Annotated in this window: 154 protein-coding genes, 2 tRNA genes and 2 pseudogenes; 79 read left to right on the top strand and 79 right to left on the bottom strand. The window is 48.3% G+C overall.

What is annotated here, in order from left to right; genetic code table 11:
• Window positions 1–172: 172 nt before the first annotated feature.
• The 7 genes and pseudogenes from DW896_RS08010 to DW896_RS07975 form a co-directional block, all read left to right on the top strand.
• Window positions 173–3,184: pseudogene (locus tag DW896_RS08010) on the top strand (SusC/RagA family TonB-linked outer membrane protein); the annotation flags it as partial.
• Window positions 3,185–3,209: 25 nt separating this feature from the next.
• On the top strand, window positions 3,210–4,838 hold the full coding sequence (locus DW896_RS08005) for a RagB/SusD family nutrient uptake outer membrane protein (protein WP_227224418.1): 1,629 nt from the start codon (window positions 3,210–3,212) through the stop codon (window positions 4,836–4,838).
• A gap of 31 nt (window positions 4,839–4,869) precedes the next feature.
• Window positions 4,870–5,646 carry a hypothetical protein gene (locus tag DW896_RS08000; protein WP_008665763.1) on the top strand — a complete coding sequence of 259 codons (777 nt, stop codon included), beginning with the start codon at window positions 4,870–4,872 and terminating at the stop codon, window positions 5,644–5,646.
• Between the two features lie 187 nt (window positions 5,647–5,833).
• Window positions 5,834–7,090 (top strand): GTPase HflX, encoded by a 1,257-nt coding sequence (hflX, locus tag DW896_RS07995; RefSeq protein WP_005824258.1) that lies wholly within the window; start codon window positions 5,834–5,836, stop codon window positions 7,088–7,090.
• A 108-nt stretch (window positions 7,091–7,198) separates the two neighbouring features.
• Complete coding sequence (locus DW896_RS07990; protein ID WP_005824256.1) at window positions 7,199–9,190, top strand: DUF4954 family protein; 1,992 nt, start codon at window positions 7,199–7,201, stop codon at window positions 9,188–9,190.
• Between the two features lie 132 nt (window positions 9,191–9,322).
• Window positions 9,323–10,963 (top strand): fumarate hydratase, encoded by a 1,641-nt coding sequence (locus tag DW896_RS07985; protein ID WP_005824254.1) that lies wholly within the window; start codon window positions 9,323–9,325, stop codon window positions 10,961–10,963.
• A 371-nt stretch (window positions 10,964–11,334) separates the two neighbouring features.
• Window positions 11,335–12,492 (top strand): acyltransferase, encoded by a 1,158-nt coding sequence (locus tag DW896_RS07975; protein WP_008665758.1) that lies wholly within the window; start codon window positions 11,335–11,337, stop codon window positions 12,490–12,492.
• Window positions 12,493–12,539: 47 nt separating this feature from the next.
• Here DW896_RS07975 and DW896_RS07970 read toward each other — a convergent pair whose 3' ends face one another.
• The 11 genes from DW896_RS07970 to DW896_RS07920 all read right to left on the bottom strand — a co-directional run bounded on the left by DW896_RS07970 (window position 12,540) and on the right by DW896_RS07920 (window position 28,026).
• Entirely contained in the window at window positions 12,540–14,180 is a 1,641-nt protein-coding gene (locus DW896_RS07970) for an amino acid permease (protein WP_008665757.1), read from the bottom strand.
• Between the two features lie 48 nt (window positions 14,181–14,228).
• Window positions 14,229–15,554 (bottom strand): TolC family protein, encoded by a 1,326-nt coding sequence (locus DW896_RS07965; RefSeq protein WP_022402284.1) that lies wholly within the window; start codon window positions 15,552–15,554, stop codon window positions 14,229–14,231.
• On the bottom strand, window positions 15,551–18,583 hold the full coding sequence (locus DW896_RS07960; protein WP_022402285.1) for an efflux RND transporter permease subunit: 3,033 nt from the start codon (window positions 18,581–18,583) through the stop codon (window positions 15,551–15,553). The genes DW896_RS07965 and DW896_RS07960 overlap by 4 nt, the downstream gene beginning before the upstream one ends.
• A gap of 40 nt (window positions 18,584–18,623) precedes the next feature.
• Window positions 18,624–19,706, bottom strand: a complete 1,083-nt coding sequence (locus DW896_RS07955) for an efflux RND transporter periplasmic adaptor subunit (RefSeq protein ID WP_005835084.1) — start codon at window positions 19,704–19,706, stop codon at window positions 18,624–18,626.
• Window positions 19,707–19,827: 121 nt separating this feature from the next.
• Window positions 19,828–20,760, bottom strand: a complete 933-nt coding sequence (gene rsgA / locus DW896_RS07950; protein WP_034523089.1) for a ribosome small subunit-dependent GTPase A — start codon at window positions 20,758–20,760, stop codon at window positions 19,828–19,830.
• A gap of 106 nt (window positions 20,761–20,866) precedes the next feature.
• A complete protein-coding gene (gene frr / locus DW896_RS07945) occupies window positions 20,867–21,427 on the bottom strand; it encodes a ribosome recycling factor (protein ID WP_005824243.1) in 561 nt (186 codons plus the stop codon).
• Window positions 21,428–21,540: 113 nt separating this feature from the next.
• Window positions 21,541–22,251: a UMP kinase gene (gene pyrH, locus DW896_RS07940; protein WP_005835090.1), complete on the bottom strand. Its 711-nt coding sequence runs from the start codon at window positions 22,249–22,251 to the stop codon at window positions 21,541–21,543.
• 83 nt (window positions 22,252–22,334) lie between these two features.
• Window positions 22,335–22,850: a nucleoside 2-deoxyribosyltransferase domain-containing protein gene (locus tag DW896_RS07935; RefSeq protein WP_005824239.1), complete on the bottom strand. Its 516-nt coding sequence runs from the start codon at window positions 22,848–22,850 to the stop codon at window positions 22,335–22,337.
• 22 nt (window positions 22,851–22,872) lie between these two features.
• Window positions 22,873–23,811, bottom strand: a complete 939-nt coding sequence (locus tag DW896_RS07930; RefSeq protein ID WP_005824237.1) for a DMT family transporter — start codon at window positions 23,809–23,811, stop codon at window positions 22,873–22,875.
• Window positions 23,812–23,899: 88 nt separating this feature from the next.
• The gene (locus DW896_RS07925) at window positions 23,900–26,422 is read right to left on the bottom strand and encodes a heavy metal translocating P-type ATPase (RefSeq protein ID WP_008665746.1); all 2,523 of its coding nucleotides are present in this window, start codon (window positions 26,420–26,422) and stop codon (window positions 23,900–23,902) included.
• A 230-nt stretch (window positions 26,423–26,652) separates the two neighbouring features.
• A complete protein-coding gene (locus DW896_RS07920) occupies window positions 26,653–28,026 on the bottom strand; it encodes an MATE family efflux transporter (protein ID WP_008665744.1) in 1,374 nt (457 codons plus the stop codon).
• Between the two features lie 143 nt (window positions 28,027–28,169).
• Here DW896_RS07920 and DW896_RS07915 point away from each other — a divergent pair, with 143 nt between their 5' ends.
• Window positions 28,170–28,850 (top strand): lipopolysaccharide assembly protein LapB, encoded by a 681-nt coding sequence (locus DW896_RS07915; RefSeq protein WP_034523335.1) that lies wholly within the window; start codon window positions 28,170–28,172, stop codon window positions 28,848–28,850.
• 40 nt (window positions 28,851–28,890) lie between these two features.
• On the opposite strand, the gene DW896_RS07910 is transcribed toward DW896_RS07915, so the two are convergent.
• Entirely contained in the window at window positions 28,891–32,946 is a 4,056-nt protein-coding gene (locus DW896_RS07910) for a hybrid sensor histidine kinase/response regulator transcription factor (protein WP_119993102.1), read from the bottom strand.
• A gap of 203 nt (window positions 32,947–33,149) precedes the next feature.
• Here DW896_RS07910 and DW896_RS07905 point away from each other — a divergent pair, with 203 nt between their 5' ends.
• The 5 genes from DW896_RS07905 (at window position 33,150) to DW896_RS07885 (ending at window position 43,623) form a co-directional block, all read left to right on the top strand.
• Complete coding sequence (locus DW896_RS07905) at window positions 33,150–34,670, top strand: hypothetical protein (protein ID WP_008665740.1); 1,521 nt, start codon at window positions 33,150–33,152, stop codon at window positions 34,668–34,670.
• A gap of 22 nt (window positions 34,671–34,692) precedes the next feature.
• Window positions 34,693–37,743, top strand: a complete 3,051-nt coding sequence (locus DW896_RS07900; protein ID WP_005838296.1) for a TonB-dependent receptor — start codon at window positions 34,693–34,695, stop codon at window positions 37,741–37,743.
• A 13-nt stretch (window positions 37,744–37,756) separates the two neighbouring features.
• Window positions 37,757–39,418, top strand: coding sequence for a RagB/SusD family nutrient uptake outer membrane protein (locus DW896_RS07895; protein WP_118264554.1), 1,662 nt, complete (start codon window positions 37,757–37,759; stop codon window positions 39,416–39,418).
• A 119-nt stretch (window positions 39,419–39,537) separates the two neighbouring features.
• Window positions 39,538–41,145 (top strand): glycoside hydrolase, encoded by a 1,608-nt coding sequence (locus tag DW896_RS07890; RefSeq protein WP_057097249.1) that lies wholly within the window; start codon window positions 39,538–39,540, stop codon window positions 41,143–41,145.
• A gap of 36 nt (window positions 41,146–41,181) precedes the next feature.
• Entirely contained in the window at window positions 41,182–43,623 is a 2,442-nt protein-coding gene (locus DW896_RS07885) for a sugar-binding domain-containing protein (RefSeq protein ID WP_119993099.1), read from the top strand.
• 121 nt (window positions 43,624–43,744) lie between these two features.
• Here DW896_RS07885 and DW896_RS07880 read toward each other — a convergent pair whose 3' ends face one another.
• From DW896_RS07880 to DW896_RS07865, 4 genes are all read right to left on the bottom strand, one after another.
• Window positions 43,745–44,518 (bottom strand): biotin--[acetyl-CoA-carboxylase] ligase, encoded by a 774-nt coding sequence (locus DW896_RS07880; protein ID WP_005835105.1) that lies wholly within the window; start codon window positions 44,516–44,518, stop codon window positions 43,745–43,747.
• Window positions 44,502–44,858: an MmcQ/YjbR family DNA-binding protein gene (locus DW896_RS07875; RefSeq protein ID WP_005824210.1), complete on the bottom strand. Its 357-nt coding sequence runs from the start codon at window positions 44,856–44,858 to the stop codon at window positions 44,502–44,504. Before DW896_RS07875 ends, DW896_RS07880 begins: the two co-directional genes overlap by 17 nt.
• Before the next feature lie 69 nt (window positions 44,859–44,927).
• Window positions 44,928–45,293: a YraN family protein gene (locus DW896_RS07870; RefSeq protein WP_005824208.1), complete on the bottom strand. Its 366-nt coding sequence runs from the start codon at window positions 45,291–45,293 to the stop codon at window positions 44,928–44,930.
• Window positions 45,293–47,095 carry a S41 family peptidase gene (locus DW896_RS07865; protein ID WP_008665734.1) on the bottom strand — a complete coding sequence of 601 codons (1,803 nt, stop codon included), beginning with the start codon at window positions 47,093–47,095 and terminating at the stop codon, window positions 45,293–45,295. The genes DW896_RS07870 and DW896_RS07865 overlap by 1 nt, the downstream gene beginning before the upstream one ends.
• Window positions 47,096–47,275: 180 nt before the next feature.
• Here DW896_RS07865 and DW896_RS07860 point away from each other — a divergent pair, with 180 nt between their 5' ends.
• Together DW896_RS07860 and DW896_RS07855 are read left to right on the top strand one after the other, a co-directional pair.
• Window positions 47,276–47,509 (top strand): hypothetical protein, encoded by a 234-nt coding sequence (locus tag DW896_RS07860; protein ID WP_005824205.1) that lies wholly within the window; start codon window positions 47,276–47,278, stop codon window positions 47,507–47,509.
• Between the two features lie 25 nt (window positions 47,510–47,534).
• Complete coding sequence (locus DW896_RS07855) at window positions 47,535–47,969, top strand: nucleoside deaminase (protein WP_009037193.1); 435 nt, start codon at window positions 47,535–47,537, stop codon at window positions 47,967–47,969.
• Window positions 47,970–47,993: 24 nt separating this feature from the next.
• On the opposite strand, the gene DW896_RS07850 is transcribed toward DW896_RS07855, so the two are convergent.
• The 3 genes from DW896_RS07850 to DW896_RS07840 form a co-directional block, all read right to left on the bottom strand.
• A complete protein-coding gene (locus DW896_RS07850; protein WP_005824202.1) occupies window positions 47,994–48,293 on the bottom strand; it encodes a DUF4834 family protein in 300 nt (99 codons plus the stop codon).
• 67 nt (window positions 48,294–48,360) lie between these two features.
• Window positions 48,361–49,068 carry a CDP-diacylglycerol--serine O-phosphatidyltransferase gene (gene pssA / locus DW896_RS07845; protein WP_005835110.1) on the bottom strand — a complete coding sequence of 236 codons (708 nt, stop codon included), beginning with the start codon at window positions 49,066–49,068 and terminating at the stop codon, window positions 48,361–48,363.
• Between the two features lie 13 nt (window positions 49,069–49,081).
• Window positions 49,082–49,768, bottom strand: a complete 687-nt coding sequence (locus tag DW896_RS07840) for a phosphatidylserine decarboxylase family protein (RefSeq protein ID WP_005824199.1) — start codon at window positions 49,766–49,768, stop codon at window positions 49,082–49,084.
• Window positions 49,769–49,938: 170 nt separating this feature from the next.
• On the opposite strand from DW896_RS07840, the gene dnaE reads away from it, so the two are divergent.
• The 3 genes from dnaE (at window position 49,939) to DW896_RS07825 (ending at window position 54,661) form a co-directional block, all read left to right on the top strand.
• Window positions 49,939–53,736, top strand: a complete 3,798-nt coding sequence (dnaE, locus tag DW896_RS07835) for a DNA polymerase III subunit alpha (protein WP_057089757.1) — start codon at window positions 49,939–49,941, stop codon at window positions 53,734–53,736.
• 166 nt (window positions 53,737–53,902) lie between these two features.
• Window positions 53,903–54,217 (top strand): thioredoxin, encoded by a 315-nt coding sequence (gene trxA, locus DW896_RS07830; RefSeq protein ID WP_005824191.1) that lies wholly within the window; start codon window positions 53,903–53,905, stop codon window positions 54,215–54,217.
• Window positions 54,218–54,328: 111 nt separating this feature from the next.
• Entirely contained in the window at window positions 54,329–54,661 is a 333-nt protein-coding gene (locus tag DW896_RS07825) for a hypothetical protein (protein WP_005824189.1), read from the top strand.
• Window positions 54,662–54,722: 61 nt separating this feature from the next.
• Here DW896_RS07825 and DW896_RS07820 read toward each other — a convergent pair whose 3' ends face one another.
• The 5 genes from DW896_RS07820 to DW896_RS07800 form a co-directional block, all read right to left on the bottom strand.
• The gene (locus DW896_RS07820) at window positions 54,723–54,941 is read right to left on the bottom strand and encodes an immunity 17 family protein (protein ID WP_005835118.1); all 219 of its coding nucleotides are present in this window, start codon (window positions 54,939–54,941) and stop codon (window positions 54,723–54,725) included.
• 49 nt (window positions 54,942–54,990) lie between these two features.
• Window positions 54,991–55,416, bottom strand: coding sequence for a tRNA (adenosine(37)-N6)-threonylcarbamoyltransferase complex ATPase subunit type 1 TsaE (tsaE, locus tag DW896_RS07815; protein WP_016274159.1), 426 nt, complete (start codon window positions 55,414–55,416; stop codon window positions 54,991–54,993).
• 13 nt (window positions 55,417–55,429) lie between these two features.
• A complete protein-coding gene (locus DW896_RS07810; RefSeq protein ID WP_016274158.1) occupies window positions 55,430–56,242 on the bottom strand; it encodes a metal ABC transporter permease in 813 nt (270 codons plus the stop codon).
• A 50-nt stretch (window positions 56,243–56,292) separates the two neighbouring features.
• The gene (locus DW896_RS07805) at window positions 56,293–56,721 is read right to left on the bottom strand and encodes a hypothetical protein (RefSeq protein WP_035450311.1); all 429 of its coding nucleotides are present in this window, start codon (window positions 56,719–56,721) and stop codon (window positions 56,293–56,295) included.
• A 254-nt stretch (window positions 56,722–56,975) separates the two neighbouring features.
• A complete protein-coding gene (locus tag DW896_RS07800) occupies window positions 56,976–58,292 on the bottom strand; it encodes a 3-phosphoshikimate 1-carboxyvinyltransferase (RefSeq protein ID WP_022402297.1) in 1,317 nt (438 codons plus the stop codon).
• Between the two features lie 177 nt (window positions 58,293–58,469).
• Between DW896_RS07800 and DW896_RS07795 the strand changes: the two genes are divergently transcribed.
• A complete protein-coding gene (locus DW896_RS07795; RefSeq protein ID WP_005824170.1) occupies window positions 58,470–58,859 on the top strand; it encodes a DUF2721 domain-containing protein in 390 nt (129 codons plus the stop codon).
• A 5-nt stretch (window positions 58,860–58,864) separates the two neighbouring features.
• Here DW896_RS07795 and DW896_RS07790 read toward each other — a convergent pair whose 3' ends face one another.
• From DW896_RS07790 to DW896_RS07755, 8 genes are all read right to left on the bottom strand, one after another.
• Window positions 58,865–59,476 carry an aminotransferase class IV family protein gene (locus DW896_RS07790; RefSeq protein WP_117681229.1) on the bottom strand — a complete coding sequence of 204 codons (612 nt, stop codon included), beginning with the start codon at window positions 59,474–59,476 and terminating at the stop codon, window positions 58,865–58,867.
• A complete protein-coding gene (locus DW896_RS07785; protein ID WP_005824166.1) occupies window positions 59,460–60,467 on the bottom strand; it encodes an aminodeoxychorismate synthase component I in 1,008 nt (335 codons plus the stop codon). The genes DW896_RS07790 and DW896_RS07785 overlap by 17 nt, the downstream gene beginning before the upstream one ends.
• A 3-nt stretch (window positions 60,468–60,470) precedes the next feature.
• Window positions 60,471–62,069 (bottom strand): aspartate:alanine exchanger family transporter, encoded by a 1,599-nt coding sequence (locus DW896_RS07780; protein WP_005824164.1) that lies wholly within the window; start codon window positions 62,067–62,069, stop codon window positions 60,471–60,473.
• A 180-nt stretch (window positions 62,070–62,249) separates the two neighbouring features.
• On the bottom strand, window positions 62,250–65,522 hold the full coding sequence (locus DW896_RS07775) for a S41 family peptidase (RefSeq protein WP_119993097.1): 3,273 nt from the start codon (window positions 65,520–65,522) through the stop codon (window positions 62,250–62,252).
• Window positions 65,523–65,599: 77 nt separating this feature from the next.
• Window positions 65,600–66,379: a DnaJ domain-containing protein gene (locus tag DW896_RS07770; RefSeq protein ID WP_005824158.1), complete on the bottom strand. Its 780-nt coding sequence runs from the start codon at window positions 66,377–66,379 to the stop codon at window positions 65,600–65,602.
• 134 nt (window positions 66,380–66,513) lie between these two features.
• Entirely contained in the window at window positions 66,514–67,179 is a 666-nt protein-coding gene (locus DW896_RS07765; RefSeq protein ID WP_005835129.1) for a flavodoxin, read from the bottom strand.
• 21 nt (window positions 67,180–67,200) lie between these two features.
• Window positions 67,201–67,683, bottom strand: a complete 483-nt coding sequence (locus DW896_RS07760; RefSeq protein WP_005835130.1) for a cupin domain-containing protein — start codon at window positions 67,681–67,683, stop codon at window positions 67,201–67,203.
• A 9-nt stretch (window positions 67,684–67,692) separates the two neighbouring features.
• Window positions 67,693–69,384, bottom strand: a complete 1,692-nt coding sequence (locus tag DW896_RS07755; RefSeq protein ID WP_117887478.1) for a carboxymuconolactone decarboxylase family protein — start codon at window positions 69,382–69,384, stop codon at window positions 67,693–67,695.
• Between the two features lie 163 nt (window positions 69,385–69,547).
• Here DW896_RS07755 and DW896_RS07750 point away from each other — a divergent pair, with 163 nt between their 5' ends.
• On the top strand, window positions 69,548–70,450 hold the full coding sequence (locus tag DW896_RS07750; protein WP_005835132.1) for an AraC family transcriptional regulator: 903 nt from the start codon (window positions 69,548–69,550) through the stop codon (window positions 70,448–70,450).
• Window positions 70,451–70,502: 52 nt separating this feature from the next.
• Here the strand turns inward: DW896_RS07750 and DW896_RS07745 are convergent.
• Window positions 70,503–70,576, bottom strand: a tRNA-Pro gene (locus DW896_RS07745).
• A 183-nt stretch (window positions 70,577–70,759) separates the two neighbouring features.
• Window positions 70,760–71,509 (bottom strand): NigD-like protein, encoded by a 750-nt coding sequence (locus DW896_RS07740; RefSeq protein ID WP_008665687.1) that lies wholly within the window; start codon window positions 71,507–71,509, stop codon window positions 70,760–70,762.
• Window positions 71,510–71,882: 373 nt separating this feature from the next.
• Between DW896_RS07740 and DW896_RS07735 the strand changes: the two genes are divergently transcribed.
• A complete protein-coding gene (locus tag DW896_RS07735) occupies window positions 71,883–72,413 on the top strand; it encodes an HU family DNA-binding protein (protein WP_008665685.1) in 531 nt (176 codons plus the stop codon).
• A 3-nt stretch (window positions 72,414–72,416) separates the two neighbouring features.
• Entirely contained in the window at window positions 72,417–72,800 is a 384-nt protein-coding gene (locus DW896_RS07730) for an MmcQ/YjbR family DNA-binding protein (protein ID WP_005824086.1), read from the top strand.
• On the opposite strand, the gene aroB is transcribed toward DW896_RS07730, so the two are convergent.
• Window positions 72,776–73,837, bottom strand: a complete 1,062-nt coding sequence (gene aroB, locus DW896_RS07725) for a 3-dehydroquinate synthase (RefSeq protein WP_098032353.1) — start codon at window positions 73,835–73,837, stop codon at window positions 72,776–72,778. The two genes, DW896_RS07730 and aroB, sit on opposite strands and share 25 nt — an antisense overlap.
• Window positions 73,838–74,037: 200 nt before the next feature.
• Here aroB and DW896_RS07720 point away from each other — a divergent pair, with 200 nt between their 5' ends.
• From DW896_RS07720 to cls, 3 genes are all read left to right on the top strand, one after another.
• Window positions 74,038–74,451: a hypothetical protein gene (locus DW896_RS07720; protein WP_009037184.1), complete on the top strand. Its 414-nt coding sequence runs from the start codon at window positions 74,038–74,040 to the stop codon at window positions 74,449–74,451.
• A gap of 107 nt (window positions 74,452–74,558) precedes the next feature.
• A complete protein-coding gene (locus DW896_RS07715; RefSeq protein WP_098032352.1) occupies window positions 74,559–77,483 on the top strand; it encodes a TonB-dependent receptor in 2,925 nt (974 codons plus the stop codon).
• A gap of 261 nt (window positions 77,484–77,744) precedes the next feature.
• Window positions 77,745–79,184 carry a cardiolipin synthase gene (gene cls / locus DW896_RS07710; protein WP_005824073.1) on the top strand — a complete coding sequence of 480 codons (1,440 nt, stop codon included), beginning with the start codon at window positions 77,745–77,747 and terminating at the stop codon, window positions 79,182–79,184.
• Between the two features lie 60 nt (window positions 79,185–79,244).
• Here cls and rsmD read toward each other — a convergent pair whose 3' ends face one another.
• Genes rsmD through DW896_RS07695 form a run of 3 tightly spaced genes read right to left on the bottom strand, consistent with a single transcriptional unit; the run spans window position 79,245 to window position 81,253 of the window.
• The gene (rsmD, locus tag DW896_RS07705; RefSeq protein ID WP_005824070.1) at window positions 79,245–79,778 is read right to left on the bottom strand and encodes a 16S rRNA (guanine(966)-N(2))-methyltransferase RsmD; all 534 of its coding nucleotides are present in this window, start codon (window positions 79,776–79,778) and stop codon (window positions 79,245–79,247) included.
• The gene (locus tag DW896_RS07700) at window positions 79,769–80,548 is read right to left on the bottom strand and encodes a DUF3822 family protein (RefSeq protein ID WP_098032351.1); all 780 of its coding nucleotides are present in this window, start codon (window positions 80,546–80,548) and stop codon (window positions 79,769–79,771) included. The genes rsmD and DW896_RS07700 overlap by 10 nt, the downstream gene beginning before the upstream one ends.
• An 18-nt stretch (window positions 80,549–80,566) precedes the next feature.
• The gene (locus DW896_RS07695) at window positions 80,567–81,253 is read right to left on the bottom strand and encodes a hypothetical protein (RefSeq protein ID WP_044468034.1); all 687 of its coding nucleotides are present in this window, start codon (window positions 81,251–81,253) and stop codon (window positions 80,567–80,569) included.
• A gap of 95 nt (window positions 81,254–81,348) precedes the next feature.
• Here DW896_RS07695 and DW896_RS07690 point away from each other — a divergent pair, with 95 nt between their 5' ends.
• Both DW896_RS07690 and DW896_RS07685 read left to right on the top strand, forming a co-directional pair.
• Entirely contained in the window at window positions 81,349–82,767 is a 1,419-nt protein-coding gene (locus DW896_RS07690) for an ATP-dependent RecD-like DNA helicase (RefSeq protein ID WP_098032350.1), read from the top strand.
• A 76-nt stretch (window positions 82,768–82,843) separates the two neighbouring features.
• Window positions 82,844–83,653 (top strand): hypothetical protein, encoded by an 810-nt coding sequence (locus DW896_RS07685; RefSeq protein WP_005835166.1) that lies wholly within the window; start codon window positions 82,844–82,846, stop codon window positions 83,651–83,653.
• A gap of 453 nt (window positions 83,654–84,106) precedes the next feature.
• Here DW896_RS07685 and alaS read toward each other — a convergent pair whose 3' ends face one another.
• The gene (gene alaS / locus DW896_RS07680) at window positions 84,107–86,725 is read right to left on the bottom strand and encodes an alanine--tRNA ligase (RefSeq protein ID WP_005824062.1); all 2,619 of its coding nucleotides are present in this window, start codon (window positions 86,723–86,725) and stop codon (window positions 84,107–84,109) included.
• Window positions 86,726–86,896: 171 nt separating this feature from the next.
• Between alaS and DW896_RS07675 the strand changes: the two genes are divergently transcribed.
• A complete protein-coding gene (locus DW896_RS07675; protein ID WP_005824061.1) occupies window positions 86,897–87,865 on the top strand; it encodes a M23 family metallopeptidase in 969 nt (322 codons plus the stop codon).
• Between the two features lie 29 nt (window positions 87,866–87,894).
• Window positions 87,895–88,284: a MerR family transcriptional regulator gene (locus DW896_RS07670; protein WP_005824060.1), complete on the top strand. Its 390-nt coding sequence runs from the start codon at window positions 87,895–87,897 to the stop codon at window positions 88,282–88,284.
• 17 nt (window positions 88,285–88,301) lie between these two features.
• Here the strand turns inward: DW896_RS07670 and DW896_RS07665 are convergent, their stop codons facing one another.
• The 7 genes from DW896_RS07665 to DW896_RS07635 all read right to left on the bottom strand — a co-directional run bounded on the left by DW896_RS07665 (window position 88,302) and on the right by DW896_RS07635 (window position 96,904).
• Complete coding sequence (locus DW896_RS07665; RefSeq protein ID WP_022402310.1) at window positions 88,302–90,560, bottom strand: bifunctional (p)ppGpp synthetase/guanosine-3',5'-bis(diphosphate) 3'-pyrophosphohydrolase; 2,259 nt, start codon at window positions 90,558–90,560, stop codon at window positions 88,302–88,304.
• Window positions 90,561–90,636: 76 nt separating this feature from the next.
• Window positions 90,637–91,932 (bottom strand): lytic transglycosylase domain-containing protein, encoded by a 1,296-nt coding sequence (locus DW896_RS07660; protein WP_200998832.1) that lies wholly within the window; start codon window positions 91,930–91,932, stop codon window positions 90,637–90,639.
• 52 nt (window positions 91,933–91,984) lie between these two features.
• Window positions 91,985–92,764, bottom strand: a complete 780-nt coding sequence (locus tag DW896_RS07655; RefSeq protein WP_005824056.1) for a DUF5683 domain-containing protein — start codon at window positions 92,762–92,764, stop codon at window positions 91,985–91,987.
• On the bottom strand, window positions 92,765–93,649 hold the full coding sequence (locus DW896_RS07650) for a ParB/RepB/Spo0J family partition protein (protein ID WP_005824054.1): 885 nt from the start codon (window positions 93,647–93,649) through the stop codon (window positions 92,765–92,767).
• A 107-nt stretch (window positions 93,650–93,756) separates the two neighbouring features.
• On the bottom strand, window positions 93,757–94,527 hold the full coding sequence (locus DW896_RS07645; RefSeq protein ID WP_008665665.1) for a ParA family protein: 771 nt from the start codon (window positions 94,525–94,527) through the stop codon (window positions 93,757–93,759).
• A gap of 421 nt (window positions 94,528–94,948) precedes the next feature.
• Complete coding sequence (locus DW896_RS07640; protein ID WP_005824051.1) at window positions 94,949–95,422, bottom strand: DUF456 domain-containing protein; 474 nt, start codon at window positions 95,420–95,422, stop codon at window positions 94,949–94,951.
• 45 nt (window positions 95,423–95,467) lie between these two features.
• The gene (locus tag DW896_RS07635) at window positions 95,468–96,904 is read right to left on the bottom strand and encodes a DUF1080 domain-containing protein (RefSeq protein ID WP_119993095.1); all 1,437 of its coding nucleotides are present in this window, start codon (window positions 96,902–96,904) and stop codon (window positions 95,468–95,470) included.
• Window positions 96,905–97,061: 157 nt separating this feature from the next.
• Between DW896_RS07635 and surE the strand changes: the two genes are divergently transcribed.
• The 3 genes from surE (at window position 97,062) to DW896_RS07620 (ending at window position 99,844) form a co-directional block, all read left to right on the top strand.
• A complete protein-coding gene (surE, locus tag DW896_RS07630) occupies window positions 97,062–97,826 on the top strand; it encodes a 5'/3'-nucleotidase SurE (RefSeq protein WP_005824046.1) in 765 nt (254 codons plus the stop codon).
• A gap of 24 nt (window positions 97,827–97,850) precedes the next feature.
• On the top strand, window positions 97,851–98,996 hold the full coding sequence (lpxB, locus tag DW896_RS07625; RefSeq protein ID WP_119993092.1) for a lipid-A-disaccharide synthase: 1,146 nt from the start codon (window positions 97,851–97,853) through the stop codon (window positions 98,994–98,996).
• Window positions 98,997–99,094: 98 nt separating this feature from the next.
• Complete coding sequence (locus tag DW896_RS07620) at window positions 99,095–99,844, top strand: NigD-like protein (RefSeq protein WP_165852965.1); 750 nt, start codon at window positions 99,095–99,097, stop codon at window positions 99,842–99,844.
• A 117-nt stretch (window positions 99,845–99,961) separates the two neighbouring features.
• Here the strand turns inward: DW896_RS07620 and DW896_RS07615 are convergent, their stop codons facing one another.
• From DW896_RS07615 to rsfS, 3 genes are read right to left on the bottom strand one after another with little or no spacing between them, the layout of a single operon-like run.
• Complete coding sequence (locus DW896_RS07615) at window positions 99,962–100,804, bottom strand: phosphatidate cytidylyltransferase (protein ID WP_057258879.1); 843 nt, start codon at window positions 100,802–100,804, stop codon at window positions 99,962–99,964.
• The gene (gene ftsH / locus DW896_RS07610) at window positions 100,794–102,806 is read right to left on the bottom strand and encodes an ATP-dependent zinc metalloprotease FtsH (protein ID WP_005824037.1); all 2,013 of its coding nucleotides are present in this window, start codon (window positions 102,804–102,806) and stop codon (window positions 100,794–100,796) included. The genes DW896_RS07615 and ftsH overlap by 11 nt, the downstream gene beginning before the upstream one ends.
• Before the next feature lie 9 nt (window positions 102,807–102,815).
• Window positions 102,816–103,175 (bottom strand): ribosome silencing factor, encoded by a 360-nt coding sequence (gene rsfS / locus DW896_RS07605; protein WP_005824036.1) that lies wholly within the window; start codon window positions 103,173–103,175, stop codon window positions 102,816–102,818.
• A 217-nt stretch (window positions 103,176–103,392) separates the two neighbouring features.
• Between rsfS and DW896_RS07600 the strand changes: the two genes are divergently transcribed.
• Both DW896_RS07600 and DW896_RS07595 read left to right on the top strand, forming a co-directional pair.
• Window positions 103,393–103,463: transfer RNA gene (locus tag DW896_RS07600), tRNA-Gln, on the top strand.
• A 179-nt stretch (window positions 103,464–103,642) separates the two neighbouring features.
• Entirely contained in the window at window positions 103,643–104,821 is a 1,179-nt protein-coding gene (locus DW896_RS07595; protein WP_119993087.1) for a phosphoribosylaminoimidazolecarboxamide formyltransferase, read from the top strand.
• An 84-nt stretch (window positions 104,822–104,905) separates the two neighbouring features.
• Here DW896_RS07595 and DW896_RS07590 read toward each other — a convergent pair whose 3' ends face one another.
• The 3 genes from DW896_RS07590 to rsmA all read right to left on the bottom strand — a co-directional run bounded on the left by DW896_RS07590 (window position 104,906) and on the right by rsmA (window position 109,044).
• A complete protein-coding gene (locus DW896_RS07590) occupies window positions 104,906–106,759 on the bottom strand; it encodes a DUF349 domain-containing protein (RefSeq protein ID WP_008665652.1) in 1,854 nt (617 codons plus the stop codon).
• A gap of 117 nt (window positions 106,760–106,876) precedes the next feature.
• Window positions 106,877–108,223, bottom strand: coding sequence for a magnesium transporter (gene mgtE / locus DW896_RS07585; protein WP_165852480.1), 1,347 nt, complete (start codon window positions 108,221–108,223; stop codon window positions 106,877–106,879).
• A gap of 26 nt (window positions 108,224–108,249) precedes the next feature.
• The gene (gene rsmA, locus DW896_RS07580; protein WP_005824025.1) at window positions 108,250–109,044 is read right to left on the bottom strand and encodes a 16S rRNA (adenine(1518)-N(6)/adenine(1519)-N(6))-dimethyltransferase RsmA; all 795 of its coding nucleotides are present in this window, start codon (window positions 109,042–109,044) and stop codon (window positions 108,250–108,252) included.
• Window positions 109,045–109,179: 135 nt separating this feature from the next.
• Between rsmA and DW896_RS07575 the strand changes: the two genes are divergently transcribed.
• The 6 genes from DW896_RS07575 (at window position 109,180) to DW896_RS07550 (ending at window position 121,537) form a co-directional block, all read left to right on the top strand.
• Window positions 109,180–110,166: a lysylphosphatidylglycerol synthase transmembrane domain-containing protein gene (locus tag DW896_RS07575; protein ID WP_119993084.1), complete on the top strand. Its 987-nt coding sequence runs from the start codon at window positions 109,180–109,182 to the stop codon at window positions 110,164–110,166.
• Window positions 110,167–110,503: 337 nt separating this feature from the next.
• Complete coding sequence (locus DW896_RS07570; RefSeq protein ID WP_119993082.1) at window positions 110,504–111,961, top strand: aminoacyl-histidine dipeptidase; 1,458 nt, start codon at window positions 110,504–110,506, stop codon at window positions 111,959–111,961.
• 701 nt (window positions 111,962–112,662) lie between these two features.
• Window positions 112,663–118,560, top strand: coding sequence for an alpha-2-macroglobulin family protein (locus DW896_RS07565; protein ID WP_119993080.1), 5,898 nt, complete (start codon window positions 112,663–112,665; stop codon window positions 118,558–118,560).
• A 141-nt stretch (window positions 118,561–118,701) separates the two neighbouring features.
• Complete coding sequence (locus tag DW896_RS07560) at window positions 118,702–119,775, top strand: DUF1573 domain-containing protein (protein WP_005835194.1); 1,074 nt, start codon at window positions 118,702–118,704, stop codon at window positions 119,773–119,775.
• 49 nt (window positions 119,776–119,824) lie between these two features.
• Window positions 119,825–120,928, top strand: a complete 1,104-nt coding sequence (gene meaB, locus DW896_RS07555; RefSeq protein WP_005824008.1) for a methylmalonyl Co-A mutase-associated GTPase MeaB — start codon at window positions 119,825–119,827, stop codon at window positions 120,926–120,928.
• Window positions 120,929–120,952: 24 nt separating this feature from the next.
• Entirely contained in the window at window positions 120,953–121,537 is a 585-nt protein-coding gene (locus DW896_RS07550; protein ID WP_005824006.1) for a Crp/Fnr family transcriptional regulator, read from the top strand.
• Window positions 121,538–121,553: 16 nt separating this feature from the next.
• Here DW896_RS07550 and DW896_RS07545 read toward each other — a convergent pair whose 3' ends face one another.
• A complete protein-coding gene (locus DW896_RS07545) occupies window positions 121,554–122,465 on the bottom strand; it encodes a DMT family transporter (RefSeq protein WP_009037165.1) in 912 nt (303 codons plus the stop codon).
• Window positions 122,466–122,604: 139 nt separating this feature from the next.
• On the opposite strand from DW896_RS07545, the gene DW896_RS07540 reads away from it, so the two are divergent.
• From DW896_RS07540 to DW896_RS07520, 4 genes are all read left to right on the top strand, one after another.
• On the top strand, window positions 122,605–123,435 hold the full coding sequence (locus tag DW896_RS07540) for an AAA family ATPase (protein ID WP_009037164.1): 831 nt from the start codon (window positions 122,605–122,607) through the stop codon (window positions 123,433–123,435).
• Window positions 123,436–123,446: 11 nt separating this feature from the next.
• On the top strand, window positions 123,447–124,460 hold the full coding sequence (locus tag DW896_RS07535) for a DUF4435 domain-containing protein (protein WP_009037163.1): 1,014 nt from the start codon (window positions 123,447–123,449) through the stop codon (window positions 124,458–124,460).
• Between the two features lie 27 nt (window positions 124,461–124,487).
• Entirely contained in the window at window positions 124,488–125,765 is a 1,278-nt protein-coding gene (locus DW896_RS07530; RefSeq protein WP_009037162.1) for a mechanosensitive ion channel family protein, read from the top strand.
• Window positions 125,766–126,100: 335 nt separating this feature from the next.
• Window positions 126,101–126,526: a hypothetical protein gene (locus DW896_RS07520; protein ID WP_005835201.1), complete on the top strand. Its 426-nt coding sequence runs from the start codon at window positions 126,101–126,103 to the stop codon at window positions 126,524–126,526.
• A gap of 120 nt (window positions 126,527–126,646) precedes the next feature.
• On the opposite strand, the gene DW896_RS07515 is transcribed toward DW896_RS07520, so the two are convergent.
• Window positions 126,647–127,828 carry a hypothetical protein gene (locus DW896_RS07515; protein ID WP_009037161.1) on the bottom strand — a complete coding sequence of 394 codons (1,182 nt, stop codon included), beginning with the start codon at window positions 127,826–127,828 and terminating at the stop codon, window positions 126,647–126,649.
• A gap of 119 nt (window positions 127,829–127,947) precedes the next feature.
• Window positions 127,948–130,653, bottom strand: coding sequence for a TonB-dependent receptor (locus tag DW896_RS07510; RefSeq protein ID WP_009037160.1), 2,706 nt, complete (start codon window positions 130,651–130,653; stop codon window positions 127,948–127,950).
• 234 nt (window positions 130,654–130,887) lie between these two features.
• Between DW896_RS07510 and DW896_RS07505 the strand changes: the two genes are divergently transcribed.
• On the top strand, window positions 130,888–133,671 hold the full coding sequence (locus tag DW896_RS07505) for an ATP-binding protein (RefSeq protein ID WP_022402329.1): 2,784 nt from the start codon (window positions 130,888–130,890) through the stop codon (window positions 133,669–133,671).
• Between the two features lie 135 nt (window positions 133,672–133,806).
• Here DW896_RS07505 and DW896_RS07500 read toward each other — a convergent pair whose 3' ends face one another.
• From DW896_RS07500 to dxs, 14 genes are all read right to left on the bottom strand, one after another.
• Window positions 133,807–135,246, bottom strand: a complete 1,440-nt coding sequence (locus DW896_RS07500) for an NADH-quinone oxidoreductase subunit N (protein ID WP_005823978.1) — start codon at window positions 135,244–135,246, stop codon at window positions 133,807–133,809.
• 121 nt (window positions 135,247–135,367) lie between these two features.
• Entirely contained in the window at window positions 135,368–136,852 is a 1,485-nt protein-coding gene (locus tag DW896_RS07495) for a NuoM family protein (RefSeq protein ID WP_005823976.1), read from the bottom strand.
• Window positions 136,853–136,903: 51 nt separating this feature from the next.
• Window positions 136,904–138,817: an NADH-quinone oxidoreductase subunit L gene (gene nuoL / locus DW896_RS07490; RefSeq protein ID WP_009037158.1), complete on the bottom strand. Its 1,914-nt coding sequence runs from the start codon at window positions 138,815–138,817 to the stop codon at window positions 136,904–136,906.
• A 58-nt stretch (window positions 138,818–138,875) separates the two neighbouring features.
• Entirely contained in the window at window positions 138,876–139,184 is a 309-nt protein-coding gene (gene nuoK, locus DW896_RS07485; RefSeq protein ID WP_005823972.1) for an NADH-quinone oxidoreductase subunit NuoK, read from the bottom strand.
• Window positions 139,185–139,189: 5 nt separating this feature from the next.
• Window positions 139,190–139,702, bottom strand: coding sequence for an NADH-quinone oxidoreductase subunit J (locus DW896_RS07480; protein ID WP_005823970.1), 513 nt, complete (start codon window positions 139,700–139,702; stop codon window positions 139,190–139,192).
• 30 nt (window positions 139,703–139,732) lie between these two features.
• Window positions 139,733–140,236: a 4Fe-4S binding protein gene (locus DW896_RS07475; RefSeq protein ID WP_009037157.1), complete on the bottom strand. Its 504-nt coding sequence runs from the start codon at window positions 140,234–140,236 to the stop codon at window positions 139,733–139,735.
• Between the two features lie 57 nt (window positions 140,237–140,293).
• The gene (gene nuoH, locus DW896_RS07470) at window positions 140,294–141,370 is read right to left on the bottom strand and encodes an NADH-quinone oxidoreductase subunit NuoH (RefSeq protein ID WP_009037156.1); all 1,077 of its coding nucleotides are present in this window, start codon (window positions 141,368–141,370) and stop codon (window positions 140,294–140,296) included.
• A 140-nt stretch (window positions 141,371–141,510) separates the two neighbouring features.
• Complete coding sequence (locus DW896_RS07465; RefSeq protein WP_119993078.1) at window positions 141,511–143,100, bottom strand: NADH-quinone oxidoreductase subunit D; 1,590 nt, start codon at window positions 143,098–143,100, stop codon at window positions 141,511–141,513.
• 15 nt (window positions 143,101–143,115) lie between these two features.
• Entirely contained in the window at window positions 143,116–143,697 is a 582-nt protein-coding gene (locus tag DW896_RS07460) for an NADH-quinone oxidoreductase subunit B (protein WP_005823959.1), read from the bottom strand.
• Window positions 143,688–144,038, bottom strand: a complete 351-nt coding sequence (locus DW896_RS07455) for an NADH-quinone oxidoreductase subunit A (protein ID WP_005823956.1) — start codon at window positions 144,036–144,038, stop codon at window positions 143,688–143,690. The genes DW896_RS07460 and DW896_RS07455 overlap by 10 nt, the downstream gene beginning before the upstream one ends.
• 110 nt (window positions 144,039–144,148) lie before the next feature.
• Window positions 144,149–144,520: a hypothetical protein gene (locus DW896_RS07450; RefSeq protein WP_118264161.1), complete on the bottom strand. Its 372-nt coding sequence runs from the start codon at window positions 144,518–144,520 to the stop codon at window positions 144,149–144,151.
• Between the two features lie 103 nt (window positions 144,521–144,623).
• Window positions 144,624–146,075, bottom strand: a complete 1,452-nt coding sequence (locus DW896_RS07445; RefSeq protein ID WP_118264162.1) for a TrkH family potassium uptake protein — start codon at window positions 146,073–146,075, stop codon at window positions 144,624–144,626.
• Window positions 146,076–146,096: 21 nt separating this feature from the next.
• Window positions 146,097–147,437: a Trk system potassium transporter TrkA gene (trkA, locus tag DW896_RS07440; RefSeq protein ID WP_005835221.1), complete on the bottom strand. Its 1,341-nt coding sequence runs from the start codon at window positions 147,435–147,437 to the stop codon at window positions 146,097–146,099.
• Window positions 147,438–147,503: 66 nt separating this feature from the next.
• Complete coding sequence (gene dxs, locus DW896_RS07435) at window positions 147,504–149,408, bottom strand: 1-deoxy-D-xylulose-5-phosphate synthase (protein ID WP_119993105.1); 1,905 nt, start codon at window positions 149,406–149,408, stop codon at window positions 147,504–147,506.
• A gap of 570 nt (window positions 149,409–149,978) precedes the next feature.
• Between dxs and DW896_RS07430 the strand changes: the two genes are divergently transcribed.
• From DW896_RS07430 to DW896_RS07400, 6 genes are all read left to right on the top strand, one after another.
• Window positions 149,979–151,076 carry a hypothetical protein gene (locus tag DW896_RS07430; protein WP_005835223.1) on the top strand — a complete coding sequence of 366 codons (1,098 nt, stop codon included), beginning with the start codon at window positions 149,979–149,981 and terminating at the stop codon, window positions 151,074–151,076.
• Window positions 151,077–151,245: 169 nt separating this feature from the next.
• The gene (locus DW896_RS07420; protein WP_057088551.1) at window positions 151,246–152,235 is read left to right on the top strand and encodes a GSCFA domain-containing protein; all 990 of its coding nucleotides are present in this window, start codon (window positions 151,246–151,248) and stop codon (window positions 152,233–152,235) included.
• Window positions 152,211–154,727 carry a bifunctional UDP-N-acetylmuramoyl-tripeptide:D-alanyl-D-alanine ligase/alanine racemase gene (locus DW896_RS07415; RefSeq protein WP_005835226.1) on the top strand — a complete coding sequence of 839 codons (2,517 nt, stop codon included), beginning with the start codon at window positions 152,211–152,213 and terminating at the stop codon, window positions 154,725–154,727. Before DW896_RS07420 ends, DW896_RS07415 begins: the two co-directional genes overlap by 25 nt.
• A gap of 111 nt (window positions 154,728–154,838) precedes the next feature.
• Window positions 154,839–155,054, top strand: coding sequence for a twin-arginine translocase TatA/TatE family subunit (locus DW896_RS07410; RefSeq protein WP_005823939.1), 216 nt, complete (start codon window positions 154,839–154,841; stop codon window positions 155,052–155,054).
• Between the two features lie 177 nt (window positions 155,055–155,231).
• Window positions 155,232–156,053, top strand: coding sequence for a twin-arginine translocase subunit TatC (tatC, locus tag DW896_RS07405; RefSeq protein ID WP_022402337.1), 822 nt, complete (start codon window positions 155,232–155,234; stop codon window positions 156,051–156,053).
• The gene (locus tag DW896_RS07400) at window positions 156,053–159,484 is read left to right on the top strand and encodes a DEAD/DEAH box helicase (RefSeq protein ID WP_009037148.1); all 3,432 of its coding nucleotides are present in this window, start codon (window positions 156,053–156,055) and stop codon (window positions 159,482–159,484) included. Before tatC ends, DW896_RS07400 begins: the two co-directional genes overlap by 1 nt.
• Before the next feature lie 321 nt (window positions 159,485–159,805).
• Here the strand turns inward: DW896_RS07400 and DW896_RS07395 are convergent, their stop codons facing one another.
• The 3 genes from DW896_RS07395 to DW896_RS07385 form a co-directional block, all read right to left on the bottom strand.
• Window positions 159,806–161,296: an MFS transporter gene (locus DW896_RS07395; RefSeq protein WP_009037147.1), complete on the bottom strand. Its 1,491-nt coding sequence runs from the start codon at window positions 161,294–161,296 to the stop codon at window positions 159,806–159,808.
• Window positions 161,297–161,437: 141 nt separating this feature from the next.
• Entirely contained in the window at window positions 161,438–162,394 is a 957-nt protein-coding gene (gene kduI / locus DW896_RS07390) for a 5-dehydro-4-deoxy-D-glucuronate isomerase (protein ID WP_005823932.1), read from the bottom strand.
• Window positions 162,395–162,421: 27 nt separating this feature from the next.
• Window positions 162,422–163,813, bottom strand: coding sequence for a PTS galactitol transporter subunit IIC (locus DW896_RS07385; RefSeq protein ID WP_005823931.1), 1,392 nt, complete (start codon window positions 163,811–163,813; stop codon window positions 162,422–162,424).
• 467 nt (window positions 163,814–164,280) lie between these two features.
• Between DW896_RS07385 and DW896_RS07380 the strand changes: the two genes are divergently transcribed.
• The 5 genes from DW896_RS07380 to DW896_RS07360 all read left to right on the top strand — a co-directional run bounded on the left by DW896_RS07380 (window position 164,281) and on the right by DW896_RS07360 (window position 172,171).
• Window positions 164,281–164,847, top strand: a complete 567-nt coding sequence (locus tag DW896_RS07380) for an RNA polymerase sigma-70 factor (RefSeq protein ID WP_117688890.1) — start codon at window positions 164,281–164,283, stop codon at window positions 164,845–164,847.
• A gap of 104 nt (window positions 164,848–164,951) precedes the next feature.
• Window positions 164,952–166,127: a FecR family protein gene (locus DW896_RS07375; protein WP_117688889.1), complete on the top strand. Its 1,176-nt coding sequence runs from the start codon at window positions 164,952–164,954 to the stop codon at window positions 166,125–166,127.
• A gap of 18 nt (window positions 166,128–166,145) precedes the next feature.
• Window positions 166,146–169,502: a TonB-dependent receptor gene (locus tag DW896_RS07370; RefSeq protein WP_005823925.1), complete on the top strand. Its 3,357-nt coding sequence runs from the start codon at window positions 166,146–166,148 to the stop codon at window positions 169,500–169,502.
• A gap of 20 nt (window positions 169,503–169,522) precedes the next feature.
• Window positions 169,523–170,989: a RagB/SusD family nutrient uptake outer membrane protein gene (locus DW896_RS07365; RefSeq protein ID WP_005823923.1), complete on the top strand. Its 1,467-nt coding sequence runs from the start codon at window positions 169,523–169,525 to the stop codon at window positions 170,987–170,989.
• An 18-nt stretch (window positions 170,990–171,007) separates the two neighbouring features.
• Window positions 171,008–172,171, top strand: a complete 1,164-nt coding sequence (locus DW896_RS07360) for a metallophosphoesterase (RefSeq protein ID WP_119993076.1) — start codon at window positions 171,008–171,010, stop codon at window positions 172,169–172,171.
• 155 nt (window positions 172,172–172,326) lie between these two features.
• Here DW896_RS07360 and DW896_RS07355 read toward each other — a convergent pair whose 3' ends face one another.
• Window positions 172,327–172,980 (bottom strand): HAD family hydrolase, encoded by a 654-nt coding sequence (locus tag DW896_RS07355; protein ID WP_005823917.1) that lies wholly within the window; start codon window positions 172,978–172,980, stop codon window positions 172,327–172,329.
• Window positions 172,981–173,341: 361 nt separating this feature from the next.
• Between DW896_RS07355 and DW896_RS07345 the strand changes: the two genes are divergently transcribed.
• A complete protein-coding gene (locus DW896_RS07345) occupies window positions 173,342–174,199 on the top strand; it encodes an enoyl-ACP reductase (RefSeq protein WP_005823911.1) in 858 nt (285 codons plus the stop codon).
• The gene (locus tag DW896_RS07340; RefSeq protein WP_119993075.1) at window positions 174,199–174,903 is read left to right on the top strand and encodes an SAM-dependent methyltransferase; all 705 of its coding nucleotides are present in this window, start codon (window positions 174,199–174,201) and stop codon (window positions 174,901–174,903) included. Before DW896_RS07345 ends, DW896_RS07340 begins: the two co-directional genes overlap by 1 nt.
• Here the strand turns inward: DW896_RS07340 and DW896_RS07335 are convergent.
• From DW896_RS07335 to DW896_RS07310, 6 genes are all read right to left on the bottom strand, one after another.
• Window positions 174,869–175,987: a hypothetical protein gene (locus tag DW896_RS07335; RefSeq protein WP_008665606.1), complete on the bottom strand. Its 1,119-nt coding sequence runs from the start codon at window positions 175,985–175,987 to the stop codon at window positions 174,869–174,871. The two genes, DW896_RS07340 and DW896_RS07335, sit on opposite strands and share 35 nt — an antisense overlap.
• Window positions 175,988–176,033: 46 nt before the next feature.
• The gene (gene lipA / locus DW896_RS07330) at window positions 176,034–176,915 is read right to left on the bottom strand and encodes a lipoyl synthase (RefSeq protein WP_005823900.1); all 882 of its coding nucleotides are present in this window, start codon (window positions 176,913–176,915) and stop codon (window positions 176,034–176,036) included.
• Complete coding sequence (locus tag DW896_RS07325) at window positions 176,915–179,128, bottom strand: DPP IV N-terminal domain-containing protein (RefSeq protein WP_005823898.1); 2,214 nt, start codon at window positions 179,126–179,128, stop codon at window positions 176,915–176,917. Before DW896_RS07325 ends, lipA begins: the two co-directional genes overlap by 1 nt.
• Before the next feature lie 201 nt (window positions 179,129–179,329).
• Window positions 179,330–180,091 (bottom strand): sugar isomerase domain-containing protein, encoded by a 762-nt coding sequence (locus tag DW896_RS07320; protein WP_005823892.1) that lies wholly within the window; start codon window positions 180,089–180,091, stop codon window positions 179,330–179,332.
• Window positions 180,092–180,123: 32 nt separating this feature from the next.
• Window positions 180,124–181,275: a sugar MFS transporter gene (locus tag DW896_RS07315; RefSeq protein WP_119993073.1), complete on the bottom strand. Its 1,152-nt coding sequence runs from the start codon at window positions 181,273–181,275 to the stop codon at window positions 180,124–180,126.
• Window positions 181,268–182,227: an ROK family protein gene (locus tag DW896_RS07310; RefSeq protein ID WP_005823887.1), complete on the bottom strand. Its 960-nt coding sequence runs from the start codon at window positions 182,225–182,227 to the stop codon at window positions 181,268–181,270. Before DW896_RS07310 ends, DW896_RS07315 begins: the two co-directional genes overlap by 8 nt.
• A 315-nt stretch (window positions 182,228–182,542) precedes the next feature.
• On the opposite strand from DW896_RS07310, the gene DW896_RS07305 reads away from it, so the two are divergent.
• The 21 genes and pseudogenes from DW896_RS07305 to DW896_RS07200 form a co-directional block, all read left to right on the top strand.
• Window positions 182,543–183,472 carry a TIGR01212 family radical SAM protein gene (locus DW896_RS07305; RefSeq protein ID WP_119993072.1) on the top strand — a complete coding sequence of 310 codons (930 nt, stop codon included), beginning with the start codon at window positions 182,543–182,545 and terminating at the stop codon, window positions 183,470–183,472.
• Between the two features lie 61 nt (window positions 183,473–183,533).
• A complete protein-coding gene (locus DW896_RS07300) occupies window positions 183,534–184,733 on the top strand; it encodes an FprA family A-type flavoprotein (protein WP_005835258.1) in 1,200 nt (399 codons plus the stop codon).
• A 43-nt stretch (window positions 184,734–184,776) separates the two neighbouring features.
• A complete protein-coding gene (gene nagB / locus DW896_RS07295) occupies window positions 184,777–185,589 on the top strand; it encodes a glucosamine-6-phosphate deaminase (RefSeq protein ID WP_005823882.1) in 813 nt (270 codons plus the stop codon).
• A 465-nt stretch (window positions 185,590–186,054) separates the two neighbouring features.
• The gene (locus DW896_RS07290; protein WP_008665600.1) at window positions 186,055–187,620 is read left to right on the top strand and encodes an ATP-binding protein; all 1,566 of its coding nucleotides are present in this window, start codon (window positions 186,055–186,057) and stop codon (window positions 187,618–187,620) included.
• A 135-nt stretch (window positions 187,621–187,755) separates the two neighbouring features.
• The gene (locus tag DW896_RS07285; RefSeq protein ID WP_227239004.1) at window positions 187,756–188,784 is read left to right on the top strand and encodes a DNA-binding response regulator; all 1,029 of its coding nucleotides are present in this window, start codon (window positions 187,756–187,758) and stop codon (window positions 188,782–188,784) included.
• A 138-nt stretch (window positions 188,785–188,922) separates the two neighbouring features.
• Window positions 188,923–189,159 carry an NVEALA domain-containing protein gene (locus tag DW896_RS07280; protein WP_008665596.1) on the top strand — a complete coding sequence of 79 codons (237 nt, stop codon included), beginning with the start codon at window positions 188,923–188,925 and terminating at the stop codon, window positions 189,157–189,159.
• Complete coding sequence (locus DW896_RS07275; protein WP_008665594.1) at window positions 189,128–190,195, top strand: BF3164 family lipoprotein; 1,068 nt, start codon at window positions 189,128–189,130, stop codon at window positions 190,193–190,195. Before DW896_RS07280 ends, DW896_RS07275 begins: the two co-directional genes overlap by 32 nt.
• Before the next feature lie 270 nt (window positions 190,196–190,465).
• A complete protein-coding gene (locus DW896_RS07270; RefSeq protein ID WP_005835269.1) occupies window positions 190,466–190,705 on the top strand; it encodes an NVEALA domain-containing protein in 240 nt (79 codons plus the stop codon).
• Between the two features lie 26 nt (window positions 190,706–190,731).
• A complete protein-coding gene (locus DW896_RS07265) occupies window positions 190,732–190,959 on the top strand; it encodes a hypothetical protein (RefSeq protein WP_008665591.1) in 228 nt (75 codons plus the stop codon).
• Between the two features lie 132 nt (window positions 190,960–191,091).
• Window positions 191,092–192,144, top strand: a complete 1,053-nt coding sequence (locus DW896_RS07260) for a BF3164 family lipoprotein (protein WP_005835273.1) — start codon at window positions 191,092–191,094, stop codon at window positions 192,142–192,144.
• A gap of 2 nt (window positions 192,145–192,146) precedes the next feature.
• Entirely contained in the window at window positions 192,147–193,019 is an 873-nt protein-coding gene (locus tag DW896_RS07255; protein ID WP_034523106.1) for a DUF1573 domain-containing protein, read from the top strand.
• Window positions 193,020–193,031: 12 nt separating this feature from the next.
• Window positions 193,032–193,922 carry a signal peptidase I gene (gene lepB, locus DW896_RS07250; protein ID WP_005835276.1) on the top strand — a complete coding sequence of 297 codons (891 nt, stop codon included), beginning with the start codon at window positions 193,032–193,034 and terminating at the stop codon, window positions 193,920–193,922.
• Window position 193,923: 1 nt separating this feature from the next.
• Window positions 193,924–195,843, top strand: coding sequence for a hypothetical protein (locus DW896_RS07245; protein WP_009037135.1), 1,920 nt, complete (start codon window positions 193,924–193,926; stop codon window positions 195,841–195,843).
• Between the two features lie 45 nt (window positions 195,844–195,888).
• Window positions 195,889–197,847, top strand: a complete 1,959-nt coding sequence (locus tag DW896_RS07240) for a transglutaminase domain-containing protein (RefSeq protein ID WP_119993070.1) — start codon at window positions 195,889–195,891, stop codon at window positions 197,845–197,847.
• Window positions 197,848–197,881: 34 nt separating this feature from the next.
• Window positions 197,882–199,564, top strand: a complete 1,683-nt coding sequence (locus DW896_RS07235; protein WP_119993068.1) for an O-antigen ligase family protein — start codon at window positions 197,882–197,884, stop codon at window positions 199,562–199,564.
• 124 nt (window positions 199,565–199,688) lie between these two features.
• A complete protein-coding gene (locus DW896_RS07230) occupies window positions 199,689–200,762 on the top strand; it encodes an efflux RND transporter periplasmic adaptor subunit (RefSeq protein ID WP_165852966.1) in 1,074 nt (357 codons plus the stop codon).
• Window positions 200,763–200,820: 58 nt separating this feature from the next.
• On the top strand, window positions 200,821–203,892 hold the full coding sequence (locus tag DW896_RS07225) for an efflux RND transporter permease subunit (protein ID WP_119993063.1): 3,072 nt from the start codon (window positions 200,821–200,823) through the stop codon (window positions 203,890–203,892).
• Window positions 203,889–205,361: a TolC family protein gene (locus DW896_RS07220; RefSeq protein WP_005823863.1), complete on the top strand. Its 1,473-nt coding sequence runs from the start codon at window positions 203,889–203,891 to the stop codon at window positions 205,359–205,361. Before DW896_RS07225 ends, DW896_RS07220 begins: the two co-directional genes overlap by 4 nt.
• The gene (locus tag DW896_RS07215; protein ID WP_119993061.1) at window positions 205,361–208,567 is read left to right on the top strand and encodes an efflux RND transporter permease subunit; all 3,207 of its coding nucleotides are present in this window, start codon (window positions 205,361–205,363) and stop codon (window positions 208,565–208,567) included. Before DW896_RS07220 ends, DW896_RS07215 begins: the two co-directional genes overlap by 1 nt.
• A gap of 48 nt (window positions 208,568–208,615) precedes the next feature.
• A complete protein-coding gene (locus tag DW896_RS07210; protein WP_005823861.1) occupies window positions 208,616–209,266 on the top strand; it encodes a hypothetical protein in 651 nt (216 codons plus the stop codon).
• Between the two features lie 801 nt (window positions 209,267–210,067).
• Window positions 210,068–210,349 (top strand): annotated as a pseudogene (locus DW896_RS07200) (hypothetical protein); the annotation flags it as partial.
• Between the last annotated feature and the right edge of the window lie 40 nt (window positions 210,350–210,389).

Below are 210,389 nucleotides of genomic sequence, written 5' to 3'. Positions count from 1 at the left end.
AACGTAAAGCTGCTTAGCCATTATCTCAAATTTTAACGAACTATTGTATCACAGCAGTAAGGTTTTATACATTGTACCCCTATACATACACCTTGTGAGAAAGGAAATTTCGCTATAGTGATTTCTATTACATGGTATAATCGCTTGATTATTAATAAAATAAGAATGTTGTAGTTCCGCGAAAACTCTGGTAATTTCGTATATTGGTATGCAGACCCAGGAGGTGGCAATAAAATCCAGCGTAAAAGTGGTGATGAAGTCTGATACTGAGATGCTTGATGAGGTAATGGTGGTTGCTTTCGGTACAGCAAAGAAGTCTGCATTTACGGGTTCGGCTAAGGTGGTTGGTACCGAAAAGCTGGAGCAGTCGCAAGTGACGAATGTTACTGATGCCTTGGCAGGTGCTGTGCCGGGTGTGACACTGACTTCCAATGACGGTGCTCCGGGTTCAAAGTCATCCATCAAGATTCGTGGTTTTAGCTCAATCAATGCAAAGAATGACCCTCTGATTATTGTGGACGGCGCTCCTTATAGCGGTGATATTAATAATATCAATCCTAACGACGTTGAGTCAATGACAGTATTGAAGGATGCGGCTTCCAATGCTCTTTACGGTGCTCGTGGTGCTAATGGTGTAATTATCATCACTACCAAAAGGGCCAATATGTCGGGAGAGGCTAAGGTGACTTTTGATGCTAAGTGGGGTGCTAACACTCGAGCGTTGCAGAAATATGAAGTGATTGACAATCCTGGCATGTACTACGAGATGCATTATCGTGCCATGAACAATTATTATAAGTCAACGGGAATGAATGACCAAGCTGCATGGCTTGAGGCAAACAAGAATCTGTTTGGCTCCAACGGTGGATTGGGATACAATGTATATACAGTTCCCGATGGGCAATTCCTCATCGGTCAGAACGGTAAACTTAATCCCAACGCCACATTGGGTAGAGTTGTGAATTATAAAGGACGTGACTATCTGCTGACTCCGGATGATTGGGAAGATGTGGGAATGCGTACCGGTCTGCGTCAGGAATACAACTTCTCGGTGAGCGCAGCCAATGAAAAGTCCTCTTTCTATGTTTCTTTAGGTTATCTTGGAAATGAGGGTATCACTGAAGGCTCTGACCTGAAACGTTTGACAGGCCGTTTGAAAGCCGACTATCAGGCAAAGAAGTGGTTGAAGATTGGTGGTAATATGGGATATGCACGTTTTGATTCTAACTCGTTGAGTAACAATGGTACCAGTTCGTCTACCGGTAATATATGGGCGTTTGTTACCCAAATGGCTCCCATCTATCCCGCCTACGTGCGCAATGCTGACGGCAGCATCATGGTGGATAATAATGGTATTGGAATGATGGACTACGGTAGTGGTATCAATGCAGGTATGCAGCGTCCTTTCATTGCTGATGCCAACCCTATTCTAGACAATAAACTAAATACCAGAAACTCTGAAGGAAATGCCATTAACGGCAACGCCTTTGTAGATATAACTCCTATAGAAGGCCTGAAGGTGACATTCAATGGTGCTTTCAACTTGGATGAGACACGTCATAGTTACGTTTACAATCCTTACTACGGGCAGTTCGACTCCACTGGCGGTACAGTGAGTAAGTATCATACACGTACTTACGATTACAACCTGCAACAACTTGTTTCTTATGCCCGTTCGTTTGGCGACAATAACTTCGATATTCTTTTAGGTCACGAATATTATGATTATCGCTACTATGAACTTGGGGCCAGCAAGTCGCAGATGTTCTCTCAAGGCAATAAGGAATTGGACGGTGCCATTATCGACGGACAAGGTGCTTCTTCCTATAAAGAGCGTCGTAACAATGAAGGTTTCTTCGGCCGTTTGCAATACAATTATGACGAACGCATCTTCGGCTCGGCTTCTTTGCGTCGTGATGCTTCCAGCCGTTTCCATCCGGACCATCGCTGGGGTACATTCTGGTCGGTAGGCGGTGCGTGGCTTATCAACAAAGAAAGCTGGTTTGATGCTTCATGGGTGCAGGAACTGAAGCTGAAGGCTTCTATTGGTTCACAAGGTAATGACAATATCGGTGACTTCCTCTATACGGATAGATTTAACATTATCAACTCTAACAACAGCCTTGGTACTTCATTTAAATCTAAGGGCACTAAAGACATCACTTGGGAAACCAACACTAACTTCAATATCGGTGCAGAGTTCCAGTTGTGGAACCGTGTAACCGGTAGCATTGAGTACTACAGACGTAAGACTTCGGATATGTTGTTCTCATTTACCGTGGCTCCATCATTGGGTTATGCTTCCTATATGGACAACGTTGGTAACATGGTCAATAGTGGTGTGGAAATGGACTTCAATGTGAATATCTTCGATACACGTAACTTTACGTGGGATGTGAATGTGAACATTTCAACCTTGAAGAACCGTATTACGATGCTTGATCCTGATAAGTTGATTACTACTGAGTATACAGCTGATGGAAAAGGATATAAGGGCTATTCTAACGGAAGCTTCTTCATTGGTGAGGATTTGTCTATGTTTACATGGCGCTTGAAGGAGTATGCCGGAGTGAATGAAAAGGGTGAGTCTTTGTTCTATAAGAATGTCAAGGACGAGGCCGGCAATATCACCGGACGTGAAACGACTACGAATCATGCTCAGGCTGACTATTACATCACAGAGGAAAGCTCAATACCTAAGGTGTATGGTGGTTTCGGTACCAAACTGAAAGTATATGGCGTGGACTTCGGCATAAACTTCACTTACCAGATTGGTGGTAAGCAATATGATGGTACGTATGCTTACTTTATGTCGTCACCTTATGGTACGGCTGGTTACAACTACCATAAGGATTTGCTGAACTCATGGACTCCTGAGAACACAAATACTAATATCCCTCGTTTCCAGATGAACGACCAATATTCAGGGGCAATGTCTACGCGCTTCTTGACAAATGCGAGCTTCTTGAATATCCAGAATATTAATGTGGGCTACACGTTACCTTCCAAGTGGACAAGAAAGTTGGCCATCAACTCATTGCGCGTGTATATGTCGGCAGAAAATGTTTTCTATTGGTCTAAACGTAAAGGGTTCGACCCACGTCAGTCATACGACGAGACAACCAATGCTACTTTCTATTCACCGATGCGTACCATCTCCGGTGGTGTGTCATTTGAGTTCTAAACCTAATATATAGATTACAATGATTATGAAGAAGAATATATTCAAACTATTTTCGGCTATGGTCGTATCGGCCACGGTATTGACCGGCTGTATAGAAGAGGTTTTCCCCGAAGATTCTACAGCGACCTCCGATCAGATTGGTGCATCGGCTACAGCAATTGAGGCTTCGCTTAATGGCTTGCCATCGCAAATGGTACAGGGTTATCTGGTGTACGGTAAGCAAACCCATGAGACCGACCTTGCTTATCCCTCATTGATGTTGGCCCAGACAGAACTGCTGGGTGATGTTGTGGCTACAGATTACGGGTATGACTGGTGGTGGCGCTTCAATGCCAATAATGGTATGAACGACACCGGCTATTATTCATATTTGCCTTACTTCACCCTATATAAGTTCGTTAAATCGGCCAATGACGTGATTGCGGCCGTTGATGTGACTGATCCCACAATTACCGATGAAATGCGTGGACTTGGAAGTATAGCCCATGCTTTCCGTGCATTGGACTATTATACGCTGATGGTACTTTTCGAACCGGTAGAAAATATCTATACCGATTGTAGCAAGGTACTGGGGCTGACGGTGCCCATTGTGACTGAGGCGACAACTAACGACATTGCGAAGAGCAATCCGCGTGCAACGCACGAAGAATTGGTGAATTTTATTCTTGCCGACCTTGACAAGGCAGAGATCGGTCTGGAGTCTTATACACCTGTCAGTAAGAACTTCCCTGACTTGGCGGTCGTATATGGTCTGAAGGCCAAGGTATATATGTGGGATGGTCAGTTTGCTAAAGCAGCCGAGTATGCCCGCAAGGCTATTGATAAGTCGGGAGCAACACCTATGAGCGAATCACAGTGGCATAATCCCACTACCGGTTTCAATACGGCTACTTCTGCATGGATGTGGTACCTTCACCCCACGGCTTCCAATATGGGTAATCTTGCTAATTTCATTGGTCACATTTCCAATGAAGCGGATTGGGGATATGCTTCTTTGTCTAAGCTCCAGATGGCACGTTCACTTTATGACGCGATTCCTGCTACCGATTTCCGCAAATATTCTTACCTTGACCCGGACAGAAGTACTTACGCTTACCAGTCAGTGAGAGGCAATGCATGGCTGGATGAACAACCGGATTATATGTCATTGAAGTTCCGCCCCGTGGGTGGTGACTATAACACTTATTCTGTGGGTGCGGCTGCAGATATTCCCGTGATGCGTGTGGAAGAGATGTATCTCATAGAGGCTGAAGCAGTAGGTGCCAGCCAGAATGTGGCAGCAGGCGTACAGTTGTTGAATAACTTTATGAAGCAGTACCGCCAGAGCAATTACAATTTCAGTACGGGTGATTTGCGTAATTTCCAACTTGAGGTGTTGAAGCAGATGCGTATCGAGTTCTGGGGTGAGGGAATCGCATTCCCTACGGCTAAACGTCTGAAACCGGATGTCATTCAGAATTATGAGGGTACCAACTTTATAGAAGATATCTTCAAGATAAACTGTAAAGGTGTGAAGCCCAATTGGACATTGATGATTCCTAAGACCGAAGTCGATTCAAATACCGCCCTTCAGGGAATGAACAATCCGGACCCGTCCGGTGCTATTGCTAAACGTCCTACTCCGATAGGGGAGTTTGCACCGGGTAACAATTAACCAATGAACTAACTTTTAATAGAATTTGTATATGAATAAGATATTCAATAAATTGTTTTTGGGCTTGGCCGTATGCGGTTTGGCTATGACGGCTTGTTCAGACGGTGTGGAGTGGGAGCCTTCTCCGGTTCCTACCGAGGGTGTACAAGCTTATATTTATGCTGATAACACTGATTTGACTTATTATCCGAATGATGAACAGTTTTTTGTGGTCAAAATCGGCCGTCAGAAAACAGATGCGGCTGCATCTATCCACTTGACTACAGATGCAGAGAACGTAACAGTGCCGACAACGGTTGATTTTGCTGCCGGTGAAGCACTCAAAGAAGTAAAGATTGCGTTTGACATAGCTGTGGGTACTACTGCATCTTATACTATTGCCATTCCTGAGGAAGATTCCTATGTTTATGGCTCACCCAAGGTGACGGTCAATATAAAGCGTGACTATACTTGGCTCAATATAGGTACAGGCTACTATGCATCTCAATTATTTGGCGAGGGTTGGGATCAACCTGTACTGAAGGCTAAAGAGGCTAATATCTATAAGCTGGAAGATTGCATTACGAAAGGATATCCCATCATGTTTACGTTAAGCGATGACAATCAAGAACTGATAGGTTGGGATCCTCAACCTACTGGTTATGACAAGACGGACTATGGTATGCTATATTTTGCAGCTGCAGGTATGGAGCGTAAAGGGAACGTGTTGTCTTTCCCGATGCAGGGCTTAGTAATACTTGACGGTGGTAAATGGGGAGTACTGTATCAGGGATTCACGGAAACGTTGGAGATGCCGGAAGGGTTCTGATTATCCTGGCAATTAGATAACATGTAATTTGAAATGGCATGTAAGATGAAGTTCGACTTCATTTTACATGCCATTTTTCTATTGTATCTGTTTTTATTTTATTCCCCTTTTTAAGGCGCTTCCGCCAAAATTATTTATATTTGCTGCCCGAACCAACAATACGTATATATAATAAGGTATAGAAACTATGAAAGAATTTGTAATCTCCGAAGCGCAGGCAGAAACAGCGGTATTGGTAGGTCTTGTCACGAAGACTCAGGATGAGCGTAAGACCAATGAATACCTGGACGAGCTTGCATTCTTGGCTGAGACAGCCGGGGCGGAAGTAGTGAAGCGGTTTACCCAAAAGCTGGATGCAGCGCATTCCGTGACTTATGTCGGCAAGGGCAAGCTGGAAGAAATTAAAGAGTATATCCGGAATGAAGAAGAAGCCGAACGCGAAATCGGCATGGTGATTTTTGATGATGAACTCTCCGCCAAGCAGATACGCAATATAGAAGCTGAACTCAAAATCAAGATACTGGACCGTACGTCCTTGATTCTCGATATCTTTGCCATGCGTGCCCAGACTGCCAATGCAAAAACGCAGGTGGAGCTGGCGCAGTATAAGTACATGCTCCCCCGTCTGCAACGTTTGTGGACCCACTTGGAACGCCAGGGTGGTGGCTCCGGTGCCGGTGGAGGTAAAGGTTCCGTGGGACTTCGCGGTCCGGGTGAAACGCAGCTGGAAATGGACCGCCGTATCATCTTGAACCGTATGTCATTGTTGAAGGAGCGTTTGGCTGAGATTGACAAGCAGAAGTCTACCCAGCGGAAGAACCGCGGACGCTTGATTCGTGTGGCATTGGTGGGATATACCAATGTAGGAAAATCCACATTGATGACTTTGCTTTCGAAAAGTGAAGTCTTTGCAGAGAATAAGCTGTTTGCCACGTTGGATACTACGGTGCGTAAGGTGATTATTGAGAACCTGCCGTTCCTGCTATCCGATACGGTGGGCTTTATCCGTAAATTGCCGACGGATTTGGTAGACTCCTTCAAGTCTACTCTGGATGAGGTACGCGAGGCGGACTTGCTGTTGCATATCGTAGACATCTCTCATCCGGATTTTGAAGAACAGATAGAAGTTGTGAACAAGACGTTGGCAGATATCGGTGCCGCCGGTAAGCCCATGATTCTTGTATTCAATAAGATAGACGCTTATACTTATATAGAGAAAGCGGCTGACGACCTTACCCCCAGAACCAAGGAAAACTTGACACTCGAAGAACTGATGAAGACGTGGATGGCTAAGATGGAGGATAACTGCCTCTTTATTTCTGCCCGCGAAAAAATCAATATGGAGGAACTGAAGAGTGTAGTTTATCAGCGTGTGAAGGAATTGCACGTGCAGAAGTACCCCTATAATGACTTTCTTTATCAGACCTACGAAGAAGAAGTTTAATTTTAGTTATGAGTTATAAGTTATGAGTTATTTGCTGGCAGCGGTTTGAATCGGTAGTGCCGGCAAAGGCAATAACTTATAACTCATAACTCATAACTCGTTATAAGGATGAATTACAGAAGACTGACCGAAGATGAAATTCTCCGGTTGAAGAGCCAGTCATGTCTGGCTGATGATTGGGGGAAAGTAACCGTTGCAGAAGAGTTCTCAACGGAATTTGTGCATCATACCCGTTTTTCGGGTGAGGTGTGTTTGGGAGTGTTCCATTCAGAATTTATGTTGCCGGGAGGAATCAGGAAGCATTCCGGTTTGCGGCATGTGACGCTGCATAATGTAACGGTGGGAGATAACTGTTGCATTGAGAATATCCAGAACTACATTGCCAATTATGAAATAGGGCATGACACCTTCATTGAGAATGTGGATATTATTCTGGTAGACGGTGTGTCGAAGTTCGGTAACGGGGTAGAAGTGTCTGTCCTGAATGAGACGGGAGGCCGTGAGGTGCTGATTAATGATAAACTCTCCGCACACCAAGCCTATATTCTGGCGCTTTACCGCCATCGCCCGGAGCTGATTGCACGGATGAAGGAAATCACGGATTTTTATTCCAACAAACATGCTTCTGCTGTAGGAAGCATCGGGAACCATGTAATGATATTGAACACCGGTTCCATAAAGAATGTGCGCATCGGTGATTATTGCCGCATCTGTGGTACATGCCGTCTGTATAACGGAAGCATCAACAGCAACGAGGTGGCGCCGGTACACATCGGGCATGGGGTGATTTGTGATGATTTCATCATCTCTACCGGGTCTCATGTAGATGACGGAGCTATGCTGAGCCGCTGCTTCGTGGGGCAGGCATGCAAGTTGGGACACAACTACTCTGCCTCGGATTCTTTGTTTTTCAGCAACTGCCAGGGAGAGAACGGGGAGGCGTGCGCTATTTTTGCCGGACCCTATACGGTAACCCACCATAAGTCTACGTTGCTGATTGCCGGTATGTTTTCCTTTATGAATGCCGGTTCGGGGTCCAATCAGAGTAACCATATGTATAAGTTAGGACCTATCCATCAAGGCACTTTGGAACGTGGTGCCAAGACGACTTCCGATTCGTACATCCTATGGCCTGCAAGGGTAGGGGCATTCTCTTTGGTAATGGGGCGCCATGTCAACCATTCTGATACTTCGAACCTGCCGTTCTCTTACTTGATAGAGCAGAATAATACCACCTACCTTGTACCCGGTGTCAACCTGCGTAGTGTGGGTACCATCCGTGATGCCCAGAAGTGGCCGAAACGTGACGGGCGTACCGACCCGAACAAACTGGATTACATCAACTATAATCTTCTCAGCCCCTACACGGTGCAGAAAATGTTCAAGGGACGGGAAACGTTGCAGAATCTGCGTCATGCCAGTGGCGAGCTTTCGGATATCTATTCTTTCCATAGTGCGAAGATACGTAACTCGGCTTTGGTGAAAGGTATCCGCTTCTATGAAATAGCCATTCATAAGTTCCTCGGAAACTCTGTCATCAAGCGCTTGGAAGGCATTGACTTCCGGAGCAATGAAGAAATACGTGCCCGTTTGAAGCCCGATACTGCCATTGGCAGCGGCGAATGGGTGGATATTTCCGGATTGATAGCCCCAAAGAGTGAGATAGATGCGCTGATAGACGGTATTGAGTCCGGCAAAGTCAATCGCTTGAAGTCTATCAATGCCGAGTTTGAGAAGATGCACAGCAACTACTATACCTACGAATGGACCTGGGCGTATGAGAAGTTGGAAGAGTTCTATGGTATCAAGCCGGAAGGTATGACGGCAGAAGACGTCATACATATTGTCGAAAAATGGAAAGAAGCAGTAGTTGGCCTCGACCGCATGGTGTATGAGGATGCTAAGAAAGAATTTTCACTGGCTTCCATGACGGGCTTTGGAGCTGACGGCTCACGCTTGGAAAAGGAACTCGATTTTGAGCAGGTACGCGGCGACTTTGAAAGCAATCCGTTTGTAATGGCTGTGCTGAAACACATTGAGGTGAAGACGGCGCTGGGCGATGAACTGATAGGGCGGATGCAGCGGGTGTCAGAAAATTAATTATGATTTGTTGCGTTTTTACTCTAATTAAAGAATTATTTCAATAATAGTTTTTACCTTTGCTCGGTAAAGGCGATTTTGTGCTGCCTTTGCTACCCGAATCACTTTTAAACATTAAATATACGAGTAATTATGGCAACAACACCTCCGTTCAAGTATCAGCCCATGTTCGAGAAGGGGAAAGATACTACTGAGTATTATCTGCTTACAAAAGATTACGTGTCAGTAAGCGAGTTTGAAGGAAAACCTATCCTGAAGATTGAAAAAGAAGGTTTGACGGCAATGGCCAATGCGGCTTTCCGTGATGTATCGTTCATGTTGCGTCGTTCGCACAACGAGCAGGTTGCTAAGATTCTGAGTGACCCCGAAGCAAGCGATAACGATAAATACGTGGCACTCACCTTCCTGCGCAATGCAGAGGTAGCATCCAAGGGGGTACTTCCTTTCTGCCAGGATACGGGTACGGCAATCATCCACGGCGAAAAGGGACAACAAGTATGGACCGGCTACTGTGATGAAGAAGCTCTCTCACTGGGTGTTTACAAGACTTATACCGAAGAGAACCTGCGCTATTCGCAGAATGCTCCCCTCACCATGTACGATGAGGTGAATACGAAGTGCAACCTTCCCGCACAGATTGACATCGAAGCTACGGAAGGTATGGAGTACGAGTTCCTCTGCGTAACCAAGGGTGGTGGCTCTGCCAACAAGACTTATCTCTACCAGGAGACAAAGGCTATCCTCAACCCCGAAACATTGGTTCCCTTCCTTATCTCAAAAATCAAGACTTTGGGTACGGCAGCTTGTCCTCCCTATCACATCGCATTCGTTATCGGCGGTACCTCTGCCGAAAAGAACTTGCTGACTGTGAAACTGGCTTCCACCCACTTCTACGATAACCTACCCACTACCGGCAATGAGTTCGGCCGCGCTTTCCGCGATGTGGAACTGGAGAAGCTGGTACTGGAAGAAGCTCATAAGATTGGCCTCGGTGCCCAGTTCGGCGGCAAGTATCTGGCTCACGACATCCGCATCATCCGCCTGCCGCGTCACGGTGCGTCCTGTCCCGTGGGTCTGGGTGTTTCCTGCTCTGCCGACCGTAACATCAAGTGTAAAATCAATAAAGAAGGTATCTGGATTGAAAAGCTCGACAGCAATCCGGGTGAACTGATTCCCGAAGAACTCCGTAAGGCCGGTGAAGGCGACGTGGTGAAGATTGACTTGAACCAGCCGATGGCCGATATTCTGAAGGAACTGACCAAGTATCCGGTTTCCACCCGTTTGTCTCTGAATGGAACCATTATCGTAGGCCGTGACATCGCACACGCCAAGCTGAAAGAACGTCTGGACCGTGGCGAAGACCTGCCGCAGTACATCAAAGACCATCCCATCTACTACGCCGGTCCTGCCAAGACTCCTCAAGGCATGGCTTGCGGCTCCATGGGCCCGACTACTGCCGGACGTATGGACCCGTATGTAGACCTCTTCCAAAGCCACGGCGGCAGCATGATTATGCTTGCCAAAGGTAACCGCAGCCAGCAAGTGACAGATGCCTGCCAAAAGTATGGTGGTTTCTACTTGGGCTCTATCGGTGGTCCTGCCGCTATCTTGGCACAGAACAACATCAAGAGCATTGAGTGCGTGGAATATCCCGAACTCGGTATGGAAGCTATCTGGAAGATTGAGGTGGAGAACTTCCCTGCATTCATCTTGGTGGACGATAAGGGCAACGACTTCTTCAAGCAACTGAAGCCCTGGAATTGCAGCAAGTAAAACAGAAGCCTTTTAGAAAGGCATAATATAAGGAAAGCCGTAACGGAGAAAATCTTGTTACGGCTTTTTTGTTTTGTAGAGGAAAACAAAGTGTTTCGCGGCATAGAACACTCTGTTTCATCAAGCAAAACAAACTGTTCCTTTATGTTGAAACAAATTGTTTCTTCCTATTGAAACAAACTGTTCTTTCATGTTGGAACAAATTGTTCTTCCCTATTGGAACACTCTGTTCTGCCTTGATAAAACAGATTGTTCTCTATAGGAGAATAAAACTGAAACTCGTTTGTTGTCGTATTTTTGTTACATTCTCCTTTTCATTTCTCGGTTAACTTCTTTATCTTTAGCCCTCCAAACAACCAATTTAATAAAACATGGAACTGACTCTTACACGACAAACTCCGGCACAACACATCGTATGGCTGGATGTGGTACGCCTTGTTGCAATGTTTACAGTAGTTTGCTGCCATTGCACAGACCCTTTTAACTTCTATCCGGGCACATCGCCCGACATTGTTGACATCAAGTTCTGGGGAGCTGTCTACGGTGCGGCGCTCCGTCCTTGCGTACCGCTTTTTGTAATGATTACCGGTGCATTGCTGTTGCCGGTACGGGGTGACGCCTCGGCATTCTACAAGAAACGTATCCCCCGCGTATTCTTTCCTTTCTTCATCTGGTCTGTGATTTACAATCTGTTCCCCTGGATAACGGGACTGCTGGGAGTGGAGCCGAAAGTGATTCTGGATTTCTTCCCTTATTCGGGTGAGGAAGTGATGCGCCAGTCTCTGGCAGTGAGCCTGGGATATATTGCAGAAATGCCTTTTAATTTCTCTCTATTGGATGTACACATGTGGTATATCTATCTGCTGATAGGGCTTTATCTCTATCTTCCGATATTCTCGGCATGGGTGGAGAAGGCCTCGGAACGTGCCAAACTATGGTTTCTTGCAGCATGGGGAGTGACACTGCTGCTGCCTTATTATACCGAGTTTGCCGCTCCGTACCTTTGGGGGACTTGCTCGTGGAACTCGTTCGGTATGCTGTATTACTTTGCCGGTTTTAACGGCTACCTATTGTTGGGCCATTATCTGAGGAACCATAACTGGACGGGCCGGCAACTCTGTGGCATCGGCATTCCCATGTTTGCCATTGGCTATGCCGTAACATTCCTTGGTTTCCGTCGTATGACCTCCTTGCCGGATTTTACGGATGAGATGCTCGAACTCTTCTTCACCTACTGTTCGCTGAATGTAGTAATGATGACTATCCCCGTGTTTATGCTTTGCAAGCGGGCCAATTTCCGTTCGGAGCGCATCAAGAAAGCATTGGCAAACTTGACGCTCTGTGGTTTTGGAGTCTATATGATACACTATTTCTTTACCGGACCGAGCGTAGTCCTGATGCGTGCTATCCATGTTCCTATCTATCTTCAGATACCTTGTGCCGCAGTCGTCGCTTTCTGTACTTCCTGGTTTCTGGTGGCAATGGCATACCGTTGTTTCGGGAAGCGGACCAAGTGGGTGCTGGGGTAGTTTGGATGAAAGATTGTTTATCTTTAAAGGAGGAGATTTAGGGCTTATTATTTCCTCCAGATTCTCCACATATAGTAAGCGCAGTGCGTGAATGCGAAAACAAACGAGATAATCAGCAGCACTTTGCTTTCTCCCCATCCCACAGTCTGTTGGTGCCACAGTCCGGTGATGACACAAAGAACGGCAAGGATAAGTCCAATCATGTTCAAGGCCACCTGCCCGTGGCGGGTGTCGCCTCCATGCTCCAGCTTACTGTGCTTCATGCCGTAGCCCACGTAGATGTCCAGACCGATGAGCATCCACAGTACCAGGCGTATCCATGTATCGGCAGGAAGGAACAGCATCATGCAAAGGCAAGTAAGAATACCCAGTATGGGGATAAGTGGAACAAGTGGGGTTTTAAAGGAACGGGGCACGTCAGGCATGGTTCTGCGTACTACCAGTACAGCGGCACAGACCAGCGTGAAGGCCATCAGCGTGCCGATGCTTGTCATCTCTCCGGCCAGCCGTGCGGGTACAAAAGCTGCCAGCAGGCCCACAAGTACCATGAAGAGCAGGTTGCTGCGTGCCGGAGTACGGAACTTTTCGTTGATATGCGAGAAGAAAGGAGGCAGCAGCCCGTCGTGGCTCATGCTTAGGAATACGCGGCTCTGTCCCAGCAGTGTCACCATGATGACGGAGCAATATCCGAACAGAATGGACAGTACGATGGCACGGTTCAGCCAGGGATAGTCCGGCTGGATGATACCTGCCGCATCAGCCTGCCCCATGTGCTCTATGGCTATGGCAACGGGAGCAATACCTTGCTGTCCGCTGAAGGCGGTGTAGTGTGCCACTCCCGTCATGACGTGGGCAAAAACCATATAGAGCACGGTGCATACCAGCAGGGAGACCAGAATGCCGATAGGCATGTTCCGCTTCGGGTTCTTCGTCTCTTGGGCGGCTGTGCTCACGGCGTCGAATCCGAGGAAGGCGAAGAATACGATGGCCGCCCCTCGCAGGATGCCGGAGAATCCATATTCGCCCAGTACGCCCGTATTGGCAGGGATGTAAGGTGTATAGTTGTCGGTATTGATGTATTTCCAGCCGAGTATGACAAAAATCAGTATGACGGAAACCTTCAGGAATACAATGAAGCCGTTGAAGATGGAGCTGCCTTCCGTACCCCGTATCAGGAAGAGGCTCATCAGCACGACGATAAGGAAGGCGGGGATATTTACGACTCCACCATCCCAGGGACAGGCGGTGAGGGCTTGCGGTAGATGTATGTCCAGTCCCTCGAGAAAGACGACCAGATAGCGGCTCCAACTGATGCTTACCGTGGTTGCGGCTACGGTGTATTCCAATACCAGGTCCCACCCGATAATCCAGGCGATGAGTTCGCCCATCGTGGCATACGAGTAGGTGTATGCGCTGCCGGCTACGGGTATCATGGATGCAAATTCCGCATAACATAGTCCGGCGAAGCAGCATCCCAGTGCGGCAATGGCAAAGGACAGGGTGATGGCCGGTCCCGTATAGCCTGCCGCCACCGTTCCGGTGATGGAGAATAGACCCGCTCCGATGATGACTCCCACGCCCAGGGCAACAAGGCTCCACGGACCAAGTACACGTTTCAATGTTTTCTTTCCGGAGGCATTCGCCTCCGCTTGCAGTGCCTCGAATGGCTTTCTGATGAATAATCCCATTGTGCTTTAATTCTGATAAATCGGGCGTAAAGGTACGGATTATATTGCTTATTCCATATAGCGCGCTACTTTTCCACTGATTTGCAGTAGGGAGATTTCACATAATTTGGTATCATATTCCGCGGAGAGAATACGTTCTTCTGCATCCAGCAGACTCTTTTGGGCTTCGCGCATCTCGATTCCCGAGAGGTTGCCCAGCATATATCGTTCCATGGCAATCTCGTGGTTCTCCTTGGCAGCCACAAGGTTCTGGCGTTCCAGGTTCAGCATTTGCAGGTTGTTTTGGTAGGCCTGCCATAGGTTGCTGAGGTCGGCGCGCAGGGCCTGCTCCAGTTGCTCCCGTTCCAGGCGAGCATTCTGTACGGCAATGCGGGCATTCTTGCGTTCGCGGCGCCGGTTGCCGTCGAACAGATTGAAGCCGACCGTGACGCCGAAGTTCAGACCGAGGTTGCTGCGGCGGCTGTTGGCAGAGATGTCATACTTGTTGAGGGTGTAGCCGTATCCGCCGTTCATCTTCACGTATGGGTAGTCGCGCGAGCAGACTTTCTTGTAGTCCAGACGGGCCAGGGTATTGTTCTGTTCGGCACGTAGCAGTGAGGCGTTGATGGTGAGGGTGGCGTTCCACAGCTCCTCGAAGTTCAGGGAGGCGGTCACGTTGATGAGGCTGTCTTGTATGATAAACGGCTGGTCTACATCTTTGTTTGCCATGAGTTCGTTCAGCTGGATACGTGAGGTGTGCAGCAGTTCCTGCTGTTTCATGTATTGGGCACTGTCGGCATTGAAGTCCACTTTGGCCTGCTGGTAGTCCAGGCGCGAGAAGTTACCGATGTGGTAACGCTCTTCCACAATGCGCAGGCGCTCTTTGGATAGCGATACGGCATAACGGAAGTTCTTCAAGCGGATTTTTTGCTGCACATAGTTATAGTATTCGGCGGCTATGTTGGCTATCAGGTCCTCGATGGCGATGCGCGTATTGGTCTCGCCTTGGCGTTCCAGCTCCTTGAGCCGTTGGTAGTTGGCGGTAATGTTGAAACCGTCGAAGATGGTCCAGTTCAGGTTGATGCCTGCATCGAGAGTTTGGTCAAACACTCCGTTGTCCTTGGTTGTCTCTCCGGTGGCTCGGGCTTTGGTCTCGGTATTGTCTATGGTTCCCTTGTAGCCGGCGGAGAGGCCCAGTGTGGGCAGGTAGCCCGCATTGCCCAGTGTGGCGTTGTTCTTGCTGACCTGCTCTTCATTGCGGACAATGCGCAGGGAGTAGTTGTTCAGCAATCCTTGCTCCAGGCAGGACTTCAAGGTGTAGGTAGGCGCAGGCTGTGCATAAAGGCCCAGCGCTGTGCAGGCAGTGGCTATGAAAATTAAAACAATGCGTTTCATTCGGTCTTCAGTTTACTTCGGTTCGTTGATACATAACTATATATGGCAGGCACGATGTACATCGTCAGCAGTGTGGAGATGAGCATGCCGCCTACGACGGCAGTACCCATGGCGATGCGCTGGTTGCAGCCTTCGCCGGTGGCGAATGCCAGTGGTATCAGTCCCAGGATGGTGGAGGCACTCGTCATCAGGATGGGGCGCAGACGTTGCAGGGAGGCGTCCTTGATGGCTCGCATCTTGTCTTCACCCGCTTCCTGCTTCTGATTGGCGAACTCCACAATCAGGATACCGTTCTTTGCTACCAGACCAATCAGCATGATGATGCCAATCTGGCTGAATATATTCATCGTGATGTCTCCGAAATACATGAATACCAGCGCGCCGGCAATGGCGAGAGGCACCGTCAGCATGATAATCAGCGGGTCTTTGAAGCTCTCGAACTGGGCGGCCAGAATCAGGTAAATCAGCACGATGGCAAGGATGAAGGCGAACATCAGACTGGAGGAGCTTTCGCGATACTCCTTGGAGTCTCCGGTCAGTGCGGTACGGAAGGTCTCGTCCAGTGTCTCCTTGGCAATCTTGTCCATTTCGTCCAGTCCTTGCCCGATGGTCTTCCCGTCGGCAAGCCCCGCGGAGATGGTGGCGGACACGAAACGGTTGTAACGGTACAGTTTCGGAGGGGCGATACCGCCGGTCAGCTCTATCAGGTTGTCCAGCTGCACCATGTTCCCGTTGTCGCTTCGGATATAGATACCTTTCAGGTCGGCGGGCTTGTTGCGTTGCTGGCGGTTGATTTCGCCCAATATCTCGTATTGCTTTCCGTTCATGTAGAAGTAGCCCATACGCTGTCCGCTCAAGCCGTATTGCAGAGTTTGGGCAATGTTCTTGGTGCTTACGCCCATGATACTCGCCTTGTCACGGTTGATGTTGATGCGCGCTTCAGGCTTGCTGAACTTCAGGTTTACGTCTGCCATCTGGAATACCGGATTTTCGTAGACCTTCGTCATGAACTTGGGGAGCACCTCCTGCAATTTCTCGATATTAGTTGCCTGCAATACATACTGCACGGGCATACCGCCGCGCCGTCCTCCGAATGAGGAGGACTGCTGTACGAAAGAGCGTGCCATGGTCTTTTTCTGCACTGCCTTCGACAACTTTTCGGCAACCTCCATCTGGGTATAGTCACGGTCTTTCATGTCTTTCAGTGTGATACGTACGTTACCGCTACCACTGGATACACGCGCTGTTACCGCTTCTGCATCCGGGATAATGGAGTCCACCAGATGATTGATGTCTTCGGTATAGTCGCGGATATATTCGTAAGTCACTCCTTCGGCACCCATTGTATTGATACTGATTTGCGAACGGTCCTCCAATGGCGCCATTTCAGCCGGGATAGTATTCCAAAGGACTCCGATAAGCAGGATGGTGACGATGGTGAAGGGCAGGGCAATCCAGCGCCGTTTCAGGAAGGCGGCCAGTGACTGGCTGTATACCCGGTTCATCCCTTCGAAGAAAGGTTCGGTCTTGCGATAGAACCAGCTCTGCTGTTCCCTTTTGATTAAAAGTTTGGTGGCAAGCATCGGCGTAAAAGTCAATGCGGCGAAGGAGGAGATAATCACCGAACCGGAGACCACGATACTGAATTCGCGGAACAGTCGTCCTGTCGTACCGTCCATGAATACAATAGGGAAGAATACCGCCACCAGCGTAATGGTAGTGGAGATGACGGCAAAGAAAATCTCCTTGGCTCCTTCTATGCCGGCTTCTTTCGGTGGCATCCCTTTCTCGATGCGGACATAAATGTTCTCCGTCATCACGATGGCGTCGTCCACCACCAAGCCCACGGCAAGCACCACGGCAAGCATGGAGAGCACATTGATGGAGAAACCGGCCAGATACATGACGAAGAAAGCTCCAATCAGCGAAACGGGGATTACAATACATGGCACAAGCGTCACACGCCAATCGCGCAAGAAGAGGAAAATGATGATGATAACCAGTACAAAGGCCTCATACACCGTCTGCTTCACCTCGTCGATAGAAGCGCGGATAAACTTGGTATTGTCAAAACCGTAGTTGTAATGAACATCTTCGGGAAGGTCTTTCTTCATCTTCTCCATGCGGTCATATACGGCGTTGGCTATTTCAATGTGGTTGGCACCCGGCTGCGGAATTACTACGACACCTACCATGGGCACACCGTTCATCTTCATATAACTTTTGATGTCGGCTGGTCCCAGTTCGGCACGTCCAATGTCGCTGAAGCGGACAATACGGTTACCGTCTTCCTTCAGGATAAGATTGTTGAACTCTTCGGCTGTATGCATCAGACCCAACGTACGGATGGTGAGCTCGGTAGTGTTTCCTTCGATACTTCCGGAAGGGAGCTCTACGTTTTCGTTGTCCACCGCATTCTTTACATCCAGAGGAGTGATTCCATAGCCGGACATCTTGATGGGGTCCAGCCAAAGCCGCATGGAATAGCGCTTTTCTCCCCAGATGCTTACACTACTTACATCTGAAATAGTCTGAAGCTGCTCCTTGACAGTCAGGTCGGCTATTTCACTGAGCTCCAGTAGGGAACGTTTGTCGCTTTGGAGGGCAACCATTAGGATAGGGGTGGCGTCCGCATCGGCTTTTGATACGGTAGGAGGGTCACAGTCACGAGGCAGATAGCGTTGTGCACGCGACACTTTATCACGTACGTCGTTGGCGGCGGTTTCCAGGTCAACGGAAAGCTCAAACTCTACTGTAATGCGTGATGAGCCTTGCTGGCTGACACTGGAGAGGGAGCGTATGCCGGGAATACCGTTGATGTTCTGCTCCAGAGGCTCCGTTATCTGGTTCTCGATGACATCGGCGTTGGCACCCGGATAGGAGCAGGATACTGATATGATGGGATTGTCTACAGATGGGTACTCGCGTACACCCAGATAATTGTAGCCGATGAAGCCAAACAGCAGGATTATCAGGGTAAGTACTGTCGAGAGTACCGGTCGCCGTATACTTAATTCGGATATATTCATTCTTTACAATTGATAATTAACGGTTGATAATTGACAGTTGTCAATTGATATTGTCCAGTGTTACCGGTAGTCCGGTACGGAGTTGCAGGGTTCCCGAGGTGATGATGGTATCTCCTGCCTGCAAGCCTTGCAATACTTGTACTTCCGCTTCCGTACGGATTCCCGTAGTAATCTCTACCGGCTGGGCTTTTCCCGACTTATAGAGGAATATCTTGTCTTTTCCCATTTCCGGCACAATGGCTTCGGACGGTACGGCAAGGGCGTCCTGAATTTCATCCTTGTTCAGCTTGATGCTGGCATAGCGGCCCGGAAGCACAGCTCCGTTGGCATTGGGATAAAGTGCACGGATTGTCAGGGTATGGGTAGTAGGGTCTATCTTTGATTCGCGTGCATAAACCGTGGCGTGGAAGGTATTTAGCTTTCCTTCGAGAGTGAAGTCCAGTCCGGCGCCGGTCTTTACGTCATTGGCATACCGCTCGGGTACGGCAAATTCCACCTTCAACGGCGAAATCTTGGTGAGTTTGGCTACAATGGTTGTAGGGGAAGCGTAAGTACCCACACTGACTTGGCGCAGACCGATGACACCGTCGAAAGGAGCACGCAGCTCAGTTTGTGCGATGTTCGATTCTATCAGGTCAATGTCGGCATTCAGGGTGGCCAGCTCGGTCTTTACTTGTTCGTAGGCTTCTTTACTGACCGCATCCCTTTCCAGCAGGGCGTTCTGGCGAAACACGCGGTCTTCTGCCAACTTTAATTGGGAGACGAGGCGTTGCAATTGTGCTTGCAGCGGCCGGTCATTAACTTTGGCAAGTAATTGTCCTTTCTTGACGAAGCTGCCTTCTTCAAAATTTATCTCTATGATTTTGCCGGATGTCTCGAAAGAAAGGTCCACTTCCTCATCCGGCAGCAGGCTGCCGCTGATTTGTATTTCATCCTTCAGCAGTTGCGGTTTGATTATTTTTGCGTTTATGTTTAGAATTTTCTTACCGCTACGTTGACCGGTCATCACCTTGTCTGCAGCGGCTAATTCTTCATTCTCTTTAGGTAATTGGGAGTAGATTCCTCCTCCAATCAGTCCGGCACCAATCACGATAATGATGCCCCATTTAACTCTCTTATTCATGTTGTAGTATTAGTAGTAATAAAATCAGCCTTAGATTAGACTACGGGAAAAGAGAATAGTTTAAAAGATAAAGAGTTAAAAAGTGTAAGAATATGGATTGGAAAGGTGATAAAATGACAAATCAGTAAGCAGCCCGGTATTTTCCCTCCTCCTTGTCCTCCAGCATGTTCAGATAAGAAGCGTAACGGGATTCGCTGATATAGTGCTTCTCGACAGCCTCGCGTACAGCGCATCCGGGTTCGTGGCGGTGGGTACAGTTGCCGTAACGGCAGTCGGCAGATACCTTGAATATTTCCGGGAAGTAGTGGCCTATCTCTTCTTCTTCCATATCGAATGTTCCGAAACCTTTGATGCCCGGAGTGTCAATGATATATCCGTTGCCCGGAACCGGGAACATTTCTGAGAAGGTAGTGGTGTGCATACCTTTATTATGATAGGTGGATATCTCTCCGGTTTTAATCTCTATATCGGGCAGTATTGCCTTGATGAGTGTCGATTTCCCTACTCCGGAATGTCCGGAAAAGAGGGTTATGCGTCCTTTGAGTTCTTTCTCGATAGTGTCGATGCCTTCCCCTTTTCTGGCAGAAACCTTGAAACAAGGATAGCCGATGGTGGTGTAAAGGTTGATCAGGCTGTCCAGATAGTGCAGTTCCTCTTCATCGTAGGCATCCACTTTGTTGAATATAATCTTGACGGGAACACGGTATGCCTCGGCAGAGGCGAGAAAACGGTCTATAAAGGTAGTGGAGGTCTCGGGATAGTTCACCGTCACTATGAGCATGCACTGGTCGAGGTTGGCAGCAAGAATGTGCGATTGCTTGGAAAGGTTGGAGGCGCGGCGGATGATGTAATTCTTCCGGTCCTCTATCTCGCTGATAAAGGCCGTACCTTCTTGGTTCAGTATGATGTTCACATAATCGCCTACAGCCACGGGATTAGTGCTTCGTATGCCTTTCAGCCGGAAGTTCCCTTTGATTTTACATTCAATCTCCCTTCCGTCGTCAGTCCGTACCAAGTACCAACTTCCGGTGTTTTTTATAACGAGTCCCCTCAAAATAATTGAAAGTTGAAAGTTGAAAGTTGAAAATGGAAGGTTGAAAGGCTTCTATACTTGGTATATCGGTTTATTTTCAACTTTCCATTTTCCGTTTTCAACTTAATTAAACGGTCATGATTTCTTTATCCTTTGCAGCCAGCATGTCATCAATCTGCTTGATGAACTTGTCGTGAATCTTCTGCAGCTTTTCTTCACCGCCTTTCTGGGCGTCTTCGGCCAGTCCGTCCTTTACGGATTTCTTCAAGGCGTCGATGGCATCACGGCGTGCATTACGTACACTTACCTTGGCAGTTTCTCCTTCTCCCTTACACTGTTTGGCAAGTTGTTTACGGCGTTCTTCCGTCAGTGGCGGGATGCCGATACGGATAATCTCACCATTGTTTTCGGGCATGATGCCGAGACTGGAGTCAATGATGGCCTTTTCAATGACGCGGAACATGCTCTTATCCCATGGCTTGATGGCAATGCTGCGTGCGTCCGGAGTGGTTACGGCTGCCACATTGTTGATAGGAACCATACTTCCATAAGAATCCACACGGATACCGTCCAGCAAACGGATATCGGCTTTTCCGGCGCGGATATGAGCCAGTGCCTCGTCCAGATACATGATGGCCATGTCCATACTTTCTTGCGCTTCGTCTAAGATGTCTTTTACGTCTCTCATATTATTTTCGTTTTGAAATAGCTTTGATTTGAAACTTTGCAAATATAATTATTAAATTGAAAATTGAGAATTAAGAATTAAATAACATTCATTTTTTATTCTCCATTTTCCATTCAATTGTGCACCAGTGTACCGATTTCTTCTCCTTGCATCACTTTTTTCAGATTACCCACTGTGTCCATGTCAAAAACGATGATGGGCAGGTTATTCTCTTTGCACATGCAGGTGGCAGTGAGGTCCATCACTTTCAGACCGCGCTTCAGCACTTCGTCGTAGGTGATGTCGTGGAACTTCGTGGCTGTCGGGTCCTTCTCCGGGTCGGCGGTGTAGATGCCGTCCACACGGGTACCTTTCAGCATGACATCCGCCTCAATCTCGATGCCGCGCAGACTGGAACCGGTATCGGTAGTGAAGAACGGATTGCCTGTACCGGCGGACATGATGACTACTTCGCCTGCTTCCATACATTCGATGGCACGCCATTTATTGTAGAATTCACCGATGGGTTCCATACGTACGGCAGTCAGCACGCGGGCCTTCACGCCGGCAGCTACCAGAGCCGAACTGAGTGCAAGGCTGTTGATGACGGTTGCCAGCATTCCCATCTGGTCGCCTTTCACACGGTCGAACCCTTTGTTGGCACCGCTCAATCCGCGGAAAATGTTTCCACCGCCTATCACGATGCCTATTTGTACTCCCAATTCGTGGATTTCTTTGATTTGAGCTGCGTACTCGGCAAGGCGTTTCTCGTCGATGCCGTATTGCTTTTCACCCATCAGGCTCTCGCCGCTGAGTTTCAATAAGATTCTTTTATAGGTTGCCATAATATATAGTTTTGTTACATTGCTTTGCAGCAAAGATAAAGAATTAAACTGAAAAGTGCAGCAGAATGTGGTAGGATAGTTGCCTAACGCACAGTCTTTAGGAACTCGTCCATGCTGTGATATAACGGAACGCCATAGCGGTTGCAAGTAATCCGCACATTGTCGTAGCGGTAGAAACCGGGTTCACAGATAACGTGCAGTTTACCCGAACGCATGTGCAGTCCCATCTCCAGCAGGGTGATGGGGGACTTGCTGCTTGCCAGGATATTCATGATTATCAGGTCGGCTTTTTCCAGATGTTCCAGTTCCCAGTTCACTTGATGTTCAAAGTCGGACATTTCGCCGCTGAGTCCCTTGTCCCTTCGGGGATTGTATAGGATGTATTTACCTTGGGGGCGTGCGCGGAACCAGTCGCAGGTTGCCTTTTGCCAGTCTATGCTTTTGCCCATGTCGATGGTGCCTGCCAGGAAAATTCTGGTGTATTCGGCTTCGTTCACTTCGGCTTTGCCTTCATCCGGGTGGAGTACTATAACCTCGGACTGAGCCTGCAGCCCGATAGGAAACAACAGCAGTAAAAGCAGGTAGAGACTTTTCTTCATGGTTGATGATGGTTTTATAGGATTAGTTTCTTTTTTTGCTTCTTATCGGGAGTCTTGGGAACAGTTTCCTGAAACGGACCAGTTGGCTTGTAATATTGCCTCCTGCGATGACGAACGTTACGGCTACGATAATCATCACCAGTCCGAAGCTTTCTCTGACTGTCAGGCTTTCTCCAAAGACGGCTATTCCGAAGAAGATGGCTGTCACGGGCTCCAATGCGCCGAGAATGGCGGTCGGGGTGGAGCCGATATATTGGATGGCACCGGTAGTGCAGAGGAAGGATATGGCGGTGGGGAAGACAGCCAATGCAAGCAGATTGGCCCACAGATACCACTGGTCCGGTGTGTTCAGTACGCCGGAATAGAGCAGGCGTGCCACAAAAAGCGATAGGCCGAAGAGAAGGACATAGAAGGTGACTTTAAGCGTAGCCACATTTTTCAACGATGTCTGGTTGATGCCCACGATGTATATGGCATAGGAAAGGGAAGACGCGAAAACCAGCAGTGTCCCTATCAGGCTCAGTGTGCTGCCGTCCTCGCTCTTGTAGAGCAGTCCGATACCTCCCAGTGCAAGCAGCATGCAGACGATGGTTTGCAGTGCCAGCTTCTCTTTGAAAACCATGGCCATAATAAGCGCCACCATGATGGGATAGACGAACAGCAGTGTAGACGCTATGCCGGCGGCCATGTAGTTATAGCTCAGGAAAAGCGTCAGTGAGGAGAGGGCCACGAGCAATCCCATGATGATGAGCGGAAATGTTTCTTTCCGCTGTATCTTGAATGACCGCCCTCTCGCCTTTATCATAATGCCCAGCAACGGGATGGCGAAGAGGTATCTGAAAAAAAGTACCGAGTCCGGGTCCATGCCGGCCTTGTACAACGGGAGGGCAAACAGTGGATTCATGCCGTAGGAGGCTGCGGCGATGGAACCTAAAATATATCCTTTGGCTTTTGCGTTCATATCTTTATCTGTAAATTAGCGCGCAAAGGTAGATATTTACTTTGATTTCCTCCTTCTTTTCTGTATGAAAACCGTATGAATTCTACACTTATGCCTTCAGTGTGTAGTCGCCGGCTTCTTTCGTCACTACTTTCTGCAGTTCTTCGAGCGTCTTTTCACCGTCCGAAAACTCTACGGTGGCTACAGGAGGGTCCAGGGTTACGGTGGCGTGTATGCCTTCCATACTGTTCAATGCTTTCTCTACATGCATGCGGCAATGGTTGCACATCATGCCTTCTACTTTGAATTCTTTCTTCATGATTGTTTCTGTTGGCGGTTCAACATCTTTGTTTTCTTCTCCTTCATGTATTCTTTTCCGTTTCAGCAGCAGGCTGTTGCTCACCACACTGACACTGCTGAATGCCATGGCTGCACCGGCTATCATCGGGTTCAGCAGGAAGCCGTTGATGGGATAGAGTATTCCGGCCGCAATGGGTACACCTATTATATTATATATAAATGCCCAGAAGAGATTCTGCCGGATAGTCCGGACGGTGAGACGAGACAGACGGAGAGCTTCCGGTATCTTGGTCAGGTCGGAAGAGATGATGGTCATCTTGGCTACATCCATGGCGATGTCGCTGCCTCCACCCATGGCGATGCTTAAGTCGGCTTGGGCAAGGGCGGCGCTGTCGTTGATGCCGTCGCCCACCATGGCAACCTTCCGGCCTTCTGCCTGCAATCGGCTGACGAAGGCAGCCTTGTCCTGCGGCAATACACTGGCCTGGTAGTGGGCGATGCCTGCTTTGCGGGCAATCTCACGGGCGGTGGCCTCATTGTCTCCGGTCAGCATGTGGACTTCGATGCCGGCGGCGTGCAGCTCGCTGACGGCGCGGATGGAGGTTTCCTTTATCCGGTCTGTAATTCCGGCTATTGCCAGCACGTTTTCTTCATCGGCAAACCAGATGACGGTCTGTGCTTCCGATGTCAGTCGGGTTGCCTCTTCCTGCAGGGAGGGGGGGATGGCGATATGGTTTTCTTCCAGCAGTTTCCGGTTCCCGGCGAGGTAGGTCCGGCCTTGTGCCCGTCCTTTCACGCCTTTTCCGGTGATGCTTTCAAAGTCTTGAATGTCTATGGAGGCCGACTCCTTGAGGTGGTTCACCACGGCTTCTGCCAACGGATGTTCCGAGAGCTTCTCCAGACTATAGAAAATGTCCGACAGCGCATTGCCTGCAGTGGCGCCAGTACCGGGCGTCATTGCCTGCGTATTCCATATCAGTTTGCTGACTACCGGTTTTCCTTCGGTCACCGTTCCGGTCTTGTCGAGTACCACGGTGTCTATCTTCTTGGCAATCTCCAGGCTTTCGGCATCTTTTATCAGAATGCCCCTTTCGGCGCCCTTGCCGATGCCTACCATGATGGCGGTAGGAGTAGCCAGTCCCAGTGCACACGGGCAGGCGATGATGACCACCGTGACAAATGCCAGCAATCCGTGGGTGAATCCGCCGGTTCCGTCCAGTAGCATCCATGCGATGAAGGCAAGCACTGCGATGCCTATAATGGTAGGCACGAATATCCCGGCTATCTTGTCCACCAGCTGCTGCACCGGTGCCTTGCTTCCTTGCGCGTCCTGCACCATGTGTATGATCTTCGCCAGCAGTGTATCCGTGCCGATTTTCTCTGCCCGGAAGCGGAAACTTCCCTTCTGGTTGATGGTACCTGCAAAGACCTTGGCGTCTTTGTGCTTGGATACTGCTACCGGTTCGCCGCTCAGCATACTTTCGTCTACATAGGAGCTACCTTCCGTCACGATGCCATCCACGGCAATCCGTTCTCCGGGCTTCACCAGGACAATGTCTCCGGGGCGAATCTGCTCGATAGGGATAACGCGCTCAAAGGAAGAGTGAGGGACAGCGTGTCCTTCATCCACAATGATGGTCACAGTCTTGGGTTGGAGCCCCATCAGTTTCTTGATGGCGGTTGAGGTGTTTCCTTTCGCTTTTTCTTCCAGCAGGCGGCCCAGCAGGATAAAGGCTATGATGACACTTGCCGCCTCAAAATATACATGCGGATGGATGCCTCTGGATAGCCAGAAGTCCGGAAATAGCATGTTGAACAGGCTGAACAGATAGGCGGTCCCCGTACTGATGGCTACCAGTGTGTCCATATTGGCGCTGCCATGCTGCAATTGTTTCCAGGCGCTGGTGAAGAATCCCCGCCCCAGCCAGAATACGACGGGAGTGGACAACGCCCACATGATGGGATTGGCATGGGGCATATCCATGAAGAACATGCCTATGATGACAACGGGCATAGACAAGATGATGGCCCAGGTTGTGCGGAATTTCAATACGCTGAATTTCTTGTTGTGGGCCTCTTCCGCCTCTTCGAGCGTGTTGTCGTCCTGGTTTATCAACAAGTCATATCCGGCCGCCTGCACAGCCTGCTGCAAAGCCTCGGAAGAACAGCTCGTAGGGTCATATTCCACAGTTGCCGTTGCCGAAGCGTAGTTTACGACCGCTTTCTTGACACCTGACTGATGGTTCAGCGTCTTTTCTACCCGTGCGGAGCATGAGGCGCAACTCATTCCCAATACGGGAAATGTCTCTTGAACTATATTCTTTTCTGCCATAACAATTTTGTATCAGTCATTACTCTTGCTATGAGTGACTTGGTTCCAAATGCAAATACCGTCAGTCTCATTCCGAGATACTGTTGGTTTCACTACTTGAAACCGTCAGTTTCAACTTTTGGCGCCGTATGCTGGCTACCTGACGCCTTGTTCTGGAGGGTGGAATCCATATTTTATATCAGTCATAGCGATACAAAGATAATGCTTTTTCCCTTGAAATTGTTCATAGCCTATCCCTCACGCCAAGCAGGTTCCTTCTTGCTGGGAAATGCCCGTCGGATGACTTCCCGGCTCAAGCCTGTCTGCACCACTCCCCGTATCAGCAGGTAAGTGAGGAAAGCAAGCCATAGGGCATGGTTTGCCAGGACGGGACGCAGTCCATAATATAGGATAAAGAAGCTGACGGCTGCCGCTGCCATGGAGAGGAGCATTCCTCGCGTGGCGGTGGCGCCGATAAAGATGCCGTCCCAGATGAAGGCGGCTATCCCGACGGCGGGCACGGCAAGCGCCCAATAAAAATAGGTGTCGGCAACAGCTATCACTTCTTTGTCATCCGTCAATAGTCCGAGGAAGGCATTGCCTCCCAGCGCATAAACCAATGTAAAGAGAACCGCTATCACCGCTCCCCATCCGAAGAGGTGCCGGACGGTGTCTGTAAAGGCTTCCCGGTTGCGTGCGCCTATGTATCTGCCGCTTAAGGCTTCGCCAGCGTAGGCAAAGCCGTCCATTACATACGAGAATAAGGTGAAGAGCTGCATCAGCAGCGTGTTGACCGCCAGAATAATCTCTCCCTGCGAAGCTCCCGCCGAAGTGAAGAACAACGTGACTGCCACCAGGCAAAGGGTACGCAGAAAAATGTCCCTATTCACTTGGAAGAACCGGAACATCGCCCCTTTCTCCCAGATACCTGCCCCTTCTCCCCCTTTAATTTTTAATTTATAATTTTTAATTTCCCAGAATCTTTTCAGCCTGCCGTAGTTGTGCATCCAAAGGACAATGCCCATCAGGAAGCCAGCATACTGGGCAATCAACGTCCCCAAAGCTACTCCTTCTACTTTCATCCCACACAGATAAACCAGTCCGAGGCTGGCAATGATATTGACCACATTCTGTGTGATGGCTATATACATGGGGATACGCGAATTCTGCATACCGATGAACCATCCCGTCAGTCCATATAGCCCCAGCATGGCAGGGGCACCCCAGATGCAGATATGGAAATAAAGCGTTGCCATCTCTCTGACTTCGTCCGTGGGATGGATGAGAAGAAAGGCTCCCTGCTTGATAGGCGTTTGCAGCAGGATGAGGCAGAATGCGACTGCCACGCCTATGCCCACAGAACGCAACAGCAGGCAGACTACCTCCGGCAAATTCCGCTTGCCGAATGCTTGCGAGGTCATTCCGCTGGTACCCATCCTCAGAAAACCGAATATCCAGTAGATAATGTTGAACAGCATGCCACCTACGGCAATGGCGCCTATGTAGGCGGGCGAACCCAGATGGCCGACGATGGCTACATCAATCAGGCCGAGCAGCGGCACGGTGATGTTCGATACGATGGAAGGTAAGGCTATTTGCAGTATTTGTCTGTCTCTGGGCTTCATTTATATTATTTAATTCATTAAGGTCGGCAAAGTTAACTATTTTTCTACTTTCAACTATTGATGGTTACCGTAAAAATGCGTAGTTTTGTAGGTAGATTTCTATGAGACTGATTGGGCTGTTAAACTATATATATACACTAAAAATGAAAACCTTAACGTTGCTTTTCTCCTTGTTCTTGATGTGTCCGCTGTCTGTCTGGGGACAGTCGGCAGATGAGTTGCTTTCGAAAGTGTCCGATGCACTTTCCGAGGGTAAAGATGACTATGCGGTGAGTTTGTTTCGCCAGGCGGCAAATGCCGGTGAGGATAGGACGGAAATGTTCTACTGGACCAATGTGGACAAGAGCAGTGAGGTGGCTCCTCGTCTTGCGGATGTGCTGGCTGTGCACTACAAGGAAATGCGGAATTACGATAAAGCCTACCTCTTCTATAAGGAGTTCTTGCAGCGTCATCCCGAAGACGTACCTGCACTTGTCTCTTGTGCTGAAATGGAGATGATGCGGGGAAAGGAGAAAGATGCCTTAAAAACCTATGAAAAGGTATTGATGCTGGATGCCGACAATCTCCAAGCCAATATCTTCTTGGGGAATTATTATTATCTCCAAGCCGAGAAGGATAAGAAGAAGCTCGAAGAAGACTATAAAAAGATAACTTCCCCCACAAGGATGCAGTATGCACGCTATCGCAACGGATTGTCAGACGTGTTCACCAATAGCTACGGCAAGGCTAAGGCATACCTGCAACGCGTGCTTCAGGTATTCCCCTCCATGGAAGCAGGCAATACGCTGGAAAAGATAAAGAAGATGGAGCTGGAGCTGAAATAGCTGTCCGCATTCCGACTAATAGGAAGGGGCTGTTTGTCTCTTATTTCTCTCCGGTCTCTTTTAATCTCTTCAGATATTCCGAAGGTATGTAGCCGAATTCTTCCTTGAAGCATTGCCGGAAGTAGAACAGATTGTTTATACCTACCTTGAATGCTATTTCCGAAATGTTGTATTTGCCTTCCAGCAGGTATTGCTCGGCGTGTTTCATCCTTATCTTGCGGACATATTCGTTGGTGGAAAGTCCGGTAAGCGCTTTCATCTTGCGGTAGAGGGTGGAATTGCTCATGCACATTTTATCCGAAAGATAGCTGATGTCTATTTTGTCTGAAGAAAGCCGTTCCTCTATCAGCTGGTTTATCTTGTGGATAAACTCGTTGTCCAGCTTGTTGAGCGATTCTGTAATGACAGCCGCTTTATTGCTTATGGCGGCATTGGCGCTGAAATGGTTTGCCAGGTTGCGCCGCGACTGGAGCAGGTTTTCTATACGGCTATGCAGCAGGCTGGCGCTGAACGGTTTGGTGAGGTAGGAGTCGGCACCTACCTGGTAGCCTTCCTCTTTGTCGCGCAGCGAGTCTTTGGCTGTCAGCAGTATAATGGGTATGTGGCTGGTGCGCACGTCTTTTTTCAGCTCACGGCACATCTCGTTTCCGTCCATTACCGGCATCATAATGTCACTGACGATGATGTCAGGTATTTCTTTCAGGGCGCTTTCCTTGCCCAGCTTTCCGTTGGCGGCAGTCTTTACTTCAAAGTGGTCGGAGAAGGATTCGGCTATATAGTCGCAGATGTCCGGATTGTCTTCCACTACCAGCAATATGGGTTTGTCGCTGGATGAAACTTGATTTACTTGTGCCTCTTCTATATGCTGGACGTTGCTTTCCTTTTCCTGCGAATCGGCATGCAGTGCCTGCGGGTAACTGTTGTCGGTAAGCAGGCTGACGTAGAAGGTACTACCTTGATTGGGAGCACTCTCTACGCGGATTTCCCCTTCGTGTAGGGCTACGAGGTTTTTCACCAGAGAAAGTCCGATACCGGTACCCGAAGCCTGGTGTTTGCCGCCTTCCTGGTAATAACGGTCGAATATGTGGGGTAGTGCCTCCGGCTTGATACCGTATCCCGTGTCGCTGACCCGGATTTCCGTATAGTTCACTTCGGCACGTTCCACCTGTCGGATACCGATGCTGATGCTACCCTTTTCCGTGTACTTTAGGGCATTGGATATCAGATTGTCCAGGATGGTCTGGATAATTTCCTTGTCGAAGTATATAGGTATATGCTCTTTCTCCACCACCAGCCGGATATCGACGGCTGGCTTCCGGTTCAGTTCCTTGTACTTCAGGCCTATCTCGCGGATAAGGGGTACGAGGTTGTCCCGGCTCACGCAGAGTTTCTTGTTCTGGGTCTCGGTCTTTCTGAACTCCAATATCTGGTTGATGAGGTTCAGTAGCCGGATGGCACTTTGGTGAATGACGGATATCTTCTGTGCGTCTTTGGTGGATAGTGTATCACTTTTCTGTATGTCTCCCAGCGGACCCAGTATCAGCGTAAGCGGGGTGCGCAGTTCATGGGTGATGTTGGTGTAGAAGCGCAGGCGTTCGTTGTTCAGTTCCTGCTCGTGTTCGTGGCTCTGCTTCTCCAGTTGGTACAGTGCTTCAGCATCCAGTCTTTTCTTGTAGGCATAGAGTATAGAGAAAAGGATGATAAGGGACAGCAGGATATAGAATGACTTTGCCCACCAAGTAAGCCAAAGGGGTGGGGCGATGCGGATGTTCAATGAGGTGGTTGCGTCCGACCATGCTTGGTTGCGCATGCGCGTTTTCACTTGGAACTGGTATTTCCCGGGAGGAAGATTACGAAAGGTGACATTATTGGGGTCTGTAAGCGTATACCAGGAGTTCTCGAGTCCTTTCAGCATATAGGCATATTCCACTTGGTTGACCAGGGCATAGTTCTGGATGTTGAACCGGATACTGAAACTATTCTGTGTATATTTCAGTTGCACGTTCTTCTGTCCGTTTAAGGCAATGGTGCTCTGTCCGTTTTCCGGTTTGTTCAGCGGGTCGGTAATTTCAATGTTGGTGATGAATGCGGGTGGTGATTTGCGTTCCTGCAATACAACTTCCGGGTTGAAGTAGCACAGACCGTTTATAGAGCCGAAGTAAAAGTTACCGTCTTGTCCGTAGGCTACACTGCCCCGACTGAAGCTTCCCATGGGGAGGTTGTCGTGATAGTCGTAGTTATAGAAAATGTCTTTACTGTCCACAAGACAGCTGATACCTTTGTTGGTGCTCACCCAAATATTTCCTGCCTTGTCCTCACCGATGGCTTGTATGTGGGTGTTAGCCAGTCCGCTTTCACGTTGGTATACTTTGTAGTTTCTGTCTGTCAGGGAGGGGAAGCATACCAAACCTTCACCCGTGGCCACCCACAACCGCTTTCTGCTGTCTTCGTAGAGAGCATTGATGGTATTGGAGGGGAATTTGGCCAGGACGTTGAAGAGCTGGATGCTTTGGAGTTGAGGGTCATAGAGGCCCAGGCCTCCTCCGAAGAATCCTACCCATATTTGGTCTTCGGAATCCTTCAGCACACAGCGGGCCAGATTGTTCTCCAGATTGTAGTGTGCCTTGATTGTCTTGCTGTCACAATCTATAAGATAGACGCCTTCGCTGGTTCCGACCCAAATGTTTCCCTGCTTGTCTTCATGAAAGGAACGTACGTCAGTGCGTGACTTGTCTTCGGAGAAAATCTGCCGGAAGCTTTGGCTCTTGGGGTTGTAGTAGGCTATTCCTCCATAAAAAAGTCCGAACCATAATCCTCCCTTCGAGTCGCACAAGGCTGCCTGCACCGTATTGCTTCTGAATTTCTTGTTGTCAGCATTGTATATGGCTATTCGTCTTCCCTTGTTGAATACGTTGATTCCTCCTCCATCGGTTCCTATCCAGAGGTTACCGGCTTTGTCCATACAGACACCGGAGGCTATTTTACTGTTCAGGCTGTTGTTGGTGGATGGAAAAGGAGAATATTTATAAGTGCTGAAGAGTGACGGCTCGCGTTTTATGAAGTTGATGCCGCCTCCCCAGGAACCTGCCCATACATTACCGAAGGAATCTTGGAGCAGGCAACGGATACTGGAGTTGGACAAGCCGTATTCATCGTCTCCCTCCCGGATAGAAAGCGCATGAATCTGGTCCGACGAACGGAAAAGCTGTTGGGACAAATCCACTACGGCAATGCCGCCGAATTCCATGGCTATCCAAAGTCTGTTGTCATCCAGTTGGTGTATATCATATACACGGTGCGATATGCAGTTGGTTTTGTCGTCGAAGGGGATGAAACTTTCCGCTTCCGGGTTAAACAGTACCACTCCTCTATCGGTTCCTATCCATATGTTTCCGCTTTTGTCTTTGTAGACACATGTCACTTCGTTGCCGGGCAGGCTGTTGGGGGATTGCGGCTCGTGTGTGAAGTTCTTGACTGTCTTGTCTTTTATGGAAAGTATACTGAATCCCCGGTCCACATGCCCGATATAGAGTAGTCCGTTACCACCGTCTATGGCAGACCAGATATGGTTGCTTGCAAAACCTGGTACGGTTTCGGTATTGTAATGGGTGAATTGCCCGGTTTGCTTGTCAAAATAGTCCACGCCTTTCCAATAGGTGCAAATCCATAGGTTACCGTCGGAGGCGGCAATGATTTTGGTAATGTCGTCCGTAACCAGGCTTTCAGGGTTGTTTTCGTTGTGTCTGTAAGTGATGAATGAATCGTTGGCATAATTGTATGCATTGATTCCGGCACGCTGGGTTCCTATCCATAAGATGGAGTCGATGGGATCGTCCAGCAGACAGTTCAGTTCGTTGCCGGTGATGCTTTGCTTGCCGGTTGTTTCTTCTTTATAATAGGTAAGGAAGCGTATTCCGTCGAATTTATTTAAACCCTCTTCTGTGGCAAACCATAGAGAGCCCCGTTTGTCTTGGGCTATGCTTACCACATGGTTGTTGGACAGCCCTTCACGGATACTTAGATGTTTTATGGTATATGGCTGCGCGGATAGCAGGAATGGCAGGCATAGGAAAATGGAAAGTAGAATCTTCTTCATAACGGGTCGTTTTTCATTGCATGAGTCAAAAGTACAAATAAAATCTTTAGATGATGTGCACAAATCGTGCATTGACAGATTTATATGCCTTCTCTGCAAGATTTATACAGCTGTTGAATCGAAAATTGGCATATGTTTGCATTGCCGATTATTATAAATCGGAACAAAATGTACTTTTTTGTTTAACTTTAATAATAATATTTATGAAGAAGCATTTCTTTAACGCCACTTTCTGGGCGTTATTATCGCTGGCTTTATGGACTACTGGATGTAGTGACGATGACGGATACTCTGATGTAGACGGGCAGATTCCGACAATGACATTGGTGACGGATCATATTGAATCCGGTGCCGGCCATCGTTTTACCATTGAAGGTTCGTTGGCTGACCAGGATGGAATTGTATCCGTCAATCTGCAATGTGCCGATCTTTATCTGAACAAGACCATTGATTTGGTCGAAATCTATGGAGCTCCCCAAACGGAGTATGAGTTGAGCTATTCTTATGACCTCAAGCGTGATGAAATCGGTGAACGCTTCACCGTGAAAGTGACCGTAACAGATGCGGGCGGGCGTGAAGTGTCGCAGGATGTGTTGATAACGATGGATGGGGACTTTGAGAATCCTACATTTACAATTGCCCCTGGTAAGGAGGTTACCGTACTGATAAAGGATGAAACAAAGTTCAACCTGAATTTCACGGTGAAAGATGACCGCATACTGGATTATGTACTCATTGAGATTCCTGGGGTAGAAGGTTTTGAAAGCCGCCGTATAGAGGCTGGCGGGCAATCTACTTTGAGCTTTACGGAGAAGATTATTCTGCCTAATGAGGTGAAAAGTTACGATGTGACTTTGACGGCTGTGGATGCCAGAGGCAATCAGACAGTGACCAATAGTACCATCAGTGTATCTGAAATGCCTGACTTCCCCAAAATGTATCTGGCCGATGTGGCAACCGTAGAGGAATTGAACAGTGATATTTTCGGTGTACCGATGGTGATTAACCATACGGGCGAGTACCAATATCGTGCACGTTATTATAATAAAGCTGCCGGTACGGAAATTTTCTTCTTACCGCAAAAGACAGACTTTACTCCTATCTGTTTTGGCCTTGATCCGGAGGATAATACAAAACTGACGGATGACCCGGAAACGGCTAAACCTATTGTCTTGGATGAGGCTGGTGTTTATTATGAAATAGACATCAATGTGAAAGAGTCTACTTATAGTATGCGCACGTACTCGGTGACAGAGGCTACAAATCCGATGAAATATGAATATGGAAAGCCTTGTTTTGACCGTTGGGAGAATGGGGAATCGTTCATTGATTTCTATATCGGTTGGGGAGGTTCTCCTCAGGATGCGGGAAATCAGTTGTTTGCCCAGGATAAAAATAATCCTCATCTTTTCTATTATCCGGAAAATGGAACTTGGACGCTGGAAGCCGGTGAAGAAATGAACTTCATCATATCCAATTATCATCCCGACGGATGGTGGGATCATGTGGAATGGCGGTGTGACGACTCTCAGAATGTAGAGAAGTTTGGTTACTTCAGTAAGAAAGGGGATGTGAATCCTAATTGGGAAGGCACCAATCAGCGTTGGGAAGACGGCTCGATGGTAGGTGACAACTGGATGAAGCCTACGGTTACGGTGACCGGCAACTACCGCTTTGAGTTTGACGCGCATTTGGGTCGCGGCAAGATTGTGCCTGCTAATTAAAAAGTAACATTAGATTTAAGATATGAAAAAGCAAATTCTATTATTATGTCTTGCGCTGATAAGCCTTTGCGGTTATGCGCAGCAGATAACGGTTAAGGGTGTGGTGACTTCGGCCACCGACCAGCAGCCGTTGATTGGAACTACAGTTCAAGTGAAAGGTACCGGTACGGGTACAATTACCGGTATCGACGGTGATTATACATTACCCAATGTAGACAAGAATGCAGTGTTGGTATTCTCTTCTATTGGTTTTGAGTCTCAGGAAATAGCTGTAGGTGGACGTACTACGATTAACGTGGTACTGAAGGAGGCTGCGGAATTACTGGATGAAGTGGTGGTTATCGGTTATGGTGCTGTGAAAAAGAGCGATTTGACCAGTTCTATTGCTACAGTAAAAGGCGATGAAATCACTGAAACCGTGACCGGTAATGCTATGGATGCTTTGCAGGGTAAGGTAAATGGTGTACAAGTCACCAGTGGTGGTGGCCCTGGAGCTACTCCGAAGGTGCTGATTCGTGGTGTAACTACCGTAAACGGTACGAATCCGTTGTATGTAGTGGATGGTATGCCGGTAGGTGACAATATCAACTTTCTGAATAGTAACGATATTGCTTCCATGGAAGTATTGAAAGATGCTTCGGCTGCCGCTATCTATGGTACACGTGCATCAAACGGTGTCATCCTGATTACTACAAAGAAAGGTAAGACTGGTAAAGCCCGCATCAATTGGAATTCTTCTGTTGGTTTCCAGACCGTGGCCAAACCTAATATTGCCGGTGCGGCTGAATATAAAGAAGTGTTCAATACCCGTTATACGAATGATGGCCTTTCTTCTATCTGGAACGATACGGGTGCTACGACCAATCCCGGTGGTACAGACTGGTGGGATACTGTAGTCAATAAAACAGCTTTGGTGCAGAACCATTCACTTAGTGTTGCCGGTGGCTCAGAACAGTTTGTTTATAACTTTAGCGTGGGCTATTATCGTAACAACTCACAGTTTGATGTAGGTTATTGGGATAAGATAAATATCCGTCTGAATACTGAATATACATTTAATAAGTATGTAAAATTGGGAGTTGATATTGCTCCACGTGTCGAATCATGGGATGATACCCCAAACCAGTTCTCGGCAGCCATGGCTATGGACCCGACAACTCCGGTATTCCGTCCGCAGGACCAATGGGAGGATAATGAGTACAACAACTATCAACGCTCTTACAACAACCAGGAGTGGAATCCCGCCGGTTCAATTGCCCGTAGCAATGCTCATTCTCGCGAGTTGGGTGCCATTCTGAATACCTATCTGCAGGTAAACCCGATAGAAAAGCTGACGTTGCGCACCCAGTTCGGTGCCAATGCACACTATCGCCGTTCTGATTCATTCGTTCCGAAGTTCAATATGGATCCGTTGGAGAAACAAGACTTGAACGAAATCACCCGCCGCAATCAGGAGTGGTTTGACTGGAACTGGACGAATACAGCCACTTACATGGACACTTTCGCTGAAAAGCACAACTTGAATGTAATGGCTGGCTTTACTGCCGAACGTTTTGCATGGTACAATACTCAGGCACGGCGTGATAATGTTCCCAATAATCTGGACCAGATGCAGGAAGTGAATGCCGGACAGCAGGGTACGGACGAGGCCAACGGTGAAACCACTTACAATACACTGGTCTCTTTCCTGGGCCGTGTCATGTACAACTACGATAACCGTTACTACATTTCGGCATCTCTTCGTGCTGACGGTTCTTCCCGTTTCCCGAAGGGCAGCAAGTATGCCCTCTTCCCGTCTGTTTCCGCTTCCTGGCGTGTCATCAGTGAGGCATTTATGCAGGACCAGGACATCTTCAGTGACCTGAAGCTTCGTGGAGGCTGGGGCCGTGTAGGTAATCAGAATATCAACAATAATGCTACCCTTACTTTGTTGAGCGAAACCCAATACTATTATGGCAATACGTTGGCAAATGGTTACTTCGTGTCTACAGTAGGTAACAACCAGTTGAAGTGGGAGACTGTGGAAGATTGGAACGTAGGCGTGGATATGTCATTCCTTGATTCACGTTTGGGTGTAACATTCGAATATTTCCAGAAAAAGTCCATTGACATGCTCTACCAGAAACAGAACATCCTCTCTTTGGGATATGATAACTGGAACAGCCAGATTTGGATGAACATCGGTAGTATGCAGGCCCGCGGTTGGGAAGTGGGACTTACCTGGCGCGATGAAATCGGCAAGGATTTCTCTTACGATCTTGGTCTGAACCTTTCTGCCGTACGCAACAAGGCCATCAAGTTCTCGGGCGACGGTCCTATCAATGTCGGTGGATTCAATAGCGACCAGATTATCCGTAACGAAGATGGTGGTTTTATCTCCCGTTTCTACGGTTACGTGGCCGATGGCTTGTTCCAGAATTGGGAAGAGGTGTATGCGCACACTGACGAACACGGAACACTGATTCAGCCCAATGCAAAACCGGGAGACATCCGCTTCAAGGACCGGGACCATAACGGAGTGCTCGATGCCAATGACAAAGATTATATCGGCAATCCTTATCCTGATTTAATGATGGGTCTGAATATTGGTATGCGTTATAAGAACATTGATTTTGCAGCCAATTTCTATGGTACGTTCGGTAATGATATTTACAATGTTACCAAAGGAAGGTACTCCGGTTCAGGTGGACAGAATGTCTGGGCAGGTACACTGGAGAAAGCATGGCATGGCGAGGGTACCGGCAATGATATTCCCCGTTTGTCGAGCAATGACTTGAACCTGAACTATAGCCGCGTTTCCAGTTTCTATGTGGAAGATGGTTCCTACTTGCGTTGCAAGCTGTTGCAGATAGGCTATACGCTTCCTAAGAAATGGGTTGGAGGTGCTGACTTGCGTCTTTCCTTCTCTGCACAGAATCCGTTTACCATTACCGGTTATTCGGGAATGGACCCCGAACGCCCGATGGTTGACGGTACTACCGACAGCTCTGGCAGTGCCATCAATACCGGTATTGACAACGTGGCTTATCCTAATCCGAGAACATTCTTGTTTGGCATTGACTTCAAATTTTAATTCTTGATTATCCATGAAACGAATATTTACAATAGTAGTTCTGATTGCTTCGCTGGTGTTTACCTCTTGCGAGGACTTCCTGACCGAAGACGTACGTGGGCAATTGAACGTGGACACTTATTATAAGTCCATAGAAGAGTGTGAATCCGCAGTCACGAGCTGTTATCAGGCCATGACATATGGAGGATGGTGGCAAATCAACACCGTGTGGTTACTTTCCGAAATGTGTGGAGATGATGCCTGGATGGGGAATACCTCTCAGTCTCAGAGTGATTATATCTCATTGGCGCATTATCAGGGAAACGGTGCCAGCAATGGCCCTATCTCCAATTTTTGGCAGTACCGTTACAAAGGTATTTTACGTTGTAACATAGCCATAGATCGCATTGCGGCTCTCGAAACCCAAGAGACAGAAACCAGAGACCGTCTGGTGGCAGAAGCCCGTTTCCTGCGTGGCTACTATTACTTCGAACTGGTGAGAAATTTTGGCGGGGTGCCCTTGATGACCAGTTTCCAAATGCCGGAAGAAGTGGAGGGAACAGAACGTGCTACGGCAGAAGCCGTGTACAAATTCATAGAGGATGACCTGATGGCAGCTGCCGAAATACTGCCGCAACGCAGTACTGCGCAAGTAGGGCATGCTACCCGTGGCGCCGCTTTAGGATTATTGGGTAAAGTGTACCTCTATCAGGAGAAATGGCAGGCTGCCCATGATGTGTTGAAGACTGTGATAGATGAAGGCGAATACCAATTGCTTCCCGATTTCGGGCAGGTATGGAATGTCGACTATGACAACAGTGCGGAGAGCCTTCTGGAAATCCAGTATGAATATCATCCCACTTTGGGCTTAGGAGGGGCGCTTGCTACGGTAACCGGTGCCCGTAATGGTCCTGGTGATGGTTGGAGCTGGTGTCAGCCTACGGCAAATTTGGAGCAAGCTTATATTGAGGCCGGTGATACGGAACGTTTGAAATGGACAATAATCAAGTCGGGCTGTACAGAAATTGCCGGCGAAGACCAATTCGAAGATTTCATTGACGCAAGCAAAGCGTTGAATAAGTATCAGGAATATCTTGATAAATATGGTTGGGACCCCAATTGCTATATTATCAATCCCGCTGACCATAAGTCTGCGCGTATCATCCGCAAGTATTTCCTGCCGATGAAATATCGTGCTCAAGGCAATGCAACGGCTTACGCCACGGACAAGAGTCCTTTGAATCACCGTATTCTGCGTTATGCCGATGTCCTTTTAATGTATGCTGAGGCTTGCAATGAACTGGGTGATGACGCTTCTGCCCGTGATGCTCTCAATCAGGTGCGCAGACGTGCCAAGTTGGATGACGTTACGGCAAGTGGAAAGGCATTGCAAAGTGCCATTCGCCTGGAGCGCCGTTTGGAATTGGCTTTCGAGCAGAACCGTCTGTATGATATCCGCCGCTGGACTGATACAAATGGTAAAAAGATGATTAGCAATATCCTGGGACCGAACGGTTCCTTTGTGAAGTGGAACACTGAAGAGGCTACCCGTGACGCTCTTGAGTGGGAAAATCAAGGTGAAGCAAGTGACAAAGGCATCACTTTCAATGAAAACCGCGACATGGTGTTCCCCATTCCTTTGTACGAAATCACGATGTCCAACGGTTCCATTACCCAGAACCCGGGTTGGAATTAAACACATTCTGATGAAAACAGATTGTTGCAGGAACTGATTATTCAATAGGTCTTTATATTCTGTCGCGGATAGTTTGCAATGGATTATCCGCGGCAGTTTTTTTAATCCGAAACAATATCATGAATTTGAGACACATTTTTATTCTTCCGGCACTGCTTGCTGCAATGGCTTGCAGCGACGATTCTCCCGTTACGCCGGATACTCCAGACACTCCTGAGGGTCCGGACATTACAAACAGCGTAGAGAAACTGGTGAGCATCGATGCCGGACAGACTTTCCAGACAATAGCCGGCTTTGGCGCTTCGGACTGTTGGTCGCCTGCCTTTGTGGGCAAGTCATGGACTTCGCACCGTGCGGGGATTACGGAACTGCTTTTTTCTTCAGAGATTGTGGGCGGCAAGCCGAAAGGAATCGGCCTTTCCCAATGGCGGGTGAATCTTGGTGGCGGCAGTGCCGCGCAAGGTGAAGCCAGCGGCATCGAGGATAAATCCCGTCGTGCGGAATCCTATCTTACGGATGACTTGACGTACGACTGGACCCGTTGCGAGGGACAACGTTACTTCATGGACCGTGCCAAGGAGCTGGGATGTAACAATTTCGTTCTTTTCAGCAATACACCTCCCGTGCAGTACACCTATAATGGAAAAGGATTTTCCGCCAGAGGGGGACTTTCCAATCTGAAACCGGAGCATTATGGTGACTTTGCAGGATATATGGCCGATGTAGCGGCCCGTTATACCGGTGAAGGCTATCACATAAGCCATATCTCGCCCGTCAACGAGCCGCAGTACAACTGGGACAGCGGTCAGGAGGGCAGTGGCTGGACCAATGACGAAGTGGCTGCACTGGCACGCGAGTTGGATATGTCGTTGGATGACCGGGGGCTTTCCACAGACATTCTCTTGGGCGAATCCGGTGATTGGGAGTATCTGTATAAAGTGAAAGGCGATGCCAACCGCAGTAATGTATTCTCAGCTTTCTTTACACCCGGCTCTTCCGCCTACGTGGGTGACTTGGCACACGTGAAGAATCTCATTTGCGGACACAGCTATTGGACTGACGGCACATGGGACGGTATGCGCAACGTGCGCAAGCAAGTGGCCCAGGCTGCCGGTCAGTATAATCTGGATGTTTGGCAGAGTGAATGGAGTATGCTGGGCGATAATTACAGCAGTTCCGAATTCGTGGGCTACGAGCAGGCTTCTGAGATGGATATCGCTTTCTACATGTCGAAGGTCATCCACAATGACCTCACTGTGGCTGGGGTGTCTTCCTGGAGTTACTGGACATCGATGGATGTTTCCCGTTGGGGGCATAAGAACCGTTTTCTCTTGATTTCGCTGGTACCTGCCGGTGGCGAGTATGGTGATATAGAGCAGGAGGGAAGCTATCAGGCTACTGCCACTCTTTGGGTACTGGGCAATTACAGCCGCTTTATCCGTCCGGGATACCGCCGTATTGCCCTCGACTTGAACGAATCGCGTACTTTTTTCGGTTCCGCCTGGCTTTCTCCCGAGGGGGATAAGGTAGTGGCCGTCTATACAAACATGTCTGATAAGGCGGTTCGCTTAGGTGAAACGCATGTGGGATGGAGCAATGAAGCGAAGTCAATAGCTACTTATACAACTACCGGTAGCAAGAATCTGGTGGAAGGAACGGTGGCGGCAGGCAAGCAGGTGATTCTGGAAGCCAAGAGTGTGACAACCGTGGTGTATAGCCTGAAGTAAGGAATTAGTTTAACTTCAAAGAAAATCTATATGAAAATGTATTTTAAGAATAACAGGACTGCTCTTATCTTTTTGCTGGCAATGCTGGTCGTTGCTCCGATAAAGGCGCAGGTGGCATTTGGCGATGCCGCAAAATTCAATGACGGATGGCTGTTCCGGCTGACGGACGACTCGGCTATTGTCCGGACTGACTATGACGACAGCGAATGGCGGAAGCTTTCTTTGCCACACGATTGGTCCATAGAGGGGCAATTGTCGCCCACACTGGCCAGTTGCACCGGGTACCTGCCGGGTGGGATAGGCTGGTATCGCAAACACTTCAGGGTTGAAGACAACGCAACACGTCATTATATCTATTTCGAAGGGGTATATAACCGGAGCGAGGTTTACCTGAACGGGCATCTGCTTGGCAGGCGCCCCAACGGCTATGTATCGTTTCTTTACGACATGACCCCTTACCTGAAGGAAGGCGACAATGTGCTGGCTGTCCGTGTAGACCATAGCCGTTATGCCGATTCACGTTGGTATACGGGGTCGGGCATCTATCGCGATGTATGGCTGGTGGCTGCTCCCGATACACATATTGCGCAATGGGGTGTGGGCTGGCATGCCGCTTCGCTGACAGACAAGCAAGCCGTCGTTGCGGTCGATGTAGAGGTGGAGAAGCACAAGGCAACTTCCGACAAACTGGAACTGAAGGCTTCACTGTACGATACTGCCGGAAAGAAGGTGGCACAACGCCGTGTGCGTGTTGCCGATGGAAAAGAGGGCATTGCCAAGCAAAGTCTTGACTTGAAAGTGTCCAAACCCCATCGTTGGAATCTGGATAATCCGTATCTGTATACATTGAAAACCGAATTGCTTGCCAATGGCAAACGCATTGACGGCAGTGAGACCAAAGTGGGACTGCGTACGCTGGAATTTGATGCCAACAAAGGTTTTGCCCTCAACGGCAACTGGATGAAGGTAAAAGGTGTATGCCTGCATCATGATGCAGGAGTGCTGGGTGCAGTAGTGCCGCCGGAGGTATGGGAACGCCGTCTGAATAACTTGAAAGGGATTGGCGTAAATGCCATCCGCATGAGCCATAACCCACAAGCCCCCGTTCTTTATGAACTGTGTGACCGCCTGGGATTTCTTGTAATGGATGAAGTCTCTGACGAATGGGAGTTTCCGAAACGCAAATGGGTACAAGGCTGGAATGTGGGTACTCCGAGTTATGACGGTACTTTCGACTTCTTCGAGGAGTGGATAGAACGGGACGTAACCGATATGGTACGTCGTGACCGCAATCATACCTGTATTTTCTTGTGGAGTATCGGCAATGAAGTGGATTATCCGAACGACCCTTATTCGCATCCCGTTCTTGATGGAGCTAAAATCAACCAGCCTATGTTCGGGGGCTATAAGCCGGATGCTCCCGATGCCATGCGCATCGGAACCATAGCAAAGCGTCTGGCTGCCTGTGTACGTGCCGTGGACACTTCCCGTCCCGTGACCGGAGCTTTGGCGGGTGTCGTGATGTCGAACGAGACGGAGTATCCCGATGCTGTGGATGTGGTGGGGTATAACTATACGGAAAACCGCTACGACCAAGACCATGCCACTTATCCGGACCGCATTATCTATGGAAGCGAGACGGGTTCGGGGCTTGATGCCTGGTATGCCGTCCGCGACAAGGATTTCATCTTCGGGCAGTTCATCTGGACCGGTACGGATTATCTGGGTGAATCGGGCAGATGGCCGTCCCGCGGTTTGTACACGGGTTTGCTCGATTTCGGAAGTTTCCCCAAGCCACGCGGACATTTCCGGGCTTCGTTGTGGTGCGAGAATCCGGTCACGTATGTAGGAACATATCCGGTATATGTCCATCCCAAGCATCCCGAGCATGTATTCCTTTCGCTTGATGCATGGGACATCTGGAACTATGACGAGGGGCAGAACATACGTGTGGTGTGTTATACCAATGCTCCGCAGGCGCGTTTGCTGCTCAACGGCAGAGTGGTAGGCGAGATGAAACCTTATGATGAAAAGACCGGCATCATCTACTGGGATATTCCTTTCCGGGCTGGTGAGCTTCGTGCTGAGGGCTGCGATAAGGAAGGAAATGCTTTGTCGAGCTATTCCATCCGGACATCTGGACGTCCTTATGCCATCCGTGCCACGGCGGATCGCACTATTTTGTCCGGTGACCGCGCCACTGCGCACATAACCGTAGAGGTGGTTGACGAAGAAGGTACTGTTGTGAAACTTGGCGACAATGAAATTACGTGTACAGTTGAAGGAGCGGCGCGTCTGCTTGGGCTCGAAGGCTCTGACAACAGTGACATGAGTGATTATACCGATAACCGTCACCGCGTATACCACGGGCGTTTGCTGGCCTATATACAGACTACCGGAGGAGAGAGACCGGTTAAAGTAAAGTTTGCTTCCCCCCTTCTGAAAGGAACTGAAGTAAAGTTTGAAGTAGGGCAGTAGTACACTACTATGGACTTATGTTTGTGCCATCGTATTGGCACAGTCGTGCCAGTACGATGGCAAGGCTGTGCCAGTATGGTGGCACAACTTTGCCAATGCGATGGCACGGGTTGTGCATTTCTTACAGAATGTATTGCACTTCCTTGAACAGATATTCCCGTTCACTTCCTCCTTCATCCTCCAGCACGAACCGTCCGTCTTGCTCTACACGCAGCAACCGGGCAAGGAACTTGCCGTTGGCATCTTCATAAGGGTGCAATCCCCGGCGACGGAAAAGGGAGCGGGCATACCGTGTGGATATCTCGTCGGAGTAGACGGCGAAGTCCTCCATTTGGAGGCTGTTGTAGTAGATTTGTACACGTCTTAGGATATGGGCAAGGATTTCATAACGGTCGTGCTCCTTTCCGGTGATTTGTTTCAGTGAGACGGGGTTGGGAGCATCACTGTTGAAGACTTCCTGGTTGATGTTGATACCGATTCCGGCAATGCTGCGCCTGATATGATGTCCGGAAAGGTCGTTCTCTATCAGTATGCCGCAGATTTTCTTGTCTTTCCAATAAATGTCGTTCGGCCATTTGATGGTGATTTCATCAGACCATCTGCTCAGCTCTTCCTTAATGGCGAGGGAAACGATTTGTGAAAGGATGAACTGCCGGCGGGCTTCCAGAAAAGAAGGGTAGAGTACAAAGCTGAAAAGCAGGTTCTTGCCTTCTTCAGCTTCCCAGGTATTGCCGCGCTGGCCTTTACCGGCAGTTTGGAACTCGGCAGTCACGGTTGTTAGTTCGGCAACGGATTCTTGCAACTGGTTGCAAAGCTGGCTGAGGTATTGGTTGGTCGATGCCGTCTCGTCCAATGCCACCAGCGGGAACGGGAATGTGTCAGGGCAGGGCTTCATATTCGGTACGCATTTTTTTGGTGAACTTCTTCAATACTTCTTCCACGGAGTGGTCTATCAGTTGCTTCAACAGTTTGTCGTCGACGTCACCGTCAAGGAACACCTGGTTCCAGTACTTTTTGTTGAAGTGATAGGCACCTTCGATGGCAACATAGTGCTCCCGCAGTTCGAGTGCATATTCGGGGTCGCATTTCAGACAAATCTTGTTGGCGCTTTCCAGGTCGATAAGTGCAAACATTTTATTCATGACTTTCATCACGAGCGAGTATTCGTCAAACGGAAAGCATTCCGTGACGGCTTTTTTGCTGAGGCAATATTCGCGGGCGGTTTCGATGTCCATGATGGTATTTACGGTTTTACGGTTTACAATTTACGATTGAAATAACTCTTGCTTGTCAATTTTCAACTCTCAGAACATCGGCGGATAGAAGGCTTCTTTGAGATGCTCTATCCTGAATGCACCCGGTTCGCCTACAGCCGTTATGATGTCGAAGCGGACGGGTGCATCCAAGCAGAAGTGCTTGATATAGGCATCGGCCGCTACGACAATACGTCGTATTTTCTGCCAGTTCACGGCATCCTGCGGCTCAATGTAATCCGTATTGCTACGGGTTTTCACTTCCACAATAATCAGTTCCTTATCTTTGTCGGCTACAATATCCAGCTCAAGGTGATTCTTCCGCCAGTTACGGTCACGTATGGTGTAACCGTTCTGTTCCAAGTATTTGGCAGCGGCGTCTTCACCGGCTTTTCCAAGAATATTGTGTGCACTCATTATTCTGCGTGTCTGGCAGGCATCAGCATACCGTCGTGTCCAGGACGGAAGATAGCGGGCAACTTATAAGTTTTACCATCCAATGTATTGACCACTGCACTGCGCGTTTGGGGGGCTGGATTTGTACCGGTAATCAGTTCAATGGCCTTGGCATACAGAGGTTCTTCATTGTTTCCATAATCTTTATGAATATAGAATACACCTTGTTCGTTATAAGGATTGGTTTCATCCATCAATATATCGGGTTCAAATCCTTTTTCATACTCCCCGAATCCTTTGGCGTTATAGCTTTGGAAGGTGATAGGAACAACACGATATGTGTTATTCCGGACAGTGTACTCCTCATATTCCATACCTACGTTCTTACCAGTGGTCTTTTCACCTATAAGTATTACGTCCAAATCTATTCCTTCTAAGGAATTAATGACGAGTTCACTGGCAGAGGCCGTTCCATTTCCGACAAGGCAGTAGACGCGGGGAAGGTTGAGGCTTCCGGCTGATAAGGAAGTACCCAAGTTGGGATAACTGGAGTATGCAAATAATTCATCTTCCCGTTTGTTATTGAGTTTTGCCATTCTTTCATCATTGTATCGTAAACTGCTGAATACTTTACCTTGAGAGGCAGTACCGGCAATACAAGTTGCTATCAGATTAGCCGACATGGTATGCCCACCACCATTGTACCGCAAGTCCAGAATCAAATCTGTGACGTTCTTGTTTTTAAAATCTTTGAAAACATTGAATAATTCTTGGTCAAAGCCTGCCTCGAACCCAGAATAAACGAGGTAACCGATTCTATGTCCTTCTATATCTTCCTTGACATTACTGAAGATGACGGGATTGTTGTATGTGGCTTTGGAAGTTATGGTGTATTCCTTTTGCCCGGTAATGGTGCCTCCTTCTACGACATCTTCTGTCAAAGTATAGTTGATAGTTGCATCTGGTGACAATATGTCGTAATAGAAGTTATTAATATTGTTATTATTTATCTTCTTTCCATTTATCAGGCTTATCATTGCTCCTCGTTTGAGTCCAGCTTCGGAGGCCGGTGAATCGGGATATACACCTTGGAGGCAGAAATAAATGGTATTTTCTGCTTGTGTGCCAATGCTTATGGGGGTTATACCGGTGATACCGAAACTATATGCCAGTTCCTTGTTTACAATTTTGGTGGTACGGGTTGAACTAATATTGGGCAATAGCTGGATATAAGAGAAAAGATTATAATATGTCTTGCCGTCGCTACCGACATATGTTTTTTTATCCAATGTATTGGTAGTCATACTTCCCAATGCATCATAGAAGAAGTCTTCATAGCCTTTGTTATGGTCAAGATTCAACGTTTTGTATTCATCGTTCCAGAGATACATTTCCCTCAGATATTCATCAACTTTTGCGTTAATCTCCATATCTTCAGTGGTTTGGGGAACACTGGTCCCCTTTTGTGTAACTTCAAAACTTGCAGGAGAATAGCCGTCTATATTAATGGAAATTCTGGCTGTCCGGTCGGTGGTGGAACTTGTACTTACAGATAATTTCAAGGTGCTTTGTCCTTTTGTACCCGAGGTCGTATTCAGTTTGCACCAATCCGCTCCTGAGGTGACGGAAGCTACCCATTTGGCTGCAGCATTGAAGCTTACAGACAACTCATTATCCTGGCTGATCTCCAGGGATTTTCCCTCTGTCCAACTCTGATTGGTTATGCCGGTATTAAGTTTATTATCGTCATCGTCACTACATGAGATAAAACTTATACTGAACAATGTGAGTAGAAAGAAACTAAGATAATTTACATGTTTCATACCTTTTAAATTTAGAACTCTCCAAAAATACGTTTTTAATTACTAAATTAAAATGTTTTTAAGAAATACTTTAAGTTTACCGGTCAAAAAAATATTTCAGTGCTATTTAAGTGTTTCCGATATAAAAATTACGTAGGTTCGTTTTGTTTTTACAGAAGTAAAAGTAATTTTGCAGGAAATATGAGAAAGAGAGATAAAACGTGTGCGAAAGCAACGCCCGAAGAACCGAAACGCGAGCAGCGCATGGTATGCCTGATGAGCGAGGAAGAGCAGCGGATTGTGGACCGTTATCTGGAGAAATACAAGATAACGAACAAGTCGCGTTGGCTGCGGGAGACTATTCTCATGTTTATCCATAAGAATATGGAAGAGGATTATCCTACTTTGTTCGGTGAGCACGACATGAGGAGGTGAAAATTAAAAATTAAAGGGGGTGGCGTTGGACGATAGCTATTATATGAAGCAGGCGCTTTTGGAAGCCCATAAGGCCGGTGAACGGGGAGAAGTTCCCGTAGGTGCAGTTGTGGTGTGCAAGGACCGTATCATAGCTCGTGCCCATAATTTGACGGAGACTTTGACGGATGTCACCGCCCATGCCGAGATGCAAGCCATTACCGCTGCCGCTGCAACTCTTGGCGGCAAATATCTGAATGAATGTACTCTCTATGTCACAGTGGAACCCTGCGTGATGTGTGCTGGTGCCATTGCCTGGGCGCAGATGGGACGTCTGGTGTTTGGTGCTGAAGATGAGAAAAGAGGGTATCAGCGCTATGCCTCGCAGGCATTGCATCCCAAAACACAAGTAGTAAAAGGAATTCTGGCAGATGAATGTGCCGCCCTGATGAAAGAGTTCTTTGCCGCCAAGCGCAAATAATCTCTAATCCTTTATCCCTAATCTCTACTCTTTGATTTCTTCAAAATCCACATACTCTCCCTCGTCTTTGGAGAACAGTTTCTTGTGGCGGGGGCGTATTTCACCTTCTTCAGTTTGTGCCTCCTCAGACGATTGTCTATTATCATTGTAGGAATACCCTCCCGGCTGGTAATTACCATTTCCTTTTTGGTAGGGACCGGAGTTGGAGGAAGTACGGCGTCCGCCCAATCCGAATATGTTCCGGATGACAGTACCGATAATGCTGAGGCCAATGAGCAGAATGGCAATTATGATGATGAATAAAAATCCTAAAATATGAAACATGGGCTAATGTCTTTTTATGTGTTCGTTTTCTGCGAACTTCAATACAACAACCGTGCCAAAGATTTGTTTATTTACTTTTCCTTGTAATAAGCGAAAGCAGTATATACCAGACGATGATTGCAGAAAAGCTGCAGATTCCCAAGAAGATGAGGAACGGAATGCAGACAAGCAGGAAAATGAAGCTTGTTTTATTGTCTTTCCATGACAGATTCTTGAATTTGAGTGAGAACATTGGAATCTCCGATACAAGCAGCCATGAGAAAAGGCAGACCAGCAGCAACAGATAAACCGGATGGAAATTGCTGCTCACCAGCCAGTCGTGAGCGCCCGTCACCAATGAAGCCCAGAACAAGGCGTTTGCCGGGACGGGAAGTCCTACGAAAGAGCTCGTCTGGCGGGTATCGTTGTTGAACTTGGCAAGCCGCAGTGCAGAGAATACGGACAAAAGAAATGCGAGATAGGGGAAAACGCCGGCCAAGCTTTCCATTGCGCCCGAATAGTCCATTTCCTTGAACAAGGAAAATACAATCAGGGAAGGGGCCACTCCGAAACTGACATCATCTGCCAGAGAATCCAAATCCTTGCCGATAATGGAGTGTGCGTCCAGTGCACGTGCCATCATGCCGTCGAAGAAATCGAATACGGCACTGAAGATAATGAAAGCGAGTGCCCATTCATATCTGGCTTCGAATGCCATGACACAAGCAATACACCCGGAGAATAGGTTCAGGCAGGTCAGAGTATTTGGAATATGGCGGGTAATGCAGTTTGCCATTGTTGTTCTTTTATTATTTAAGTTTGGCTATCACAGTCTGATTGCCGGTAGTCAGTTGTCCTAGTTTAACGAATACTTCGGTGCCCAACGGTAGAAAGACATCCACGCGGGAGCCGAATTTGATGAAACCCATATGTTCGTCAATATAGCATTCCTCGCCCGGTTCGGCATAGGTCACGATGCGGCGCGCCATGGCTCCGGCTATCTGTCGTGCCATAATCTCCACGCCTTCCGGAGTTTCTATTACTACGGTGGAACGCTCGTTGTCGGTGCTGGCTTTGGGCAGCCAGGCTTTCATGAACTTCCCGTTTTTGTGCCACACCTTCTTTACCGTACCATCTACCGGATACCAGTTGGCGTGTACATTAACCAGACTCATGAATATAGATACCATGATACGGCGGTCGTGGAAGTATTCGTTTTCCTCCACTTCTTCCACCACTACGATTTTACCGTCGGCAGGAGCTACCACGACTTTCTCCGTTTCTTGTCCGAACAAACGGATGGGGCAGCGGAAGAAGTTCACGAGTATGCCATATACTATGAGGCTGATGACCGCTACTACGTAAAAAGGAACTTTGCATTCCAATCCGAAGTAAAGGGCAGTGTTGACAGCCAGAATCAGAACCAGGCTGCCTGCCAATGTATGTGTTCCTTCACGGTGTATGCGTATCTTTTTTAATCTTTTTAATCGACCCATGTATATCGTATTTGCTAATTTAGATAGAAATTATCTGCAAAAATAGGCTTATTTTGAAAATCTAACAAGGATTTGGAGAGAGAAATGTGCATGTTGATAACTTTTTGGGAAATATTTTTGTTAGCTGTGATAGAGGTTGTAATTTTAGGCTCTCAATAGAAAGGATATATATGCAAGATTTTGTTCATTTACATGTCCATACCCAATACTCTCTTCTGGATGGTCAGGCAAGTGTCAGTAGGCTGGTTGACAAGGCCATGAAGGATGGTATGAAAGGCATTGCCGTGACCGACCATGGAAATATGTTCGGTATCAAGGAGTTCACCAACTATGTCAACAAGAAGAACAGCGGGCCGAAGGGGGAGATAAAGGACCTCAAGAAAAGGATTGCCGGTATTGAAAGCGGTGAGATAGAGTGTGAAGACAAGGAAGCGGAGATTGCCGATTGCCGTGCCAAGATGGCAGAAGCGGAAAGCAAGTTGTTCAAGCCGATTGTAGGCTGTGAAATGTATGTGGCCCGCCGAACCATGGATAAGAAGGAGGGGAAGCCGGACCAGAGTGGCTATCACCTGATTGTGCTGGCAAAGAATGAGAAGGGGTATCACAATCTGATAAAACTTGTATCGCATGCCTGGACAAGGGGATACTATATGCGTCCGCGTACAGACCGCAGTGAACTGGAAAAGTATCATGAGGGGCTGATTGTCTGCTCGGCTTGTATCGGTGGCGAGGTTCCTAAGAAGATTATCAATGACCAGCTGGAAGAGGCAGAAGAAGCTGTACGCTGGTATAAGAATCTGTTTGGCGATGATTACTATCTGGAGCTTCAGCGCCATAAAGCCACTGTTCCCCGTGCCAACCACGAAGCCTATCCGCTTCAGCAGAAGGCGAATGCCAAGTTGCTGGAGCTTGCCCGGAAATATGACATTAAGGTTATCTGCTCTAATGACGTCCACTTTGTGGATGAAGAGAATGCAGAAGCGCACGACCGCCTGATTTGTCTGAGCACGGGCAAAGATCTGGATGACCCTACCCGAATGCTTTATACCAAGCAGGAATGGATGAAGACAAAGGCTGAGATGAACGCCTTGTTTGAGGATGTTCCCGAAGCCTTGTCCAATACCTTGGAGATTTTGGATAAGGTGGAGTATTATTCCATCGACCACGCTCCTATTATGCCTACGTTTGCTATTCCGGAAGATTTCGGAACGGAAGAGGGCTATCGGCAGAAATATACCGAAAAGGATTTGTTTGATGAGTTTACCCAGGATGAAAACGGCAAGGTGGTGCTGGATGAGGATGCCGCCAATGCCAAGATAAAGCGTCTGGGGGGCTACGACAAACTGTACCGTATCAAGCTGGAAGCCGACTATCTGGCAAAGTTGGCATTCGACGGTGCCAAGAAGTTGTACGGTGATCCCTTGTCCGACGAGGTGAAGGAACGTCTGGTCTTTGAGCTGTACATCATGAAGACGATGGGTTTCCCGGGATACTTCTTGATTGTGCAGGACTTTATCAATGCCGCCCGCACACAGCTGGGCGTTTCGGTAGGACCGGGACGTGGTTCGGCTGCCGGCTCGGCGGTGGCCTATTGCTTGGGCATCACGAAAATAGACCCGATTCAATACGACCTTCTGTTCGAGCGTTTCTTGAATCCCGACCGTATCTCTTTGCCTGATATCGATGTGGACTTCGATGATGACGGGCGTGGAGAAGTGCTCCGCTGGGTGACGGAGAAGTACGGGCAAGAGAAGGTGGCGCACATCATTACATACGGCACGATGGCAACCAAGATGGCTATCAAGGACGTGGCGCGCGTACAGAAACTGCCTTTGAGCGAATCGGACCGTCTGTGCAAGCTCGTGCCGGATAAGATTCCCGACAAGAAACTCAACCTGCCCAATGCCATTGCCTACGTGCCCGAATTGCAGGCTGCGGAGGCTTCGCCCGATCCGTTGGTGCGCGATACGATGAAATATGCCAAGATGCTGGAGGGCAATGTACGCGGTACGGGTGTGCATGCCTGCGGTACTATTATTTGCCGTGACGACATCACGGATTGGGTACCCGTCAGCACGGCGGATGATAAGGAGACGGGCGAGAAGATGCTCGTTACCCAATACGAAGGTTCCGTCATCGAAGATACGGGACTTATCAAGATGGACTTCCTCGGACTGAAAACCTTGTCCATCATTAAGGAAGCCGTTGCCAATGTACGTCTGCACCGCGGCTTGGAACTCGACATCGACAAGATATCCATTTCCGACCCTGCTACCTATAAACTCTATTGCGACGGCCGCACCATCGGTACGTTCCAGTTTGAATCGGCCGGTATGCAGAAATATCTGCGTGAGTTGCAACCGAGCACTTTCGAGGACTTGATTGCCATGAACGCCCTCTACCGTCCGGGACCTATGGATTATATCCCCGACTTCATCGACCGTAAGTGGGGACGCAAGCCCATCGAGTATGACATCCCCATCATGGAGAAGTATCTGAAGGATACCTACGGCATTACGGTCTACCAGGAGCAGGTCATGCTTCTGTCGCGTTTGCTGGCGGACTTCACCCGTGGTGAGTCCGATGCCTTGCGTAAGGCGATGGGTAAGAAACTGCGTGACAAGCTGGACCACATGAAGCCGAAATTCATTTCGGGCGGACAAAAGAACGGCCACGACCCGAAAGTGCTTGAGAAAATCTGGGCCGACTGGGAAAAGTTTGCATCCTATGCCTTCAACAAGTCACATGCCACTTGCTATTCGTGGGTGGCCTATCAGACGGCTTTCCTCAAGGCCAACTATCCGGCCGAATACATGGCGGCGGTCATGAGCCGAAGTTTGGCGAATATTACCGATATAACCAAACTGATGGACGAATGCAAGGCAATGGGCATCAATACATTGGGGCCGGATGTGAATGAAAGTAACCTGAAGTTCACCGTGAACAAGGAAGGCAATATCCGTTTTGGTCTTGGCGCGGTGAAAGGGGTAGGCGAGGGTGCTGTGCAGAGCATCATGGAGGAACGCGAGAAGAATGGTCCTTTCAAGGGTATATTTGATTTTGTGCAGCGTGTCAATCTGACAGCCTGCAACAAGAAGAATCTGGAATGTCTTGCTTTGGCGGGCGGGTTCGACAGCTTCCCGGAGCTGAAGCGAGAGCAGTATTTTGCCGTAAATTCCAAGAACGAGGTCTTCCTCGAAACCTTGGTGCGGTATGGTAACCGTTACCAGGCCGACCAGGCTGCGGCTGCAAACTCCTTGTTCGGCGGTGAGAATGTGGTGGATATCGCCACTCCGGAAATACCGGTAGCGGAACGTTGGAGCGACCTCGACCGTTTGAACCGGGAGCGCGATTTGGTAGGTATCTATCTGTCCGCACACCCGTTGGATGAGTATTCCGTAGTTCTGGAGCATGTTTGCAACACTCACATGGCAGAGCTGGAAGATAAGACGGCACTTGTGGGACGCGAAATAACAATGGGTGGCATCGTGACCGCCGTGCGTCGCGGTATCAGCAAAAATGGAAATCCTTACGGCATAGCCAAGATTGAAGACTATTCCGGTTCGGCAGAGCTTCCTTTCTTCGGAAATGATTGGGTGACCTATCAGGGGTATCTGGGTGAACGTACCTTCTTGTTCATCAAAGCCCGTTGCCAGCCCAAGCAATGGCGGCAGGATGAGTTGGAGCTGAAGATAACCTCCATGGAACTGTTGCCTGACGTCAAGGAGAAACTGATTGAGAAGATAACCATTCTCATTCCGCTGAGTGTGCTGAACAAGGCTTTGATAACTGAACTGGCAGAACTGACCAAGGAACGTCCGGGCAGTACGGAGCTTTATTTCAAAGTCAGAGATGAGGATAGCAAGATGACGGTCGATTTGATTTCCCGTCCCGTGAAGCTTTCCGTGGGGCGTGAACTGATTACTTATTTAAAAGAGCGTCCGGACCTTGAGTTCAGGATTAATTAGTTATCTTTGTTGGAAAACGAAGATAGGCTGCACCTCGGCATAAAAAATGAACAAGTTCATTTTGTTTTGCATTCGGTTTGCACTATCTTTGCTTCGAAAGCGAAGGTTGATAAAACGCAATTGACAGTAAATTAATAATTATAGTTGACATTTAATATTAAAAGAAATGGCTTTAGAAATTACAGACAGCAATTTTCAAGAAATCCTGGCAGAGGGAAAGCCGGTCGTTATGGATTTCTGGGCACCTTGGTGCGGCCCTTGTAAGATGGTGGGACCAATCATCGATGAATTGGCTACTGAATATGAAGGAAAGGTGATTATTGGCAAATGTGACGTGGATGAGAACGGTGATGTGGCTGCCGAATATGGCATACGCAACATCCCTACAGTCTTGTTCTTCAAGAATGGAGAGCTGGTGGACAAGCAGGTAGGTTCTGCTCCGAAATCTGCTTACGTGGCCAAGATAGAAGCGATATTATAAGGTACTATTTGACGATTTACGATTTACCCTTTCGGCATCATGGCGCAGCCAAATAGTAAATAGTAAATCGTCAAATAGTCAATAACATTAACCCTTTAAGCAATAGTAAGTATGGGAATGGAAGACGATTTTTTGCAGAATGATGTCGATGATGAAAAGACCATCGAGTACATCAAGAATTATTTGCCGCAGGAGTTGAAAGAGAAGTTCTCTGACGACGAGTTCTATTATTTTCTCGATTTGATTGACGAGTACTATTCCGAGAGCGGCATCCTTGATGCACAGCCGGATGCGGATGGGTACATCGAGATTGATTTGGGGAAAATCGTGGACTATATTGTCAAGGAAGCCCATAAGGATGAGATGGGTGACTATGATCCGGAAGAAATCCTTTTCATCGTACAAGGTGAGATGGAATATACGGAATCTTTGGACGAAGAATAGTCTGTATCAAAAGTATAGGAAAATCGCGGATGAGCATGGCTTCATCCGCGATTTTTTGTTTTTATGTGACCGGTGGCGTATTCAGAAAAAAGAAGATGGACGTGCCGATGAGAATGACACCCAATACACCGTAGAACAGGCGAGCTTGTCGCCGCCCTACATTTTGTACGATAAACTGGGTGTTTCGGGCAGTAAAGAACCAGTTCCAGTCCAATATAGCTGCCAGCAAGGCGATGATGCCTGCGACGGCGAAAATCCCTTGAACGATGTATTGGCTCATCAGAAATAAGAATTAAGAATTAAAAATTAAAGCGGGGGAAAAGCATGCCTTATTCAAAGCTCTCTAACGTGACTTCCCGCTCTCCGTTCTCCACTTCTTCGATGGTGACCTTGATGGTGTTGCCCGGCAAGAGTTCCTCTACCAGCTCCGGCCATTCTATGAAGCAGAGGGCGCCGCTGTAGAAGTAATCTTCGTAACCCATGTCATACACTTCTTCCAGTTTCTTGATGCGGTAGAAGTCGAAATGGTAAATCAGTTCGCCGGCAGTGTCGGAACGGTATTCGTTGACAATGGCGAAGGTAGGGGAGGTGATGACGTCGGAAACGCCCAACTCCTCGCAAACGGCTTTGATGAAAGTTGTCTTGCCCGCCCCCATTTTTCCGTAAAGAGCGAAGACGGTATTATCACCCATTTCAGCGATGAACTGGCGGGCGGCTTCGTGAATCTGGTCTAATGACTGAATTTTGATTTCCATTGTGTCTTTTGATTTAGCGTTGCAAATATAGCCAAAAACTTTTTCCTGTCTTGCAAATGGCATAGATAATGATGGAAAAGAATATGATGGATGCACCCGAGGGGACATTCAAGTAGAAAGAAATCATCAGCCCGCCCAGGCAACTGAGGTAACCGATGCCGATGGAAAGCCAGATGATGCGGTGGAACCGGTGCGAGAACAAGTTGGCGGTCATCTGCGGAACGGTGAGCAGCGAAATGACCAGCACGATGCCCACCATGCGCAGGCATGCCACGATGGTCAGCGCAATGAACATCATCAGTACATATTCGAATACCTGCACCGGAATACCTTGCGAGCGGGCAAACTCCCGGTCGAAGGCTACGTAGATGATGGGATGGAGATACAGCGCGAAAAACAGTATCAGCAGCAGGGCAAGCCCTCCCAATAGAGCGATGTCGCTCCAGGTAATCGTGAGAATGTTGCCGAAGAGATAGGCGGACAAGTCGGGTGCGAATCCCGGCGAGAGGAAAGTGAACATGATGCCCAGTGCCATGCCCAATGTCCAGAATACGGCAATGGCGGAGTCTTCCCGCATGTCCTTCCGTTTGCTGAGCCACTCTACACCGAAAGCGGACAAGACTGCAAACAAGGCTGCCGACAGAATGGGGGAAATGCCGGTATACAATCCCAGGCCGATACCGCCAAAAGATGCATGCGTCAATCCGCCGCTGATGAACACTAGTCTCCGGGTAACGATGTACGTGCCTATCAGCCCGCAAGCAATGCTTGCCAGCAAACTGCCGATGAGGGCATGTTGGAAAAAAGTGTATTGCAGTAGCTCCATTTATTCAATTAAAAATTAAGAATTAAAAATTAAAAGTTGGATGTGGAGTGTTAGGAATGGGGGGTGAGACGGCGTTCGCCGATGATGAGGAACACTTCATCCTTGATGTTGTCCGGCAAGGCTATGCCACGCAGTTGCAGGCTGCGCACCCATCCGGCTACGTCCGTGTCTTGCATGGTGTAGAACACGTCGCGGAACTCGTCTTCCTGCTCGGGAGTATAGGCATCGGGAGCGGTGCCGATGTATTTGTCCAGTTCTTCGTCATCGTAATATTCTATTTGCTTGCTGACGGCTGCCAGCAGGCTGTCACGTTCGCAGATTTCATGCTGTCCGCAGCACTCGGCATCCACTTCCTGCACTTCGGGCATGGCGTCCAGTTCGCCGCGGTCTATCTTCTTCTGCAGTTTCCGGTTGCGTATAATTCCGGCTGTGGCTGCCACGAGGGCAAGGGCAATCAGGCTAATAATCAATATCCACATGGGCTTCCTTTTCTTGAAAAACATGTTCCATTAATAGAACGGACAAAGATACATATTGTTTTGTACACGACAAAATAATGCTTCAGATTGCAGGTAGGTAGATTACTTCCACCCGACGCAGGCATTACTTGCTTGGAACGTAGTGTAAAACTACTTTGGATACATCCTAATCTTAGAATGTATCCTTTATTTCTAAGAATAAAGGTTATATTCTTAAGAATAAAGGCTGTATTTCTAAGAATAAAAGCTTTATTCTAAGATTGCATTGCATTTTGGCAGACTTTAAATCCCGCCTTTTGCAAGTCTTCCCAGTAAGCAGGGTAAGATTTGGTAACGACCTGTGGTTCATCTATCTGTATTTGGGGCAGTACAAGGCAGGCGGGGGCAAATGCCATGGCCATACGGTGGTCTTCGTAGGTGGCGATGACGGGGTCAGCGTCTGCCGGGCAGCGTTCGCCATCCCACAACAAGATGCTGTCTTGCTCGGAGCGCACGACGTAACCCAGTTTACGCAGTTCCGTAATGAGGGCGGTGATACGGTCGGTCTCCTTTATTTTAAGGCTTTGCAGTCCGGTGAAGCGGAAAGGGATGTCCATCAGGCAGCAGGTGACGACAAAGGTCTGCGCCAGGTCCGGGATGTCCACCATGTCTTCGTCGAGACGGGTGGCGGGAGTACCCTTCCGGGTCAGTTTTACTCCCCGGTCTGTATATTCGGTATGGACGCCGAGGCGGGTAAAGACTTCCGCGCCGCGGCTGTCGCCTTGATAGCTGTGGGCGAAGAGACCGAGCAGTTCGATTTCTGCCGTGTGCGCTTCTTCCTTCGTGCTGTCTTCACTTTCTTTTGCGCTACTTCTGTCTCCCCCTTTTATTTTTTCATTTTTAATTCCTTCTATTGCCATCATCTGATACCAGTAAGAGGCGGCGCTCCAATCGCTTTCTACGGTGAAAGGGGTATCCGTGTATCCGCCGGGGCTGACGGTGATGCAATCTTCGGAGACCCAGTCGGCTTGGGCGCCGAAGTCGCGCATCAGTTGCAGGGTCAGGTTGATGTAGGGGCGGGAGATGATGTCACCCGTCAAGTGCAGGCGCAGGCCTTTGGGAAGGACGGTACCAATCATCAGCAGGGCGGATATGTATTGTGAGCTGACATTGCCGGCGAGGGATATTTCGCTGCCGGTCAGTTCTGTTCCGGTGATGCGCAAGGGAGGGAACCCTTCATTTCCGACGTATTCTATGCGGGCGCCGAGCTCTCGCAGGGCGTCTACCAGTATGCGGATGGGGCGTTGCTGCATGCGTTGCGTACCGGTGATGATTCGGGTGCCAGGAGTTACGCTGAGGTAGGCGGTGAGGAAACGCATGGCGGTGCCGGCGGCAAGGATATCTATATGTCCGGGATTTCCGTCGAGGGCGCGAGTCATCACTATGGTGTCGTCACAATCGCTCAGATTGCGGGGCAGGATATTGCCGTGGGCAAGGGAGTGGAGGATGAGTGCCCGGTTACTGATACTTTTGGATGCCGGGAGCTGTATGGCTGCGTGCAGTGAGGCAGGAGCGGAAACGGTATATCGCATGGTCGTATTTGTTAAGTTACGGTGGTAAGGAGTTTTTTTATTGTCACTGCAAAAGTAGGATAAATCTTTGGGAAATGGAAAAAAGGAAACTTGTTTCTGTGGTTTCAATCTTTCGTTTATCTTTGCGGAGGTAAGTCCTGCTATCGGGACGGATAGATATAATTAAGCATCATTCTTATGGAAATAGATTTAACCACCCCCGCCTTGCTGTTTTCGGCCATATCGCTGATTATGCTGGCCTATACCAACCGTTTCTTGTCCTATGCCCAACTGGTGCGCACCTTGAAGGAACAGTACATGGAGAACCCGTCTTCGGTGAAGGCGGCGCAGATTGCCAACCTGAGGAAGCGGCTCTACCTGACGCGTGCCATGCAGGTGGCGGGCATCGGCAGCCTGCTGCTGTGCGTGGTCAGCATGTTCTTTGTCTATATCCGTCTCCATCTGCTTTCGGCCTATATCTTCGGTTTGGCGCTGATATTGCTGATTATTTCGCTGGCCATATCGGTGTACGAAATATATATATCGGTGAAGTCTTTGGAGATACATCTCAACGATATGCACGAGTAGAGGCTCTACGGGATGATGTTCCGTACGGGGAGTTCCAGTTCTCCCCAGTCAATCATGGCATTGAACAGCCTGACAGTAGAGAATGAAGGCAAGTCTTCCGGTCTGATATCTTTTTCCTGCAAGATTCCTTCTTCCAGCAAGGCTGCCCGTTTGGTCCCTTTCAGCAGGGGATGTGCCGGCGTGTACCAGTGGGTACCGTCGGAAAGGGCGATGTTGGCGATGGAGGTGTCTGTCAGCAGGCCTTGTTTCACAATCAGAATGTCGTCGCATGCGCCGCGCAGGGCAAAGAGGCAGTTCAGCGGTTCGCGTCCGGCGCTTTTGTAGGTGTAGTCGATGGTATCGGCCTGCATCAGTGCCAGCGAATGCACGTGCCGCACGGCGTAGGGGGAGTAGCTGAGGTCTTCAATACCTTTTTCACCATACACTACGCGTGCCTTGACGATGCCCGCCCCGGTGATGCCTGCTCCACAGCCGGGAGACGACAGATAATAGGACAGTTGCAGCGGTGTGCTTTCCGGCCAGAAGTGGGCGCGGGTATCGTTCAGCCTCCGGTTGTGGCGGGAAAGGTTGCAGACCCTTCCGTGGTCGATGCGTATGGTTTCAATAAATAGGCACATATATTTTCTGTATTACTTCGTTGTATTCGCTTTCCCACCGGCTTTTGGCGGTGATGCCGCCTCCTGCCTTGAAGTGGAGCTGGCCGTTTTCCTGCTCGATGAAGCGTATCATGACAGCGCTGTCCAGCTGTCCGTCGGCATAATGCCCCATGATGCCGGTGTAGAAGCCCCGGCGGTAGTCTTCGGCCTGGGCGATGATTTCTACGGTTTTGGGCTTGGGGGCGCCGGTGATGGAGCCGGCAGGAAGCAGGCGGAAGATGATGTCGCCCAGGTGTGCGGTGTAGTCTTCGGGCAGGGTGCCGCATATCTCGGAGCTGGTCTGGAGGATGGGGCCCTTATTGGTTTGCAGGCGGTCTATATATCGGTAGGAGGTCACTTCGACGTGTTCCGAAACCATGCTGAGGTCGTTGCGTATCAGGTCGACGATGGTGGCGTGCTCGGCTGCCTCTTTGGTGTCCTGCATCAAGAGCTGTTCCGCATCGGGCAGGGTAGCGTCGATGGTGCCTTTCATGGGGAAGGACTTTATCTTGCCCTTCTCTATGCGGACAAAGATTTCGGGGGAGAAGCAGACGAACCGGTCTTTCAGCCACAGCTTGTACAAGGCTTCGGAGTGGAGGAATATTTCTTCCAGTGTCAGATTGGTGGTGACGGGTACCCGGCAAGTGAGGTTCGTCAGGTAGCTGTTGCCTGCCAGCAGGTTTTGCTTCACGAGGTCGAACGAATGTCTGTATGCGGCGGGGGAAGGGGGAGTGATGTCCCACTGGATAGGGCCGGCGCATCGGGCGGCTGTGCTTCTGGCAAGGGCTGTTGCAGCCGTCTCCGTGTTGCCTGCCTTCGGGAATTGGAAAAGGCAGGTGGCGGGGTCTATCCGGTCGAGGGGCTCAATGTGCGACTGCTCTTGCGCGTAGTCTACGATGAAGAGGAAGGGCACATTGGCTCCGGCCAGTGCGTTCATGCGGGCGATGGTTTCTGTCCGGCTGTACGTCTTCATGCGTCAATAGACTGCGGAGGCTATCACCTGGATTATCAGAATGAGGAACACCATGGCAATGGGATATACCGTGGCATAGGCCACGCTCGGTATGTTGCTGTCCGTCATGGAGTCGGCGGCGGCAAGGCCGGGCGTACTGGTCATGCCGCCGGTGATGGTGCCCAGCAGGTCGAGAATGTTTATCTTGAACACGAACAGGCCTACGCATACTGCCACCAGCATGGGCACCAGCGTGATGGCGGCGCCTACGCCGAACAAGAGCCAGCCGCTTTCCTGGAACGTGGCCATCAGATTCCGTCCTGCCGATGTCCCTACTTCGGCAAGGAAGAGCAGCAGTCCCAGCTGGCGCAGCAGTTGGTTGGCAGGGCCGGACATGGACCACAGAATGGGGCCGGTCTTTCCGATGGCGCTCAGGAACAAGGCGACCATCAGGATGCCTCCCGTCAGTCCCGGAGAGAACGACAGACTGTCCGAGAAGGAGATGTTGAGCTTGCCGAAGAGCACGCCCAGCACGATGCCCAGGGCGATGGGGAAGAAGTCGGTGTCGGACAGTTGCTTGGTGTCGTTGCCCAGCAGGCGTGCCACTCCCTTGATGCCGTCCTTCTCGCCCACCACCATCAGCTTGTCGCCGAATTTCAGGGCGAGGTCGGGCGAGGGGGAGAGGTCGATGCCGCTTCGGCGGATACGGGTGACGGTGCAGCCGAAGTTCTTCATCAGGTTGAGGTCGCCCAGCTGCTTGTTTATCATATCTTTCTTGGTGAGCAGCAGGGATTCAATCTCCTGCATGTCTACGAGTGGCAGTTCGCCTTCTTCGCGTTCGCCCACGAGGACGGCGAGCTGGTTTAAGGCCTCTTCGCTACCCACGGCTTGTATGTAGTCTCCCTCGTGCAGGATGGTCTGGGCGGTGGGGATGGCTATCTGCTCGTTGTGCTTGTGGCGTGAGATGACGGCTCCGGTCATGGCGCGCGCATTGATTTGCATCAGGCTCCGGTCGAAGACGGCGGGGTTGGTTACGCGGAACAGACAGGTTGTCAGTTCCGGGAACTGGCTGCGGCGTTCCTTCTCCAACCGGCGCGCCTCCTTGTCGAGGTCGATGCGCATGATACGGGGCAGCAGCTTAACGAAGAGAATCACGCCGATAACGCCGAAAGGATAGGCAATACCGTAAGCGATGGATGCCAGTGGGGAATGGGTGCTGTCAATGGCAACGGCGAGTCCCGGCGTACTGGTCAGGGCACCGGCTATCAGTCCCACGACACTGGGAGTATCGATGTCGAAGGCATATTTCAGTCCTACTGCCGTCAGGGCGGCGGAGCAGATGATGAGCAGGGTGATGATGATAAGCGTCTTGCCCTTGCTCCGGAAGGAGTCGAAAAATCCGGGACCGGCCTGGATGCCGATGGTGAAGATGAAGAGCACCAGTCCGAAGTTTCCTAATTCTTTGGGGATGATGACACCGAAGTGTCCGAACAGCAGGGCAATGAAGATGACGGCGGAGACGTCGAGCGAAAGCCCTTTAATCTTGATTCTTCCCAACATGAAGCCTAAAGCCACAATGAGAAAGAGCGCGAAATAGGAGGAGTTTAACAAGTCAGCAAACATAATCAGTTAAAGAGTTAGGAATTTATGTCACAAAGATAGTGCAAAAAAGTGAGATAGAAAAAGTCTTGCTTCCTTGTGGCATATAAAAAAAGATGATGTGCCATCAACCGTTTTGACACATCATCTTAATATATATATCGGCCTATATGACCGGTATTCCTGCGTGGGGCAGGGCGGTACTTATTTTTCGAGTTCCTTCAGCAGTTCCTCTACGGCAGCTTTCAGCTGTGTGTCTTCTCCCTTCACGATGGTCTCGGGTGAATTGGCTACTTTGATGTCCGGCTCCAGCTGCGAGTTCTCCAGATAGCTGCCGTCCGACAGGCGGTAGCCCACGACGGGGATGCCGAATACCAATGACGGGTCTTGCAGGCGTTCCCACGACACGCTGGTCATGGTTCCCGGCACGGGCATGCCTACCAGCTTGCCCAGTCCGCGGTGGCTGTAAACCCACGGCGTGCCGTGCGCATTGGAGTAGTTGGCCTCGCACATCACCATGATGGAGGGTTTGTTCCAGCGGCGGCTGGGCATGTCGCACGCCTCGCGGCCGCGCACCACTTGGGTGAAGTATTTCTGTCCGCTGAAAAGTATCTCTATATCCTCGTGCAAGCGTCCGCCGCCATTGAAACGGGTGTCGATGACGATGCCTTCGCGGTTGTTGTATTTTCCCAGGATGTCCGAGTAGACGGAACGGAAACTGTCGTCTCCCATAGACTCGATGTGCACGTAACCCAATCGGCCACCCGACCACCGGTCAACGTCTGCCGCACGCTGCTTCACCCAGCGGCTGTAGAGCAAATCGCTGAACGCACCGTTCGTAATGGGGATAATGACCTCTTCCCAGTGCTCCTTGGTCTGCGGGTCGAAGAGAGAAACAAGTGTTTTCTTCCGTGCCTTGTTGTTGAGCAGCGTGTAGTAGTCTGCATCGGGGGTGATTTCCACGCCGTCTATCTTCTCGATGACTGTGCCGGCTTTCACCCGGGTGTTGGCTGTGTCGAAGGGGCCTTTCTCCACTACTTCGGCAATGAGCATGCCCCGGCCCGTGTAGTTCCAGTCGAAGAACAGTCCCAGGCTGGCAGTAGGTTCGGATTGCCCTTTGGGATAGAAACGGCCGCCGGTGTGAGATACGTTCAGCTCGCCCAGCCATTCGCTCAGCAGTTCGGCAAAGTCATAATTGTTGTTGATATGGGGCAGGAAGCGGCGATAGGCGGCGGTCATCTTGTCCCAGTCCACTCCGTGCATATTGGTATTGTAGAATCGCTTCTGCTGTTGGCGGTACACGTGGTCGAACATGTATTCGCGCTCCGCAGCCAGGTCCATCTTGGCATCTACCTGGAAGGTGATGGGGGTCAGCGCGTCGGATGAAGTGTCCATTTTCTGCATCTTGCGGCTGCCCAGCAGGAAGAGGCTTTTGCCGTCCTTGTCCAGCTGCATGTCCGCCCATCCGGCATCCATCTTGTGCAGCAGGCGGGTCTCTTTCTTGCGCAGATTCATCTTCCAGAGGTCGTAGCCGCCTTCGAAGGCTGCCAGGTAGTAGAGTGTCTCGCCATCCTTGGAGATGATGGTGCTGCCCATGTCGGAAGAATTCGGGGTGAGGCGCACCACACGGTCTTCGATGCCTTTCAGCTCTACGACGATGTCTTTCGGCTGGTCATCTTTTTCGTCAGCATTGCTGTCTTTCTTGTCGTCTTTCTTCTTTTTATCCTTGTTTTTGTCTTGGGGGGTGTCTTTTCCGGCAGACTTCTTTTGTTCCTTCTCCAGCTCCTTGCGCAGTTCGTAGTCTTCTTTGCTCAGGCAGTATTTGTCGTAGGCGTCTTGGTTGAGGAAGACGAGCATGGCGTCGTTCAGCGAGCCCCATGAGGCATGGGCACGCATGCCGTAGCGTTCGGTGGTGAAAAGGATGGCGTTGCCGTCCAGCGCAAAGTGGGGATAGCCGCTCATGTAGCCGCTATTGGTGAGGTTGATGATGTCTTTGCCTCCCTCTGCGCTGACCAGGCCGATGTCGGAGTAGGGGTCGTGCTTGTTACCCGTGAACTCAAGTGTAAACCATTTACCGTCCGGCGACCATGCGTAGTCAAATCCTCCGCCGGTGCTGTACCAGGTGGAGCCGTCCGTAATCTGGCGCACCTTCTTCGTCTCCAGATTGAGCACCATCAGCCGGATGCGGTCTTCGATAAAGGCGAGTTCCTTGCCGTCGGGCGAGAATTGCGGATAGGCACGTTCCACGGTGGTGGAGGGCAGCAGCACTTCTTCTTCAATCAGCGTGGCGTTCGGGAAGTTAGGGTCTTCCTTGCGGGCTATCTTGGCAAGGTAGAGCTGCCAGTTGCCGCCTCGCTCGCTGGCGTAGGCCAGGGTGCGGTTGTCCGTCGCAAAGGAGAGGCCCGCTTCGCGTGCCGGTGTGTGCGTCACCTGCTTGGTAGTGGCATAGTCTGCCGAAGTGACAAAGACTTCTCCGCGCAGCGTGAAGGCAATCTGTTTTCCGTCCGGGGACACAACGGCAGAGGTGGCTCCGTCGGAAGACTGCAGGTTGGCGAATTGCGGCCGGTCATCGCGCACCAGTTCTATGGCGACTTTCTTCGGGGTGGCATCCGGCTGCTGGGTATAGATTTCGCCGTCGTAACTGTAGCACAACGTCCCGCCGTCACTCATGGAGAGGAAGCGCACGGGATGTGTCTTGAAGCTGGTGATGGGCTTCACCTCTCGGGGCTGTGCCAGCGGGAAGGCATACACGTTGAATGAGCCGCCGTTTCTCTCACTCAGAAAGTAAACCGTTCTTCCATCGGGTGACAACACCGGGTTGCGGTCTTCGCCCGCGCGGTCGGTGAGGTTGGTATGGGTACCCGTCTTTGCATCATACAGCCAGATGTCGCGGGTGATGGAGGAGATGTGATGCTTTCTCCATTCATCTTCAAATCCCTTGCGGTCTTGGTAGAGGAACTGATGGCCCGCCTTGTCGAAGCAGACCGCTTCGGCAGGGGTGCCCAGCACTTGCTCCGTACGCCCTCCCGTTGCAGGTACTTTGTAAAGCTCGGTCATGGCCGAAGTGGGGAAAAGAGCGCTGCTTGCCGGGTCCTGGATGGAGGCGGAAAACAAGATATACTTTCCGTCCGGAGTGAATGTGGAGGGTATCTCACCGGTGGAGTGGGTAGTGAGCCGTTGGGCGGTTCCGCCGTCTGCCGGCATCACGAATACGTCGAAGTTGCCGTATCTGTCGCTGGCAAAGGCTATTTGTTTGCCGTCCGGCGACCATATGGGGGTACATTCGTAGCTCTCTTGGGTAGTAAGCTGTGTGGCGGTTCCACCTTTGGCGGGCACCTTGTAGATGTCTCCTTTGTAGCAGAATGCGATTTCCGTACCGTCGGGAGAGATTTGCACATCGCGCATCCAGAGCGGCGTGGCGGCATGTCCGGCAATGGCAGTAAGGCCTAGTGCAAGGATTGCAAGGGTTTTCTTCATAAGTGTGTGGGTTGATGTTAATTATAGAATGTTTATAAACGTCATGATGCTGTCCACAAGGCAAGGAGCGAGGTACGTCATTTCATACCTCGTGCCTTGTATATCTGTTCTTTGGCATTGTTGATGCTTTGGAACTTCTCTTCTGCGGCTTTCTTGATGTCTTCGCCCAGCGTTGCCACCCGGTCGGGATGGTGTTTCAAGGCTAGGCGGCGGTAAGCGGCACGCACTTCGTCATTGGTGGCAGTGGGTTCAATTTCAAGTACTTTGTAGGCCTCGTTCAGTGAGCTACCGCCTAGGTTAAGCATGGATTCCACTTCCTTGACGGATAGTCCCATGTACATGGCCACTTCTTTCAAGGCTTCTATCTCCTCGTTGCAGACGTGTCCGTCGCTTTTGGCAATTTCTACCAAGAATACCAGCAGTTGCAAGCGTTCCTCGTATGTCAGGTTGGCGGCAATCTGCGTTCCACAGTCACGGATGGTGTTTTTAAATGCCAGTGGGTTTTGTCTGTCCATCTGCTTGCGCTGTTCGAAGAGGTTGAGCAGTATCCGTTCTCCCTCGCCCACGGCAGCCTCACCGAATGTGCTTCTCAGAAAGCGGCGGACGAATTCCATTTCACTATGCATGATGCGCCCGTCTGCACGGATAATGTACGAAGCCATCACGAGCATGGAGAAGAGGAAACTGTTCCGTTGCCCGGTATAGGTAGTGCCGTGCGTTGGTTCTTCTCCATAATAACTGCCTGCGTCACTTGAATCGGTGTCGAACAGTGAACCGAATACAAAACCTGCCAAGGCTCCCAGCGGTCCTCCGGCCATGAAGCCGATGATGCCGCCTATCCATTTAGCTGCTCCCATAATTTTTCTTGTTTAAAGTGCAAAAATAGAGATTTCTTACGAGAATTCCAGTAAAAGTGGATGAAGTATTGGGAGATGGGGGAAGATATTGCATTGGCAGACGGAGTGCTCGAAGAAGAAAAAGATATTATCAATTAGTCGGCAGATGTATTGAATATTCCCGAACGCACTGCTATTCCGATTCGGTGTAACCATCCTTCTGTACCATTAGCGTTGCCCGGCATGTCGATATCTGCATCATCAGGGCGTCCTGGTGTCGTAATATCCTCCGCATCAAGGTCTTCGGGAAGTGTTTCCGGAATATGTCTTGAAGTGGATGTTACCTTGTAAATTTTCTGCATGGACTCGTTCAGATAGGTAGTAGCCCCGTAGGTAAAGAAAGGAATGATTACCTTGTCTTTCAGGTCGTATGCTTCGAGGAATGTACAGACTACCATTGCGGGTTGATGCCACCAGCAAGGCGAACCGACGAAAATTGTATCATATTTCGCCAATGCCTCTTTATCAAGCAGATTCGCTACTCCAGGGCGCAGGTCATTATAGGCTTCATGCTGAATGCGGTCGCTGTCATCGTAAGGATTTGCAGCATACGGTTCGGCAGCCTCAATGCGATGGATATCTGCGCCTGTAAGTTTCACGATACGTTCGGCAATGGCCTGGGTGTGTCCTTCGGCAGAAAAGTAGAGCACAAGCATATTGCCGTTTCCGGATGGAGTATCGGGAGTGTCGTCGGTGGTAGAGCATGCTGCCATTGTCGTTAGAGAGAGGAGCAAGAGCGGAATAAGAAGTAACTTTTTCATATTCGAGTTGTTTTTAGATATTTATTGATTAGTGTATTCTTCATCGCTTACAGGTTCATACCACTGTGTAGCACCCAAATGAACTTTTGTATTGATAGCTATATGCGTGAATCCGCTGTCGGGAGCCGCTCCGTGCCAATGCACCACATCTGCCGGAATAGCGACTACATCGCCGGGATTCAACACTTGTATAGGCTTCCCCTTTTCCTGATAGTAACCTTTTCCGGCGGTGGCAATCAGAATCTGTCCGCCCGGATGCGAATGCCAGCTGTTTCGGGCTTTCGGCTCGAATATCACGTCGGAGACTACCACATCGAATGTTTCACTGTCGGTCATCAGCCGTTGGAGGTATGCCGTTCCGTTGAAATTGCTGCCCTCGATGGCATCTCCTTGGGGAAAGAGAGAGGCTGATGCTTTTGGGGGTGTTTCAATCTTGTTTTCCGGTTTCGGACTGCAAGCACCAAGTGTTGCAGCCAGTAGAAATAAGTAAGTCATCTTTTTCATCTTGAAGAGTTATTTTAAATGTTGTTTAAAGAAAGAGTCCAGTTTGGGAAGCGTGATTTTCAGATATTTCGGCTGGTCGTATAAATCCACGTGCGTAGCTCCGGGTACGACAAACAGTTCTTTCGGTTCGGCGGCTTTCGCGTATGCGTCCTCAGAAAAATATTTCGATACTGCATTTTCTCCCACTATGAAAAGCATAGGACGTGGCGATATAGTCTCGATTTGCGCAAAGGGGAAGAAGTTCATCATCGGTGCGAGGCTCGTGTAGGAGTAATAGCCCGTAGAGTTGGGATGCTGACCGCGTTGTGGATTGTCGTAATAATCGAGGAAGTCGATGGCAAACTTCGGTGTGTTCTCATCCACTTTTTCGGGCAGGGCACGGATATCCTTGCGTACAGCCCCACCATATTCCATCGTACGCTGGCGGCCGATTTCATCAAGGATAGCCATACGCTGTTCGTAAGTCTGCGAGTCGCCTACACCCTGACGGCGGGCGCGGCCCATGTCGTACATACTGATGGTGGCAAGTGCCTTGATGCGATGGTCTATCTGCGTAGCACTGACAGAGTAGCAGCCTCCGCCACAGATGCCGATTACTCCTATCTTATCAGCATAGACAGCCGGATGGTTCGTGAGGAAATCGACTGCCGCACTGAAGTCTTCTACCCGCACTTCGGGCGATTCCATACGACGCGGATAACCGCCACTCTCGCCATAATAGGACGCATCGAAGGCTAATGCCACATAGCCGAGTTCCGCCAACTTACGGGCATGGAGTCCCGAAGTCTGTTCTTTGACGCCACCAAAGGGATGACCGACGATGATGGCGGCATATTTCTTTGTGGCATCATAGTCTGCAGGGAAATAGAGGTCGCCAACTATATCAATCAAAAAACGGTTGTGGAATGTCACTTTCTGTTTCTTCACGTCATTCTCCACTGCTACAATCGGGGTTTCCGGTTTGATAGTCAACCCTTTGCTTTGCAATAATTCGTTCAATACTTGTTTGCCATTATCGGCTTCGCTACGTCCGATATTCTTTTCAATGATAGCCAGCACACCGCGTAATTCGTCCGGTGTTACGCCTACATTCAGCGCAATACCCATGTGCCCTTTCAGCATCGGTTCCACGCCTTTGCCCAAAGAAGCTATTATGGCAACGGTTGCCAGTTCCCGTTCGGCATAGGTCAGCACGTCCCGCTCGAAAAGCTCGGCAAAGAGATGTTCTTTAAGGAATACTTCGATTTCCGGGGCCAGGACGGCATAGTTGGCTTTCGGCGCATCTGCCGGGGTGCCCGAAATCTCTGCAAGAATGTCACGTCCGCGTTCGTATTTGCTGCGGGTATCGGTTATCGGTGACGCTTCGCGCCCCTGGTTGTCTCTGATGCCTTTTGCCTTACGCTCGTCAAGTACCGCAACCAATGTTTGCAGTCCGCGCAGGGCACGCGGAAAACCACAATAGGCGTAGGAATGGACCATAACTTCTTTAAGCTCGCTGACGGTGATACCGCTATTCAGTCCACCGATAAGGACTGTTCTTAATTGGTCGAGGTGCCCCATGCTTGTAAGGGCTGCGACCTCTGCGATGTATTGTCGTTTACTGTTCATGGTTTGTTCTGCTCTCGGTGTTTGCGAAGCTGCGATGCCGCATCCAAAGACAAGTCCGAGTAGCGTTGTCATAATTCTCATTTTTAGTTTCATAATCTTTATTATTATGTATCAAGTTTTACTTGCTGCAAAATTAGGCTGGATTTTCCACTTCGACCGGTCATGAATTACGGTTTAAAGGATAATTTTTACTGATTGGAGAGATAACCTGAAGATATTTTCTACATTTGCATAGAAACCACTGAAATAGACTGTTATGGAGAAGGTTATGCAACTGAAAACGATAAAGGAGTACAATGACTATATGGGTGTGGAAACAAGGCATCCTCTGGTCAGTGTCATAGAGGGAAGCCGTATGCCGCACCCCGTACCCCATGCACGCAAGCACGTGGGGATGTATGTGATTTTTCTGAAAGAACTACGATGTACGGACGATTTGACCTACGGTCGTCGCTCTTACGATTTTCAGGAGAACACGCTGGTGTTTATCGCTCCGGGGCAAGTATTCGGGCATGAAGCCGACGGGTCGACTTTTACCGGTTCCGGATGGTGTCTGTTGTTCCATCCCGACCTGCTACGCGGTACGCCGCTCGGTCGGCATATGCAGGATTATACGTTTTTCTCATACGCCGCTAACGAAGCATTGCATCTATCCAAACAAGAGCAACAGACCATCATTGATTGTTTGACAAAGATTGACGAGGAAACATACAACCAGGCAGACCGTCACACTAACCTGATTATCGCTTCTGCCATCGAGCTGCTGCTCAACTATTGCATTCGTTTCTATGATAGACAGTTTACTACCCGTAAAAAGGAGAACAAGGGCATGCTCGGCTCTTTTGAAGCATTGCTGAACGACTATTTCGTATCGGATAAACCCGCTGAGCGGGGTACGCTGACTGTGGCTTATTGTGCAGACCAACTGAACCTGTCTGCAAATTATTTCGGAGACTTGATTAAAAAGGAGACAGGTGTTTCTGCGCAAGAATATATATTAACCAAAATAATGGATAGGGCAAAAGAGTTGCTTACTGACCCCGCTAAATCTGTCGGTGACGTTGCTTATGCCTTAGGATATCAATATCCACAGTATTTCAGCAAGGCTTTCAAAAGAGTTGTAGGATGTTCTCCGAATGAATATCGGACATTGAGTTAATGTAAAAAAATAAGGAGCTAAGTTTTAGACTTAACTCCTCAATGCTCAACAGTCGGGATGACAAGATTCGAACTTGCGACCACACGCCCCCCAGACGCGTACTCTACCGGGCTGAGCTACATCCCGAATTGCGGGTGCAAATGTACGGCTTTATTTTAAAATAGCAAATATTTATAGTGTTTTTTTTATTGAATGAACTTATAATTTGCAGTTTCAAGGCTTTCGGTCAACGTGTCCTGCTCTCTTTTTACTTGTATGCCTGCTTCGCAAGGCAATGGCTTTGAGCGGGCAGGCATACTTTGAATGAAGTTATTGCAGGTTTAGGCTGTTTCTTACGGAAGTGATAGCCGGACTTTCGGGCGTTACGGATTTCCGGGTACAATAATCGAATTCCGCAGATTTTTCGCCGCTAAATGATTTCCACTTCAGTTTCAATTTAACGGTCTTGCCTTCTGTATCAGGCAGGGCATCCAACTTGAAAGCAACCAGTCCGTCCGCATACCTGCCGTAAATGTCGCCCTTGGCATTGTGGCGGAATTCTACTTCATACGGGTTTTCCGGATTCTCGCTCAGCAGCAGATTGACAAAGTGCTTTGTTTGATAGTCTCCTTGCTGAGTTCTAAAGCGAAGGGTCAGATAACCGTCTTCTGCGATGGTTACCCAATCGTTCACTATTTCCACCGGGTCGGTGCCGTATACGGTATCGTTCTCTTCACCCAAATCCGGGGCGATGGGTTTGGTAAGGATACTGTCTATCCAGTTTATATGTACAGCTTGGGTGTAGATATCGCTGGGCTCGTCCACTTCCTTGTAGTTTACTAAAGCGCGGACTTCCTTCTCGCCGTAGGGAGATTTCGTCATGTTGGTAGGCAGCAGAGTGGTCTTGTCATCCAATTGCAGAAAGACTGTCTGGTCTGCATCGGTCTTTACCGTTACCAGGGCATTGGGGAATCTCATGGCATAATTATCATCGTCGTCCAGGCACGATTGGAGGCTTAAGGAGCTGATGGTTGCAATAGCGATTAAAATTTTCTTGTTAAAGATTGACTTCATTTTCATAGTGTACTCTTTTAAATTAAACATTTGGAATAGGTCTTGCTTTTATAGAAATAGCATATTTGCGAAAACCCTGCATGCAGCATTGTTAATTAATGATAAGAGCCGGAGTAAGCTGGTGCGGAATATTATTCCCCGATACATGAAAGATATTTGTATATCAGGTGGAATATGATTACCTTTGCTGTATGAGATGCACATCTCGCGTGTGTTGAGATGTATGTCTCGAACTGCATGAGATGTGCATCTCGTGCATGTTGGGGAATAGCTGTCCGGCCGTATGGAAACTGGCTTTCTGTTTAGGGGAAGTAACCTTCGGGTGGGGTGTCAGCAGTCTGGTTGCAGTAAGAAACATTATGTTCATTGTGAAAAGAGTATGAGTATAGTCTATTTGGTTCGAAAGAAGGTTTTCCGCACGGCAGAAGGGGTGAAGCAACTCTATTATGCTGTGCAGCGTGTGTTACAGCGGCGTGGAGGTGTGACGGCAGAGCTGCTGGCGCAGCGTATGGCATCCAGAAAAGGGATGAGTTCGGGAGACGTGCAGAGTGTATTGATAGATTTGCCGAAGTTTATAGAGGAAGCGCTGATGGAGGGAGAGTCGGTGACCATTAAGGGGCTGGGTTCCTTCCATGTGGCGGTGACGAGTGACGGGTTTGAGCATCCCGACGATGTGATGCCGGGCAAGGTACGCTTATCCCGTGTCTATTTTCGTCCGGATAAGTCGCTGGTGGCGAGGCTGAACAGCGGGATGGATTTCTACCGTTATCCGCTTAGCCGATATTTCCCTCACGATATGTTGCGACCGGAAACGCTGCGAAAGGAGCGGGCCGAGGGAAAGACGGGAATTCCGGATGAAGACCCAGTTGGGATGGAAAATGATACGGAGGACTTTTCGGGGGAGGAGTGAGCGATGAATGTGGAAGAATTCAGAGAATACTGTCTCTCCTTGCCGGGAGTAAGCGAGAAGATGCCTTTTCCTAATGTGGCCGACAGATACAGCCGCGATGTGCTTTGCTTTTATGTGGGCGACAAGTGGTTCTGCTTTGTCAATATCGAAGTGTTCGACTTCTGCTGCATCAAGTGCCGCCCGGAGGAATCAACGGAGCTGCGGGCAAGGTACGAGGGGGTGAAGCCGGGGTGGCACATGAACAAGAAGTATTGGAACAGTGTGTATTTTAATCAGGATGTACCGGACAGCATTATCCGAGAACTGGTGGCACGCTCCTATCGGCTGGTTGTGGAGAGCCTGCCGAAGAGGGAGCGGGAGCGTTATACCCCCATGCACTCCCTATAAAAGTCGAACATTTCGAAGATAGTCTCCTTGTCTGCCGTCTGGTTGAGACAGATGTCACCCACTTCTTTCAATAGGGTGAAGTTGATGACTCCGGCAGTATTCTTCTTGTCATGCTTCATCAGTTCGTACAGCTGGTGGTACTGTTTGCAGTTGAAGGTGAAGCTGCCATAATTCTCTTTGACGAATTGGATGGTCTGGCGCATCTTGTCCTTCGGGAATCCGGTCTTTATATAAGAAAGGTAGAGTTCGCAGACCAGCCCCCATGCCACTGCATAGCCGTGCAGCACCGGACGCCTTTCGGCAAGGGCAAGGCTTTCGAAGGCGTGTCCTACGGTGTGCCCCAGGTTCAGGGCTTTGCGGATGCCATGTTCCTGCGGGTCTTCTTCTACGATGTGTTCCTTTACCTGCACGGAACGTCCTACCATGGACTTCAGTAAGGCATAATCTATCTTTTCCGTATCGAATGACAGCAGTTCTGCCAGATGTTCCGGGGTACTGATGAGGCCGTGCTTCAACATCTCCGCATAGCCGGAGAAGAAGTTATGGGCATCGAGGCTGCGCAGGAATTCGGTTTCCAGCAGCACGCAGGCGGCAGGAGCAAAAACACCGATTTCATTCTTCAGACCGTTGAAGTTGATGCCCGTCTTGCCTCCCACGGAAGCGTCGACCATGGCGAGCAGCGTAGTGGGAACGTTGATGTAGGCGATGCCCCGCTTGAAGGTGGAAGCGGCAAAACCGCCAAGGTCGGTCACCATGCCACCGCCCAGATTGATGAGCAGGGAGTGGCGGCTGGCCCCTTTCTCGCTCAGGGCTTGCCATACGGCAGCCAGCGTTTCCAGATTCTTGTGCACATCTTCTGCCCCGATAATAATCTCTTCCGCTTCTTCCAGGGTGGGGATACCGTTCAGATGCGGGCGGCAGAGGCGGTGGGTATGCTCGTCGGTAAGGATGAAAAGCTTGTCATGGGGACACTTCTCTATGGCATGCGTCAGGCTGTTTGCCAGTCCTTCGCAAAGGATTACTTCTTGTTTACTCATCTTGTTAATTACAAATTACGAATTACCAATTACTGATGTTACGGATTATGAAGGAAAGGGAGCCTTCTTCATTATATTGTGGCACAAAGATAGCTCTTTTGGCAATAAAACGTTATCTTTGTCCCGTGAAATTCTATGGGTGGCAAGGCGTTTCCGTCATCTGTCTCCTGCTATTTGTAATTTGTAATTGATTGATAGAAATGAGAGCATTACTTCCCGTTTATTGCCGTCCGCTGGGTTATTTCATCATAGCTCTGGCGTTGTTCCTTCCTTTCATATTCCTATTGTGGGGAAAAGTGACAGATGCCAACTTGCTGTTTTACAAGGAATGCTCCAAACTCCTGATGATGATGGGGGCACTGATGATAATCTTTGCCTTGACGAAGAACGAGAATAAGGAGATAGAGCAGGTGCGCAACAAGGCCACGCGCAATGCCATCTTTCTGACCGTTCTTTTTATCTTCGGCGGTATGCTCTACCGGGTGGCGCAGGGTGACCTCCTTTCGGTCGATTCTTCTTCTTTTCTCATATTTCTTATATTGAATGTGCTTTGCTTGGAATTTGGTATAAAGAAAGCGACAGTTGATAGATTATTTAAGCGGAATGGTCGATAAATAAAGCAAATCGTCATGTGGGGCATTAAACCTTTTGCCCGGAAGTCTGTCAAATGAAACAGTGAATAAAAGGCATTGCTCATTTAGAATAGACAAAGAATAGACACATGAAGAAAATTATCACGGGGATGGCGTTGCTGTTGGTAACAACGCTGTCTGCATTTTCACAGACCAAAAACATTACGGTATCGGGCCGTGTCGTGGAGGACACCAAGGAGCCTGCGATACAAGCTACCGTGCAGTTGCTTTTGTTGCCAGACAGTGTTCAGGCATCGGGTACGGCCACTACGGCACAAGGTTATTTCACTCTTCCCAAAGTCAGTGCGGGTAAATACGTGCTGAAGGTTTCCTACATCGGATTCAAGAGCCAGTACATCCCTTTACACCTTTATGCTACGACAACTGCCAAGAACGTGGGTACACTGACACTGGAAACGGATGCGGTGATGCTGGCCGAGGCTGTGGTTACGGCAGAAGCGCCGCAAGTGCAGGTGGTGGAAGATACACTGGTATATACCTCATCTGCCTATCGTACCCCCGAGGGAGCCATGCTCGAGGAGTTGGTGAAGAAGCTGCCCGGTGCGGAGATTGACGACGAGGGTAATGTGAAAATCAACGGTAAGGACTTGTCGAAGATTATGGTCGACGGCAAGGAGTTCTTCGGTGGAGACGTAAAGACCGGTTTGAAGAACCTGCCGGTAGATATGATAGAGAAGCTGAAAACCTACGATAAGAAGTCCGATTTGGCACGTATCACCGGTATTGACGACGGTGAGGAGGAGACGGTGCTCGACCTGACCGTAAAGAAAGGCATGAACCAGGGTTGGTTCGGTAATGCCGACGTGGCCGGAGGGACGGAAGACCGCTATATGGGCCGCTTTATGCTGAACCGCTTCGTGGACAAAACCCAGGTGTCGGTAGTGGGTTCTGCCAATAACGTGAACGACCAGGGCTTTTCGGGCGGTGGCGGTCCTCCGCGCTGGCGCAGGAACAACGGACTTACTGCAACGAAAATGCTGGGTGTGAATTTCGCTACCCAAACCGATAAGCTGGAACTGGGCGGTAGTGCACGCTACAACTATCAGGATGGGGATATTGCAAGTATCGGTTCTACCGAGGACTTTCTGCCGGACAGCAACTCTTACTCCAACTCGAACAGCAGGCAACGTAACAAAGCCAAGAATTTCAATGCCGATTTCCGTATGGAGTGGAAGCCGGACTCGATGACGAATATCATTTTCCGTCCCAACTTCTCGTACGGCAAAACGGACAATCTCTCCAATTCTGAGAGCGGTACGTTCAGTTCCGACCCTTACAGTCTGGTGAGTGACCCCAATAACTGGCTGAATCTGGAGAAGATTCTTAATCCGGACGATGACCCGTTGAGGAGTATCCGTATAAATGCTATCAACAGCGGTTCGCTGAGCGACAACAAGAGTGTGTCTACGGATGCAACCTTGCAGTTGAACAGAAAGCTGAATGACAAAGGACGCAATGTCACGTTCCGTGGAAGATTCGGTTATACCAATAATGACAACAACCAGTATACGGAGTCGGAAACACATTACTTCCAGTTACTGAATGCTTTGGGAGGAGACTCCATCTTGGTTCGTAACCAGTACATCACTACTCCTACCAAGAACTACAATTACAGTGCACAGCTGACTTACAGCGAACCGATAGCCCGCGCCACTTTCTTGCAATTCAGCTATCAGTTCCAGTACAAGTATAGCGAGAGCGACAAGACGACGTATGATTTGCAGGGCTTTCCGGATTGGGGATTGTCAACCCAGCTTCCCACGGGATATGAAGAGCATGCGGTGGATAGTCTGGGTAAGTATGCGGAATACCGCTACTACAACCACGATGCATCCGTGTCTTTGCGCTTTATCCGCGAGAAGTATCAGTTGAGCGCAGGTATGTCGTTCCAGCCGCAGCATTCTGTATTGTCCTATAAGCGCGGCGACTATATGATTGATACCACCCGCAATGTGTTCAACTTCGCTCCGAACCTGGACTTGCGCATCCGTTTCTCCAAGGTGAGCCAGCTGCGTATGACATACCGCGGGCGTAGCAGCCAACCGAGTATGGAGAATCTGTTGCCGATTGTGGACAACTCCAATCCGCAGAATGTGCGTATCGGTAATCCGGGCTTGAAGCCTTCCTTCACGCACAACATGCGATTCTTCTATAATACGTATAATGCCGAAAAGCAGCGCGGTATTATGTCGCACGTCAACTTCTCGGCAACGCAGAATAGCATCAGCAATAGCCGTGTGTACAATTCGGAGACTGGTGGATGGACTACAACTCCGAAGAATATCAACGGTAATTGGAATGCGTTCGGCATGTTTGGCTTCAATACGGCACTGCCCAATAAGAAGTATACCATCAACTCCTTCTCCAATGCCAACTATCAGAACAATGTGGCTTATCTGACGTCCGGTAAGGGAGCAGATGCCGTGGAACGGAAGAATACAACCACCAACCTGACGCTGGGCGAACGTCTGAATGCCGCCTATCGTAATGACTGGTTTGAATTCGGCTTGAACGGAAGCATCTCCTATTCAATAGAGAAGGATAAACTGACGCCTGACAATAATCAGGAGCCCTATACCTTCTCCTACGGTGCCAATACGCAGATTTCCATGCCGTGGAACATGACGCTCTCTACCAACATTGCCAACCAGAGCCGTCGAGGATATACGGACAGCAGTATGAACCGTAACGAGCTTATCTGGAATGCACAGTTGTCGCAGACTTTCCTGAAAGGGAATGCCACCGTCAGCTTCGAGATGTACGACATTCTGAAGAAGCAGAGTAACATCAGCCGTTCGCTGACTGCAAGCGGCCGCTCGGTGTACGAATATAACGGCGTGAACAGCTATTGCATGCTTCACTTCATCTATCGTCTGAATATTTTCGGCAGCAAGGCCGCCCGCGATAAGATGCAGGGCAGACGCGGCTTCGGCGGTCCGGGCTTCGGTCCGGGTCATGGTCCTGGCGGTTTCGGAGGACGCAGGCCGTTCTAAAGCGGAGGGGATCACCCCCCTAAGCAGCTTGTCATTCTGATACACTCTCAATTCTGTGGCAGGTTTCTTTTTGATTATTTTTCAGACGCGGATGACGCAGATAAGAATATTAAAAATCTGCGTCATCCGCGTCAAAGCGATAGCAAGTATAAGTTTTCAGACAAGTTGGGGGAAGAGGGACTTTTATGTTAATCTCTGTAATCTTCGGTGAAAGTTTCTGTGTTTTTCCTACATTTGTTTCACACTTAATTGTCTGTGAACATGCTTGATTGGAACTTCATTGCCAGCCAGATTGCTACGATAGCCTTCGACATTGTTTATTTCGGTGCCATCATCGGAACGATTGTCGTCATTATCCTCGACAACCGCAATCCGGTGAAAACCATGGCATGGATACTGATACTGATGTTCCTTCCCATCGTGGGGCTGGTGTTTTACTTCTTCTTCGGGCGTAGTCAGCGCCGTGTGCGCATGATAGGGAAGAAGAGTTACAGCCGTTTGTTGAAGAAACCTATGGCAGAATATCTGGCGCAGGACTCATGTGCGCTTCCCATCAATTACAGTCGTCTCATATCCTTGTTCCGTAATACCAACCAGGCTTTCCCCTTCGATGGAAACCGGGTGGAAGCCTATACCCTGGGGCTCTCCATGCTGCAATCCCTGCTGCGCGAACTGGGGAAAGCAACGAAGCATATCCACATGGAATTCTATATCTTTGAGGACGATGCCATTGGGCGCTTGGTGCGTGATGTCCTGATGGAAAAGGCGCGTGCCGGGGTAGAGGTACGTGTGATTTATGATGATGTGGGTTGCTGGCATGTTCCCAACCGTTTTTTTGAAGAGATGCGCGAGGCCGGTATCGAGGTACGCAGCTTTCTGAAGGTACGTTTTCCGCTTTTCACCAGTAAGGTGAACTATCGTAATCATCGGAAAATAGTTGTCATTGACGGGCGCATCGGCTTTGTGGGGGGGATGAATCTTGCCGAACGCTATATGCGCGGATTCTCATGGGGCATCTGGCGGGACACACATCTGCTGCTGGAGGGCAAGGCTGTTCACGGATTGCAGACCGCCTTCCTACTCGATTGGTACTTTGTGGACCGTACACTGATTACGTCTACCCGCTATTTCCCGAAAATAGAAAACTGCGGTACTTCCTTGGCGCAGATTGTAACGAGTGAGCCCGTAGGCCCATGGAAAGACATTATGCAGGGACTTGTCATATCCATTTCCAGCGCAAAGAAATATTTCTATATCCAGACTCCCTACTTCCTGCCCACCGAAGCCGTACTTGTTGCTATGCAGACAGCCGCCTTGTCAGGTGTCGATGTGCGTCTGATGTTGCCCATGCGTGCTGATAACCGCTTGACGCATCTGGGTTCCTGCTCTTATCTGGCAGATGTGCTCTATTCGGGAGTCAAGGTCTATTTCTATAAGAAAGGCTTCTTGCACTCCAAACTGATGGTTTCGGATGATGAGTTGTCCACGGTAGGCTCTACGAATGTGGATTTCCGCAGTTTTGAACATAACTTTGAGGTGAATGCCTTCATCTATGACACAGAAACAGCGCTTCAGATGCGCGAAATCTTCCTTCAAGACCAGCGCGACTGCGTACAAGTATTCCTGAAGAACTGGGTGAAGCGCCCCTGGTATCGTAAGGCTGCAGAGAGTGTGGTGCGGCTGATGGCGCCGCTGTTATAATGAAGAATGATGAATGAAGAATTTCTTGAAGTGTATTCATATCGTACCATTCTTCATTCATCATTTAAATATCGTGAAGTTCACGCTCCCGTATACCCTTCTCTCCACAAAGTGCGGATGTTCCTCGAAACTGTTTTTCTTCCCGTGTTCCAAGACGAAGAGTCCGTCTTCTTTCAGCAAGTTGTTCTCGAAGATGAGATCGGGCAAGGTTTCCAGCCCGGCAAGCTCGTAGGGAGGGTCAGCAAAGATAAAGTCGAACTGCTCGCGTCCGCTTTTGAGGTATTTGAATACGTCACCGCGTATGGGTAGGCACTTGTCCGTCTTTAATTCCTGCATAATTTTGCAGATGAAGGCATAGTGGTCGCGGTCTTTTTCCACGCTGATTACTTGGTCGCAGCCTCTGGACACAAGCTCGATGCTGATGCTGCCCGTACCGGCAAATAGGTCGAGGGCACGGATGCCGTCCTCAAAGTCCATGTAGTTGGAGAGCACATTGAACAGATTCTCTTTGGCAAAGTCTGTGGTGGGGCGTGCCTTGAAGGAGTGGGGCACGTCGAAACGTCTTCTTTTGTATATTCCGCTGATTACTCGCATAGGGTTATGGCTTGCAGGTCAAGATTAGTGGCGGGATTCATGATGAATACCTGCCGGATGAATTTTCGCAGTTCGGGCAGTAGCAGTTCTTTGTCGTTTAGGTCACCGGTCAGGTGCAGCTCATCGCGTTCCTGCTCGAAGCCGAGCTGTTTCCATATATATAATAGGTAGTAGATGCGGTCGGGAGTGGTTCTGCACTCAAAGGAGTTGGCAAGAAGCAAGCGTCCGCGCTCGTAGCCGTAGATGTCTACGGCATCTTTCCGCAAGTGTGCATACATTTTCCGGCTGTTACCCAGTCGGCTCTTTGCGGAGAAGAACTCTATGAAGGGGCTGGCTTGGGAATAGAACTTGACATCGGGATACTGTTCGCGAAGGAAGGAGCAGGCGCTCTTGTCCATGCCGAACAGTACGACGGTGTTGTTCTTGTGCAGTATGTTGTATTGCACGGTTTCGTTTTCCCGCTTGGGGTGGTTGTGATAGAAGATGATTTCCGCTTGTTCGTCCTCGAAGAACTCCAGAGGAATGAATGTAAAGCGTTTGTTCGCCATGAGCACATTGACACGGCGGAAGGGGCGTTTCAGCCACTCCAGTTCGCGGAAGGTCTGTTTCAGATTGGCAGTGAGGGAGAGGGACTCATCCACTTCGCGGTCGTAGTAAGAAAACTCACCGTCGCCCAGAGGGTTGAACACAGAAAAAGAAAATCCATCCGTACTGAGACGGATGGATAATGTATACTGTTCCGATTTATTAAAATCAGTCGTTTCTATCATACGTTTGTCGGGGTGAGATTATTCCCAGTTACCGGCGTTGTTGTTAGCTGTTTCCAAGCTACCAATCATCAGACCGCAGTACTTGCCAAGTTTGGTTTGTACGTCCTTGATGTTGGCAATTTCTTGTGCATCCAGACCGTTCAAATAAACTTCGTACGGAGTCTTCACTTCGAGCAGACAGAAAGGAGCGCCGGATTTGGCTGTATCGTTCTTGATGGCCATTTCGAACTGTGCACCGTTTCCGAAGGGAACATATCTCATTGAATCGGGGTTGAAACCTTTCGGGAAGATAGTATCCAATACGGCTACCCACAGAGTATCACGCTTGAAGTTTTCCAATCCCCATTTCTTGACGTCAGCATAGTTACCTGTCTTCTTTGCCTTATTGATGATGTTGATGGCTTTCTTTTCAGTCAGACCGTCTTCCAGCTGCTTATCGTTCAGTTCTCCTTGCTTGAAGATGAACGGAAGTTTCTGGTTTTTAACAAAGTCAATCAGAGAGTCGAAGCTTGCAGTATATTGCTGGTCATGTAAAGTACGATATTCCAATTGTGCTTTACGGATGTCAATCAGACGTGCAATGACGGCTGCGTCTCTGTGCTTCTTTGCTTTTTCAAAGTTGATAGGACCCATAATGCTGGTGTAACAAATATAAATTAGCACCAAAGCACATAAGCCTAAAATGACATTAAATACTGTTTTCATGATAAATATGTTTTTTAGTTGTTATATTCGCACCGCAAAAATAAAAGAAATTAATTTAAAAACGATAGTTCCCTTTACTTTTTTCTGTTACAAAAATGATAAATAACTATTTAGAAAGGCAAATTAAGGAAAATTTTCCTTACCAACCAACTCCTGAGCAAGAAATTGCTGTAAAATCTTTATCGGAGTTCCTTCTGTCACCCCGTAGCGAGGTGGTTTTTATGCTTCGTGGTTATGCGGGGACGGGTAAAACATCGTTGGTCGGTGCCTTGGTGCGGACGTTGGATAAGTTGCAACAAAAGTCGGTATTGCTGGCACCGACCGGACGGGCGGCAAAAGTTTTCTCGGCGTATGCGGGGCATCCGGCGTTTACAATTCATAAAAAAATTTATAGACAGCAATCTTTCTCCAATGAGCTGAGCAATTTTTCTGTGAACGATAATTTGACAACTCACACTTTATATATAGTGGATGAGGCCTCGATGATTTCCAATGAGGGACTGTCCGGTTCCATGTTCGGCACGGGCAGATTGCTGGACGACCTGGTGCAGTTTGTCTATTCCGGCCAGGGATGCCGCCTGCTGCTGATGGGCGATACGGCACAGCTGCCGCCGGTGGGGGAGGAGCAGAGCCCTGCCCTCTTTGCCGATGCCTTGAAAGGCTACGGGCTGGAAGTGGTGGAGGTGGACTTGACGCAGGTGGTGCGTCAGGAGCAACAGTCGGGCATTTTGTGGAATGCCACCCGCCTGAGGCAGTTGATAGCGGAAGACGATTGCTACAGCCTGCCAAAGATAAAGGTTTCGGGGTTTGCCGACATTAAAGTTCTGCCCGGAAATGAGCTGATAGAAACGCTGAGCTCTTGCTACGACCGCGACGGGCTGGATGAAACCATCGTGGTGTGCCGTTCCAACAAGAGGGCGAACATCTACAACAAAGGCATCCGTGCGCAGATTCTCTGGCGTGAGGATGAATTAAACACCGGTGATTTGTTGATGGTGGCGAAAAATAACTACTTCTGGACGGAAAAGGAGAAGGAGATGGATTTCATTGCCAACGGTGAGACTGCCGTGGTGCGCCGCGTGCGCCGTACGCGAGAGCTGTATGGCTTCCGCTTTGCAGACGTGACGCTGGTCTTTCCCGACTATAACGACTTTGAACTGGAAGTGAACATGCTGCTTGATACGCTGCATACCGACTCGCCTGCGCTGCCCAAGGCAGAAAACGACCGGCTTTTCTACTCCGTCCTCGAAGATTATGCCGACATCACCGTGAAGCGCGAGCGGATGAAGAAGATGAAGGCAGACCCGTACTACAACGCCTTGCAAGTGAAGTATGCCTATGCCGTGACTTGCCACAAGGCGCAGGGCGGGCAATGGAAGAATGTCTTTCTGGACCAGGGGTATATGACGGATGAATATCTGACACCCGATTATTTCCGTTGGCTCTACACCGCCTTTACCCGTGCCACGGGAACGCTCTACTTGGTGAACTATCCGGAAGAACAAATAGTTTGAAAAAGAGAGGGGTACCGATGCAGTATTCTGGCATTTTTTGTATTTTTGTAGATAGAACAACTATAACTGAACAAGTATGAAGAAGCTATACTCTCTCTTTGCTTTGATAGCACTGCTGTTTACCGCTTCCGGTTGCGAGGACGATTACCGAAGCATGGTACTTTTCGAAGGTGTGGAGCCTATCTACCAGATTGGGACATGTGACAATCTGGTGTCCAATCTTTCTTATTATCTTTCTGAAACAAACGAAGATACAGTGCTGGGCATTGACGGCGGCGACGGTTCCTATAATGTGATTAACGAGCACGAGTCGGTGGCTTCCGTGACTTTTACCGATGATGTCAACGGGTATCAGCGTATCAAGATTCATCCGCTGGCAGAGGGGGAGACGATTGTGAAGGTGATGGATGGTTCCGGTGAGGAAACACAACTGCGCATCACGGTGAAAGGTCGTAGGCAATATACGTTGACGAAAATGGGCTTCGAGTATGGTATCAGTAGTGGTGCACCGACGGAACTGCTGGGTGATGTTTCTAAGGCACTTGCCGAGCGTCCTTGGGTGAAGGATGGCGGGTATTATGTGCTGGTGCCCGAAGATTTCTCCAATAGTATGTGGAAAGGTGTATTGGAAATCTATCCGACGGGAAAAGAGGAGGAACCGCTAATGGGGATATACGAGACAGTTCCAGTGGAAGATGAGAACGGAGATACATATGCATTGTGGCAGTTTACTTATAATGGAGAGAAGAGGCTCTTTACGCGGACGGTCTCGGGAAATGGTAAATGTGTACTTGCGGAAAATGTAACTCCTTTCTGTCCTTCCGGTTTGCTGCCCGAAGGTGCACTGGTGGTTTATCGCGAAATGTTTATACTTCGGATGGAATAAGGTTTTAGTGGAAATCTTGTCAAGAGCAGATTTACGAAAGATTAACAGACGGGAGGCTTAGGCTTCCCGTTTTTGTTTCTGTTGCGCATCATCTGTCTGTTCTGTATGCATCATTCGTTTGCTTCGAATGCATTGTCTGTTTGTTCTGGACTAATCATCCGTTCCCTCCACTTCACTGTCCCAAACCTTAGGGTTTTTCACGGAAACCCCAGGGCTTTGGAGGGTAAATGCCAGCCATTTCACTTGCTAAGGTGTGGCATTTAGGATGGTAAGGTGTGGAGTTTGGGGAGCCGGCATGTGGCATTTCAAATGGAATACCGTGGAGGATAAAAAGAAAAGGAGAAGCAATGCTCCTCCTTTCCCGGTAGTTTAATTTTGAAATATCTAAAAAATGACATTACAAATATACAACATCACAGAGGCGATGTCAAGTGTTTCGCCAATTATTTTCAATTATAATCCTGCCAATTCCAAAACTTTGTCAATGGCAGCGTTCAGTCCGTCAGCATTCTTACCGCCGGCAGTTGCAAAGTGGGGCTGGCCACCGCCACCGCCTTGGATAAGTTTGGCAGCTTCTTTCACCAGGTTACCGGCTTTCAGTCCGCCTGCCACGAGGTTGTCGCTCAGCATGACGGTCAGCATCGGCTTGCCTTCGGCTTCTGTTCCCGCTACGAAGAACAGGTTTTCCGTAATCTGGCCACGCAACTGGAAGGCGATGTTCTTCACTGTTTCTGCCGGCAGGGGAGCACAGAACTTGATGACTTTAACGCCATTGACTTCCTGCACGTTCTTCAGCAGTCTTTCTTTCAGCTGTGCTTCTTTCTCTTTCATGAAGTCCTCTACCTGCTTCTTCAGTCCGGCGTTTTCGTCAATATACTTACGGATGGTTCCGGCAAGGTCGGGTGCGTTGTTGAAGAGCGCCTTCAAGTCGTGCAGCGTGTCCTCGATGGTGTTCATCAGTTCCTCCACGCGTGCACCCGTGTAGGCTTCGATACGGCGCACACCGGCAGCCACGGAGCTTTCGGAGATAATCTTCACCATACCGATGTTTCCGGTTGCAGCCACGTGCGTACCACCACAGAATTCTACGGAAGAACCGAACTGGATAACGCGTACATGGTCGCCGTACTTCTCGCCGAACAGAGCGATGGCGCCCAGTTCTTTGGCTTCTTCGATAGGAATGTTGCGGTATTCTTTCAAAGGTATGTTGGCGCGAATCTTTGCATTAACGATGTGTTCCACCTTGCGGATTTCCTCGTCCGTCACCTTCTGGAAGTGTGAGAAGTCGAAACGCAGGGAGTCCGGTGTAACCAAAGAGCCCTTCTGCTCTACATGCTCGCCCAATACTTCGCGCAGCGCAGCATCCAGCAAGTGGGTAGCAGAGTGGTTGGCGGCACAAGCGGCACGCTTGTCGGTATCCACGCATGCCATCATCGGAGCTTCCATGTGTTCGGGCAGCTTCTTGGTGATGTGGATAGGCAGGTTGTTCTCCTTCTTGGTGTCTACCACTTCGATGGTCTCAAACTCGTTCACCAATACACCGGTGTCACCTACCTGACCGCCGCTTTCGGCATAGAACGGAGTCTTGTCCAGTACAATCTGATACAAGGTTTGGTTCTTCTGCTTCACTTGTCGGTAGCGCAGAATGGATGTTTCGTATTCCGTATAGTCATATCCTACGAATTCGGTAGTACCCTCCTTTAGCGTAATCCAGTCACCGGTCTCTATGGCGGCGGCATTGCGGGCACGCTGTTTCTGCTGCTGCATTTCGGCGTCAAACTCCTTGATGTCGGCAGTCATGCCGTTTTCGCGGAGAATCAGTTCCGTCAAGTCGAGCGGGAAACCGAAGGTATCATATAAGGTAAAGGCATCCTTTCCGCTGATTTCGTTCTTGCCGGCGGCTTTGGCGTCTGCCATGGTCTTTTCCAGCAGGCGGATACCTGTCTCCAAAGTGCGGAGGAAGGAGTCTTCTTCTTCCTTGATAACTTTGGCAATCAGTTCCTTCTGTGCATCCAGTTCGGGATAAGCGGCGCCCATGTTCTCGATGAGTACGGGGAGGAGCTTGTACATGAATGCCTGCTTCTGTCCGAGGAACGTGTAACCGTAGCGCACGGCACGGCGGAGGATACGACGGATGACGTAACCTGCCTTGGCATTGCTCGGAAGCTGTCCGTCGGTGATGGAGAAGGCGATGGTGCGGATGTGGTCGGCAATTACACGCATGGCGATGTCCGACTTCTCATCTTCGCCATACTTCTTGCCTGCCATGTCTCCGATGGCTTTCAGTATCGGTTGGAATACGTCGGTGTCGTAGTTGGAGGTCTTTCCTTGCAGTGTGCGCACCAGTCGCTCGAAGCCCATGCCGGTGTCGATAACCTTGGCGGGAAGTCCTTCCAGGCTGCCGTCCGCCTTGCGGTTGAACTGCATGAACACGAGGTTCCAGATTTCAATCACCTGCGGGTGGTCTTTGTTCACCAGCTGGCTGCCGGGTACTTTGGCCTTCTCTTCTTCCGAACGGGAGTCCACATGGATTTCCGAACACGGACCGCACGGTCCCGTATCACCCATTTCCCAGAAGTTATCGTGTTTGTTGCCATTCAGAATGTGGTCTTTCGGCAAGAACTGCTCCCAGTAAGAAGCGGCTTCGTTGTCGCGTTCCAGTCCTTCTTCGGCGCTACCTTCGAATACGGTGGCGTAGAGGTCTTTGGGGTCGAGTTTCAATACATCCACCAGATACTCCCATGCCCAGGAGATGGCTTCCTTCTTGAAGTAGTCGCCAAACGACCAGTTGCCCAGCATCTCGAACATGGTGTGGTGGTAGGTATCGTGACCCACTTCCTCCAGGTCGTTGTGCTTTCCGCTTACGCGAAGGCATTTCTGCGAGTCAGCAACTCTTTTGTATTTCGCCGGGTGGTTGCCCAAAATAATATCTTTAAACTGGTTCATTCCCGCATTGGTGAACATCAACGTGGGGTCATCCTTAATCACCATCGGGGCCGAAGGCACTATCTGGTGACCTTTACTTTCGAAGAAACTCTTGAAAGAGTCTCTGATTTCGTTTGCAGTCAACATACTCTCTATTGATTTATCTGATTCTAATTTGATTTACCTTCTCTTGTCGTTTTTTGCCCGTTTCTTACTACTAACTACTTGCTACTTAGTCTTAATATTCTTGAAAAAACTGTGCAAAGATAGCTTGTTTTTATTACTTTTGTCGCATTGACAAGCGAAATATTTCCTAAGATGCGCAAAGTTTACTACATTTATAATCCCCAGACGCAGACGTACGACCGTATTTATCCTACCGTGAGGCAGCGGGCGCTGAGCATTCTCCGCCGTTTGTTCATCGGTATGGGGCTGGGTGCAGGCAGTTTCATCGTATTGCTGCTTATCTTCGGCTCTCCGTCGGAGAAGGAGTTGCGAAAGGAGAACAGCAAACTGCAGGCGCAGTACAACGTCCTCTCCCGCCGGCTGGACGAGGCTATGGGAGTGCTGCAAGACATACAGCAGCGTGATGACAATCTGTACCGGGTGATTTTCATGGCCGACCCTATTCCTTCTGCCATCCGTCAGGCTGGATACGGCGGTACCAACCGCTATGAGCATCTGATGGATATGGCTAACTCCGACTTGGTTATCAATACCACGCAGAAAATGGATATGATTAGCAAGCAACTCTATATCCAGTCCCGCTCCTTTGACGATGTGGTGGAGATGTGCAAGAATCATGATGAAATGCTGCGCTGCATTCCTGCCATACAGCCGGTTTCCAATAAAGACCTCCGTAAGACCGCTTCGGGTTACGGTACGCGTATCGACCCCATTTATGGTACCAGCAAGTTCCATGAGGGTATGGACTTTTCGGCTCCCCAGGGCACGGATGTCTATGCCACGGGAGATGGCACCGTGGTGCAGATGGGCTGGCAATCGGGCTATGGCAACAGAATTGTGATAGACCACGGCTTCGGTTATCAGACGGTGTATGCACACTTGCGCGATTTCCGGACGAAGTTGGGCAAGAAAGTGGTACGTGGTGAGGTCATTGGCGGGGTAGGCAGTACGGGCAAGAGTACTGGTCCGCACTTGCACTACGAAGTACACGTTAAGGGAAAAGTTGTGAATCCCGTCAACTACTACTTCATGGATCTCAGTGCCGAGGATTATGACCGCATGATACAGATTGCGGCGAACCATGGTAAGGTGCTTGATTGACGGATGATTTATAGAGAAAGGATTACATCATGCTGAATACAGATAAGAATTTAAAGTTATATTACTCCATCAGCGAGGTGGCTGCCATGTTCGATGTCAACGAATCACTGCTCCGTTTCTGGGAAAAGGAGTTTCCGCAACTCAATCCGAAGAAGGGGGGGCGGGGAATACGCCAGTACCGTAAGGAGGACATTGAGACAGTGAAACTTATCTATCATCTGGTGAAGGAGCGCGGAATGACCTTGCCCGGCGCCCGCCAACGGATGAAAGACAATAAAGAAGCTACGATACGCAACTTTGAAATCGTAGATCGCCTGAGAGCTATCCGCGAAGAACTGGTAGGCATGAAACTGGCATTGGATGAGTTTACTTACGAGGATGTGGAGAGCTTGAAGGAAAATATTCAAGGACTGAAGTAGAATAAATACCACTCCGTTTATTCCTCTACTCTCGTCACTTGTTTTATATTCTGTATCTGCTTCAGGTTATTGCAGATAGTGCGCACGTCGTCCACATCGTGTACATAGAGTTGTATCTTTCCTTCGAAGATACCGTCGTTGGTTTCGATGGTCAGTTTACGGATATTCACGTTGAGCTGGCGGGAGATGACTTGAGTTACTTCGTTCAGCAATCCCATGCTGTCTATACCTTTTATATATATGGTGACGAGGAACGACAAATCCTTGTGAGTGTCCCACTCGGTGGCGATGATACGGTTTCCGTAGCTACTCTTAAGGCGGGTGGCAACGGGGCATTGGCGCTTGTGGATGACAACACGGTTTTGCTCGTCGATGTATCCCAGTACGTCGTCACCCGGAATGGGATGGCAACAGTCGGCCATAATATAGTTCTTTGAGATGGTCTCTTCCGTCAGCTTCAGAATCTGCTTAGTGTTGATTTTCTCTTGCGGTGTTTTCTCTTCCGGTTGTTCTTTGGCATCCTTGTTGTCCTTGTTACCGAAGGAGAAGGTCAGGAACTTCTTCCAGTTGCTGTTCTGCTTTTCCTTGAACACGTTCTTGTCGGCATCGCCCAGCACAACCCGTTTGTTGCCGATGGCAACGAGCAGCTCGTCGCGGGTGTGGAAGCCGTGCAGCCTGGTCAGCTTGTCCAGAGCAGCATCATCCATACGTATATCCTCGTTTTTGAAGAATTCGTTCAGTATGGTTTCACCTTCTTTCTGATAGGTTTTCGCCTCTTTGCGCAGGATGGCGGCAATCTTGGCGCGGGCGCGGGCGGTGGTGGCATACACTTCCCACTCCGGCTGCACGCGTTGCGATTTGGAGGTCAATATCTCTACCTGGTCACCGCTTTGCAGTTTGTGGCTTAGGGGAACCAGTTTGTGGTTTACCTTGGCGCCGATGCAGTGGCTGCCGATGTCGGTATGCAAGGAGAAGGCAAAGTCCAGTGCCGTAGAGTTCTGCGGCATGGTCTTGAGGTCGCCTTTCGGGGTGAAGACGAAAATTTCCGATGCAAACAAGTTCAGTTTGATGGTATCGAGAAAATCGATGGCGTCCGGTTGTGGGTCGTCCAGAATTTCCTTGATGGTACGCAACCATTTCTCCAGTTCGCCTTCATCTTCGCTGCCTCCGCCTTCTTTGTATTTCCAGTGGGCGGCAAAGCCTTGTTCGGCAACGTCATTCATGCGTTCACTGCGGATTTGTACTTCAATCCATTGCCCGTTGTTACCCATAAGGGTGACGTGCAGGGCTTGGTAGCCGTTGGCTTTGGGATGGCTCACCCAGTCGCGCAGGCGGTCAGGGTGGGGCTTGTATATCTTGGATATGGAGACGTAAATGTCGAAGCAGTCGTTTAGCTCTTCCTCTATATTGCGGGGCTCGAAGATGATGCGGACAGCAAGCAAATCATAGATTTCCTCGAAGGGGACATGCTTGGTCTGCATTTTGTTCCAGATGGAGTAGATGGACTTTACACGGGCAAGGATACGGTATTTCAGTCCCATTTTGTCCAGTTGCGCCCGTATCGGAGCGGTGAACTCATTGAATACCTTGTCGCGCTCCACGGCGGTGGCTTCCAGTTTCTCTTCTATCTCGTGGTACTCTTCCGGATGTTCGTACTTGAAGCTCAGGTTTTCCAGTTCTGTCTTGATTTTGTACAAGCCGAGGCGGTTGGCGAGCGGGGCATAAATATAGAGTGTTTCGCCTGCAATCTTGAACTGCTTGTTGGGCAGCATGGAGCCGAGTGTACGCATGTTATGCAGACGGTCGGCTATCTTGATGAGGATAACCCGGATATCGTCGGACATGGTGAGCAGCAGCTTCTTGAAGTTCTCTGCCTGCGCCGAGGCACGGTCGCCGAAGATACCGCCGGAAATCTTTGTCAGCCCGTCTACAATCTGGGCGATTTTGGGACCGAAGATGTTTTCAATATCCTCTACGGTGTAGTCGGTGTCCTCCACCACATCATGCAGCAATGCCGAGCATATGGAAGTAGACCCCAGTCCTATCTCATTACAGACAATCTTTGCCACAGCAATGGGGTGCATGATGTAGGGCTCGCCGGAACGACGCTTGATGCCCTTATGCGCCTGGTTGGCAAAGTTGAATGCTTTGGTTATTATTTCGACGCGCTTGCGGTGCTTGGTGGCCAAATAGTCGTTCAACAGTTCTTGGAATGCCTGTTCGATCATTTCCTCTTCGGCTTTTTCCTTTTCCTTCTGACTTATATTTTCTTCCATATACTGCTTTCTCCTTTCTTCACTTCACTTTTTGCAAAAATAAGCAATTTTCAACACCGGGCAAGCGTTTATGTCTTTATTTATAAATCTTCAAGCGCTTTCCTGCGGAGATTCTGGTACTGCGCAATCCATTCCAACTTTTTAACTGATTGACAGTGACGCCGTATTTCCGTGCAATGCTGCCGAGATTCTCGCCACTGCGTATCTTGTGGTAGGTGACATTCCCCGTAGCGGTACTGCCTTTGCTGCTACGTGCCGTCGAGCGTGTATTGGAAACGGCCACGACTCTGCGGTTCTTGAACAGCTCGTTACTGCGGTGGGCATAGATGGTGTCTTGCTTGTCAATGAAGGCACTGATGTAGTTGATGGGGAGGCGTAGCGTCTGCGGCTTGCTCTCTCCGGGGATGATGCTTTTCTTGAATTGGGGATTTAGGCTCTTTATCTGGTCCAGGCTGATGCCGCATAGGTCGGAAATCTGCTCGAAATGAAGGTTACGGCTTACTTGCACCGTATCGGTTGCTTCCGGAATGTCGGTTTCCATGGGGCAGATGTTGTGCTTGCAGTAGTAGGTCATTACGTAGTTGGCGGCAATGAAGGCGGGCACGTAGCCGCGTGTCTCTTTGGGCAGATAGTTGTAGATTTCCCAATAATCGGTTTTCCCTCCCGAGCGGCGGATGGCTTTGTTGATGGTGCCCGGACCGCAGTTGTAGGCGGCAATCACCAGGTTCCAGTCTTTGTAAATGTCATACATGTCCTTCAGGTAGCGTGCTGCCGCCCAGGTCGCCTTTATCGGGTCACGGCGTTCGTCTACGAGGCTGTTGCTTTCCAGTCCGTATATCTTTCCGGTGGCGAGCATAAACTGCCATAGTCCGCAGGCTCCCGCGCGGGATACGGCAGAAGGGTTGAGAGCGGATTCTATGATGGGCAGGTATTTCAGCTCGAGCGGCAGGCCGTAGGCATCCAGCGCTTCTTCGAAGATGGGCATATAGAAGTTGCAGGCGCTCAGCATGAAGGCAACCTGGTTGCGCAGACGTCCGGCATACATGTCGATGAACTTGCGCACAATCTCGTTGTATGGCATTTCCATGACGGTCGGCATGCGCGACAACCGGTCTATGTATACAGAGTCACTGAACATCGGGTTTACGGTAGAGGTGCTGCAGTCTTTTCCCAAGTCTATGTAATTCTTGGCTTTCCAGTCATTGAGCAGGCTGTCCAGCGGATAGGTCATGCTTTTGGGCAGCTCGATGGATTCCTGGCGTTCCGTGCCGTTTTCGCGGATAAGCACTTCCACGCTTTCTTGCGCATGCATGGCCGGAGCGGTGAAGAGGGCGCAAAACAGAAGCGAGGAACCGAGAATAATTCTTTTCATATATATGGCCTTGTGTGTCATTAGGTAATAATTTATGCTTTAATTTTCGTTTTTAGAATCGGAAACTGCATTGCACGCCGACGTTCTTATTAGAGGAACCAGTCATCTGGCTGTTGATTATGGCAGGTTCCACTTTCATGCTGAGGTCGGGGGTGATGTCAAAGTTGGACAGCTCTGCGTCTACGTATGCGTCGACAACAGACAGCAGGTATACACCGATAAAGGCGAAGATGCTCAAGTCGCGGTATCGTCGGAAGGTATCCTTACGCTTCCGTAGTGTCTCCGTCAGCTGGCTTTCGGTATAGTTATAGTTGGGAGGCAGCAGGTCGGTAATGGTACTGGAGTTGAAATTACCATTTACGGCATCCTTGTAGGCGGCCGAATAGTCCTTATACATCTTGCTGTTCCACGTAAGGGCATAGGCACAACCGGCAAATCCTCCATAGAAGATGGGCAGTTTCCAATACTTGCGGTTGTAAATTTGTCCACCGCCGGGAATGACGAGGGCAAGCCAGGTGGCTTTTGTGGGATTAGGTACCCACCTTTTGGGGTCGATGGCCTTTTGCAGACTGTCTGTAGGCACGGGCTGTTCCTTCAGGTCGGGGCTGGCAGTCATTTCCAGCATCTTCCGCTTGTTTTCGGCTGCAAGACTGTCGGCAACAGTGAGGCTGTCCCGGTTCACCACGGTGTTGAGTGTATCGGTCTGATGCCGCTGCGCACGCTTGGAAGCGGCACGTGGACGGTCCTGACCATACATAGCAATCCCTGCCATCTGTAAAAAACAGAGCAGCAGGGCAATGGCTAACTGATATATTCTTCCTTTTTTCCTCATTTATTTCTTCAGCGTATCAAGAATGCCGATGATACGTTCCAATTCTTCTTCGTTATTGAACGGGATACTGATTTTACCTTTTCCTTTCTCCGAGCAGGTTAGCTGCACCTTGGTACTGAAAAAGCCCGAGAGCTGTTGTTTCAGCATATTGAATTCTTCGGGCAGTTTGGCGCGCTTGGGGGCAATCTTACGACCACCGCTCTTCACGCTTTCGCCTTCACTCAGTGACTTTACGATTTCTTCCACTTTGCGTACGGAATACCCGTGCTCCAGGATTTCTTCGAAAATCTTCACTTGCAGTTTGGGATCGCCAAGCGTTACCAAAGCGCGGGCATGTCCCATGTCTATCTGCTTGTTCTGCAGTCCCATCTGGACGGGGGCGGGCAGTTTGAGCAGGCGCAGGTAGTTGGCAATGGTGGTACGCTTCTTACCAACGCGTTCGCTGAGGCGTTCCTGCGTCAGTCCGTATTGTTCCAACAGATGCTGGTAAGCGAGGGCTATTTCTACGGAGTTCAAGTCTTCGCGCTGTATGTTTTCGATGAGCGCCATTTCCATGACGTTCTCGTCATCTGCAGTGCGGATATAGGCAGGGATGCTTGTCAGTCCGGCAAGCTGCGAAGCACGGAAACGACGCTCGCCGGCGATAATCTGGTATTCGTCGTCGCTAAGCTTGCGCAGGGTGATGGGCTGTATGATGCCGATTTCGGAGATGGAATCGGCTAACTCCTGCAACGCAACCGGGTCGAATTCATGACGGGGCTGGTTGGGATTGACCGTAATCTTCGACAGCTCTATCTCATTGATAGAGGAGGAGCCTTCGGTCTTTACTTCATCCATGGAGAAGAGGGCGTCTAGCCCGCGTCCTAATGCATTTCTTTGTGCCATCTGTTTATTTACTATTTGACGATTTACAATTTAACCATACGGGATGATTTGTTTGTGCATTGTAAATATGGTATTTATCACTAATCATTAATCACTAACCACTATAATCACTTCTTTTCGTTTCTGCTTATCAATTCCTTGGCAAGTGCCATGTGGTTTTTGGCTCCGGTTGAGTCTGCGTCATAGAGAATGGTGGGCAGGCCGTAGCTGGGAGCTTCGCTCAGTTTCACATTGCGCTGGATGACGGTGTTGAATACCAATTCCTGGAAGTGGCGTTTCACTTCATCGTAAATCTGGTTGGCCTGGCGCAGGCGCGAGTCGTACATCGTCAGCAGGAAGCCTTCGATTTCGAGGGCAGGGTTCAGCTTGGACTTGATGATTTTAATGGTATTCAGCAATTTGCTGATGCCTTCCAGTGCAAAATATTCCGCTTGTACGGGGATGATTACCGAATCGGCGGCAGTCAGTGCGTTGACCGTAATCAGACCCAAAGACGGGGAACAGTCTATCAAGATATAATCAAACTCATTCTTCAGCGGAGCGAGTACTTCTTTCAGTATCTTTTCGCGGTTTTTCAGATTGAGCATCTCTATTTCGGCACCTACCAGATTGATGTGGGAGGAGATTACCTTCAGTGTGTCTATCTCCGTGTCATGAAGGGCCTCGCGTACGTCTGCACGGTCAATAATGCACTCGTAGATAGTACATTCCGACTGCTTGATGTCCACACCCAATCCTGAGGAGGCATTGGCCTGCGGGTCGGCATCTACAACGAGCACTTTCTTTTCAAGCGTGGCGAGTGAGGCTGCGAGGTTGATTGTCGTCGTAGTCTTGCCTACACCACCCTTTTGGTTAGCCATAGCAATTATTTTTCCCATAATCTCAATATTTATTGGCAGCGAAATAAGTGATAATTCCGGATAGCGCCTACAAATTTGGAGAAAGATTGCAAAAACGGTTGATAAGTCGGCTGTTTTGTTAATAACTCACAGACGTTTACCGCTGTTTTTCTTCTTGTAAATTGCGCGTAAAGCGTTCTTTCTCTGTTTAGTGGGCAAATATACGTATTTATCTTGAAATGAAGCTGATTTTTTGTCTCGCTTGCAGAAGATTAAGATTTGTAAACCAATGGAAGACATTGGCTTGGACTATTCTCTCTACTTGCATGAGATGTACATCTCGTGTTGTTTGAAACGTGCATCTCATGTTGCTCGAGATGTACATCTCATGCAGATGGACTACCGTGTGGAAGATGGTCGGGGGATAAGTTGTTCCCGGGCAGAAGGAGAGGAGCTGGTGTCAGACCAAGGCTTTGACGAACTCCCAGCAGAAGTACGCACACATCACACATTTCACTACTGTGCCCAGCAAGAATCCAAGCAGCGAGCCCAGCCCCGATTTCAAGGCCTGGTCTGTCTTGCTGCCTCCCATCAGTTCGCCGGCAAAGGCTCCGAGAAAGGGGCCGAGGATGATGCCCCAAGGCATGAAGAACAACCCTACGATGGTGCCTATGAGGCAGCCGCGCGTTCCCCACCGACTGCCTCCGCTGTATTTGCTGCCCAGCATCGGGACGAAATAATCCAGTATCTGTACAAGGACGACTGCTGCCAGCCATAAAAGTAACTGCGTGGTGGAAAACTGCGCCTTGTCCGTGAAATGTAGAAGCAACAAGCCTGCATAGGCTACGGGCGGTCCCGGAATCATAGGCAGGATGCAGCCTGCCAATCCGACAATCAGGCAGAGGATGCCCAAGATGATGAGAAGAATGTCCATAGGTGTATCGTTTCTGTTGGTGAAGATGACAGCGGTTGTTCCCTGCTACTCGAATCGGTTGTATATGACAATGGGGCGGGAGCGGCGTGTGCTCATCGACGGGAACCATATATCGTCGGCTGTGAGGCCGCATTGCTTGATGGCTTCGGCGCAGTATTCCAGTCGTCCGAAGTCGGCATCGACATTGTTTGTACCGAATGTGAGTTTGATTCCACGTGCTTTGGCGCGACGGATAATCTCGAAACTGGGAATCCGGTAGCGTGCATTGATTTCCAGAGCGATTCCATGTTGTTGCAATACATTCAATACGCGTTCAATGCGTCCGTCCGTCCAGTACTTGTCGTAATCATGCGCCATAGTATCGGGCAAGAAGGTAGGGTTGGCATAAATGTCGGCTGGCTCGTTGGTCAGAATCAGGACTGTTTGGTCGACAAGGTGGTCCATATACTGTTCAAGCGTAATGTCATCAAAGAGTGCTTCTTCGGCCCGGTAGATGCGCGAATTACGTCCCTTGTGGTCTATGATGGTCATGGCGTCGGTAAACAGGTAATCGAAAATCCCCAAAGCTTCCTGCGAGAAAGTTGCCGTCCATTTGCGTCCCTCACCTTGTACACCGCACAGGAATGGCATCCCTTTTACTTCATTAAAATAGTCGTACACTTCTTTGTCATCGGCCAGCATACGTCCTACGCCTCCTTCTCCGGCATTGGGGGCGACACCATAGTTGATACCGTAATTCATGGACATGGCGTGTGCCATTTCCTTCGTCAGCCCTCCTTTCAAGTGAACGTGATAGTCTATAACTGGGAAATCGTGCTGCTGTAGCCTGATTATCTCATCCGTGCGCTCGTCTACCGGAGCAAGCGCGTCGGCTTCGTTGCGTGCCTCCTTGGCAAGCCGTTCGATGGCGAGATTCCGGAATGACACTTCGCCGTGTATGCCTTGCAGGGCAATGGAACCTTGACTCAGCAGTTGCCGGGCGTGCTCCTCTGTGCGATATGGGTGTCCGGGTTCGGTATAACAAACAACTTCGGTTCCGTTAATGCAGACAATGATGTTTTGTCCGCGTACGGTTATCTCGAAGTCAAACCATTCTCCATCTTTTGCGAGTGAGCGATAGAGGTTGCGCACCGAGGCGAGTGAGCCGCTCTTGCGTGTGCCGTCGATGTCTCCGTTACGGAATATCACTTCATAACCGGACTCGCCGTCCGTATGAAAGAGGAGGCCTGCTTCGGAGCCGGGTTGTGTGAGGGCTTCTCCGGTGAGTCGGAAATTTTGGTATTCTTTGTCGTTGAAGAGCTTCCGGCCTTCTGCAATGACCGGGTCTGCCGTGTGAAGCGTAGATGTCCCGTCATTCCATTGGTCAAGTGGCTCGGGAGAACTGCTCCTGCCACAGCTTGTCAGGGTTGTTAGAAACAGAATAATTGCGGCAGCTGCCGTCTCGATGCGTGCAGCAATGGTAGAATGGCAAGAAGTGTTCATTATAGCATGGATTTTATGAATGATTATATTCCAATTATTGTCGGTACAAAGTTAGCCTTTTCTGAAAATATCTTTGAATACAAAAGAATTATTATCTTTGTAGTATTCTGTTTAAAGCCTTTTTAGCTACTTTTGCACGATAATAAAAAAGAAAGTTATGGAAAATCAGAGACCTTTGATATTGATTTCCAATGATGACGGCATCATTGCGAAAGGTATTAGCGAGTTAATCAAATTCCTCCGTCCGCTGGGCGAGATTGTGGTAATGGCGCCGGATGCACCTCGCTCTGGAAGTGCGTGTGCGCTGACTGTAACGGAACCTATCCACTACCAGTTGGTCCGTAAGGATGTTGGGCTGACGGTATACAAGTGTTCCGGTACGCCGACCGATTGTGTGAAGCTGGCTTTTCATACGGTGCTCGACCGCAAGCCCGACTTGGTGGTAGGCGGCATCAACCACGGCGACAATTCTTCTGTAAACCTGCATTATTCCGGTACGATGGGCGTTGTGATAGAGGGATGCCTGAAAGGAGTGCCTTCCATCGGATTCTCCCTTTGCAACCATGAGCCGAACGCTGATTTTGAACCTGCAGGTCCTTACATCCGCGAGATAGCCCGGCTGGTATTGGAGAAAGGACTCCCTCCGTTGACATGCCTCAATGTCAACTTCCCCGATACCAAAGAATTGAAGGGTGTGAAGATTTGCGAACAAACCAAGGGGCAATGGACCAATGAATGGGAAAACTTTGCCCATAGAGGAGATGCCCATTACTACTGGCTGACCGGCGAGTTTGAGAACAACGATGCCGAAAATGAGAAGAATGACCATTGGGCGCTTGATAACGGTTATGTGGCAATCACCCCGACCACGGTGGATGCAACGGCATACGGCTTGATTGATGAACTGAAAGCATGGTTCTGAATTAATTGACAATTATCAATTGATATGAAGTATTACTTGATTGTCGGTGAAGCTTCCGGCGACCTGCATGCCTCCCATCTGATGGCTGCATTGAAGGAGGAGGACTCGCAAGCGGAGTTCCGTTTCTTCGGAGGCGACCTCATGGCTGCAGTGGGCGGTGTGATGGTGAAGCATTACAAAGAGTTGGCGTATATGGGGTTCATTCCCGTACTGCTGCATCTGCGCACCATCTTTGCCAATATGAAGCGCTGCAAGGAGGACATTGTTACGTGGCAGCCGGATGTGCTGATTTTGGTGGACTATCCGGGCTTTAATCTGGATATAGCCAAGTTTGTCCATGCCAACACAAGGATTCCTGTCTTTTATTATATTTCTCCCAAGATTTGGGCATGGAAGGAATACCGCATCAAGAATATTAAACGGGATGTGGATGAGCTGTTCTCCATCCTACCGTTCGAGGTGGAGTTTTTTGAAGGGAAGCACGGGTATCCGATACATTATGTCGGCAATCCGACAGTGGATGAAGTGACGGCTTTTCTTGCTTCCAGCTCAGAGACATTCGACGACTTTGTCCGGGCAAACGGACTTTCGGCCAAACCCGTTATTGCTCTGCTGGCTGGTAGCCGCAAGCAGGAAATCAAGGACAATCTGCCCGACATGCTTCGTGCGGCAGCTTCTTTTCCCGATTATCAACTGGTGCTGGCCGGTGCTCCGGGTATTTCCCCCGAGTATTACAAACGTTATGTGGGTGGGGTGGACGTGAAGATTATCTTCAACAAGACATTCCCTTTGTTGAGGCAGGCAGAGGCTGCACTGGTCACTTCGGGGACGGCAACGCTGGAAACAGCTCTGTTTCGTGTGCCGCAAGCGGTATGTTACCATACTCCGATAGGGAAGGTTATCGCTTTCCTGAAACGGCATATACTGAAAGTGAAGTACATTTCCCTGGTCAATCTCATAGCCAACCAGGAGGTGGTGAAAGAGCTGGTTGCAGATACCATGACGGTAGAGCAGGTACGCTCGGAGCTGAACCGCATTTTGTACGATAAGGAATACCGCCGTCAGATGCTCGAGGGATATGAGTATATGGCATCCTGTCTGGGAGAGGCAGGGGCACCCAAACATGCTGCCCGCGAGATGGTGGCATTACTGAGGAGGAGGGAAGAATAATCGAAAAATTAAGAATTTGTTAAAATGGGAAAAGCCGGTGCAGTAAATGCCCGGCTTTTGTATTTTCTATATAGAAACAAATGAAAAGGACTTTGATTATGAAAAAGCTACATTGGTTATTTATGGCAATATGTTTGGCAGTGATGCCCGCTTTGCAATCATGTGATGATAACGACGGATATTCTTTGGGTGATTTTACCCCGCCTTTGTGGGCCACTGTGCGTGTTACGGGAAATGCCTTTTATTTAAACTGCGATGTTTGGGGGACGCTCTGGCCGGTGAATACGGACATAGGGTGGTATGATGCTGTGGATGGGCAGCGTGTGATTACCGTGTTCAATCCTTTGTGGGACAACTATGCAGGATATGACCATGCTGTGAAGCTGCTGCGTCTGCAGAACGTCTTGACGAAAGAGGTGGAGACGCTGACTCCCGAAACCGAAGAGGAATTTGGTAATGACCCCGTGTTTATATATAAAGGTGATATCACCATCAGTGGTGGCTATATGAACATTTTTTTCATGCAGAACCTGCCATCTTCGACTGATAATAAACACCGCATCAGCCTGGTGCGTCCGCAAGAAGATGATGCTTTGTATGGCGAAGATGGATACGTCCATTTGGAACTCCGCTATAACGATTATGATGACCTGACGGGACGTCGTAGTCCTGGTGCTGTCTCCTATAACTTGAACAGTCTGGACATCCCCTTTGAAACCAAAGGCATCAAGTTGAAACTCAATTCAGAAGAGAATGGAGAGGTGGAAGTAACCTTTGATTTGAAAACTGCGGGGAGTAATGAAAAGCTGACTACTAATGTGGATTTGTCCAATATGCAGTTGAAGTAAGAAAGAGTTTGCGAGAGTATATAGTTAGAAAGAGCACCCGGGATTTTGATGTCATTCATCTTGCCCGGGTGCTCTTTTTATATTTGTTTTATGTAAGTTTGGTCATGTGAGCCGTCGTTAGAACATCGTCAAGGCATATAGATAAACAACTGCTGCAGGAATTGCCATCAGGGCACTGTCGAAACGGTCGAGCATCCCTCCATGCCCCGGCAGAATGTTACCGGAATCCTTGATGCCCAATTGGCGTTTCATGAGTGATTCGGTCAGATCGCCCCAAGTGCCGAAAATGACGACAACGATTGCCAGACCTACCCATTGCCATCCTGGCATAAAAGGAAAGAAATGTGCAAAGCCAAGAGAGGAAGCGATGGAGAATATTCCGCCGCCGATGCTGCCCTCCCAGGATTTTTTAGGTGAGATGCGTTCGAACAGACGGTGTTTGCCTATCAGCGAACCTACGCAATAGGCACCTGTATCGCTCAGCCAGATAAAAACGAAAATGGAAAGCGGTAGAATAGGGTTGTAGGTCACACTGCCCGTTTCCGGGGAATTCTGAAAAGCAAGTACGTTCAGCAGGGCAAAGGGGAGTGCCACGTACAATTGGCTTAGCATGGAGTAGGCCCAGTTACCCGTCGGATTCTTTTTCTTGAGGTAAAGTTCCGTAATCATCATGTAGAGCAATAGTCCCAAATAAGGAAGGAATACCCGTGCTCCTACAGACTGCTGGGTACAGAAACTCATCAATGCAAGGAAAAGGTAGGCTCCTCCCAATGCAGTGATGGTCTTGTTTATGCTTACTTCGCTGCTCTTGCTGACTAATTGGGCAAACTCATGTACGCTCAGTACGCTGATAATGGTGAACAGTATACCGAACGAAAGGGGGCTGTAAAGAATACAGCCCACCAATACTATGACGAATAACACGCCGGTAACGGCACGTTGGATAAAGTTATTTTTCATGCTTTTCTTCTTCCTTAACTTCCTTTTCTGCTTCTATGGCTTTTTGCTCTTCTTCTTGCTCCGCTTTTTTCAGCTCGGCAGCAGTCTTGTTTGCACTGATTTCCTCCGAACGGGAAGCCCATGGACGTTTCCCAAAGATGTGTTCAACGTCTTCGGCAAAGATTACTTCTTTGTCAATCAGCAGTTGTGCCAGCCGGTTGTGTCCTTCTTGGTTTTCGGACAATATTTTCTTGGCACGTTCGTACTGTTCGTTGACCATCTGCTTCACTTCTTCGTCAATCAGTTCCGCAGTCTTTTCGCTATACGGGCGGTTGAAGGAATATTCCTCATTATTATAGTAGCAGAGGTTGGGGAGTTTTTCGCTCATACCCAGATAGGCAATCATACCGTACGCCTGCTTGGTCACGCGTTCCAAGTCATTCATGGCTCCGGTGGATATTCTACCTAAGAATAGGTCTTCGGCGGCACGTCCTCCCAAGGTGGCACACATCTCATCGAGCATCTGTTCCTTGGTGGTGATTTGCCGTTCTTCCGGCAGATACCAAGCCGCGCCCAAAGCACGTCCACGGGGTACAATGGTTACTTTAATCAGTGGATTGGCGTATTCCAGTAACCAGGAGATACTGGCATGGCCGGCTTCGTGTATGGCAATGGAACGGCGTTCGGCCTCGGTAGTGATTTTGGTTTTCTTTTCCAACCCACCCACAATACGGTCTACGGCGTCCAGAAAGTCTTGCTTTCCGACAAACTTTTTGCCGTGGCGGGCAGCTATCAAAGCTGCTTCGTTACATACATTGGCAATGTCTGCCCCCGAGAATCCGGGAGTCTGGCGTGCCAGAAGGTCTACATCCACACTATTGTCTATCTTGATGGGGCGCAGGTGTACACCGAATACTTCCTTACGCTCATTAAGGTCGGGTAGGTCTACATGTATCTGGCGGTCAAAACGTCCGGCGCGCAGCAATGCCTTATCCAAAACGTCCACACGGTTGGTGGCGGCTAAGATGATAACACCACTATTGGAGCCGAAACCGTCCATCTCGGTCAGTAACTGGTTCAATGTGTTCTCGCGCTCGTCGTTGCCACCCATAGCGGCTGCTTTGGCACGGGCACGCCCTACAGCGTCAATCTCGTCGATGAACACGATACAAGGCGCTTTTTCCTTTGCTTGGCGGAACAAATCGCGGACACGGGAAGCTCCCACGCCGACAAACATTTCCACAAAGTCGGAACCTGCCAAAGAGAAGAAAGGTACGTTGGCTTCTCCGGCCACGGCCTTTGCAAGCAGGGTCTTTCCGGTTCCCGGAGGGCCTACCAGCAAGGCGCCCTTGGGTATCTTACCTCCCAAATCGGTATATTTCTGGGGCTCTTTCAAGAACTCGACAATTTCTTCTACCTCTTGCTTGGCTTCAGCAAGTCCTGCCACATCCTTGAATGTAATCTTGATGGGGGAACCTTTTTCAAACAATTGGGCCTTGGACTTTCCTACGCTGAAGATGCCTCCACCTCCGCCCATGCCTCCACCACCGCTCATGCGGCGGGACATGAAAATCCAGAAACCGATAAGGAATGCAAAGGGGAGAATCTGCCACAAAATGGCACCGAAGTAGTTCCGCTTTTTTTCGTAGTTAATGGAGCCGTCAAAGTGGGCGTCGTCTCTTTCCTTTTGCAGGAAATTACCTAGGCTCTCGCGTGAGGGGGCCTCGGTCGTAATAAGCGGATTCTTGCCTACGCGGCTGGAGTCCTGACGAAATACGTTTCCTACGTGCTGGGGTTTGACGTATGCTTCGACGGAATTGTCGTCGTAGCCGATGACTTTGCTTATATAACCGTCTCGTACATATTGCTGGAATTCATCATAAGAGATGTTTTTAGTTGCCGTACCACTTTCATTGGTCAGGTACAACCCCAGCAACATCATCGCTATAATCATATACAGCCAGTTCAGGTTGAACTTGGGCATATTCACTTTATTGGGTTTCTTGTTGGTATTATTGTCCATACGTTTTGATTAATCGAGGTCAGGAATTTGAGTTAATTTGGCGTCTGCCCATAGGTGCTCCAGATTGTAGAATTCCCTTGTTTCAGGCAGGAAGACATGCACCAATATGTCCGAGTAGTCCATAGCTACCCATTCGGCATTGCGCAGCCCGTCTACGGCAAAGGGCTTGGTATCGGCACCCTTGCGTGTGAAGTCCCTGATGGATTCTACAATGGCTGTCACTTGGCTGGGAGAGTTTCCTTGGCAGATGACGAAATAATTGCATATTGTATCGTCGATTTTTGTCAGATCTGCGATGACGATTTTTTTTCCTTTTTTATCTTGAATACCTTCTGTTATCTGTTGAATCAGTTTCTTCGTTTCGTTCATTATACATTATTATATTAAAACAGTTGACAAATATACGTTGATTTCTCATATCAAACACGCAAAAGAGGAAAACTCTTTCAATTTTTGATTTTTTTTAGTTATATAATCCTTTGGATTACGGTATCTTATCAGTTTTTTGCGAAAAAAACACTCGTTTTTGTTTTGATTTATAGAAATCTTTGTATCTTTGCAACCGCAAAACGGAAATAATAACAATTGGGCTATGGTGTAATGGTAACACTACAGATTCTGGTCCTGTCATTCCTGGTTCGAATCCAGGTAGCCCAACGAACTCTTATTTAAGTCAAAAAACCACTAAAATCGCAAGTTTTAGTGGTTTTTTGTTGCTTTTCGACCATGTACGAAAATTTCAGTGTAGGCATTCGGTGGCAAATTCAGTGACAAGGCTTCTGTAAGCCGGAAATATTCTGTAAATTTGTAGCATTTCAACATTAAAGCAGAATTTTATGGCAAAAGAATTAGCACTGAAGTACGGCTGTAACCCTAACCAGAAGCCGGCTCGCATTTTCATGCAGGAGGGGGAGTTACCTATTGAGGTTTTGAATGGACGTCCGGGGTATATTAATTTTATGGATGCCTTGAATGGATGGCAGTTGGTAAAGGAACTGAAAGAGGCGACCGGTATGCCTGCTGCAACTTCATTCAAGCACGTCAGTCCGGCGGGTGCCGCCATCGGCTTGGAACTCAACGAGACAATGAAGAAGATTTATTTTGTGGATAATCTTCCGCTCTCTCCGCTTGCTTGCGCATATGTGCGTGCCCGCGGTGCCGACCGTATGTCTTCCTATGGTGACTTTATCGCTTTGAGTGATGTGTGCGACGTGGCTACTGCACGTTTTATTAACCGCGAGGTCTCGGATGGCGTTATTGCTCCGGGGTATACGGACGAAGCACTGGCTATCTTGAGGGAAAAGCGTAAAGGAACTTACAATGTGATTCAGATAAGTCCCGGCTATAAGCCTGCCCCGATTGAACATAAGGATGTCTTTGGTATCACGTTTGAGCAGGGACGTAATGAGATAAAGCTGAATGGAGATGAACTCTTTGCGAATATTCCTACTCGGAATAAGAATTTCCCGGAAGCAGCGAAACGTGATTTGATGATAGCCCTTATCACTTTGAAATATACGCAGTCGAATTCTGTATGCTATGTGAAGGACGGTCAGGCTATCGGTATTGGTGCCGGCCAGCAGAGCCGTATCCACTGTACTCGCTTGGCGGGCAACAAGGCCGACATTTGGTATTTACGCCAGCATCCGAAGGTGTTGAATTTGCCATGGGTAGAGAAAATCCGCCGTGCCGACCGTGATAATACGATTGATGTCTATATCAGTGAAGACCATGACGATGTGCTGGCTAACGGTGTTTGGCAGCAGTTCTTTACGGAGAAACCTGAAGTGCTGACCCGTGAAGAAAAACGGGCTTGGTTGGATACATTGAAAGGTGTTTCTTTGGGTTCGGATGCATTCTTCCCTTTTGGAGACAATATTGAGCGTGCCCATAAGAGTGGAGTAGATTACATTGCCCAAGCGGGTGGTTCTGTACGCGATGACCATGTGATTGAAACTTGCGATAAATATGGCATTGCCATGTCGTTCACGGGTATCCGTCTGTTCCATCATTGATAAGGGGTATAAAAGTAGGCCCGCCCCCACAGCTGCATAGCTGTAGGGGCGGGTTCCTTTTTTATTAAGTCTTATCTTGTTACGTTATCCTTGGTTTTTGATGTTCTCGTCCACCACTTTTATCTTTTCTTTCACAAGCTCGATGTCTGCTTTCAGCTTTTCCACCTTGCGGTTGATTTCTGTCAGCAGACTATTTCCCTTCTTGGAAGAAGTGGTCAGGAAGCCGAGATTGTTTTCATATGTCTGGAGCTCGTTCTTCATATTGTCGAAGGCACGTACCAGCTTCTCACGTTCCCGGTAAAGGGCTTGTGGACTACCTTCCTGAATGGAGCTGATAGTCGACTTGAAATTGCTTAGCTTCTTGTTGGAGGCACTGATGTTGAAGCGTTCAAACAATTTGTCTATCTGACTATGGTATTGCTTATAGATTCGGTCTTTCTCTTTGAAAGGTACATGTCCTACGCCGTTCCACTCTTTCATGAGGTCGCGTACCAATTGGGTAGCTCCCTCCGTATCCATTTGGTCATCAATAGCATTCAGTTTCTCGATGATGTTTTTTTTCTTTTCCAGATTTTCCTGCTCTACGCTGCGCTGTGAAGAAGTGGCTTTGTTCTTTTGTTCGAAGAAGTAGTCACAAGCGGAGATGAAACGTTTCCATACGGCATCCGAATATTTCTTTGCTACCGGACCGATGGTTTTCCATTCTTTCTGAAGTTTGGTCAGTTCATCGGCAGTTACTTTCCAGTCGGTACTGTCCTTAAGAGCTTCTGCTTTTTCGCACAAGGCACGCTTCTTTTCCAGGTTTTCGTTCATACCTTCCTTCAGGGTCTTGAAGAACTCTCCCTTTTTACGGAAGAACTCGTCGCACGCTTTGCGGAAACGTTCGAAAATCTTCACGTTCATTTTTTGCGGAGCGAAACCGATGGTCTTCCATTTGTTTTGAAGTGCGATGACTTCTTGCGTTTTGCTCTCCCAAGAAGCAAAGTTTGTCAGTTCTTTGTAGTCGATGGCTTCTATGATTTCGCAAATTACGGTCTTTTGGTCAAGATTGTGTTGTTCCACTTCCTTCAACGCTTCGAAATGTTGCTGGTGACGTCGATTTACGGTTGTAGAGGCAGCTTTGAAACGTGCCCAGATTTCGTCGCGTAGTTCCTTGGCTACCGGCCCTGTATCACGAAATTCTTGATGTAGCTTCTGTAACTGATGGAAAGCTGAAACTACATCCGCTTCATCCGCCAGCTTTTCGGCAGCTTCACAGAGATGTGTCTTGATTTCCAAATTCTTCTTGAAATCGTATTCGCGGAATTCATTGTTCAGTTTCAGAAGGTCATAGAATTTCTCAACATACAATTGGTAGTTTTTCCAAAGCTCGTTGACCTTAGCTTGCGGAACGAGTTTAACTTCGTTCCATTGCTGCTGTAGTTTCTTGAACTCCGTATAGCTCTTGTTGGCGTCATCTGGAGATTCAACCAGCTCCTTCAGCTCTTCGATGATGGAAAGCTTTACCTGCAGGTTCATTTCCTTCTGCTTCTCCAGTTCGGCTGTGAGTGCGCTTCTTTTTTCTTTGATGACGGACATGATATTCTTGAACTCTTCTTCCACACTGTCTGTTTGTGGAACAAAGTTCTCCGCGGCGCCTCCGTTTTCAATGAACAGTTTTCTGGCCGCTTCCTGCTCAGCATTGTGCAGCTTGTAGAAAGATTGCTTCAAACCGTCTATTTCAGGTTTTGCCACGTTCTCCACGTCTGCAACCACCTCTTTGAGTTTGGCAAGTATTTCCTCTTTCGTGAGCTTCTGAACTGGCTCTACCGGCTTTTCCGAAACGATTTCTTCAGCGGGAGTTTCTGTTGTTGCCGGTTCAGAAACCTCTGCTGTCTTCTTTTCTTCTTCTAATTCCACCGGCTTTTCGGGGAGATTAGTGTCATGAGTGTCCGTCATTGTATTTACTTTTTTAGAAACGGGTTCCTCCCGTTCGGGTTACATTAGGCTACAAATTAATGAAATAAAATGATTACTTCATACAATTTGCCTTGATTTTTTTCTATTTTCTTGTTTTTATGACAGTAAGACAGTGATACCCATGTACAGCATCATGCCTATAATGTCATTGGTAATGGAGATAAACGGGCCGGTGGCAATGGCCGGGTCAACCTTCAGTTTCTCTAAAGTCATGGGGACTAGCGTTCCGAAGATGGAGGCGAACATGACGACTGCAAAGAGGCTGATGGAGACGGAATAAGTGACCGTAGCCGTAGCTCCGAACCGGATAAAATTATAGATGTATACCAGCAGGGAGATGATGGTGGCATTGATGACCGCCACTACTGCTTCCTTGGCTACCTGCTTGAAGGTGTCTTTGGCATCCAGTGAGCTGTTGGCAAGGCCTTGCACGATGATGGCAGACGACTGGGTTCCCACGTTTCCCCCCGTACCACCAATCAACGGAATATAAAGGGCCATTTCCGGATGGGCGGCGAAAGTCGTGTCGAAGTTACCCAATATCATGGAGTTGCCTATACCGCCTAACATACCGATAAGTAACCATGGAAGGCGGGCAGAAGTCTGGCGCATGACATTATCGTCCGTTTCTACATCTTGGGACAAACCGGATGCCAACTGGTAATCACGTTCCGACTGTTCGCGGACTTCGTCCATGACGTCGTCTACGGTAATCTGGCCTACCAGACGCCCGATACTGTCTACAACAGGAGCTGCCACCAAGTCATACTTTTCGATGATTTGTACCACTTCGTCAATGGGGGTATCTACATGGACGGAGATAGGATCTTTCCGCATCACATGCTTTACCTTGGAGACAGAAGGGGAAGTTATCATTTTCTTCAATGGGAATACCCCTTGCAGACGGTCTTCGTCGTCGATGACGTATACGTAGTAAATTTCATCCAGCTTTTCAGCTTGCAGGCGCATTTCCTTCAGGCACTCCGGCATACTCCAGTTTTCATTGACAGTCACCATTTCCGTACCCATCAAACCACCGGCAGTGTCTTCATCATATTTCAGCAGGTCAACGATGTCACCGGCTTGTTCTATATCTTCGATGTGCGAAAGTATTTCCTCCTGCTTGTCTTCATCGAGTTCGCGCATCAGGTCTACGGCATCGTCCGTGTCCATATAATCCACGAAACGCTTGGCAATGGTCTCCGAAGGAAGAAGTTCCAGGAATTCTTTCCGGATGTCTTCGTCCATTTCAACCAGTACGTCCGCTGCCGTTTCGTTGTCAAGGAGGCGGTAAACGAAGCGGGCTTCCTCCAAGCCGAGGTCATTACACAGTTCTGCAATATCCGCCGGGTGAAGGTCGGTCAAAAGTGTTTTGACGTTTTCCGCGTCTTTCTGTTCTATCAGGCTTTTGACTTTGTCTATGTATTCTTCGTCTATTTCCATGATTGTTCGTGTTTAATCACTAACCATTAATCATTAATCGTTCTCAATGCCTGTTCCACTTGGTTGGTCAGCTGAATAAATTCCTGTACGGACAGTTGTTCCGGGCGTTTATTAAATAATACGTCTTCCGTCAGTGGACAGTCTTTGCCGAGTATCGGTTTTATGGAGTTCCGCAGAGTCTTGCGTCGTTGGTTGAACGTGGTTTTCACTACTTGCTTGAACAATTTCTCGTCGCAGCCTAAATCGTGCGTTTCATTGCGCATCATGCAGATGACGGCACTTTTAACTTTGGGGGGCGGGTTGAAGACATGTTCGTGTACCGTAAACAAGTACTCCACTTTGTACCATGCTTGTATCAGTACACTTAGGATTCCGTATGTCTTGCTGCCCGGCCCGGCGGCTATGCGCTCGGCTACTTCCTTTTGTATCATACCCGTACAGCAGGGAATCAGATCCTTATATTCCAGCATTTTGAAGAATATCTGGCTGGAGATATTATAAGGATAGTTTCCCGTCAGCACAAAAGGTTGCCCGCCAAACAATCGTTGCAGATTCATTTTGAGGAAGTCGTCCTCAATGATGTTGTCTTCCAGTTGCGGATAGGCTTCCCGTAGGTAGGCCACTGACTCGTAGTCCAGTTCTACTACTTTGACGTTGCGTTCTTTGGGCAGAAGAAACTGGGTCAGCACTCCCATTCCCGGACCAACTTCGAGGATGGGAATTTCGGGACAGACATCTACCGTGTCGGCAATGTCTTGTGCCACTTTCAGGTCTTTCAGGAAGTGTTGCCCGAGAAACTTTTTAGGTTTAACTACTCTCATGTATCAACTAAATCATTACTTTTGCTCCGTAAACGTAGGCTGTAACGTGAACAACAACCTATCTTTACACGGAGCAAAGGTAGTTCTTTTCAATGAAGAATGAAGAATGAAGAATGAAGAATTTGGGAATATCGTATGAATAAGCTGCTAAAAAAGACGTTGAAAATCATCTTACCCATTTTATTGGGTGGTTTTATCTTCTATTGGGTATATCGTGATTTTGACTTTTCAAAGGCAGAAGAAGTTCTACTTCATCAGACGAACTGGTGGTGGATGTTGTTGTCCTTGTTCTTCGGTGTGATGAGCCATGTGTTGCGAGGCTGGCGTTGGAAGCAGACTTTGGAGCCTCTGGATGCTCATCCCAAAACAAGCGATTGCGTCGATGCCATTTTCGTATCTTATGCCACCAATCTGGTACTGCCTCGTGTGGGAGAGGTTTCACGTTGTGGAGTACTTGCCAAATATGATAATGTTTCCTTTGCGAAGTCCTTGGGGACGGTGGTGACAGAGCGGTTGGTAGATACGCTTTGCATTCTGCTGATTACGGGGATTACTTTTTTGGTGCAGATGCCCGTTTTTTTCCGTTTTTTTGAGGAGACGGGCACCAAGATTCCATCACTGATGCATCTTGTGACTTCTCCTTGGTTTTATGTGGCTCTTTTTTCTATTATTGGTGTTCTGGTACTTCTCTATTTTCTGTTGCGTATGCTCTCTTTTTTTGAAAAGGTGAAGGGGGTAGTCTTGAATATATGGGAAGGTGTGATGTCGCTTAAGAATGTGAAGAATGTGCCTTTGTTTGTTCTTTACACTTTACTTATTTGGCTATGCTATTTTTATCATTTCTATATAACTTTCTATTGCTTCCAGTTTACAGAGCACCTTAGTTTCCTTGCCGGAATGGTGATGTTTGTCGGAGGAACGTTTGCAGTCATTGTTCCTACGCCCAACGGGGCAGGTCCCTGGCACTTTGCTGTCATCACTATGATGATGCTTTATGGGGTAAATGCTACGGATGCGGGTATCTTTGCGCTGATAGTGCATGGCATACAGACGTTGCTGGTGATAGTGCTGGGCATCTACGGGTCGTTGCACCTGGTGTTGGCGAATAGGACAAAGAAATAGACGTTTCTTGTGGTGGGTTCCTATATTGTTATTTCTTATGTTAGAGGACAGAAACAGTTATTTATAGAGAACCACTGTAGTACTCCTTTAAAAGTACTGTAATACTTCTTTGCAATAACTTCGGCATTTCCTTATATGTACTGGAGTCGTAAAGGTTGTTGGAAGATTGGTTTCTTTAAACGATATTGTTGCTTGTATATGGAAGCGGGAGAAATTCCTAAATGATGTAAAAGCCATATTTAAGATAGCCGATGATTTAGTACTTTAGAAAAATCCCGGTTTATTGTACTTTCCGAGAATAAACCGTTATATTTGCGAAAACTAACTTTTTAGAATTATGAGTACAATCTTACAGTTAGCTCCACAGAATGTATGGAAGCACTTTTATTCACTGACCCAGATTCCCCGTCCGTCAGGACATATGGAGAAGATTACCAAATTCCTTATTGATTTTGGAAAAGGCTTGGGGTTGGAATCATTTGTCGACGAGGTCGGCAATGTTATTATTCGTAAGCCTGCCACTCCGGGTATGGAAAACCGCAAGGGCGTCATCCTTCAGGCGCATATGGACATGGTGCCCCAGAAGAACAACGATACTATCCACGATTTTACAACAGATCCCATTGAAACCTATGTTGACGGTGATTGGGTGAAAGCCAAAGGAACCACGCTGGGGGCAGATAATGGTTTGGGAGTGGCTGCCATTATGGCGGTACTTGAAGATAATAACTTGAAGCATGGTCCATTGGAAGCTCTGATTACTAAGGATGAAGAAACGGGAATGTATGGTGCATTCGGCTTGAAACCGGGAACTATGCAAGGGGAAATTCTGCTGAACCTTGACTCTGAGGACGAAGGAGAACTCTATATCGGCTGTGCCGGTGGTCTTGATATTACTGCTACTTTGGAATATAAGGAGGAGATGCCTATGGTCGATTTCGTTGCTCGTAAAATTACGTTGAAAGGTTTGCGTGGCGGTCATTCCGGTTTGGAAATCAATGAAGGGCGCGGTAATGCCAATAAATTGCTGGCACACATCGTACATGATTTGCTGATTGAGTTTGACTCCCAGCTGGCAAGTTTTGAAGGTGGTAATATGCGTAATGCTATCCCCCGCGAAGCACATGCGGTATTGGTGTTCAATCCTGAGGATATGGACGGTTTGGAAGATTATATGAAGGAATACGAGACACAACTGAATGACGAATATGCTCCGATTGAAAGTGGTATTACCCTGAGTGTAGAAGAGGTGACTCTACCCGCTGCCGTTGTTCCCTCAGAAATCCAGGATAATATGATTAACGTGTTGATGGCTTGCCAGAATGGTGTGATGCGTATGATTCCTACTGTTCCCGATACTGTAGAAACCTCCTCTAATTTGGCTATCGTAATCATTGCAGATGGTAAGGCCGAAGTTCGTATTTTGGCGCGTAGTTCTTGCGATACGATGAAGGATTTCCTGGCAGACAGCCTGACAGCTTGTTTCGCTATGGCAGGTATGAAGGTGGAGTTGAGTGGTGGCTATTCCGGATGGCAACCCAATGTGGATTCTCCCATACTGCATGCCATGAAGCTGTCCTATAAGCAGCAGTTTGGTGTGGAACCTGCCGTGAAGGTTATTCACGCAGGTCTGGAATGCGGTATTATTGGTGCCAATTGTCCAGGACTCGATATGATTTCTTTCGGTCCCACTTTGCGTTCTCCGCATTCACCGGACGAGCGTGCGTTAATTCCTACTGTTTCCAAGTTCTATGATTTCTTGGTGGCTACATTGGAGCAGACTCCTGAAAAGTAGAGAATACTTTGTGTAATGAATAGGGGCAGGGTGCTTTATTAAGTATCCTGCCTTTTTTGTCTGTGACAGTTTGTCCTCTTTCTGCCAGAATGTCCCAGACTTATTACAATGGTATGTCAATATCCTTGCACTTTCTCCCTAAAAATTGACCTAAGTCAAGAAATGTGTTATAAAACATGTTTTCTATCCGTTTTTTGCTTGTTGTCTTGAACAAAGGCTCTATTTTTGTGTTGTAAAACATGAAAACAATAGAAAACTAGTAGATTTTTTAAGGATAACAAGATTGATTTTAGGAGGATAACAAAATGAAAATGTTAAAGAGTTTTTTTAAGCATGTCGGCGAAGCCGATAAGAACATTTGGGGTTACGTAATGCTTTAAGCATTCCCCCCCTTTCGTGAAGTATTGAATTTTAGTTTTCAGGTATTAGTTTAATTTTTTAAGATTATGAAAAAGAAGATTGCAAATTCATTTAAGCACATTCTTGCCGCAGCTGGTAAGAATTGGATGGAGGCAATGAGATATTATAGCCTCCAAATGTGAGTACACTAACATTTAAGTATAGCACAAGGGATATGTTTGCAAACATATCCCTTGTTTTTTTGTAGGAGTAGAATAAGATTTTTTATGTCCAAAAGTACATTTGTTTGAACTTTATTCACTTCCTTTGTTATTAATACAAAGACTAACAAACGAATAATTATGAGAGTAATTCAAAGAATTTGTAGCATATTGTTGCTGCTGGTTACATTTGGGGCTTCGGCATTGTATGCGCAGACGTACGATAAGTTGTGGAAGCAGGTGGAGCAGGCTCAAAAGAAAAGCCTGCCTCAAACAGTGATAAAACTGGCTGATGAAATCTATCGGAAAGGTCGGCAAGAGCAGAATGCTCCGCAAATGTTGAAAGCCTACATTTGTAGGGAGACTTATCAAGAGGGGCTGACTCCGGACAGCCTTTACTCCAGTCTGAAATATATGGAATCTTGGGCACAATCGGAGAGGAATCCGGTGAACAAGGCTATTCTACACTCTTTGTTGGCATATGAATATGCTGACTTGATGCGGAAGAATCGCCGTGTCTTGCTGTCACGTACTTTACTGACTGTTGACGAGGTTCCAGAAGATATCCGTGAGTGGAGTATCAGCCAGTTTGTGGATAAAATAGATAGGTGTAACCGTGCATCCTTGCAGGATTCCATCCGCTTGCTCAATACATCTGCAGAACAATATGTGCCTTTTGTGGTGTTGGAAGACGGTAGCCGGTTCTATGGGCACGATATGTACCATCTATTGGTAAGCCGTGCTGTTGATGCTTATCGGCAGCTGGATGGTTTCAGCGTGGATTCTTTGGTACAGACCCGTATCGAAAGGATTTATCTGGATATGATGAATGCTTATCGCCATCGTGCTGGTTCGGAAGATGCTATGTTGCTCTGTTCTCTTGATTATTGGAACTGGAAGTTGACCGGTGGTATCAGCCAGCAGCCTTATCCTACTTTCCGAATGCGTCAGGAAAAGGCTAATCGGGAATATCTTGAGGTTTTGAATAAATTGATAAAGGAATACGGTTCACGAGAGGTTTGTGCCGAGGTTTACATTCATAAAGCCAACCACCTGCGCCGTTTGGAACCGAAACGCGCTGATGAGGCTCTAAAAGTCTGTGAAGAAGGCTTGAAGCGCTATCCTGCGTATAAGCGTATCAATGAGTTGAAAAATATCCGTGAACAGATTTTACAGCCTGAACTCATTCTGACTATGAATGAAAGCGGTTATCCCGGCGATTCGGTGAATATGAGGCTGCATTATCGTAATGTCGAGGGCTTCACTCTCAACTTATATACCACTACTTTAAGTGAAGTACCTTGGATGGACCATGGTATAAATAAAGATACTTATAGAAAGTATGCCCGGAAGTTTTCTTCCACGCATTTTGGCTTAAAGCCGTTGCCAGGCAAGGATAAATTGCCTGAAGATGTCCCTTATCTTGCCTCGGACACTGTATTTAAGTTCATGATTCCTCGGGAAACGGGAGTCTATATTCTTCAAATAGTACCTGATACTGAAACGGCCCGTACAGATGATAAATTTCTGGTATCTACCCGCTTCAAGGTACTGACATTGGATTTGGGTGACAACCGTATGGAAGTGGCTACATTGGATGCCCGTAGTGGACAGCCGATTGCTGGTGCCAAGGTGAGTTTCTACTCTTCTTATGATGAGAAGAATAGAAAAGCGATGGCAGAGGTACTGACTGATGCCGGGGGGGAAGCTGTATTACCCTGGCAGAGTGAAATCCGAAGTTATGTGGCGCGTAAAGGCAGAGACACAGCCATGATGCCGCAGAACGTTTATATGAATCATCCTTATTACGGTATTAAGGATACAGATTGGAGGCAGATGGCATTGCTGACAGACCGTTCGCTTTATCGTCCCGGGCAGACCGTTCATGTAAAAGGGATAGCTTACAAGCAGAATAGTGATAGCGCCCAGGTACTACAAGGAGTTGATTATGAGCTTGTCTTGTTGGATGCCAACCGCAAGGAACTTGCCACCAGGAAGGGGCGGACCAATGATTTCGGCTCTTTTGCTACGGAGTTTGTACTTCCGGCAGCTTGCCTGAATGGCATGTTCAGCATACGAACCAAAGAGCCTCAATCTACCGTCACTTTTAGGGTAGAGGAGTACAAGCGACCTACGTTCGAGATTGCCTTCACTCCGGTTTCGGAAGCTTATCGGCTGGGTGACAAGGTTGTGTTGAAAGGAAATGTCAAGGCCTTCAATGGCATGATGGTGCAGGATGTGCCATTGGCATATACGGTGACTCGCCGGAATCCGAGACCTGGTTATTGGAGCAATGCTGATAAACCATTATTGTCTGACACCATACAATTGGATACCAACGGGGATTTTTCCATACCCTTGACTTTGGAAGCTCCGGCTGTAGATACAGACGGGTATGGGAGTGTGTATACTTATCATGTGAAGGCGGTGGTGACGGATGAGGCCGGTGAAACGCAATCCGCTTCGTATAACTTGTTGGCAGGTCCTAAGGCTTATTCCTTTGATATTCGCTTGCCTCAATATGTTTGTAAGGAAGACAGTATGCTTTTCACTTTTGGAGTGAATAATGTAATGAATATTCCTCAGCACATTGAAGGTTCCTATTGCCTTTATCCATTTGCAGAACAAAATGGGGCAAGGAATATTGCAGGTTCTGAACCTTTGGATGATGTTGTATTGGAGGGTACCTTCACAGCCAATCGGCTCCAGGATTTTTCGGCTTGGAACAAGCTTCCTTCAGGTAACTATCGCTTGAAACTTTCTGTACGTGATAGTTTGGGACGTGAAGAGAATAACGGGGCATATGGCAGTGACAGTTTCATGCTCTTTTCAAAGAGTGACAAGCGTCCGGCTGCGTTTACAGATTTCTTTTATTATAAAGAAAATGAGGAATTTGATGTACAGTACCCTGCCGCTTTTCTTTTGGGGACTTCTTATCGGGATGCATATGTGCTGATGGATGTCTTTTGTGACAGAAAACGCATTGAAAGCCGTGTGTTGCAGTTGAATGATACTATTATTCGTATGGAATTCCCTTATAAGGAAGCATATGGCAAGGGAATCACCATTCTTTTCAGTTTTGTGAAAGCTGGAGAGATGTACAGTCATCAGGTTGAACTGAAGAAGCGGGAGCCGGAACGTGCTCTCGACATGAAATGGGAAGTGTTCCGTGACCGTTTGCGTCCCGGACAGGAAGAAGAGTGGAAGCTCGTCATAAAGACGCCTCAAGGTATGCCTGCTGCGGCTGAGATGTTGGCTACGATGTACGACGCTTCACTGGATAAGATTTATAAGAGTAACCAGATACTACGGGTTTTCTATCCGGATAATCTGTATGGGGCATTCCGTGGTGCGAGCCGTTATAATAGCAATTACTTCTCCGTTTGTTTCCCGTTGAAGGCTTGGAGGGTTCCGGTGTGGTCGTTTGACTACTTCTGTTCTCCTTATATGGATGGGAGGATGCGGATAGTGATGGTAGAAGACAATGCGCTTTTGGAAGAAGTAAGTGTTGTGGGGTATGGGACTACCCGGAATAGCTCTTTGACCGGTAATCTTAGAATACGTGGTGCCAACCAGCCGATGTTTGCTGCCAAAGAAGACTCCGGGAATGCTGTTGAAGTGAAATATGTTCCTGCACAAGTAGCGGAAGACGCGGTGGAAGATGTTGTTTTTGAATCGGAAACGATACCGGTTGGCGAGGCCTTGCAACCTATTGAGGGGCTTCGCACCAACTTTGCCGAAACAGCCTTTTTTTATCCTCAACTTCGTACAAACGAACAAGGGGAGCTTGCGTTTTCTTTTACGATGCCGCAGAGCTTGACTTGTTGGAATTTCCGTGGTTACTCACATACTAAGGATATGCTGACTGGGATGTTGGATGCTTCCGTTGTAACTGCCAAGGAGTTTATGCTGACTCCGAATATGCCTCGGTTTGTCCGCGTTGGAGATAAAACGCAGATAGCCGGAACAATAGCCAATCTGACGGGTAAAGCGGTGAAAGGAACAGCAGTATTCACACTGTTCGACCCTATGACGGAGAAAGTTATTGCTACTCAACGTCAGAAATTCTTGGTAGAAGCAGGAAGAAATACTGCTGTCAACTTCCATTTCGAAGTGTCCGACCGCTATGATTTGCTTGGTATTCGTATGGTTGCCGATGGAGGTACGTTTAGCGATGGCGAGCAGCATCTGTTGCCCGTATTAAGTAATAAGGAGTATATTACAGAAACGCTTGCTATGCCTATCCGTGGCGAGGAAACCCGTACGTTCTCATTAGACAGCCTTTTCAACCGTAATAGCCGTACAGCGACAGACCGTCGTCTGACTGTAGAATTTACCGGGAATCCGGCTTGGTATGCTGTACAAGCGTTGCCGGCATTGAGCCTGCCTGCCAATGATAATGCCATTTCTTGGGCTACAGCTTGGTATGCCAATAGTCTGGCAGGCTTCATTGCCAACAGCCAGCCCCGCATTAAGACTGTATTTGACAGTTGGAAGGCTGCCGGTGGCACGAAAGAAACCTTCCTCAGCCAGTTGGAGAAGAATCAGGATGTGAAGAATATCCTGCTCAGCGAGTCTCCGTGGGTACTGGAAGCTACTACTGAAGCCGAACAGCAGGCACGTATTGCCACGTTGTTTGATATCAACCAACTGAATAACCGCAATCTTTCCGCTTTTACCAAATTGAAAGAATTGCAGGGTGAAGACGGTGGATGGAGCTGGTATAAGGGAATGTCCGGTAGCCGCTATATAACTGGCTATATTACAGAATTACTTGTTCGTCTTCCTCTGCTGACGAAAAATGGACTGTCTGAAGAAGTTGCCGCCATGCGGCAGAAAGCTTTCGGCTATTTGAATCGGCAGGCTTTGGAAGAGTATCGCAATATCCGTAAAGCCGAAAAAAATGGCACCAGAATTACTGCCAACTCCGAATCGGCAATGACATATCTATATCTGATAGCCCTTAGCGGCGAACAAGTGCCGGCAGACAATCAAGCGGCTTACCGCTATTTCCTATCAAAAGTAGGTGCCAATCTTAAAGATGGAACCATGAGCAGCAAGGCGCAGTCTGCCATCATCCTGAAAGCAGTAGGGCGTACAGCCGAGGCGAATGAATTCATCGCTTCCCTCAAGGAACATCTGGTACAGACGGATGAACTGGGTGCATACTTTGCTTTCCAAGCAAATCCGTATAACTGGGGTATGCTGCCCATCCCTGCCCATGTGGAAGTAATGGAAGCCCTGCGTATGGCAGGTGGCAACGATGCTTTGGTGGAGGAAATGAAACTCTGGCTGCTGAAACAGAAGCAGACTACCAGTTGGAATTCTCCGGTTGCAACGGCTGATGCTGTTTATGCATTGCTTTGTCAAGGTACTAATCTGCTGGAAAGTCGGGGAGACGTACGTATCACGTTAGGTAACAAAGTTTTGGAAACATTGTCGCCTACAAAGACCATAATCCCGGGTTTGGGTTATGTCAAGGAAACCTTCGCTCAAGGAAGTCCGGAGCTGAAAGCTAAAACCGTCACCGTAGAGAAACGGGATGCAGGCATTGCCTGGGGAGCTGTTTATGCCCAGTATCTGTCACCCATATCTGATGTAAAGCAGCAGGGGGGTGAATTGAATGTAGAGAAGAAACTTTATGTAGAGCGTATATCGGCCGGTGGTAGCAAGTCCTTGCAACCGGTTACGGAAGGGACCGTATTATCCGTCGGTGATAAAATAGTGGCCCGTTTGACTATCCGCTTGGACCGTACTATGGATTTTGTTCAGTTGAAAGACCAGCGGGGTGCCTGCTTTGAACCTATAGGCTCGCTTTCCGGTTATCGTTGGAGTAATGGCCTCGGTTATTATGCAGAAGTGGAAGATGCCGCAACCAATTTCTTCTTCGACCATTTGGGCAAAGGCGTTTATGTCTTAGAGCACAGTTATCGCATAGCCCGTGGCGGAACATACGAAACGGGGCTGGCCACGATACAGTGTGCGTATGCTCCGGAGTATGCTTCGCATTCGGCGGGAGGGATAATTGTAATAAAGTAACAATAGAGTATGGAGCGGAGCGCAATTTGTACAAATTGCGCTCCGCTATTTTAGGTACTCTCGCTAAAAACACCTATTTTTGTCCGACTAATATTGAATGAGAGTGGCAGAATTAGGAAATCTTGATATTAAGAAAAATAGATGAAGCGGATATTGATAACTTTATATGTGCTTGCAAGTGTGGTATTGACTGCTGTAGCGCAAGCTCGTTTTACCTCGAATACAGAGATGTACAGTTTCGGCCAGATAGAATGGAAGCATCCCGTGACTGTGCAATATACCATCACCAATACGGGTGACCAGCCTTTAGTGCTTACAGAAGTAGAGCCGGATTGCGCCTGCTCTGTGGCCCAGTGGACAAAAACGCCTATTGCTCCGGGGGCAAAAGGAACAGTAAATGTGACTTTTGACGCCAAGGCATTGGGACATTTCCAGAAATCCGTGGCTATTTACAGCAATGCGCAACCCAATCTGGTCTATTTGAAGTTCAATGGTGAAGTAGTACAGGAAATCAAGGACTTTACCAAGACGCATCCCTATCTTATCGGTCAGATACGTATTGACAAGAACAGCCTTGACTTCCCCGATATTCAGCATGGTGAGCAGCCGGTGATTCATATCGGCGTGGTCAATCTTTCCGACCGTCCTTATGAACCGGTACTGATGCATCTGCCCCCTTATTTGCAGACAAAAGTAGAACCTAACGTGCTGCAAAAGGGAGAAAAAGGAGTGATTACACTTACATTGAATTCGGAAAGACTGACTGACCTCGGACTGACTCAAGCGTCGGTCTATCTTTCTCGCTTCTCCGGTGACAAGGTGGGCGATGAAAACGAAATTCCCGTTTCTGCCATTCTTTTACCGGATTTCTCCGGAATGACGGAAGTGGAGAAGGCAAATGCTCCTGTCATCAGCCTTTCTACCAAAGAAGTTGATATGAGTGCGATATTGGCCAAGAAGTCAAAAGCACGTCAAGATATTACCATTACCAATACCGGGCGTTCTCCTTTACAGATAAACAAGCTCCAGGTATTCCACCCGGCAGTGGGAGTTAACCTCAAGAAGAGTGTATTGCAACCCGGTGAAAGCACTCGCCTGCGGGTAACGGTAGTGAAGAAGAATATAGGCAAGAAGCGCCGTCATCTGCGTCTGCTGATGATTACCAATGACCCGATGCAGCCGAAAGTTGAAATCAACATTAAAGCAAAACAATAAGAAGTCGTAAAGTCCTTCATAACTCATAACTTATAACTCACAAATAGCCATGGAACATCCCGAAAATAATGAAGCATATAAAGGCTTGGTTGTCAATGCAGGCATTGAGCAACCTTCATCGGTCAATCCTTACTTGAAGAACCGTCCCAGGCGGAAGAAACGCGAGCTTTCCGTATCAGACTATGTGGAGGGTATAGTGAAAGGTGATGTTACGGTACTCAGCCAGGCTGTAACACTGGTGGAAAGTGTGAAACCGGAGCACCAGGCTGTGGCGCAGGAGGTGATAGAGAAGTGTTTGCCCTATTCGGGCAACTCCGTCCGTGTGGGTATCAGTGGTGTGCCCGGTGCCGGTAAAAGTACCTCTATTGATGTATTTGGCTTGCATGTACTGGAGGAACACGGCGGCAAGTTGGCCGTTCTTGCCATTGACCCGAGCAGTGAACGCAGCAAAGGCAGTATTCTCGGTGATAAGACGCGTATGGAGAAGCTCTCCGTTCATCCCAAGTCCTTTATACGTCCCAGTCCCTCTGCCGGTTCGCTGGGTGGCGTGGCACGCAAGACGCGTGAAACGATTGTGCTTTGTGAGGCTGCCGGTTTCGACAAGATATTTGTAGAGACGGTAGGGGTGGGGCAGAGTGAGACTGCCGTACATTCTATGGTAGACTTCTTCCTGCTGATACAGCTGGCGGGTACGGGCGATGAGTTGCAAGGCATCAAACGCGGCATCATGGAAATGGCCGATGGCATTGTTATTAATAAGGCTGATGGCGACAATCTGGAGCGGGCCAGACTGGCAGCAACGCAGTTCCGTAATGCGCTGCACCTCTTCCCGGCTCCGGAGAGCGGTTGGACACCCCAAGTGCTGACTTATTCCGGTTTCTATAATCTTGGTGTAAAAGAAGTGTGGGATATGGTCTATAAATACATTGACTTTGTGAAAGATAACGGCTATTTTGAATACCGCCGCAATGAGCAAAGCAAATACTGGATGTACGAGACCATTAACGAACAGCTGCGCGACAGCTTCTACCACAATCCGCAGATTGAAGCGATGCTGACTGGCAAGGAAAAACAAGTGCTACAGGGCAACTTGACTTCTTTTGTGGCTGCCAAGAACTTGCTGGACACCTATTTTGCAGAACTGAAGAAATAGGGGCATATCCCTTTCTCTATATCGATGACTAAGGAAAACAACATGGAAGTGGCGCGGCGGTTTACCCGCCGCCTTCATGAACTCCCTTCTGAGGAGCTGGAGCTCATTGCCGGTTTGTTTGTACGCCGTGAGGTGCACAAAGGAGAACTGTTGATTAGTGAAAAAGATATAGCCAGGGATATTGTTTTTGTAGAGAAAGGACTGCTTCGCCAGTTCTATTTCAAAGAAGGCCGGGACATTACAGAGAACTTTGCCTGCGACGGTGACGGCGCTATGTGTATCGTCAGCCTTTTCACCGGACGCCGTAATTGCCTTCAGCTGGAATCCTTGGAGGAAGGCGTCATCTGGAGCATTTCGTATGCAGGACTGGTCGAACTCTCTGAGCGTTATCTGCATATAGCCCGTCTGCTTCGCCATTTATTGGAGGGGTCTTTAATGCTTTCCCAATATAAAGCAGACTCTTGGCGTTTCGAAACCTCACGCGAGCGGTATGCGCGCTTCGTCAGGGATTATCCGGAGATAGCCCGGCGTGCCTCAGTCAACCACATAGCATCTTATCTGTTAATGACTCCCGAGTCTCTGAGCCGGGTACGTGCCGGAGTACTGTGACGGTGGAACGGCTGTTTTATACGGCTTTCCCTTCTTTCTCGAAATCCTTGCGTGACTTGCTTTGTGTCACGATGTACACTCCCAGGAATACCAAGGCTATGGCTATTCCCTTTTCCAAATTGAACACTCCCAATCCTAAGATGATGGCAACGGTTGAGGCCACGATGGGCTGCATGTAGTTGTACATGCTCACCACAGTGGGGCGCAACAGCCTCTGCGCACTCATTATGAAGATATAGGCAAGGAAGCTTCCTCCCACAACCACATATCCCGCTTGCAGCAGGGCGGCTGTAGATATTTCGCTCCACTGTATGGCAGCCACGTCGTGGTAAGAGAACGGGATGTAGCACATGGAGGCATAGACAAACATCCATTTGTTCAGGGTGATGGGAGAGTATTTTTGCGACAACCCCTTGAATACGGTCAGATAAATGGAGAAGCTGATTTGGGCGAGCAGGCAGAGAAGGTCTCCGATGAGGCTGCCATTGCCGGCACCGGTGGTCTGGCTGCTCATGATGAGTATAAATGCTCCCATAGCCCCTACAAAGATGCCCAGCACTTTCTTGTTGGTGACCGGTTCTTTCAGATAGATTGCAGCCACTATCATGGTGACGATAGGCAGCGTGGTTGTAACGATGGAGGCGTCTATGGGCGAAGTCATGGAGAGTCCGAAGATATAGACACCCTGATTGAATACCAGTGCGAAGAGTGCGGCGAAGAATATCTTCAGCATGTCCCGGTGGTCCACCTGTTCGCGTTTGCAGAATAAGGAGAGGAGCCAGAAGCAGGCGGCTGCGCCTACCATGCGGAATGTGGTTACTGACAACGCGGAAAACTCTACCAGAGCTGACTTGCCTATAGGTGCCATCAAGCCCCATAAGATATTTGCGGTAAGGGCGAACAGATGCCCTTGAATGTTCTTGTTCATACTCTTTTGTTCTTTGCGGGTGCAAAAGAACAACTATTTTCTGAAAAGAGAAAATCTTTCATTATATGATTTTTCTGGTTCATGGGCGTAGAAATAAGAGATTATCGTGTATATTTGCTTCTAATTAAAGCAAGAAACCATGGAAGTACAAGCCAATTACATCAAGCGTATCGAAATACACGGATTGTGGCATCGGTACGATATTGCCTGGGACCTGCGTCCTGACGTCAATATACTTTCCGGCATCAACGGAGTGGGGAAAACCACTATCCTGAACCGTTCGGTCAACTATCTGGAACAGACATCGGGTGAAGTGAAGAGTGACGAGAAGAACGGCGTACACGTCTACTTCGACAATTCTGCAGCCACCTTTATCCCCTATGATGTAATCCGCAGCTACGACCGTCCCCTTATCATGGGCGACTTTACGGCACGCATGGCCGATGCCAACGTGAAGTCGGAACTGGACTGGCAGCTCTATCTGCTCCAGCGCCGTTATCTGGACTATCAGGTGAACATCGGCAACAAGATGATAGAACTGCTCAGCGGTGATGAAGAGCAGCGTAGCCTGGCTCCCTCCCTTTCCCTCCCCAAGCGGAAGTTCCAGGATATGATTGACGAGCTTTTCAGCTATACCCATAAGACGATAGACCGCAAAAGCAACGACATCGTTTTCTATCAGAACGGTGAACGCCTGCTGCCCTACAAACTGTCTTCGGGCGAGAAGCAGATGCTGGTCATCCTGCTGACCGTGCTGGTGCGTGACGATGACCACTGCGTACTCTTCATGGACGAGCCGGAAGCCTCCCTGCACATCGAATGGCAGCAGAAGCTTATCGGCATGATACGCAATCTGAATCCCAATGTGCAGCTTATCCTCACCACCCATTCGCCCGCAGTCATCATGGAAGGCTGGCTGGATGCCGTCACCGAAGTCAGCGAAATCTCATCCCTAATCCCTAATCCTTAATTCCTACCCAAGTGCCCACTTCCCTAAGACATAACCTTACTTCCGCCTATCTGGATGCCGCCCGCAAGTTGTCCCCCAAGAGAGCACGCAGGCGCATAGTGGCGTATGTGGAAAGCTATGACGACATCGCTTTCTGGCGGACGCTGCTGTCTGAGTTCGAGAATGAGGAACGTTATTTTCAAGTGATGCTTCCCTCGGCCACCTCCCTGGCAAAGGGCAAGAAGATGGTGCTGATGAATACGTTGAACACATCGGAACTGGGGCGCAGCCTGATAGCGTGTGTAGACAGCGACTACGACTTCCTGCTGCAAGGTGCCACCAAGGTGTCGCATAGGATAAACAAGAGTCCCTATATCTTCCAGACTTACGGTTATGCCATCGAGAACTTCCACTGCTTTGCCGACAGTCTGCATGAAGTCTGTGTGCAGGCGACGTTGAACGACCGGCATATCCTGGACTTCCCCGCTTTCCTGAAGCGTTATTCGCAGATTGCCTATCCGCTGTTTCTGTGGAATGTCTGGTTCTACCGCCAGCACGACACGCATACCTTCCCGATGTACGACTTCAACGCCTGCGTGCGCCTGCAGGAGATAAACCTGCGTCATCCTTACCGTAGTCTGGACGAGATGCAAAAGACGGTGTCGGCAAAGCTGTCCGAACTGCAAGCCCGTTTCCCCCGCTACATCGACCGGGTGGAGCAGCTGGGCACGGAGTTGGAACGTTTGGGACTGACTCCGGACAATACCTATCTTTATATCCAAGGACACCATATCATGGATTGTGTAGTGCTGAAAATCCTTATCCCGGTATGTACGGTGCTGCGTCGTGAACGCGAGCAGGAGATAAAGCGCCTGGCAGAGCATAACGAACAGTTCCGCAACGAACTGACGGGGTATGAGAACAGTCAGGTCAATGTATCCGTGATGCTGAAAAAAAACAGCGGCTACAAGAACCTTTATCTTTATCAGTGGTTGAAAGAAGACATTATGGAGTTCCTCGAGCGGGAGGAACAGTCGCGTAGATAAGATTGCCGTTATGATAAACATACGATTATGGAGATATTGAAGAAGATAGACGACCTTTTAATCGGGTGGGGCATATCCCCTTCCCGGGCTGATATGCTCGACCAATTCATTGCCTTCGCACTGATACTTGCCGTTGCTTTCCTGGCGGATGCCCTATGCCGGAAAATCCTGCTGAAGGTAGTGGCACAACTGGTGAAGAAGACCAAGGCTACGTGGGACGACATCGTATTCGACCGTAAAGTGATGGTGCACCTCAGCCGCATGGTGGCTCCCGTTATCATCTATCTGTTTGTTCCATTGGCATTTGTCGAAGTCGGTTCATCGGCAATGGATTTCATCCGGCGTATCTGCCTTATTTACATCATCATTACTTTCCTGAGTTTCGTTAACTCGTTCCTGAAGGCTGTTTACAGTGTATACAGTGAGAAGGAGCAATTTCGTGACCGCCCTTTAAAGGGGATGTTGCAAACCATGCAAGTCATCCTATGGCTGGTGGGCGGCATTGTGGTCGTGGGCGAACTGATAGGCCGCGACCCGCTTTCGCTGCTTGCCGGATTGGGTGCTTCGGCAGCCATCCTGATGCTGGTATTCAAGGATTCCATTATGGGCTTTGTCTCCGGTGTGCAGCTTTCGGCCAACGACATGCTGAAGGTGGGCGACTGGATTGAGATGCCCAAGTACGGTGCCAACGGTACGGTGATAGAGGTAACGTTGAACACCGTAAAAGTGCGCAACTGGGACAATACCATTACCACCATCCCTCCTTACCTGCTTGTCAGCGACTCCTTCCAGAACTGGCGCGGCATGCGCGAGAGCGGTGGGCGGCGAGTGAAGCGCAGTATCAATATCGACATGACCAGCGTCCGTTTCTGCACCCCGGAGATGCTGGCAAAATATCGCAAGATACAGCTACTGAAAGATTATGTGGAGCAGACGGAGGAAGTGATTGAAAAGTACAATGTGGAAAACGGCATCGATAACTCCATCCTCGTCAACGGACGCCGCCAGACCAATCTGGGTGTGTTCCGGGCGTATCTGACGGCTTATTTGAAAAGTCTTCCTGACGTAAATCAGGAACTGACCTGCATGGTGCGCCAACTCCAGCCTACCGACCGCGGTATCCCGATAGAACTTTATTTCTTCTGTGCGCTGAAGGATTGGGTGCCCTATGAAGGGGTGCAGGCGGATGTATTCGACCATGTGCTGGCAATCATCCCCGAATTCGATTTGCAGGTATTCCAGTCTCCGTCCGGCAGAGATTTCCAGCGGGTACTGCCTGCTGCTTCCGAAGAAAAAGGAGCTTGATTCCGACCATCAAAAAGGCCTATATCTATTGTATTTCTCATAGGGAGTCATTACCTTTGAACCCTATACTGAAAGGTCAGAACATCCCCATCTTTTCTCCCAAAACATCCCCATGTTTTGGGGTATTACATCCGGGTGTTTTGGGTGAAAACATCCCCATGTTTTGGGGCAATACATCCGGGTGTTTTAGGTATTCAGTCATATAGTGAAAGGTATTCGGTCACGGAGTCTTTACCGTAAGGTATAGGCTTTGTGTATGCAAGTTGTAGGTGTGCCTCGCGTCGGGCGGGAATATCTTTCGTTTTTTACGAACCTAATTATAAAGAAAGATTGGTATGTCAATGAATTATGTGGTCCGCAAGAAGGTGGACAAGAGTGGAGACAAGGAAGTGGTGCGCTACTACGCGGCGTCAAAAGTGCTTCAGCCGGAACCGGTGAGCAATGACGAACTGGCCAAGAGGCTGGCTTTTGTCAGCTCCCTGCAGGTGGGCGATGCCCAGTCCGTGCTGGTGCAACTGCCGGATATTATAGCGGACTATCTGGCCAGTGGACGCACGGTGAACATCAAGGGACTTGGAAACTTTTTTCCCTCCATCACCAGCGAACCGGTGGAACGGATAGAGGACTGTACGGCAGATAAAGTGCGCATTTCGCGTATCTGCTTCAGGGCGGCAGGCAGTTTCATGCAGCGCGTTTGCCGTCATCTGGACTTGTTCAGCTTTCAGGTTCAGGAATTGAAGAAGGAGCTGAAGAAGAAGTAAACGGTACTTTTAGTTTCTTTTTTGAAACAGCGCGTACCCCTTGAAGCCGGAAGGCATTCGAGGGGCACGCTGTTGAAGAAGTTGTGTGTTTTTTTATAGCCTTGCGAGTGCTTCTTTTTTTTACTTCACCCAGCTTCCGTTCATCCAGCTGCATTCTTTCCTGATGTCCTCGAAAGAGCTGTAGCTCAGGTTGGCGTCCACCTTGTTGCTTGTCACGGCGATGAAGTCGGCATGGGTGTAGATGCCTTCTTTGCTGCTCAGCTCGGAGGTGAGGGTGATGTTGGTCAGCTTGGAGGTGCCGTTCTTCAGGGCGTTTTCGGTAAGGGCGGTTTCCACGGTCAGGGGTTGGCCTTTGCCGCAGACCTTGGCGTTGTCTATTTCCACTTCCGTGCCGGCACGCAGACGGATGCCTTGCTTGCTGCCGCCGTTGCCGACGAGGATGAGGTTCTTCAATACGGGGTGGGCAACGGGAGTGGCGGCGTTGTTGCTGCCGTTGTTGTCGCACTCCATCAGGCAGTCGCAGTCGTAGCCCAGTGTGGATTCGGCTTCTTGGTAAGCCACGAGGTTGGTGCCTTTGCCGTTCCAGCCTTCGGTCCAGTCGAAGGAGTCGTCGCTACAGCTTACGGCTACGAGGTTGCTCACGTTTACCGAGCCGCCGAAGAACTCAAAGCCGTCGTCGGAACCTTTGTAGGCTTGGCAGTGGTCCACGATGGTACCGTTGCCTACGCTGTAGAAAGAGATACCGTTGGCTTCGTGCTCTTCATCGAAGGCAAAGCCGGTGTATTCCAGACGAATGTATTGCAGCGTGCCCGAGTTGTCGGCATCATCGTTGCCGCCGTAAACGGCACCGCCTATTTCAGAACTTCCCTTGCCGCCTTCGGCATTGGTGTGGGCGCGTCCGCAGATGTGGATGCCTCCCCATGCGCCCGGCTCTTCTTTTTCGCTGGTCATTACGATGGGTTTGTCCGGCGTGCCTACGGCGTTGATTTTACCGCCCTGCTTCACGAGGATGTAGTCTGCGATGTCATCGTAAACGGCGATAATCTTCACGCCTTCTTCTATGTGGAGCGTGCCACCTTCTTCTACGATGTATTCGCCGCTCAGCTTGTAGGTGTTTCCGGCAGCCAGGGTCACGTCGGAGGTGATGGTACCTTTCAGTATCGTACCGTTTTCGATTTCATTGCCGTTTCCGTTGCCGCCGTTGCCGTCATTGTCGTTGTTGTCGTCGCTGCTGCAAGCGGTGAGGATAGACATTCCGGCTACAAAGGCCAGAGAGTAGAATTTCCATTTCATTGTTTTCATAATTCAATTGTTTTAGTTGTTATATCCAATTTATCTGTCTGTCATTCAGATTGATTCTCTTAAATCTGCTTGTTTGTCAAAGAGTGTTCTCCGTTCCCTTCAGGGGGAGGGCGGGGGCTTTATAGGTTGTAGCTTATTCCCACCTCGAAGTTCGTTCCCTTGCGGTAGCGTTCCACTTCCATCTCCTGCCCCGTGGTGGGCACATCTTGCTTGAAGATGACATCGCGGTTCAGCAGGTCGTTCACTTGCAGCTTCAGGCTGAAGTGCTTGTTCAGGCTATATCCGGCGCTGAAGTTCAACGTGTGCAGCGTCTGTTGCCTGACATCGCCCAGACCCGACACGCCTACCGCATGGATGCGGCTGCCTTGCAGGTTGTAGAGCAGGGCGAGGTTGAGTTGCCTGTCTTCACCGAAGCGCGGCGAGTAGGTGAGGTCGGCATTGGCAAGTATGGGCGATGCGCCTTGCAGCGAACGTTCCTTGTTGGTGTAGGCACCGCTTTGGGGCAGCTTCACGTTGGTGTACATGTAACTGATGTTGGCACCTAGGCGCAGGTCTTTGACGAGCCGTTTGCGCATCTCCAGCTCCACGCCGGCAGCCATGCCGTTGTCGGCATTCTTGAAGCTGTGCAGCGTGGCGCCGCCTTGCAGGTCTTGGATGCGTTCGATAGGGCTGTCGAGGTATTTGAAGTAGCCGGTCACGGAGAGCATGTCGCCGTCCTTGCCGAAGCGTTCGTAACGTAGGTCGAAGTTGTAGTTGTAACCGTTCTGCAACTCTTCGTTACCGCGGATTTGTGCCGAACCGTAGGACTCTTGGTAGAGGAAGGGTGCCATCTCGATGAACGAGGGACGGGTGACGGTGCGCGAGGCAGAGAAGCGGATGCTGTTGGCGGGGTTCACCGCATATTTCAGGTTCAGGGCGGGGAAGAGGTCGTTCTTGTCTAAATTGCGCCGACGGGAGTACCAGTCGCCGCCGTCGCTGGCGTAGCGCACCCATTGCTTGCTCATTTCGTAGCGCAGGCCGAGGTTCACCAGGAGGGCTTCGGTGGGATAGAAGTCGGTCAGCAGGTAGGCGGAGTAGATTTCGTTTCCGGCGCGGTAGCTGTCTTTGGGCTGCATCACACGCTGTACCATGATTTGTCCGTCGGCAATGTTCTGCTGGTTGAGGAAGCCGTCGGTGTTGTAGATGTCGGTGATGACGGGGTCCAGCTTGTTCAGGTTGTAGTAGAAGCGGGTAGCGCTGTAGTCGCGGTTCTTGTCCTTGTAGTTGAAGCCGAGCTTGAGGTGGCTGGTGTCGTTCCACTTCCAGCGCATGGCGAGGTTGGCGTTCCACTCTTCTTCGTCCAGGCTGCCGAAGTAGCGCATGGTCTCTTGGCGGTTCAGCTTGAAGAGCCTGAGGCTGCCGTCGTTGTCCTTGACGTACATCACTTGGCGGCGGTCGGGTTCTTCGCTACCGGTCTTGCTGTACGAGCCTCCCCAGGTCAGTTGCCACCTGTCGCTCTCGCCGAAGTTATGGATTCCGTTCAGTTGATGGTTTTGCAGGGTGTATATGTGCATGATGTTGTTGCTGCCGGTCAGCTCGTGTCCTTCGGCATCAGTACCTTCGCGGCGCTGGTAGGTGTCGATGGCGTTGCGGGCGTAGAAGAAAGTGTAGCCTATGCGGTCGCTCCGGCGCAGGGTGTAGCCCAGGTAGCCGAGGGCGGCGAGCTTCAGTTCCTGCGCAAAGCTGTCGTAGGAGAAGTCGTCCTGCACGGTGCCGGTGGCCTCGAGTGTCTTGTAGAAGGCATCTTCCATGTTTTGGTAGCCGTTGCTGGCGCTGAAGGAGGCGAGCAGGCTGAGTGTCTGGTTGCCTATACCGAAGTTCTTGCCGAAGCCGAGGTTCCCGCCCAGTTCGGGTAACGAACTCTTCTTGCCGGCGCTGAAGGAGGTATCGAAGATATTGCGGGTCTTCACGTATTTGTCAAACTCCATCAGGGGCATGCCGAGGGCGGCTGCGTCCACTCTGGGTGTCTTCAGGAGCGAGCCGCTGCGGTCCATCTGATAGCGGTCTTTGCCTAAGGTGTTGAACTTCCCGCCCGTGTTGAGGCTCAGTTGGAAGAAATCTTGCGGTATGTTTTCTTTGGTGCTGATGTTGATGTGCGCACCGCTGTAGTCGGCAAAGGCGGCTGCGTCATACACCTTGCTGACGGTGATGTTCTGTACGGTGGACGAGGGGAACAGGTCGAGCGGCACCAGCTTGTTGTCCGGGTTGGGCGAGGCGATGGGCAGTCCGTTCAGCGTGGTGGTGCTGTAGCGGTCGCCCAGTCCGCGGACGATAAGTTGTCCGGCGCTGGCGATGGAGATGCCCGTTATTTTCTTTACTCCTTCTTCCACATTGCCGATGCCTTTGAGGGACATCTCTTTGGAACCGAGGTTCTCGATGGCGAGGGTCGCTTTTTGCCGTTCCATCTGCAAGGCGCGTTCGCCCTCAAGGTTCTTCTTGGCGGTGACCTGCACTTCGCCCAAGGTTTGCGTGTCCGGCTCCATGTCGAAGTTCAGCACGGTTTCACCCTTTATCTCTACGGCATTTATCGTCATGTCTTTGTAGCCGATGTAACGGACGGTGAGGGTATAGGTTCCGTTTTTCAGCTCCAGTGTATAGTTACCATCCAAATCGGCGACGGCGCCTTGTGCCGTTCCGCTCACTTGCACGGTGGCTCCCGTCAGCGGTTCTTTGGTTTGTCGGTCGGTGATTGTCCCTTTGATGGTTCCCGCCGTGGCAGCCATGACGGAAAGTGTGAGGAATAAAATAAGGAAGAAAATCTTTCCCAAGTCTAATTTCATGCTCATCTCTTTTCTTTGTACGTTTTTTAATCCGCTGCAAAGATGAGGCAATGACATTACACCGGTGATACATGGAACATACGTTTCATTTTCAAATCTATTACGATTTGGTTACCGCACATTCTTCCGGATTGTTTGTTATCCTTATATATAGGCTGCTTGGGACGAAAAAGGTTTCTAATGGTTGCTTATTAGAGTTTTATGGCTATTTTTGTATCTCAAACCAATATTGATAAATATATGGCTGTTCATCGTGACGATAGTGAACGTTTCCGGCGCCTTTCCATTCTTGGCCGGATAGGTTGGTGGGAGGCTGATTTTTCTTCAAGGCAGTATCTCTGCTCCGAATATGTCTGTAAGTTGTTAGGCTTGGAAGGGGAATACCTGAGCTTTGAGGATTTCGGTAAAATGATACGCGAAGACTATCGGACGCGTATCAGCCGGGAGTTCCTTGCCATTCAGAATATGGAGGTCTATGAACAGACGTTTCCTATCTATTCTACTGAAGGAGTGGTCTGGGTCTACTCGCGCGTGGGGTATAAGGAGCATTTGCCGGATGGTACATTGAAGGCTTTCGGAGTGTTGCAGCGCGTAGAGATGCCGAAGGAGGAAGCTGCGAAGCAGGCTTTGCAAAGAGTGAACAATTTGCTTTATCGGCAGACCTCAATATCCCATTCCTTATTCCGTTTCCTGAAAGACGAGGATATCAGTGCGGGCATTTACGACATACTGAAAGATATTCTCGATTTCTTTCGCGGCGGGCGTGTCTATATATTCCAATACGATGAGAAGTGCCGGTACCAGAGCTGCACATACGAGGTGGTGGCTCCGGGAGTGGCTCCTGAGAAAGAAATGCTTCAGGGAGTCCAGGCTGACAGCTTGCCGTGGTGGACGTCACAGATTATGGCACAAAAGCCCGTTCTGCTGGAAACGCTGGGGCAACTGCCGGAGCACGCTTACGCCGAATATGAAATTCTGGCGAGACAGAATATAAAGTCCTTGATGGTAACTCCGCTGGTTGCCAATGACCAGGTGTGGGGATATATGGGCATTGATTTGGTGGACCGTACCCGAATGTGGACTAACGAGGATTACCAATGGTTTAGTTCGTTGGCAAATGTCATCAGCATTTGCATAGAGTTGCGCAAAACGAAGGATGAGGCTGTGCGTGAACGTACTTTCCTCAGCAATTTGTTCCGCTATATGCCTTTGGGGTATGTGCGGATGTCCATTGTCTGTGATGAAAAGGACAATCCCTACGGGTATTATGTGACAGATGCGAATTCTATCTTTGCCGATTTTCTGGGAAAACCCGCGTCGACGTTTATCGGCAAGACTGCCTCGTCTTTTTCAAGGGAGGCGGCCCCCAGACTGGAATATCTGCTTGATATAGTGAACACCGGGACACATAAGGAAATGGACATGTGTTTTGAGCTCACCAACAAGCACTGCCACGTGGTGATATACTCTCCGGAAAAGAATGAAGTGGTGGCGTTATTCCTCGATACGACAGACTCGGTACAGACTCATCTGGCTTTGGACCATAGCGAAAAACTGTTCAAGAATATCTTTGCCAATATACCGGCCGGGGTGGAAATCTATGACAAAGACGGATTCCTGGTAGACATCAACAATAAGGATATGGAGATATTCGGGGTCCGTGACAAACAGGATGTCATTGGAGTGAACTTATTCGAGAACCCGAATGTGTCCGCCCAATTGGCAGAACGTATACAGACCGAGGATATGGTCGACTTCCGCCTGAATTATGCTTTCGACCGGACTGAAGGGTATTACTCCACTTCCAAACAGCCGAAGGATGTGATACATCTTTATACGAAAGTGAGCAAGGTGTATGACAGTAAAGGTAACTTTACCGGCTATGCCATGATTAACATCGACAATACGGAACGGATTGATGCCATGAGCCGTATCTGTGATTTCGAGAATTTCTTCCTGCTTATATCGGATTATGCGAAGGTAGGTTATGCCAAGCTGAACCTGCTCGACCGGAAAGGCTATGCCATCAAGCAATGGTATAAGAATATGGGAGAGGACGAGAATACCCAATTGGCAGATGTCGTGGGAATATACAGCAAGATGTACCCCAGTGACCGCAGGAGGATGCTTGATTTCTTCAGTAAGGCCCGTGTGGGCGAAGCCAAACATTTCCAGGGAGAGATGCGCATTGAGCGTCCGGGCGAAAAGGGAAAATGGAACTGGGTACGTACCAATGTGGTTGTCAATCTGTTCGAACCGGAGAACGGACAAATAGAGCTGATAGGCGTCAACTATGACATTACGGAATTGAAGGAGACGGAGGCTATGCTGATTGAAGCCAAGGAGAAGGCAGAAACCGCCGACCGTCTGAAGAGTGCCTTCCTTGCCAATATGAGTCATGAGATACGTACGCCCCTGAATGCGATTGTCGGTTTCTCCAGTCTGATGGGAGAGACCGGGGACATGGAGGAAAAAAGGCAGTATATGGCGATTATCGAAGAAAACAATGACCTGCTGTTGCAGCTGATTTCCGACATACTGGATTTGTCCAAGATAGAGGCCGGGACATTTGACTTTGTGGAAAAAGAGCTGGACGTGAACGTACTATGTGAGGACATTGTGCGCTTCATGAAGATGAAGGCTAAACCGGGTGTGGAAGTTCTCTTCGACCATCATCTGCCGGAATGCCGGATTGTCAGTGACCGTAACCGTTTGAATCAGGTCATAGCCAACTTTGTCAACAATGCCATCAAGTTCACCACTGCGGGAAGTATACGTGTAGGATATGATAAGGTGGATGAAACTCATTTGCGTTTTTATGTGGCCGATACGGGCCTTGGCATTGAGCCGGAAATGCAGGCTCAGATATTCGACCGTTTTATAAAGCTGAATACGTTTGTGCATGGCACCGGCCTGGGGCTTTCTATCAGCAAGAGCATTATAGAGCAGTTGGGTGGCACAATCGGTGTGGACAGTGAACCGGGGAAAGGCTCATGCTTTTGGTTTGTGCTGCCGATTGTATAGTATGGAAATGTGCTAAAATACACACTCACCACAAATTATGCAGATTAACACAAGTCAAAGCTCTTGATTATCAGAACTTCTAAAGATGATTTGTGCCAATCTGTGTAATTTGTGGTAAGTGATGATACCCTCCGGTTATAATCCGAATGAGAACTTATCGATGGATTGATATACCACACTTGCAATACTCAGTACCACAATACCCAGCGTGCAAATGGCCAGGCTGGCACGTGTATAGTTGTCACTGCGGAATGCTGCAATCGGCTCGTCGCTCTTGTTGATGTACATTGCCTTTACAATCTTCAGATAGTAATAAAGCGAGATGATTGTATTGATAAGGGCAATGAATACCAGCAGATGGAAGCCGCCTTCGAAAGCTGCCGCAAAGATGAAGAACTTCGAGAAGAAGCCCGCAAACGGCGGGATGCCTGCCAGAGAGAACAAGGCTAAGGTCATCAGGAAAGCGAGCTTTGGATTGGTATTGTACAGCCCGTTGTAGTCGTCGAGCGTGAATTTATGGGCACGCAGGGCTACAATCGTGATGACTGTAAATACGCTGAGGTTGGCAAACATGTAAATCAATACATAAAAGACCAATGAAGTCATACCTTGTGAAGTGCCGCTGATAATACCCAGCATGATATAACCTGCCTGCGAGATACTGGAAAAAGCCATCAATCGTTTCAAGTTCTGCTGACGCAAGGCGAAGAGATTGGCAAGCGTGATAGAGGCGATGATGATCCAGTAGAGCACTTCTTGCCATTGAGCTACCATCGGGGCGAATACCTTGATGAGGATAGTCATCAGCACGAAAGCGGCAGAGCCTTTGGAGATAACGCTTAAATAAGCGGTTACCGTACTTGGAGCGCCTTCGTAAACGTCTGCTGTCCAAAGATGGAAAGGCACCAGTGATATTTTGAATCCCATGCCGGAGAAGAAGAATACGAATGCCATAATCTGCAACGGGTCGCCGGTGAGGCGTGCCGGTATGTCGGCAAAGTAGAGAGTGCCTACCGTACCGTAAATCAAAGATAATCCGTATAGCAGCAATCCGCTGGAGAACAGTGCCGTGAGAATATATTTGGCACCTGCCTCGGCAGAGTGGTGGCGGTATTTGTCGAAGGCAACCAGCGCTGCCATTGGGATGCTTGCCGTCTCCAGTCCGATGAAGAACATCAGGAAGTGTCCGGCAGAAATCATGAAGTACATACCCAGCAGGGTGGAAAGTGTCAGAATGTAGAACTCACCTTGTTTGATGGCAGTGTCTGGACGGCGCATCCATTCGTGCGCCATCAGGAATACAATCAGTGTACCTATACTGAGGATGGATTTCACGATGCTCTGTATCGGCTGATTGTGATACATGCCGCCGAAAGCATCTGCCACAGGACCGGGAACGATGGTGATAAGTGTGTGTATGGTCAGCAGAGCAACGGGCAGCATTGTGTTCAGCACCGGTTTGCCGTCATTCTTGTGTGCATCCGGACTCATGAAGAGGTCGGCGACAAAAAGGATGACGATGACCAATATCAGCGAAAGCTCTTCTTTGAGCAGGAGGAATTGGGAATAATCCATATCTATTTACGATTTTACGATTTACGATTTACGATTGAAATTACTCTTGGGATTTACGATTTTACGATTTACGATTGAGGTTACTCTTGGGATTTACAAGTCATTTATCAATCGTAAATCGTCAAATCGTAAATAAATCAGTTATTGGCAGCACGCTGTCTCCAATCATGCCGCTAATCCACCATGGTGCCATACCGAGGGCGGCAACGCATGCGATGAGGATGATGACCGCTGTACGTTCGTCCCAGGTTGCATCGCTCAAGGTGAGGTGATGCTTGTTAGTGCAGGTGCCATAGAGAATCTTTCCTACCAGTCGCAGGATATAGACTGCCGTAATCACGATGGAGCTGCATGCAATGACCGTCCACACGCGGTGGAACGTATCGGGATGCTGGAACGAACCGGTGAAGATGGTCATTTCGGCAATGAAACCGCTGAGTCCGGGCAGTCCCAGATTGGCAAGACCGGCGATTACATAGCAGACAGCCAGAAAAGGCATAATCTTCATCAGACCGGAGAGTTCGCGGACGTCACGCGTATGGGTACGTCCGTATATCATACCGATAAGGGCGAAGAACAAGGCTGTCATCAGTCCGTGAGAGAGCATCTGCAGAACGGCACCCGTGCAAGCTGTCTGGTTCATCATCAGGATGGCGAACAACACCAGGCCGCAATGGCTGACGGAAGAGTAGGCATTGATATACTTCAAGTCGGTTTGTACACAAGCGGAGAATGCACCGTATACCACGGAGATTCCGGTAAGAATCAGGAATATCCATCCCAGTTCTTGTGCAGCTTCGGGCATCAGGTACATGGCTATGCGGAAACATCCGTAACCTCCCAGTTTCATCAATACACCGGCATGGAGCATGGATACGGCAGTCGGTGCGGAGGCGTGACCGTCGGGGCTCCATGTGTGGAACGGGAACAGAGCGCCCAGCACACCGAAACCGAGGAAGGTGAGCGGGAACCAGATACGTTGCTGTTCGATGGGAATATTGTGCATCTGTGCTATTTCCAATAGGTTCATAGAGGTGGCTCCGGCACCGTAGTAGATACCCAGGATACCGATAAGCAGGAAGGCGGAGCCGCCCATCAGCATCAGTGTCAGCTTCATGGCGGAGTACTCCTTGCGTCCCGACCCCCATACACCGATAAGCAGATACATGGGAATGAGGGCAACCTCGTAGAACATGAACATGGTGAACAGGTCTATCGAGATGAAGAACCCGAACACACCGATGGAGAGGAAGGTGAACCAAAGGAAATATTCTTTAGTCAGCGGTTGCAGCCTCCAGGAGGCGAATGTTCCGGTAAAGACAATGATGGCCGAAAGCAGCAGCATGGCTACCGAAATACCGTCTACTCCTACCGAATAGTGGATGTTGAGTGCAGGATACCAGACCATGTCGGCACGGAACAGCATTTCATCCGTGGCACCAGCGTGGCGTGCATTGAGGTACATCACGGTCAATGCTGCAGAAAGAACCAGCAGAGCCGATGCACCGGTCACCATCACCGCGCGTATTTGTGCGATGTTGCGGCTGAGCCAAAGACCCAGCAACATCAGCAAGGGGATGAGTACGAATAATGATAAAAAGTTCATCTTTATATTTACGATTTAACGATTTACGATTTACGATTGAAAAATCTCGGGTTATAGCAATAGTAGCAGTATCAGTGCCAGCGTGCCCAGCAGGAATACAAATGTATATTGCTGGATGCGTCCGCTTTGCAGGCCGCGTATCTCTTCACTGGTAGCTTCAGCCCCCCAGGCAAGGAAGTTGAAGAAACCGTCGACCACGTGGCGGTCCCACCATGCAATGGGGTGGCAGATGCAGCCGAAGATGATGCGGTGGGTGATGAACTGGTAGACCTCGTCCAGATAGAAGCGGTGGTAAGCTGCTGTCCACAAGCCTTTGAAACGGTGTGCCAATGTATCGGCAACGGGTTGCCGGCTACCTGCATAGATGTAGGTGGCAATGGCTATGGAAACCACCGCTACGGCGATACTTGTACCTGCCACACTCCAATCCAGATGGATGTTATATGCTTCACCGTTGGAACTGATGAAGTGTCCGAAAGGAATGAAACCGGCAACTATCGTAACAACAGCCAGGAGCATCAGGGGCAGGGTCATCGCCAGTGGACTCTCGTGGGGGTGAGGCACGTGGCTGTCGCCCCCATCACTTGCCGACTTTTGTCCCGGCTCTGAGCCGGCCCAAAAGATACCATAATAAAGACGGAACATATAGAATGCTGTCATACCTGCAATCACTGTCATAATCCATCCCATAGTGGGGCTGAACAGGAAGCATGCCGTCAGGATTTCATCTTTGGAGAAGAATCCGGAGAACGGCGGGATACCTGCAATGGCGAGACATGCGATGAGGAACGTGATATGCGTAATGGGCATATACTTCCGCAGTCCACCCATGGCAGACATCTCGTTACTGTGTACGGCATGGATGATGCTACCCGCTCCGAGGAACAGCAATGCCTTGAACATGGCATGTGTGAACAAGTGGAACATGCCTGCCATGTAGCCCAGTCCCCCTTCGTGCGGGTCGGTTGATGTACATACACCCAGCGCCACCATCATGAAACCGATTTGGGAGATGGTGGAGAATGCCAGTACACGTTTGATATCACTCTGCACACATGCCACACTGGCGGCATAGAATGCCGTGAAAGCTCCTACGTATGCCACGATGTGCAGCACGCTGGGAGCATACTCTATGAACAACGGGAACATGCGTGCCACCAGATAGACCCCTGCAACCACCATCGTGGCGGCATGAATCAGTGCACTGACTGGCGTAGGACCTTCCATGGCATCGGGCAGCCAGATGTGCAACGGGAACATGGCACTCTTTCCGGCGCCACCGATGAACATCAGTCCCAAGGCAAGCGGAATCATGGCCGCACCGCCCTTTGCCAGCGCCATCTCATTGGGGCTGAAGGTGTATGTGCCGGCATAATATCCATAGACAAGGATACCTATAAGGAAACCTAGGTCAGCAAAACGGGTAACGATAAATGCTTTCTTCGAAGCAGCAATAGCTGCGGGTTTCGTATAGTAGAAACCAATCAGCAGATAGGAGGACACGCCCACCAACTCCCAGAACAGATACATCTGGAAGATATTCGTTGCTACTACCAGTCCGAGCATGGACATGGTGAAGAGCGACAGGAAGGCGTAGTAACGCTGGAAACCGCGTTCGCCCTTCATGTAGCCGAAAGAGTATATGTGTACCAGCAGCGAAACGGTACTGATGACCACGAGCATCATAACCGAAATCGGGTCGAGTAGGATACCCATGTCGATACTGAGGCTTTCTGTGAAAGGCAGCCATTTGAAGTTATAGGGCATCAGCGCCTCGTACGTACCATCGGCAAGGCGGGGAGCGCTGAAGTACATTCCTGCGGTGAGATAGGAAAGCACTGCGACCACACTCAGTGCCGCAGTTCCGATAAGGCCGGCAGTGCGGTGTGACATCCATTTACCTCCAAGTCCCAGAGCGAGGAAAGAGAGGAAAGGGAGTAGAAGGATTAATATTGTATATTCCATATATACTATGTTTATCAATTATTACTATTCAAGAAACATCGCTTGGCGATTCTTGCTCTTACCACTTCATCTCATCCAGTTTGTTCACCTGGATGCTGCGGATGTTGCGGTAGATGTTAATCATGATGGCAATGGCTACAGCCGTTTCGGCCGCCGAGATGGCGATGGAGAATAAAGAGAAGAAATATCCTTCCAGTCCTCCGGGGAATAGGAAACGGTTGAATACAGCAAAGTTGATGTCCGTGGCATTCAGTATCAGCTCGATGCTGATAAGTATCGCCAGCGTGTTGCGGCGGGTGAAGAACCCGTAGATGCCTGCGAAGAACATGATAGCCGAAACTATCAGATAATATTCCATGTGTATCATAATTCTTATCTTTTACGTGCTATTAATAATCCACCTACGATACATGCCAATAACAAGATGCTGACAGCTTCGAAGGGAAGCAGATAACCATACTTGTCACCGCTCAGCATGTGGTGACCGATGGTCTTGATGTTGACTTCCAAAGGCTCCACGTCGGTGGTGGCAATGAACTTATGCTTCAAAGTGATGAATACTACGATGATGGCACCGCCCACGGTGGCACCCAGTCCGGCAAGGAACCTGCTACGCTTTAACTTCTCGATGACATCGCCTTCGCCACTGGTAAGCAGTATGGAGAAGACGTAAAGCACTACGATACCGCCGGCATAGACCATAATCTGCACGGAACCGAGGAAGGTGTAACCCAGCAGAAAGTAGATGCCTGCCGTACCGAAAAGCACGAACAGCAGGTAGGTGGCCGAGCGCACCATGCGGTGGGTCGTTACCGTCAAGATGGAAAATACGGTGATAAAGGCCGCAAGGAAGTAGAATACTACTGTTTCAAGAGTTATTTCCATGTTGTTTAATTACAAGTTACTATTAACGAATTACTTTGTTGTCTCTTCTTTGGGAGTAGCGGGTTTCTTTTTTTCTTCTACATGGCTGCCCGGACGGTTCAGCGTCATGACCAGTTTCGTGCGGTCGAACACTGCATGCTCAAAATCCTGGTCGAACGTGATGGCATCGTGAGGGCAGGCATTCACACAGAGTTGGCAGAACATGCACGAACCGAGGTCGTATTCGTACTTAACCAATATCTTCTTTTTCTTGCCGTCTTCCGTTTCAACCATCTCGCCGGTCACCTTGATAGTGTCGTTGGGACAAGCCATCTGGCACAAACCGCAAGCTACACACCGATGTTCATTTTTATCATTATGGGGCATGGTCAGCGTGCCACGGAAACGGTCGGAGAGTTTCAATGTCGAGCGGTTTTCCGGATATTGTTCGGTAGTCTTTCGTCGGCAGAATACGGTCATGGTTGTCTTCATACCTGTCAGCAGAGAAGTGACGCCGTGTATGAGTCCGCCGATATAAGAGTTCTTTTCTTTCATTACTTTTGCCTTTATTAAAATTATCCGCAAGGAAATCTTGCTCCGGCGCTACGCCGGTTAGAAATGCAATTTAAATACTACAATTAATACCATCAAAATCAAGTTCACCATAGAGATGGGTACCAGGTACTTCCACTCCAGATTCAGAATCTGGTCAATACGCAGGCGGGGGAAGGTCCACTTTATCCACATCAGCAGGAAGACTACGAAGAAGGCCTTTCCGAAGAACCATACAAATCCCGGAATGTAATCCATCACTGCGTTGAAGCCGTCCAGGCCTACGATGTGTAGCGGCATCCAGCCTCCCAGGAAGATGGTGGCTGCCACGGAGGCTACGATAAACAGATTCAAATATTCTGCCAGATAGAAGAATCCGAAGCCCATACCGCTGTATTCCGTATGGTATCCGGCAGTCAACTCGCTTTCGGCTTCGGGCAAGTCGAAGGGACCGCGGTTGGTTTCCGCATTTCCGGCAATGAGGTAGATGATGAAGGCTATCAATGCAGGGATATGTCCCTTGAAGATGAACCAGCCGTCAGCTTGTCCTTCTACTATTTCGGAGAACTGCATGGTTCCCATCAACACTACCATTGTCAGTATGCTCAATCCGCAGGACAACTCGTAGCTGATAATCTGCGCACCGCTTCGCATGGCTCCAATCAGCGAGAATTTATTGTTGGAACTCCAGCCTGCCAGCAGGATACCCACTACGCCGATACTCGATGCAGCCAGCAGGAAGAACACTCCTACATTGAAGTCCAATACCTCCAATCCCTTGTTGATGGGCAGGCAGGCAAATGTCAGGAAAGAAGCGATGATTACCATGAACGGTGCCAGATTGTAGAGGAACCGGTCAGAGAATTTCAAATCAATGATTTCCTTTGTCAACATCTTGATGACGTCGCAGGGCACTTGGAGCAATCCCCATTTCCCCACGCGCATCGGACCGAGGCGGCATTGGAAGAAGGCGCATATTTTACGCTCCATGTAAATCAGGATGATGGCAAGCACGGCATACATCAAGATGATGCATACGCCAATCACCACGCATTCGAGGAATATTGCCAGACCTTCCGGCATCAGGGAAGTCAGCATCTGGTGTATCCAGTTGGTTACTATACTAAAGTCAAACACGTTGTTCATTTACTATTTACAATTTACTATTTACAATTTACGAGGCGCTTTTTGATTTACAATTCACAATGTACAATTTACAATTTGGCTGCGCTGTAATTCCGCATGGTAAATTGTGAATTGTCAAATCGTAAATTCTTTTATCTATCAATATCTGGTACTACATAATCTAATGTTCCGCCAATGGCAATAAGGTCGGCGATTTTAGCTCCGCGGCAAATCGTGTTTACGGTCGATACCAATGGCAAACCCGTACTGCGGAAGTGCAGGCGGTAAGGCGTTTTGTCACCGTGGCTTTCGAGGAAGACGCCGAACTCACCGCGGCTACCTTCTACGGCTGCATAATAAGTGCCTTCCGGTACGCGGATAATAGGTTTCATCTTTTCCTGGTAGGCTCCTTCCGGGATGTTGTCTATCAGTTGCTCGATAATCTTCAGGCTCTCCAGAATTTCATCCATACGGATAAGGTAGCGTGCCCATGAATCGCCTTCGGTGCGGATGATTTCTTTAAAGTCCACCTTGTCATATACGGCATATGGCATACGCTTACGCACGTCGCAGGCCCATCCGCTGGCGCGTCCGGTGCCTCCGGTAGCTCCAAAGGCGATGGCATCTTCCCGTGAGAGTATACCCACACCTTTCAGACGTTGCTGGGCAATGATGTTCCCGGTGAATACGTCGTGATATTCGTGTAGGATACCGCGGAGGTAGGGGATAAACTCCTTCACTTTCTTTACGAAGCCGGGAGCAATGTCTGCCTGCACGCCACCGATGGTGTTGTAGTTCATGATGAGGCGTCCGCCGCAAGTTTCCTCAAAGATGTCGAGTATCTTTTCGCGGTCGCGGAAACCGTAGAAGAAGGCCGTTAATGCACCCAGGTCCATAGCAAGACAAGAATAGAACAGCAGGTGAGAGTCTATTCGCTGCAACTCGTCCATGATGGTACGTATGTACTGCACGCGTTCGCTTACTTCCACGCCCATTGCCTTTTCGATACACATGCACAAGGCATGGCGGTTCTGGTGTGCGCCCAGGTAGTCCAGACGGTCGGTCAGAGCCAAGGTCTGCGGATAGGTCAGGCTTTCGCACATCTTCTCGATACCCCGGTGGATGTAGCCGCAGTTGGCATCAATCTTGTTGATGATTTCACCCTCCAATGATACACGGAAGCGCATTACGCCGTGGGTGGCCGGATGTTGGGGACCGATGTTCACCACATATTCCTCATCACCGAAAAGTTGCATCTCCTTATTCTTGATGCTACCGTCGGGATTCAGCTCCAATTCCATGGTGGTGTCCACCGTTTCTTCGTTGTCCATACGCAACGGATTATCTTTTTCCGGCTCATTGTCTTTACGCATGGGATAGCCTACCCAGTCATTGCGCAGATAGAGTCGGCGCATATCCGGATGACCGATGAAAACGATGCCGTAAAAGTCGTAGACTTCGCGCTCGTTGAAATCCGCAGCTTTCCAGATATCGCTGACGGAAGGAAGTTCGGGATGTTCCCGGTTTAGAGTGGCGGTGCGTACCGCTATCCGTTCGCCGGTAATAGTAGATTCCAACAGATAGACTACGCCGAGTCCGCGGGGGGTGTCCGGTGCGTCTTTCTCGTCGGGTATTCCCCAATCCATACCGCTGAGGCATTCCAGGAAGTCCATTTGTTTCTCTTTCCGCAGACGCAGCATTTCGTCGTGCAGGACTGAGGGCTCTATGTATTTTATTTCCATATTTTTAAGTACTGATTAGTGGTTCTCTTCTTTTCTGTTTACTCCACCGAAGTATTTCTCTATTTTCACTTTACGCTGCAATTGCATCATGCCGTAGTAGAATGCTTCCGGACGCGGAGGGCAACCGGGAATGTAGACATCCACCGGCAGAATCTTGTCCACACCGTTCACCACGTGATAGGATTTCTTGAACGGGCCTCCGCTGACGGCACAGCCGCCTACGGCTACTACATATTTCGGATCGGCCATCTGGTCGTAAAGACGTTTCAGAACGGGAGCCATCTTGTTGGTTATTGTTCCGCAAACCATAATCATGTCTGCCTGGCGCGGACTGGCACGGGCTACCTCGAACCCGAAGCGCGCCATATCGTAGCGGGCTGCGCCGAGGGCCATGAATTCGATACCGCAACAGCTGGTTGCAAACGTAAGAGGCCACAGTGAGTTGCTGCGTCCCCAGTTGACGAAATCGTCCAGTACGCCAAGGGCGACATTGGCGCCTCCGGCATTAAGTTCCCGAACCAGTTTCTCCAACGTTTCGTTGTCTGTAAACTCCTCATAAGGGATAGATTTAATTTTCGGCTTCTTTGTTACTTCCATTCCAAAGCTCCTTTCCTCCAGGCATAAGCAAGGCCCAGAATCAATATAATCAGGAAAAATAAAACACTGAAAAGTCCTGCCACGCCAAGTTCGCGGGTGATGACTGCCCAAGGGAACAGAAATACCGTTTCCACTTCGAACATCAGGAACAAGATGGCAAACAGATAGTAACCTACCCGGAATTGCATCCACGATTTACCGCGGGTAGGGATACCACACTCGTACGGCTCCATCTTCTGTGCATTGTACGAACGGGGTGCTATCGCATTGGAGAGCGCGATGACGATACCCACGAAAGCGATTGCCGTCAATAAGACGACCACTAACAAAGTAAAGTTCATAAACCTGATAAGATTTTAGATATATAATAATAGATACATCGCACCGGAGGACAAAACCTCTGAATTGTTGTCCGGCGAGTTAGGGGCAAGCGTCTGCGCTTGCAGGCCTTCTAAATGATAATCTTTCTTAGCCCGAACACGTAATAATTCGCGTCGGGTACGGGATGAGGAGACAGATTCAACAAACGGTCGCATTCCGGTGCATAGGCATGCTGCTGCATCTTGTAGATGTACATGCGCAGGAGTACGTTTTTGTTGGTTGGTACTTGCGTATGGTCTACATGTTCTATGCAGAGGGAGTTTGGTGAAAACAAGTCGTAGAACTTCTGGACTGCTTGTTGGGTGGTAGGAGCTTGTGACAGCGTACAGCATTCTGCTTGTCGGGTGGCAGGAACGCACAAAATATCTGCAGCTCCGGTTGCACTGTCGTGCAATAGGGCTGCAAAGATTATGATTAAACAGTATTTAATGCATTGCTTCATACCACAATTCTCTCTTTCAAGGACGCAAAGATATAATAAGTATTGTTCAATTTGCTATCCCCGCATAACAAAAAATGATTATTTTTACACTTTTTATCCTAAATCAATTCCGTTTCCAGAAATCCGGTGTGAAAAGCAGCAGTACGGTAAATAACTCAAGACGACCCAGAAGCATTAAAAAGGATAACAGCCATTTAGCTGCATCGGGCAGGGCATTCCACGAATAGGCAGGTCCGGTTTCACCCAATCCGGGTCCCATATTACCGATACTGGAAATGACGCAGCCCATTGATTCTTCAGCCCCGACACCCATAGCCATCATGAGCAGTGTGCCGATGACTATAATGGAGATATAAATAAAACAAAAAGCCAGTACGGTGGAGACAATGGAGGGAGAGATTACCTGCTTGTTTATCCGTACCGGAAGTATGGCATTGGGGTGTAGGATGTGTTTGAACTCGTTTCGTGAGACTTTGGTAAGAATTACCATACGTATACACTTCAAGCCTCCGGTGGTACTGCCTGCACACGCCCCCATCAGCATGATGATGGTAAGCAGCCCCCACAGGACGGGTGTCCATTGCATGTAGTCATCTGTTGCAAAACCGGTGGATGTATGGAGGGAAATTACTTGGAACAAGGATTTGCGGAAGGATTCTTCCATCCCCATGGGACTGGTATAGTAAAGTACGATGGCTATGACGGCAGTGAAGAGCACAACTGAACCGAAATAGAATTTCAGCTCGGCATTGCTGATGAACTTCTTGAATTTCCGGTTGACGAACAATAATAGCAAGGTGAAGTTGATGCCGGAGATAAACATGAAAATGGAGATGACATATTCTATATAAGGAGAATTGTAGTAGGCAACGCTGGCCTGCTTGGTGGAGAAGCCACCGGTACCGGTAGTGGCAAATGCATGGCAGATACTGTCGAACCAGTCCATACCTCCAAGCATCAGCAGGCCGACAAGCAGAGCGGTTATGCCGGCATAGATACTCCAAATCCATTTGGCGGTGATACCGATACGGGGATGAACCTTGTCATGTGTAGGGCCGCTTGCCTCGGCGGCGAACACCTGCAGGCCACTGACTCCGAAGATGGGAAGCACTGCAATGGTGAACATGATGATTCCCAAGCCGCCAATCCACTGTGTCATACTGCGCCAGAACAGTATTCCATGAGGAAGTGACTCGATGTCGTCCAAGATGGTGGCACCCGTACTGCTGAAACCGGACATGGTTTCGAAGAATGCATTGGCAATGTCGGGTATGTATCCGCCTATATAGAAAGGCAGCATTCCGAAAAGAGAGAATGCCACCCAGGCAAAGCTGACCAGTACATATCCGTCACGGCGCGTCAGTTGCCGTTCGCCTCCCTTGCCGAGAGCTGCCAGCAATAAGCCTACCCCTGCTGTGATGCCTCCTGCTTTCCAGAAATCGAGCATATCGCTTTCTCTGTAGTAGAAGGACACGCCCGAACAGACCAGAAACATGACTGTTTCCAGCAATAGCAGAATACCGATAATCCGTATGATTGTCTTGAAGTTAATCATTTACCAACTACTCATTCTCAATTAGTTAAAGTATTTTTCGATTTTCTTAATCATCATGTTCAGGCAGAATACCACTACATGGTCACCCGGCTGTATCAGGGTGTTACCCATAACCACAACGCCTTCCCCCTGGCGGATAAGTCCGCCGATGGTGGCTCCTTTCGGGAGGCCGAGGTCTTTTACCGGATGTTTGGTAATCTTCGAGCCGGCCTTAACGGTAAATTCCGCTACATCGGCATTGGCAAAGGTCAGGCATTTCACGTTGCTGACGTCCGCATCCAGCATCATCTGGTAGATGTGGCTGGCAGCAATCATCTTTTTGTTGATGACGGTGCCGATGTCAAGGCTTTCGGCCATGCCTATGTAGTCGATGTTCTCCACTTCCGCTACGGTTTTGCTGACTCCCATGCGTTTGGCGGCAAGGCAGGCCAGGATATTAGTCTCCGAGTTGCCGGTCAAGGCAACGAAGGCTTCCGTATTTTTCAGTCCCTCTTCCACAAGCAGGTCCATATCCCGTCCGTCGCCATTGATAATCATGGTACGGTCGTCAAGCAGCTCGGTCAGGCGGTTGCAGCGGTTCAGGTCGTTGTCCACGATTTTCACCTGCATGTAGTCCGGGACATATTGGGCGGTTCGTACGGCAATCCGGCTTCCACCCATAATCATCACGTTGCGCACATCGGCATAATCTTCCTTGCCGGCTATTTTGCGGATGTAGGGGACGTATTTTCGTGTGGTGGTAAAGTATACGATGTCATGTAGCTTGATGGTATCGTCACCACGGGGAATCAGTGTCTCGCTTCCCCGTTTGATGGCTACCACGTGATAGGGCAGCTCCGGTCCACCCAGTTCGTGGAGGGGGATGTTCAGTATCTCGGCTTTTTCGCGCATCTTGGTGCCTATCAGTATCAAGGCTCCTCCGCAGAATTCCCACCATTGGCGTACCCAGCTCATGCGGATGGAGGACACGATTTCCTTGGCGGCAAGCATTTCCGGGTAGATGAGTGAATCGACACCCAGCTTCTGGAAAAATTCCTTGTTTTTGGGCAGCAGGTATTCGTAGTTGTCAATGCGGGCTACAGTCTTTTGTGCTCCCAGATTGTTGGCAAGCATGCATGCGGTCATGTTCCGGCTTTCATCGGGGGTGACGGCTATGAACAGGTCGGCTTCTCCCACTCCCACTTCTTTCAAGCCTTTTATGGAGGTAGGGGAGGCTGTAGCCGTCATCAAGTCGAAGTTAGAGTTCAGTGTGCTCAACTTCTCTTCGTTGTCGTCCATCAGAATGATGTCCTGCTTCTCGCGGGACAGCAACTTGGCCAAGTGTGTGCCTACTGCGCCGGCACCTGCAATAATTATTTTCACTTTTAGTTCGTTGATAGTTGATAATTAATAGTTGACATATGGGGTAAATGCTCAAACTGTCAATTTTCAACTATCAATTATCAATTGATTATAGATTCCTTCTTCGTCCATTCCGCAAAGATGGTGCAACTCTTGTATGGTGCCGTGTTCTATGAAGGCATCGGGTACACCGATACGTCTGAAATGGGGAATATAGTCATTGTCCGCCATGAACTCCAGTATGGCACTGCCCATTCCTCCTTTTTTGACACCGTCTTCTATGGTGACGACATGCTGGAAGTTGAGTCCTACCTCGTGCAGCAGGGCTTCGTCGAGCGGCTTGAGAAAACGCAGGTCGTAGTGGGCTATGGAGATTCCTTTGTCCTTCTCCGCACGCTCTATGGCACGTGCGGCCACGTTGCCTATGGGACCGAGGGTGATGACTGCCAGGTCTTTGCCTTCTTTCAGTCTGCGCCCTTTGCCTACGGGGATTTCTTCCAGCGGACATTTCCAATCCAGCAATACGCCGCGTCCGCGGGGATAGCGGATGACGAACGGACCTTGGTCCGGCAACTGTGCCGTGTACATCAGGCGGCGCAATTCATGTTCGTCCATCGGTGAAGATATGGTCAGGTTGGGAATCGGACGGAAATAGGCCAGGTCGAAAACTCCGTGGTGTGTCGGTCCGTCTTCTCCTACCAGTCCGGCGCGGTCCAGGCAAAGTACGACGGGGAGGCGGAGCAGGGCGATGTCATGGATGACATTATCGTATGCCCGCTGCATGAAGGAGGAGTAGATGTTGCAGAAAGGCTGCATTCCTTCTTTAGCCATACCGCCCGAGAAAGTGGCTGCATGCCCTTCGGCAATACCCACATCGAAGGCACGGTCGGGCATGGTGTCCATCAGCTTGTTCATAGAGCAGCCGGTGGGCATGGCGGGGGTTACTCCGACGATTTTCGGATTTTCCTTTGCCAGTTCTACCAGCGTTTCCCCAAACACGTCCTGGAAAAGCGGAGGCAAATTGCTGGTATCCGCCTTGAGGCGTTCTCCGGTTTCCGGATCGAATTTGCCCGGTGCATGCCAGATATCCGGATTCTTCTCGGCAGGTTCGAAGCCTTTTCCTTTCACAGTGTGCAGATGCAGTATTTTCGGTCCCTGCATATATTTGATGTCCCGCAGGACACGGGCTATGTTTTTCACATCGTGTCCATTGATAGGGCCGAAGTAGCGGATGTTCATCCCTTCAAAGATATTCTGCTGCTGGGCGGCCATTGATTTCAGGCTGTTGGCGAAGCGAATCAGCGCTTTGCGGCGGTCCTCGTTCAAAAGTCCCATTTTGAACAGCAGTCTGGATGTCTTGAAGCGCAGCTGGTTATAGCGGTTGCTGGTAGTCAGGTTGAAAAGGTACTGCTTCATGCCACCTACACTTCTGTCTATCGACATGTCATTGTCGTTGAGAATGATAAGAAGGTTGTTGGGGGTGGACGAAGCGTTGTTCAGTCCTTCGAAAGCCAGGCCGCCGCTCATGCTTCCATCACCGATGACGGCGACCACATGGCGGTCTTTCTCGCCTTTTTCGGCAGCGGCAACAGCCATGCCAAGAGCGGCGGAGATTGAATTTGACGCATGTCCGCAGGTGAATGTGTCATAATCGCTTTCCTCTGGTGAGGGAAAAGGACGAACTCCCTTGAATTTACGGTTGGTGGAGAATGCTTCACGGCGTCCGGTCAGTATCTTGTGCCCGTACGCCTGATGGCCTACATCCCAGACTATGCGGTCGTACGGAGTATTGAATACGTAGTGCAGGGCAACGGTCAGCTCTACCGTGCCCAGACTGGCTGCGAAATGTCCGGGGTTGCACGAAACCTCTTTTATAATGTCTTGCCTCAATTCTTTACAGACTTCAGGAAGCTCTTCTACGCTGAGTTGGCGTAAATCCTTGGGAAATGTAATGGTGTTAAGCAAGTTATATGTTGTTGGTTCTGTTCTCATTTCTAATCTGAAGATTACAAAATGCAAAAATAGCAAAAGAAAACGGATGGCGGGAAGTTTTAGAAGGAAAAAAAGCCTCTTTTGTTCACTTCTGTTTTTACTTTCTCTTTGCATACGCCACATTTCTCGTTCCGCCTGCCTATAGTTAAGGGAAAAGATGCCTGATATTAAATCGTTCCTCCATGGAGAAAATATTGTTCCATCCTGTAGAAAAAATCGTTCCACCATGGTGGAACGATTTTTTCTACATATAGGAATGATTTAGTGTTAGTAGACAAGGATATTAATCCTTCCAAAGATTGACTTTTATTCTCGCACGTGACCGTCTGTGATAAGAGCTGCTCTACACTTGATGTTTGTTGAAAAATGCAATTTTATAAATTATTTATTGCAACTTTTTAGAAGCTTTGGTTGTTGTTGATATAATATTATATATATTGCGAAGTGGAATATGTCCTGTTTATCAATATGTTATACAATTCTGAATTGTATGTGATGGTATTCTTGGTTGTAATATGTGTCGGAATGGGGTGTAGTCACGAATTGTTAAATGAATAAACAATGAATGATATGAAGAAAAAGCTTGACTTTAAAGTTTTGGCTATTATGGGCGTAGTGGTTTTTTCCGCTTGCGGTTCTGATAGCGATCTGTTCAACCCGGAAAAGGCGGCAGCTAAGAAAGAGGCACAGTATGCATCGGCTTTTGTGCAGAGGTATGGAGAAATTGCAGTTGATCAGGATTGGGGATTTGGGGTAACACCGACAACGCGTGTTGCTAACACTAATAGCAATCAATGGAAAGATTTTACGGAAGTACCGGGGAGTGTTACGGCTACAGAAAAAGAAGTGGTTACGGAATGGTTTAAAACATATCGGAATCCACAATCCATTGGGGGGGATTGGACCGACTTTTTTGTTCAACATGTAAGTGGCTCACACTCTAATATGGATTTTTTGGTTGCGGCATCAGATGACCATATCAATAATTTTAATGCTACTGAGGGGGCTATAATGCTAATGCAGAATAGTGGAACGTCTTCTTTTGGCTATAGGGCTTCTCTGGATGGTAAAATGCACTATAATTATACTATACAATATATTGAGGGTGCTTATTATGTGGGATTTGACTTTGAAGCTACCGGACAGAACCCAAATCAACAAGTGGCTGCAGATGGGTATTATAGTGATTGGATTGTGAAGATCTCTCCGGCCGTATATACGAATGCGTACAGAATCATAGCAGAAGACCTTGGAGACAGTGATGATTTTGACTTCAACGATGTCGTGTTTGATGTAGCGACCAATGGAGGAGCAACTATCATTACCCTGCAGGCTGCGGGTGGTACTTTGCCTTTGTATATTGAGGTGGGCGGTGATAGCCGTGAAGTTCATGGACTCTTTGGCGTTTCTAATACTACAATGGTAAATACAGGTGCTGGGGCAACTAAGGCTCCGGTGATGTACAGAGTTGACGGTACCGGTGCCGTAAATATCAAAGTGGAAGGTCAAAATGCTGAAGTATATACACTGAAAGCGGAGATAGGCAAAGCGCCGCAGAAGATACGTGTAGAGACAAGATATGAATGGACTGCTGAACGTCAGGATATTAATGATAAATATCCAGGTTTTGCAGATTGGGTGGCTGATCCTACGGCTAATTGGTATTAATAGAATATATAGTATTTTTATTTAAGGCAGATGATATAATGAAAGGTTATATCACCTGCCTTTTTATGTTTCGACCGTTATATATTGAAATTTACTATCTTTGTGGCGTAGCAAGCAGTTGGTACATCATTTTTTTCGAGAAAGTGAATGGTTTATTTATTCCGAGCTTATGAATCTTTATACGCCTGTAGAAGTAGTTTCCAGTATGCCCCTTCTTTCGCAAGAGAATAATCTGTTGCTGATGGGTTCTTGTTTTGCGTCCGAGATGGGGCAAAGGCTGGCGGATGCCAAGTTCCGTTGTGACGTCAATCCTTATGGTGTGCTTTATAATCCGTTTTCCATTTCTGCGGCATTGCGTGAAATCATTGCGGGCAGATGCTACAATGAAAACGATATTTTCCTCTTTCATGAACTTTGGCACAGTGCCATGCATCATGGTAGCTTTTCCTCAGTCTCTGCAGAGGAAACATTGGCAGGTATTAACGGGCGTTTGAAAAGCGCCCATGAAAGGCTGGACCGGTTGGATTGTCTGTTGCTGACTTTCGGCTCTGCCTGGGTTTATGAAAATGAAAAGACGGGAACTGTAGTTGCCAACTGTCATAAGCAACCTGAGTCCTGCTTTACCCGCCGTATGCTTTCTGTCAGTGAAATAGTATCTGACTACACCTCTTTGCTTTCCGGCTTGCTGGCGCGGATTCCCCGGTTGAAAGTATTGTTCACCGTCAGCCCCATCCGCCACGTGCGTGACGGAATGCATGCCAACCAGCTCAGTAAAGCTACCTTGCTGCTTGCCGTGAACCAGTTGCAAGCCACTTTCCCGGAACATGTTTTCTATTTTCCGGCTTATGAGTTGCTGCTCGACGAGCTTCGTGACTATCGCTTCTATGCAGAAGACATGGTGCATCCTTCCGAAACGGCCATTCGCTATGTCTGGGAACGGTTTACCCGGTCGTGTATCTCTGCCGATGCGTTACGGATTATGGAAGAAAGTGAAAATATCCGTAAGATGTTGTCACATAAGCCATTTTATCCCGCTTCAGAAGAGTATAAGCGTTTTTTAGGACAAATTGTGTTAAAAATAGACCAACTTAACGGAAAATACCCGTACTTAGATTTCCAAAAAGAGAGAGAAATATGTCGTATTCGATTGAAAGCATAACCGAAAGTATTGGCGCACGGCGTATGGGAAACGCGCCGGCTACCATAGACTGGCTGCTCACTGACAGCCGTTCCCTGAATTTTCCTGAGGAAACATTATTCTTTGCCTTGACCACCAAGAGAAATGACGGTGCGCGCTATATTGCAGATTTATATGCCCGTGGAGTACGTAATTTTGTGCTTAGCGAAGAAAGCTTTAGATTAATGGACAATGGACAATTGACAATTGACAATGCTATGCAGCGTGATGATGCGCAGTCAATTGTCAATTATCTCATTGTTCCCAACCCGCTGAAAGCCTTGCAAAAACTGGCGGAACAGCATCGGAACCGGTTCCAGATACCGGTCATCGGTATTACGGGAAGCAACGGTAAGACTGTTGTGAAGGAATGGCTGCACCAGTTGCTCAGTCCGGAACGTGCCATTATCCGTTCTCCCCGCAGTTATAACTCCCAGATTGGAGTGCCTTTGTCTGTGTGGCAGATGAACGAACAGTCCGAACTTGCTATTTTTGAAGCCGGTATTTCCGAGCCGGGGGAAATGCGCGCTTTGCAGAACATCATCAAGCCTACCATAGGCATCCTGACCAATATAGGAGGGGCTCACCAGGAAAATTTCTTCTCGTTGCAGGAGAAATGCATGGAGAAGCTGACGCTTTTCAAGAATTGTGATGTAGTGATTTATAATGGTGACGATGAGTTCGTCAGCAACTGTGTGGCGAAGTCCATGCTGTCTGCACGTGAGATTGCGTGGAGCCGGAAAGATATGGAACGTCCTCTATATATAAGTAAAGTGGAGAAACGGGATGACTGTACTGTCATTTCCTATCGCTATCTGGATATGGACAATACGTTTACTCTACCGTTCATAGATGATGCTTCCATCGAGAATTCGCTGAACTGCCTGGCCGCATGCCTCTATCTGATGCTTCCTGCCGAACAGATTACAGAACGTATGGCAAGGCTGGAACCCATCGCCATGCGGCTGGAAGTCAAGGAGGGAAAAAACAACTGTCTGTTGATTAACGACAGTTATAATTCTGACCTTGGCTCATTGGATATTGCACTCGATTTTCTTTACCGCCGTTCGCAAAGTAAGGGATTGAGGCGGACTTTGGTTCTTTCGGATATATTGGAGACCGGTCAGAACACGCCGACACTTTACCGACAAGTGGCACAGCTGGTAAACAGCCGTGGCATTGAACGCATCATAGGTGTAGGAAATGAAATATCTTCCTGCGCTGCACGCTTTAATATAGAGAAGACCTTTTATCCGGATACAGCGGCCTTGATACGTGCCATTCAGCGTGGGGAACTTCGCCTTGAAAACGAAATAATTCTGATTAAGGGTGCACGTAAGTTCGGTTTTGACTCCTTGACGGAAGTATTGGAGAAGAAGGTGCACGAAACCATTCTGGAGGTTAATCTTGGAGCGATGATTGCCAATCTGAACTATTATCGTGGCAAGCTGAAGCCGGAAACAAAGATGGTCTGCATGGTGAAAGCCTCCGCTTACGGTGCAGGTTCTTATGAGATAGCCAAGACTTTGCAGGAACATCATGTCGATTATCTTGCCGTGGCGGTTGCCGACGAAGGCTCCGAACTCCGCAAAGCGGGCATCACTGCGAACATCATTATCATGAATCCTGAGATGACTGCTTTCAAGACCATGTTCGATTACAAGCTGGAGCCCGAAGTATATAGCTTCCATCTGCTGGACGCTTTGATTAAAGAAGCGGAAAAGGAAGGTATCACAAACTTCCCCATCCACATAAAGCTGGATACCGGTATGCACCGCCTGGGGTTTGCTCCGGAGGATATGCCCCGGCTGATAGAACGGCTGAAGGGACAGAATGCTGTGATTGCCCGTTCCGTCTTCTCGCATTTGGTAGGGAGCGATTCGCAACAATTCGACAGTTTTACACGCCGGCAGATAGAAATGTTCGAGAAAGCGTCCATGGAATTGCAGGAGGCTTTTCCGCATAAGATACTTCGCCATATCTGCAATTCCGCAGGTATCGAGCGTTTCCCCGGGGCGCAATTCGATATGGTGCGCCTGGGTATCGGCCTCTATGGTGTCAATCCCATAGACAATTCCATTATGAATAATGTGAGCACGTTGAAGACTACCATCCTCCAGATACGTGATGTTCCCGAAGAGGATACGGTGGGGTATAGCCGGAAAGGGCATCTCACCCGTCCGTCGCGTATAGCGGCTCTTCCCATCGGTTACGCCGACGGCCTGAACCGCCATCTTGGAAATGGACATGCCTATTGTCTTGTAAACGGCCAACGGGCAGCCTATGTAGGGAATATCTGCATGGATGTCTGTATGATTGACGTGACGGACATCGATTGCAAGGAGGGTGACAGTGTGGAAATTTTTGGTGACCATCTGCCTATAACCGTTCTTTCCGATGTACTCGAAACTATTCCTTATGAGGTGTTGACAAGCGTTTCTACACGGGTAAAACGTATTTATTATCAAGACTGAAGATAGGGGGCAGGGATTAGGGATTAGGGATTGCGATAAAATTAATCCTTAATCCTTAATCCCTAATCCTTAATTTTCCTATCTTTGCACTATAATTAATCAGATATAACTATGACAAACTTACTTTTATTAGGCTTTCTGCCCAGCGGTTCCGAATGGATAATTATTGCATTGGTCATCTTGCTGTTGTTTGGTGGTAAGAAAATTCCCGAATTGATGCGTGGTTTGGGCAAAGGAGTGAAGAGCTTCAAGGATGGTGTGAATGAAGCCAAAGAAGAGATAAACAAGGCTCAGGAAGATTTGGATAAACCGGCTGAAAAGAAATAAAGGAACAAGGGTATTTATTATTTGACAATTTACTATTTACTATTTGATACTCTGAGAAGTTCAGGAGTATGGGTAGGCTTGTTGCCTTTTCCACAGCGCAGCCCAAATAGTAAATAGTAAATTGTCAAATAGTAAATCCCCGCAGCGCAGCCCAAATAGTAAATAGTAAATCCCTTTATGTCAGAAAAAGAACTAACCTTTTGGGACCACTTGGACGAGTTGCGCCGGGTGTTGTTTCGTGTACTCGGTGTGTGGTTTGTATTGGCTATCGGTTATTTTATTGCCATGCCTTATCTGTTTGACAATGTGATATTGGCTCCTTGCCATAACGACTTCATTTTCTATGACTTGCTGCGCTGGATAGGGCAGAGACTGGATTTGCAGGATGAATTCTTTACCCAGGAGTTTCATGTGAAGCTCGTCAATATCAATCTTGCCGCACCGTTCTTTGTCCACATGTCTACCGCTTTCTGGATGTCGGTGGTAACGGCTGCTCCTTATTTTTTCTATGAAATCTGGCGCTTTGTAAGCCCTGCACTCTATCCAAACGAGCGTAAAGGGGTGAGGAAAGCGCTGGGTATAGGTACGGTGATGTTCTTCATCGGTGTGTTGCTGGGGTATTTTATGGTCTATCCGCTGACATTGCGTTTCCTTTCCACTTATCAATTGAGCGCAGCCATCGAGAATCAAATTTCCCTGAACTCGTACATCGACAATTTCATGATGTTGGTGCTTTGCATGGGACTGGCATTCGAACTGCCGCTGGTGACATGGCTGCTTTCCCTGCTGGGACTGGTGCACAAGACCTTTTTGCGGAAATACCGCCGTCATGCTGTTGTCATCATTGTTATTGCCTCGGCCATCATTACTCCGACCGGTGACCCGTTTACCTTGACAGTAGTGGCGGTGCCGCTTTATCTGCTCTATGAGTTGAGTATCCTGATGATAAAGGATAAAAAGACTGATGATGAAGCGGAAGAAGTGGAGACAGAGGAATGATGGATTGTGAAGTAAAGGAATATTTTAGTATATTGCTGGAAGCCTGCCACGTTGAGGAAATCTCCTTGGACGTGGCCTATCGGCAATTGCGCGAGTTGCTGGAGCGTTTGTGCCGTACACAGATGCCCGACGGCAGCTTGCAGATGACGGACCTTTCTGCACGTATCAGTTTCGTGGCTTCGAAGGCCGGACTTTCCACCGTGGAACAGAACCGTCTGCATACCTTCCGGCTGACCTCCAATGCTATTCTGAACCGCCAGGCGGAACCGCAACGTGAACAGTTGTTGCGTGATGCCAAGACACTGGCATTCTTTGTCAAGCGCTTGACGGGGGAGGAGATACCTGCCGAACTTTATCGCCTGCTACCCCGTGCGGATGCCACCTATATAGTGGCACCGCCCGCCAAAGAACGGATAAAGCGCATGCGCGTCTGTTTTCAGTATGCCGATGATACTTATTTATATGTACTGCCCGTAGACACTGTAGCCGATGAGCCGTTGCGTGTCCGTTATAATGTACCTCAGATTAATGAAGAGTTTGCAGAAATCTGCCGGATTCTGTGGCGGCATGCCCAGGTCAATCTGCTGGATGTTACGGTGGACGAAGTCGGCATACTCACCCCTTCCTTTATTATACTTGAGCCCGATTACTTGATAGACATCAGTTCGCTTGCCGAATGCTTCAAGGATTACGGGCATCATCCTGCCAATTATATCCTGGCACGGCTCCAGTCGCCAGACAATACCCGTCCGTTACTGTTGGGTAATATTGCCAACCTCTTTCTGGACGAATGGATTCATGCCAAGGAGGCACCCGATTATTTGGCATGCATGAAGAAGGCCTTCCGTTCTTATCCCATCGAGCTGGCAGCATGTGCCGACCTGCGCGACCGGGAGAAGGAAGCTGAATTCTTTTCCGATTGCAAGCGCCATTTCGATAATATCCACCGGACGGTGACAGAAACATTCCGTGCATCCGGCTATGAGCTCGATAGGACTGATGCCGTGCTGGAACCCTCTTACATCTGTGAAGCATTGGGTTTGCAAGGGCGTCTGGACTACATGCAGCGGGATATGACCTCGTTCATTGAAATGAAGTCCGGTAAGGCGGACGAGTATTCCATCCGTGGTAAGGTGGAGCCTAAAGAAAACAATAAGGTGCAGATGTTGCTCTATCAGGCTGTGTTGGAGTATTCTATGGGAATGGACCATCGACGTGTAAAGGCTTATCTGCTCTATACCCGTTATCCGTTGCTTTATCCGGCGCGTCCTTCGTGGGCAATGGTGCGCCGTGTGATGGATGTGCGTAACCGGATTGTAGCCAATGAATATGGCATCCAGTTACGGAATAGCCCACAGTATACGGCAGAGCGCCTGAAAGACATCCATCCGGATACCTTGAATGAGCGCGGTTTGGACAATACCTTGTGGAAACGCTTCCTTTGCCCCTCCATCGATGCCGTAGCGCAACGCATCCGTTCGCTTTCGTCGTTGGAACAAAGCTATTTTTATACGCTCTATAACTTTATAACCAAGGAACTCTATACCTCCAAATCTGGAGATGTGGATTATGAAGGACGTACCGGTGCTGCCGCCCTCTGGCTTTCCACACTGGCTGAGAAATGTGAGGCAGGTGAAATTCTGTACGATTTGGCTATTTGCGAGAATCATGCGGCAGATGCGCATAAACCGTATTTGTCACTCAGAACGAAGCAAATGGTTGCTTCCCGGCAGGAGCGGGTTCTGCCCAATTTCCGTCAGGGTGATGCGGTGGTTCTTTACGAACGGAATACGGATACCGACAACGTTACCAACAAGATGGTGTTTAAAGGTAATATAGAGCGCATATCCGATAACGAGGTCTGTATCCGTCTTCGTGCCACTCAGCAGAATGCGGGTGTATTGCCTGCTGCTAGCCTTTATGCCATAGAGCACGACTATATGGACACCTCCTTTCGTAGCATGTATCTGGGACTTTCCGCTTTCCTTTCTGCCACTCAAAGACGGCGTGATTTGTTGTTGGGGCAGCGCCCTCCCGAGTTCGATGCTTCTTTGGATACTGGTATTGCGACCGCTCCGGATGATTTTTCGCGGATTATTCTAAAAGCGCAGGCTGCCCGCGACTATTTCCTTTTAATCGGTCCGCCGGGTACCGGCAAGACCTCTCGCGCGCTGCGGGGCATGGTAGAAGCCTTTTACCGGGAGGGGAAACAGATTCTACTGCTTTCGTATACCAATCGTGCTGTAGATGAAATCAGTAAGGCGCTGGCTTCCATTGAGCCTGAAATAGACTTTATCCGTTTAGGCAGTGAGTTGTCTTGCGATGACTCATTCCGCCCGTATCTGATTGAGAATGTGTTGGAATCTTGTGCCACTCGGCGGCAGGTGCAGGAGCGCATTGCCCGTTGCCGTGTTTTTGTCGGTACGGTTGCCACGCTTTCTTCCAAGACCGAACTTTTCCGGTTGAAGACTTTTGATGTAGCGATTGTGGATGAGGCTACCCAAATTTTGGAACCACAACTGCTGGGATTACTCTGTACCCGCAATCCCGCAGGCGCGGATGCCATCGGCAAATTTATTTTGATAGGTGACCATAAGCAGCTACCCGCAGTGGTCTTGCAGTCGTCCGAGCAGTCGGAAGTGTGTGACGAAGCTTTGCAGGCCATCGGATTGTATAATTTGAAAGATTCCCTTTTCGAACGCCTTTATAGGAATCTCTCCAAGGAAAGTGCCAATCGCCAGGCATCAACCTCTCATTCTTCATCTTTTATCCCTCATCCCTCCTACGACATGCTCTGCCGTCAGGGTCGTATGAATATCGAGGTAGCTTTGTTTCCTAACCGGGCTTTTTACGGTGGTCTGTTGGAACCGGTTGGTCTGCCGCACCAGCAGGGAGAGCTGATTCTTGCTCCTGAGCTGTGTGATTGTGAGTTTGCCGGCTTGCTGACTCGTCGTGTCGCTTTTCTGCCTGCCGCAGTCGAACCGCCGGCACAGTCGGCCAAGATGAACCATTCGGAGGCGCGGATTGTGGCACGGTTGGCAGCGGCTATCTATCGGCAGTATGCAGCTGTTTCCGGTTTCAACCCGGCTGTCACTTTAGGTGTCATCACTCCTTATCGCAGTCAGATAGCCTTGATTAAGAAAGAGATTGCTGCTTTGGGTATTGCTCCTTTGGAGGATATATTGGTAGACACCGTGGAACGCTTCCAAGGTAGCGAACGGGATGTTATTATCTACTCTTTCTGTGTGAACCGGGCTTATCAGTTGAAGTTTCTGGCAAATATGACGGAGGAAAACGGTACTCGGATTGACCGGAAATTGAATGTTGCCCTTACTCGTGCCCGCAGGCAGATGTTTATGACAGGAGTGCCGCAACTATTGAAACTTAATCCTATTTATGCCGAGCTCTTGTCTGTAGTTTGCCATTCGTAACCGTCTTATTTAGTAAATCTTAAATATTTTCTGCTTCTTTATAGAGTTTATTAATAACGCTGTGTGAGATAAACCATTATCTTTGCATCACGTTTTTTTCATAGAGATTTAGATTTAAGGTTAGAAGAATTGTGGAAGTCGTGAGACTTCCCTTTTTTTCATCTTAAATTGTGTTCCATTTACAGTTTTTTGTTTTTGACTGTAATTGAACGAAGAAAAGCCATTTCGTGAGAAAAGGCTTTTTTTGTGCGGAGTTTGCAAGGCATGTAATGCAGTTTGCAAACTCCGCATGATTCTGAATATCTATATAGAGACTTCTGATTAGTCCACTATAATCGGTTTGTACTTCGGAACCAGTGCCTTCATGATGCACCAGCCTATCAGGTAGGACACTGCACATACACAGAAGATGATGAAATATCCGGCAGGCTTGCCCTGGAATCCAAGAAATACCATTTGTGTCTTGTCGGCATAGTCGAACAGCAAACCGGAACTCATGTTGATAAGGAATGAGCTGATACCGCCCGCCATACCTCCGATTCCCACAATGGTGGCAATGGTGCTCTTGGGAAACATATCACCTACCACAGAATAGATGTTGGCCGACCAGGACTGATGGGCAGCGCCTGCAATACCTATGATGATAATCGGGAACCAATAGGCTTGTTCGCCAAATACTTCCTTGTTGCCCAATGGCTGTGCAAACAATGCCAATAGCGGGAACAGTGCAAAGATGAACATGGCCTGCATGCGTGCGGCGTAGGGGTTCTTACCGGTTTTGTTGATAATGATGGTGGGCAATTTCCCGCCATAGACGGACAACATCGTGATGGCATAGAGCACAAAGATAAGCATCTGTGCCGTGGGAGTATCTGAGGAGAATCCGTAAACGTCCGAAATGTATGCGGGTGCCCAGAAGAGGAAGAACCACCATACACCGTCAGTCATGAATTTGCCGAAAAATACAGCCCAGGTTTGCGGATATTTGAAACATTGCAGGAAAGAAATGCTCTTTTCATCCTTGGTTGTCGGAGTAGTCGCCTTTTTATCCTTCTCATTGTCTTTGTCTTGTTCTATATATGCCAGCTCAGCTGCGTTTACGTGTGGATTTTCATCAGGTTTCTTGTACATGAATATCCACAGTCCCATCCAGATGAAACCCAATCCGCCGATAACGATAAAAGCCATTTCCCAGCCGTTGCCCACGCCCATGCGTTGGAAGTAGCGGGCCAGGGTAGGGATACACAATGGGGCTATCAGTGCTCCGATGGTAGAGCCGGCATTGAATATGGAAGTGGAGAAGGCACGGTCTTTCTTTGGAAAATATTCGGCAGTCACCTTGATGGCGGCAGGAAAGTTTCCTGCTTCACCGATGCCCAGTATGATACGGGCGGCAATGAAGTAGTAAACGCTGGTGATGGCTATGGTAGAGGCCAATGCACCGGTAGCGCTAATCATGTTGGCGGCATTTTCAATGCCGAGGGTCATTTCTGTGGCAAGTCCGCAGAGGGCGTGCATACAAGCACCGATAGACCATACGGCAATGGCCCATAAATACCCTTTTTTCGTTCCCATCCAGTCGATGAAACGTCCGGCAAACAGATTGCCTAAGGCATAGACGATGGAAAAGATAGCTGTGATGTAGCCGTAGTGTGTATCGGTCCAGTGGAATTCGGGGGAGATGAAATCTTTCCAGGTCAATGAAAGAACCTGGCGGTCGAGGTAATTGACGGTTGTCGCGAAGAATAGCATGGCGCAGATAATCCAACGGTAATTGGTCATCCGCCCTGCGGTGTTTTGAAATGTACTCATGATAATAGATTTATATTTTGATGCAAATGTAGGGGTTTGTGTGTTGTTCGAGGTGTAATATTGAGTAAAAAGGATGTAGAAAATGACAAAAATAGGCATGGATTATTTAAGTCCATGCCTATCGGACGTTGCAGGGCAACTTTATTTCATATCGATGTATTTGATTTCGTCTTTGTCGCTGTATTTCAGGTTTTCACCGCCCATACCCCAGATGAAAGTATAGTTGCTGGTTCCGGCAGCAGCGTGGATGGACCATTCGGGAGAAGTGATGGCTTGTTCGTTGTGCAGCCATATCAAACGTTCTTCCTGCGGTTCGCCCATCAGGTGACAGATAGCGTTGCCGGGTTTCAGGTTGAAGTAGTAGTAAGCTTCCATGCGGCGAGTGTGCGTGTGGGCAGGCATGGTATTCCATACAGAGCCGGGAGCCAGTTCCGTGAGTCCCATCTGCAACTGGTTGGTACCGCCGTCTTTCACTCTTTCCAGTACATCTTTCACAATCAGCTGGTTTACGATACGGTCGTTGCTGTCTTCCATTTTTCCATAATGGTCGGAGATGCCCAGTGCATATTTCTTGGGGTTGGCTTTCTGAAGCTTGGCATCGGTGGTAATCAGCTGAGTAACATAGGGTTTGTAGGCCGGGGCCGAGTTGATGTAGAACTTGGCGGGATTGGTAGCGTCGTTGCTCTTGAAGGTTACTTCCTTATTTCCGCAGCCTACGTAAAGGGCTTCCTTATACTTCATGGGGTATTCCTTACCGTCTACAGTAACCACTCCGTCACCGCCGGTATTGATGACACCCAGTTCGCGGCGTTCGAGGAAGTAAGTGATTTCCGGACCCAGTTCACGGAACACTTCCAACTTCAATGTCTTGTTCACCGGCATGGCGCCACCGTAAATCAATCGGTCGTAGAGGGTGTAGGTTACGTTGATTTCATCCGGAGCCATCACTTTGTCCATCATGAATCTGCTGCGCAGAAGTTCCGTGTCATAATGCTTCACGTCCTGCGGATGGCAGGCGGTCTGCACTTTGTAATTCACTTGGGCATTGGCTGCCATGGCAGCTGCTCCCATCATAAATGCAAGTACTAACTTTTTCATAATCCGTTACTATTTAATTTTTAACTTTTAATTTTTGATTGATTTCTGGTATTTGATGATAGCACGACGGTTCATAATCATCAGGAACAATGTGCATAATACAAGGATACCGGAGCCTATCCATTTCAACGAGTAGGTCAGGTGGAAAATGACCCAAGCAAAGGGGCTGGATGCAAAATCCAGTGCGCCGCCTTCAAAGCCGGCGGGGATATTCACGGCAGCATCTTGTGTCTTCTCGTATACATCGTGGGCTGCTTGTGTGAAATAGGGGGCGAGGTCTGTTACGAAATAAAGACCGATGGTCAGTACAACGAGTCCGATGATGAATGTCTTTACTACATTTCCTTTCGTGATGGGCAGTACCAGCGGGAAGAGGTAGAACATTCCGGCCAGCGACGCCAAAGGCAGGAACTGGTTACCCGGCAGGATGACAGCCAGCAGTATGGTTACGGGAATCAGCAGCAGGGAAACCACCAGCGTTGCAGGATGGCCGATAACCAATGCGGGGCTCATACCGATGTTCAAGCCGACAGCACCTTTGAATTTCTTGGCAATCAGTTCGCGGGTCGCATCGGAAATAGGCTTCAAGCCTTCGATGAACAAAGCGGTGATACGCGGAATCAGCTCCATTACGGCGCCCATCTTGATACCCAAACCTAATATATAAGGTATCTTGTCTACCAGTTCCTGACCGTTCTTGCAAGACAAGGCACCGATACCGCAACCGACCAGAATACCCAGGAATAAAGGCTCACCCAGCAAGCCGAATTTCTTCTTCATGCCTTCCGCATCGATGTTCAATTTGTCAAAACCGGGGATTTTGTCCAATGCTTTATTGATGACTACGGCAAATGGAACGAAACCTGCGCAGAAAGGCTGGGGAATGGAGATACCCTCCATCTTGTCGTAGAATCCCTGGAATTTGTCGGCGGTATAGTCGGCCATAATCAGGGTAATGATGTAGCAGATGATAGCGGCGAAGAAGCCCCACCAGATATTGTCGCTGGCAAAATAAACGACTGCGCCGATAAATGCGAAATGCCAGTAGTTCCAAAGGTCGATATTGACCGTACGGGTCGTTTTCGTTAATAACATCAGAAGATTTACTCCCAAACATACCGGAATGATGAATGCACCCACCGATGTGTTATAGGCTACAGCCGCAGCTGCAGGCCATCCCATATCGAATACTTTCAACTGAAGACCGTAAATTTCAACGACTTGGCTCAGAGCAGGACCGAGGCTGCTGGTCAACAACGCAGTGACAACTGACAGACCAACGAAACCGACACCTACCAGCAGACCGCTCTTTAGCGCCTTACTGAATTTAATGCCGATGCATACTCCCAAAATTGTAAAGATTATAGGCATCATCACTGCAGCTCCTAAGCCGATGATATAGCCGAAAACTTGTTCCATTCTCTTGTGATTTAATTAGGTAATTGAGTTTGTTTTTGCAATAGTATGAATTAAAAACCGGGTCAAAAATAAGACCTTTTCTCAATTAATCAAACTCGAAAAGCATAATTATTTAGTAAATGGGACAATTTTGGACGAAATTGGTCGTTATCGTGCACAAAATTGCTCGTTTTCGTACACGAAAACCAAATAGTACACTCTCTGCATTGAAAAGTATACATAGGAAAAACAACAATTTTGGGTGGAGTGAACTTTAATCCAGTTTACTGTGTTATTATAAGACATTGAAACAAACCGGACTATAATGATATATTTGTTTTTTTTATTGGCAATAGGACTATTGGTCGGATGGAGCTTATGGAAAGCTCCATCCGATATTGATTTATGGGGAAAAGATTTAGAGGATTGATAGTTATATTGGTTATATTCTGAAAATTTAACTATATTAGCGCCCGAAAAGCATAAATATGGCGCTAAATCTGATAAAAAAGGATGAGTCTCGTTCTGTTGTAAGCATTAAGCTGGATGAGCAAGAGTTTCATAATATTTTTAAGGAATATTATGCGGCGCTTTGTTCTTTTGCGTTCCAATACATGGAGGATGCGGATATGTCAGCAGATATAGTACAAGACGTATTTGCCAAGTTGTGGCAGATAAGAGACGATTTCTTTTATCTTCATCAGGTGAAAGCTTTTCTTTATACGGCCGTACGTAACCATGCCTTGAACGAACTTGAGCATTCGAAGGTAGCTCATGAATACGAGCAAAAGATTATAGCCAAAAAAGCAGATGCTTTTTTTCGTGATGCGATTGTGGAAGAAGAGACTTTCCGGATTCTGTCAGAAGCTATAGAGAAACTTCCTACCCAAATGAGAGCCATCATGCAGTTGGCTTTGGAAGGTAAAAAGAATGCAGAAATAGCAGAGCGTCTCAATGTCTCTCCCGAAACGGTACATACTCTTAAAAAAGTGGCTTATAAAAAGCTTCGTGCATTCCTTACCGATTATTATTATTGCCTTCTGTTATTTATCTAAAAGCACATTTTTTTCTATTTTTTCAAAAAAAAATCTTTATCGATTCACCATGTTTTTATTTTGGCTTGTATTATCATTAAAGATAGACTAAAACATGCCAAATTATGATAAAAGAGTACTTTCATATAGCTCATCTTATTTCCAGGCACCTATCCGGTGAAGTAACACCGGAAGAAAACCGTTTTTTGGATAAATGGCGCAAAGAGAGCAAAAGCCATGAGCAGCTTTTCCAAAAGATTTGTAGTGATGAATATTATGCACAGCACGAAATTCGTAAAATGGAGTTTGATTCGCAAGCTGGATGGAAAGGTGTCGAAACACGTATCAAGAGGATGGAGCTCAGAAGGAGACATTTGAAACTGTTACGGTACGTTGCTCTTTTTATTGCACCGGTGCTGATATTGGTTTTTGCACTTCAGGATATTTCTGTACCCCATGTCATGGATGGCAATCAATTATTGGCTGCCCAGCAAATACTGCCGGGTGGAGCCAAAGCTATTCTTACATTGGATAATGGGGAAACGGTTTATCTGGATGAGAATGCCGATGGGCGGCAGTTGCAGTTGGCTGGTAAACAAATACAGATAGATTCGACGACCTTGAACTACAGCGCTGCAGACGGGCAGGTTGGGCAGTCTGCTTTGGCATATAATAAAATTGAAGTGCCTCAAGGCGGTGAGTATACACTTGTTCTGAATGATGGTACAAAAGTACATCTGAATTCAATGAGCAGTCTACGTTTTCCGCTTACTTTCGAAGCTGGGAAGCGGGAAGTGGAATTGGCGGGAGAAGCTTATTTTGAAGTAAATAAGACCGGTCATCCCTTCATTGTATCGACTCAAGGTATGCAGATTGAGGTGTTGGGGACAACTTTCAATATTTCGGCCTATCCGGGTGAAGAATATCAGGCGACTCTTGTCAGTGGTTCTGTTAAGGTGGACACCGGGGAGGGACAGAGCCTTGTCTTAAAACCTTCACAGCAGGCATCATTAATTCCCGGGAGCGGGAATATACAAGTGCGTACAGTAGATACTGCCTTCTATACATCATGGGTGAAGGGAAAAATTAATTTTAAAGATCAACGGCTGGAAGATATTATGAGAACCCTTTCAAGGTGGTATAATATTGAAGTGGACTATTCAGACGAAGCGTTAAAGAACCTGCGTTTCGGTTGCTATGTGAACCGTTATGAGGAAATAGCTCCTTTCCTTGAGTTACTGGAAGCGACGGAAAACATACATGTCAAAATCAACGGTAAAACTATTATATTCTATAAATAACCATTTAATAATTTAATTATGACTAAGGAACAGAGCTACACCAGGTTTTGGGAAGGTAGTAAACGTATGTGGATTACATTCCTGTTTTTCAGTTTCATTATGATTGGTTTTGTGCAGGCCGCCAATACGGCGTTTGCCCAGACAACAGTTACTGTAAATGTGCAGGACGCCACTTTAAGTGACGTGTTATGGGAAATTCAACGCCAGACGGATTTTACTTTCATTTATAGTACAAATGACGTAAAGAATGTCAAGGTACGTAATTTGAGGGTCACGAATGGAAAAATCGCAGCAGTGCTGGATGAATGTCTTAAGAATAGCGGATTGGCTTATGTTGTAAAAGACGGGGCCATTGCTATCCGTCCAGCCAATGAAGTGAATGCTGTGAAGGCAGTAGAACAAGCTAATGTTATTTCCGGAACAGTGGTGGATGAGACCGGTGAGCCCGTCATTGGAGCCAATGTTTTGGTCAAAGGTACTACAAACGGCCAGATTACCGATTTGAATGGAGGTTTCTCTATCAAGGTGGAGCATGCATCGGCTACCTTGCTTGTCTCTTATGTCGGCTATGTTCGTCAGGAAGTGAAAGCTACTTCGGGTAAGATATTGAAGATTGTATTGGTGCCGGATGCAAATATGATGGAAGAGGTGGTTGTAACTGGTTACGGTACATTCAAGAAATCTGCTTATGCGGGTTCGGCTGCCAGTGTGAAGAATGAAAAGATTGCCGATGTGCCTTCCGTTTCTTTCCAGGATTTGTTGCAGGGAAATGCTACGGGTGTACAGTTTACTTCTGCTTCCGGCCAGCCGGGTTCTTCAGCTTCTTTGAGTATTCGTGGTATGGGCTCTTTCAATGCCTCCAACTCTCCGCTGTATGTTATTGATGGAGTGCCCGTTACTTCCGGTTCGATAAACTCCATCAGTTCGGATGGTGGTCTGGATGCCATGTCAACCGTCAACACTTCGGATATTGAGAATATTACGATTATCAAGGATGCCGCTGCTGCATCACTCTACGGTTCGCGCGCTGCGAATGGTGTGGTTCTGATTACGACGAAGAAAGGTAAAACCGGTAAGGCTTCTATCAGTTTGAAAGCCGATTGGGGATTCAGTGACTTTGCTATGGATTATCGTCCTACTTTGAGCGGAGCAGAACGTCGCGAATACATATACAATGGTATGGTGCTTGGACAACAGCGCAGCGGCAAATCGGATGCGGATGCCATAGCTTATGCTGATAAGAATATCGACAAATATGCTCCGGTTCCCTGGTGCGGCTATACGGATTGGGGAGATTATCTGTTCAAGAAAGGAAGCCATTCCAGTTATGAGGCTTCCATATCCGGAGGAACCGACAAATTCAAATACTATTCTTCATTGTCCTATCTCAACCAAGAAGGTATTGTAAAAACATCGGGGCTGGAAAGAATTACCGGACGTTTGAATGTTGATTTTCAGGCTACGGATAAATTGAAATTCGGTGCCAACATCATGTTTACCAATCTGAATCAGGATGTATATAGTGAAGGAACCGGTTATACTGCTCCTTTCTACTCCAGCGTAAGCAAATTGACGCCTTCAGATCCGGTTTACAATGAAGATGGAAGCTATAACCAGGACTTGATTTCGTTGTCAAGAAGAAATCCCGTTCTTGCCCAGGAGTACAATTACCAGCGTGAGTATGTTACCCGTATGTTCAATACGATTAATGCCGAATATGAATTTATCAAGGACTTGAAGTTAAAGTCTATTTTGAGCTATGACTATAACATCAGTAAGGGTAAAGAATGGAAAGACTCCCGTACCTCCGACGGTGAGAAGAATAATGGTGGAGCCGAAAAGGCATATAGTGAATATAACAAGTTGGTGTGGTCAAACCAGTTGACTTACAAGACTACTATCCAAAAGGACCACAATTTGGATGCCCTTGTCGGATATGAAATCGATTCCAAGTACAATGATTTCTTGTCGGGATATGCTACTAACTTCCTGACTCCGATAAAGAATGACATTGCCAACGGGCAGACTTTAGAGAGCATAGATGGTTCTTCCAAGAGGTCAAGAATGGTTTCTTACATCACCCGTCTCAACTATGACTACAAGAACAAGTATTATCTGGGTGGGAGCTATCGTATGGATGGCAGTTCACGTTTGCACAGAGATAATCGCTGGGGAAGTTTCTGGTCTGTTTCAGGAGCATGGCGTATTATCGAAGAGGATTTCATGAAACCCACGTCCAAATGGCTGACCGATTTGAAACTCCGTGCATCCTACGGTGTGAATGGTACGTTGCCCTCCGACTTATACGGCTATATGGGCTTGACGAGCCTTAGTGGCGGCTATATGGAGAATCCTGCATTGATTCAGTCGCAGATTGAAAATAGGGATTTGGAATGGGAAACGAATTACAACTTGAATATCGGTCTGGACTTCGGCTTCTTCAACCGTTTGAACTTCACTTTGGAGTACTATACCCGTACTACTAAGAACCTTTTGATGGACTGTCCCGTATCTATGACTACCGGTTTCAGTTCCTATCTGATGAATATCGGTGAGGTGAAGAACCAGGGTGTGGAATTGGAAATCAATTCCAAGAACATTGTGTCCAAAGACTTTGACTGGTCTACCTCTTTCACCCTTTCGCACAACAAGAATAAGATTGTGAAACTGGACGGCGAACAGACCCAGATTATCAGCGGCTCGCAGATTCACATGATTGGCAAGTCCTACCGTACATTCTACATGATAGAATTTGCCGGAATCAACCCCGAGACCGGTGCACCTCAGTTCTATACCAACGACGTGGACGAGAATGGAAACTATATCAAGGAAATCACAGAGAATAACAAGGATGCCAAAGCCATTCCTCTGAAGAAACATGCCGAGCCCAATGTGACCGGTGGTCTCTCTAATACTTTGCGTTACAAGTGGTTCGATTTGAGCTTCATGTTCTCTTATCAGTTCGGTGCTTATGGATATGATAACTGGGCACAGAAAACAGAACATGGCGGCAAGGACTTTACTCTTAATATTCCGGCCTATTATCGTGACAATTGGAAGCAACCGGGAGATATCAGTAAATATGAAGTGTTTATAGAGAAGCCGGCGGTAGCCATGAATGGCGTTACCACTACCCGCCGCTTGCACAGCACGGACTTTATCCGTCTGAAAACGTTGACTTTCGGTGTGACCGTTCCTAAAACATGGACCCGGAAAATCGGCGTAAACAGCCTGCGCCTTTACGCATCTGCCAACAACTTGTGGACTTGGGCCGCTTACGATTTCTATGATCCGGAATCAGTCAGTGCAGGTACAGCCGGCTGGGGAACACCTCCTTTGAAAACAGTAACTTTCGGTCTTAATTTGAATTTCTAACCTCATAATAAAGAAACACAATGAAAGCATTAAAATATATGATGATGGGGATGTTGGTCAGCCTGACCGCCTCCTGTGGCAATGACTGGCTTGATGTTGAATCCAGTACAAAGATTCCGACTGAAACCGCCATACAGAATCTGGATGATGTGGAATATAGCTTGAACGGTATCTACGACGTGATGCGCAGTACCAACTATTACTCGGGCCGTATGATTTATTACGGAGACGTGACGGGTGACGATGCGCAGTCCATAAAGACCGGAAAGCGTACCACCAGCTACTATATGCTGGACTATACAAAGGATTCCGGTCCGTCTTCCCACTGGTCTTATGCCTATAAGATTATCCAGAATTGTAATATCATTTTGTCTCAAATAGACGGATTGGATGTCAGTGAGGATGATACGGAATACTTCAACGACCTGAAAGGCCAGACCTTGGCTCTCCGTGGATTTGCCTTGTTCGACCTGACCCGTTTCTTCGGCTATCCGTATGCCAAGGATGGAGGAGCTTCTTTGGGAGTGCCTATTGTGACCGAAGTATCCAATACGGAAAACAAGCCGTCGCGCAATACCGTTGCCCAGTGTTATGAGGCAATCATCAAGGATTTGAAGGAAGGTGCTGACCTGCTGGATGAAGAATTCAACAAGGGTAAGATTAATAAGTGGGCGGCAATGCTGTTGCTGAGTAGAGCCTATTTGTATATGGAAGATAATCAGAATGCCTTGATTACGGCTGAAGCTGCCATTGCGGGAGCGGAAAAGAATAAGTACCGTTTGTGGACCAATGATGAGTATGGCACGATATGGGGAACTGATTTTGCCTCTTCCGATCCGGGAGAAGTCTTGTTTGAGTTGGTGAATCTGACAGTGGACGGCGTTGGCAAAGAAAGTGTGGCTTACCTTTGTTGGCAGGCGGGTTATGATGATTATTGCCTGACCAGTTCTTTCTATGAACTGATGCAGGAAGATCCGGATGATGTCAGGAATCAGGCATATACGGTTGTTCCTAAGACAAAGAGAGCTTACATAGCCAAGTATCAGCCGCAGAGCGGCAAGGCTGTGGAAGATTCCAATATTCCAGTACTTCGTCTGTCCGAACTTTATCTGATTGCTGCCGAAGCGGCTGTAAAGCTCAATAACAATGACAAGGCTGTAAAGTATCTGGATGCTATTGTCAGCCGTGCCAATCCGGAAAAGACCGTGCAGGGTAAGACGGTGACGTTGGATGATGTTCTGTTGGAACGCCGTAAAGAGTTGTTCGGTGAAGGACACCGTTTCTTCGACGCCCTTCGTAATCATCAGACTATCGTGCGCAAGGAGTCGACCAAGGAATTCCCGGAAATAGCCGAGACTTCACATCTGAAGATGGTGGATGAGAGCGTATCTTTTGATTGGAACTATTATCGTGTAGTATTGCCCATTCCTAAGGCGGAGATGAATTCCAATCCGAATATGCAGCAGAATCCGACTTATGGTGATTAATTCCAAAAAAGCGAGAATATGAAGTATCAGACTACTATTGTAAAGTCTTTTTTTACTGTATTTATTCTAACTTTCATCAGTTCCGGCCTAAGTGCCGGAACTCTTGGTTTAGACGGTAAGAAGAAGGATAAGGAGAAGAAGGGGGAATTGTCGGCAGACGGACCTTATGTGATTTATGAACCGGACGGCAAGGTGTGCGTCATAAGTGTTACAGCCCAAGGGCAGATAGAAGATACGACTTATACGGTGCTTCCTCAGGATTTCACCCTTCATGTCACGGACCACAAAGGGCGTTATCCGTTTGATGTGAAGCTGCATCCGGTCAAACGTCCGGAATGGCAATACAGACAACCGGATAAAGTGTTTGTGATGTCTGACCCCCATGGCAAGTTGAATTGCGTGATGAGCTTGCTGCGAGGCAACAATGTCATTGATAAAGACTACCATTGGAGTTTTGGAACCAACCATCTGGTGGTTATCGGTGATATATTTGACCGTGGCAAAGATGTGCCGCAGATATTTTGGCTGTTCTATAAATTGGAGAAGGAGGCGGCAGATGCAGGTGGTCATGTTTCGTTTCTGTTGGGTAACCATGAACCACTTGTGACGGCAAATGATTTGCGTTATACCAAAGAAAAGTACAAGACATTGGCCCGAAAACTGGGTATGGATTATCCGGCATTGTTCGGTCCGGACACAGAACTTGGCAAATGGCTTGGTACCCGTAATACGATGCAGACCATCGGACCTAATCTGTATGTGCACGCAGGTTTGGGAAAGGAGTTTTATGACCGTGACTTGAATATTCCCACAGTGAATGAGGAAATGAGCCGTGCATTGTTCATGAGCAAGAAGGAACGTAAGGCCTTATCGCCTCTCACGGCTTTCCTATATGGTAATAGCGGACCTATCTGGTATCGTGGATTGGTACGGACGGATGCAAAATACCATCCATTGGCACAAGACTCCCTGCAACTGATGTTGAAACGTTATGACGTCGAACATATCATTGTGGGGCATACTATCTTTAAGGATATTTCCACTTTCTATGATGGACGGGTGATTGGAGTGAATGTGGATAACGAGGAAAACCGAAAGAAGAAACGTGGGCGCGCTTTACTGATTGACGGGAATACCTATCTTGTGGTGGGAGATAAAGGAGCGATGCGAAAATTGTTCTGAGGCTGTTCTCTTTCTGATTATTTTTTAGGCGTGGAAGTACGTGGATTTCACGGAGAGACAAAGAAAAACTCCGTGTTTTTCGCGTAATCCGCGCCTAAAAAATATCATAATGTAAATATGCACTCTCGGATAGCTGGGGGGGAGGGAGTGCCTTCTCAAAGAGCGGCGATAACGGCAATGTCCGTAGCATTGTCTACGATATGTGCCGGATGAAACTCTTCCAGTTCTGTGCGGGGACGGAATCCCCAGGTGACTCCGCAGGCAGTGACTCCGGCATTGGCGGCCGTCTGCATATCCACTCCGGAGTCTCCCACATATAGCACGTCTTCACGGGATATCCGGGTGATGTCCAGAATGTCATGCACCACTGTTGGGTCGGGCTTCACGTTGACCCCTTCCCGTTGTCCGAAGACGGCGGTAAAACGTATGTTGGGGAAATAATGTGAAATCAGTTTCACGGTAGCCGATTGATATTTGTTGGAAGCCACTGCCAATATCATCCCTTTCTCCTGCAACTGTTCCAGTAGTTCGGGGATGCCGGGGTAAGGGCGGCTTTTATCAGCATTGTGCACGTCATAATAAGGCACAAACTCCTTGCGGACGCGCAGGACGTTTTCTTCGCTCTTTTCCCCTTCCGGGAGGGCGCGCTCGAACAGTTTGTTGATTCCGTTGCCAACCATGAAGTTATAGGCCGATTCCGGGTGAGTGGGATAGCCAAGCGCTTGCAGGGCATGGTTTGTACTTTGTGCCAAATCGGCTATTGTATTCAGTAAAGTTCCGTCCAGGTCAAATATAATCAACTTCTTCATTGCCTTCTCTATTTTTTAGTTTGCTGCAAATATAGGGCTTTTTGCGCTCATGTTCAAATGCTGTCTCGGGTTTCATCAGGTATTTGCAGAATAGGAAGCCCTGGGCTGATAATCAGTGCGTTATTACTGCATTCCTGCTGCATGCGTTTTGCAGTAGTACTGCAGATGGAGTGCAGCGTTACTGCAAATATGTTTGCAGTGATACTGCAACTGTATTGCAGTGGTACTGCACAAGCGTTGCAGTAGTTTTGCAGTGGGTGATCGGTATATTTTTTGCCGTTCTTCCCTTTTCTTTGCACACTTTCGGGCTTTTTATGCAAAAACTTCCTATCTTTGCAGCCGAATTTTACTAAAAATAGGTATGAGTTACAATTTGTTGAAAGGAAAAAGAGGCATTATTTTCGGTGCTCTGAATGAGCAGTCCATTGCCTGGAAAGTAGCAGAAAAAGCAGTAAAAGAAGGTGCAACCATCACTTTATCGAATACACCGGTTGCTGTCCGTATGGGCGAAGTGTCCGCTCTTTCGGAGAAACTGAACTGCGAGGTGATTCCCGCAGATGCTACAAGTGTAGAAGATTTGGAAAATGTATTCAAACGCTCTATGGAAGTATTGGGTGGCCCGGTTGACTTCGTGCTGCACTCCATTGGTATGTCTCCCAATGTGCGTAAGAAACGTACATATGATGATTTGGATTACGATATGTTGGAAAAGACGCTGGACATCTCCGCTGTCTCTTTCCACAAGATGATACAAGCTGCCAAGAAACTCAACGCCATTGCCGACTACGGTTCAATTCTGGCTTTGAGTTATGTGGCTGCGCAACGTACGTTCTACGGTTACAACGATATGGCAGATGCCAAGGCACTGCTGGAATCCATTGCCCGCAGCTTCGGTTACATCTACGGACGTGAACACCATGTACGTGTCAACACCATTTCCCAGTCTCCCACGATGACCACTGCCGGTTCCGGTGTGAAGGGTATGGACAAACTGTTCGACTTCGCCAACCGCATGTCTCCTCTGGGTAATGCTTCTGCCGATGAGTGTGCGGACTACTGTATCGTGATGTTTTCCGACCTCACCCGCAAGGTCACTATGCAGAACTTGTTCCACGATGGAGGTTTCTCCAGCGTAGGTATGAGCCTTCGCGCCATGGCTACTTACGAGAAGGGACTGGATGAGTATAAGGACGAAAACGGAAATATCATTTACGGCTAATGGAACTCGCACTTTATCTTTTGCCAGTCACGCTGGGCGATACGCCTATTGAAACGGTGTTGCCTCCTTATAATAAGGAGATAATACTGGGAATCCGCTATTTCATCGTGGAGGATGTGCGCTCGGCACGCCGTTTTTTGAAAAAGGTGGACAAGGGAATAGATATTGATGCGCTGACATTCTATACGTTGAACAAGCATACGTCGCCCGAAGACATCTCCGGCTATCTGAAGCCGCTGGTGGAGGGGCAGCCGATGGGCGTGATCTCCGAAGCCGGTTGTCCGGCTGTGGCCGACCCGGGAGCGGACGTAGTGGCTATTGCACAACGGAAAAACTTGAGAGTGGTCCCCTTGGTGGGGCCCTCTTCCATTATCCTCTCCGTCATGGGTTCCGGCTTCAACGGTCAGAGCTTTGCCTTCCATGGTTATCTTCCCATTGAACCGGCAGAGCGTGCCAAAAAGCTGAAAATGCTGGAACAACGCGTCTATAATGAACATCAGACTCAGCTTTTCATTGAAACGCCTTATCGCAATAATAAGATGATAGAGGATATTCTTCATAACTGCCGTCCGCAGACCAAGCTCTGCATTGCGGCGAACATTACTTGTGAAGGGGAGTATATCAAAACCAAGACCGTGAGGGAGTGGCAGGGCAAGACTCCCGACCTTTCTAAGATTCCTTGTATTTTTCTCTTGTATAAATAATAGCTTCCAGGTGCTCGAATTCATATTCCAGGCAACTGCTGAAGAAGTTCCGTCCCAGGTTGTGTTCCATTTGCTGGAATGTCCATAGCTTTCCCCCCTTGAAATTCTTATTGCATAGGATGGAGTCATCGTCCAGGTCTAGTGTGAAGAGATAGACCAGGCGGTTGGTGGCTTCATTCTCAAAATGATACATGAAGTTGAAGTGCAAATGGTCTAATGGGGCGGTGGGAAGCGTTTGTCGTAAAATTCTGTGTGCGCCTTGTTCCAATGTTTCTCCATATATCAGGTAACCCTCCATCAGCAAGTCGATTTTATCTTTCTCGAAAACGTTGCATTTGGGGCGGGGGAGGAGAAACAGCATGCCGTGTGAGGCAACGGCAATCCGGATGACCGGATTGATATAGTCGTTTTTCCGGTTGATGGCTTCTGAGGCGATGGCTTTCCCCATGACATCTCCTTTGGTATTGACTATCGGTACGAAAACCGTGTGGTTCATCACTATATTGAAATAGAAAATGCCGAACTGATTGAACAGAATGCCTGATATAAAGACGAGGGGAGGCGCCACATAAAACAGAATGTGGCGGGTAGTGTCTCCCAAAGGGTAACTGACCAGAACCGCCAAGAAGATAATCAGAAAATGCAGCAGGCTTATGATAAGGATTACGCGTGAGGATACGATGGCGGCTTCTGCCCCTTGTGCAAAAAGCTGCTTGCAGCATTTCTGTGTCTGAGACATGTGGTAGTCCAGAAATTTTCTCCTATTGAGGTAGATGACGAATGGGGGAATGATGGCACTGATTTCCAGCGTGAACGGAAGCATGAAACGGGGACAGTAGTTTACGAGGAATAGGGTTGTTACCGATAACAGCAGTAACATTCCGGTAGTACAGTAAAGTATGATTTGCGGAACATGCGTTCCTCTATGCCTCACCGAATAGATGCTAAACAAGAGTCCTACACCTGCACCGATGTAGATGGACATGTCCTGCGTTATAAACTCGCATAATATGATGGATATTATAACGGGGATGAATCCCAGCGACATATTGAATCTTGATGATAAAATTCTTTGATGGCTCATTATCCGTATTATGATTTTGTCGTTTACATCATAACAACTGGGAAATTTAAATGTTTCCTATTTTACTTCTTTTTTGTATAAAATGGATCTGTTTTTCCGCATGATAAGAGGAGCGTACCAATGGAGCGCTTTCCACTTGCTGAAACCCTTTTTTCAATCCTTTCTCTCTGTAGAGTGCAAATTGTTCGGGAGTAATATATGCTGCTACCGGATAATGCTTGTGTGTGGGTTGAAGGTATTGGCCTATAGTCAGTATGTGGCAGTCCACCCGGCGGAGGTCGTCCATCAGTTCTTCCACTTCTTCCGGAGTCTCGCCCAATCCCACCATAATGCCGGACTTGGTGGTAGTATTGCTTTCTGCAATTTGCCGCAACACTTCCAGGCTTGTTTCATACTTGGCGGCACTGCGTACGAGGGGGCTGATGCGACGGACAGTCTCCATGTTGTGCGAAATGATTTCCGGTTGTGCATCGATGACTTGTGCCACGAGTTCCTTTCTTCCCTGGAAGTCGGGAATCAGCACTTCGACGGTGGTGTCAGGGTTGAGCCGCTTGATTTCCCGGATGGTACGTACCCAGTGTGACGCGCCTAAGTCGGGCAGGTCGTCACGGTCTACGGAGGTGACGACTGCATGGGAGAGTTTCATCAAGGCAATGGACTCTGCCACATGTGTAGGCTCATCGGCATCCAGTGGCAAGGGCTTCCCGCTTGCCGTGTTGCAGAACTTACAGCACCGGGTGCAGATATTTCCCCCAATCATGAAGGTTGCGGTGCCTTTCCCCCAACATTCCCCCATATTGGGGCAACGGCCGCTGCTACAGATGGTATGTAGGCAATGCGATTCGACAATGCGTTTGGTCTCGGTATAGCGCTCGTTGGCACCGATGCTTATTTTGAGCCACTCAGGCTTACGTACTCTTTCGGGCATTATTTCAATTCTTTGTTGAAGAAGTTGGTCAACCGCGTGTATAGGTGTAACCGGGTATTTCCTCCGTAGATACTGTGGTTGCGGTTGGTGTAAACCTGCATATCGAACTGTTTGCCGAGTTGTACCAGTTGTTCGGCATATTCGGCACAGTTCTGGAAGTGTACATTGTCGTCTGCCATGCCGTGTACCAGCAGCAGGTTGCCGTGAAGCTTGTCGGCACGGGTAAAGGTGGAACTGGCCTTATAGCCTTCGGCGTTTTCTTTCGGTGTGCGCATAAAGCGTTCGCCATAAACGGTGTCGTAGTAGTTCCAGTCGGTAACGGCAGCTACGGCTACTCCGGCCTTGAATACCGGTGTTCCTTCACTCATACTCATAATGGTCATGTATCCACCGTAACTCCATCCCCAGATTCCGATGCGGTTTTTGTCCACATAAGGCTGGTTGCCCATGTAGAGGGCGGTTTCCACCTGGTCTTTGGCTTCCTTGATACCCAGGTTCAGATAGGTGCATTTGGCGAATTCGGCACCCCGTCCTCCGGTGCCACGCCCGTCTACGCAAACCACGATATAGCCTTGTGATGCCATGTAGGTTTCCCAGCTTACACTGAACTTGTCAAGCACTTGCTGTGAACCGGGGCCGCTGTACTGGTACATCAGTACCGGGTATTTCTTGCCGGCAGAGAAGTCGGCAGGTTTCATCATCCAGCCATTCAATGTGGTTCCGTCGGAAGTCTGGAAAGTGAAGAATTCCTTCCGTGGCATGTCATAGCCGCTGATTTCCTGCTTCAATGCCGCATTGTCCATCAGGGTGGCAAGAGTCTTGCCGGTATTGTCGTTCAGCGTAATGACGGTCGGAGTGTCCAGATTGGAATAACGGTTCATATAGTACTTCATGTTCGCACTGAACTGCGCACTGTTTGTTCCGGCTTGTGACGATAGTCTGGTCTTTTTACCTTTCCGGTCAATCTTGTAGATGGCACTGCGCATGGGGCTTTCCTCGTTGCTGCTGAAGTAGAAGCTTCCTTCTTCGGGGTCATAACCCAGGAACTCCTGCACTTCATATTGTCCGGCTGTCACTTGTTTCAGCAGATTGCCGCCTATGCTATACCAGTACAGATGGTTGTATCCGCTCTTTTCGCTGACAAAACTGAAATTTTCCGGATAGAAGATGATGTTGTCGAATACATTCTCGCGGATATAGGTATCGCTTTCATCACGCAGAGCCAGTTTGGCTACCGTGCTGCGAGGGTCGGCAAAGTATAGGTCGAACCGGTTCTGATGGCGGTTCAGTGTCATGACGGCAAGTTTGTTGGGGTCTTGGGTAAAGCGGATGCGGGGAATATAGCCGTCTGCATCTACCGGCACGTTTATCTTGCGGGTCACTTTCGACTTGATGTCGAAGGTGTGTACGGACACTTTGGAATTTACTTCTCCCGTTTTAGGATATTTGTAAGTATACTCTCCCGGATACTTCTCGAAAGGGGTGAAGTGGGGGGCTTGTCCGGCAAAAAGAGGGAAAGAGTAGGAGGGAACATCTTTCTCGTCGAAGCGGATGAAAGCCAGCATCTGGCTGTCGGCACTGAATTCCAGCGCACGGTTGAAGGAGAACTCCTCTTCGTAAACCCAGTCGGGGATGCCGTTCAGCACCTCGTTCTGTTTCCCGTCTTCCGTCACCTGGCTTTCGCTGTTGCCGTAGAGCAGTTTTACAAGGAAGATGTTGTTGTCGCGTACAAAAGCCACCTGGTTGCCGTCCGGTGAAAATACGGGCACCTGCTGCGGGCCGCCGTCCGAAAGCTTTTCCACGATATTGTTGATTTTACCGTCCAGGTTGCGCTTCAGGCTGTAGATGTAATGCACAGCCGTATAGGAATGACGGTAGATGGGAGTTGTTTCGGTGGCAATGAGCAGCTTGCTGCCGTCCGGAGCAAAGCTGTAGCTGTCGAATGTCTTGAACGTGCATTCGCGTGCGGTAGCGGCATCAAACAGCACTTCCACGGGTTTTCCCGTTTTGAAGGAGTACTTGATGATTTGTGTCCTGTCCGCATTCATCTGCGAATAATGTTCCCCGTCTCCCGGGATGGGGATAACGCCGGAAATATTCTTCGGAGTGAACTTGCCCGATACGATTTCTTTCAAATCGAGCGCCTTGCCACTTTGGGCGAAACCTGCCAGCGTACAGAGGCAGAGGAGAAGTGCGATACTTATCTGTTTCATATCTATCTTTTATGCTTATCTGTTTCCCTATTTTTTCTGGGGAACAAATATACAACAAAGGGAAGATTTATCGAAGCAGTGGGCCGATTTTATTCTTTTTGAACAGAAAAAGCCCGTCCTGCTTCTTGGGGGCGAAGCAGGGACGGGCCTCCGTCACTCATAGATGATGATTGGATGAGATGATGATTGGAATATCTTTCGTTACAAGCACTTGACTTTTCTTTGATATTCTGCAATGGCTGCATCCAGTCGTTCGTGGGCGGTTGTGTCACCCGGAACGTTGTGCGACGGATGGATGTACAAGTGTACGCCACGGTCGGCAAGGATTTCGGCAACGGTAGTGATGGTCATCCATACCATGGTGACGAAACTCAATGTAGACAACGGACCTACCTTGTCGAAGTGGTTCTTCAAAGGTACGGAGGCGTCTACCAGGGGAACGCAGGAATCCACTACGATATCTGCCAACTGGAAGAGGTTCTTTCCGCTGGAGTGACGGCTGGCCTTGTCGCCCGTTTCGCTGGCCGAACCGTATACGATAACTTTCATGCCGCGCTTCTTGGCTTCCAATGCCATGTCTATATTGACGGCATTGATACCGGTATGTGAGAAAATCCACATACAGTCTTTGGAATCAAAATCATAGTTCTTCATGATTTCCTGGCCGTAGCCTTCTGCCCGTTCCAGGAAGAGGAACTGGTGAATACCCATCTGGCCGATAATCTGCGTGAAGAATGTCAGAGGCAATTCGCAAAGCGGGTGGAATCCTACAAAGCTGCCGATACGCGGATACATTTCTTCTACGGGAATTGTTGCGTGGCCGCAACCAAACGTGTGGACCCAACGACCGGCTTCGATGGAATCTGCCATAACAGTGGCTGCTTTTTTGATGTTTTCCAACTGGGTAGCCTCCAGTTTTTCCATAATGCCATGGGCATTCTTTAACCATTCGAGTGCTAACATAACTTTTTTTGTTTTTTAAGAAGTTAATAAATTTATTTGAGTGAGCGTTTATACAAAAGGAGCATGACGGCAAGTGAGGCAATCATCAGATAAGGATAAAGCCCGATGCCATTGGTGTATTGGGAAACCATTCCCATCAGGCCGTTCATTGCAGTCTGGCCGACGAGGGCTATGGCAAGCGCCACGCTGAATGCTGTTCCCGATAAGGACGGGTACCGGCTTCCAAGAATGCTGAGTATCACGGGATACGTGGCCGACAGCCCCATACCTACCAGCACCATGCCGACTGCCGCGCGTGCAAACCCCGGCGAGAACATAAGGAAACAGAAGCCTATGGCAGTGAGTGCAAGGCTGTAGGGCAGCACGGTTTCCGGTTTTATCTTCTTGAATATCGCAACCTGCACCATACGTGCTACGGTCAGTCCCGTTACCATGCAGGTCAGTGCAATCAATGCCTGATTGGTCGGAATATCCGTCATCTGCCCAAAGTAACTCGTGGACCAGTTGTTGCAGACACCCTCGATGCCGCTTTGGAAAAAAAGAATGAAGCTGAGTAGCAGTAAGCTGCTTTCTTTCAGCAGTCCCAATCCCTCTTTTACCGGGAAACCTTGCGCCTGCTTAGGGGCGGGGAAGCGTACGGGGATACAGAATATAATGCCCGCAAGCATCACTACGCCAATTCCCAGCAAGATGGTTTCGAATGAATAATGCCTGGAAAGGGAGCCCAGCAACATTGGTATGCCCAATGCGCCCAGTCCGTAGAACATGCCCAGAAAACTGAGGCGTGAGCCTTTTTCGGATTCTCCTGAGATGTCGGATACCAATGCATTGGTTTCTCCGTTGAGGATGCCTCCGCCCAGGCCGATGCCGACGATGGAAGCTTGCAGCAGTGGCACGCTTTCAAAGAAGGCAAGTCCTTCCATCCCCAGCAGTACGATGATGCAGCTGGGCACCAGCAGGGCTTTATGTCCGAACCGGTCTACGATGGGACCGAAAATCAGGGAACCGGCCAGCATGCCCAGAGGCAGGAAAGTGACCAGTGAGGTTGTCTGCAACCCGCTCAGATTCAGCTTGGCTATGAGGGATGGCAGCACTGCTCCCAATGTAATCATGGAGACTCCGAAGAAACACATCCCGATGCACGCTGCCGTGAATACGAGATTCTTGTGATAACTGTTACTCATACAAGTGATTTTTGATGGCAAGAAACGCTGCTCCTATCAGTCCGGCATTACCGGACAACTGAGAAGGTACAAATTCCACCTGCTTGATGCTGAGCGGTTGCGCCCATTTGCAGGCTTCCTTGTAAATGTCATCTATAAAGATACCGGCAGGGCCGAATACGCCTCCGCCCCAAATTATCTTCTGCGGGTTGAGCAGGCTGACCAGATTTGCGGAAGCCATGCCCCACATCTCGACGGCTTTGTGCAATACGGAGATGGCAATAGGGTCTTTTTCATTATAGGCACTGAACACATCATAGGCCGATATGCGGCAGATGGGTTTCTGGCGCAGTTTTCCTTTGTATGCCTTGTTGGCGCGTACGGCATCGCGTACCCGTGCCCCGATACCATTGCCGGAAGCGTAATATTCGAAACATCCGCATGCGTCATACTCTTCCCGGTAGGGAGGTTGCAGGGCCATCCAGCCGGTGGCGCCGATAATGTCGTTGGCTCCGTGCAACACGTGCCCGTCGATGATGATGCCGGCACCGATACCGGTTCCCACGGCAATGAATATGGCACTGTGACATTCTTTGGCGGCACCTTGCCACATCTCTCCATACATATAGCAGGTACGGTCGCTGTCGATGTATATCTCGATGCCCGGAGGCGTTACACTGCGCAGCTCCTCATAGAGGGGGTAGTTGTCCCAGCCCGGTATGTTGGGGGCCCATACCCGGTTGGTTTGGGAGTAAACGATACCGGGGATGCAGACACCTATTCCGTCGACGTGTATACGGCTTCTGCGTGCTACGGTAAGAAGTTTGGCGAGGATATCCGCGGCGAGCTTGCCCACTTCGTGTCCGGTTCTTCCTTTCAGGAGCCGTTTGCGGTTAAACATCATGCTTCCGTCCGGAAAGAAAATGGCGCTGGCTATTTTTGTGCCGCCTATGTCCAATGCGATTGTTGCCATGGTGTTATAGTATTTATAGGTTGATTCATTAAGGTTGTATGCAAAGCTATGAATTTATTTCATTCTTGAGGTGTATAAACTGAGGAAATTGTGTGTAAAAAGAGTGTCTAATCACTAAATTGTGTTTAATGTAATTGCGCTTGGATGTACTCTTTCTCAATTAATTAGTTATATATCAGTGGATGAAACATTTTTTAGTGCAGGTGGAAATTCTTTGTTTTATGTTCGTTAACAAATCGGGTGGAAAGTATTCTTGTTTTTGCAGGTTCATCCCACGGAAAAATCCTATATTTGCCACTTACATAAGGAATATGTATGGAAACCAAATCTACGCTCTATAATGAGTTCCCTCTTTTTCTGAAGCGATATTTTCCCTATAAGGTACAGAAAATATCGCTGAATGCCGGTTTTACGTGCCCCAACCGGGATGGAAACAAAGGAGTCGGCGGTTGCACCTATTGCAACAACCAGACCTTCAACCCCGATTATTGCCGTACGGAGAAATCCATTACTCGCCAGCTGGAGGAGGGCAAGCAGTTCTTTGCACACAAATATCCGGAGATGAAGTATCTCGCCTATTTCCAGGCCTATACCAATACGTATGGCGAACTGGAAGACCTGAAGCGGAAATACGAGGAGGCCTTGTCGGCAGACGGGGTGGTGGGCCTGGTCATCGGCACCCGTCCTGACTGTATGCCCGACAGCCTGCTGGACTATCTGGAGGAGATGAACCGGCATACCTTCCTTTTAGTGGAGTACGGCATAGAGAGTACCGACGACAAGACACTTTGCCGCATCAACCGCGGGCATACTTTCCATGCCGCCGCCGATGCGGTGGAAAGAACCGCTTCGCGCGGAATCCTGACCGGTGGGCATGTCATCCTCGGACTGCCGGGCGAGACGCACGAAAGCATCGTGGCACAAGCCGGCGTACTGTCCCGTCTGCCGCTCACTACCTTGAAGATGCACCAGCTGCAACTGATAAGGGGCACCCGTATGGCTCTGGAGTACCGGCAGCATCCCGAAGATTTCCATCTGTTCGGTGTGGAGGAATATATCGACCTCGTGATAGACTATATCGAGCATCTGCGGTCGGACTTGGTACTGGAGCGTTTCGTTTCCCAGTCTCCCAAGGAACTACTCATTGCACCCGACTGGGGACTGAAAAATTATGAATTTAATCATCGGGTTCAAAAAAGAATGAAAGAACTCGGTGCATATCAGGGAAAGAAGTATGAAATGTGAGAAAAAAGAATTATTTTTGCCGCAACTTTAAATATGGAATCAATCTAAATAAAGAATAATTATGAACCCAAAAACAGTGATAAAAGGAAAAATCCACTACGTGGGAGTGAATGACCGCAATAAGCATTTGTTTGAAGGCATGTGGCCGTTGCCGTACGGGGTTTCCTACAACTCTTACCTGATAGATGATGAGACGGTCGCTTTGGTCGATACGGTAGACATCTGCTACTTCGAGGTGTATCTGCGCAAGATAAAGAGCATTATCGGCGAGCGCCCCATCCAGTATCTCATCATCAACCATATGGAGCCGGACCATTCGGGCTCTATCCGCCTGATAAAGCAGCATTATCCCGACATCATCATCGTGGGCAACAAGCAGACCTTCGGCATGATAGAGGGCTTTTATGGCGTGACGGGCGAACAGTACATGGTGAAGGACGAGGATTTTCTGGCTTTGGGGCATCATAAGCTCCGTTTCTATATGACCCCGATGGTGCACTGGCCCGAGACGATGATGACTTTTGACGAAACGGAAGGAGTCCTTTTCGCCGGTGACGGCTTCGGCTGTTTCGGTACGTTGGACGGCGGGTTCCTGGATACTCGCATCAATCTGGACAGATACTGGGACGAGATGGTGCGCTACTATTCCAACATCGTGGGCAAGTACGGCTCTCCGGTGCAGAAGGCACTTGCCAAGCTGGGCGGTCTGCCCATTTCCACCATCTGCTCCACGCACGGGCCGGTGTGGACGGAGAATATAGCCAAGGTTATCGGCATCTACGACAAGCTGAGCCGTTATGCCGCCGACGAGGGCGTGGTCATTGCATACGGTTCCATGTACGGCAACACGGAGCAGATGGCGGAAGCCATTGCTGCGGAACTTTCTGCACAGGGCATCAAGAACATCGTGATGCACAATGTGAGCAAGAGCAATCCTTCTTATATCATTGCCGACATATTCAAGTATCGCGGACTTATCATCGGCAGCCCCACCTACAGCAACCAGATTTATCCTGAGATAGAATCCTTGCTCTCCAAGATTCTGGTACGCGAAGTGAAGGGACGCTATCTGGGATACTTCGGCTCCTTCTGCTGGGCGGGTGCCGCCGTGAAGCGCATGGGCGAGTTTGCCGAAAAGAGCAAGTTCGAGATTGTGGGCGACCCGGTAGAGATGAAGCAGGCCATGAAGGACATTACTTACGAACAATGCGAAAACCTGGCACGTGCCATGGCAGAGCGTTTGAAGAAGGATAGGAAGTAGTTGAAAATTACCCCTAATTTATTAACCTAATAAAACAATCACAATGAGACTAATCATTCAACCGGATTATCAATCCGTATCAAAGTGGGCGGCACATTATGTGGCTGCCAAAATCAAGGCCGCTCATCCGACACCTGAAAAACCGTTTGTATTGGGATGCCCCACCGGTTCTTCTCCGTTGGGCATGTACAAGGAACTTATCGACCTGAACAAGAAAGGCATCGTGTCTTTTCAGAACGTAGTGACTTTCAATATGGACGAGTATGTAGGTTTGCCCAAGGAACATCCCGAAAGCTACTATTCCTTTATGTGGAACAACTTCTTCAGCCATATAGACATCAAGCCGGAGAACACCAATATCCTGAACGGCAACGCTGCCGACCTGGATGCCGAGTGTGCACGCTATGAAGAGAAAATCAAGTCCTACGGCGGCATCGACCTCTTCATGGGCGGTATCGGCCCCGACGGACATATCGCTTTCAACGAGCCGGGTTCTTCCCTTTCGTCACGCACCCGCCAGAAGACATTGACTACCGATACCATCATTGCCAACTCCCGTTTCTTTGACAACGACGTGAACAAGGTGCCCAAGACTGCCCTGACCGTCGGTGTGGGTACTGTGCTTAGCGCCCGCGAGGTAATGATTATCGTAAACGGACACAACAAGGCACGTGCCCTCTATCATGCAGTCGAGGGTCCCGTGATGCAGATGTGGACTATCAGCGCCTTGCAGATGCACGAAAAGGGTATCATCGTTTGTGACGATGCGGCTACCGAAGAATTGAAGGTGGGTACTTACCGCTACTTCAAGGATATTGAGGCAGAGCACCTGGATGCGGAAAGCTTGCTGAAATAAGCAAACTAATAAAAGTTTTGCAATTCCACCCTCACCACCCTCACCGCTTGTCTGCATCTGCTTGTTCATCGGTGTTTCAGGGGTGAGTGAGAGCAATTTAAAAGGGTGAGGGCAAATTTTGCCCTCACCCTTTTTGTTCTCCTGATTTTGGTTGACTGTTTTCAGGACAGGGCGTTATGTGATGAAAACGGGCTCTGCTCCGCTGTAAGGCTTTGGGTGCCAATGTTAAAGATACCAAATACTCACTGCAAAACCAGTGCATCGTTTTTGCAGTGCCGCTGCAACATAGATGCAGTGCCACTGCAACTGTTTTGCAGTGCTACTGCAACGCCTTTGCAGTGTTACTGCAAAAGATGTGCAGTAGGTTTGCAGTGAGGGCTTGTGATGAAAAAGCCATGGGCGTGCTTTCTTTTTTGCGGAATATGTGCTATCTTTGTCATACTTGTAATTTAAACAGTAGCAGCTATGGAATTGAGTGGCAGACGCTATCCGATAGGGATACAGAATTTTGAGCAACTGCGTACGCGGAATTGTGTGTATGTGGATAAGACGGAGCTGGTGTACAAATTGGTGAATACAGACCAAATTTATTTCTTCAGCCGCCCCCGTCGGTTTGGCAAAAGCTTGCTCGTGTCTACGCTGGAGGCCTATTTCCAGGGGAAAAAGGAACTTTTCGAAGGGCTGGCTATGGAACGTCTGGAGCAGGAATGGGAGGTTTGCCCGGTGCTGCACGTTGATTTCAGCTTGACGAAATATACTGAGCTGCGTGACTTGACGGGGCAATTGAATTTGTTTTTATCTCGTTGGGAAGAAATTTACGGAAAAAAGGAAGAGGAAGAGGGGGCGGCAGAGCGTCTGCAAGGCATCATCCTGCGTGCCTACGCCAAGACCGGAAAGCCGGTTGTAGTGCTGATTGACGAGTACGATGCTCCTCTGCTTGACAGTAATTCCGATGCCCTTTTGCAACAACAGCTTCGCAACGAGATGCGCAAGTTCTTCAGTCCTCTCAAGGGGCTGGGGCAATATCTCCGTTTTCTTTTTATCACGGGTATCAGCAAGTTCAGCCAGCTGAGCATCTTCAGCGAACTGAACAATTTGCAAAATATCAGTATGCGCGATGACTTCAGTGCCCTCTGCGGCATCACCGAGGAGGAACTGCTGACGCAGTTGAAACCCGATATTGAGCGGATGGCCGAGGCTAATGATGAGACTTACGAGGAGGCATGCTTGCATTTGAAGCGGCAATATGACGGTTATCATTTCAGTAAGGCTTGTGCGGATATTTACAACCCGTTCAGCCTGTTCAATGCTTTCAATTCCAAAGAATACAAGAACTATTGGTTCTCCACGGGCACGCCTACTTTCCTGATAGATATTCTGCGCCATGCAGACTTCGATGTGCGTGCGCTGGAAGGTGTTGAGGCTACCGATGAGCAGTTTGATGCGCCTACGGAACAGATAACGAGTCCCATCCCGGTGCTCTACCAGAGCGGTTATCTGACCATTAAGGGCTATGACCGTAATTTCCAAATCTATCGTTTGGCCTATCCCAACGGTGAGGTCCGTAAAGGGTTCATTGAATCCCTGCTTCCCTCTTACGTGCACTTGCCTGCCCAGAACAACACCTTCTACGTCGTCTCTTTCCTTCGCGACTTGATGAAGGGTGATGTGGAGAGCTGCCTGGAGCGTACCCGTTCCTTCTTTGCCTCCATTCCCAATGATTTGGAGAACAAGACCGAAAAGCATTATCAGACCATTTTCTATTTGCTGTTCCGGTTGATGGGGCAATATGTGGAGTCGGAAGTGAAGAGTTCCGTAGGCCGTGCGGATGTGGTGGTGCAGTTGCAGGATGTCGTTTATGTCTTCGAGTTCAAATACGACGGTACCCCGGAAGAGGCGTTGGCTCAAATTGACAGCAAGCAGTATGCCATCCCTTACCGGGCGGACGGCAGGCGTGTGGTCAAGATTGGTGTGAATTTTGACAGTGCCACGCGGACGATTGGCGGGTGGAAAATAGCTAAAGCGGATTAGAAGAAGAAATTGTTTTGATTTTATTTCCTTCTTTCTCAAGTCATTTTCTTTTTTCTTTATATTATTGTTTTAACTTTGGCGCTATTAAGCAGATGCCTTTTCGAGTGCATGGGCAGAAATGAATAAGATACAGAAGTGAAAAAGAAGATGAAACGTTGTAATAAGATTACTGTAATATGGACATGTGCCATTGTAGTAGTGGCACTGTTTTGGGGAGTGGCATTGTATAATAATGCCCGGAAGGGACAAACTGTGGTCAAAGAGGTCGCGTTGCAAACTCTGCAGAAGGTTGCGGAGCAGGTGGTGAATCGGGAGTTTGATAAGCTGAGGGTGTATCATGTCTCTTGGGATAATAATGGAACAAAACAGACCAAGAGACAAGTAATAACAGAAGAAGGCGAATTTGAAGTGACGATAGATTCGCTGAAAGAGGCACAAGGGTTATATTTGTTGGAAGTTGTAGGATATAAAGCCGATATTCTGAATTGCTATGGGAAATTTCCATTGGAAAAGATTAGGTCTGAATGGCAAGAGGAAATGGATGCGCGGTACCGTGGCACAGTGTGTGTGCTTTCTTTGAAGATTACCCCATTGGGGAAAGATGTTTTTCAAGAAACATTTGCTGGAAATGAAACAATTTGTACTTCACAAAACAATTTGGGTACCTACTATCTGGACAACATGTATACGATGAGTCTGACTGCATACATGCAACCCGTTTTTTTGTATTGCATTGATTGGAAAGATAATGTACTGCTGATACTATCCTGCTTTTTGTGTATTTTACTGTTCGGATTGTTTTTTTATGTAAGGATTCAACTACATAAAAAGGAAAAGGCAACCGATGTATCGGAGAAGAACATCTACCTAATCGGAGAATCCAGTTTCGATGCCATAAACCATACTCTAACCAATAAAGAAGAAGTGAAATTTTGCCCTCCCCAAGCCGCAAAACTATTGCTTGCTTTTATAGCTACATCCGATTATTTCCTGACGTACGATGAAATAGCTGTAGTTTGCTGTTGGACCTTATCTGATACGGGATTGAAAGAACGTCGCAGAAAAGCAATTAACTCATTGCGCAAACTATTTGAAACGGATAAATCTGTCAAAATACTCGCTGTATCAGAAAAGCAGGGGTATCAAATTGTTATCTCTAAGTAGCTGAAATGTTAACCAAATAGGTGTTAAGGGGCGTGAAATTTTTTTCACGCCCCTTTTTGGTATGTTTGTTTATTATTTAGTTGCTGTTTTCCAATTTTTCCTTTTACCTTTATTGGCATAACAAAAAACAAAAATGCTATGAAACGCAAAATGAAGTTATTGGGAATTTTGGTTGTTAGTGCCATCGCGATTTTAGGTTATGCTGAAACTACTCATTCAGAAAGCTTGGATAATTTATTGTTGGAGAATATAGAGGCATTGGCGGCCGGTGAGACAGGATCTGGTGGTGCGTGTGTCGGAAGAGGTTCAGTTGTTTGTCCGCTTACCAAGGAAGGAGTCGAACATGTGCACATTTATTATAGCATGCCTCATTAGCTTGTCCGCACTATCCCTTTCCTCTTGTACGCAGAAAAAAGTAGCAACTTCTGTTGCCTACATGGATTTTCCGCAAACAATCGAGCTGAAAGCGAGGGTGCAGCCATTGGACACCGCTTTGTTCCGTTATCCGTTCCGCGTTCGGGTGCAGGGTGATAAGGCTGTGGTAATGGATTTGCATGGCACGGACTACTTTTGCCATGTTTTCCACTATCCGGGTTTCCGCTATTTTGCTTCGTTCGGCAAGCGGGGCGAGGCTCCCGAAGAGATGCTTTCTGCTGAAAATATCCGATGGCATGGTCAATCTCTGTGGGGACTTGATGCTGGTAAGTCCGTATTGACCAAGTATGATTTTACTTCGTCGGGTTGCTCAATCGTTCCTCAGAAAGTGATAAATATGGATGCTGACATGCTTCGCGTTTTAGACTTTGTGATGGTTGACGACTTTACCTTCATTGTTCCGGACGGATCTGGCAGTAGCCGCTTTTGCTGGGTAAACTATCAAGGGAAATTATTGCGCAGAACCGGTCAAATACCGTCAGCCAACGCGGAGGCTTTACAGAATGCCCGTCCTGCATTGGCTCAGGCATGGCGTAGCTTCATCGACTATAATCCCCGAAATGGAGTGCTGGCAGCAGTTACCCAGTTGGGCGAAGTACTTGAAGTCTTTAATTTGAAAGATAGTACGCATGTGGTACGCATTGGTCCGCACGGTGAACCGGAGTTTAAGATTTCTCAGGGTTATGGTATTCCTACGGGTATCATGGGATTTAGCGATGTCCAAGTGGCAGACAGTGCTATCTATGCGGTTTTTCATGGGCGCTCTTTTAAGGAAATTGCGCAAAATGTACAGCAAGGTGTCTATTTGCCGGATGGAGGACGGTATATCTATGTTTTTAGTCTGACCGGCGAACCTCTCTGCAGGTATGTGTTAGATCATTATGTTTATGGCATATCGGTAGATGAACAAAAAGGAATAATCTTGGCAACGGATGTGAATAAAGATGATCCGATAATAGAGTATAGTATGAAATAAAGTAAACTATAATATGGATGGAGAGGAACGGACGGTTCACGTTTGGTTGGTGCATCTCGTACCGTCCGTTCCATAACCCACCAAGAAAGGAGGTCGAGGCAAAGATAGTAATTTGAATTGAAAACAGAGTGTGTTTTCTGCCATTTCGATAGGTATGGCAAGAAAAGAGTTCTCCAAGATTTTTATATCTTGATTCTGGTACGCAAGCATTATGCTTGTGGTAAATGATAAAAAAAGAATAATCTTATACTAATAAAACTGAAGAGTAGTATGAAGAAAATGATTAAGATAGCTTTTGTTGCAGCATTTGCAGCGATTGCAGGATATGGAGTTTATGCAAATCAGAAAACAGATGTTATGTCTGATTTGGCATTGGCTAATATAGAAGCATTAGCAGATGGTGGTGAAGGTTCTGGTGATTGTTATGGTTGTGCTATATATGCAATTGGTATCTGTAAAGATTGGGGATGGGGTGGATGTAAAGGACAATCGCTTATACACTATGTTTAATTAATAAATATAAATCAAGAAATAGTATGAAAAAAATATTAATATTGTTTGTTGTTCTGTTTTCTTTAATCAGTGTAGAAAGATTGCATACTGTAGAAGATACTGAGCAGATATGTGAGTTGCTGTTAAAGAATGTAGATGCTATGGCGTCTGGTGCAGAGATTATAATAGGTCCATTTTGTATTCAAACAGATCGTACATGTTTTGTAGATTATGATGGCTTTTTTGTAAGAGGGTATCGTCAGTATTTCTAGTAATTCATTTTATTGGATAAATACAGAAAGTAATTCAGGAGAACTCTTCTTTGTTATTCAAAATAAAAGACAACGAAGAAGAGAATTCTCTTGATTATATGTTAATATACTAATATTTTTTTATTCTTTATTATGAAATATTTATTGGTTCTAATTTTAGTAGTTTCATTTTCATCATGTACAAATTATGATGAAAAAATGAGAAAATTTGATGCTTCATTTACAAAGATGCGTAAAATTACTTCTGCGAATGTCTTAAATCATGAATTAATTTTAGGGAGACCATATATTATTCATTATGCTGATTCATCGGTTGTTATCTATGATGATATAAATGATAGTATATTTACATTAATAGATTTAAGAGATAATAATTCTGTATATCATTTTGGAAAAAGAGGGGAAGGTAATAATGAATTCCTTCAGGTTTTTTCTTTGTGCTCTTTGTATGGAGATTCGTTAATTGGGGTATATGATGTTTATAAGCGGAACCTAGTGGAAATGAATCTACGGCAAATTAAACAAGGAAACATTCAATTTCCAGTGTTGATGCAGGATAGTCTGATGAGCTTAAATATATGCCCAACTCAATATGATACATATTTAGGATTAGGGTTTTATGAAAATAATATGTTTAGTCTTACTGGTAAGCATATTGGAAGTAGGTATTACTACGAGTATCCTTATCGTGATAAACAAGAAAAAGAAGTTAAAAATCGTTTAAGAGGAATGGCTTATCAAGGAACGTTATCTTCTAATAAATCATTGAATCGATTTGTCTTTGCTATAGGGTCAGCACCTATATTTTCATTGTATTCTGTAAATAAAGATAATATAGATAAATCATTTGAATTTGTAGGAGGATACCCTGAATATAAAACAGAAGATACAGGTACAACTAGGTCGGCCCCAATGAGTGTAGCTAATAAAATGGCTTTTATTAAAGCTTATGCTACAGAGAAGTATGTTTATCTACTGTATTCAGGAAATAGTTATAAGGAAGTTGGTGTAAAGGCTTTTAATGGAAAAATTATTTATCAGCTAGCTTGGGATGCCACTCCTATATGTAAGTTTGTCTTAGATTTTCCAATTATGAATTTTTGTGTATCAGATTCAGATGATACAATATATGCTTTAATGGATAAAGAGGAAGTAGAATTGGTTAAATATTCGTTGAATTTGTAGTTATGAATCGTATTTTATATATTTCTCTGTCAGTTATACTATTTATTTCTTGTGGAAATAAGGATCGAGAAATACTCGTAAAGTTAATGCAAGAGTGGAAAGGACGTGAAATATTGTATCCTAATGATATGCATTTTTTTATGCAAGGTCGAGATACTTTGAATGCAGATTCCATATGTATGTATAAGATAATAACCTATATAGATTCGATAGGTTGTATGAGTTGTAAATTGGGTTTATCACAATGGCAAGATTTTGCAGTAAATGTTGATTCTATATTTCCGAATACTGTGCATTTTCAGTTTGTTTTTCAGCCATATAAGCTTAATGAAATACGGCTTTTGTTAAAGAGAGAACGGTTTAATCATTCGGTATATATAGATAAAAATAATAAGTTTAATAAATTGAATAAATTTCCTTCTAATATGAATTTTCAAACTTTTTTGTTAGATAGAAATAATAGGGTTATTGCTATTGGTAATCCAATTTATAATCCTAAAGTGAAAGAACTCTATCTGAAGATTATTAAAGGTGAGAAGATAGAACGAAGAGATGAAAGTAAAGTGATAAAAACAGAAGTGGATGCCAGCAATATATCTGTTTCGCTGGGTCGTTTTGATTGGCAGGAGGAACAAAAAGCAACTTTTATATTGAAGAATGTGGGTGACAAACCATTGGTTATACAAGATGTTGCCACTTCTTGTGGTTGTACTACCGTAGCTTATTCAAAGGAACCGGCATTACCGGGTAAGGAAATAGCTTTGGAAGTGGTTTATAAAGCCGAACATCCGGAGCACTTCGACAAGACGATAACGGTATATTGCAATACAGAAAATTCTCCGTTGGTTTTGAAGATTAGTGGGGATGCAAAATAACTGATTGATGGGATGAAGGAGCGGCTGCAATTGAAAAAATGGTTGAATGGAATAACAAACGTATTATTCTGTCTGTGCCTGCTTGTTGTGATACTGATAGTATTGCAGGTGTTTGTGGTGACCTCCTTCAAGATACCGTCGGACTCGATGGAACCGTCGTTGCTGGCGGGTGATTGTATTCTGGTGGATAAATGTTCGGGTGGAGCACGCCTATTCAATGTGCTTGATGCCGTGGAGAAAAAGGAGGTGAAGATACAACGTATGTCCGGATGGAGAAATTATCAGCGGAATGATGTGTTGGTGTTCAATTTTCCTTATCCGGGCAGGTGGGACAGCATTGCGCTGGACGTGATGTTGTATTACGTGAAGCGCTGTATCGCCATGCCGGGGGATACGTTGGAGATAAGGAATACGCATTATCGTGTGTCCGGATTTGATGGTATCGCAGGAAATGTGCAGGCGCAGGAGGAATTGGATGAATTGATATCTTCGGGAATGACGGAGGAGCGGGGCCTTGTTCTTAAGAGCTTTCCCGATGGTGGCTGTAATGGGTGGACTATCAGCGAGTTTGGGCCTCTTTATATACCGGCCAAAGGCAGCGTGGTAGGAATGAATCCGGAAACACGGTTGCTGTATCGGAACGTGATAGAGTGGGAACAGAAAAAGAAACTGACATTGCATGGAGATTCGGTTCTGCTGGGGGACAGTGTGATACACAATTACCGCTTCTGTGAGAACTATTATTTTGTTTCGGGTGACAAGATGGTGAATTCAAAAGATTCCCGCTACTGGGGATTACTGCCGGAACCATTTATAGTGGGAAGGGCATGGCTGGTATGGAAGTCCGTCAGCCCGAATACTGGAAAAATGAGATGGAAACGTATCTTTAAAAGAATAGACTAAGATGAAAGTTCTGTTTAAATTGCTCTGGATATTATTGATTGCCGGGATATTGGAGGCTTGCAATGCTTCCGGCAGATTGGAGTACGCACTGGAGTGTGCTGCAACCAACAAAGGCGAACTGGAAAAGGTACTGGAACATTATAAAGATGAGCCTGAAAAATATAAAGCCGCTTGTTTCTTGATAGAAAATATGCCTTATCACTATGCCCTTGAAGGTGAAGAACTGGATTCTTTGAAAACAGTGCTGGCTTCGGCAGATGCTTATGGGGTGATGCTGAAGGATACTGCCGTACCGGATTGGGATTATTATACCCCTTCCGGATTGCAGAGAAAACCGGATGTACTGAATATAAGGGCTGAATTCTTGATAAATAACATTGATTTGGCTTTTGATGGTTGGAAAAAGCGTCCGTGGAATGCTTCCCTTTCTTTTGCAGATTTCTGTGAATGGCTGCTTCCCTATCGTATCGGAAATGAGACTCCGGACAACTGGCGGCAGATATACCATGACCGTTATTCCTTTTTGCTGGACGAGGTTTATACGGGTATCGATGTAGTGGAGGCGATTAGCGTAGTTTGGGAGTATTTGCAGAAGGAAGACCCTTACCGGTTTACATGGGTCTTTAACTATCCGCATTTGGGAGGAGAGTACCTGCTGCATAATCGTATCGGCAAGTGTCAGGATGCTTGTGATTTTATGATTTATGTGATGCGGGCCATCGGCGTCCCGGTAGCCTATGATTTCTATACTTTCAATGCGGAAACACGGAAAGGGCATGTGTGGAATGTGGTGAGGGATGTAACGGGTGTCTGCCTTCCTTTTACTTTCCCTTCCCGGAAGCCGAAACGGGGAAGTTTCTATATTGACAGTCGGCGCCCGAGCGTGGTTTACCGCCGGTGTTTTGGCAGACAATGGGACATGGATGGCGATTTTATGCGGAACCGGTCCGTACCGGCTGCTTTTAAGGATGTGTTTGCAAGAAAAGTGTCGGATAATTATTTTGATTCGAATCTGGAACTGCCGGTAGAAGGGATGGACGGGAATTATGTTTATGTGGGGTTGTTCAGTGCTTATGGGTGGCGGGGAATAGATTTTACTAAGGTAGAAAGTGGAAAAGCGCTTTTCAGGAATTTGGCTTCGAGGCAGGTTTATATATTGTTGGCATTCGCAAACGGGCAGTATCGCCCTATTGGAAATCCTTTTTATTTTGATGGCAAGGATATACATCCTTATGTTGCAGATACCTCCAAGTGCTATTCTGCTGAATTGTATCGGAAATACCCTCTTTCGGAACGTATCAGGAACTATATGGGAGGGATAAAAGACGGGCATTTTGAGGCGGCTTGTGATAAGGATTTTAAAAATGCGGAGTTGTTGTGTACTGTGAAAGATACGCCCGGTATCAATTATAATCACGTTATTCTTGAGAAACCGGTAAGGGGTCGCTATGCCCGTTTTTGTTCTTCGGCAGAGGGATATGCGGAAGTTGCCGAAATGCATTTTTATAAAGGAGAGGAAGAGATTGTCCCTATAGACAGTTGGGGAGATGCTCCAGCCACAGCAAATACTTTTGCCTATCAGGTCTATGATAATGAACCGTTGTCGTATTTCATTTCATCAAAACCCGGTGCAAGTGTAACGGTGGATTTTGGAAAGGTTGTTACTATAGACAATTTTATGTATATGCCCCGTAACGATGATAACTTTGTCAGGATAGGGGATTATTATGAACTCTTCTATTGGGGAGAGGGCTGTTGGAACTCATTGGGGAAGAAAATGGCAGAAAAACCTTTTCTGCCATATGACGGGATACCATCGGGAGCTTTGCTCTATTTGCATGACAGTACCCGTGGAGAAGAAGAACTGATATTTCATATGGAAGATGGTAAGCAGGTATTTGTATCGGATTGTAAGGATTGATTGGATTGTCTTTCAGATTGGAATAGAAAAAAATGGAATAGTGATATGAAACATTGGTGTGTATGGGTATGGTTTACAGCAGGTCTGTTTATGGCTTGTTCTTCGGAAAATCAGTGGTTGGACACAGCTTTGAATCTTGCCGGTGATAACCGTGCGGAGTTGCAAAAGGTACTGGACCGTTACAAGGAAGAGGACGGTGACAAATATCGTGCTGCTTGTTTTCTGATAGAGAATATGCCTTTTCATGGTGCTTACGAGGGAAAGGCCTTGGAGAATTACAGGAAGTATTTCAGTGAATACGTTTCATTTCCTTATTCCAGGCATGTGCAAGAGTTGATTGATTCCTTGAAAAGAGCAGATGGAGAATTTTCTATAAATCAATTGACTTATAAGAGGGACATTATGACGGTGGATTCCGCTTTTTTGGTCAATCATATAGAATGGGCATTCAAAGTCTGGCGGGAGCAACCTTGGGGAAAGCATGTTGATTTTGATACTTTCTGCGAATATATATTGCCTTATAGAATAGGGGATGAGCCGCTTTCTCTCTGGCGCAAAGAAATTTATGAGTGCTATAGCCCGATTTTGGATGAATTCAGGAAGACAGATGAGGCTGATAATCCTAAGGTTGCCGCCCAGTTGTTGATGGATACGTTGCGGAAAGCGAACTACCGGAATACGGCTCTTTTTCCGGTGGGGCCTCATTTGGGACCGGATGTACTGAAATGGCATACGGGCAGTTGCCGAGAGTTTACGGATGCCATGATATATGTGTTGCGGGCATTGGGCATTCCGTGCGGAGTAGATAGGGTGATGGTATTAGGAGACAACAATGCCTCTCATTTCTGGAATTTTGTTTTGGATAAGGAAGGAAAGACATACATTGCAAATCTTCCTTATGAAGAAGTATGGAGCAAAGCGGAAGAATATAGCATTTCGAGGGGAAAAATGTACCGGGCAACCTATAGTATTGATAAGGAGGCGGTACGGAAACTGGGGAAATATTCCGATGTTTACCCGGCATTCCGACGTCCGTTCTTCCGCGATGTCACTGCACTTTATACCGGTAGCAGGAATTGGACTGTAGCTCTTCCGGATTCTTTGCTTTCCGGACAGTTTCGTGAGGGGGATATGGTGTATTTGTGCCTTGCCAACAGACTACAATGGCAACCTATAGGATATACTTTCTTTAAGAAGGGGGAGGCTCGTTTTGAGGATGTGGGAGGCGGGGCGGTCTTTACGCTGGCTGCCTGGAACGGAAAGGAATACGCTGCAGTATCTTCTCCTTTTCTTCTGGAGCGTGAAACCGGAAAGATACGGTTCATTGTTCCGGAAGCTGAAAAGCAGGAATTGGTCTTGTATAGGAAGTGCCATCTTACTTTGAGTGTTCTTTTCAATGACCGGATGATTGGGGGAGTAGTGGAAGGAAGCGACCGGGCAGACTTTGGGTGGAAGGATACTCTACTTTTGATAAAGGAGGCTCCGTATCGGCTATATACTGTGGTCCGGTTGAAGTCTGATAAACCGTATCGGTATATGCGCTATAAGGGTGCTGACGGATGTTTCTGTAATATCTCGGAACTGGCTTTTTATGAGAATACGGAAGATACCATACCTCTATATGGGGAAATCATAGGTACTCCGGGAAGTTTTGAAGACAATACACATGAATATTTGAACGCATTTGACGGTAATCCGGATACTTCATTTGATTATATACATCCGGATGGAGGATGGACCGGGATGGACTTTGGAAGTCCCCATCGTGTGGAGAAGGTGGTGTATACTCCTCGTAATGAGGTGAATTTTATTTATAAAGGTAATTTGTATGAATTGTTTTATTGGGGTGGAGGAAAATGGAATTCTGTCGGGCGGCAAATGGCTGTGTCAGATTCTATTGTCTATTCAGGGTTTCAAGGTGCTTTATTTTATCTGAAGAATCACACAGCCGGTAAAGATGAACGGATTTTTGAATATAAAGACGGGAAACAAATCTTTTGGTGAATTATAGAATACTATTGAATATTTGATAGATAGAATGAATAATGTACGTAATCTATTGACTGGAAGTTTGGTCTACATTGCTTGTATAGTTTTATTGTCTTTGGCATGTAACGTTTCTTCCGGACTTCCTGTAGCTGATGTTATAGGGCAATGGCTCTATTTCGATAAAAGTGCATTGGTAGTTGCAGGATGTCTGTTGATGGCTGGATTGATGATGGAAAAAAGGTATTTTCTTTTTATACCGGTTTCGTGGGTATTGGTAATGCTGGGGGGCATTGAGGCTGTTTGGGGATTGAGTCAGCTTTATGGTTATGCTGTGTCCAACCATTCCTTGTATGTATTGACAGGTTCTTTCTTCAATCCGGGGCCTTATTCCGGCTATTTGGCCATGATACTTCCGGTCTGTCTGTATCAATGGCTGACCAAGAGGGGGGAGATTCTCTGCTCTGACCGGAATGATGGAAGAAGATGGGAAAAGGTGATGGATAAGGCTGGAACTATGGTCACTGGTGGTGTGATGCTGCTTATCCTTTGTGTGCTTCCGGCAGGAATGAGCCGTTCGGCATGGTTGGCGGCAGGAGTTTCCTGTCTGTGTGTATATGCTTGGCATATGGATTGGACGGATAAGTTCAGATTATTATGGCAGCAGCAAAGGCAGCGTGTGGTGATGGTAGTGGTCGGTGGATTCTGTGTCTTGCTATTGGCGGGCTATTTACTGTTTGTCTTGAAACCCGATTCTGCACGTGGCCGTCTTTTCATGTGGAAGATAACTTGTCGTGCCATTGCAGAAAAGCCGTTGACCGGATATGGGATTCATAATTTCGCAGCAGCCTATGGAAATGCGCAGGAAACTTATTTTGCAGCAGGTGATTATGAACCGTGGGAGGAACGTGTGGCGGGAAGTCCGGAATATGCATTCAATGAATATCTGCAGGCTGCGGTCGAACTGGGCATTCCTTTGGCGGTATGTCTATTGGTTGTGGTCGTGCTGTGTTTGTATAGGGGAGTCCGTAAAGGACGTTATGGTATCTGTGGGGCTATTCTTTCTTTGATGATATTCTCTTTTTCCTCCTATCCGCTACAACTTCCGGTATTTATCGTTACATTTGGAGGATTGCTTGTGGCGTGCTTGTCCGGTGCCGACCGTTGGCAATGGTTGGGGCTGGCTGTATCAGTAGGCATCATTGGCGGTTTTCGCCTGAAGAATGACTTGCAAGTGGAGCAGGCCTGTCGGGAGTGGATGAATGCGCGGGTGCTGTATAATGCAGGTGCGTATCAATCGGCAGAGAAAGAGTACGGGCGCCTTTATCCTCTGTTGAGGGACCGGGCATCTTTCTTGTTCGAATATGGGCATGGATTGCACAAGCAGCAGCAGTTCAGTAAATCCAACCGTATTTTGAAAGAAGCTTTACAGCGCAGCTGTGATCCGATGATACTGAATGTGATAGGCAAGAATTATCAGCAGATGGGTGACTGCTTATCAGCGGAAGACTGGTTTATCCGTTCCACCCATCGGTTGCCGGGGCGTATTTATCCCTATTATCTGCTTGCGAAGCTTTATGCGGAACCAGGATTCAGACAACCGGACAAGTTTGAAAAAATGAAGCGGATGGTATTGACGAAAGAGCCGAAAGTGCATTCTACGGCAATACGACAGATGAGGGAGGAAATAAAAAAGATTCAGCTTATTTTTGTCCATATCAAAAAAGATGAATAAAAACGGAAAGTGTTAATAATGAGTGAACTAATTGCTAAAGTGCTATGAAAAAAGTGTCCACATGCAAATATCGGTTCGTTTTTTTGAAACGATTAATTTTATCAATTTATAATTGAGTATGAATATGAAGACACAGAACTATCGATACCTGCTATGCATGGCCGTTGCACTGCTTGCCGCCTGCTCCGATGCCGGAAAGGGAAAAGAGTCCGAGGAAGGGGTGGCAACCGTCCTGCCAAGTGAAAGCAATGAAGTGACCGTGAAAGTCCTGAAGCGGGCGACCTTTGAACATGAACTGGTGAGCAACGGAAAAGTAACCGCCGGTGCCATGGCGGATTTGCGTTTTGAGACCACCGGTGTAGTGGCACACATCTACGTGAAGAACGGTGACCCGGTGCGCAAAGGGCAGAAACTTGCCGAACTGGATAAGTTCCGTCTGAAGAACAAGACCGCGCAAGCCAAGGATGCTCTGGACAAAGCGGAACTTGAGCTGCAGGACGTATTGATAGGGCAAGGCTATCCGGTGGGTGATACTTCCAAAATTCCTGCCGACATCATGAAGCTGGCACGAGTAAAGAGCGGTTACGACCAAAGTCTCTCCCAGTACGAACTCGCCGCCTATGAAGAAGAGCATGCTACGCTGGTTGCCCCCTTCGACGGCGTGGTGGCGAACCTCTTTTCCAAGCCCTTTAACGAGGCAAGCACTTCGGAATCTTTCTGCTCCATCATTGGCACTCAGGGCATGGAAGTGGACTTTACGGTACTGGAAAGTGAACTCCCCCTGATAAAGAGTGGCGACAAGGTGATTGTCACCCCTTACTCGGATGCCGCTTCCAAACAAGAGGGCCGCATCACCCAAATCAATCCTCTGGTAGATGATAAGGGAATGGTGAAAGTAAAGGCATCCGTCAATGGCAGGGGACGTCTGTTTAGCGGCATGAATGTGAGGGTAAATGTACACCGTTCTCTGGACAGTCAGCTCGTGATACCCAAAAGTGCCGTCGTACTGCGTTCGGGTAAGCAAGTCGTCTTTACCCTGAAAGACGGAAAGGCGCAGTGGAACTATGTGCAGACCGGACTGGAGAATGCGGAAAGCTACAGCATGGCCGACGATGCCCTGAAAGAAGGCGATACGGTCATCGTGACGGGAAATGTGAATTTGGCACATGAGGCGCCGGTGAAGGTGGTGGAAAATTGAAAGATGAAAATTGAAAGTTGAAAATTCATAATTCACAATTTAAATTCATAATTGAAAATTGATAAAGTTTTTGATACAGCGGCCTATTGCCGTACTGATGGCATTTACAGCATGCTTCATTGTCGGGCTGGTGACTTACTTCACCTTGCCGGTATCCTTGCTGCCCGATATTGCCATCCCGGAAATTACAGTGCAGGTGTCGGCGCAGAATACCTCGGCGCGTGAATTAGAGAATACGGTGGTGAAACCTCTGCGGCAGCAGCTCATCCAGGTGGCGAAACTGAAGGACATGGACAGCGAGACGCGCGATGGTGCAGGCATCATCCGCCTGGGCTTCGACTTCGGTACGAATACCGACCTTGCCTTCATAGAAGTGAACGAGAAGATTGACGCCGCCATGAACTATCTGCCCAAGGATGCCGAACGCCCGAAGGTGATAAAGGCAAGTGCGACGGACATTCCTGTCTTCTACCTCAATCTGACCCTAAAAAGCGACAGTGCATACGGCAAGGTGGACGAACGCGCGTTTCTTGATTTGTGCGAGTTTGCCGAAAATGTCATAAAGCGTCGCATCGAGCAGTTGGCGGAAGTGGCAATGGTGGATGTCACGGGTTTGGTCGAACGCCAGTTACAGATTGTGCCCGACCCGGATAAGCTTGCTGTGTTGGGGTTCTCCATTGAAGACATAGAAAACGTGCTGGCGCAAAACAACGTGGAGCCGGGCAGCATGACCGTGCGCGACGGCTACTACGAATACAACATTAAGTTCTCCACCCTGCTGCGGACAGAGGAGGACGTGAAGGGCATCCTGCTGCGAAAGGAAGGACGTATCATCCGCTTGGGAGACTTCTGCCGGGTAGAGATTGTTCCTGCCAAGGAGAAAGGTGTCTCCATGAGCAATGGCAAGCGTGCCGTTACCCTTGCCGTCATCAAGCAGGCGGACGAGAATATGGAAGACATGAAGCTTGCCATCAACAGCACGATGGACTACTTCAAGAAAGTATATCCCGACATTGATTTTAGCATCAGCCGTAACCAGACGGAGTTGCTGGACTATACCATCTCCAATCTTCAGCAAAATTTGTCGTTGGGTTTCCTGTTCATCTGCATTGTGGCGGTACTCTTCTTGGGTGACATCAAATCACCGTTCATCATCGGGTTGAGTATGGTGGTATCTATTGTCATCTGCTTCCTGTTCTTCTACTTGTTCAAGATGTCACTCAATATCATTTCTTTGTCGGGATTAATCCTGGCGTTGGGTATGATGATTGACAGCAGCATCATTGTGACGGAGAACATTTCGCAGTATCGCGAACGGGGCTATTCGTTGCGGCGGGCTTGCGTGACGGGAACGAGTGAGGTGATTACGCCCATGCTGAGTTCGTCGCTGACCACTATTGCCGTATTTGTGCCGCTGATATTTATGAGCGGCATTGCAGGGGCGTTGTTCTATGACCAGGCATTCTCTGTTACGGTAGGGTTGCTGGTTTCCTACTTCACGGGTATCATGCTGCTGCCGGTCCTCTATATGCTGGTCTACCGGACAGGGTTGCGCGGCAGGTCGTGGTTCTCCCGCATCCGCATCAACAATCCGTTGAAGGAACATACGCTGGACCGTTTTTATGATGCGGGCATCGACTGGGTATTTTCCCACAAGACGGTAAGTAGCGTATTCTGTGTGGTTTCTATACCTCTTTGTGTCTTTCTGTTCTATTCCGTCGGCAAGGAGCGTATGCCGCAGATAGACCAGAATGAACTGATAGTCCACGTGGAATGGAACGAAAACATACATGTGGACGAGAACCGGCATCGTGTGAATGTGCTGTTCGGACAGTTGCTGGACGAGACTGTGGAACAGACGGCTGCCATAGGCCAGCAGGACTATCTGCTGAACCGTGAGCAGGCTCTCTCTTCTTCGGAGGCAGAATTGTATTTCAAGACTTCCTCGCCTGACGGGATTGCTCCCTTGCAGAAGCAGGCGGGCGAGTGGCTGACACGGGAATATCCGTTGGCGACAGTCTCCTTTTCTCCACCCGAAACCGTGTTCGAGAAGCTTTTCGTGACCGGGGAGGCCGATGTGGTGGCGGAACTTTATGCCCGCAATAAGGAGAAGGCGCCGGCGGCGGAAGAATTGCGCGGACTGGAACAACAGTTTGCGGAGCTTACGGGGACAGCGCCCGTAGGTATCGCTTTCGAGAACCAGCTTGACATAAGCATCCTGCAGGAAAAGCTGTTGCTCTATGACGTTTCGTATGACGAGCTTTACCGTACGCTGCGGACGGCATTCAAGGAGAACAGCGTAGCTATGCTCCATTCCTACCAGCAATACCTGCCTATCAGCATTGTGGGCGAGGAGCGGACAGTGAACGAGGTGCTGCTGCAGACATTGATACAGACCCGTCCGGACAGTAAGGGCGAAGTGGAGTATATTCCGCTTCGGGAGCTGGTAAAGGTGCGTCCGGCCGAGGATTTGAAAACGATTACGGCAGGACGCAACGGTGAATATATACCGTTCCGTTTCTATGAAGTGGACGATGCTCCGGAGTTGATGGAAAAGGTGAAGCGGGAGGCAGATGCCACGGGTGACTGGGATACGGCCTTCTCCGGCAGTTTCTTCTCCAACCGCCAGATGCTGGACGAGTTGGTGGTGATTCTTTTCATCTCTATCCTGCTGATGTATTTCATTCTTGCCGCCCAGTTCGAAAGCTTCGTGCAGCCGCTCATCGTGCTGCTGGAAATTCCGATAGATGTGGCGTTTGCCCTGCTTCTGTTGTGGATATGCGGGCATACCCTGAACCTGATGTCTGCCATCGGACTGATTGTGACGTGCGGTATCATCATCAACGACTCCATCTTGAAGCTGGATGCCATTAATGAATTACGGAGGGCTGGTATGCCGTTGCTCGAGGCCATCCACGAGGCGGGGCGCAGAAGGCTCCGGCCCATCATCATGACATCGCTCACCACCATTTTCGCTATGGTTCCGCTGCTGTTCTCGTTCGACATGGGCTCGGAGCTGCAGAAGCCGCTTTCCATAGCAATGATTGGGGCGATGTTCGTGGGGACACTGGTCAGTCTGTTCATCATCCCGTTGATATATTGGTTTATTTATAGAAAAGAAAGAGCATGAAGAAATTAAGTCTTATACTTTTGTTCAGTCTGGGAGCCCTTTCCGCTTTTGCCCAGCAGCGGATAACGCTCGATTTGCAGCAGACCATTGCCCTGGCGAATGACAGTTCGCTGGAAGCCTTCCGCACCAAGAACATGTATCTGGCCGGTTATTGGGAATACCGCACCTATAAGGCAAACCGCCTTCCCAGCCTGACGCTGAACATGACTCCGGCACAGTACAACCGCGATATCACCAAGCGTTACGACTCCGAACAGGACCTTGACATCTATCGCAGCCAGCAATCCTTCTATGCATACGGCAATCTTGCCGTCAGACAGAATTTCGACTTGACGGGCGGTACGTTCTATCTGGATACGGAGCTGGGCTATATGCGGAGCTTCGGTGGAAACAAGTATACCCAGTTCACCAGTGTTCCGGTTCGTTTGGGCTACTCGCAGAGTCTGGTCGGTTACAATCCTTTCCGTTGGGAACGCAGGATTGAGCCGCTGAAGTACGAAAAGGTGAAGAAGGAGTATATTTACAATGCAGAGCGAGTATCCGAGCAGGCCACTACCTATTTCTTTGCGCTTGCCATGGCACAGGCGGAATATGACTTGGCCAAGGACAATGCCGTCTCCACCGATACCCTCTACCGCATCGGTATGCAGCGCCTGAAGATAGCCGCCATCAGCCGTGCCGACCTGCTGACGCTGAAACTCGACGTGGTGAACGCCCGCAATACTTTGCAGAATGCCGCCAGTGCCTTGAAGCGCGCCATGTTTTCGTTGGCATCTTTCCTGAATATGGAGAAGAACACGGATATCAGGGTGTCGCTTCCGGGACGTCCGAGGGCGCTGACCATACCGGTTGATGAGGCTTTGCTGGCCGCTCAAGCCAACAATCCGGAATTTCTGGGGCTTCGTCAGGAAGTGCTGGAAGCCGAGCAGACAGTAGACAAGACGAAGAAGGAATCGCGCTTCAACGCCAGCATCAACGCCAGCGTCGGCTTCAACCAGGTGGCGGAGAAATTCGGTGAAGCATACAGGCATCCCATGCAGCAGGAGATGGTGTCGGTCAGTGTCTCCATTCCACTGGTGGACTGGGGCGTGAGGAAAGGCAAATACAACATGGCGAGGAACAATCTGAACGTGGTGAAGACTTCTGCCAGGCAAAGTGAAATCAGCATTGAGGAGGAGGTTATCATGACCGTCAGCGACTTCAACGTCCAGCAAGCCCTCGTCGCCAGTGCCGAAGAGGCCCTCGACCTTGCCATCCTGGCGTATAACGAAACCCGCCAGCGCTTCATTATCGGCAAGGCAGACATCAACAGCCTGACCCTCTCGCTGAACCGCCAGCAGGAAGCGCAACGCAATTACATCTCCGCCTTGCAGGACTACTGGCTGAATTATTACAAGATACGGAAACTGACGTTGCACGACTTTGCCAGCGGATTTTCGCTGTCGGAAAAATTTGATTATAATAACTGATGAAACGAGTTTCTTCCTTCACCGTCATAGTGGCGTTTGTCTGCCTTGCTTTGGTAGGGGTGGCGTTGATACCGCTGCTCCCCGTCAAGCTGAATCCGTCACGCAGCCTGCCCGGCTTCACGGTGGGTTTCAGCATGCCTGGCACTTCGTCGCGGGTGGTGGAGATGGAAGTGACCAGCAAGCTGGAATCCATGCTGGCGCGTATCCGCGGAGTGAAGCGGCTGAACTCCACTTCGGGCAACGGCTACGGCAACATTACTGTGGAGCTGGACAAGCATGCCGATGTCGAGGCAGTCCGCTTCGAAGCTTCCACCATCATCCGGCAGACGTGGCCCCAATTGCCCGAAGGTGTCAGCTATCCCACCATTCACATGAAAGTGCCCGACGAGAACGCCTCACGCCCTTTCATGTCCTTCACACTGAATGCCCCTTCCACTCCGATATTGATTCAGCAGTATGCCGAGGAGCATATCAAGCCGCGGCTGGCAAATATTCCGGGTATCTATAAGGTGGAACTCAGCGGTGCCACGCCCATGGAGTGGAGACTGGAATATGACAGTGAACAGTTGCGCTTGCTGGGTGTGACCCTATCGGACATCAGCGAGGCAGTACAGCGGCATTACCGGAAGGAATTTCTGGGTACGCACAATGTGGATACAGGTAACGGTAGCCGGGAATGGATACGCCTGGCACTGGTGCCGGAGAGCAACTCCCTTGGTTTTAATCCTGCTGCCATCACCGTGACGGCTACCGACGGGAAACTGCTCCGCTTGGACGAACTGGTGTCGGCTGTCCGTATGGAGGAGGAGCCGCAAAGCTATTACCGCATCAATGGGCTGAATTCCGTCTATCTATCCATTACTGCGGAAGAAACTGCCAACCAGTTGCAACTGAACCGTGCCGTGATGGACGAGATGGAAGCTGTTCGGCAGGTACTTCCTGTCGGATATGAAGTGCATACCAGCTATGATGCGACCGAGTACATACGGGAAGAACTGGACAAGATTTACTTCCGTACCGGTTTGACGGTACTCATCCTGCTTGTATTTGTATGGCTCATTACTCGTAAGTTGAAATATCTTTTTCTGATAGTTACCAGCCTGGCTGTAAATATAGCGGTGGCACTTATCTTCTACTACCTCTTCGGACTTGAGATGCAGCTTTATTCGCTGGCGGGTATCACTGTCTCGCTGAATCTGGTGATAGACAGCACCATTGTCATGACCGACCACATTCTGCATCGGCGTAATCTCAAGGCCTTCCTGTCGGTGTTGGCGGCAACCCTCACTACGATGGGTGCGCTTGTTATCATTTTCTTCCTTGACGAGAAGATACGGCTCAACCTGCAGGACTTTGCAGCGGTAGTGATCATCAATCTGGCTGTTTCCTTGATGGTGGCGTTGTTCTTTGTTCCGTCGATGATTGAGAAGATAGGACTGGTGAGGCGGATTACGGGGAAGAAGAGGCGTCTTGTCTTGCCGGGGCTGACGCAAACATTCAAAACAAGGTTGGGACGGATTTTCAGACGTTTCCCCGTTTATTTCTCCTGCTGCTATTCTGCTCTCATCCGTTTTCTGTGCCGTTGGCGCTGGGCTGTATGCCTGCTGTTACTGTTGGGTTTCGGTCTGCCCGTTTTTCTGTTGCCCGACAAACTGGAAGGAGGGGGAAAATGGGAAGCTGCTTACAATAAGGTATTCGGTTCGGATACCTATAAGGAGTCGGTGAAACCCATTGTGGACAAGGCGCTGGGCGGCAGCTTGCGGCTTTTCATACAGAAGGTGTACGAAGGCAGTTACTTCACCCGTAATGAGGAGGTGGTGCTCTATGCCAACGCCAACCTTCCCAATGGCAGCACCCTCGAGCAGATGAACACTTTGATGAAACGTATGGAGACCTACCTCAGCCGGTTCAAGGAAATCAGGCAGTTTCATACTTCCATCTACAGCCCCCGGCGTGCCAGTATGCAGATTTATTTCAAGAAGGAAGCCCGGAACAGCGGTTTTCCCTATACACTGAAAGCCAATATGATAAGCAAGGCACTGGAACTGGGAGGCGGCAGCTGGGGCATCTACGGATTGCAGGACCAGGGGTTCAGTAATGACGTCCGCGAGAGTGCCGGCTCCTACCGCATCAGGATGTACGGCTACAACTACGACGAACTCTATGAGTGGGCGGAGAAGCTGAAGGCCAAGCTGCTGACGCACCGGCGTATCAAGGAAGTGCTCATCAATTCGGAGTTCTCCTGGTGGAAGGATGACTATCAGGAATTCTACTTCAACCTGAACAAGGAGCGCATGGCGCAAGAGGGCATCGACGCGCAAGTGCTTTTCTCTGCGGTGCGCCCCATCTTTGGCAAGAATCTGGAGATTGGTTCGGTAGCGGCCGAGCAGGGGATGGAGAAAATCAAGCTCTCTTCCCGCCAGTCTGCCGAATATGACATCTGGGCAATGCAGTTCTTTCCCTATGGAGTAGGAAACGGCAAGCATTACAAACTTTCCGAACTGGCTACTGTGGAAAAGGGACAGATGCCGCAGGAGATTGCCAAAGAAAACCAGCAGTACCGCCTCTGCCTGCAATACGAATATATCGGCTCCAATGAGATGGGCAACAAGATACAGAAACGTGACCTGGAGGAGTTCAACAAACTGTTGCCGATGGGTTATACAGCCGAGTCGGACAGCAACAGTTGGTCATGGGGCGAGAAGGACAACCGCCAATACCTGCTTCTGCTGGTGGTGATAGCCATCATCTTCTTTACGACCAGCGTTCTGTTCAACTCCCTGAAGCAGCCGCTTGCCATCATCTTTGTGATTCCGGTTTCTTATATCGGGGTATTTCTTACTTTCTATTGGTTCCGGCTGAACTTCGACCAGGGCGGTTTTGCCTCGTTCGTCCTGCTGTGCGGCATCACGGTGAATGCCAGCATCTATATCCTGAACGAGTACAACAGCATCCGACGTCGTTTCCCCCGTCTTTCCGCTCTTCGTGCCTACGTCAAGGCGTGGAATGCGAAGGTCGTTCCTATTTTCCTCACGGTAGTTTCTACCATTCTGGGATTTATCCCTTTCATGATAGGTGAGGACAAGGAAGCTTTCTGGTTTCCATTGGCGGCGGGTACCATTGGCGGACTGGTGATGTCCGTCATCGGTATCTTCTTTTTCCTGCCGGTTTTTGTGCTGAAACAGCGTGATTTTCTTAGGAAATGATTACTTTTGCTCGATTTTGTTACCTGAATGGATACTTGAATTTTAAATATGGAAAGTGCGGAGTACTCTTTGGATGAGTTATTATGTCAGTCTCTTCTGTTGTTTCGTCAGTATCGGTTTTATGATGCTCCGGAATGTGGAGAAAAGGCATTCCGGATATTGGAGGAAGCCCATGTATGGATGGGGCGTACGCAAGAGTGTGTGGATATGGCGAAATGGGGGTGCGTGATAGAGTGTCTTGCGCAGAAATACTACATAGAAGATGATACGGATGCGATTCTGGAAGAAATTGATGCTGCTTTGGTTGCGCATTGGAAGAGGATAGAGAAAATCCATGCAGAAGTCACCACCGTTTATTTATGGCTGGGGTACTATTTCCTGCTACGTTTCAGAAACCGGGAATCCCGTTCCCATTCCCGTTGTAAACAGATAATGTCCAGCTTGTTGTGTGCTTTGGTCGAAATCTTCCGTAAGGTGGAGAAGGGGGGAGCCCCGACAGAAGTCTTGTCACATCTTTCGGTAGATGTTTGGGGAGAGACCGTCTGCTGGATGGAGCAGGTACATGATTCCCGTCTTTGCGAGAAGCAGTCGTCAGCTTTGCTGGCACAACTCTATAACCTGAAAAGTGTGGAGTTGGAAAAAGGTCCGGGAAAGCAGGATGCTTTGCTCCAGCAGATTCTGGAGTTTTATTGCTTTTAAGGGAAAATTATCTCTGCTTAGTTTTATCATTTCTGCTTCCACACTTCCACCTACTTCCTGCATCCCTTTATTCATCGGCATTACAAGTGCTGTGGAAGCAACTCAAAAAGGTGGAAGCAACTTTTGCTTCCACAGCGGAAATACGCCGGAAGGTAAGTTAATATCTTGTTTGTTAGTGTATTAATAGAATGTGCAGCATTTTGCAAATATCTTGTTTACACGATAAGCGTTTCGTGTAAACACGGTATTAACTTCGTAAAAGACCGTTTACCGATAGACTGCAGCTGGGCTCATAATAGGAATAAGATAGGTGCACAGTATGGGGAAACTATGAGTATAATAGGTGTTCAACGGTTATGAAGCACCTTGTTGACGGTCGTTAGTCGAGTGGTTGACGGCCGTTGGCAGAGCGCATCACGGCCGATAGGCGCTGATAACTCCGTACAGAAAATGGAAAGGAAGCCTATGTAAGGGGAAACAAGCTCTGAGCTATTTGTTTTGTTTGCCACATTTATCTTGTTTTTGTACATTGTTGAAGCGGTTTTTTGTATCTTTGAAGGGAGAGGCCGTAAAAAAGCTTATTCTCATCCAAAGTTTAATTATATATACATGGATTATGAAGCGATGTATAGTACTGTTCATAACATTCTGCTGTGCAGTTGTTTCTAATGCGTAGACAAATGGCATTGTGACTGATGGGGAAAAAGGATTGCCGTTGGCTGGTGTGAATATTTATCTCCAAAAGGATTCTGTGGGCATAGGAGTTATACGTAATGATAATCTGGTAAAGAACATGTTCATATGAAAAAACTGCTATATCTTGGACTTTTGTCCGTTTGCGTACTGTTAGGTTCTTGCGTAGAGAAGAACGTATTCAATGCTTTTGATAAGGTAGAGAGGTATATGGATGTATATTCTGACAGTGCATTGCTGCTGTTGGAGCAAATTCCTCATCCGGAGAAGCTTCGTGGAAAGCAGCGGGCAGACTATGTGCTGCTGTTGACACAAGCCCGTGATAAGAACTATCTGGATAGCATGCAGTCGGATTCGTTGATAAAGTTGGCGGTAGATTATTACCTTAATTCCGCAACACTATTATAAAATATTTTTTTTAAGTACCTGA

The organism is Bacteroides sp. AM41-16 (assembly GCF_003603495.1).
Taxonomy (GTDB): Bacteria; Bacteroidota; Bacteroidia; order Bacteroidales; family Bacteroidaceae; genus Bacteroides; species Bacteroides uniformis.
This window is presented reverse-complemented; position numbering and strand designations above follow the sequence as displayed.

What these genes read in the sequence shown, in the direction of transcription:
- lipA (WP_005823900.1), bottom strand. Translation starts at nt 176,915, where the DNA reads ATGCCCGAAAGAGTACGTAAGCCTGAGTGGCTCAAAATAAGCATCGGT.
- DW896_RS08005 (WP_227224418.1), top strand. Translation starts at nt 3,210, where the DNA reads ATGAAGAAGAATATATTCAAACTATTTTCGGCTATGGTCGTATCGGCC.
- DW896_RS07920 (WP_008665744.1), bottom strand. Translation starts at nt 28,026, where the DNA reads ATGAAGCCCAGAGACAGACAAATACTGCAAATAGCCTTACCTTCCATC.
- DW896_RS07850 (WP_005824202.1), bottom strand. Translation starts at nt 48,293, where the DNA reads ATGTTTCATATTTTAGGATTTTTATTCATCATCATAATTGCCATTCTG.
- DW896_RS07915 (WP_034523335.1), top strand. Translation starts at nt 28,170, where the DNA reads ATGAAAACCTTAACGTTGCTTTTCTCCTTGTTCTTGATGTGTCCGCTG.
- DW896_RS07865 (WP_008665734.1), bottom strand. Translation starts at nt 47,095, where the DNA reads ATGAAACATGTAAATTATCTTAGTTTCTTTCTACTCACATTGTTCAGT.
- DW896_RS07530 (WP_009037162.1), top strand. Translation starts at nt 124,488, where the DNA reads ATGGAGATATTGAAGAAGATAGACGACCTTTTAATCGGGTGGGGCATA.
- DW896_RS07595 (WP_119993087.1), top strand. Translation starts at nt 103,643, where the DNA reads ATGGCAAAAGAATTAGCACTGAAGTACGGCTGTAACCCTAACCAGAAG.
- DW896_RS07385 (WP_005823931.1), bottom strand. Translation starts at nt 163,813, where the DNA reads ATGGAACAAGTTTTCGGCTATATCATCGGCTTAGGAGCTGCAGTGATG.
- frr (WP_005824243.1), bottom strand. Translation starts at nt 21,427, where the DNA reads ATGAGAGACGTAAAAGACATCTTAGACGAAGCGCAAGAAAGTATGGAC.
- DW896_RS07790 (WP_117681229.1), bottom strand. Translation starts at nt 59,476, where the DNA reads ATGTGCCTATTTATTGAAACCATACGCATCGACCACGGAAGGGTCTGC.
- lpxB (WP_119993092.1), top strand. Translation starts at nt 97,851, where the DNA reads ATGAAGTATTACTTGATTGTCGGTGAAGCTTCCGGCGACCTGCATGCC.
- DW896_RS07930 (WP_005824237.1), bottom strand. Translation starts at nt 23,811, where the DNA reads ATGAACGCAAAAGCCAAAGGATATATTTTAGGTTCCATCGCCGCAGCC.
- DW896_RS07675 (WP_005824061.1), top strand. Translation starts at nt 86,897, where the DNA reads ATGCGCAAAGTTTACTACATTTATAATCCCCAGACGCAGACGTACGAC.
- DW896_RS07365 (WP_005823923.1), top strand. Translation starts at nt 169,523, where the DNA reads ATGAAAGCATTAAAATATATGATGATGGGGATGTTGGTCAGCCTGACC.
- dnaE (WP_057089757.1), top strand. Translation starts at nt 49,939, where the DNA reads ATGCAAGATTTTGTTCATTTACATGTCCATACCCAATACTCTCTTCTG.
- DW896_RS07305 (WP_119993072.1), top strand. Translation starts at nt 182,543, where the DNA reads ATGGAAACCAAATCTACGCTCTATAATGAGTTCCCTCTTTTTCTGAAG.
- DW896_RS07720 (WP_009037184.1), top strand. Translation starts at nt 74,038, where the DNA reads ATGAGAGCATTACTTCCCGTTTATTGCCGTCCGCTGGGTTATTTCATC.
- mgtE (WP_165852480.1), bottom strand. Translation starts at nt 108,223, where the DNA reads ATGGAAATAGACGAAGAATACATAGACAAAGTCAAAAGCCTGATAGAA.
- DW896_RS07415 (WP_005835226.1), top strand. Translation starts at nt 152,211, where the DNA reads ATGTCGTATTCGATTGAAAGCATAACCGAAAGTATTGGCGCACGGCGT.
- DW896_RS07775 (WP_119993097.1), bottom strand. Translation starts at nt 65,522, where the DNA reads ATGAAGAAAACCCTTGCAATCCTTGCACTAGGCCTTACTGCCATTGCC.
- DW896_RS07870 (WP_005824208.1), bottom strand. Translation starts at nt 45,293, where the DNA reads ATGAGTGCACACAATATTCTTGGAAAAGCCGGTGAAGACGCCGCTGCC.
- DW896_RS07840 (WP_005824199.1), bottom strand. Translation starts at nt 49,768, where the DNA reads ATGGGTCGATTAAAAAGATTAAAAAAGATACGCATACACCGTGAAGGA.
- DW896_RS07910 (WP_119993102.1), bottom strand. Translation starts at nt 32,946, where the DNA reads ATGAAGAAGATTCTACTTTCCATTTTCCTATGCCTGCCATTCCTGCTA.
- DW896_RS07570 (WP_119993082.1), top strand. Translation starts at nt 110,504, where the DNA reads ATGAGTACAATCTTACAGTTAGCTCCACAGAATGTATGGAAGCACTTT.
- DW896_RS07520 (WP_005835201.1), top strand. Translation starts at nt 126,101, where the DNA reads ATGTCAATGAATTATGTGGTCCGCAAGAAGGTGGACAAGAGTGGAGAC.
- DW896_RS07730 (WP_005824086.1), top strand. Translation starts at nt 72,417, where the DNA reads ATGAATGTGGAAGAATTCAGAGAATACTGTCTCTCCTTGCCGGGAGTA.
- DW896_RS07955 (WP_005835084.1), bottom strand. Translation starts at nt 19,706, where the DNA reads ATGAATAAGAGAGTTAAATGGGGCATCATTATCGTGATTGGTGCCGGA.
- DW896_RS07935 (WP_005824239.1), bottom strand. Translation starts at nt 22,850, where the DNA reads ATGAAGAAAAGTCTCTACCTGCTTTTACTGCTGTTGTTTCCTATCGGG.
- DW896_RS07380 (WP_117688890.1), top strand. Translation starts at nt 164,281, where the DNA reads ATGGCGCTAAATCTGATAAAAAAGGATGAGTCTCGTTCTGTTGTAAGC.
- DW896_RS07215 (WP_119993061.1), top strand. Translation starts at nt 205,361, where the DNA reads ATGAAACGAGTTTCTTCCTTCACCGTCATAGTGGCGTTTGTCTGCCTT.
- DW896_RS07400 (WP_009037148.1), top strand. Translation starts at nt 156,053, where the DNA reads ATGGATTGTGAAGTAAAGGAATATTTTAGTATATTGCTGGAAGCCTGC.
- DW896_RS07685 (WP_005835166.1), top strand. Translation starts at nt 82,844, where the DNA reads ATGAAGAAGCTATACTCTCTCTTTGCTTTGATAGCACTGCTGTTTACC.
- DW896_RS07315 (WP_119993073.1), bottom strand. Translation starts at nt 181,275, where the DNA reads ATGAGTAACAGTTATCACAAGAATCTCGTATTCACGGCAGCGTGCATC.
- DW896_RS07550 (WP_005824006.1), top strand. Translation starts at nt 120,953, where the DNA reads ATGACTAAGGAAAACAACATGGAAGTGGCGCGGCGGTTTACCCGCCGC.
- meaB (WP_005824008.1), top strand. Translation starts at nt 119,825, where the DNA reads ATGGAACATCCCGAAAATAATGAAGCATATAAAGGCTTGGTTGTCAAT.
- DW896_RS07260 (WP_005835273.1), top strand. Translation starts at nt 191,092, where the DNA reads ATGAAATATTTATTGGTTCTAATTTTAGTAGTTTCATTTTCATCATGT.
- DW896_RS07970 (WP_008665757.1), bottom strand. Translation starts at nt 14,180, where the DNA reads ATGGGATTATTCATCAGAAAGCCATTCGAGGCACTGCAAGCGGAGGCG.
- DW896_RS07635 (WP_119993095.1), bottom strand. Translation starts at nt 96,904, where the DNA reads ATGAACACTTCTTGCCATTCTACCATTGCTGCACGCATCGAGACGGCA.
- DW896_RS07965 (WP_022402284.1), bottom strand. Translation starts at nt 15,554, where the DNA reads ATGAAACGCATTGTTTTAATTTTCATAGCCACTGCCTGCACAGCGCTG.
- lepB (WP_005835276.1), top strand. Translation starts at nt 193,032, where the DNA reads ATGAAGGAGCGGCTGCAATTGAAAAAATGGTTGAATGGAATAACAAAC.
- DW896_RS07505 (WP_022402329.1), top strand. Translation starts at nt 130,888, where the DNA reads ATGGCTGTTCATCGTGACGATAGTGAACGTTTCCGGCGCCTTTCCATT.
- DW896_RS07465 (WP_119993078.1), bottom strand. Translation starts at nt 143,100, where the DNA reads ATGGAAATAAAATACATAGAGCCCTCAGTCCTGCACGACGAAATGCTG.
- DW896_RS07430 (WP_005835223.1), top strand. Translation starts at nt 149,979, where the DNA reads ATGAAGAAAAAGCTTGACTTTAAAGTTTTGGCTATTATGGGCGTAGTG.
- DW896_RS07715 (WP_098032352.1), top strand. Translation starts at nt 74,559, where the DNA reads ATGAAGAAAATTATCACGGGGATGGCGTTGCTGTTGGTAACAACGCTG.
- DW896_RS07810 (WP_016274158.1), bottom strand. Translation starts at nt 56,242, where the DNA reads ATGGAGCTACTGCAATACACTTTTTTCCAACATGCCCTCATCGGCAGT.
- DW896_RS07230 (WP_165852966.1), top strand. Translation starts at nt 199,689, where the DNA reads ATGAAGACACAGAACTATCGATACCTGCTATGCATGGCCGTTGCACTG.
- DW896_RS07245 (WP_009037135.1), top strand. Translation starts at nt 193,924, where the DNA reads ATGAAAGTTCTGTTTAAATTGCTCTGGATATTATTGATTGCCGGGATA.
- DW896_RS07240 (WP_119993070.1), top strand. Translation starts at nt 195,889, where the DNA reads ATGAAACATTGGTGTGTATGGGTATGGTTTACAGCAGGTCTGTTTATG.
- DW896_RS07210 (WP_005823861.1), top strand. Translation starts at nt 208,616, where the DNA reads ATGGAAAGTGCGGAGTACTCTTTGGATGAGTTATTATGTCAGTCTCTT.
- DW896_RS07545 (WP_009037165.1), bottom strand. Translation starts at nt 122,465, where the DNA reads ATGAACAAGAACATTCAAGGGCATCTGTTCGCCCTTACCGCAAATATC.
- DW896_RS07340 (WP_119993075.1), top strand. Translation starts at nt 174,199, where the DNA reads ATGGAACTCGCACTTTATCTTTTGCCAGTCACGCTGGGCGATACGCCT.
- DW896_RS07495 (WP_005823976.1), bottom strand. Translation starts at nt 136,852, where the DNA reads ATGAACTTTTTATCATTATTCGTACTCATCCCCTTGCTGATGTTGCTG.
- rsmA (WP_005824025.1), bottom strand. Translation starts at nt 109,044, where the DNA reads ATGAGAGTAGTTAAACCTAAAAAGTTTCTCGGGCAACACTTCCTGAAA.
- DW896_RS07800 (WP_022402297.1), bottom strand. Translation starts at nt 58,292, where the DNA reads ATGCGATATACCGTTTCCGCTCCTGCCTCACTGCACGCAGCCATACAG.
- DW896_RS07690 (WP_098032350.1), top strand. Translation starts at nt 81,349, where the DNA reads ATGATAAATAACTATTTAGAAAGGCAAATTAAGGAAAATTTTCCTTAC.
- DW896_RS07280 (WP_008665596.1), top strand. Translation starts at nt 188,923, where the DNA reads ATGAAACGCAAAATGAAGTTATTGGGAATTTTGGTTGTTAGTGCCATC.
- DW896_RS07540 (WP_009037164.1), top strand. Translation starts at nt 122,605, where the DNA reads ATGGAAGTACAAGCCAATTACATCAAGCGTATCGAAATACACGGATTG.
- DW896_RS07985 (WP_005824254.1), top strand. Translation starts at nt 9,323, where the DNA reads ATGGCAACAACACCTCCGTTCAAGTATCAGCCCATGTTCGAGAAGGGG.
- nuoL (WP_009037158.1), bottom strand. Translation starts at nt 138,817, where the DNA reads ATGGAATATACAATATTAATCCTTCTACTCCCTTTCCTCTCTTTCCTC.
- DW896_RS07880 (WP_005835105.1), bottom strand. Translation starts at nt 44,518, where the DNA reads ATGAAGCCCTGCCCTGACACATTCCCGTTCCCGCTGGTGGCATTGGAC.
- DW896_RS07420 (WP_057088551.1), top strand. Translation starts at nt 151,246, where the DNA reads ATGAATCTTTATACGCCTGTAGAAGTAGTTTCCAGTATGCCCCTTCTT.
- DW896_RS07900 (WP_005838296.1), top strand. Translation starts at nt 34,693, where the DNA reads ATGAAAAAGCAAATTCTATTATTATGTCTTGCGCTGATAAGCCTTTGC.
- DW896_RS07785 (WP_005824166.1), bottom strand. Translation starts at nt 60,467, where the DNA reads ATGAAGACGTACAGCCGGACAGAAACCATCGCCCGCATGAACGCACTG.
- DW896_RS07750 (WP_005835132.1), top strand. Translation starts at nt 69,548, where the DNA reads ATGGAGAAGGTTATGCAACTGAAAACGATAAAGGAGTACAATGACTAT.
- DW896_RS07320 (WP_005823892.1), bottom strand. Translation starts at nt 180,091, where the DNA reads ATGTTAGCACTCGAATGGTTAAAGAATGCCCATGGCATTATGGAAAAA.
- nuoK (WP_005823972.1), bottom strand. Translation starts at nt 139,184, where the DNA reads ATGATACACATGGAATATTATCTGATAGTTTCGGCTATCATGTTCTTC.
- DW896_RS07860 (WP_005824205.1), top strand. Translation starts at nt 47,276, where the DNA reads ATGAGAAAGAGAGATAAAACGTGTGCGAAAGCAACGCCCGAAGAACCG.
- DW896_RS07355 (WP_005823917.1), bottom strand. Translation starts at nt 172,980, where the DNA reads ATGAAGAAGTTGATTATATTTGACCTGGACGGAACTTTACTGAATACA.
- DW896_RS07515 (WP_009037161.1), bottom strand. Translation starts at nt 127,828, where the DNA reads ATGAAAACAATGAAATGGAAATTCTACTCTCTGGCCTTTGTAGCCGGA.
- aroB (WP_098032353.1), bottom strand. Translation starts at nt 73,837, where the DNA reads ATGAGTAAACAAGAAGTAATCCTTTGCGAAGGACTGGCAAACAGCCTG.
- DW896_RS07735 (WP_008665685.1), top strand. Translation starts at nt 71,883, where the DNA reads ATGAGTATAGTCTATTTGGTTCGAAAGAAGGTTTTCCGCACGGCAGAA.
- DW896_RS07290 (WP_008665600.1), top strand. Translation starts at nt 186,055, where the DNA reads ATGGAATTGAGTGGCAGACGCTATCCGATAGGGATACAGAATTTTGAG.
- DW896_RS07960 (WP_022402285.1), bottom strand. Translation starts at nt 18,583, where the DNA reads ATGAATATATCCGAATTAAGTATACGGCGACCGGTACTCTCGACAGTA.
- DW896_RS07345 (WP_005823911.1), top strand. Translation starts at nt 173,342, where the DNA reads ATGAGTTACAATTTGTTGAAAGGAAAAAGAGGCATTATTTTCGGTGCT.
- trxA (WP_005824191.1), top strand. Translation starts at nt 53,903, where the DNA reads ATGGCTTTAGAAATTACAGACAGCAATTTTCAAGAAATCCTGGCAGAG.
- DW896_RS07670 (WP_005824060.1), top strand. Translation starts at nt 87,895, where the DNA reads ATGCTGAATACAGATAAGAATTTAAAGTTATATTACTCCATCAGCGAG.
- hflX (WP_005824258.1), top strand. Translation starts at nt 5,834, where the DNA reads ATGAAAGAATTTGTAATCTCCGAAGCGCAGGCAGAAACAGCGGTATTG.
- DW896_RS07510 (WP_009037160.1), bottom strand. Translation starts at nt 130,653, where the DNA reads ATGAGCATGAAATTAGACTTGGGAAAGATTTTCTTCCTTATTTTATTC.
- DW896_RS07975 (WP_008665758.1), top strand. Translation starts at nt 11,335, where the DNA reads ATGGAACTGACTCTTACACGACAAACTCCGGCACAACACATCGTATGG.
- DW896_RS07665 (WP_022402310.1), bottom strand. Translation starts at nt 90,560, where the DNA reads ATGGAAGAAAATATAAGTCAGAAGGAAAAGGAAAAAGCCGAAGAGGAA.
- DW896_RS07410 (WP_005823939.1), top strand. Translation starts at nt 154,839, where the DNA reads ATGACAAACTTACTTTTATTAGGCTTTCTGCCCAGCGGTTCCGAATGG.
- DW896_RS07640 (WP_005824051.1), bottom strand. Translation starts at nt 95,422, where the DNA reads ATGGACATTCTTCTCATCATCTTGGGCATCCTCTGCCTGATTGTCGGA.
- DW896_RS07575 (WP_119993084.1), top strand. Translation starts at nt 109,180, where the DNA reads ATGAATAAGCTGCTAAAAAAGACGTTGAAAATCATCTTACCCATTTTA.
- DW896_RS07590 (WP_008665652.1), bottom strand. Translation starts at nt 106,759, where the DNA reads ATGACGGACACTCATGACACTAATCTCCCCGAAAAGCCGGTGGAATTA.
- rsfS (WP_005824036.1), bottom strand. Translation starts at nt 103,175, where the DNA reads ATGAACGAAACGAAGAAACTGATTCAACAGATAACAGAAGGTATTCAA.
- nagB (WP_005823882.1), top strand. Translation starts at nt 184,777, where the DNA reads ATGAGACTAATCATTCAACCGGATTATCAATCCGTATCAAAGTGGGCG.
- DW896_RS07565 (WP_119993080.1), top strand. Translation starts at nt 112,663, where the DNA reads ATGAGAGTAATTCAAAGAATTTGTAGCATATTGTTGCTGCTGGTTACA.
- DW896_RS07650 (WP_005824054.1), bottom strand. Translation starts at nt 93,649, where the DNA reads ATGGCACAAAGAAATGCATTAGGACGCGGGCTAGACGCCCTCTTCTCC.
- pyrH (WP_005835090.1), bottom strand. Translation starts at nt 22,251, where the DNA reads ATGGCAACCTATAAAAGAATCTTATTGAAACTCAGCGGCGAGAGCCTG.
- DW896_RS07275 (WP_008665594.1), top strand. Translation starts at nt 189,128, where the DNA reads ATGTGCACATTTATTATAGCATGCCTCATTAGCTTGTCCGCACTATCC.
- DW896_RS07655 (WP_005824056.1), bottom strand. Translation starts at nt 92,764, where the DNA reads ATGAGGAAAAAAGGAAGAATATATCAGTTAGCCATTGCCCTGCTGCTC.
- DW896_RS07885 (WP_119993099.1), top strand. Translation starts at nt 41,182, where the DNA reads ATGTATTTTAAGAATAACAGGACTGCTCTTATCTTTTTGCTGGCAATG.
- DW896_RS07825 (WP_005824189.1), top strand. Translation starts at nt 54,329, where the DNA reads ATGGGAATGGAAGACGATTTTTTGCAGAATGATGTCGATGATGAAAAG.
- kduI (WP_005823932.1), bottom strand. Translation starts at nt 162,394, where the DNA reads ATGAAAAAGTTAGTACTTGCATTTATGATGGGAGCAGCTGCCATGGCA.
- DW896_RS07560 (WP_005835194.1), top strand. Translation starts at nt 118,702, where the DNA reads ATGAAGCGGATATTGATAACTTTATATGTGCTTGCAAGTGTGGTATTG.
- DW896_RS07780 (WP_005824164.1), bottom strand. Translation starts at nt 62,069, where the DNA reads ATGTTTGCTGACTTGTTAAACTCCTCCTATTTCGCGCTCTTTCTCATT.
- DW896_RS07820 (WP_005835118.1), bottom strand. Translation starts at nt 54,941, where the DNA reads ATGAGCCAATACATCGTTCAAGGGATTTTCGCCGTCGCAGGCATCATC.
- DW896_RS07460 (WP_005823959.1), bottom strand. Translation starts at nt 143,697, where the DNA reads ATGGAAGTAACAAAGAAGCCGAAAATTAAATCTATCCCTTATGAGGAG.
- DW896_RS07905 (WP_008665740.1), top strand. Translation starts at nt 33,150, where the DNA reads ATGAAGAAGCATTTCTTTAACGCCACTTTCTGGGCGTTATTATCGCTG.
- DW896_RS07990 (WP_005824256.1), top strand. Translation starts at nt 7,199, where the DNA reads ATGAATTACAGAAGACTGACCGAAGATGAAATTCTCCGGTTGAAGAGC.
- DW896_RS07615 (WP_057258879.1), bottom strand. Translation starts at nt 100,804, where the DNA reads ATGAAAAATAACTTTATCCAACGTGCCGTTACCGGCGTGTTATTCGTC.
- DW896_RS07325 (WP_005823898.1), bottom strand. Translation starts at nt 179,128, where the DNA reads ATGAAACAGATAAGTATCGCACTTCTCCTCTGCCTCTGTACGCTGGCA.
- DW896_RS07450 (WP_118264161.1), bottom strand. Translation starts at nt 144,520, where the DNA reads ATGAAGCAATGCATTAAATACTGTTTAATCATAATCTTTGCAGCCCTA.
- DW896_RS07895 (WP_118264554.1), top strand. Translation starts at nt 37,757, where the DNA reads ATGAAACGAATATTTACAATAGTAGTTCTGATTGCTTCGCTGGTGTTT.
- DW896_RS07455 (WP_005823956.1), bottom strand. Translation starts at nt 144,038, where the DNA reads ATGAACTTTACTTTGTTAGTGGTCGTCTTATTGACGGCAATCGCTTTC.
- DW896_RS07740 (WP_008665687.1), bottom strand. Translation starts at nt 71,509, where the DNA reads ATGAAAATGAAGTCAATCTTTAACAAGAAAATTTTAATCGCTATTGCA.
- DW896_RS07700 (WP_098032351.1), bottom strand. Translation starts at nt 80,548, where the DNA reads ATGATAGAAACGACTGATTTTAATAAATCGGAACAGTATACATTATCC.
- DW896_RS07875 (WP_005824210.1), bottom strand. Translation starts at nt 44,858, where the DNA reads ATGGACATCGAAACCGCCCGCGAATATTGCCTCAGCAAAAAAGCCGTC.
- DW896_RS07310 (WP_005823887.1), bottom strand. Translation starts at nt 182,227, where the DNA reads ATGGCAACAATCGCATTGGACATAGGCGGCACAAAAATAGCCAGCGCC.
- DW896_RS07370 (WP_005823925.1), top strand. Translation starts at nt 166,146, where the DNA reads ATGACTAAGGAACAGAGCTACACCAGGTTTTGGGAAGGTAGTAAACGT.
- DW896_RS07765 (WP_005835129.1), bottom strand. Translation starts at nt 67,179, where the DNA reads ATGAAAAAGTTACTTCTTATTCCGCTCTTGCTCCTCTCTCTAACGACA.
- ftsH (WP_005824037.1), bottom strand. Translation starts at nt 102,806, where the DNA reads ATGGACAATAATACCAACAAGAAACCCAATAAAGTGAATATGCCCAAG.
- tsaE (WP_016274159.1), bottom strand. Translation starts at nt 55,416, where the DNA reads ATGGAAATCAAAATTCAGTCATTAGACCAGATTCACGAAGCCGCCCGC.
- DW896_RS08000 (WP_008665763.1), top strand. Translation starts at nt 4,870, where the DNA reads ATGAATAAGATATTCAATAAATTGTTTTTGGGCTTGGCCGTATGCGGT.
- dxs (WP_119993105.1), bottom strand. Translation starts at nt 149,408, where the DNA reads ATGAGAACAGAACCAACAACATATAACTTGCTTAACACCATTACATTT.
- DW896_RS07805 (WP_035450311.1), bottom strand. Translation starts at nt 56,721, where the DNA reads ATGTGGATATTGATTATTAGCCTGATTGCCCTTGCCCTCGTGGCAGCC.
- DW896_RS07890 (WP_057097249.1), top strand. Translation starts at nt 39,538, where the DNA reads ATGAATTTGAGACACATTTTTATTCTTCCGGCACTGCTTGCTGCAATG.
- DW896_RS07300 (WP_005835258.1), top strand. Translation starts at nt 183,534, where the DNA reads ATGAACCCAAAAACAGTGATAAAAGGAAAAATCCACTACGTGGGAGTG.
- pssA (WP_005835110.1), bottom strand. Translation starts at nt 49,068, where the DNA reads ATGGCAAACTGCATTACCCGCCATATTCCAAATACTCTGACCTGCCTG.
- DW896_RS07620 (WP_165852965.1), top strand. Translation starts at nt 99,095, where the DNA reads ATGAAAAAGCTACATTGGTTATTTATGGCAATATGTTTGGCAGTGATG.
- DW896_RS07755 (WP_117887478.1), bottom strand. Translation starts at nt 69,384, where the DNA reads ATGAAACTAAAAATGAGAATTATGACAACGCTACTCGGACTTGTCTTT.
- DW896_RS07220 (WP_005823863.1), top strand. Translation starts at nt 203,889, where the DNA reads ATGAAGAAATTAAGTCTTATACTTTTGTTCAGTCTGGGAGCCCTTTCC.
- DW896_RS07660 (WP_200998832.1), bottom strand. Translation starts at nt 91,932, where the DNA reads ATGAAAAGAATTATTCTCGGTTCCTCGCTTCTGTTTTGCGCCCTCTTC.
- cls (WP_005824073.1), top strand. Translation starts at nt 77,745, where the DNA reads ATGCTTGATTGGAACTTCATTGCCAGCCAGATTGCTACGATAGCCTTC.
- DW896_RS07395 (WP_009037147.1), bottom strand. Translation starts at nt 161,296, where the DNA reads ATGAGTACATTTCAAAACACCGCAGGGCGGATGACCAATTACCGTTGG.
- alaS (WP_005824062.1), bottom strand. Translation starts at nt 86,725, where the DNA reads ATGTTGACTGCAAACGAAATCAGAGACTCTTTCAAGAGTTTCTTCGAA.
- tatC (WP_022402337.1), top strand. Translation starts at nt 155,232, where the DNA reads ATGTCAGAAAAAGAACTAACCTTTTGGGACCACTTGGACGAGTTGCGC.
- DW896_RS07795 (WP_005824170.1), top strand. Translation starts at nt 58,470, where the DNA reads ATGGAAATAGATTTAACCACCCCCGCCTTGCTGTTTTCGGCCATATCG.
- DW896_RS07255 (WP_034523106.1), top strand. Translation starts at nt 192,147, where the DNA reads ATGAATCGTATTTTATATATTTCTCTGTCAGTTATACTATTTATTTCT.
- DW896_RS07645 (WP_008665665.1), bottom strand. Translation starts at nt 94,527, where the DNA reads ATGGGAAAAATAATTGCTATGGCTAACCAAAAGGGTGGTGTAGGCAAG.
- DW896_RS07375 (WP_117688889.1), top strand. Translation starts at nt 164,952, where the DNA reads ATGATAAAAGAGTACTTTCATATAGCTCATCTTATTTCCAGGCACCTA.
- DW896_RS07770 (WP_005824158.1), bottom strand. Translation starts at nt 66,379, where the DNA reads ATGGGAGCAGCTAAATGGATAGGCGGCATCATCGGCTTCATGGCCGGA.
- DW896_RS07335 (WP_008665606.1), bottom strand. Translation starts at nt 175,987, where the DNA reads ATGAGCCATCAAAGAATTTTATCATCAAGATTCAATATGTCGCTGGGA.
- DW896_RS07500 (WP_005823978.1), bottom strand. Translation starts at nt 135,246, where the DNA reads ATGGATTATTCCCAATTCCTCCTGCTCAAAGAAGAGCTTTCGCTGATA.
- DW896_RS07445 (WP_118264162.1), bottom strand. Translation starts at nt 146,075, where the DNA reads ATGATTAACTTCAAGACAATCATACGGATTATCGGTATTCTGCTATTG.
- DW896_RS07760 (WP_005835130.1), bottom strand. Translation starts at nt 67,683, where the DNA reads ATGAAAAAGATGACTTACTTATTTCTACTGGCTGCAACACTTGGTGCT.
- surE (WP_005824046.1), top strand. Translation starts at nt 97,062, where the DNA reads ATGGAAAATCAGAGACCTTTGATATTGATTTCCAATGATGACGGCATC.
- rsmD (WP_005824070.1), bottom strand. Translation starts at nt 79,778, where the DNA reads ATGCGAGTAATCAGCGGAATATACAAAAGAAGACGTTTCGACGTGCCC.
- DW896_RS07360 (WP_119993076.1), top strand. Translation starts at nt 171,008, where the DNA reads ATGAAGTATCAGACTACTATTGTAAAGTCTTTTTTTACTGTATTTATT.
- DW896_RS07265 (WP_008665591.1), top strand. Translation starts at nt 190,732, where the DNA reads ATGAAAAAAATATTAATATTGTTTGTTGTTCTGTTTTCTTTAATCAGT.
- DW896_RS07270 (WP_005835269.1), top strand. Translation starts at nt 190,466, where the DNA reads ATGAAGAAAATGATTAAGATAGCTTTTGTTGCAGCATTTGCAGCGATT.
- DW896_RS07235 (WP_119993068.1), top strand. Translation starts at nt 197,882, where the DNA reads ATGAATAATGTACGTAATCTATTGACTGGAAGTTTGGTCTACATTGCT.
- DW896_RS07695 (WP_044468034.1), bottom strand. Translation starts at nt 81,253, where the DNA reads ATGAAAACAGTATTTAATGTCATTTTAGGCTTATGTGCTTTGGTGCTA.
- DW896_RS07925 (WP_008665746.1), bottom strand. Translation starts at nt 26,422, where the DNA reads ATGGCAGAAAAGAATATAGTTCAAGAGACATTTCCCGTATTGGGAATG.
- DW896_RS07480 (WP_005823970.1), bottom strand. Translation starts at nt 139,702, where the DNA reads ATGGAAATAACTCTTGAAACAGTAGTATTCTACTTCCTTGCGGCCTTT.
- DW896_RS07475 (WP_009037157.1), bottom strand. Translation starts at nt 140,236, where the DNA reads ATGAAAGAAAAGAACTCTTATATCGGCGGACTCATACACGGCGTCACT.